Origin of the sequence: Serratia rubidaea, from assembly GCF_016026735.1 — a bacterium.
Classification (GTDB): Bacteria; Pseudomonadota; Gammaproteobacteria; order Enterobacterales; family Enterobacteriaceae; genus Serratia_B; species Serratia_B rubidaea.
In genome coordinates this window covers 745,948-974,018 of the sequence record NZ_CP065640.1, presented here as the reverse complement: position 1 = coordinate 974,018, position 228,071 = coordinate 745,948, and the positions used below count along the sequence as shown (strand labels likewise).

The 228,071-nt window shown below is 60.5% G+C and carries 209 protein-coding genes, 1 tRNA gene, 1 other RNA gene, 3 pseudogenes and 1 riboswitch (2 of these 215 only partly in view); of the genes and pseudogenes, 110 read left to right on the top strand and 104 right to left on the bottom strand.

The features are described from left to right. The 3 genes from aaeB to I6G83_RS04485 form a co-directional block, all read left to right on the top strand. A protein-coding gene (gene aaeB, locus I6G83_RS04495) for a p-hydroxybenzoic acid efflux pump subunit AaeB (RefSeq protein ID WP_054306480.1) crosses the window boundary here: on the top strand, window positions 1–1,281 show its 3' portion. Its footprint begins 687 nt before the window's first position; 1,281 of the gene's 1,968 nt are visible here — the last part of the coding sequence; its start codon lies off the left edge, out of view; it ends in the stop codon at window positions 1,279–1,281. 292 nt (window positions 1,282–1,573) lie between these two features. Next, a complete protein-coding gene (locus I6G83_RS04490; RefSeq protein ID WP_054306479.1) occupies window positions 1,574–2,032 on the top strand; it encodes a ribonuclease domain-containing protein in 459 nt (152 codons plus the stop codon). Window positions 2,033–2,037: 5 nt separating this feature from the next. Then, window positions 2,038–2,337 carry a barstar family protein gene (locus I6G83_RS04485; protein ID WP_054306478.1) on the top strand — a complete coding sequence of 100 codons (300 nt, stop codon included), beginning with the start codon at window positions 2,038–2,040 and terminating at the stop codon, window positions 2,335–2,337. A gap of 42 nt (window positions 2,338–2,379) precedes the next feature. Here the strand turns inward: I6G83_RS04485 and yjgA are convergent, their stop codons facing one another. Beyond that, window positions 2,380–2,928, bottom strand: a complete 549-nt coding sequence (gene yjgA, locus I6G83_RS04480) for a ribosome biogenesis factor YjgA (RefSeq protein ID WP_054306477.1) — start codon at window positions 2,926–2,928, stop codon at window positions 2,380–2,382. 177 nt (window positions 2,929–3,105) lie between these two features. Here yjgA and pmbA point away from each other — a divergent pair, with 177 nt between their 5' ends. Continuing rightward, a complete protein-coding gene (pmbA, locus tag I6G83_RS04475; RefSeq protein WP_054306476.1) occupies window positions 3,106–4,446 on the top strand; it encodes a metalloprotease PmbA in 1,341 nt (446 codons plus the stop codon). Between the two features lie 141 nt (window positions 4,447–4,587). Next, entirely contained in the window at window positions 4,588–4,974 is a 387-nt protein-coding gene (gene cybC, locus I6G83_RS04470; protein ID WP_015962028.1) for a cytochrome b562, read from the top strand. 27 nt (window positions 4,975–5,001) lie between these two features. Here the strand turns inward: cybC and I6G83_RS04465 are convergent, their stop codons facing one another. Then, window positions 5,002–5,787 (bottom strand): AraC family transcriptional regulator, encoded by a 786-nt coding sequence (locus I6G83_RS04465; RefSeq protein WP_054306475.1) that lies wholly within the window; start codon window positions 5,785–5,787, stop codon window positions 5,002–5,004. A 114-nt stretch (window positions 5,788–5,901) separates the two neighbouring features. Between I6G83_RS04465 and I6G83_RS04460 the strand changes: the two genes are divergently transcribed. Beyond that, entirely contained in the window at window positions 5,902–6,684 is a 783-nt protein-coding gene (locus I6G83_RS04460; RefSeq protein WP_054306474.1) for a sulfite exporter TauE/SafE family protein, read from the top strand. A 35-nt stretch (window positions 6,685–6,719) separates the two neighbouring features. Here I6G83_RS04460 and rnk read toward each other — a convergent pair whose 3' ends face one another. After that, entirely contained in the window at window positions 6,720–7,130 is a 411-nt protein-coding gene (gene rnk, locus I6G83_RS04455) for a nucleoside diphosphate kinase regulator (protein WP_015962025.1), read from the bottom strand. 478 nt (window positions 7,131–7,608) lie between these two features. Between rnk and I6G83_RS04450 the strand changes: the two genes are divergently transcribed. The 12 genes and pseudogenes from I6G83_RS04450 (at window position 7,609) to I6G83_RS04395 (ending at window position 18,151) form a co-directional block, all read left to right on the top strand. Then, window positions 7,609–7,953, top strand: coding sequence for a glycine dehydrogenase (locus I6G83_RS04450; protein WP_054306473.1), 345 nt, complete (start codon window positions 7,609–7,611; stop codon window positions 7,951–7,953). Window positions 7,954–7,989: 36 nt separating this feature from the next. Further along, on the top strand, window positions 7,990–8,355 hold the full coding sequence (locus I6G83_RS04445) for a glycine-rich SFCGS family protein (protein WP_054306472.1): 366 nt from the start codon (window positions 7,990–7,992) through the stop codon (window positions 8,353–8,355). Beyond that, window positions 8,356–8,652, top strand: a complete 297-nt coding sequence (locus I6G83_RS04440; RefSeq protein ID WP_015962022.1) for a DUF4312 family protein — start codon at window positions 8,356–8,358, stop codon at window positions 8,650–8,652. Window positions 8,653–8,740: 88 nt separating this feature from the next. After that, complete coding sequence (locus I6G83_RS04435) at window positions 8,741–9,517, top strand: DUF4311 domain-containing protein (RefSeq protein ID WP_015962021.1); 777 nt, start codon at window positions 8,741–8,743, stop codon at window positions 9,515–9,517. Between the two features lie 11 nt (window positions 9,518–9,528). Continuing rightward, complete coding sequence (locus I6G83_RS04430; RefSeq protein ID WP_015962020.1) at window positions 9,529–10,182, top strand: DUF4310 family protein; 654 nt, start codon at window positions 9,529–9,531, stop codon at window positions 10,180–10,182. Between the two features lie 97 nt (window positions 10,183–10,279). Then, window positions 10,280–11,419, top strand: coding sequence for an amidohydrolase/deacetylase family metallohydrolase (locus I6G83_RS04425; RefSeq protein ID WP_015962019.1), 1,140 nt, complete (start codon window positions 10,280–10,282; stop codon window positions 11,417–11,419). Beyond that, a complete protein-coding gene (locus I6G83_RS04420) occupies window positions 11,403–12,518 on the top strand; it encodes a DgaE family pyridoxal phosphate-dependent ammonia lyase (RefSeq protein ID WP_054306471.1) in 1,116 nt (371 codons plus the stop codon). The genes I6G83_RS04425 and I6G83_RS04420 overlap by 17 nt, the downstream gene beginning before the upstream one ends. Next, window positions 12,515–13,255, top strand: a complete 741-nt coding sequence (gene dagF / locus I6G83_RS04415) for a 2-dehydro-3-deoxy-phosphogluconate aldolase (protein ID WP_054306470.1) — start codon at window positions 12,515–12,517, stop codon at window positions 13,253–13,255. The genes I6G83_RS04420 and dagF overlap by 4 nt, the downstream gene beginning before the upstream one ends. A gap of 89 nt (window positions 13,256–13,344) precedes the next feature. Beyond that, window positions 13,345–14,568 (top strand): lactonase family protein, encoded by a 1,224-nt coding sequence (locus I6G83_RS04410; RefSeq protein ID WP_061322067.1) that lies wholly within the window; start codon window positions 13,345–13,347, stop codon window positions 14,566–14,568. A gap of 63 nt (window positions 14,569–14,631) precedes the next feature. Continuing rightward, complete coding sequence (locus I6G83_RS04405; protein WP_054307902.1) at window positions 14,632–16,548, top strand: BglG family transcription antiterminator; 1,917 nt, start codon at window positions 14,632–14,634, stop codon at window positions 16,546–16,548. Window positions 16,549–16,656: 108 nt separating this feature from the next. Then, window positions 16,657–17,694, top strand: a pseudogene (locus I6G83_RS04400) (hypothetical protein). 16 nt (window positions 17,695–17,710) lie between these two features. Then, on the top strand, window positions 17,711–18,151 hold the full coding sequence (locus I6G83_RS04395; protein WP_054307903.1) for a hypothetical protein: 441 nt from the start codon (window positions 17,711–17,713) through the stop codon (window positions 18,149–18,151). A gap of 24 nt (window positions 18,152–18,175) precedes the next feature. Here the strand turns inward: I6G83_RS04395 and npr are convergent, their stop codons facing one another. The 11 genes from npr to I6G83_RS04340 all read right to left on the bottom strand — a co-directional run bounded on the left by npr (window position 18,176) and on the right by I6G83_RS04340 (window position 26,321). Beyond that, the gene (gene npr, locus I6G83_RS04390; RefSeq protein ID WP_015962012.1) at window positions 18,176–18,448 is read right to left on the bottom strand and encodes a PTS phosphocarrier protein NPr; all 273 of its coding nucleotides are present in this window, start codon (window positions 18,446–18,448) and stop codon (window positions 18,176–18,178) included. Beyond that, window positions 18,445–19,299, bottom strand: coding sequence for an RNase adapter RapZ (gene rapZ / locus I6G83_RS04385; RefSeq protein WP_015962011.1), 855 nt, complete (start codon window positions 19,297–19,299; stop codon window positions 18,445–18,447). The genes npr and rapZ overlap by 4 nt, the downstream gene beginning before the upstream one ends. 127 nt (window positions 19,300–19,426) lie before the next feature. After that, the gene (gene ptsN, locus I6G83_RS04380; protein WP_099050015.1) at window positions 19,427–19,888 is read right to left on the bottom strand and encodes a PTS IIA-like nitrogen regulatory protein PtsN; all 462 of its coding nucleotides are present in this window, start codon (window positions 19,886–19,888) and stop codon (window positions 19,427–19,429) included. Window positions 19,889–20,115: 227 nt separating this feature from the next. Next, window positions 20,116–20,403 (bottom strand): ribosome hibernation promoting factor, encoded by a 288-nt coding sequence (hpf, locus tag I6G83_RS04375; protein ID WP_015962009.1) that lies wholly within the window; start codon window positions 20,401–20,403, stop codon window positions 20,116–20,118. 23 nt (window positions 20,404–20,426) lie between these two features. Continuing rightward, window positions 20,427–21,860 carry an RNA polymerase factor sigma-54 gene (gene rpoN, locus I6G83_RS04370; protein WP_054307547.1) on the bottom strand — a complete coding sequence of 478 codons (1,434 nt, stop codon included), beginning with the start codon at window positions 21,858–21,860 and terminating at the stop codon, window positions 20,427–20,429. A gap of 51 nt (window positions 21,861–21,911) precedes the next feature. Beyond that, complete coding sequence (gene lptB / locus I6G83_RS04365; RefSeq protein ID WP_015962007.1) at window positions 21,912–22,637, bottom strand: LPS export ABC transporter ATP-binding protein; 726 nt, start codon at window positions 22,635–22,637, stop codon at window positions 21,912–21,914. Between the two features lie 6 nt (window positions 22,638–22,643). Further along, window positions 22,644–23,180 (bottom strand): lipopolysaccharide ABC transporter substrate-binding protein LptA, encoded by a 537-nt coding sequence (gene lptA / locus I6G83_RS04360; protein WP_054307546.1) that lies wholly within the window; start codon window positions 23,178–23,180, stop codon window positions 22,644–22,646. Further along, window positions 23,149–23,727, bottom strand: coding sequence for an LPS export ABC transporter periplasmic protein LptC (lptC, locus tag I6G83_RS04355; RefSeq protein WP_015962005.1), 579 nt, complete (start codon window positions 23,725–23,727; stop codon window positions 23,149–23,151). The genes lptA and lptC overlap by 32 nt, the downstream gene beginning before the upstream one ends. Then, entirely contained in the window at window positions 23,724–24,278 is a 555-nt protein-coding gene (gene kdsC, locus I6G83_RS04350) for a 3-deoxy-manno-octulosonate-8-phosphatase KdsC (RefSeq protein WP_054307545.1), read from the bottom strand. Before kdsC ends, lptC begins: the two co-directional genes overlap by 4 nt. 62 nt (window positions 24,279–24,340) lie before the next feature. Beyond that, window positions 24,341–25,327 carry an arabinose-5-phosphate isomerase KdsD gene (kdsD, locus tag I6G83_RS04345; protein WP_054307544.1) on the bottom strand — a complete coding sequence of 329 codons (987 nt, stop codon included), beginning with the start codon at window positions 25,325–25,327 and terminating at the stop codon, window positions 24,341–24,343. A 16-nt stretch (window positions 25,328–25,343) separates the two neighbouring features. Then, window positions 25,344–26,321 (bottom strand): calcium/sodium antiporter, encoded by a 978-nt coding sequence (locus tag I6G83_RS04340; RefSeq protein WP_054307543.1) that lies wholly within the window; start codon window positions 26,319–26,321, stop codon window positions 25,344–25,346. Between the two features lie 339 nt (window positions 26,322–26,660). Here I6G83_RS04340 and mlaF point away from each other — a divergent pair, with 339 nt between their 5' ends. The 7 genes from mlaF to murA all read left to right on the top strand — a co-directional run bounded on the left by mlaF (window position 26,661) and on the right by murA (window position 31,535). Further along, entirely contained in the window at window positions 26,661–27,464 is an 804-nt protein-coding gene (gene mlaF / locus I6G83_RS04335; RefSeq protein WP_015962001.1) for a phospholipid ABC transporter ATP-binding protein MlaF, read from the top strand. A 16-nt stretch (window positions 27,465–27,480) separates the two neighbouring features. Then, window positions 27,481–28,263: a lipid asymmetry maintenance ABC transporter permease subunit MlaE gene (gene mlaE, locus I6G83_RS04330; RefSeq protein WP_015962000.1), complete on the top strand. Its 783-nt coding sequence runs from the start codon at window positions 27,481–27,483 to the stop codon at window positions 28,261–28,263. A gap of 4 nt (window positions 28,264–28,267) precedes the next feature. Then, window positions 28,268–28,792, top strand: a complete 525-nt coding sequence (gene mlaD / locus I6G83_RS04325; RefSeq protein ID WP_054307542.1) for an outer membrane lipid asymmetry maintenance protein MlaD — start codon at window positions 28,268–28,270, stop codon at window positions 28,790–28,792. A gap of 14 nt (window positions 28,793–28,806) precedes the next feature. Then, window positions 28,807–29,436, top strand: coding sequence for a phospholipid-binding protein MlaC (gene mlaC, locus I6G83_RS04320; protein WP_015961998.1), 630 nt, complete (start codon window positions 28,807–28,809; stop codon window positions 29,434–29,436). After that, window positions 29,436–29,738 (top strand): lipid asymmetry maintenance protein MlaB, encoded by a 303-nt coding sequence (mlaB, locus tag I6G83_RS04315; protein ID WP_015961997.1) that lies wholly within the window; start codon window positions 29,436–29,438, stop codon window positions 29,736–29,738. Before mlaC ends, mlaB begins: the two co-directional genes overlap by 1 nt. Window positions 29,739–29,876: 138 nt before the next feature. Continuing rightward, window positions 29,877–30,131: a BolA family iron metabolism protein IbaG gene (gene ibaG / locus I6G83_RS04310; protein ID WP_015961996.1), complete on the top strand. Its 255-nt coding sequence runs from the start codon at window positions 29,877–29,879 to the stop codon at window positions 30,129–30,131. Between the two features lie 144 nt (window positions 30,132–30,275). Next, window positions 30,276–31,535 carry a UDP-N-acetylglucosamine 1-carboxyvinyltransferase gene (gene murA / locus I6G83_RS04305; RefSeq protein ID WP_054307541.1) on the top strand — a complete coding sequence of 420 codons (1,260 nt, stop codon included), beginning with the start codon at window positions 30,276–30,278 and terminating at the stop codon, window positions 31,533–31,535. 109 nt (window positions 31,536–31,644) lie between these two features. Here murA and I6G83_RS04300 read toward each other — a convergent pair whose 3' ends face one another. From I6G83_RS04300 to zapG, 4 genes are all read right to left on the bottom strand, one after another. Then, window positions 31,645–31,917: a DUF5862 family protein gene (locus I6G83_RS04300; protein WP_054307540.1), complete on the bottom strand. Its 273-nt coding sequence runs from the start codon at window positions 31,915–31,917 to the stop codon at window positions 31,645–31,647. 344 nt (window positions 31,918–32,261) lie between these two features. Next, complete coding sequence (gene degS, locus I6G83_RS04295; protein ID WP_054307539.1) at window positions 32,262–33,320, bottom strand: outer membrane-stress sensor serine endopeptidase DegS; 1,059 nt, start codon at window positions 33,318–33,320, stop codon at window positions 32,262–32,264. 89 nt (window positions 33,321–33,409) lie between these two features. Further along, window positions 33,410–34,777, bottom strand: a complete 1,368-nt coding sequence (degQ, locus tag I6G83_RS04290; RefSeq protein WP_062779223.1) for a serine endoprotease DegQ — start codon at window positions 34,775–34,777, stop codon at window positions 33,410–33,412. Window positions 34,778–34,969: 192 nt separating this feature from the next. Further along, entirely contained in the window at window positions 34,970–35,368 is a 399-nt protein-coding gene (zapG, locus tag I6G83_RS04285; protein WP_015961991.1) for a Z-ring associated protein ZapG, read from the bottom strand. 265 nt (window positions 35,369–35,633) lie between these two features. On the opposite strand from zapG, the gene zapE reads away from it, so the two are divergent. From zapE to sspB, 5 genes are all read left to right on the top strand, one after another. Next, window positions 35,634–36,764 (top strand): cell division protein ZapE, encoded by a 1,131-nt coding sequence (zapE, locus tag I6G83_RS04280; RefSeq protein WP_054307418.1) that lies wholly within the window; start codon window positions 35,634–35,636, stop codon window positions 36,762–36,764. A gap of 268 nt (window positions 36,765–37,032) precedes the next feature. Further along, the gene (rplM, locus tag I6G83_RS04275; protein WP_015961989.1) at window positions 37,033–37,461 is read left to right on the top strand and encodes a 50S ribosomal protein L13; all 429 of its coding nucleotides are present in this window, start codon (window positions 37,033–37,035) and stop codon (window positions 37,459–37,461) included. A gap of 15 nt (window positions 37,462–37,476) precedes the next feature. Then, window positions 37,477–37,869 carry a 30S ribosomal protein S9 gene (rpsI, locus tag I6G83_RS04270; protein ID WP_004937080.1) on the top strand — a complete coding sequence of 131 codons (393 nt, stop codon included), beginning with the start codon at window positions 37,477–37,479 and terminating at the stop codon, window positions 37,867–37,869. Window positions 37,870–38,255: 386 nt separating this feature from the next. Beyond that, entirely contained in the window at window positions 38,256–38,897 is a 642-nt protein-coding gene (sspA, locus tag I6G83_RS04265) for a stringent starvation protein SspA (RefSeq protein WP_054307417.1), read from the top strand. A 2-nt stretch (window positions 38,898–38,899) separates the two neighbouring features. After that, the gene (gene sspB, locus I6G83_RS04260) at window positions 38,900–39,394 is read left to right on the top strand and encodes a ClpXP protease specificity-enhancing factor (protein ID WP_041411913.1); all 495 of its coding nucleotides are present in this window, start codon (window positions 38,900–38,902) and stop codon (window positions 39,392–39,394) included. A gap of 133 nt (window positions 39,395–39,527) precedes the next feature. Here sspB and I6G83_RS04255 read toward each other — a convergent pair whose 3' ends face one another. Then, window positions 39,528–40,946, bottom strand: a complete 1,419-nt coding sequence (locus I6G83_RS04255; RefSeq protein ID WP_015961982.1) for a glutamate synthase small subunit — start codon at window positions 40,944–40,946, stop codon at window positions 39,528–39,530. A gap of 13 nt (window positions 40,947–40,959) precedes the next feature. Then, on the bottom strand, window positions 40,960–45,420 hold the full coding sequence (gltB, locus tag I6G83_RS04250; protein WP_054307416.1) for a glutamate synthase large subunit: 4,461 nt from the start codon (window positions 45,418–45,420) through the stop codon (window positions 40,960–40,962). Between the two features lie 718 nt (window positions 45,421–46,138). Here gltB and I6G83_RS04245 point away from each other — a divergent pair. The 4 genes from I6G83_RS04245 (at window position 46,139) to mtgA (ending at window position 51,146) form a co-directional block, all read left to right on the top strand. Next, window positions 46,139–47,065 carry a TIGR01212 family radical SAM protein gene (locus I6G83_RS04245; RefSeq protein ID WP_054307415.1) on the top strand — a complete coding sequence of 309 codons (927 nt, stop codon included), beginning with the start codon at window positions 46,139–46,141 and terminating at the stop codon, window positions 47,063–47,065. A gap of 99 nt (window positions 47,066–47,164) precedes the next feature. Continuing rightward, on the top strand, window positions 47,165–49,504 hold the full coding sequence (arcB, locus tag I6G83_RS04240; RefSeq protein ID WP_054307414.1) for an aerobic respiration two-component sensor histidine kinase ArcB: 2,340 nt from the start codon (window positions 47,165–47,167) through the stop codon (window positions 49,502–49,504). A gap of 257 nt (window positions 49,505–49,761) precedes the next feature. Continuing rightward, the gene (gene elbB / locus I6G83_RS04235) at window positions 49,762–50,415 is read left to right on the top strand and encodes an isoprenoid biosynthesis glyoxalase ElbB (RefSeq protein WP_054307413.1); all 654 of its coding nucleotides are present in this window, start codon (window positions 49,762–49,764) and stop codon (window positions 50,413–50,415) included. After that, entirely contained in the window at window positions 50,412–51,146 is a 735-nt protein-coding gene (gene mtgA / locus I6G83_RS04230) for a monofunctional biosynthetic peptidoglycan transglycosylase (protein WP_015961977.1), read from the top strand. Before elbB ends, mtgA begins: the two co-directional genes overlap by 4 nt. Before the next feature lie 41 nt (window positions 51,147–51,187). Here mtgA and dolP read toward each other — a convergent pair whose 3' ends face one another. The 4 genes from dolP to I6G83_RS04210 form a co-directional block, all read right to left on the bottom strand. Then, the gene (gene dolP, locus I6G83_RS04225; protein WP_054307412.1) at window positions 51,188–51,763 is read right to left on the bottom strand and encodes a division/outer membrane stress-associated lipid-binding lipoprotein; all 576 of its coding nucleotides are present in this window, start codon (window positions 51,761–51,763) and stop codon (window positions 51,188–51,190) included. Between the two features lie 13 nt (window positions 51,764–51,776). Continuing rightward, window positions 51,777–52,367, bottom strand: coding sequence for a DnaA initiator-associating protein DiaA (gene diaA, locus I6G83_RS04220; RefSeq protein WP_015961975.1), 591 nt, complete (start codon window positions 52,365–52,367; stop codon window positions 51,777–51,779). Between the two features lie 72 nt (window positions 52,368–52,439). Continuing rightward, window positions 52,440–52,793, bottom strand: coding sequence for a YraN family protein (locus tag I6G83_RS04215; RefSeq protein ID WP_171020804.1), 354 nt, complete (start codon window positions 52,791–52,793; stop codon window positions 52,440–52,442). Next, window positions 52,790–54,832 carry a penicillin-binding protein activator gene (locus I6G83_RS04210; RefSeq protein ID WP_054307410.1) on the bottom strand — a complete coding sequence of 681 codons (2,043 nt, stop codon included), beginning with the start codon at window positions 54,830–54,832 and terminating at the stop codon, window positions 52,790–52,792. The genes I6G83_RS04215 and I6G83_RS04210 overlap by 4 nt, the downstream gene beginning before the upstream one ends. A 62-nt stretch (window positions 54,833–54,894) precedes the next feature. Between I6G83_RS04210 and rsmI the strand changes: the two genes are divergently transcribed. Both rsmI and rnpB read left to right on the top strand, forming a co-directional pair. Next, window positions 54,895–55,758, top strand: coding sequence for a 16S rRNA (cytidine(1402)-2'-O)-methyltransferase (rsmI, locus tag I6G83_RS04205; RefSeq protein ID WP_015961972.1), 864 nt, complete (start codon window positions 54,895–54,897; stop codon window positions 55,756–55,758). A 32-nt stretch (window positions 55,759–55,790) separates the two neighbouring features. After that, window positions 55,791–56,168: RNase P RNA component class A (rnpB, locus tag I6G83_RS04200), an RNA gene on the top strand. Window positions 56,169–56,221: 53 nt separating this feature from the next. On the opposite strand, the gene narI is transcribed toward rnpB, so the two are convergent. The 8 genes from narI to I6G83_RS04160 form a co-directional block, all read right to left on the bottom strand. Continuing rightward, the gene (gene narI, locus I6G83_RS04195; protein WP_015961971.1) at window positions 56,222–56,902 is read right to left on the bottom strand and encodes a respiratory nitrate reductase subunit gamma; all 681 of its coding nucleotides are present in this window, start codon (window positions 56,900–56,902) and stop codon (window positions 56,222–56,224) included. Continuing rightward, complete coding sequence (narJ, locus tag I6G83_RS04190) at window positions 56,899–57,594, bottom strand: nitrate reductase molybdenum cofactor assembly chaperone (protein WP_054307905.1); 696 nt, start codon at window positions 57,592–57,594, stop codon at window positions 56,899–56,901. The genes narI and narJ overlap by 4 nt, the downstream gene beginning before the upstream one ends. Beyond that, complete coding sequence (gene narH, locus I6G83_RS04185) at window positions 57,594–59,138, bottom strand: nitrate reductase subunit beta (RefSeq protein WP_015961969.1); 1,545 nt, start codon at window positions 59,136–59,138, stop codon at window positions 57,594–57,596. The genes narJ and narH overlap by 1 nt, the downstream gene beginning before the upstream one ends. Beyond that, entirely contained in the window at window positions 59,135–62,875 is a 3,741-nt protein-coding gene (locus tag I6G83_RS04180; protein WP_062779220.1) for a nitrate reductase subunit alpha, read from the bottom strand. Before I6G83_RS04180 ends, narH begins: the two co-directional genes overlap by 4 nt. 82 nt (window positions 62,876–62,957) lie before the next feature. Then, window positions 62,958–64,346: a nitrate/nitrite transporter NarU gene (gene narU / locus I6G83_RS04175; RefSeq protein WP_054305930.1), complete on the bottom strand. Its 1,389-nt coding sequence runs from the start codon at window positions 64,344–64,346 to the stop codon at window positions 62,958–62,960. A gap of 272 nt (window positions 64,347–64,618) precedes the next feature. After that, on the bottom strand, window positions 64,619–65,188 hold the full coding sequence (locus I6G83_RS04170) for a TetR/AcrR family transcriptional regulator (RefSeq protein WP_054305931.1): 570 nt from the start codon (window positions 65,186–65,188) through the stop codon (window positions 64,619–64,621). Further along, window positions 65,185–65,721, bottom strand: a complete 537-nt coding sequence (locus I6G83_RS04165) for a dihydrofolate reductase family protein (protein ID WP_054305932.1) — start codon at window positions 65,719–65,721, stop codon at window positions 65,185–65,187. The genes I6G83_RS04170 and I6G83_RS04165 overlap by 4 nt, the downstream gene beginning before the upstream one ends. Before the next feature lie 112 nt (window positions 65,722–65,833). Beyond that, window positions 65,834–66,304 carry a nuclear transport factor 2 family protein gene (locus I6G83_RS04160; RefSeq protein WP_054305955.1) on the bottom strand — a complete coding sequence of 157 codons (471 nt, stop codon included), beginning with the start codon at window positions 66,302–66,304 and terminating at the stop codon, window positions 65,834–65,836. Between the two features lie 101 nt (window positions 66,305–66,405). On the opposite strand from I6G83_RS04160, the gene I6G83_RS04155 reads away from it, so the two are divergent. Then, window positions 66,406–66,969, top strand: coding sequence for a TetR/AcrR family transcriptional regulator (locus I6G83_RS04155; protein ID WP_054305933.1), 564 nt, complete (start codon window positions 66,406–66,408; stop codon window positions 66,967–66,969). A gap of 17 nt (window positions 66,970–66,986) precedes the next feature. Here the strand turns inward: I6G83_RS04155 and I6G83_RS04150 are convergent, their stop codons facing one another. Next, complete coding sequence (locus I6G83_RS04150; RefSeq protein WP_054305934.1) at window positions 66,987–67,688, bottom strand: pirin family protein; 702 nt, start codon at window positions 67,686–67,688, stop codon at window positions 66,987–66,989. A 232-nt stretch (window positions 67,689–67,920) separates the two neighbouring features. On the opposite strand from I6G83_RS04150, the gene I6G83_RS04145 reads away from it, so the two are divergent. Continuing rightward, the gene (locus I6G83_RS04145; RefSeq protein ID WP_015961962.1) at window positions 67,921–68,817 is read left to right on the top strand and encodes a LysR family transcriptional regulator; all 897 of its coding nucleotides are present in this window, start codon (window positions 67,921–67,923) and stop codon (window positions 68,815–68,817) included. 32 nt (window positions 68,818–68,849) lie between these two features. On the opposite strand, the gene I6G83_RS04140 is transcribed toward I6G83_RS04145, so the two are convergent. From I6G83_RS04140 to I6G83_RS04090, 11 genes are all read right to left on the bottom strand, one after another. Further along, window positions 68,850–69,836 carry a glutathione S-transferase family protein gene (locus I6G83_RS04140; protein WP_054305935.1) on the bottom strand — a complete coding sequence of 329 codons (987 nt, stop codon included), beginning with the start codon at window positions 69,834–69,836 and terminating at the stop codon, window positions 68,850–68,852. Window positions 69,837–69,901: 65 nt separating this feature from the next. Continuing rightward, a complete protein-coding gene (locus I6G83_RS04135) occupies window positions 69,902–70,297 on the bottom strand; it encodes a DoxX family protein (RefSeq protein WP_054305936.1) in 396 nt (131 codons plus the stop codon). A 272-nt stretch (window positions 70,298–70,569) separates the two neighbouring features. Next, window positions 70,570–70,854, bottom strand: a complete 285-nt coding sequence (locus tag I6G83_RS04130; RefSeq protein ID WP_015961959.1) for a YqjK-like family protein — start codon at window positions 70,852–70,854, stop codon at window positions 70,570–70,572. Further along, window positions 70,851–71,252 carry a phage holin family protein gene (locus I6G83_RS04125; protein WP_054305937.1) on the bottom strand — a complete coding sequence of 134 codons (402 nt, stop codon included), beginning with the start codon at window positions 71,250–71,252 and terminating at the stop codon, window positions 70,851–70,853. Before I6G83_RS04125 ends, I6G83_RS04130 begins: the two co-directional genes overlap by 4 nt. Window position 71,253: 1 nt before the next feature. Next, window positions 71,254–71,553 (bottom strand): DUF883 family protein, encoded by a 300-nt coding sequence (locus tag I6G83_RS04120; protein WP_015961957.1) that lies wholly within the window; start codon window positions 71,551–71,553, stop codon window positions 71,254–71,256. 149 nt (window positions 71,554–71,702) lie between these two features. Beyond that, window positions 71,703–72,074, bottom strand: coding sequence for a DUF1090 domain-containing protein (locus tag I6G83_RS04115; RefSeq protein ID WP_054305938.1), 372 nt, complete (start codon window positions 72,072–72,074; stop codon window positions 71,703–71,705). Between the two features lie 171 nt (window positions 72,075–72,245). Next, the gene (gene mzrA / locus I6G83_RS04110) at window positions 72,246–72,620 is read right to left on the bottom strand and encodes an EnvZ/OmpR regulon moderator MzrA (RefSeq protein WP_015961955.1); all 375 of its coding nucleotides are present in this window, start codon (window positions 72,618–72,620) and stop codon (window positions 72,246–72,248) included. Continuing rightward, window positions 72,617–73,294 carry a DedA family protein gene (locus tag I6G83_RS04105; RefSeq protein ID WP_015961954.1) on the bottom strand — a complete coding sequence of 226 codons (678 nt, stop codon included), beginning with the start codon at window positions 73,292–73,294 and terminating at the stop codon, window positions 72,617–72,619. Before I6G83_RS04105 ends, mzrA begins: the two co-directional genes overlap by 4 nt. Before the next feature lie 113 nt (window positions 73,295–73,407). Further along, window positions 73,408–73,842: a hypothetical protein gene (locus I6G83_RS04100; RefSeq protein ID WP_015961953.1), complete on the bottom strand. Its 435-nt coding sequence runs from the start codon at window positions 73,840–73,842 to the stop codon at window positions 73,408–73,410. 190 nt (window positions 73,843–74,032) lie between these two features. Further along, the gene (gene exuR / locus I6G83_RS04095; protein WP_054305939.1) at window positions 74,033–74,809 is read right to left on the bottom strand and encodes a transcriptional regulator ExuR; all 777 of its coding nucleotides are present in this window, start codon (window positions 74,807–74,809) and stop codon (window positions 74,033–74,035) included. Between the two features lie 119 nt (window positions 74,810–74,928). Beyond that, the gene (locus tag I6G83_RS04090) at window positions 74,929–76,227 is read right to left on the bottom strand and encodes an MFS transporter (protein WP_054305940.1); all 1,299 of its coding nucleotides are present in this window, start codon (window positions 76,225–76,227) and stop codon (window positions 74,929–74,931) included. 378 nt (window positions 76,228–76,605) lie between these two features. Here I6G83_RS04090 and uxaC point away from each other — a divergent pair, with 378 nt between their 5' ends. After that, complete coding sequence (uxaC, locus tag I6G83_RS04085) at window positions 76,606–78,018, top strand: glucuronate isomerase (RefSeq protein WP_054305941.1); 1,413 nt, start codon at window positions 76,606–76,608, stop codon at window positions 78,016–78,018. 20 nt (window positions 78,019–78,038) lie between these two features. Then, window positions 78,039–79,532, top strand: a complete 1,494-nt coding sequence (locus I6G83_RS04080) for a UxaA family hydrolase (protein ID WP_054305942.1) — start codon at window positions 78,039–78,041, stop codon at window positions 79,530–79,532. 73 nt (window positions 79,533–79,605) lie between these two features. Here I6G83_RS04080 and sstT read toward each other — a convergent pair whose 3' ends face one another. The 5 genes from sstT to I6G83_RS04055 form a co-directional block, all read right to left on the bottom strand. After that, complete coding sequence (gene sstT / locus I6G83_RS04075; protein WP_054305943.1) at window positions 79,606–80,841, bottom strand: serine/threonine transporter SstT; 1,236 nt, start codon at window positions 80,839–80,841, stop codon at window positions 79,606–79,608. A gap of 281 nt (window positions 80,842–81,122) precedes the next feature. Continuing rightward, on the bottom strand, window positions 81,123–82,097 hold the full coding sequence (locus I6G83_RS04070) for a TerC family protein (RefSeq protein WP_054305944.1): 975 nt from the start codon (window positions 82,095–82,097) through the stop codon (window positions 81,123–81,125). A 250-nt stretch (window positions 82,098–82,347) separates the two neighbouring features. Further along, complete coding sequence (locus I6G83_RS04065) at window positions 82,348–83,079, bottom strand: glutamine amidotransferase (protein ID WP_054305945.1); 732 nt, start codon at window positions 83,077–83,079, stop codon at window positions 82,348–82,350. Next, window positions 83,076–84,062 carry a Gfo/Idh/MocA family protein gene (locus I6G83_RS04060; protein ID WP_054305946.1) on the bottom strand — a complete coding sequence of 329 codons (987 nt, stop codon included), beginning with the start codon at window positions 84,060–84,062 and terminating at the stop codon, window positions 83,076–83,078. The genes I6G83_RS04065 and I6G83_RS04060 overlap by 4 nt, the downstream gene beginning before the upstream one ends. 85 nt (window positions 84,063–84,147) lie before the next feature. Then, entirely contained in the window at window positions 84,148–84,660 is a 513-nt protein-coding gene (locus I6G83_RS04055; protein WP_015961944.1) for a M48 metallopeptidase family protein, read from the bottom strand. A gap of 149 nt (window positions 84,661–84,809) precedes the next feature. Between I6G83_RS04055 and rlmG the strand changes: the two genes are divergently transcribed. Continuing rightward, the gene (rlmG, locus tag I6G83_RS04050; protein WP_054305947.1) at window positions 84,810–85,952 is read left to right on the top strand and encodes a 23S rRNA (guanine(1835)-N(2))-methyltransferase RlmG; all 1,143 of its coding nucleotides are present in this window, start codon (window positions 84,810–84,812) and stop codon (window positions 85,950–85,952) included. A gap of 36 nt (window positions 85,953–85,988) precedes the next feature. Here rlmG and I6G83_RS04045 read toward each other — a convergent pair whose 3' ends face one another. After that, window positions 85,989–88,010, bottom strand: coding sequence for an oxidoreductase (locus I6G83_RS04045; protein ID WP_054305948.1), 2,022 nt, complete (start codon window positions 88,008–88,010; stop codon window positions 85,989–85,991). Window positions 88,011–88,328: 318 nt separating this feature from the next. Between I6G83_RS04045 and I6G83_RS04040 the strand changes: the two genes are divergently transcribed. Continuing rightward, window positions 88,329–89,948: an ABC-F family ATP-binding cassette domain-containing protein gene (locus I6G83_RS04040; protein WP_054305949.1), complete on the top strand. Its 1,620-nt coding sequence runs from the start codon at window positions 88,329–88,331 to the stop codon at window positions 89,946–89,948. Here the strand turns inward: I6G83_RS04040 and pdxR are convergent. Beyond that, a complete protein-coding gene (pdxR, locus tag I6G83_RS04035; protein WP_054305950.1) occupies window positions 89,931–91,406 on the bottom strand; it encodes a MocR-like pyridoxine biosynthesis transcription factor PdxR in 1,476 nt (491 codons plus the stop codon). The genes I6G83_RS04040 and pdxR overlap by 18 nt on opposite strands. Before the next feature lie 120 nt (window positions 91,407–91,526). Between pdxR and I6G83_RS04030 the strand changes: the two genes are divergently transcribed. The 3 genes from I6G83_RS04030 to I6G83_RS04020 are packed head-to-tail and all read left to right on the top strand — an operon-like array spanning window position 91,527 to window position 95,563. Beyond that, window positions 91,527–92,792, top strand: a complete 1,266-nt coding sequence (locus I6G83_RS04030) for a 4-aminobutyrate--2-oxoglutarate transaminase (RefSeq protein WP_054305951.1) — start codon at window positions 91,527–91,529, stop codon at window positions 92,790–92,792. A 13-nt stretch (window positions 92,793–92,805) separates the two neighbouring features. Then, window positions 92,806–94,260 (top strand): NAD-dependent succinate-semialdehyde dehydrogenase, encoded by a 1,455-nt coding sequence (locus I6G83_RS04025; RefSeq protein WP_054305952.1) that lies wholly within the window; start codon window positions 92,806–92,808, stop codon window positions 94,258–94,260. A gap of 58 nt (window positions 94,261–94,318) precedes the next feature. After that, window positions 94,319–95,563 carry an aromatic amino acid transport family protein gene (locus tag I6G83_RS04020; RefSeq protein WP_054305953.1) on the top strand — a complete coding sequence of 415 codons (1,245 nt, stop codon included), beginning with the start codon at window positions 94,319–94,321 and terminating at the stop codon, window positions 95,561–95,563. Window positions 95,564–95,630: 67 nt separating this feature from the next. Here the strand turns inward: I6G83_RS04020 and yfcF are convergent, their stop codons facing one another. Then, complete coding sequence (yfcF, locus tag I6G83_RS04015; protein WP_054305954.1) at window positions 95,631–96,263, bottom strand: glutathione transferase; 633 nt, start codon at window positions 96,261–96,263, stop codon at window positions 95,631–95,633. A 247-nt stretch (window positions 96,264–96,510) separates the two neighbouring features. Between yfcF and I6G83_RS04010 the strand changes: the two genes are divergently transcribed. The 12 genes and pseudogenes from I6G83_RS04010 (at window position 96,511) to alr (ending at window position 112,894) form a co-directional block, all read left to right on the top strand. Beyond that, window positions 96,511–98,730: a type VI secretion system Vgr family protein gene (locus I6G83_RS04010; protein ID WP_062779218.1), complete on the top strand. Its 2,220-nt coding sequence runs from the start codon at window positions 96,511–96,513 to the stop codon at window positions 98,728–98,730. Between the two features lie 10 nt (window positions 98,731–98,740). Further along, window positions 98,741–100,321 carry a hypothetical protein gene (locus tag I6G83_RS04005; RefSeq protein ID WP_054307952.1) on the top strand — a complete coding sequence of 527 codons (1,581 nt, stop codon included), beginning with the start codon at window positions 98,741–98,743 and terminating at the stop codon, window positions 100,319–100,321. Then, window positions 100,318–100,443, top strand: a complete 126-nt coding sequence (locus I6G83_RS23640; RefSeq protein WP_255265500.1) for a hypothetical protein — start codon at window positions 100,318–100,320, stop codon at window positions 100,441–100,443. The genes I6G83_RS04005 and I6G83_RS23640 overlap by 4 nt, the downstream gene beginning before the upstream one ends. A gap of 27 nt (window positions 100,444–100,470) precedes the next feature. After that, window positions 100,471–101,766: a DUF6531 domain-containing protein gene (locus tag I6G83_RS23525; protein ID WP_232238946.1), complete on the top strand. Its 1,296-nt coding sequence runs from the start codon at window positions 100,471–100,473 to the stop codon at window positions 101,764–101,766. Beyond that, the gene (locus tag I6G83_RS23520) at window positions 101,763–104,570 is read left to right on the top strand and encodes an RHS repeat-associated core domain-containing protein (RefSeq protein WP_232238945.1); all 2,808 of its coding nucleotides are present in this window, start codon (window positions 101,763–101,765) and stop codon (window positions 104,568–104,570) included. The genes I6G83_RS23525 and I6G83_RS23520 overlap by 4 nt, the downstream gene beginning before the upstream one ends. Window positions 104,571–104,583: 13 nt before the next feature. Further along, window positions 104,584–105,111, top strand: coding sequence for a hypothetical protein (locus I6G83_RS03995; RefSeq protein WP_072186197.1), 528 nt, complete (start codon window positions 104,584–104,586; stop codon window positions 105,109–105,111). 100 nt (window positions 105,112–105,211) lie between these two features. Continuing rightward, a pseudogene (locus I6G83_RS03990) lies at window positions 105,212–105,805 on the top strand (RHS repeat domain-containing protein); the annotation flags it as partial. 25 nt (window positions 105,806–105,830) lie between these two features. Beyond that, entirely contained in the window at window positions 105,831–106,067 is a 237-nt protein-coding gene (locus I6G83_RS03985; RefSeq protein ID WP_054307940.1) for a hypothetical protein, read from the top strand. Window positions 106,068–106,274: 207 nt separating this feature from the next. Next, complete coding sequence (locus tag I6G83_RS23515; RefSeq protein ID WP_232238963.1) at window positions 106,275–106,343, top strand: hypothetical protein; 69 nt, start codon at window positions 106,275–106,277, stop codon at window positions 106,341–106,343. A 389-nt stretch (window positions 106,344–106,732) separates the two neighbouring features. Further along, window positions 106,733–110,883, top strand: a pseudogene (locus I6G83_RS03975) (RHS repeat-associated core domain-containing protein). Between the two features lie 3 nt (window positions 110,884–110,886). Beyond that, window positions 110,887–111,240, top strand: a complete 354-nt coding sequence (locus I6G83_RS03970) for a hypothetical protein (protein WP_015961931.1) — start codon at window positions 110,887–110,889, stop codon at window positions 111,238–111,240. A gap of 433 nt (window positions 111,241–111,673) precedes the next feature. After that, window positions 111,674–112,894, top strand: a complete 1,221-nt coding sequence (gene alr, locus I6G83_RS03965) for an alanine racemase (RefSeq protein WP_054306286.1) — start codon at window positions 111,674–111,676, stop codon at window positions 112,892–112,894. Between the two features lie 99 nt (window positions 112,895–112,993). Here the strand turns inward: alr and I6G83_RS03960 are convergent. Beyond that, window positions 112,994–113,069, bottom strand: a tRNA-Ile gene (locus I6G83_RS03960). Window positions 113,070–113,215: 146 nt separating this feature from the next. On the opposite strand from I6G83_RS03960, the gene mug reads away from it, so the two are divergent. Next, window positions 113,216–113,713 (top strand): G/U mismatch-specific DNA glycosylase, encoded by a 498-nt coding sequence (gene mug, locus I6G83_RS03955; RefSeq protein WP_054306266.1) that lies wholly within the window; start codon window positions 113,216–113,218, stop codon window positions 113,711–113,713. A gap of 37 nt (window positions 113,714–113,750) precedes the next feature. Here the strand turns inward: mug and rpoD are convergent, their stop codons facing one another. From rpoD to rpsU, 3 genes are all read right to left on the bottom strand, one after another. Beyond that, window positions 113,751–115,589: an RNA polymerase sigma factor RpoD gene (gene rpoD, locus I6G83_RS03950; protein ID WP_054306267.1), complete on the bottom strand. Its 1,839-nt coding sequence runs from the start codon at window positions 115,587–115,589 to the stop codon at window positions 113,751–113,753. A 157-nt stretch (window positions 115,590–115,746) separates the two neighbouring features. Continuing rightward, window positions 115,747–117,498: a DNA primase gene (dnaG, locus tag I6G83_RS03945; RefSeq protein WP_015961927.1), complete on the bottom strand. Its 1,752-nt coding sequence runs from the start codon at window positions 117,496–117,498 to the stop codon at window positions 115,747–115,749. Window positions 117,499–117,633: 135 nt separating this feature from the next. Beyond that, window positions 117,634–117,849 carry a 30S ribosomal protein S21 gene (rpsU, locus tag I6G83_RS03940; RefSeq protein ID WP_001144069.1) on the bottom strand — a complete coding sequence of 72 codons (216 nt, stop codon included), beginning with the start codon at window positions 117,847–117,849 and terminating at the stop codon, window positions 117,634–117,636. A 336-nt stretch (window positions 117,850–118,185) separates the two neighbouring features. Between rpsU and tsaD the strand changes: the two genes are divergently transcribed. After that, window positions 118,186–119,199 carry a tRNA (adenosine(37)-N6)-threonylcarbamoyltransferase complex transferase subunit TsaD gene (tsaD, locus tag I6G83_RS03935; protein WP_015674033.1) on the top strand — a complete coding sequence of 338 codons (1,014 nt, stop codon included), beginning with the start codon at window positions 118,186–118,188 and terminating at the stop codon, window positions 119,197–119,199. 65 nt (window positions 119,200–119,264) lie between these two features. Here tsaD and plsY read toward each other — a convergent pair whose 3' ends face one another. Continuing rightward, window positions 119,265–119,900, bottom strand: a complete 636-nt coding sequence (gene plsY, locus I6G83_RS03930; protein ID WP_015674032.1) for a glycerol-3-phosphate 1-O-acyltransferase PlsY — start codon at window positions 119,898–119,900, stop codon at window positions 119,265–119,267. Between the two features lie 107 nt (window positions 119,901–120,007). Here plsY and folB point away from each other — a divergent pair, with 107 nt between their 5' ends. Together folB and bacA are read left to right on the top strand one after the other, a co-directional pair. After that, window positions 120,008–120,367, top strand: a complete 360-nt coding sequence (folB, locus tag I6G83_RS03925) for a bifunctional dihydroneopterin aldolase/7,8-dihydroneopterin epimerase (RefSeq protein WP_054306268.1) — start codon at window positions 120,008–120,010, stop codon at window positions 120,365–120,367. A gap of 128 nt (window positions 120,368–120,495) precedes the next feature. Continuing rightward, on the top strand, window positions 120,496–121,320 hold the full coding sequence (bacA, locus tag I6G83_RS03920; protein WP_054306269.1) for an undecaprenyl-diphosphate phosphatase: 825 nt from the start codon (window positions 120,496–120,498) through the stop codon (window positions 121,318–121,320). Window positions 121,321–121,379: 59 nt separating this feature from the next. Here bacA and I6G83_RS03915 read toward each other — a convergent pair whose 3' ends face one another. Beyond that, window positions 121,380–122,612 (bottom strand): multifunctional CCA addition/repair protein, encoded by a 1,233-nt coding sequence (locus I6G83_RS03915; protein ID WP_015674029.1) that lies wholly within the window; start codon window positions 122,610–122,612, stop codon window positions 121,380–121,382. Window positions 122,613–122,723: 111 nt separating this feature from the next. Continuing rightward, window positions 122,724–123,344: a TIGR04211 family SH3 domain-containing protein gene (locus I6G83_RS03910; protein ID WP_041412247.1), complete on the bottom strand. Its 621-nt coding sequence runs from the start codon at window positions 123,342–123,344 to the stop codon at window positions 122,724–122,726. A 279-nt stretch (window positions 123,345–123,623) separates the two neighbouring features. On the opposite strand from I6G83_RS03910, the gene I6G83_RS03905 reads away from it, so the two are divergent. The 4 genes from I6G83_RS03905 (at window position 123,624) to yjeH (ending at window position 130,644) form a co-directional block, all read left to right on the top strand. Further along, window positions 123,624–124,931: a CYTH domain-containing protein gene (locus I6G83_RS03905; protein ID WP_054306270.1), complete on the top strand. Its 1,308-nt coding sequence runs from the start codon at window positions 123,624–123,626 to the stop codon at window positions 124,929–124,931. A 45-nt stretch (window positions 124,932–124,976) separates the two neighbouring features. Continuing rightward, window positions 124,977–127,820 carry a bifunctional [glutamate--ammonia ligase]-adenylyl-L-tyrosine phosphorylase/[glutamate--ammonia-ligase] adenylyltransferase gene (glnE, locus tag I6G83_RS03900; protein WP_054306271.1) on the top strand — a complete coding sequence of 948 codons (2,844 nt, stop codon included), beginning with the start codon at window positions 124,977–124,979 and terminating at the stop codon, window positions 127,818–127,820. Window positions 127,821–127,899: 79 nt separating this feature from the next. After that, window positions 127,900–129,330: a bifunctional D-glycero-beta-D-manno-heptose-7-phosphate kinase/D-glycero-beta-D-manno-heptose 1-phosphate adenylyltransferase HldE gene (gene hldE, locus I6G83_RS03895; RefSeq protein ID WP_054306272.1), complete on the top strand. Its 1,431-nt coding sequence runs from the start codon at window positions 127,900–127,902 to the stop codon at window positions 129,328–129,330. Window positions 129,331–129,393: 63 nt separating this feature from the next. Then, entirely contained in the window at window positions 129,394–130,644 is a 1,251-nt protein-coding gene (yjeH, locus tag I6G83_RS03890; RefSeq protein WP_054306273.1) for an L-methionine/branched-chain amino acid transporter, read from the top strand. Window positions 130,645–130,695: 51 nt separating this feature from the next. On the opposite strand, the gene ubiK is transcribed toward yjeH, so the two are convergent. After that, complete coding sequence (gene ubiK, locus I6G83_RS03885; RefSeq protein ID WP_015674023.1) at window positions 130,696–130,965, bottom strand: ubiquinone biosynthesis accessory factor UbiK; 270 nt, start codon at window positions 130,963–130,965, stop codon at window positions 130,696–130,698. A 150-nt stretch (window positions 130,966–131,115) separates the two neighbouring features. Then, window positions 131,116–131,275: riboswitch (FMN riboswitch) on the top strand. 110 nt (window positions 131,276–131,385) lie between these two features. Here ubiK and ribB point away from each other — a divergent pair. Beyond that, entirely contained in the window at window positions 131,386–132,039 is a 654-nt protein-coding gene (gene ribB, locus I6G83_RS03880; RefSeq protein WP_054306274.1) for a 3,4-dihydroxy-2-butanone-4-phosphate synthase, read from the top strand. Between the two features lie 67 nt (window positions 132,040–132,106). On the opposite strand, the gene zupT is transcribed toward ribB, so the two are convergent. Further along, complete coding sequence (gene zupT, locus I6G83_RS03875; protein ID WP_015674021.1) at window positions 132,107–132,874, bottom strand: zinc transporter ZupT; 768 nt, start codon at window positions 132,872–132,874, stop codon at window positions 132,107–132,109. 211 nt (window positions 132,875–133,085) lie between these two features. Here zupT and ygiD point away from each other — a divergent pair, with 211 nt between their 5' ends. Continuing rightward, window positions 133,086–133,868 (top strand): 4,5-DOPA-extradiol-dioxygenase, encoded by a 783-nt coding sequence (gene ygiD / locus I6G83_RS03870; RefSeq protein ID WP_054306275.1) that lies wholly within the window; start codon window positions 133,086–133,088, stop codon window positions 133,866–133,868. A 52-nt stretch (window positions 133,869–133,920) separates the two neighbouring features. On the opposite strand, the gene I6G83_RS03865 is transcribed toward ygiD, so the two are convergent. Further along, window positions 133,921–135,081 (bottom strand): glutathionylspermidine synthase family protein, encoded by a 1,161-nt coding sequence (locus I6G83_RS03865; RefSeq protein WP_054306276.1) that lies wholly within the window; start codon window positions 135,079–135,081, stop codon window positions 133,921–133,923. 3 nt (window positions 135,082–135,084) lie between these two features. Beyond that, on the bottom strand, window positions 135,085–135,744 hold the full coding sequence (locus I6G83_RS03860) for a DUF1190 family protein (protein WP_015674018.1): 660 nt from the start codon (window positions 135,742–135,744) through the stop codon (window positions 135,085–135,087). A 261-nt stretch (window positions 135,745–136,005) separates the two neighbouring features. Here I6G83_RS03860 and dhaK point away from each other — a divergent pair, with 261 nt between their 5' ends. Genes dhaK through dhaM form a run of 3 tightly spaced genes read left to right on the top strand, consistent with a single transcriptional unit; the run spans window position 136,006 to window position 139,158 of the window. After that, window positions 136,006–137,076, top strand: coding sequence for a dihydroxyacetone kinase subunit DhaK (gene dhaK, locus I6G83_RS03855; RefSeq protein WP_054306287.1), 1,071 nt, complete (start codon window positions 136,006–136,008; stop codon window positions 137,074–137,076). A gap of 9 nt (window positions 137,077–137,085) precedes the next feature. Continuing rightward, window positions 137,086–137,715, top strand: coding sequence for a dihydroxyacetone kinase subunit DhaL (dhaL, locus tag I6G83_RS03850; protein ID WP_054306277.1), 630 nt, complete (start codon window positions 137,086–137,088; stop codon window positions 137,713–137,715). Window positions 137,716–137,727: 12 nt separating this feature from the next. Then, complete coding sequence (dhaM, locus tag I6G83_RS03845; RefSeq protein ID WP_054306278.1) at window positions 137,728–139,158, top strand: dihydroxyacetone kinase phosphoryl donor subunit DhaM; 1,431 nt, start codon at window positions 137,728–137,730, stop codon at window positions 139,156–139,158. Between the two features lie 51 nt (window positions 139,159–139,209). Here the strand turns inward: dhaM and tolC are convergent, their stop codons facing one another. Further along, complete coding sequence (gene tolC, locus I6G83_RS03840; RefSeq protein WP_054306279.1) at window positions 139,210–140,718, bottom strand: outer membrane channel protein TolC; 1,509 nt, start codon at window positions 140,716–140,718, stop codon at window positions 139,210–139,212. 288 nt (window positions 140,719–141,006) lie between these two features. Here tolC and nudF point away from each other — a divergent pair, with 288 nt between their 5' ends. From nudF to I6G83_RS03810, 6 genes are all read left to right on the top strand, one after another. Then, window positions 141,007–141,642: an ADP-ribose diphosphatase gene (nudF, locus tag I6G83_RS03835; RefSeq protein WP_054306280.1), complete on the top strand. Its 636-nt coding sequence runs from the start codon at window positions 141,007–141,009 to the stop codon at window positions 141,640–141,642. Beyond that, window positions 141,639–142,064 carry a DUF1249 family protein gene (locus tag I6G83_RS03830; protein ID WP_054306281.1) on the top strand — a complete coding sequence of 142 codons (426 nt, stop codon included), beginning with the start codon at window positions 141,639–141,641 and terminating at the stop codon, window positions 142,062–142,064. Before nudF ends, I6G83_RS03830 begins: the two co-directional genes overlap by 4 nt. Window positions 142,065–142,134: 70 nt before the next feature. Beyond that, a complete protein-coding gene (cpdA, locus tag I6G83_RS03825; protein WP_054306282.1) occupies window positions 142,135–142,962 on the top strand; it encodes a 3',5'-cyclic-AMP phosphodiesterase in 828 nt (275 codons plus the stop codon). Then, window positions 142,962–143,543 carry an esterase YqiA gene (yqiA, locus tag I6G83_RS03820; RefSeq protein ID WP_015674010.1) on the top strand — a complete coding sequence of 194 codons (582 nt, stop codon included), beginning with the start codon at window positions 142,962–142,964 and terminating at the stop codon, window positions 143,541–143,543. The genes cpdA and yqiA overlap by 1 nt, the downstream gene beginning before the upstream one ends. Window positions 143,544–143,652: 109 nt before the next feature. After that, complete coding sequence (gene parE / locus I6G83_RS03815) at window positions 143,653–145,548, top strand: DNA topoisomerase IV subunit B (protein WP_054306283.1); 1,896 nt, start codon at window positions 143,653–143,655, stop codon at window positions 145,546–145,548. A 194-nt stretch (window positions 145,549–145,742) separates the two neighbouring features. Further along, window positions 145,743–146,036 carry a contact-dependent growth inhibition system immunity protein gene (locus tag I6G83_RS03810; RefSeq protein WP_015674006.1) on the top strand — a complete coding sequence of 98 codons (294 nt, stop codon included), beginning with the start codon at window positions 145,743–145,745 and terminating at the stop codon, window positions 146,034–146,036. A gap of 47 nt (window positions 146,037–146,083) precedes the next feature. Here I6G83_RS03810 and I6G83_RS03805 read toward each other — a convergent pair whose 3' ends face one another. After that, entirely contained in the window at window positions 146,084–146,392 is a 309-nt protein-coding gene (locus I6G83_RS03805; RefSeq protein WP_015674005.1) for a putative quinol monooxygenase, read from the bottom strand. A gap of 33 nt (window positions 146,393–146,425) precedes the next feature. After that, entirely contained in the window at window positions 146,426–147,007 is a 582-nt protein-coding gene (locus I6G83_RS03800) for an NAD(P)H-dependent oxidoreductase (RefSeq protein WP_054306284.1), read from the bottom strand. Between the two features lie 348 nt (window positions 147,008–147,355). Between I6G83_RS03800 and parC the strand changes: the two genes are divergently transcribed. The 3 genes from parC to ftsP all read left to right on the top strand — a co-directional run bounded on the left by parC (window position 147,356) and on the right by ftsP (window position 152,151). Further along, window positions 147,356–149,629, top strand: coding sequence for a DNA topoisomerase IV subunit A (parC, locus tag I6G83_RS03795; protein WP_061322183.1), 2,274 nt, complete (start codon window positions 147,356–147,358; stop codon window positions 149,627–149,629). A gap of 239 nt (window positions 149,630–149,868) precedes the next feature. Next, window positions 149,869–150,603 carry a 1-acylglycerol-3-phosphate O-acyltransferase gene (locus I6G83_RS03790; RefSeq protein ID WP_054307922.1) on the top strand — a complete coding sequence of 245 codons (735 nt, stop codon included), beginning with the start codon at window positions 149,869–149,871 and terminating at the stop codon, window positions 150,601–150,603. Between the two features lie 132 nt (window positions 150,604–150,735). Further along, window positions 150,736–152,151: a cell division protein FtsP gene (gene ftsP / locus I6G83_RS03785; protein ID WP_054307923.1), complete on the top strand. Its 1,416-nt coding sequence runs from the start codon at window positions 150,736–150,738 to the stop codon at window positions 152,149–152,151. 514 nt (window positions 152,152–152,665) lie between these two features. Here the strand turns inward: ftsP and I6G83_RS03780 are convergent. Genes I6G83_RS03780 through I6G83_RS03770 form a run of 3 tightly spaced genes read right to left on the bottom strand, consistent with a single transcriptional unit; the run spans window position 152,666 to window position 156,022 of the window. Next, window positions 152,666–153,598: a PfkB family carbohydrate kinase gene (locus tag I6G83_RS03780; RefSeq protein WP_054304757.1), complete on the bottom strand. Its 933-nt coding sequence runs from the start codon at window positions 153,596–153,598 to the stop codon at window positions 152,666–152,668. Continuing rightward, a complete protein-coding gene (locus I6G83_RS03775) occupies window positions 153,599–154,996 on the bottom strand; it encodes a purine-cytosine permease family protein (RefSeq protein WP_054304756.1) in 1,398 nt (465 codons plus the stop codon). It abuts the gene before it with no gap. A 9-nt stretch (window positions 154,997–155,005) separates the two neighbouring features. After that, entirely contained in the window at window positions 155,006–156,022 is a 1,017-nt protein-coding gene (locus I6G83_RS03770; RefSeq protein WP_054304755.1) for an ADP-ribosylglycohydrolase family protein, read from the bottom strand. A gap of 210 nt (window positions 156,023–156,232) precedes the next feature. Between I6G83_RS03770 and I6G83_RS03765 the strand changes: the two genes are divergently transcribed. Both I6G83_RS03765 and I6G83_RS03760 read left to right on the top strand, forming a co-directional pair. Then, on the top strand, window positions 156,233–156,967 hold the full coding sequence (locus I6G83_RS03765) for a GntR family transcriptional regulator (protein ID WP_054304754.1): 735 nt from the start codon (window positions 156,233–156,235) through the stop codon (window positions 156,965–156,967). A gap of 94 nt (window positions 156,968–157,061) precedes the next feature. After that, window positions 157,062–159,239: a YgiQ family radical SAM protein gene (locus I6G83_RS03760; protein ID WP_054304753.1), complete on the top strand. Its 2,178-nt coding sequence runs from the start codon at window positions 157,062–157,064 to the stop codon at window positions 159,237–159,239. Window positions 159,240–159,300: 61 nt separating this feature from the next. On the opposite strand, the gene I6G83_RS03755 is transcribed toward I6G83_RS03760, so the two are convergent. The 4 genes from I6G83_RS03755 to I6G83_RS03740 form a co-directional block, all read right to left on the bottom strand. Continuing rightward, window positions 159,301–159,903 (bottom strand): transglycosylase SLT domain-containing protein, encoded by a 603-nt coding sequence (locus I6G83_RS03755; protein ID WP_054304752.1) that lies wholly within the window; start codon window positions 159,901–159,903, stop codon window positions 159,301–159,303. A gap of 140 nt (window positions 159,904–160,043) precedes the next feature. Continuing rightward, window positions 160,044–160,865, bottom strand: coding sequence for a 2,5-didehydrogluconate reductase DkgA (gene dkgA, locus I6G83_RS03750; RefSeq protein WP_054304751.1), 822 nt, complete (start codon window positions 160,863–160,865; stop codon window positions 160,044–160,046). A 389-nt stretch (window positions 160,866–161,254) separates the two neighbouring features. Beyond that, window positions 161,255–162,418, bottom strand: coding sequence for an alcohol dehydrogenase (yqhD, locus tag I6G83_RS03745; RefSeq protein WP_054304750.1), 1,164 nt, complete (start codon window positions 162,416–162,418; stop codon window positions 161,255–161,257). 3 nt (window positions 162,419–162,421) lie between these two features. Then, the gene (locus I6G83_RS03740) at window positions 162,422–163,162 is read right to left on the bottom strand and encodes an NADPH-dependent oxidoreductase (RefSeq protein ID WP_054304749.1); all 741 of its coding nucleotides are present in this window, start codon (window positions 163,160–163,162) and stop codon (window positions 162,422–162,424) included. Window positions 163,163–163,468: 306 nt separating this feature from the next. On the opposite strand from I6G83_RS03740, the gene I6G83_RS03735 reads away from it, so the two are divergent. After that, a complete protein-coding gene (locus tag I6G83_RS03735; RefSeq protein ID WP_054304748.1) occupies window positions 163,469–164,374 on the top strand; it encodes an AraC family transcriptional regulator in 906 nt (301 codons plus the stop codon). A 30-nt stretch (window positions 164,375–164,404) separates the two neighbouring features. Here the strand turns inward: I6G83_RS03735 and I6G83_RS03730 are convergent, their stop codons facing one another. The 5 genes from I6G83_RS03730 to I6G83_RS03710 all read right to left on the bottom strand — a co-directional run bounded on the left by I6G83_RS03730 (window position 164,405) and on the right by I6G83_RS03710 (window position 169,452). After that, window positions 164,405–165,064: a DedA family protein gene (locus tag I6G83_RS03730; protein ID WP_015673990.1), complete on the bottom strand. Its 660-nt coding sequence runs from the start codon at window positions 165,062–165,064 to the stop codon at window positions 164,405–164,407. A 140-nt stretch (window positions 165,065–165,204) separates the two neighbouring features. Then, a complete protein-coding gene (metC, locus tag I6G83_RS03725) occupies window positions 165,205–166,404 on the bottom strand; it encodes a cystathionine beta-lyase (protein WP_054304759.1) in 1,200 nt (399 codons plus the stop codon). 224 nt (window positions 166,405–166,628) lie between these two features. Beyond that, window positions 166,629–167,921, bottom strand: coding sequence for a TRAP transporter large permease (locus tag I6G83_RS03720; RefSeq protein ID WP_054304747.1), 1,293 nt, complete (start codon window positions 167,919–167,921; stop codon window positions 166,629–166,631). Between the two features lie 13 nt (window positions 167,922–167,934). After that, a complete protein-coding gene (locus I6G83_RS03715; RefSeq protein WP_054304746.1) occupies window positions 167,935–168,441 on the bottom strand; it encodes a TRAP transporter small permease in 507 nt (168 codons plus the stop codon). Between the two features lie 33 nt (window positions 168,442–168,474). Further along, window positions 168,475–169,452 (bottom strand): TRAP transporter substrate-binding protein, encoded by a 978-nt coding sequence (locus tag I6G83_RS03710; RefSeq protein ID WP_054304745.1) that lies wholly within the window; start codon window positions 169,450–169,452, stop codon window positions 168,475–168,477. 444 nt (window positions 169,453–169,896) lie between these two features. Here I6G83_RS03710 and exbB point away from each other — a divergent pair, with 444 nt between their 5' ends. Both exbB and exbD read left to right on the top strand, forming a co-directional pair. Next, a complete protein-coding gene (gene exbB / locus I6G83_RS03705; protein ID WP_072186049.1) occupies window positions 169,897–170,874 on the top strand; it encodes a tol-pal system-associated acyl-CoA thioesterase in 978 nt (325 codons plus the stop codon). Window positions 170,875–170,877: 3 nt separating this feature from the next. Further along, entirely contained in the window at window positions 170,878–171,300 is a 423-nt protein-coding gene (exbD, locus tag I6G83_RS03700; protein WP_054304744.1) for a TonB system transport protein ExbD, read from the top strand. A gap of 57 nt (window positions 171,301–171,357) precedes the next feature. On the opposite strand, the gene I6G83_RS03695 is transcribed toward exbD, so the two are convergent. The 6 genes from I6G83_RS03695 to I6G83_RS03670 all read right to left on the bottom strand — a co-directional run bounded on the left by I6G83_RS03695 (window position 171,358) and on the right by I6G83_RS03670 (window position 178,655). Then, window positions 171,358–172,176, bottom strand: coding sequence for a shikimate 5-dehydrogenase (locus I6G83_RS03695; RefSeq protein WP_054304743.1), 819 nt, complete (start codon window positions 172,174–172,176; stop codon window positions 171,358–171,360). 16 nt (window positions 172,177–172,192) lie between these two features. Further along, a complete protein-coding gene (locus I6G83_RS03690) occupies window positions 172,193–173,236 on the bottom strand; it encodes a substrate-binding domain-containing protein (protein WP_054304742.1) in 1,044 nt (347 codons plus the stop codon). 21 nt (window positions 173,237–173,257) lie between these two features. After that, a complete protein-coding gene (locus I6G83_RS03685; protein ID WP_054304741.1) occupies window positions 173,258–174,667 on the bottom strand; it encodes a sucrose-6-phosphate hydrolase in 1,410 nt (469 codons plus the stop codon). Then, window positions 174,667–176,037 carry a sucrose-specific PTS transporter subunit IIBC gene (locus I6G83_RS03680; protein ID WP_054304740.1) on the bottom strand — a complete coding sequence of 457 codons (1,371 nt, stop codon included), beginning with the start codon at window positions 176,035–176,037 and terminating at the stop codon, window positions 174,667–174,669. The genes I6G83_RS03685 and I6G83_RS03680 overlap by 1 nt, the downstream gene beginning before the upstream one ends. Window positions 176,038–176,089: 52 nt before the next feature. Further along, window positions 176,090–177,535 (bottom strand): carbohydrate porin, encoded by a 1,446-nt coding sequence (locus I6G83_RS03675; protein WP_054304739.1) that lies wholly within the window; start codon window positions 177,533–177,535, stop codon window positions 176,090–176,092. Between the two features lie 184 nt (window positions 177,536–177,719). Beyond that, entirely contained in the window at window positions 177,720–178,655 is a 936-nt protein-coding gene (locus tag I6G83_RS03670; RefSeq protein ID WP_062779327.1) for an aminoimidazole riboside kinase, read from the bottom strand. 627 nt (window positions 178,656–179,282) lie between these two features. Here I6G83_RS03670 and I6G83_RS03665 point away from each other — a divergent pair. Beyond that, window positions 179,283–179,831 (top strand): Ail/Lom family outer membrane beta-barrel protein, encoded by a 549-nt coding sequence (locus I6G83_RS03665; protein WP_071889272.1) that lies wholly within the window; start codon window positions 179,283–179,285, stop codon window positions 179,829–179,831. 42 nt (window positions 179,832–179,873) lie between these two features. Here I6G83_RS03665 and I6G83_RS03660 read toward each other — a convergent pair whose 3' ends face one another. The 4 genes from I6G83_RS03660 to I6G83_RS03645 form a co-directional block, all read right to left on the bottom strand. After that, window positions 179,874–182,021 (bottom strand): phosphocholine-specific phospholipase C, encoded by a 2,148-nt coding sequence (locus I6G83_RS03660; protein WP_054306880.1) that lies wholly within the window; start codon window positions 182,019–182,021, stop codon window positions 179,874–179,876. A gap of 181 nt (window positions 182,022–182,202) precedes the next feature. After that, a complete protein-coding gene (locus tag I6G83_RS03655) occupies window positions 182,203–184,338 on the bottom strand; it encodes a peptidase domain-containing ABC transporter (RefSeq protein WP_054306879.1) in 2,136 nt (711 codons plus the stop codon). Between the two features lie 36 nt (window positions 184,339–184,374). Next, window positions 184,375–185,628 carry an HlyD family secretion protein gene (locus tag I6G83_RS03650; RefSeq protein WP_054306878.1) on the bottom strand — a complete coding sequence of 418 codons (1,254 nt, stop codon included), beginning with the start codon at window positions 185,626–185,628 and terminating at the stop codon, window positions 184,375–184,377. A gap of 19 nt (window positions 185,629–185,647) precedes the next feature. Continuing rightward, window positions 185,648–187,003, bottom strand: coding sequence for a TolC family outer membrane protein (locus tag I6G83_RS03645; protein ID WP_054306877.1), 1,356 nt, complete (start codon window positions 187,001–187,003; stop codon window positions 185,648–185,650). Between the two features lie 572 nt (window positions 187,004–187,575). Here I6G83_RS03645 and I6G83_RS03640 point away from each other — a divergent pair. The 3 genes from I6G83_RS03640 to cbpM are packed head-to-tail and all read left to right on the top strand — an operon-like array spanning window position 187,576 to window position 189,433. Beyond that, a complete protein-coding gene (locus I6G83_RS03640) occupies window positions 187,576–188,145 on the top strand; it encodes an HdeD family acid-resistance protein (RefSeq protein WP_054306876.1) in 570 nt (189 codons plus the stop codon). 57 nt (window positions 188,146–188,202) lie between these two features. Further along, a complete protein-coding gene (gene cbpA, locus I6G83_RS03635; RefSeq protein WP_054306875.1) occupies window positions 188,203–189,126 on the top strand; it encodes a curved DNA-binding protein in 924 nt (307 codons plus the stop codon). Between the two features lies 1 nt (window position 189,127). After that, a complete protein-coding gene (cbpM, locus tag I6G83_RS03630; RefSeq protein WP_054306874.1) occupies window positions 189,128–189,433 on the top strand; it encodes a chaperone modulator CbpM in 306 nt (101 codons plus the stop codon). A gap of 42 nt (window positions 189,434–189,475) precedes the next feature. Here the strand turns inward: cbpM and I6G83_RS03625 are convergent, their stop codons facing one another. Then, window positions 189,476–190,066 (bottom strand): NAD(P)H-dependent oxidoreductase, encoded by a 591-nt coding sequence (locus I6G83_RS03625; protein ID WP_054306873.1) that lies wholly within the window; start codon window positions 190,064–190,066, stop codon window positions 189,476–189,478. A 115-nt stretch (window positions 190,067–190,181) separates the two neighbouring features. Here I6G83_RS03625 and I6G83_RS03620 point away from each other — a divergent pair, with 115 nt between their 5' ends. Together I6G83_RS03620 and I6G83_RS03615 are read left to right on the top strand one after the other, a co-directional pair. Beyond that, window positions 190,182–190,802 carry a TetR/AcrR family transcriptional regulator gene (locus tag I6G83_RS03620; protein ID WP_054306872.1) on the top strand — a complete coding sequence of 207 codons (621 nt, stop codon included), beginning with the start codon at window positions 190,182–190,184 and terminating at the stop codon, window positions 190,800–190,802. Continuing rightward, the gene (locus I6G83_RS03615; protein ID WP_054306871.1) at window positions 190,795–191,241 is read left to right on the top strand and encodes a hypothetical protein; all 447 of its coding nucleotides are present in this window, start codon (window positions 190,795–190,797) and stop codon (window positions 191,239–191,241) included. The genes I6G83_RS03620 and I6G83_RS03615 overlap by 8 nt, the downstream gene beginning before the upstream one ends. On the opposite strand, the gene I6G83_RS03610 is transcribed toward I6G83_RS03615, so the two are convergent. Beyond that, the gene (locus I6G83_RS03610) at window positions 191,238–192,017 is read right to left on the bottom strand and encodes an AraC family transcriptional regulator (RefSeq protein ID WP_054306870.1); all 780 of its coding nucleotides are present in this window, start codon (window positions 192,015–192,017) and stop codon (window positions 191,238–191,240) included. The two genes, I6G83_RS03615 and I6G83_RS03610, sit on opposite strands and share 4 nt — an antisense overlap. A 160-nt stretch (window positions 192,018–192,177) precedes the next feature. Here I6G83_RS03610 and I6G83_RS03605 point away from each other — a divergent pair, with 160 nt between their 5' ends. Both I6G83_RS03605 and I6G83_RS03600 read left to right on the top strand, forming a co-directional pair. Further along, entirely contained in the window at window positions 192,178–193,428 is a 1,251-nt protein-coding gene (locus I6G83_RS03605) for a CynX/NimT family MFS transporter (RefSeq protein ID WP_054306884.1), read from the top strand. A 107-nt stretch (window positions 193,429–193,535) separates the two neighbouring features. Beyond that, window positions 193,536–193,922, top strand: a complete 387-nt coding sequence (locus I6G83_RS03600; RefSeq protein ID WP_128143865.1) for a hypothetical protein — start codon at window positions 193,536–193,538, stop codon at window positions 193,920–193,922. A 148-nt stretch (window positions 193,923–194,070) separates the two neighbouring features. Here I6G83_RS03600 and I6G83_RS03595 read toward each other — a convergent pair whose 3' ends face one another. From I6G83_RS03595 to I6G83_RS03555, 9 genes are all read right to left on the bottom strand, one after another. Beyond that, on the bottom strand, window positions 194,071–194,703 hold the full coding sequence (locus tag I6G83_RS03595; RefSeq protein ID WP_054306868.1) for a LuxR C-terminal-related transcriptional regulator: 633 nt from the start codon (window positions 194,701–194,703) through the stop codon (window positions 194,071–194,073). A gap of 124 nt (window positions 194,704–194,827) precedes the next feature. Continuing rightward, window positions 194,828–195,784 carry a hypothetical protein gene (locus I6G83_RS03590; protein ID WP_054306867.1) on the bottom strand — a complete coding sequence of 319 codons (957 nt, stop codon included), beginning with the start codon at window positions 195,782–195,784 and terminating at the stop codon, window positions 194,828–194,830. A gap of 54 nt (window positions 195,785–195,838) precedes the next feature. After that, window positions 195,839–196,420, bottom strand: a complete 582-nt coding sequence (locus I6G83_RS03585) for a fimbrial protein (protein ID WP_054306866.1) — start codon at window positions 196,418–196,420, stop codon at window positions 195,839–195,841. A gap of 20 nt (window positions 196,421–196,440) precedes the next feature. Further along, window positions 196,441–196,980, bottom strand: a complete 540-nt coding sequence (locus tag I6G83_RS03580; protein WP_054306865.1) for a fimbrial protein — start codon at window positions 196,978–196,980, stop codon at window positions 196,441–196,443. 48 nt (window positions 196,981–197,028) lie between these two features. Then, entirely contained in the window at window positions 197,029–197,760 is a 732-nt protein-coding gene (locus tag I6G83_RS03575; protein WP_054306883.1) for a fimbria/pilus periplasmic chaperone, read from the bottom strand. A gap of 45 nt (window positions 197,761–197,805) precedes the next feature. Further along, complete coding sequence (locus I6G83_RS03570) at window positions 197,806–200,319, bottom strand: fimbria/pilus outer membrane usher protein (protein WP_054306864.1); 2,514 nt, start codon at window positions 200,317–200,319, stop codon at window positions 197,806–197,808. Between the two features lie 133 nt (window positions 200,320–200,452). Further along, entirely contained in the window at window positions 200,453–200,971 is a 519-nt protein-coding gene (locus I6G83_RS03565) for a fimbrial protein (protein ID WP_138111912.1), read from the bottom strand. 59 nt (window positions 200,972–201,030) lie between these two features. Then, entirely contained in the window at window positions 201,031–201,564 is a 534-nt protein-coding gene (locus I6G83_RS03560; protein ID WP_054306862.1) for a fimbrial protein, read from the bottom strand. Between the two features lie 974 nt (window positions 201,565–202,538). Continuing rightward, window positions 202,539–203,567, bottom strand: a complete 1,029-nt coding sequence (locus I6G83_RS03555) for a zinc-dependent alcohol dehydrogenase family protein (protein ID WP_138111909.1) — start codon at window positions 203,565–203,567, stop codon at window positions 202,539–202,541. Window positions 203,568–203,671: 104 nt separating this feature from the next. On the opposite strand from I6G83_RS03555, the gene I6G83_RS03550 reads away from it, so the two are divergent. From I6G83_RS03550 to I6G83_RS03520, 7 genes are all read left to right on the top strand, one after another. Further along, on the top strand, window positions 203,672–204,586 hold the full coding sequence (locus tag I6G83_RS03550) for a LysR family transcriptional regulator (RefSeq protein ID WP_054306860.1): 915 nt from the start codon (window positions 203,672–203,674) through the stop codon (window positions 204,584–204,586). Window positions 204,587–204,713: 127 nt separating this feature from the next. Further along, entirely contained in the window at window positions 204,714–205,622 is a 909-nt protein-coding gene (locus tag I6G83_RS03545; RefSeq protein WP_054306859.1) for an endonuclease/exonuclease/phosphatase family protein, read from the top strand. A gap of 633 nt (window positions 205,623–206,255) precedes the next feature. Beyond that, on the top strand, window positions 206,256–207,125 hold the full coding sequence (locus I6G83_RS03540; RefSeq protein WP_054306858.1) for a hypothetical protein: 870 nt from the start codon (window positions 206,256–206,258) through the stop codon (window positions 207,123–207,125). 33 nt (window positions 207,126–207,158) lie between these two features. Beyond that, window positions 207,159–208,349: a cysteine desulfurase family protein gene (locus I6G83_RS03535; RefSeq protein ID WP_054306857.1), complete on the top strand. Its 1,191-nt coding sequence runs from the start codon at window positions 207,159–207,161 to the stop codon at window positions 208,347–208,349. 51 nt (window positions 208,350–208,400) lie between these two features. Continuing rightward, the gene (locus tag I6G83_RS03530; RefSeq protein WP_082798087.1) at window positions 208,401–209,744 is read left to right on the top strand and encodes a pyridoxal phosphate-dependent aminotransferase; all 1,344 of its coding nucleotides are present in this window, start codon (window positions 208,401–208,403) and stop codon (window positions 209,742–209,744) included. A gap of 223 nt (window positions 209,745–209,967) precedes the next feature. Continuing rightward, on the top strand, window positions 209,968–210,177 hold the full coding sequence (locus tag I6G83_RS03525; protein ID WP_054306042.1) for a heavy-metal-associated domain-containing protein: 210 nt from the start codon (window positions 209,968–209,970) through the stop codon (window positions 210,175–210,177). A 56-nt stretch (window positions 210,178–210,233) separates the two neighbouring features. Beyond that, the gene (locus tag I6G83_RS03520; protein WP_072186113.1) at window positions 210,234–212,735 is read left to right on the top strand and encodes a heavy metal translocating P-type ATPase; all 2,502 of its coding nucleotides are present in this window, start codon (window positions 210,234–210,236) and stop codon (window positions 212,733–212,735) included. A 65-nt stretch (window positions 212,736–212,800) separates the two neighbouring features. Here I6G83_RS03520 and I6G83_RS03515 read toward each other — a convergent pair whose 3' ends face one another. The 3 genes from I6G83_RS03515 to I6G83_RS03505 form a co-directional block, all read right to left on the bottom strand. Continuing rightward, window positions 212,801–213,439 carry a response regulator gene (locus I6G83_RS03515; RefSeq protein ID WP_015673962.1) on the bottom strand — a complete coding sequence of 213 codons (639 nt, stop codon included), beginning with the start codon at window positions 213,437–213,439 and terminating at the stop codon, window positions 212,801–212,803. A gap of 15 nt (window positions 213,440–213,454) precedes the next feature. Next, a complete protein-coding gene (locus I6G83_RS03510; protein WP_054306044.1) occupies window positions 213,455–214,915 on the bottom strand; it encodes a PAS domain-containing sensor histidine kinase in 1,461 nt (486 codons plus the stop codon). A 225-nt stretch (window positions 214,916–215,140) separates the two neighbouring features. Then, on the bottom strand, window positions 215,141–215,686 hold the full coding sequence (locus I6G83_RS03505; RefSeq protein ID WP_054306045.1) for an RNA polymerase sigma factor: 546 nt from the start codon (window positions 215,684–215,686) through the stop codon (window positions 215,141–215,143). A gap of 284 nt (window positions 215,687–215,970) precedes the next feature. Here I6G83_RS03505 and sctW point away from each other — a divergent pair, with 284 nt between their 5' ends. From sctW to sctU, 11 genes are read left to right on the top strand one after another with little or no spacing between them, the layout of a single operon-like run. Further along, window positions 215,971–217,101 carry a type III secretion system gatekeeper subunit SctW gene (gene sctW / locus I6G83_RS03500; protein WP_054306046.1) on the top strand — a complete coding sequence of 377 codons (1,131 nt, stop codon included), beginning with the start codon at window positions 215,971–215,973 and terminating at the stop codon, window positions 217,099–217,101. Between the two features lie 9 nt (window positions 217,102–217,110). Next, complete coding sequence (gene sctV, locus I6G83_RS03495; protein ID WP_054306047.1) at window positions 217,111–219,234, top strand: type III secretion system export apparatus subunit SctV; 2,124 nt, start codon at window positions 217,111–217,113, stop codon at window positions 219,232–219,234. A gap of 3 nt (window positions 219,235–219,237) precedes the next feature. Next, window positions 219,238–220,089: an EscD/YscD/HrpQ family type III secretion system periplasmic domain-containing protein gene (locus I6G83_RS03490; RefSeq protein WP_138111903.1), complete on the top strand. Its 852-nt coding sequence runs from the start codon at window positions 219,238–219,240 to the stop codon at window positions 220,087–220,089. Beyond that, on the top strand, window positions 220,089–221,456 hold the full coding sequence (gene sctN / locus I6G83_RS03485) for a type III secretion system ATPase SctN (RefSeq protein ID WP_371851013.1): 1,368 nt from the start codon (window positions 220,089–220,091) through the stop codon (window positions 221,454–221,456). Before I6G83_RS03490 ends, sctN begins: the two co-directional genes overlap by 1 nt. Beyond that, the gene (locus tag I6G83_RS03480; protein ID WP_054307034.1) at window positions 221,434–221,895 is read left to right on the top strand and encodes a hypothetical protein; all 462 of its coding nucleotides are present in this window, start codon (window positions 221,434–221,436) and stop codon (window positions 221,893–221,895) included. Before sctN ends, I6G83_RS03480 begins: the two co-directional genes overlap by 23 nt. After that, entirely contained in the window at window positions 221,892–222,587 is a 696-nt protein-coding gene (locus tag I6G83_RS03475) for a type III secretion system HrpP C-terminal domain-containing protein (protein ID WP_054307035.1), read from the top strand. The genes I6G83_RS03480 and I6G83_RS03475 overlap by 4 nt, the downstream gene beginning before the upstream one ends. Beyond that, a complete protein-coding gene (gene sctQ / locus I6G83_RS03470; RefSeq protein WP_054307036.1) occupies window positions 222,584–223,636 on the top strand; it encodes a type III secretion system cytoplasmic ring protein SctQ in 1,053 nt (350 codons plus the stop codon). The genes I6G83_RS03475 and sctQ overlap by 4 nt, the downstream gene beginning before the upstream one ends. 3 nt (window positions 223,637–223,639) lie before the next feature. Continuing rightward, window positions 223,640–224,293 carry a type III secretion system export apparatus subunit SctR gene (gene sctR, locus I6G83_RS03465; protein ID WP_054307037.1) on the top strand — a complete coding sequence of 218 codons (654 nt, stop codon included), beginning with the start codon at window positions 223,640–223,642 and terminating at the stop codon, window positions 224,291–224,293. A 7-nt stretch (window positions 224,294–224,300) separates the two neighbouring features. Next, window positions 224,301–224,561 carry a type III secretion system export apparatus subunit SctS gene (gene sctS, locus I6G83_RS03460; protein ID WP_054307038.1) on the top strand — a complete coding sequence of 87 codons (261 nt, stop codon included), beginning with the start codon at window positions 224,301–224,303 and terminating at the stop codon, window positions 224,559–224,561. Beyond that, window positions 224,561–225,373: a type III secretion system export apparatus subunit SctT gene (sctT, locus tag I6G83_RS03455; protein WP_054307039.1), complete on the top strand. Its 813-nt coding sequence runs from the start codon at window positions 224,561–224,563 to the stop codon at window positions 225,371–225,373. The genes sctS and sctT overlap by 1 nt, the downstream gene beginning before the upstream one ends. Beyond that, window positions 225,370–226,464, top strand: coding sequence for a type III secretion system export apparatus subunit SctU (gene sctU, locus I6G83_RS03450; RefSeq protein ID WP_015673949.1), 1,095 nt, complete (start codon window positions 225,370–225,372; stop codon window positions 226,462–226,464). The genes sctT and sctU overlap by 4 nt, the downstream gene beginning before the upstream one ends. Window positions 226,465–226,480: 16 nt before the next feature. Here sctU and I6G83_RS03445 read toward each other — a convergent pair whose 3' ends face one another. After that, window positions 226,481–226,903, bottom strand: coding sequence for a type III secretion system chaperone (locus I6G83_RS03445; protein WP_161805794.1), 423 nt, complete (start codon window positions 226,901–226,903; stop codon window positions 226,481–226,483). Between the two features lie 16 nt (window positions 226,904–226,919). Beyond that, window positions 226,920–228,071: the end of an AvrE-family type 3 secretion system effector gene (locus tag I6G83_RS03440; protein ID WP_062779262.1), read on the bottom strand. The gene runs 3,846 nt beyond the window's last position; 1,152 of the gene's 4,998 nt are visible here — the last part of the coding sequence; its start codon lies off the right edge, out of view; its stop codon occupies window positions 226,920–226,922.

Below are 228,071 nucleotides of genomic sequence, written 5' to 3'. Positions count from 1 at the left end.
TCGCGCTGGCAGAAGGTCAACCGCCGGGTGCGCGCGCTGCATACGCTGTCGCTGACGTTGATCACCCAGGCCTGTGAAACCTACCTGATTCTGCTTAACCACCCGGATGCGCTGAGCGAACGGCTGCGTGAACTGCTGATGGAGCCGGCGGAGACGCCGCAGGAGATCCACCGTCGCATGAAGCTGATGCGCCAGGTGCTGACGGTGCATCGCACCGATGACACGCTGTTAACGGTGTCCAGCTGGGTCGGCGCGGCCACCCGCTACCTGCTGCTGGCGAAAGGCGTGCATACCAACAGCAGCATCAGCGGCGTGGAGGAGGATATCCTCAGTACCGAGGTCGAGATCAAACCGGCTTCGGCGGAGGGGCACCACGCGATGATCAACGGCCTGCGCACCTTTACCGCCACCGCGCTGGGCTGCCTGCTGTGGCTGTGGACCGGCTGGACCTCCGGCAGCGGCTTTATGGTGATTATCGCGGTAATCACCTCGCTGGCGATGCGTACGCCGAACCCGCGCATGGTGGCGATGGATTTTGTGCTGGGCATGCTGGTGGCGATACCGCTGGGGGCGCTGTACTTTATGGTGATCATCCCGGCGACGCAGCAAAGCATTCTGCTGCTCTGCCTCAGTCTGGGATTACTGGCGTTTATCATCGGCATTGAGGTGCAGAAGCGGCGGCTGGGGTCGCTGGGGACGCTGGCGGGCACCATCAATATTCTGGTGCTCAGCAACCCGATGGAGTTTAACGTCACGCAGTTCCTCGATGCCTCTATCGGCCAGTTCCTGGGCAGCTGCGTCGGTTTGATGGTGCTGTTGCTGATCCGCGATAACTCGCGCGAGCGCACCGGCCGTACCTTGCTGAACAGCTTTGTCAGCAGCGCGGTGTCGGCCCTGACCACCAAGGCGGCCAAGCGGCGGGAAAACCATCTGCCGGCGCTGTACCAGCAGCTGAACCAGCTGCTGATGATGTTCCCCAACGATATTGCCAAATACCGTCTGGCGCTGAACCTGATTATTGCGCACCAGCGGATGCAGCGTACCGAGATCCCCGCCAGCGAAGAGCTGTCGGTGTTCCACCGGCAGATCCGCCGCACCGCCGACCGCGTGGTCAGCGCCAAAAATGAGGTGAAGCGGGCGTATTACTACGATCGTCTGCTTAACGAAATGAACGAATATCAGCAGAAGCTGGTGGATAACCATGCGCCGCTCAGCGTCACCGGCCCGGTGCGCCGTCTGGCGGATATGCTGCACCGTTATCGCCACGCGTTAATTGATTAATCCTGCGCTTTTGCACGCTGCCGGCGCCGATCGGGCCGGCGCGTGCTGCCTGGCCGTTCCTCTAAGACTATACTGAAAAAAGAGTCGTTTCTCTGTGGTGAGCGCCGTTGGCGGGGCGGTTGCGCGTGTCAGCACCGCTGTAAAATGGCATGATAACCGGCAGCGGAGCGCGGGTGACGTCTTCGGCCGCGTAATGCTTCCCGACAGGAAAGGTTACGCGACGTTCATCTTTCATTCATAATATTCATTTATATAAAACAGGGGCCAAGCGGCCCGGATGTCAGGGAAAGTAATGAATAAGCGGATTCTCGTGGCGATAGCGATCGCCGTGGCGGTGGCTGGGTTTAACATGCTGCGCGGTACCGACGATCGGGCGATTTCCAACGTGCCGGCGGTGGCCGAGCGGGCGAGCGAAAGCATCGACCAGCTGACGCAGCAGCATCGGGTAGTGAGTTATTTGCAGCGGCATCAGCGTTTGCCGGACTACTACATCAGCAAGCGGCAGGCGCGGGAGCAGGGCTGGGACGCACGCAGCGGTAATCTGTGCAGCGTGCTGCCGGGCAAGGCGATTGGCGGCGATCGCTTCTCAAACCGGGAAGGGCGACTGCCGAACGCCCATAAGCGGGTATGGCGTGAAGCGGATATCAACTACCGCTGCGGCCGCCGCGGCGCCGATCGGCTGCTGTATTCCAGCGACGGCCTGATATTCGTGACGCGCGATCACTACAAAAACTTCATTCGGGTGGAGTGAGTTTGATGGGGAAAGTAGAGTTTGATTTCAGCCAGATCCCTGACCTGCCGGCGTTTTATCGCGACTTTGCCGATAAGTTTGCGCTGGGGGACGGTTTTGGCGCTAATCTGGATGCGTTGTGGGACGTGGTGACCGGAGAGATCGGTCTGCCGGTCGAGATTGAGTTCACCAATCTTGATAACCGTCGCAAACGCCGTTTTGGCGCGATCATTCTGCTGTTTGAAGAGGCGGAAGAAGAGCTGGAAGGCAGTCTGTATTTCAATATTCGTGAAGCCGACGCCGCCGCCGCGCATCATCGGGGATGAACGCGCGGGTTCATCCCATGATGCCGGCGACGCCGTGACGCCTTATTCGGCGGCTTCAGCCAGCTCGCGCAGATACTGAAAGATCTGACGGGCAGCCTTGGGCGTTTTGTTGGCGGCTTTTTCTTTCTGCGCGTTGCGCACCAGCGAGCGCAGCTGCTGGCGATCGGCCTGCGGATACAGCTCCAGCACCGCCGCTACCGCATCATCCCCTTCCTCGACCAGACGATCGCGCAGCGACTCCAGCTTATGGAACAGCGAAACCTGCTGGTTATGGCGGTTTTTCAGCTTGTCCAGCGCGGTTTGAATCGGCTCGACGTCGCGGGCGCGCAGCAGTTTGCCGATCAGCTGGATCTGGCGGCGACGGCCCTCTTTCTTAATTTTTTGCGCCAGTTCGATGGCGGCGCGCAGATCGTCATCCAGCGGAATGCGTTCCAGCGCGTTTTTCCCCAAATCAACCAGCTCGCTGCCCAGGTCTTTTAACGCTTCGGCATCGCGTTTAATTTCACTTTTGCTGACCCAGATAATCTCGTCATCGTCCTCGTTTTCATTGTCCGGGACATCGTCGAGCCAGTCTTCAGGTTGTTTTTTCATGGTAGGCTCCGTTAAAAAGAGGCTAATCCTAACAGGTTGCCGCGGCGATCCCCAAAAGAATTGGCGCGGCGGCGTCCGCCTGCAGCCTGCGGCGCTAAATACTGCCGCCGGAGATGCGAAATTCTACGCGCTTCCTGTTAGACTCAAGGCTATGGATTTCTAAATTATGGCAGATTGATGAAAGTAGTCACTCAGGTTGCACAGCAGCGCAAGACGCTGGAAAACGCGGTTTCCCAGGCGCTGGATCTGGCGGCGGTCGGTTGCGATGCGGCAGAGGTCGCCGTAACGAAAACCACCGGCATCAGCGTCAGCACCCGCTTTGGCGAGGTAGAAAACGTCGAGTTCAACAGCGACGGCGCGCTGGGCATTACCGTTTATTATCAGCAGCGTAAAGGCAGCGCGTCGTCGACGGATCTCAGCCCGGACGCCATTGCGCGCACCGTGCAGGCGGCGCTGGATATTGCCCGCTACACCTCGCCGGATCCCTGCGCCGGCCCGGCGGAAAAGGATCTGCTGGCGTTTGAGGCGCCGGATCTCGATCTGTTCCACCCGACGGAGCTGGATGCCGAACGCGGCATCGAACTGGCGGCCCGCGCCGAGCAGGCGTCGCTGGGCGCTGATGCGCGTATCACCAATACCGAAGGCGGCAGCTTCAACAGCCACTACGGCATCAAGGTGTTCGGCAACAGCCACGGCATGCTGCAAAGCTACTGCTCCAGCCGCCATTCGCTGTCCAGCTGCGTAATCGCCGAGCATCAGGGCGATATGGAGCGGGATTACGCCTATACCATCGGCCGCGATCTGAACGATCTGGCCAGCCCGGAGTGGGTGGGCCAGGAGTGCGCGCGTCGCACTCTGTCGCGCCTGGCGCCGCGCAAGCTGGCCACCATGAAGGCGCCGGTGCTGTTTGCCTCGGAAGTGGCGACCGGGCTGTTCGGCCACCTGGTCGGCGCCATCAGCGGCAGCAGCGTCTACCGTAAATCCACCTTCCTGTTGGACGCGCTCGGCACGCAGATCCTGCCGGAGTGGCTGACCATTGAAGAGCACCCGCATCTGCTGAAAGGGCTGGCCTCGACGCCGTTCGACAGCGAAGGCGTGCGCACCCAGCGTCGCGATATCGTGAAGGACGGCGTGCTGCAAACCTGGCTGCTGACCAGCTACGCGGCGCGCAAGCTGGGCCTGCACAGCACCGGCCACGCGGGCGGCATTCATAACTGGCGCATTGCCGGCCAGGGCAATGACTTTGCCGGCATGCTCAAACAGCTGGGCACCGGCCTGGTGGTGACCGAACTGATGGGCCAGGGCGTCAGCGGCGTAACCGGCGATTATTCGCGCGGCGCGGCGGGCTTCTGGGTGGAGAACGGCGAAATCCAGTATCCGGTCAGCGAGATCACCATTGCCGGCAACCTGAAAGACATGCTGCGTAATATTGTCAGCGTCGGCAGCGATATCGAAACCCGCAGCAATATTCAGTGCGGCTCGGTGCTGCTGCCGGAAATGAAGATCGCCGGTCAGTAACCTGTATCAGCTGGCCGGCGCAACGCCGGCCAGCATTGCCGTTCCCCGCCTTTAACCTTCCTTACAAATCTTCGGTTTCGCTTTGTGCGCATGCCGCCTATGTTAATTAGCGGTTAATTAAAACAATAACGGAAGGTGAGCATGAACAATAAACTCAAAGCGCTGGCGGCGTTGGCGCTGCTGGGCGCCAGTTCGCTGGCGATGGCGGCCGATCTCGATGAGAATATGGATATCATCGCCGGCAACTATAAAACCGCGTTAAAAACCGATTCCGCCGACAGTTTCAAACAAAGTCTGCAAAACATGCGTGCTGCTGCGCAGGACGCCAAGCAGGGCACGCCGCCCAAGCTGGAAGATAAAGCGCCGGACAGCCCGGAAATGAAGGACTTCCGTCACGGTCTGGATACGCTGATCGGCCAGATCGACGCCTCGCTGGCGCTGGCTAATCAGGGCAAACTGGCCGAGGCGAAGCAGCAGGCGCAAGCGTTTAAAACCACCCGCGACACCTACCACCAAAAGTACCGCTAAGCGCCGTGGCGGCGGTTCTCCCGCCGCTTATCGCGCCATCTCCCCGTCCTGCAAAAAGCTGGAGGGCGTCTGCCCCAGCACCCGACGAAACATGGCGGAAAACGCCGCGCTATTCTCATAACCCAGCTCCAGCGCAATCTGCGTGACGCTGTCGCCGGCGGCCAGCCGCGCCAGCGCCCATACCACCGCTGCCCGTTGCCGCCACTGTGAAAACGGCATGCCGGTCTGGCGCTGAAAAAAACGGCTGAAACTGCGCAGGCTCATATACAGCCGGGCGGCCCACTGCTGCGGCGGCAGATGAATATCCGGCCGCTGTAAAAATGCGTGGCACAGCGCATGCAGCCGCGCATCCGCCGGCAGCGGAATATGCAGCGGCAGCGCCGGCATGCGTGCGATCTCATGCAGCAGCAGTGCGATCAGCGCGCCGTCGCGCCCGTGCTGCGCGTATTCGAGCGGCATCTCCACGGCGGCGATCAACAGCTGGCGCATCAGCGGCGAGACGCTGACCACCCGGCAGGGGGCGGTGCGTACCGCTTCCGGCAGCGCCGCCGGTTCGAGATACAGACTGTGGGTGGTCACGCCCACCATCGTCACCTGATGCGGCATGCCGGGCGGCAGCCAGACCGCCCGCTGCGGCGGCACCAGCCAGTTGCCCTGCTGCGTCGTGACGTGCATGACGCCGGTCGCGCCGTACAGCAGCTGGGCGCGGCGGTGGCTGTGCATCGCCAGCAGATAGCCTGGCGGATAGTGCCTGGCGAGGGCGATGACCGGGCGCGCCAGGTGGTCGACGTCGTCGATCGGAACATTGTGCATCGGGGGTGCCGGTAAGGTTGGCCGAAATGCAATGATAGTTGGCATAACGGCGTATGCAAGCCAGCGGCGTTCGCTTTTATCCTGTCGCCCTCTTTTCTGGGCAGGGCATGGGTTATGACGGACGTGGTTATTCTGCTGGCCGCCGGTTTTCTGACCGGCATCAGCACCATTTTGTTTGGCTTCGGCGGCGGCTTTGTGGTGGTGCCGCTGGTCTATCATCTGATCGCCGGTGCGCAGCCCGGGCAGGCGATGCATATCGCCGTCGCGACCTCGACCGCGCTGATGATTCTCAACGCCGGCTATGCCAGCTATGGCCACTGGCGGCGCGGCGCTTTACGGCGGGAAACGATCATACCGCTGTGTTACGCGCTGGCGGGCGGCGCGCTGATCGGCGCGTTTATCGCCACGCGGCTGACGGACGGCCTGATCCGCCTGCTGTTTATCCTCTATATGCTGCTGACCATCGCCGATTGCGTGTGGCGTAAAGGCTTTCTGCAGAAAACCGCGCGGCGTCCGCTGTCTGCCGTTACGCTATGGCTGGGCGGGCCGGGCATCGGCGTGATTGCCGCGATGCTCGGCGTCGGCGGCAGCGTGATGACGGTGCCGCTGCTGCGGCGGCATGGCTATGAGATGAAGTACTGCGTCAGCGCGGCCAACCCGCTGTCTATCGCCATTGCGCTGATGGGCGCCGGCATGTACGGCTGGCTGGGTCATGGCAAGATCGCCGGTGCGGGATACCTGGGCTATGTCAATCTGGGGATGCTGGCCTGGCTGGCGCTGTCCGGCATGTTGGGCATGGCGTTCGCCCGTTACGCGCTGCCGAAGATGGGCGATGAGCTGCATGCGCGGGTCTATGTCTGGCTGCTGGTTCTGGTGCTGGTGTCGATGCTGCTGTAACTGTACGGGCGGCGGAGGGCCGCCCGTCGCGCCGCTTAGCGATGATACTCGCCGGCGGCTTCCGGTTGGTACAGCAGTTCCAACACCTCAATATTCGCCTGTTCGCCGTTCGGCAGCGTCCAGGCAATCTGTTTGCCGACGTGCATGCCCAGCAGCGCTGCGCCCAGCGGCGCCATCACGGACAGCTGCTGATTGCTGTCCTTGAGCGAGGCGGGGTACACCAGCGTACGCACGTGTTCCTCGCCGGTGTGCAGATCGCGAAAACGAACGATGCTGTTCATCGTCACCACATTAGCCGGGATTTGCGCCGGCGGCAGGATCTCGGCGCGATCCAGCTCGTCGTTAAGCGCGGCGGCAATGTCGGTATGGGCGAAAGCCGGCTGTTCCAATAACGCATCCAGGCGTTCCGCATCCAGCTCATTAATCGTAATGATTGGTTTGGTCATTCCACTCTCCCGTTATCCCCGACGCCCTGGCGGCCCGTGTGCCGCAAGCGCCGGAGCTACATCAAAACACGCCGTGGGGGCGTTTTTCCAAATGGTAAAAAGGCGGCATAAAGCAACACCCCGCGCCTTAAGGTGCGGGGTGTTGGCAATGTCGATTGTGTCTTGCCGATAGTAGGCGCTTGGCCGCGGAAAAGAAAGAGATCTCGATCACGAACTTTTCTTCCGCATTTTTTCCCGGACGGGCGAGGGCGGCACGTTATCTCTTTGTATTTCCATTAACTTATCGCTAAATAATGCGTTTTGCGAAATGGATCCCCATCCGTCACCCAATTTCCACTTTGAACTGGAAAAAAACGCGCTACACAAGCCATGTCGTCGGCGTTAGGGTAAAGCCATCAGATAAAGCAGATAAAACGGCTTATTCAGCGCCGTTTTGTAACTCAATAATTAACGTCTGTATCCATGGGGTGACTGAAAAGTGAATGCAGGAGCAACTTCGGTAAAAACAGAACAGGTTGATATCGCGCAGGCGGCGGAAATTACCACTCAGCTGCTGGCGGATATTACCGCGATGTTAAACGCAGAGAATATTTACACCAATGAGGTGCAGCAGCAAATGCTGGAGTCGCACGTACGTGCGATGGTCTTGCGCTCTATTACCGGCGAGCCGCTGCCGGAGGTGGATAAATCTCTGTTTGATGAAATTTCGTCGCACTCGATGCAGCTGGCGCAGCGGGTGGTGGACCAATTAAAAACCTTGCCCGTCGAGGAAGCCTATTTGCTTTCCGTGCATTTCGAAGTGGCAAAAGATAATAACCAATAATTAATTACCAATAATTATCAATCAGGAGAATATCTCATGAGTCAAATTACCGTAGTGATCGGCGACCGTCTGGGGAAAGGGCAGAAAGTGGGCCAGGGCGTTGAAAATGCAGGCGGAAAAGCGGTGGTCATTCCCGGCGTGGCGGCGGATATGAAGCTGGGTGATGTGATGAAGGCGGAAAACGCGCAGCTGGGTATTTCGTTCTGCGGCAGCGGCGGCGCCGGCGCGATTACGGCGCAGACCAAATATGGCTATAAGGCAAAATACGGCATGCGTTCTATTGACGAAGGCGTCACGGCGATTAACGAAGGCTGCAACGTACTGGGCTTCGGCTTTATGGATAAAGAAGAGCTGGGTCAGAAACTGGTGGAAGCCTATATCAAAAAACATGGCGCGGCATAAATGAAGGAACAATATACCACCTCAGTCACCGTTGCGGGCAAAGGCGACACCAAGGCCAAGGCCTTTGCCGCCGCATTGGCAAGCGTACAGGGCGCGGTATTAAAGTCCACCAGTAATATTCTGCTGCGTATTGAACCGCAGGATGTCAGCGTATTAAGCGCGGAAGAAAAAATCACCAAAGAAAAGTTTCTGTTTTTCTTCCTGCCGCGGGAAAGAAAAAGCTATGCAGTGTCATTGGAAGTAACCATAAATGTGACGATCATCAACACTGAAAAGGTGGTCTTCACTACAAGATAAAAAACTGACAGATACCCGGAATGATTCATGTTACGGCGTTGTTGGCTTTAATTTGCAATTAATCGGGTATAAGTGGAGAGATAAACAGATGTTTCTCATAATCTTATTTAAGTCGATTATTATCGGCGGGCTGGTGGGCGTTGGCGTCGGTGCAGGCGCCGCGCGTATGTTCCATGCCCCGACGACACAGGGAATGGGCGCTTTCCGTACCTTAGGCGAGCTGAACTCTTGCGAGGGCGATCCGGCTTCGCACTTCTCATTTGGTCTGGGCTTCTTCTTTAACGCCTGGGCTTCCTCCGTGGCGGCCGGCGCCTTCACGCAGGATGTCGACCACCGCATTATTCCCAACTGGGGCGCCGCGGCGCTGATGATCAAAAACCGCAACGTGGCGGAAACGCTGCACGATCCGAAGAAAATGGCGATCGCCTGCGGCATCATCGGCATGATCGTGGTGGCCTTCCTGAACTCGACCGCCTCTGCGGTGCCGGCGGCGCTGCAGGTCACGGCGATCAAGGTGCTGGTGCCGGCGGCCAACCTGCTGGTCAACACCGTGATGCCGGTGATCTTCTGGCTGGCGGCGATCGACGCGGGTAAACGTTCCGGCTTCTGGGGCACCATTTTCGGCGGCCTGGCGCAGCTGATCATGGGTAACGCCGTACCGGGCCTGGTGCTGGGGATCCTGATCGGCAAGGGCGTGGAAGAGAGCGGCTGGAATAAAGTCACCAAAATCATGATGGCGACCATCGTGCTGCTGTTCGTGCTGAGCGGCTTCTTCCGCGGTTTCGATATGGAACTGCTCAAATCGTTCAGCCTCGGCGTGCCCGGCTGGCTGGATGCGATTCATAACGGCCTGAGCGGTAAATAAGGAGTGCAGTGATGGAAGAACAAGTCCAACAAAAAGGCTTCTGGTATGCCGACTGGTCGTTCCCGATTTTTGTCGGTCTGCTGTCCGCCGGCGTGTTTGCCGGGACGCATATGTATTACCTGTACGGTATCGGCGCGTTTAACGAAGTGGCGTTTGTCTCAATGCTGCGCGCCGGCATGGATACCGGCGTCTACGGCGCGGTGGCGGCGTTTGGCGCCAGCTTCCTGTTCGCGCGCATTATCGAAGGCTCGCTGGTGGGGATCCTCGATATCGGCGGCGCCATCCAGACCGGGGTGGGGCTGGGCGTACCGGCGCTGCTGCTGGGGGCCGGGTTCGTGTTCCCGGTGGCCAACTTCGCCGCATCGCTGGTGACCGGCCTGGTGATCGGCCTGGCGATTGGCTATCTGATTATTCTGGCGCGTAAATTCACCATTAATCAGAGCAATTCGACCTACGGTGCCGACGTGATGATGGGGGCGGGCAACTCCTCCGGCCGCTTCCTCGGGCCATTGATTATTCTGTCCGCCATGACCGCGTCGATTCCTATCGGCATCGGCTCTCTGCTTGGCGCTTTGCTGTTCTACATCTGGGGTAAACCAATCACCGGCGGCGCGATCCTCGGCGCCATGGTGCTGGGGGCGATTTTCCCGGTCGCCATTGCTTGACGTCCGGCTGTACCCGCAGCAAGACAACCAACGTATACCCTGGCCTCACGGCGCGTACTGCGGCGTGAGGTCGGCAGGGTATAAGGAGTAATGAAGTATGTATGACCTGATAATCCGACGCGCCAGACTGGCGGACGATACCCTGACGGACGTGGCGATCGCCGACGGCAAAATTGCCGCGGTCGGCCAGCTGCCGGCGGAGATGTCCGCCAGCCGCAGCTGGGATTTGGCGGGCAACTACCGTCTGAGCGCCGGCTGGATCGACGCCCATGTGCACTGCTACCCCTCCTCACCGATCTATCACGATGAACCGGACCGCGTCGGTGTTGATAGCGGCGTCACCTCGGTGGTGGACGCCGGCAGTACCGGCAGCGACGACATTGATGAGTTCTATACGCTGACGCGCAGCACCAAAACCAACGTTTTCGCCTTCCTGAATATTTCGCGTATCGGCCTGCTGCGGCAAAACGAACTGGCCGATATGAGCGATATCAACAAGCAAGGGGTGAAGAGCGCCATCGAGCGTCACAGCGGTTTTGTCATCGGCATCAAGGCGCGGATGAGCAGCAGCGTGGTGGGGCCGAACGGCATCAAACCGCTGGTGCTGGCGAAAGAGATCCAGCAGGAAAACCAGCAGCTGCCGCTGATGGTGCACGTCGGCAACAACCCGCCGGATCTGGATGAGATTGCCGACCTGCTGACGCGCGGCGACATCATTACCCACTGTTATAACGGCAAGCCGAACCGCATTCTGACGCCGGCGGGCACGCTGCGTGAGTCGGTCCAGCGCGCGCTGAAGCGCGGCGTGCTGCTGGACGTCGGCCACGGCACCGCCAGCTTCAGCTTCGAGGTGGCGCGCCAGGCGATTGCGCTGGGCCTGTTGCCGCACACTATCAGCTCGGATATCTATTGCCGCAACCGCATGGCTGGCCCGGTGCATAGCCTGGCGACGGTGATGTCCAAATTCTTCACCCTGGGCATGACGCTGCCGCAGGTGATCCATTGCGTGACGGAAAATGCCGCTTCGGCGCTGCGCCTGCAGAGTAAAGGGCAGATCAAACCGGGTTTCGACGCCGATTTGACCCTGTTTGAGGTGCGTCAGGGGCCGCAGGTGTTTGCCGATTCTGAAGGGCAGTCCGCCGCGGGCGAACAATTGCTGGTTCCGCTGGCCGCGGTGGTGGCCGGGGAAGTCCTATTAACCGATGAAGGGAAGGCCGCTCATGTCTTCGATTTATGAAAAATATAATTTAAAACAGGTGATTAACACCTCCGGCCGCATGACGATTTTGGGCGTCTCCACGCCGAGCCAGACGGTGATCGATGCGGTGGATTACGGCCTGAACCACTACTTTGAAATTAAAGACCTGGTGGATAAAACCGGCGCGTATATCGCCAAACTGCTGAACGCGGAAGATGCGGTGGTGGTGTCCTGCGCCTCGGCCGGCATCGCCCAGTCGGTGGCGGCGGTGATCGTGCGCGACAACGCCAACCTGCTGGTGAACCTGCACTCGGCGCCGGTTAATGAACCGCGTGAGATCGTGCTGCCGCGCGGTCATAACGTCAACTTCGGCGCGCCGGTCGACACCATGGTCGCCCTGGGCGGCGGCAAGGTGGTGGAAGCAGGCTACGCCAACGAGTGTTCGCCGCAGCAGCTTGCCGCCAGCATTACGCCGCAGACGGCGGCGATCCTGTACGTCAAGTCGCACCACTGCGTGCAGAAGAGCATGCTGTCGGTCGAGCAGGCCGCCGAGGTGGCGCGCCGGCATAACCTGCCGCTGATCGTCGACGCCGCAGCCGAAGAGGATCTGACCAGCTACTACCAGATGGGCGCGGACCTGGTGATCTACAGCGGCGCGAAGGCGATCGAAGGGCCGACCAGCGGGCTGGTGATCGGCAGGAAACAGTACGTAGCCTGGGTAAAACAGCAGTCCGGCGGCATCGGCCGCGCGATGAAGGTCGGCAAAGAGGGCATTCTGGGGCTGACGCAGGCGATCGAAAGTTATCTGACGCAGGAAAAAACCAGCGGCGCGCAGATGGTTGAACGCATGTCGGCGTTTATCACCAACCTGAATACGCTGCACGGCGTCAGCGCGCAAACCGTCTGGGACAGCGCCGGCCGCGATATCGCCCGCGCGGAGATTACCTTTGACGAAGCCGCGATCGGCATCTCGACCACGGAGCTGGTGCAGGCGCTGAAGAACGGCGAGATCGCCATTTACTTCCGCGGCTACAAGGCCAACGAGGGCAAGATCGAAGTGGATGTGCGCAGCGTTGATGAAGCGCAGCTGATGACCGTATTTACCTGTATTAAACGTTTACTGGAGAAACAAGCATGAAGCTGAAGCCAAACTATTACCGTGACCGCGTTTGTCTCAACGTATTGGCGGGGTCGAAGGACAACGCGCAGGAAATCTACGACGCGGCGGAAGGTCACGTGCTGGTCGGCGTGCTCTCCAAGAACTATCCGGACGTCGCCAGCGCGGTGGCGGATATGCAGCGCTATGCGCGCCTGATCGACAATGCGCTGTCGGTGGGGCTGGGCGCCGGCGATCCTAAACAGTCGGCGATGGTCAGCCTGATTGCGCAGCAGGTGCAGCCGCAGCACGTCAACCAGGTATTCACCGGCGTCGGCGCCAGCCGGGCGCTGCTGGGGCAAAATGACAGCGTGGTGAACGGCCTGGTGTCGCCGACCGGCCGCGTCGGCCAGGTGAAGATCTCGACCGGGCCGCTGAGCGCCGCGGCGCCGGACGGTATCGTGCCGGTGGAAACCGCCATTGCGCTGCTGAAAGACATGGGCGGCAGCTCCGTCAAGTATTTCCCGATGGGCGGCCTGAAGTGCAAGGACGAATACCAGTATGTGGCGCAGGCCTGCGCCGAGCATGACTTTATGCTGGAGCCGACCGGCGGCATTGATCTGCAGAACTTTGAAGAGATCGTCGAGATTGCGCTGCGCGCCGGCGTGAAGCAGGTGATCCCGCACATTTACAGCTCGATCATTGATTCCGCCAGCGGTAATACCCGCCCGCAGGATGTGAAGACGCTGTTGGCGATGACCAAAAAGCTGGTGGGTTAAACCCCGGCGTAAAGACGGCGCCGCTGCGTGCGGCGCCCCGTATTAATGGGCGTGGTCGGCTGTGCCCCCTACCTGGATCAAGGATAATTATGCGAAACTGGGTTACCCTGCGAAGCGCTCCGTTACTGGGCGCAGTATCCCTGGCGCTGCTGGCGATGGCCAGCCCGGCGCTGCAAGCTGAGGACGCCATGACGACCACCTCATCCCGTTTTGCCTATATCGGCACCTACAATCCCAACGGCGAAGGCGTATACCGCTTACGCGTTGACGCCGCCAGCGGCGCGCTGAGCGATAAAACGCTGGTCAGCACGCTGGCCAATCCCGCCCAGCTGACGGTCGACGCCCGCGGCAGGACGCTGTACGTCGCCAGCGAGGTCGGTACGGCGGATGACGGCAAGCACGGCACCATTGCCGCGCTGCGCATCAATGCCGAGGACGGCAGCCTGACGCCGCTCAATCAGGTGGATTCGCAGGGGGCGGGGCCGGTGTACCTTTCCCTGACGCCGAACGGCCGCCATCTGCTGGTGGCCAACTACCAGAGCGGCAGCGTGGCGGTGTTCCCGGTGGATGCGCAAGGCCGGCTGGCGGCGGCCAGCTCGGTGCAGCAGCAGCAGGGGCCGGCCGGCGCGGCCAAGCCGGCGGCGGCGGTGAACGGCAGCTTTGCCGTCAGCGATCATAACGGGCCGCATGCGCATATGATCGCCAGCGATCCGAGCGGCAAGTTTGTGTTTTCGACGGATCTGGGGCTGGATCGGATCTATCAGTGGCGTTTTGACGACGTCAGCGGCCGGCTGACGCCGAACGATCCGCCGTGGATCGCCGCCTCGTCGGCCGGCGCGGGGCCGCGCCATTTCGTTTTCCATCCTGACGGCGCCACGCTGCTGCTGGTGAACGAGGAGGCATCCACGCTGACCAGCTACCGCTTTGACGCGCAGCGGGGCACGCTGAGCCAGCTGCATGCGGCATCGACGCTGCCGGCGGATTATCAGGGCACCAGCTTCGCCGCCGGGCTGGCGCTGAGCCGGGACGGCAATCACCTGTACGTCGCCAACCGGTTGCACAACAGCATCGCGCAGTTTAGCGTCGGCAAGGCGGGCGAGCTGACGCCGGTGGCGGAAACCTGGACGCGGGGCGATTACCCGCGCACGATTACTCTGGATCCCAGCGGGCGCTATCTGTACGCGCTCAATCAGCGCAGCGACAACGTGACGCGCTTCGCCGTGGATCCGCACAGCGGCAAACTCAGTTTTATTGCAGGATATACGCCGGTGGGCAGCCCATCGCAGATGGTGTTTGCGCCGGCGACGCAGTAACTCTCTGGTCGGTTTAGCGCGACCCGCCTCGCGCTGGGGCGGGCGCTTAACATTGGAATGACAATGGTGAGATTTCCTTATCCTCGTTTAGCTTATCTGTTTGATGCGTTGCAATCGGAAACCCTGCCGCAGGATGAACTGGCGAAACGCCTGGCGGTTTCCACCCGGACGGTGCGTGCGGATATCACGGCACTGAATGATATTTTGGAAAAATACGGCGCCCGTTTTGTACACAGCCGCGGCGCGGGCTATCGGCTGCAGGTGGACGACGCCAAGTTGTTCAACGCGCTGCAGCTGCAGGAGCGCAGAAAGCATGTGACGCCGCGCAGCGCGCAGGAGCGCGTGCATGCCCTGCTGGTGCGTTTTCTGACCTCAGCGTTTTCTCTGAAGCTGGAAGATCTGGCCGATGAGTGGTTTGTCAGCCGCGGTACCCTGCAAAACGACATGGCTGAGGTGAGAGAGCGGCTGGCCGGTTACCAGCTAACCATTGAAACCAAACCGCGCTACGGTATGAAGCTGTTCGGCGCCGAAATGGCGATTCGCGCCTGCCTGACCGATCTGCTGTTCCAGCTGGATCAGGAGGACGCGGAAAATCCGCTGCTGAACAACGATATCCTGCTGCAGCCGCAGGTGGCGACCTTCGCCGGCCTGCTGCATCCGCTACTGTCGCAATACAATGTCCGCCTGACGGACAAGGGTGAACAGTACCTGATTTTCTACTGCGCCGTGGCGCTCAAGCGCATCAGCGACGGCTACCCGCTGCCGGAGTTTGATGTGGAAGACGGCGATGAGGCGGTGCGCAAGGCGTCGACCTGGCTGGCGGGCGAGCTGAGCAAGGCCGCCGGTAAAGAGGTTTCGGCGGCCGAAGAGGCGTATCTGCGGGTGAATATCGCCGCGCGGCGGGTGCAGGAGGTGCGGCCGACCGAAATCAACGCCGACGATGAAGAAGCGCTGGTGGATTACATCCTGTCTTATATCAACACCCACTATAACTACAATCTGCAGGGCGATAAGCAGCTGCGCGCCGATCTGCTCACCCATATCAAGACCATGATCACCCGGGTGAAATACCAGATTAATATTCCCAATCCGCTGCTGACCAATATCAAGCAGCACTACCCGATGGCCTACGACGTGACGCTGGCGGCGGTCTCCAGCTGGGGAAAATATACCCCCTACACGCTGAGCGAGAACGAGATCGGCTATCTGGTGCTGCATATCGGCGTCGGGCTGGAGCGGCATTACAACATCGGCTATGAGCGTCATCCGCAGGTGATGCTGGTGTGCGACACCGGCAACTCGACGGTGCGTATGATTCAGGCGCAAATCGCCCGCAAGTATCCGCAGCTGGTGGTGACGCGCACCGTTTCGCTGCGCGATTACGAAATACTGCCGCATATCGACGAAGATTTTGTGATTTCCAACGCCCGCGTCAGCGAGAAGAACAAGCCGGTGGTGGTGATGTCGCCGTTCCCGACCGAGTATCAGCTGGAGCAGCTGGGCAAGCTGGTGCTGGTGGACCGCACCAAGCCGTATATGCTGGAAAAGTTCTTCGACGCCAACCACTTTATGGTGGTGAATGAACCGCTGACTCAGGAGCAGCTGTTCCGCAGGGTGTGCGCGCAGCTGGAGCAGGAAGGCTATGTCGGCGAGGATTTTTATCCCTCGGTGGTTGAGCGTGAAGCCATCGTGTCCACCCTGCTCGGGGAGGGTATCGCCTTGCCGCACTCGCTGGGGCTGCTGGCGAAGAAAACCGTGGTGGTGACGCTGCTGGCGCCGCAGGGCATCGACTGGGGCGACGGCGAAATGGCGCACGTGATCTTCCTGCTGGCGATCAGCAAAAGCGACTATGAAGAGGCGATGGCGATTTATGAGCTGTTTGTCACCTTTGTCCGCGAGCGGTCGATGAGCCGGCTGCTGGGCAGCAGTGATTTCGCCAGCTTTAAGGCGGTGGCGCTGGATTGCCTGAGCCGGATATAAACCGGTTATTTCTGAGTGTCCGGCTTCACGAACGCGCCGTTTGCACATTGACCGGCGGCCCTATGGTCTTAAAAATCAAAGGCTCTCTTTGCTGACAGGAGTCACAAGATGGCCGCTTTTTCCCTCCGACCTGTTGAACCCGGTTACTGCGTTGTTGAAACGCCGGGTTCGTTAGCCTTTCAAGGACGTCTGCTGTTTGCCAACCCACGCAGCGCCGCTGCCCGCTATTTTATGTAGCTTAATGCCGATACGCCGTGGCTGAAGCCCGGGCAGATAGTGATTGTTGCCGATCCTGAGCATACACGTCAGGATGCGTTGTTACGGCAGTTATATCAGGCAAAGCGGACGGTTAACCGGGCGATGGAGCCGATTAACGTTGAGCAGGCAGATTTCCTCCAGCGTCATTATGTCGCCATTGCGACCATACTTAACGGCACCAGCCGGGGAATGGGAATAGCCAGCGATGCCGGCAAGCAGTATTTTATGCGCATCGAAAAACTCCTTAAACAGATCGAGGCCAGCTACCAAAATCAGTTCCGGACTCAGGGGACGCTGATTGGCCAGCAGTTTTTTGTTGAAAGGCAGCGGCTGTTTAATGAGTTGAAAATCCTGCTGGATAAACCGATTTTTAGCCGGCTCACGCGCAACATCCTTAACCTGCGTCCCTATGAGAGCATCAAGCGTGCGCTGAACCTCTCCAGCCGTTCCATCGTGCATGAGTGGTCAACGGTGGGCGTTGGGGCAATAAAAGGCTACTCGAGCTACCTCGAGGGCGCCGGTAAGGCGGTAAAGTTTATGAAAGGTGCGGGCTGGATTGGTATAGCGCTCTCCGGAACCAGCACGACCAATGATATTTATCATGCTTGTACCCTTGGTCGTGAGAAGGAATGTACGCGGGTGGCGTTAACAGGGTATGGTGCTTTTGGTGCGGGCACTGTCGGAGGAATATATGGCGGAGCCCTGGGAAGCTTGGTTGGTGTTGGAGTTTGTACGGCATTGGGGATTATCAGCGCTCCAGCAGGAGGGGCGGCCGGGTTGGCCTGTGCGATTATCGGTGGTACGGCAGGCGGTTTGGCAGGTGGTGGCGCAGGGGAATATATCGGTGAGAAAGGTGGAGCTTTTGTTGCAGACATGCTTTTAAAGTAACAGAGGATAGGGCGTGATGAGCTTTTATTTGATGTTGATTGGCTCGGTGCTGGTATTTTCGGGCATTGGTTTTTTTATATTTATCATGCTGTACTTCGGCGTAACGAAAAAGAAATACGAAACAATCGTATCGGGCTACCTGTCCCGCGCTCTGCCGATGCCTGATGTTTATACCGTTTTTTATCATGGCGGTTTTTTCACCAGCTTTTTACTGGTGAGATTTATGAGGCAGGTGTTACTAGGGAAAAAGATTGGGCCAGGTAAGAAAGGTTATCGGCTCCCCGCCGAGTCATATGACTATTTCAACACGTTGCCGAATGAGCTGATCGTCTGGATAAAAAAGTATTACATGCTGCATATCATCGAGCTGTCGATCATCATCTCTGGATCGCTCTTCATTTTGTTAGACAGCCTGTTAAGGGCTGTTGTACCCGGATATGCGGCATATTCCGGGTAAACGATCCAAAGGCGCGTCCGACGCTTAATCTTCGTCGAAGCCGGAATTAAACAGCGCGATCACCGCATCCAGCGCCTGCTGGGCCTGCGGTCCGCTGGCTTCGACTTCAATATGCCGGCCCTGGGCGGAGTCCAGCATCAGCAGCGCAATCACGCTGCTGGCCTCGGCTTCGGTGCCGCTGTCGTTACGCAGAATCACTTCGGCGTCAAAGCTCTGCACCAGTTCAAACAGCTTCATCGCCGGGCGGGCGTGCATGCCCAGCCGGTTCTTGATTTCTACCGTTTGTTTGATGGTCATTGCTTGCGTTTTTCCAGCGTGCGGTGGCGCGACTGCACGTTCTTGCCGCGCGAGCGGAAATAGTCCGCCAGCTGTTCGGCCACGTACACCGAACGGTGTTTACCGCCGGTACAGCCGATGGCGACCGTCAGATAGCTGCGGTTGTTGGTTTCCAGCATCGGCAGCCATTGTTCCAGGTAGCTGCGCGTCTGGTAGATAAAGTTATGCACTTCGGTATGGCGATCCAGGAACGACGCCACCGGCTTGTCCAGGCCGGTCATCGGGCGCAGCTTCGGATCCCAGTGCGGGTTCGGCAGGAAGCGGACGTCGAACACGTAATCGGCATCGATGGGAATGCCGTGTTTGAAGCCGAAGGACTCAAACACCATGGTCAGCTCGCGTTCGCGTTTGCCCAGCAGGCGGGTGCGCAGCATCTCCGCCAGCTCATGCACCGACATTTCGGAGGTGTCGATAATCAGATCGGCGCGCGAGCGCAGCGGCTCCAGCAGGTCGCTCTCTTCATCGATGGCGCTTTCCAGCGACAGGTTTTTGCTCGACAGCGGGTGCAGGCGGCGGGTGTCGCTGTAACGGCGGATCAGCGTATTGCGGTCGGCGTCCAGGAACAGCAGTTGCGGGGAGAAGCTGTCCGGCAGTTGCGTCATCGCATATTCGAACACTTCCGGTGACTCCGGCATATTACGCACGTCGATGCTGACCGCCGCGGAGCTGTTGCGTTCCGCCAGCGTTTTGGCCAGCTCCGGCAGCAGCACCACGGGCAGGTTATCAACGCAGTAAAAACCCATATCTTCCAGCGCCCGCAAGGCGACGGATTTCCCTGAACCGGAACGGCCGCTGACAATCATCAGCACCATGTGGCAACTCCCCCTGGCATCTCAGCGGCGTTTATGCCGCCGTTGGAAATATAAGCCCGGCGACGGCCGGGATCCATGACAGACAAACAGTATCGTTATCGCCGGCGGAAGTCACGCCGGCAACCGCTTATTCCGTAATGATCTGATAAAGTTCTTCGTCGCTCTGCGCGGCGCGCAGGCGGCGGCAGACGGTTTTATCGGCCAGACGCTTGGCAACCAGCGACAGCGTGTGCAGATGGGTCTTGCACTGGTCGGCCGGCACCAGCAGGGCAAACAGCAGGTCGACCGGCTGGTTGTCGATGGCGTCGAAGGCGATAGGTTGGTCGAGACGGATAAACACGCCAACGGCCCGCAGTGTGTCCTCTTCCAGCTTGCCATGAGGGATCGCGATACCGTTGCCGATACCGGTACTGCCCATGCGTTCACGGGTGAGAACCGCGTCAAACACCACCTGCGGCGGCAGGTTGAGCTGTTTGGCTGCCAGTTCGCTGATAATTTCCAGAGCGCGTTTCTTGCTGTTGCAGTGTACCGAGCTTCTGGTGCACTCGATGTTGAGCACCGAGCTTAATTGCATTATTTCGTCGTTCATCTCATCTTCACTTAAAATCACACGCTTAAGCTTGCTTAGCGCTGGTTTGGCGGCGGTGTTCTGCCGCCAAACGCTGTGCGACGTCGTTGCTTAACGAGGCGATTTTTCGTCTGTTAAACCCTGATGGCTTATCGGCGCGTTATTCCGCGGAATAACGCGCCGATGGCAGCCCGGTAGCACGAAGGCTACGTGCGGGCCGCTGCCGCGGACGGTAGCGGCCCAGATTGTCAGTGTTGCTTCAATTTGTCTTTATGTTTGTTCAATTGCCGCGCCAGTTTATCAATCAGGCAGTCAATTGCAGCATACATATCTTCTTTTTCCGAGGTGGCGTGCAACTCGCCTCCATTCACGTGCACCGTTGCTTCCGCAATCTGCTGCACTTTTTCCACGGTGAGCACGACATAAACCTGGTTAATGCGGTCGAAATACTGTTCGAGCTTGGCGAACTTGGTATTGACGAACTCACGCAACGGCTCGGTGATGTCGATGTGGTGTCCGGTAATGTTGAGCTGCATAATGTCTTCCTTCTCTATTGAGGTCAAACCAACTGTTTACGCTGGTTCGACGGCGGGATGGACAAAGACTCTCGGTACTTGGCGACGGTGCGCCGCGCCACCATGATGCCCTGATCGGCAAGCAGGGTGGCCAGTTTACTGTCGCTAAGCGGTTTGGCGGGGTTTTCCGCCGCGATTAATTTCTTCACCAGCGCGCGGATCGCCGTGGAGGATGCCTCGCCGCCGCTGTCGGTGTTGACGTGGCTGGAGAAGAAATATTTCAGTTCGAAGATGCCGCGCGGGCTGTGCAGGAATTTCTGCGTGGTCACGCGTGAAATCGTCGATTCATGCATCTCCACGGCCTGGGCGATATCCGCCAGCACCATGGGCTTCATAAACTCTTCACCTTGTTCAAAGAACGCCTCCTGCTGCTCGACGATGCAGCGCGTCACCTTCAACAGCGTATCGTTACGGCTTTCCAGGCTTTTGATCAGCCATTTCGCTTCCTGCAGGTTACTGCGGATAAACTGGCCGTCGGCTTCGTTACGCGAGCTGTTGCCCAGTGCGGCATAGTGCTGGTTGATCTTCAGACGCGGAATGCTGTCGGCATTCAGTTCGACCGTCCAGCGGTTGTGCACCTTGCGCACCAGCACGTCGGGAATGACATATTCCGACTCGCCGGTATTGATAGATTGCCCCGGGCGCGGGTCGAGCGACTGAATCAGCAGCATCGCTTCTTTCAGTGTATCTTCTTTTAGCCGGGTTGATCGCATCAGGCTGCGAAAGTCGTGGTTGGCCAGCAGATCCAGATGGTCGCTGATGATCAGCCGGGCTTCGGCGAGGAAAGGCGTTTCTTTGGCGTATTGGGACAGCTGGATCAGCAGACAGTCGCGCAGATCGCGCGCCGCGACGCCGATCGGGTCGAAACGCTGCACCCGCTTGAGCACCGCCTCCACTTCTTCCAGCGTGACGTCTGCGTCGCCGACGCTTTCCAGAATATCTTCCAACGACACGGTGAGATAGCCGGTGTCGTCGACGGCGTCGACGATCGAGGTGGCGATGGCGGCGTCGGTATCGGAAAACGGCGTCAGATCCACCTGCCACATCAGGTAATCCTGCAGCGTCTGGGTGGTTTCCCCCTGGTAGACCGGCAGTTCGTCATCGCGGTAATCGGTGCCGGTGCCCGATGGCGTGCCGGCGGTGTAGATTTCATCCCAGGTGGCGTCCAGCGGCAGTTCGTCCGGCATATCCTTCTGCTCCAGCGCTTCGCGGGTATCCAGACCTTCGGTGTCGGCGCTTTCTTGCGCGTCGATCTCGTCGTGCGGGTCGGTTTGCTCAAGCAGCGGGTTGCTCTCTAACGCCAGTTGGATCTCTTGCTGAAGCTCAAGCGTAGACAGCTGCAGCAGACGGATCGCCTGCTGCAGCTGGGGAGTCATCGCCAATTGTTGGCTGAGCCTGAGTTGCAAACCTTGCTTCATAATGTTCTTTCTATTTTTCCGTTAACCGCTGCGTATCGCTGACGCAGGGCATTACAGGCGGAATTCTTCGCCCAGATAAACGCGTTTCACCTGTTCATCGCTCAGAATCTCTTCCGGCGTGCCGTGGGCGATCAGCTGCCCCTGGCTGACGATATAGGCGCGTTCACAGACGTCCAGCGTTTCACGCACGTTATGGTCGGTGATCAGCACGCCCAGGCCGCTGTCGCGCAGGTGCTCGATGATTTTTTTAATATCGATAACGGAAATCGGGTCAACCCCGGCGAACGGTTCGTCCAACAGGATGAATTTTGGGTTGGCGGCCAGCGCGCGGGCAATTTCGACGCGGCGGCGTTCACCGCCGGACAGCGCCTGGCCCAGGCTGTCGCGCAGATGGGTGATATGGAACTCTTCCATCAGCTCGTTGGCCCGGTCGGCGCGTTGTTCGCTGCTCAGATCGTCGCGGATTTCCAGCACCGCCATCAGGTTGTCGTAGACGCTCAGGCGACGGAAGATTGAGGCTTCCTGCGGCAGATAGCCAATGCCGCGGCGCGCGCGCGCGTGCAGCGGCAGGATGCTGATGTCTTCGTCATCGATGACGATGCGTCCGGCGTCGCGCTGCACGATGCCGACCACCATGTAGAAGGTGGTGGTTTTACCCGCGCCGTTCGGCCCCAGCAACCCGACGATTTCGCCGGAGTTCACTTTCAGGCTGACGTCTTCAACGACTTTACGGCCCTTGTAGGCTTTCGCCAGATTTTCTGCGATGAGTGTTGCCATAAGTGATTAGTTACTCTTCTGACCGTTTTTGTCCTGCAACTGCGACGGCACCAGCACGGTCTTCACGCGTTTGCCCTTGTCGCCGTATGCCTGCATTTGCTGCTGCTGCACCAGATAGGTGATGCGCTCGCCCTTCACGTTGCTGTCGAGCTGCTCCAGATAGGCGTCGCCGGTCAGGGTCACCAGCTGCGGCGCCACGTCGTAACGCACCTTCAGCGAATGTCCTTTTACCGGTTTGCCGTTGTCCTGCATCTGGTAGAAGGTTACCGGCTTACCGAAGGCTTCGATATAGGTTTTGTTCTGATCGCCGCCCGGACGGGTGACCACCACTTTATCGGCCTTAATCTCGATGGTGCCCTGTTTGATCACCACATTGCCGGTAAAGGTGCTGACGTTGCTCTGCATATCCAGAGACTGGTTCAGCGAGTCGATGCTCACCGGCTGATTGGCGTCAGATTTCAGCGCCCAGGCGGGGGCGCTGGCGGCCAAAACCAGGCTGCCGATCAACAGACTACGGAGTGGTTTTTTGTGTTTGAATTTCATAGTTGGTCTTAACCTTATCAATCAGCTCAGCGGTTTTGTCCCGCAGGTTCCCACGCATTTTCATGCCGTTAGAATTAAAATTCGCGCCGTACAGCGTTACTTCGTCATCGGAGGACACATCCTGGGTCACCAGATTAACCTGAGCGTTGTCCGTTTTGATTTTTTCCAGTTGTGAGGTGGTGGTCAGGCTGTTCACCTCAACGTGACCGTACAGATACAGCATGCGGTCTTTAGTCAGCTTGGCGCGGTCGGAACGTACCGACCAGGTGGCGACGGCGTTTTCGTTAAACAGCGTCATCACCGGCTGGGTAAACCAGCTCAGCTCTTCGGCGGTATAGTACTTGGCGCTTTCCGCCACCAGCTTATAGTTTAATTTACCGGCCGGGTTATAGACGACGGTGACCGTTTGCTGGCTCTGGTAAGTCGGGTCCGCCGAGTTTACCGGCCCGGCCGTCGGTTCGTCATCGTAATCCGCCATATTCCAGCCGATCAGGGCCAGAACGATCAGCGCCAGTATAATGGTGATCCAGCGTTTGGTTTTGCTCATATCGACAGCCCTTTGGCGTCCTCCAGCTTGTTCTGAGCCAAAAGAATAATGTCGCACAGTTCGCGCACCGCGCCGCGTCCGCCGGCGATGCGGGTGACGTAGTGGGCGCGCGGCGTCAGCAGCGGGTGGGCGTCCGCCACCGCTACCGCCAGGCCGACCTGCGCCATCACCGGCCAGTCGATCAGATCGTCGCCGATATAGGCCACCTGATCTGCCGACAGCGACAGTGTATCCAACAGTTCACGGAAGGCCAAAAGCTTATCGGACTGGCCCTGATACAGATAGCTGATGCCCAGGGTTTTTGCCCGGTCTTCCAGCAGCTTGGCGGAGCGTCCGGTGATAATGCCGACCTCAATGTCAGAGGTCTTCAGGCAGCGGATGCCGTAGCCGTCGCGCACGTTGAAAGCTTTCAGTTCTTCGCCGTTGTTGCCCATATAAATCAGGCCGTCCGATAGGACGCCGTCGACGTCGCAGATCAGCAGGCGGATTTTCCCGGCCCGCGCCATCACGTCTTGCGTTACCGGCCCGTAGCAGGTTTCAACCATACTCATTGATTTTCCTAATTATTATTTCAATAGCGCGGCGTTTCTTGCCGCCTGTCGCCGCTAAAAACTCACACCACGCCGGCGCGCAGCATGTCATGCATATGTACCACACCCAGCAGTTGGTCGCCATCGGCAACCAGCAGCGCGGTGATATGGCGCTGCTGCATCAGGTTCAGCGCGTCTACCGCCAGCGTATGCGGGCGCACGCGCACGCCGCCGCGCGTCATGACGTCGGCGATTTTGGCGCTGTTCAGATCGATGCCCAGATCGAAGATGCGGCGCAGGTCGCCGTCGGTAAAGATGCCGGCAATGTGCATCTGCTCGTCGCAGATCACCGTCATCCCCAGATTTTTGCGGGTGATCTCCAACAGGGCGTCGCGCAGCGTGGCGTCGGCGCTAACGTGCGGAATATCGTCGCCGCTGTGCATAATGTCGCTGACGCGCAGCAGCAGGCGGCGTCCCAGCGCGCCGCCGGGGTGCGACAGCGCGAAGTCTTCCGGCGTAAAGCCGCGCGCCTTCAGCAGCGCCACCGCCAGCGCATCGCCCATCACCAGGGTCGCCGTGGTGCTGGTGGTCGGCGCCAGGCCCAGCGGGCAGGCTTCCTGCGGCACCTTGATGCACAGGTGGATGTCTGCCGCCTTGCCCATCGAACTGTCCGGGTTGTTGGTCATGCAGATCATCGGGATTTGCTGGCGTTTGAGCACCGGGATCAGCGCCTGAATTTCACTGGATTCGCCGGAGTTGGAAATGGCGAGCACGATGTCCTGTGGCGTAACCATGCCGAGATCGCCATGGCTGGCTTCCGCCGGGTGCACGAAGAATGAAGGGGTGCCGGTGCTGGCGAAGGTCGCGGCAATCTTGCAGCCGATATGGCCGGATTTGCCCATGCCCATCACCACCACTTTACCGCTGCAGGCGGCGATTTTTTCGCAGGCGCGGGTAAAGTCGTCGTTGATGTAGCGGTCGAGCTGGGCCAGCCCGTCGCGTTCGATCTGGAGCACTTCTTTACCGGCCTGTTGAAAATCAAAGCCAGGTTGCAACTCAATATTCGACATGCTTTTTCTCGTATTCTTAGCCAAAGGTAGCGAATGGGTTGAAAAACAGCAGCGCAAGATACGCAATAAAACCACATAATAACAGAGCGCCCGCCAGATGGCCGATGCGATGTTTGCGTCCGATGCAAAGCGCGCTGAGCGCCAGGCTGGCCGCCAGCATCACCCAGTAATCGCGCTGGAAGGCGGCCGGGTCGAGCCGGCTGGGCGACAGCAGGGCGGGCACGCCGAGCACGATCGCCATATTGAAAATATTCGAGCCGATAATACTGCCGATCGCCATGTCGTCTTCGCCTTTCAGCGCGCCGGCTATCGACGTGGCGAGTTCGGGCAGGCTGGTGCCGACGGCGATCAGCGTCAGGCCGACCGCCAGCTCGCTCATGCCGAAATAGTGGGCGATCACCGTGGCGTTATCGACCACCATCCGCGAGGCGAGCGGCAGGATAATAAACGCCAGCACCAGCCACAGCGTGGCGACGGTGGTGCTGCCGTTCTGCGGCAGTTCGGCAAGCTGTTCCGTGGTCAAGCTGTCGCAGCCTTCGCGCTGGGCCAGCCGCGCTATCTTCAGCATCAGGGCGATAAAAGCGGCGGCGGCGGCCAATAGCAGTACGCCGTCCAGCCGGCTGAGCTGGTTGTCCATCAACACCAGGCCGCATAATACTGTGACCGCCAACATCAGCGGCAGTTCGCGCCGCAGCACCTCCGAGCGGGCCGCCAGCGGGTGAATAAGCGCGGCAACCCCTAAAATCAGCAGGATATTGGTAATATTGGAGCCGAGGACGTTGCCGACCGCCATATCGCTCTGGCCGTTCAGCGCCGCAGTGACGGACACGAACAGCTCCGGCAGCGAGGTGCCGATGCCGACGATCGTCATGCCGATAATCAGCGGCGGCACGCCCAGCGAACGGGAGATCACCGCCGCGCCGTAAACCAGCCGGTCTGCGCCGTATACCAGTAAACACAAGCCAACGATAAATAATGTTATTGCGAGAAACATGCGAGTCCTTTGCGGGCACTATTCCCCAGACCTTTCACTGACGATCGCCGAGCTGCGCCGGAACGCAGGGCAGCGACGTGAAAGCGACAGGGGCCCGGTTCGTTGGTCTGACCTGGCCGTCATAACTGGCCTGCGCCGATGGTGGGGCGCTATCGCCAATCTGTGTCGTTATTTTTCGTGATGTGACTAATTTTGACCCTGCGCAGCGTAAAAGTAAAACTAATGGCATCATTGGTAGGGAAATGGCGGTAAGTTTTTGTAAAAATGCGCCGTATGGCGCCCGGTAGATTATTATCAGCGGGTAACAGAGCCCACACAGCCGTACAAGGATCCAATAACATGCACCAGCAGGCAGATAATCTGGTCGAAGTGCGCGGTATGACGTTCTCCCGCGGCGATCGGCTGATATTTGAAGACATCAACCTGACGGTTCCCCGTGGTAAAGTGACGGCGATTATGGGGCCGTCCGGCATCGGCAAGACCACCTTGCTGCGCCTGATCGGCGGGCAACTGGCGCCGGATAGCGGTGAAATCTGGTTTGACGGGGATAATATTCCCGCGCTGTCGCGGCATAAGCTGTACGATGCGCGCAAGAAGATGAGCATGCTGTTCCAGTCCGGGGCGCTGTTCACCGATTTAACCGTGTTTGAGAACGTGGCCTTCCCGCTGCGCGAGCACAGCCAGCTGCCGGAGGCGCTGATTCGCACCACGGTGCTGATGAAGCTTGAGGCGGTGGGGCTGCGCGGCGCGGCGGATCTGATGCCGAACGAACTGTCCGGCGGGATGGCGCGGCGTGCGGCGCTGGCGCGGGCCATCGCGCTCGACCCGCAGCTGATCATGTTCGACGAGCCGTTTGTCGGGCAGGATCCGATCACCATGGGCGTATTGGTGAAGCTGATTGATGAGCTGAACCATGCGCTGGGGATCACCTGTATTGTGGTGTCGCACGATGTGCCGGAAGTGCTGAGCATTGCCGACTACGCTTATATCGTGGCGGAGCACCGCGTGATTGCCGAAGGAACCGCACCGCAGTTACAGAACAATCCTGATGCGCGCGTGCGCCAGTTCCTGGATGGTATTGCCGACGGGCCGGTGCCGTTTCGTTATCCGGCCGGTGATTACCAGGCCGCATTGTTAGGCTAAGGGAGTAGATATCCTCATGTTATTACAGGCGTTAGCGTCTCTTGGACGCCGTAGCATCAATATCAGCACCGCCTTCGGGCGCGCCGGTCTGATGCTGTGGGGCGCGCTTATCGGACGGCCGGAGCCACGCAGGCAGTGGCCGCTGCTGATCAAACAATTACACAGCGTCGGCGTACAGTCGCTGTTGATTATCATGGTTTCCGGGCTGTTTATCGGCATGGTGCTGGGCCTGCAGGGGTACCTGGTGCTGACCACCTACAGCGCCGAGGCGAGCCTCGGCATGATGGTGGCGCTGTCGCTGCTGCGTGAACTGGGGCCGGTGGTGACCGCGCTGCTGTTCGCCGGACGCGCAGGCTCCGCGCTGACCGCAGAAATCGGCCTGATGAAGGCCACCGAACAGATCTCCAGCCTGGAAATGATGGCGGTCGACCCGCTGCGTCGCATCGTGGCGCCGCGTTTCTGGGCCGGGATGATCAGCATGCCGCTGCTGACCCTGATTTTCGTCGCCGTCGGCATCTGGGGCGGTTCGATGGTGGGCGTGGATTGGAAAGGCATCGACAGCGGCTTCTTCTGGTCGGCGATGCAGGGCGCCGTCGAATGGCGTCAGGATCTGCTGAACTGCGTGATCAAGAGCGTGGTATTCGCGATAACCGTGACCTGGATTGCTATCTTTAACGGTTATGATGCGGTGCCGACCTCTGAAGGGATTAGCCGGGCAACGACCAGAACGGTGGTACATTCGTCTCTGGCGGTGTTGGGATTGGATTTTGTGCTGACAGCACTGATGTTTGGGAATTGATTCGATGCAAACGAAGAAGAGTGAAATCTGGGTTGGGGTATTTATGCTGATCGCGCTGGCCGCCATCATCTTTATCTGCCTGCAGGTAGCCAATGTGAAATCCATCGGCAACGAGCCGACCTACCGTATCTACGCCACCTTCGATAATATTGGTGGCCTGAAGGCGCGTTCGCCGGTGAAGATTGGCGGGGTGGTGATCGGCCGCGTAGCGGATATCGAGCTGGATCCGAAAACCTATACGCCGCGCGTCGCATTGGATATTCAGGACAAATACAACCAGATCCCGGATACCAGTTCATTGGCGGTCCGCACGTCCGGCCTGCTGGGGGAACAATTTCTTGCCCTGAACGTCGGCTTTGAAGACCCGGAAATGGGCACCGCCATTCTTAAGGACGGCGGCACCATTCAGGACACGAAATCAGCGATGGTGCTGGAAGATCTGATCGGCCAGTTCCTGTATAAAAGCGGCGGTCAGGATGAAGCCAAGCCGGATGCAGCTGCTGCACCGGCAGCCGCCCCGAGTCATTAAAAGAGGATACCTGCATGTTTAAACGTTTATTGATGGTTGCCCTGTTGGTGGTTGCACCGCTGGCGAGCGCGGCGGACCAGACCAACCCGTACAGCATGATGCAAGAGGCGGCGGAGAAGACCTTTACCCGTCTGAAAACCGAGCAGCCGAAAATCAAGCAGGATCCGAACTCTCTGCGCGCCATCGTGCATGAAGAGCTGATGCCGTACGTTCAGGTGAAATACGCCGGCGCGCTGGTGCTGGGCCGCTATTACAAAGAAGCGACGCCGGCGCAGCGTGAAGCCTACTTCACCGCGTTCCAGGCTTACCTGGAACAGGCGTACGGCCAGGCGCTGGCGCTGTACCACGGCCAGACCTACCAGATTGCACCGCAGCAGCCGCTGGGGGACGCCAACATCGTGGCGATTCGCGTCACCATTATCGATACCAACGGCCGTCCGCCGGTGCGCCTCGATTTCCAATGGCGTAAAAACAGCAAAACCGGCCACTGGCAGGCGTACGACATGATTGCCGAAGGCGTCAGCATGATCACCACCAAGCAGAACGAGTGGGCGTCAACGCTGCGCACCAAAGGCATCGACGGCCTGACCCAGCAGCTGCAGGCGGCGGCCAAACAGCCGATTACGCTGGATCAGAAACAGTAATGGCCGAGTCCCTGCGCTTTGACGACCAGCCGCAGACGCTGGTGCTGCACGGCGATCTGGACCGGGAAACGCTGCTGCCGCTGTGGCGGCAGCGCGCCGAGCTGCTGAAGGGCAAAACGGCGATTGACGTGGCGCAGCTGCGCCGCGTGGACTCCTCCGGTCTGGCGTTGCTGGTGCATCTGCGTGCCGAACAGCTGCATAACGGCGTGGAATTGAAAATTTCCGGCGCGACCGACCGCCTGAAAACGCTGATCGCCCTGTACAATCTGCAGGAGATAATGCCTGTCGAGACGCAGGGTTAGGCGTGATTTGGCGGTGCGACGGCAACAACATTTCTCAAAGCCCCTGTTCTGCAGGGGCTTTTTCTTTAGTTTAAGAAAGCGCCGTATTCCTCTAAGATATCAGGCTGATTATGATCCTTTGCTGCAGAACGGGATACCATGGAAAATAGCGAAATTAAAGACGTGCTGATGAACGCATTGGCGCTGGAAGAAGTACAGGTAACGGGCGACGGCAGCCACTTTCAGGTGATTGCGGTCGGTGAACTGTTCGGCGCCATGAGCCGCGTCAAACAGCAGCAGGCGATCTATGCGCCGCTGATGGAATATATTGCCGACAACCGTATTCATGCCCTGTCGATCAAGGCATACACCCCTGAAGAGTGGAAGCGGGATCGCAAACTCAACGGATTTTAAGGCTGCGGGCCTTTCGGGCCGGCAGCGTTGATACCCGGTTGACCAACGGCGCAGGTCAGGGAGCGCGGCGGCGCGCCTGCGGGCGGCCAGTGTGCGGCGGCGTGGGTCGCGGGTATTGTGGACGAGACAACAGAGAGTCATTAGATGGATAAATTTCGAGTGCAGGGCCGTACCCGCCTGAGCGGGGAAGTGGCTATTTCCGGGGCGAAAAACGCCGCCCTGCCGATTCTGTTTGCCGCGTTGTTGGCAGAAGAGCCGGTTGAGTTACAGAATGTTCCCAAACTGAAAGACATCGATACCACCATCAAGCTGCTGAGCCAGCTGGGTGTGAAAATTGAACGCAACGGTTCGGTGTTTGTTGACGCCAGCAATGTCAACGAACTCTGCGCGCCTTACGATCTGGTGAAAACCATGCGCGCTTCCATCTGGGCGCTGGGCCCGCTGGTCGCTCGTTTCGGCCACGGCCAGGTTTCTCTGCCGGGCGGCTGCGCCATCGGCGCGCGTCCGGTCGATCTGCATATCACCGGTCTGGAACAGCTGGGCGCCGAGATCAAACTGGAAGAAGGCTATGTGAAGGCCTCCGTCGACGGCCGTCTGAAGGGCGCGCATATCGTGATGGACAAGGTGAGCGTGGGCGCCACCGTCACCATCATGAGCGCCGCCACGCTGGCGACGGGCACCACCGTGATTGAAAACGCCGCGCGCGAGCCGGAAATCGTCGATACCGCCGAGTTCCTGAATACACTGGGGGCGAAAATCAGCGGCGCCGGCACCGACAAGATCACCATTGAGGGCGTTGAGCGCCTGGGCGGCGGCGTGTACCGCGTTCTGCCTGACCGTATCGAAACCGGCACCTTCCTGGTGGCGGCGGCGATCTCCGGCGGCAAGGTGCTGTGCCGCGATACCCGTCCTGATACGCTGGATGCGGTGCTGGCCAAGCTGCGTGAGGCCGGGGCGGACATCGAAGTCGGCGAAGATTGGATCAGCCTGGATATGCACGGCCAGCGGCCGAAGGCTATTACCGTGCGCACCGCGCCGCACCCGGGCTTCCCGACCGATATGCAGGCGCAGTTCAGCCTGCTGAACCTGGTGGCCGAAGGCACCGGCGTTATCACCGAAACCATCTTCGAAAACCGCTTTATGCACGTGCCGGAGCTGATCCGCATGGGCGCACACGCGGAAATCGAAAGCAACACGGTGATCTGCCACGGCGTTGAACAGCTGTCCGGCGCGCAGGTGATGGCGACCGACCTGCGTGCGTCCGCCAGCCTGGTGCTGGCCGGCTGTATTGCCGACGGCGTGACCATCGTTGACCGTATTTATCATATCGATCGCGGCTATGAGCGGATCGAAGATAAACTGCGTGCGCTGGGCGCGAATATCGAGCGCGTAAAAGGCGAATAAATAAAAAATGCATTACGCCTCCGCAAGGCGTAATGCATAATTATTGGTTCAGCATTATAAAATGCATCTATTCAGGTGCATTCTTATTAATTAGACATGAATATCTGAATTATCGACCCATCGTTTCGCGATAGCGTTGTGCATAATCGGCGACGGTCTCACGATCGGTCAGCAGACCAATTACGCCGCCGACGAATCCGCCGATAATTGGGGCAATAACAACGCCAACCAGTTGAGCGAAGGCGCCAAACATGATGCTGCCGCCGGTCGCGAATTTAGCCATGCCAGCGCCGCTGGCGATGCCGTCCATGATGCCCCAGATCATGCCATCGAATGTACCACCGCTGACGGTAGTCAGTTCTTTATTGTTTAATTCACGCATGTAATGTCCTTATATTTAAATATCAATAAATTTATTTTTTATATAGATGCAGCTTTCCAAGCGTCGGGAAATAGGATTGCTCTAGAAGTTGCGTGTTTAAAAATACAAGAGAACAAAAAATAAATAAATACTTCGGTATGAAAATAATGATTTATTTTTCACTAATAAAATTGAACTGAATATGTTTCTATTTTGGTATTTATTAAATTTATTTAAATGAACGATAAACTTATTATGCTGCTGATTATCTTTAACATTTGCTACGCGGCGGTTGCCGCCGGCGGACACTGAGGGGCGGCAAATGTGCTGCGCCGGCTGAGGCATCAACCAGCGCGTGTTAATTCCTAATTGTTGTCTTCCGGGAACTCACCCACCGTCATTTGCAGCGTGATGCGTTTGCCGTCGCGCAGCACGATCACCGGGATGGTGGTGCCGGGACGGATTTCCGCTACCTGATCCATGGTTTCCAGTACGGAGACCGCCGGCTTGTTATTGACGTTGATGATAATATCGTTGATATGGAAATTGGCGTTGGCCGCCGGGCCGCTCGGCGTAATTTCGGTCACGATAATCCCCTGCAGGCGGTCGATACCGCTGTTGGAGGTGCGCAGCGGGATAATCTCTTTGCCCTGGATGCCGAAGTAGCCGCGAATGACGCGGCCGTCGCGGATCAGCTTATCCATAATCTTGCTGGCCAGTTCGGTGGGAATGGCGAAGCCCAGCCCCTCCGGCGTTTCCCCGTTGGTGACCTTGTCATAGGTCAGGGTGTTGATCCCCATCAGCTCGCCCAGCGAGTTTACCAGCGCGCCGCCGGAGTTGCCGCGGTTGATGGAGGCATCGGTCTGCAGGAAGGTTTGGCGGCCGGTGGTGCTCAGGCTGATGCGTCCGGTGGCGCTGATAATCCCCTGAGTAACGGTCTGGCCAAGGTTATACGGGTTGCCGATCGCCAGCACCACGTCGCCGATATGCGCGATGCGCTTGGTGTTGATGGGAATGACCGGCAGGTTGCCCGGATCGATCTTCAGCACCGCCAGATCGGTCAGGCTGTCGGAGCCGACCAGCAGCGCTTCGTAGCGGCGGCCGTCCTGCAGCACCACGGTGATCTGCTGCGCATCCTTGATCACGTGGCGGTTGGTCAGGATATAGCCGTGGTCGTTCATGATGACGCCGGAACCGAGGGACAGCACATTGGGCGCGCCGTTCATGTTGCGGTTGTAGATATTGACCACCGCAGGCGCAGCGCGGCGCACCGCCTTGTTATAGCCGGCCGGGGTTTCGTCGGCGGTATTCTCCACTTTCTCTGCAAACAGTTGATTGGAATAACGCAGCACGGGAAGCGCTGCCAATAGCAGGCCGGCAACGATCAAACCAATAACAGCGGAACGCAAGAGCTTAGCAAACATGGAGTTTTAACAGATAAAATAAAGGATGAACGGAGAATAGCACGAGTTAACCGGGCACAGTATGGCACTGCCCCCGGTTTTTGTACAAATTAACGCATTAGCAGGTAAATGGTTTCGCCGCCGCGGACGATGTTCAGCGCCATGACCGGCGGCTTGGCCGCCAGAACTTTACGCAGCGCGGTGATGCTTTCGACGCGCTGGCGGTTGATGCCGATAATCACATCGCCTTTTTGCAGGCCCATCTGCGCCGCCGGCGTACCTTTGCCGACGTTGTCGATCTTCACGCCTTTCTCGCCGCCCGGCAGCGCGCCGTTGCTCAGCGAAGCGCCCTGCAGGGCCGGAGACAGGGTGTCAGCGCTGGTGGAGGCGGTTTCGCTGTTGTCCAGCGTGACGGCCACCTCCTGCTGCTTGCCGTCGCGCAGCAGGCCGATCTTGATGGTTTTGCCCGGCGCGGTGGTGCCGACCTTGGCGCGCAGTTCGGCAAAGCTGCCGATAGGCTTGCCGTCGACGGAGATCAGAATGTCGCCGGCTTTGATACCGGCCTTGGCCGCGGCGGACTTCGGCAGCACTTCGCTGACGAAGGCGCCGCGCTGCGCGTCGGTATTAAAGGCTTTGGCGATATCGGCGGTCATCTCGCTGCCCTTGATGCCGAGCAGGCCGCGTTTCACTTCGCCGAATTCGATCAGCTGCTGGCTCAGGTTCTGCGCCATATTGCTGGGAATGGCGAAGCCGATGCCGATATTGCCGCCGCCCGGCGCCAGAATGGCGGTGTTGATGCCGATCAGCTCGCCGTTCAGGTTCACCAGCGCGCCGCCGGAGTTGCCGCGGTTAATCGAGGCGTCGGTCTGGATAAAGTTCTCCAGCCCTTCCAGGTTGAGGCCGCTGCGTCCCAACGCGGAGATAATGCCGGAGGTGGCGGTTTGCCCCAGGCCGAACGGGTTGCCGACGGCAACGGCGAAGTCGCCGACGCGCAGCTTATCGGAGTCGGCCATTTTCACCGCGCTCAGGTTCTTGGCGGTGATCTGCAGCAGCGCGATGTCGGTCTGTTCGTCGCGGCCCAGCAGCTTGGCGTCGAACTCGCGGCCGTCATTGAGCTGCACCTTGATTTTGTCGGCGTTGGCGATGACGTGGTTGTTGGTAAGAATATAGCCTTTGGCCGCGTCGATAATCACGCCTGAACCCAGGCCTTCAAACGGACGCGAACTTTGCTTCTGTGTAGGGAAATTAGGGCCGAAGAAATATTTGAACTCTTCCGGCAAACGTTGGCGCTGCACCTGAGTTCCTTCAATATGCACGCTGACCACGGCGGGTAAGACTTTTTCCAGCATCGGCGCCAGGCTCGGCAGCTGCTGCCCCTGAACGGCGAGCGGCAAGGCCGCGTTGGCTACCGGTACGGCGGTAAGCGTCAGGCCAACACTCATTGCTAATGCACTAAGAATTAACGACTTTTTTTTCATTGATAATAACTCTCTCATTACCTGCCGGTGAAATTAATTAACCACTAAAGGTAAGGTTAAGACCGTGAATTTGCGTCAGAAGTTCACCGCCAACATCCATTTAAGGCTTTAGGATAGCGCAGGAATTGCATCGGGGGGAGGGGGGAAGGTCAAAAGCCCGCGCAAAAATTACGCGGGCTGAAAAAACGACGGTCAGTCGCGGCGCGGCGCGCCACGCAGCAGACCGGAAGCGCCTTCGGAGTAGTCGCGCGGCATTTCAACCGGCGCCTGATCGTTATCCGCTTCGGATTCGCTCAGACGATAGCGGAACGGGTTCTCCTGCATCGGCAGGTCCGGCAGCAGGTTGTTGGAGCTTTTCGCCATATGCTGATAGAGCTGACGATAGTCGCGCGCCATGTTATCCAGCAGTTCCGCACTGCGGGCAAAATGGCCGACCAGTTCCTGACGGTACTCTTCCAGCTCGGTTTTGCTTTTATCCAGTTCGTTTTGCAAAACCTGTTGTTGACGTAGTTTACGGTTACCAAAGCGCATCGCTACCGCACCGATGACGATACCGACCACCAAACCAATCAGCGCATACTCCCAGGTCATGATGACTCCTATTGTGACTTCGTTGTTCCGCAGGGATTTTTCACTTAATAATATCCACTATAACCGTTAACCTTGTCCGAGTGGAATCCTGAAGCGCTTTTACCTTGGCTTTTCCGGGGTTTTCAGCGGGCCGCAATGCGGGAAAATGTGGCGATAACCGGAAATCTGACCGGTAACGCGCGGCTAAAATGGGCTAAATAAATTCTTTATCCGCGCTGCGCGCCAGCGGGGGCGGACGGAGCGATTGCAGGGAACATTAGGCAACATGTATTCACCATCACCGTTAACACGTTACCAGCAGGCGCTGGACGCCGGCGACTATCAGCCCGATGAGGTGCAGCGCCGGGCGGTCAGCCAATTGGACGCCATTTATCAGCAATTGGTGCAACAGACGCCCGAGACGCCGGCGGCGGCCGGCGGTCTGCGCGGCAAGCTCAGCCGCTGGCTGGGGAAAGACAGCCGCCCGGCGGCGCAGCGCCCGGTTCAGGGGCTGTATATGTGGGGCGGCGTCGGGCGCGGCAAAACCTGGCTGATGGATATGTTTTTCCACAGCCTGCCGGGGGATCGCAAACTGCGGCTGCACTTTCACCGCTTTATGCTGCGGGTGCACGAAGAGCTGGCGCAGCTGCAGGGGCAGGAAAACCCGCTGGAGATCGTTGCCGACGGCTTCAAGAAGCAGGCGGACGTGCTGTGCTTTGACGAGTTCTTTGTTTCCGACATCACCGACGCCATGCTGCTGGCGACGCTGCTGCAGGCGCTGTTCGCCCGCGGCATTACGCTGGTGGCCACCTCGAACATCCCGCCGGACGAGCTGTACCGCAACGGCCTGCAGCGCGCGCGCTTCCTGCCGGCTATCGATCTGATCAACGACTATTGCGACGTGATGAACGTGGACGCCGGCATTGACTATCGCCTGCGCACGCTGACTCAGGCGCACCTCTACCTGACGCCGCTGAACGCGCAGACCGGGCAGGCGCTGGACGATATCTTCGACAAGCTGGCGGGCAAGGGCGGCGACGCGGCGCCGGTGCTGGAGATTAATCACCGGCCGCTGCAGGCGCTGCGTGCGGCCGACGGCGTGCTGGCGGTGGATTTCCACACGCTGTGTGAAGAGGCGCGCAGCCAGCTGGATTACATTGCGCTGTCGCGCCTGTACCACAGCGTGATCCTGCATAACGTGCGGGTGATGGGGCCGTTGAAGGAGAGCACCGCGCGCCGTTTCCTGGCGCTGGTGGATGAGTTTTACGAGCGTCACGTCAAGCTGGTGATCGCCGCCGAGGCGCCGATGTTCGAGATTTACCAGGGCGAACGGCTGAAGTTTGAATACCAGCGCTGCCTGTCGCGCCTGCAGGAGATGCAGAGCGAAGAATATCTGAAGCTGCCGCACCTGCCGTGACACCCCGGCGGCCTCCGCGCGGCGGGGGCCCGTCCGGCGGCGCTAAAATGCATTTTTCCTGCAAAAACTGTTCGATCTTTGCGGGTGACTTCTCTATAATCTTGCGACCCCACGTTACAACAAAGTTTTTTTTCCCAAAAACTTTATAGTGCCGGCAATGGCTATTCGAAGGGGTAGGTTTGCTGGACTTGATGGTCGTGTGAGCCTCAACTGTTTTCGAGCGTTTGGGTGTTCACCAACGTGTAACTAATTATTGGGTAAGCTTTTAATGAAAACTTTTACAGCTAAACCAGAGACCGTAAAACGCGACTGGTACGTTGTTGATGCGAACGGTAAAACTTTGGGCCGTCTCGCTACTGAACTGGCTCGTCGTCTGCGCGGCAAGCATAAAGCGGAATACACCCCGCACGTTGATACCGGTGATTACATCATCGTTCTGAACGCTGACAAAGTTGCTGTAACCGGCAACAAGCGTAACGACAAGATGTACTACCACCACACCGGCCACATCGGTGGTATCAAAGAAGCGACCTTTGAAGAGATGATTGCCCGCCGTCCTGAGCGTGTGATTGAAATCGCGGTTAAAGGCATGCTGCCAAAGGGTCCGTTGGGTCGTGCAATGTTCCGTAAACTGAAAGTTTACGCGGGCACCGAGCACAATCACGCGGCACAGCAACCGCAAGTTCTGGACATTTAATCGGGATTAATGGCAATGGCTGAAAATCAATACTACGGCACTGGTCGCCGCAAAAGCTCCGCCGCTCGCGTCTTTATCAAGCCGGGCAACGGTAACATCGTTATCAACCAGCGCAGCCTGGAACAGTACTTCGGTCGCGAAACTGCCCGCATGGTAGTTCGTCAGCCGCTGGAACTGGTCGACATGGTTGGCAAACTGGATCTGTACATCACCGTTAAAGGTGGCGGCATTTCTGGTCAAGCTGGTGCTATCCGCCACGGTATCACCCGTGCGCTGATGGAATACGACGAGACTCTGCGTTCTGAACTGCGTAAAGCTGGCTTCGTCACTCGTGACGCGCGTCAGGTTGAACGTAAGAAAGTCGGTCTGCGTAAAGCACGCCGTCGTCCGCAGTTCTCCAAGCGTTAATTTTTTCTGCTGCGGCAGAACAAATTATGCGAAAAACCCGGTGTTTCACCGGGTTTTTTTATGCCTGAAATCCCCCTCCGGCGCGGCTAAATCTGCGCGCTGTCAGACAAATAGTGATGAAATCGCCGCCCGCTCCCCACAAAACGGGCAAAATCTGGTAAACTATCATCCACTTTTGCGCCTGTTCGCCGAGCAGTTGCCGCCAGTTACCTCCGAGGCCGCTTTCCAGACCCAAGGTTACCTGCGTGCTGCTGGCCTGCGGTCAAGATCATTCAGGATAGCGGCCTGATATTCCCACGCGTTTTCACTTTGCCGGGGGCAGGGTGCGCGCTGCGGGGCTAAGTTGGCTATTCGCAGTATTTTCTAGATAAAACTTGGAGGTTTTCATGGCTGTCGCTGCCAACAAACGTTCGGTAATGACGCTGTTTTCTGGCCCGACCGACATTTTTAGCCATCAAGTACGTATCGTACTGGCGGAAAAAGGTGTCAGCGTCGAGATTGAGCAGGTTGAACCGGATAACCTGCCGCAGGATCTGATCGACCTCAATCCTTACCAAACGGTGCCGACGCTGGTCGATCGCGAGCTGACGCTGTATGAGTCCCGCATCATCATGGAATACCTGGACGAGCGCTTCCCGCATCCGCCGCTGATGCCGGTCTATCCGGTGGCGCGTGGTGAAAGCCGCCTGATGATGCTGCGCATCGAAAAGAACTGGTATTCGCTGATGTACAAGATCGAGCAGAGCAGCGGTCAGGAAGCCGAATCTGCCCGTCGCCAACTGCGTGAAGAGCTGCTGGCCATTGCGCCGATCTTCGCCCAGGCGCCGTATTTCATGAGCGAAGAGTTCAGCCTGGTGGATTGCTACCTGGCGCCGCTGCTGTGGCGTCTGCCGCAGCTGGGCATTGAACTGAACGGCGCCGGCTCCAAAGAGCTGAAAGGCTATATGACCCGCGTCTTCGAGCGTGATGCGTTCCTGGCCTCGCTGACCGAAGCCGAACGCGAAATGCGCCTGCACACCCGGGGTTAACCATGGATATGTCGCAGATGACGCCGCGCCGCCCTTATCTGCTGCGGGCGTTTTATGACTGGCTGCTGGACAACCAGCTGACGCCGCATCTGGTGGTCGACGTAACGCGTCCGGACGTGCAGGTTCCCATGGAGTTCGCGCGCGATGGTCAGATCGTACTGAACATTGCGCCGCGCGCGGTCGGCAACCTGCAGCTGGGCGACAACGAAGTGAGCTTTAACGCGCGCTTCGGCGGCGTACCGCGTCAGGTTTTGGTGCCGTTGGCCGCCGTACTGGCGATTTACGCCCGTGAGAACGGTGCGGGAACCATGTTCGAACCGGAAGCCGCTTACGATGAAACCGACGGCGCTTTCGACGAGCTGGAGACGGTGCCTTCCGAAAGCCTGATGTCGGTCATCGACGGCGATCGGCCTGATAACGCTGACGATAACGATCCGGACGATGAGCCGCCGCAGCCGCCACGCGGCGGGCGCCCGGCGCTGCGCGTCGTGAAGTAAGCGCCGCGCCCGTGTGAGTTTGAACCAGGCACAGCAAGCATGCTGTGCCTTTTTTATATTCGGCCTGCCGAATAAAAAAACGGCTTCCCAAAGGAAGCCGTTTTATATCATCGCTTAAGCCGTCGCTGCGGGCTTACACTTCCAGGTAGTTCAGGATGCCGTCGGCGGCTTTGCGCCCTTCGGCAATCGCCGTCACCACCAGATCGGAACCGCGCACCGCATCGCCGCCGGCGAAGATTTTCGGGTTGCTGGTCTGGAAGGCGTTATCGCTGCCTTCCGGCGCCACGATGCGCCCCTGTTTGTCGAGCTGGACGTCGTGCGCCGCCAGCCAGTTCATCGCGTGCGGGCGGAAGCCAAAGGCCATCACCACCGCATCGGCATCCAGCACGTGCTCGGATCCCGGCACCGGCTCTGCCGCCTGACGGCCGTTGGCGTCCGGTTCGCCGAGCTGGGTGCGCACCATTTTCACGCCGGCGACGCGCCCGGCGGCGTTCAGCTCAATGCTGAGCGGCTGCAGGTTGAACTGGAACTCGACGCCTTCCTCACGCGCGTTGGTCACCTCGCGCTTGGAGCCCGGCATATTCGCCTCGTCGCGACGGTAGGCGCAGGTCACCTGGGTGGCGCCCTGACGGATGGAGGTGCGTACGCAGTCCATCGCGGTATCGCCGCCGCCCAGCACCACCACGCGCTTGCCTTCCATGCTGACGTACGGCTCCTGCTCACTGCTCGGGTAGCCCATCAGCTGCTTGGTGTTGGCGATCAGGAACGGCAGGGCGTCATACACGCCCGGCGCCTCTTCGTTCTCCAGGCCGCCGCGCATCGACTGGTAGGTGCCGACGCCGAGGAACACCGCGTCGAACTCGTCGATCAATGCCTCCAGCGTGACGTCCTTGCCGATTTCCGTATTGAGCTGGAACTCGATGCCCATCTCGCTGAAGATTTCACGGCGCTTGATCATCACCTCTTTCTCCAGCTTGAACGCCGGGATGCCGAAGGTCAGCAGGCCGCCGATCTCCGGATGACGATCGTAGACCACGGCTTGCACGCCGTTGCGGGTCAGCACGTCGGCACAGGCCAGGCCGGCCGGGCCGGCGCCGACGATCGCCACGCGCTTGCCGGTCGGCTGGACGTGCGACATATCCGGTTTCCAGCCCATTTCGATGGCTTTATCGTTGATATAGCGCTCGATATTGCCGATGGTCACCGCGCCGAACTCGTCGTTCAGCGTACAGGAGCCTTCACACAGGCGATCCTGCGGGCAGACGCGGCCGCACACTTCCGGCAGGCTGTTGGTCTGGTGCGCCAGATCCGCCGCCTCCATGATGCGGCCCTCGTTCGCCAGCTTCAGCCAGTTCGGGATGTAGTTGTGCACCGGGCACTTCCACTCGCAATACGGGTTGCCGCAGGACAGACAGCGGTCCGCCTGCGCTTCGGCCTGCGAATCCGAAAACGGTTCGTAGATCTCCACGAAATCGATTTTACGGATCTTCAGCGGTTTCTTCGGCGGATCAACGCGCTGCAGGTCGATAAATTGATAAACATTCTGACTCATTATGACCTACCTCTTACTGCGCCTGAACCCGCAGCTCAGCTGCGGAACGACTACGGTGACCCAACAATGCCTTCACATCGCTGGACTTTGGCTTGACCAGTGCGAACTTCGCCACCCAGGTCGGCCAGTTGGCCAGCATCTCTTCCGCGCGGGAAGAGCCGGTCGCCTGTACGTGCTCGGTGATCAGGCCGCGCAGGTGTTCTTCGTGAATCGCCAGCTGATCGACTTCCAGCACTTCCACCAGTTCCGGGTTGACGCGCTTGCGGAATTCGCCGTCCTCATCCAGCACATAGGCGAAGCCGCCCGTCATGCCGGCGCCGAAGTTGATGCCGGTTTTACCCAGCACGCAGACGATGCCGCCGGTCATGTATTCACAACCGTTATCGCCGATGCCTTCCACCACGGTGATGGCGCCGGAGTTACGCACGGCGAAACGCTCGCCGGCGCGGCCCGCGGCGAACAGCTTGCCGCCGGTAGCGCCGTACAGGCAGGTGTTGCCGATGATGCTGGCTTCATGGCTGCGGAAAGCGGAGCCCAGCGGCGGACGCACCGCGATGCTGCCGCCGGCCATGCCCTTGCCGACGTAGTCGTTGGCGTCGCCGGTCAGGGTCAGCTCTACGCCGCCGGCGTTCCAGACGCCGAAGCTCTGGCCCGCGGTGCCGGAGAAGTGCGCCTTGATCGGATCGGCGGCCATGCCCTGATCGCCGTGTACGCTGGCGATGGCTCCGGACAGGCTGGCGCCGACGGAACGGTCGGTATTGCGGATATCGAAGTAGAACGCCTTGCTATGCTTCTCTTCCACGTACGGCTGCGCCTGCGCCAGCAGCTCTTTGTTCAGCAAACCGTGGTCGAACGGCGGGTTGCTGCCTTCGGTGCAGTACAGCGCCTTGCCCGGATGCGGCGTGGCGGTCTGCAGCAGCGGCGACAGATCCAGCTTGTTCTGCTTGGCGGAAATGCCGTCCAGCTCGCTGAGGAACTCGGTGCGGCCAATCAGATCCACCAGTTGGCTGACGCCCAGCTGCGCCATAATCTCGCGGGTTTCACGCGCGATGAAATGGAAGTAGTTGGTGACGCGTTCCGGCAGGCCGTGATAGTGATCGCGGCGCAGTTTTTCATCCTGGGTCGCCACGCCGGTCGCGCAGTTGTTCAGGTGGCAGATACGCAGGTATTTACAGCCCAGCGCCACCATCGGCCCGGTACCGAAGCCGAAGCTTTCCGCCCCCAGAATCGCCGCCTTGACGATATCGACGCCGGTTTTCAGGCCGCCGTCCACCTGCAGGCGGATTTTATGACGCAGGCCGTTGGCCACCAGCGCCTGCTGGGTTTCCACCAGGCCCAGTTCCCACGGGCAGCCGGCATACTTCACCGACGTCAGCGGGCTGGCGCCGGTGCCGCCGTCATAGCCGGCGATGGTGATCAGATCGGCATAGGCTTTGGCAACGCCGGTGGCGATGGTGCCCACGCCCGGTTCGGAAACCAGCTTGACCGAGATCACCGCCTTCGGGTTCACCTGCTTGAGGTCGAAAATCAGCTGCGCCAAATCTTCAATCGAGTAGATATCGTGATGCGGCGGCGGCGAGATCAGCGTCACGCCCGGCACCGAATAACGCAGTTTGGCGATGTACGGGGTGACCTTATCACCCGGCAGCTGGCCGCCTTCGCCCGGCTTGGCGCCCTGAGCGACTTTAATCTGGATCACGTCGGCGTTCACCAGGTAGGCCGGGGTGACGCCGAAGCGCCCGGAGGCCACCTGCTTGATGCGCGAGACCTTGTTGGTGCCGTAACGCGCCGGGTCTTCGCCGCCTTCGCCGGAGTTAGAGAAGCCGCCGAGGCCGTTCATCGCCACCGCCAGCGACTCGTGCGCTTCCGGACTCAGGGCGCCGATCGACATCGCCGCGGTATCGAAGCGGGTAAACAGCGCTTCGGCCGGCTCGACCTGATCGACCGGAATCGGCTCGCCCTGCGGGGTAATCGCCAGCAGATCGCGCAGCGTGGCGACCGGGCGCTCGTTAACCAGTTTGGCGTAACGCTGGTAGTCGGCATAGTCGCCGCTGTGCACCGCCTGCTGCAGGCTGTTGACCACGTCCGGGTTGTAGGCGTGGTATTCGCCGCCGTGGACGAACTTCAGCAGGCCGCCCTGATCCAGCGGCTTGCGCTTCAGCCAGGCGCGCTTGGAGAGGTTCTGCAGATCCTGCTGGAAGTCGCTGAAGCTGGCGCCGTTGATGCGGCTGACTACGCCCTGGAAGCACAGGTCGGACAGATCGCGGTGCAGGCCGACGGCTTCAAACAGTTTGGAGCAGCGGTAAGAGGCGACGGTCGAGATGCCCATTTTGGACATGATCTTGTACAGCCCCTTGTTGATGCCGTTGCGGTAGTTCAGCATCACTTCGCGGTATTTCTTGTCGATGGTCTGGTTGTCCACCAGTTTGGCCAGCGTTTCATAGGCCAGGTACGGGTAGATGGCGGTGGCGCCGAAGCCCAGCAGCACGGCGAAGTGGTGCGGGTCGCGCGCGCTGGCCGTTTCCACGATGATGTTGGCGTCGCAGCGCAGGCTCTTGTCCACCAGACGCGTCTGCACCGCGCCGACCGCCATCGGCGCCGGTACCGGCAGGCGGTTCGGGGCGATGGCGCGGTCAGACAGCACCAGCAGCACCGCGCCATCGCGCACTTTCTGTTCCGCCTCGTCGCACAGCGCGCGGATTTTCTGTTCCAGCTCCTGCTCGCTCGGGTCAAAGGTCAGGTCGAGCGTGTCGGCGCGGTAGTATTCGCCTTCCAGCGTGGTGAGCTGTTTGAAGTCGGAGTACAGCAGGATCGGCGATTTGAAGCTAAGGCGGTGCGCCTGGCCTTCCGCTTCGCAGAACACGTTCATCTCGCGGCCGATGCTGGTGGCCAGCGACATTACGTGCGCCTCGCGCAGCGGGTCGATCGGCGGGTTGGTGACCTGCGCGAACTGCTGACGGAAATAGTCGTAGATAATGCGCGGACGGCTGGAGAGCACGGCGAACGGCGTATCGTCGCCCATCGAGCCGGTGGCTTCCTGGCCAATCTCACCCAGCACGCGGATCACCTGGTCCAGCTCTTCGCTGCTGTAGCCGAACTGCTTCTGGTAGGTCTCCAGCAGTGCGTCGTCCAGCTGACGACTGCCCACCTGCTCTTCCGGCAGGTCTTCAAACGGCACCAGACGCTTGACGTTCTTCTCCATCCACTCTTTATACGGGTGGCGGCTCTTCAGGTCGTTATCGGTTTCGGCGGAGTGCAGGATGCGGCCGCTGCGGGTGTCGATCACCATCAGCTCGCCCGGGCCGACGCGGCCTTTTTCCACCACTTCGTCCGGCTGATAGTCCCAGATGCCGACTTCAGAGGCGCAGGTGATCAGCTTGTCTTTGGTTATGACGTAGCGCGCCGGGCGCAGGCCGTTGCGGTCGAGGTTACAGGCGGCGTAGCGGCCGTCGGACATCACGATGCCCGCCGGGCCGTCCCACGGCTCCATATGCATAGAGTTAAAGTCGAAGAAGGCGCGCAGATCGCCATCCATCTCCGGGTTATTCTGCCAGGCCGGCGGCACCAGCAGGCGCATGGCGCGGATCAGATCCATGCCGCCCGCCAGCAGCAGCTCCAGCATATTGTCCATTGAGCTGGAGTCGGAGCCGGTTTCGTTAATGAACGGCGCGGCGGACTGCAGGTCCGGGATCAGCGGCGTCTGGAATTTATAGGTGCGCGCGCGCGCCCACTGGCGGTTGCCGGTAATGGTGTTGATCTCGCCGTTGTGCGCCAGATAGCGAAACGGTTGCGCCAGCGGCCAGCGCGGCACGGTATTGGTGGAGAAGCGCTGGTGGAACAGACAAATGGCGGATTCCAGACGCAGATCGGCCAGGTCGAGATAAAAACGCGGCAGATCGGCCGGCATGCACAGGCCTTTGTAGATGGTCACCAGGTTGGAGAAGCTGCAGACGTAGAAGCTGTCGTCCTGAATACGTTTTTCAATGCGGCGACGGGCAACGAACAGGCGGCGCTCCAGATCGCGCGGACGCCAGCCGGCCGGGGCATTGACAAAGATTTGTTCGATACGCGGCAGCGACGACAGGGCGATCTCGCCCAGCACGTCCGGGTTGGTCGGCACTTCGCGCCAGCCGACGATCGACAGCGTTTCATTCTGCAGCTCTTCTTCAACAATGCGGCGGCTGGCGCGGGCTTCTTCCTCGTTTTGGCTGAGGAACATCATGCCGACGGCATAGTTTTTGGCTAAACGCCAGCCGCGCTCTTCCGCAACCATACGGAAGAAACGATCGGGCTTTTGCAATAACAGGCCACAGCCGTCGCCGGTCTTGCCGTCGGCAAGGATGGCGCCACGGTGTTGCATACGGGCCAGTGCGTGGATCGCGGTACGCACTACCTTGTGGCTAGGTTCGCCTTCTATGTGGGCGATCAGGCCGAAACCACAGTTGTCCCTCTCTTGGGATTTATCGTACAACATATCAGTGAACCTCCCCAGGCTCTGCATGACTCTCACAACCTACTGCGAGGGGGCTTCCCAACTTCAGGCGAACGCCGACGGCTTATCCCCCCATGAAAGACATCATGATGGTGAATAATCCAATCTGCTTTTGCGCCCTCCGTTAATGGCCTCTCGTGACGGTTATCACAAGTGGTGACTACTTGTTTTAAGAGGGAGTCTTTAAATTACTGCATAATTATGACGAGTCGTTTGCCCGTCCAGAAAGCTTCCAGCGGACTTCCAACTTAATCCAGAAAGAATACGCAGGTCAAATATGGGCTTAAACCGCCTTTACATTCGCCATTAACGGTTTATCTATATGAAATATTTATATTTTTATGGGGATTTACTGACGTAAGGGCGCACTGACGCCGCCGAAGAAATGTGAGCTGTCTCACTATAGTGCAAGGTTCGAATCTCTGCACCATGCTAGTGCGGGCGCTAATATCAGAGCATTATGCTGATGTGTAAGACTATTCCAATGTTTATCACTATTTTTCATCGTCTTGTCATATAGCGCTAAATAACTGCTAAGGAATTAGAAAAATTCATCGCGGGCGGGGTGATTTTATTTGCGTTTATAATGAATAGTTATGCCGAGGTGCGCCTTTGAGAAAAAGCGTTGATCTCTGTCATCGTGGGAAAAGTCGTTTCTTATTAGCATCGGCGGCTTTGAACACAGAGAACCATCCAGAATATGCAGTTGCCGCAATTAGTCAATATGTTTGGCGCCGATCTTCAGCGGCGCTACGGAGAAAAGATCCATAAACTGACGCTGCACGGCGGCTTCAGCTGCCCGAACCGCGACGGCACGCTGGGGCGCGGCGGCTGCACCTTTTGCAACGTGGCGTCGTTTGCCGATGAGCAGATGCAGCGGCAGAGCATCGTCGAACAGCTGGCGGCGCAGGCGCAGAAAACGCAGCGCGCCAGGCGCTATCTGGCGTACTTTCAGGCTTATACCAGCACCTATGCCGAAGTGGAGCGGCTGCAGGCGCTGTACGGTCAGGCGCTGGCGCAGAGCGCGATGGTGGGGCTGTGCGTCGGCACCCGGCCGGACTGCGTGCCCGCCGCGGCGCTCGACCTGCTGGCCGGCTATCGCGACGCCGGCTATGAAGTCTGGCTGGAGCTGGGGCTGCAGAGCGCGCGCGATAAAACGCTGAAACGCATCAACCGGGGCCATGATTTCTGCTGTTATCAACAGACCGCCAGGCTGGCGCGCCAGCGGGGGCTGAAAGTGTGCTGTCACCTGATTGTCGGCCTGCCGGGCGAAACGCCGGCCGACCATCTGGCGACGCTGCGGGCGGTGGTCGACGGCGGCGTGGACGGCATTAAGCTGCACCCGCTGCATATCGTCAGCGGCAGCACGATGGCCCGCGCCTGGCAGGCCGGCCGGCTGGCGACGCTGACGCTGGACGAGTACGCCGCCAGCGCCGGCGAAATGATTCGCCATACGCCGCGTGAGGTGGTGTTCCACCGCATCTCGGCCAGCGCGCGTCCCCCGACGCTGCTGGCACCATTATGGTGCGCAAACCGCTGGAGCGGCATGCAGGCGGTCGGCGGCTATCTGCAGCGGCATGGCGCCCAGGGCTCGGCGCTGGGCCTCGCCGATCGTTACCATCCCTGAGCGCCGTTTTGCCGTCTTTTCCACACTTCCGCCGACGCAATCTCTGTAACGGGACGATTTGCGGTATGATTTAAGCCATATGTCTGTAGGGAGCCGTTCATGAAGCAAATCCGGGTGTTGGCCCAGTACTACGTTGATTTAATGGTGAAGCTGGGGCTGGTGCGTTTTTCGCTGCTGCTGGCTTCGGCGCTGGTGGTGCTGGCGATGGTGGTGCAGATGGCCGTGACCATGCTGCTGCGCGGCGAGGTCGAGAGCATCGATGTGGTGCGCTCTATCTTCTTTGGTCTGCTGATCACCCCGTGGGCGGTCTATTTCCTGTCGGTGGTGGTGGAGCAGCTGGAGGAGTCGCGTCAGCGGCTGGCGCGGCTGGTCGACAAGCTGGAGGAGATGCGCCACCGCGATCTGGAGCTGAACCAGCAGTTGAAGGACAACATCAGCCAGCTTAACCAGGAGATCGCCGACCGTATCAAGGCGGAAGAGGCGCGTCTGCAGGTGATGGACAAGCTGAAAGAGGAGATGGAGCAGCGCGAACTGGCGCAGATCGAGTTGGGCCAGCAGTCCGCCCTGCTGCGTTCGTTCCTCGATGCCTCGCCGGATTTGGTGTATTACCGCAATGAAGACAAAGAGTTTTCCGGCTGCAATCGGGCGATGGAGCTGCTGACCGGCAAAAGCGAAAAGCAGCTGATCGGCCTGACGCCGAATGACGTGTATGAGCAGGACATTGCGGATAAAGTGATTGAAACCGATGAGAAAGTGTTCCGTCACAACGTTTCGCTGACCTACGAGCAGTGGCTGGTGTATCCGGACGGGCGCAAGGCCTGCTTTGAGCTGCGCAAGGTGCCGTTTTACGATCGGGTCGGCAAGCGTCACGGCCTGATGGGCTTCGGGCGCGATATTACCGAGCGTAAGCGCTATCAGGACGCGCTGGAGAACGCCAGCAGGGAGAAGACCACCTTTATCTCCACCATCAGCCACGAGCTGCGTACGCCGCTTAACGGCATCGTCGGCCTCAGCCGCATTCTGCTGGATACCGAACTGAACGACGAACAGCTGAACTACCTGAAAACCATCCACGTCAGCGCGATTACCCTCGGCAACATTTTCAACGACATTATCGAGATGGACAAAATCGAGCGGCGCAAGGTGCAGCTGGACAACCAGCCGGTCGATTTCACCGGTTTCCTGGCGGATCTGGAAAATCTCTCCGGCCTGCTGGCGCAGCCGAAGGGGCTGCGCTTTGTGCTGGAGCCGCAGGCGCCGCTGCCGCAGAAAATCCTCACCGACGGCACGCGCCTGCGCCAGATCCTGTGGAACCTGATCGGCAACGCGGTGAAGTTTACCCAGCAGGGGAACATCACGGTGCGGGTGCGGCGTGAAGGGCAGGAGAAACTGGTGTTTGACGTGGCAGACTCCGGCATGGGCATTCCGCAGGATGAGCAGGACAAGATCTTCGCCATGTATTATCAGGTCAAGGACCAGCGCGGCGGCCGGCCGGCGACCGGCACCGGCATCGGCCTGGCGGTGTCCAAGCGGCTGGCGCAGAGCATGGGCGGCGACATCACCGTCAGCAGCCAGCCGGGCCACGGCTCCTGCTTTACGCTGACCATCAAGGCGCCGGCGCTGGAAGAAGCGGCGACGGAGGAGGAAAGCGAAGAGGCGCTGCCGCTGCCGGCGCTGCATATTCTGCTGGTGGAAGACATTGAGCTGAACGTTATCGTCGCGCGTTCGGTGCTGGAGAAACTGGGCAACAGTGTCGAGGTGGCGATGAACGGCCATGATGCGCTGGCGATGTTTGACCCGGACGAGTTCGATCTGGTGCTGCTGGATATCCAGCTGCCGGATATGACCGGGCTGGATATCGCCCGCGAACTGCGCGAGCGCTATGACGGGCAGGCGCTGCCGCCGCTGATTGCGCTGACCGCCAACGTGCTGAAAGACAAAAAAGAGTACCTGGAGGCGGGCATGGACGACGTTCTGAGCAAGCCGCTTTCGGTGCCGGCGTTGACCAAAATGATTCAGCACTACTGGGATCATCAACCTACTCATGCGACAAAGAAGACGGAGCACAACGCGATGCAGATTAACGAGTCGTTACTGGATACCGCCATGCTGGAGCAGTATATGGAGCTGGTGGGGCCGCAGCTGATTCATCAGAGTCTGGAGATGTTTGAGCAGATGATGCCTGGCTATCTGGCGGTGCTGGATTCCAACATGACGGCGCGCGATCAGAAAGGCATTGCCGAAGAGGGGCATAAAATCAAAGGCGCGGCGGGCTCGGTCGGCCTGCGTCATCTGCAACAGCTGGCACAGCAGATTCAGACGCCAACGCTGCCGGCGTGGTGGGATAACGTGCAGGACTGGGTGGATGAGCTGAAGCAGGAGTGGCAGAACGACGTCGCGATGCTGCGCGCCTGGGTAGAGAATGCAGAAAAAAAATGACCCCGACCGAGGCCGGGGTGCGCGAATATTGCGCCAACACCAGGGAAAACGTGAACCCGCGTATTGGTTTTAAGTTTCTGCTTGCGCAGGTTGTAGAAAATTCTGAAACCTCGAGGAGGTTTCCTATACATCATACAGCCAACAACATACCAAATGTAAGCGCTCTTGTTAGAAGATTCATTAAAATGTGTGATGTAGATTAGTGTTTGTCAACTTAGCGCACTAACTCATTGACAATATTGGTGAGGAGAACGGCGATGAAACAGGTTGGGGTAGTGCTCAGCGGTTGTGGAGTTTATGACGGTACGGAGATTCACGAGGCGGTACTGACGCTGCTGGCGCTGGATCGCGCCGGGGCGCAGGCGGTGTGTTTTGCACCGGATAAGCCTCAACTGCATGTAATTAATCATTTATCTGGGGATGAGACCGGCGAGCAGCGTAATGTGCTGACGGAGTCGGCGCGGATTGCCAGGGGCCAGGTGCAGCCGCTTTCCGCCGCGCGCGCCGAGCAGCTGGATGCGTTGATCGTGCCGGGCGGTTTCGGCGCGGCCAAGAACCTGAGCAGCTTTGCCACACAGGGCGCCGAGTGTGAGGTGGATGACGATCTGGCGAGATTGACGCGGGAAATGCATAAGGCGAACAAACCAATTGGTTTTATGTGTATTGCCCCGGCGCTGCTGCCGAAGCTGCTTGACCAGCAGGTCAGGCTGACCATTGGTAACGATCCCGATCTCGGGGAAGTGATTGATACCATGGGCGGAGAACCGGTGATTTGTCCTGTTGACGATATTGTGGTCGACGGCGAACACAAGGTGGTGACCACGCCGGCGTATATGTTGGCGCAGTCTATCGGCGAAGCGGCCAGCGGAATTGATAAGCTGGTTTCACGCGTGCTGGACCTGACCGAATGAGAAAAAAGGCGGCGCGCAGGTCGCTGTTATCCCTGCCGTGGCGCTGGCTGAAGCGCGGGGTGCTGACGCTGCTCGGCCTGTGGCTGGCCGGCATTGTGCTGTTTGCGTTCCTGCCGGTGCCGTTTTCCGCCGTGATGGCGGAGCGGCAGGTCAGCGCCTGGCTGCGCGGCGACTTTGGCTATGTGGCGCACTCCGACTGGGTGGCGATGAGCGAGATCTCACCCAATATGGCGCTGGCGGTGATGGCCGCCGAGGACCAGAAATTCCCGCAGCACTGGGGGTTCGACGTCTCCGCCATTGAGAAGGCGCTGGACCACAACGAGCGGCGTCCGGCGCGTATCCGCGGCGCTTCAACCCTGTCGCAGCAGACGGCGAAAAACCTGTTCCTGTGGGACGGACGCAGCTGGCTGCGTAAAGGGCTGGAAGCGGGGCTGACCGGCGGTATTGAGCTGGTGTGGAGCAAACGCCGCATTCTGACGGTGTATCTCAATATCGTGGAGCTGGGCGACGGCGTGTTTGGCGTTGAAGAGGCGTCGCAGCGTTACTTTAATAAGCCGGCCCGGCGTCTCAGCGCTTCGGAAGCGGCGCTGCTGGCGGCGGTATTGCCGAACCCGCACCGCTTCAAGGCCGATGCGCCGTCGGCGTACGTGATACAGCGTCAGCAGTGGATTTTGCGCCAGATGCGGCAACTGGGCGGGGAAAGCTTCCTGAAGGCCAACCGGCTGGATTGAGCAGAGAGCGGGGCGAGGCGCAGGCCTCGCCCCGTGGGGCATTACTTCACGTAGGTAAAGGCGGTGGTGACGTGCTTGACGCCGCTCACCTGGCTGGCGATCTGCGCCGCCGACTGCCCTTCCTGTTCGGTCACCAGGCCGAGCAGGAACACTTCGCCGTTCTCGGTGGTGACTTTGACGTTGGAGGATTTGACCGTGTCGCTGGTCAGGATCTGCGAGCGCACCTTGGTGGTGATCCAGGTATCGGCAGACGCGGTGCTCAGGCTGACCGGCGTGCCCTGGCGGATCTCGTTATACACCTCGGTGGCGCCTTCCACGCCCATGGCGATCTGCTTGGCGCGGGCGGACAGGTCAGGACTCGGCGCCTGGCCGGTCAGCAGCACCTTGCCCTGATAGGCGGTAGCCACCACGCGGGCGTCTTTCTTCAGTTGTTGATCCTTGCTCATCGCATTTTCGACCCGCGCTTCCAGCGTGCCGTCGTCAACCTGCGTACCAATGGTGCGCGGGTCGGTGGCGGTTTTGGTCGCCACCGCTGCGCTGCCGACCACCACGGCCGGTACGCAGCCTTGCAGCATCAGAGCGCCTAGCAGCACGGCGTAAACAGTATGAAGCTTCATTCGAACTCCTTAATCAATCGTCCTGGTGGGGAAACAGCGTATTATCAATCAGGTCGCATAGGCAGTTTACCGTCAGCATATGCATTTCCTGAATTCGTGAACTGCGGTGTGATGGAATACGGATTTCTACGTCCTGCTGGCCCAACAGGCCGGCCAGCTCCCCGCCGTCGTACCCCGTCAGCGCGACGATGGTCATATCGCGGGTGACTGCGGCTTCAACGGCCTTAACAATATCACGGCTATTGCCGCGGGTGGAAATTGCCAGCAGCACGTCGCCGGTCTGGCCGAGCGCGCGCACCTGCTTGGCGTACACTTCATCATGCAGACGATCGTTGGTGATAGCGGTCAGCACCACATTATCCGCGTTCAGGGCGATCGCCGGCAGGCTGGGGCGTTCGGTTTCGAAACGGTTAATCATGCTCGCCGCAAAATGCTGGGCGTTGGCGGCGGAGGTGCCGTTGCCGCAGCACAGGATCTTATTGCCGTTGAGCAGCGACTGCACCAGCGTCATCGCCGCCCGGGAAATGGCGTCCGGCAGCGCTTCCGCCGCCGCGATCTGGGTCTGAATGCTTTCGGTAAAACAGGTTTTGATTCTTTCTAACACGTTGTCATTATCCAGGCCGGCTGCACCGGCAACGTAGAACTTATCTCATCGGCTTATGCCCGCGGCGGAGGTTTAATCCGCATTGAAGGCATTGGGTATCCATGCTAACTGGCTGCCGGTGAAGGCCAAAACGTCAAAACGGCAGGGCGAAGTGTCGAAACTGGCGCCTCGCCCCGCCAGCCAGACGGCGGCGGCGTGCAACAGGCGCTGTTGCTTGCGATAGGTGACGCTGGCGGCGGCATCGCCAAAGGCGGCGTTGCGCCGGTAGCGAACCTCCACGAACACCCAGGTCTGGCCGTCGCGCATAATCAGATCGAGCTCGCCGCCGCGCACCGCCACGTTGGCGGCGACGAAGACGAGCCCGGCGCGTTCCAGATAGCGGCGGGCCTGTACTTCATAGCCCGCCCCCTTGGTGCGTTGGCTCAGGAGGCCGGAACGATCTGACCCTGACGATATTGCAGCCAAGGCAGCTTCCTGTTGATCACGCAGTTAGACGATGCGGTCAGCGCGCCGGTGGCGCCGGACAGCTGGAACCCCGGCAGCTGACGCATTTCGGAGAAGTGGTTAGCCAACTGCCAGGCGTCCACGCCCATGGCGTACAGACGCATCAGGGAGTAGTCGTTGCGGAACTTGGCGCCGGCCTGACGCATCAGCTGCGGGTTGGCGCCGGCCATCATCGGGATATCGCTGAACTGCAGACCTTCCATTTCCAGACGGAAGTCCGGGCCGGAGCCGGCCTGGTAGCTGCGCGAGCTGGCGTACAGCGACGGCTTGCCGCGACCGTTGATGTTCATATCGATCATTGGCTTGATCAGCGTCAGTTGCGAGCGGTTGGCGACGATGTAAACCGCGTCGACCCGGCCGCCGGTGGCCGCCGGAATATCGCTCGGCGGCGCCGGGATGGTCAGGCCGGCGACGGTGACCGACTGCTGCGCCGGCGCGCTGGCGGCGACCGGGGTGCCGGACAGGCGGATGCCGGAGCGTACCGACTGGCGCAGTTCATTCACCGAGCCAATGTTCTGTTGCAGCACGGTGCCGCCGCCCTGTTGTTGCCACTCTTCGGCAAAGGCTTTGGCGACGCGGTTGCCGAACGCGCCGTGCGGCACCAGCAGCAGCGGCTGGCGCTTCTGTTGTCCCCAGATATGGCGGGCGGCGTCGCGCGCCTCATCTTCCGGCGACAGGGCGAAGTAGCAGACGTTCGGGTTGTCGCGCGGCGTTTCCGGCTGGTTGAGCGCCAGCACGTTCAGCGTGGTGCTGGTGTTGGCCAACTGGTCGACGTTGTTTTTCAGCAGCGGGCCGACCACCAGGGTCGCGCCATCCTGCTGCGCCTGCGCCAGCAGGGCAGACAGCGGCTGGCTGGAGGTGTCATACACCTTAATCTGCGCGTTGCTCATCTGCGGCTGGGCCGGTGCCGGCGTTGCGGCCGGTGCGCTTGGCTGCGCGGCGCTGATTGGCGCGGCGGCGTCTTCCTGCGCCGGCGCTGAGGTGCTGACCGCGCCGTTGGCGTTGATATCGCCGGACTGCGCGTCAGGCGCGGTTACCGGCTGCTCGGCGCTGCCGGCGGCCGGCTGCGCTGGCGGCTGGGACGGTGCCGGGGCGCCGGCGGTGCCGTTCTTCGCCGCTTCAAAACCCTGCTGGATGGCGTCGGCAAACACCTTTGCCTGGCCGTTCATCGGCAGCAGCAGGGCAATGTTGGAGGTAGAGGCCTGGGTCAGGTTCAGCGCCTGGTTCAGCTGGGTCGGCAGCGACTTGGCGGCCGGGTTTTGCGGATAGCGGTTCTGCCAGTCCTTGATGCCGGCTTTCAGCATGTCCGGATCCTGGCGGTTTTCCTGATAGACGCGCAGCAGATCCAGCCAGCCCTGCAGGACGTTTTCATCGGCGTTGATCACCAGGTTGTTCATATCCTGCGGCGTCAGCCCCAGCAGGGTTTTCCAGGTCTGGTCCAGATTATCCTGGTGCGCCTTGTCGTTCAGCAGCGGCTCCTGCGCGATATAGGCGCGGATCAGCGGCAGCGAGGCTTTGCCCTGATTGGCGGCGATCTGCGCCTGATAGAAGCGCACGCGCTGGTTCGGCGACAGCGTGTTGTTGTCGATGCCGTTCAGCGTATTGCGCGCGGCGCTGAGATTTTTGCCTGCGATCTGCAGCTCGGCGTTCAGCAGCTGGCGCTCCGTCTGCCGCTCGCCGCTCAGGTTCTGCGGCAGCGCGCCCAGCTGTTGGTTGGCCTGCGGCAGTTTCCCTTCGCGCAACAATGCGCGAATAGCAAGTAATTGCCAGTCAGCCTTGTTATCATCGCTGCTCTGCTGCATTTGCTGCAGATAGTAATCGGAGCTGGCGCTCGCCTCGTCCTGAATATTGGCGGGCGGAGTCTGCGGAGCCTGGCCTGGGCAGCCTGCAAGCAGCAGGGTAGCCACGATAACAGGCATAAAACGCCCTGCTTTGGTACGAACGAATTTTGAGGAAAGCATACTGTATCCAGTGATGTTTTTTTCAAGATGCTCAATATTAAATCGGCAATCCGGATGAAACAATGAATCAACACCAACAATCAGTCATTTCTGCATCAACGCTGTACGTGGTGCCCACCCCGATCGGCAATTTGGGTGATATCACTCAACGCGCGTTAGCGGTGCTGGAAAGCGTTGATCTGATCGCGGCGGAAGACACGCGCCATACCGGATTGTTGCTGCAACACTTCGCGATTAACGCGCGATTGTTTGCCCTGCACGACCATAATGAACAGCAAAAGGCTGACCAACTGCTGGCAAAACTGCAGGAAGGTCAAAGTATAGCCCTGGTTTCCGATGCCGGGACGCCGTTAATCAACGACCCCGGCTACCACCTGGTGCGGCGCTGCCGCGAAGCGGGCATCCGCGTGGTGCCGCTGCCGGGCGCCTGCGCCGCCACCACCGCGCTGTGCGCCGCCGGCGTCGCCTCGGACCGTTTCTGCTACGAAGGCTTCCTGCCGGCGAAAACCAAGGGGCGTAAGGATACGCTGCTCGCGCTGGCAGAGGAACCTCGCACGCTGATTTTCTATGAATCCACCCACCGCCTGCTGGACAGCCTGCAGGATATGGTGACGGTGTGGGGGCCGGATCGCTACGTGGTGCTGGCGCGCGAACTGACCAAAACCTGGGAGTCGATTTACGGCGCGCCGGTCGGCGAGCTGCTGGCCTGGGTGCAGGAGGATGAAGTGCGCCGGCGCGGCGAGATGGTGCTGATCGTCGAAGGGCACAAGGCGCAGGAGGATGCGCTGCCGCCGGAGGCGCTGCGCACGCTGGCGCTGCTGCACAAGGAACTGCCGCTGAAGAAAGCGGCGGCGTTGGCGGCGGAAATCCACGGCGTGAAGAAGAATGCGTTGTATAAATACGCGCTCGAGCAACAGGAAGGGTGACAAATCGGACGTTATGGCCTATCATCCGCGCCGGAGTTGACCAGACAGTCGCCGCTTCACTGCCGTCCTCATTGGGGAGACAGGTGGAGGGGAGGAAAGTCCGGGCTCCATAGGGCAGGGTGCCAGGTAACGCCTGGGGGGCGCAAGCCTACGACTAGTGCAACAGAGAGCAAACCGCCGATGGCCCGCGCAAGCGGGATCAGGTAAGGGTGAAAGGGTGCGGTAAGAGCGCACCGCGCGGCTGGCAACAGTTCGCGGCACGGTAAACTCCACCCGGAGCAAGGCCAAATAGGGGTTCACATGGTACGGCCCGTACTGAACCCGGGTAGGCTGCTTGAGCCAGTGAGCGATTGCTGGCCTAGAGGAATGACTGTCCACGACAGAACCCGGCTTACCGGTCAACTCCACTCCTCTTCAGACAAACGGGCTGGCGCGATGCGTCAGCCCGTTTGCTTTTGTCACGCTAACGGCGCGTTCTCACCACCTGATAGCGACGGGTGAAGTACTCCACCGGCGCGCTCCAGACGTGCACCAGACGGGTGAACGGAAACAGCAGGAAGATGGTCATGCCGAGCACCAGATGGATGCGGAAGATCGGCGCGACGCCGTCCAGATGCGCCGAAGCGCCGCCCTGGAAGGTGACCACCGCCTGCGCCCAGCCCACCAGTTTCAGCATTTCGCTGCCGTCCATATGCTGGGCGGAGAAGGGAATGGTGGACAGCCCCAGCAGGCACTGAATCAGCAGAATGCTGAGGATCAGGATATCGGCGGTGCTGGAGGTGGCGCGGATGCGCGGATTAAACAGCCGGCGCACCAGCAGCATGATGCCGCCGACCAGCGTCAGCACGCCGCACACGCCGCCCAGCACCATCGCCAGCTGCTGTTTGACGGCGATCGGCAGGAACCAGGCGTACATCCAGTGCGGCGTCAGCATGCCGAACAGGTGACCGAAAAAGATCCCCAGAATGCCGATATGAAACAGGTTGGAGGCCAGGCGCATGCCGCGTTTGTCCAGCATTTGGCTGGAGCCGGCGCGCCAGGTGTATTGCCCGTAGTCATAACGCAGCCAGCTGCCGAGCAAAAAGACCGTACCGCACAGATAGGGATAGATATCGTAAAAGAAGACGTTCAGAAACTGGATCATTTCGGGCCTCCTGAACCGACGTCGACATACTGCGGCGCGACGTCCTGGCTAAAGCGCCGCTGGTAACTCTGCTGCGGCGAGCTGTCGCAGGCGGCGCTGTTGTCGTCGATAAACTTCACCTGTTCCTCTTCCCACACCGCGTCCATCGCCTGCGGCGTATCGTCGCGCTCCTCCGCCGCCGCCTGGCGGCTGGCGTTGTCGCTGCGCAGCGGGCTGCCGGCCAGGGCCAGCAGCGTATCAAACAGCGGCTGCCATGCCGCGCCGCGCTGTTTCAGCCGGGCGCCGAGCAGCGCCAGAATCGGCGCGACGTTCTGCAGCCCTTCCTGCGCCTGCGCGGGGGGAAGAATGCTGAGGTATTCCAGATAGAGCGGCAGATAGTCCGGCAGCTCCCGTCGGGCCAGCTGCAGACCCTGCTGCTGGTATTGGCCCATCAGTTCCACCATCGCCTGGCCGCGGTCGCGGGATTCGGCGTGCACGTGCTCAAACAGCAGCAGCGAGGTGGCGCGCCCGCGGTCGAAAATCTCGCACCACTGCGCCTGCCGCTCCAGCAGCGGGGCGCTGAACAGCGTGCGGGTAAACGGCAGCAGCTCGGGCGCCCGTTGCTCGACCAGCGGGATGACCTCGTCGGCGGCGGCCCACAGATCGTCGTCCGGGTAGTCGATCAGCAGGCCGATGACTTTCAGGATTTGCATCACTTGCCCTCCGCCTTGTCCTGCACTTCGGTGATATTGATGGCGTCAATGCGGCTGCTGTTGAACAGGTTGAACTTGGTGTCGGAGCCGTGGCAGCCGTCGCCGAAGGTAAAGCCGCAGCCGTTGCGTTCCGGGAAGGCGTCTTCGGCCATTTCCCGGTGGCTGGTGGGGATGACAAAGCGATCCTCATAGTTGGCGATCGCCAGGTAGCGGTACATCTCCTCCACCTGCTCGACGCTGAGGCCGACCTCCTCCAGCGCGCGGGTGTCCGTTACGCCTTCCACGGTTTGCGAGCGTTTGTAGTGGCGCATCGCCATCATGCGCTTCAGCGCGCGCAGCACCGGGCCGGTATCGCCGGCGCTGAGCAGGTTGGCCAGATACTGCACCGGGATACGCAGGCTCTCCACCGCCGGCAGAATATTGCCGTTGTGCGGCAGCGCGCCGGCGTCGGCCACCGACTGAATCGGCGACAGCGGCGGCACGTACCACACCATCGGCAGCGTGCGGTATTCCGGGTGCAGCGGCAGCGCCAGTTTCCAGTCCATCGCCATCTTGTACACCGGCGACTTTTGCGCCGCCTCGATCACGTTTTGCGGGATCCCCTGCTTCAGCGCCTCTTCGATCACCGTCGGATCGTGCGGATCGAGGAACACTTCACACTGGCGTTCGTACAGATCGGTTTCATGCTCGGTACTGGCTGCTTCTTCGATGCGGTCCGCGTCATACAGCAGCACGCCCAGATAGCGGATACGGCCGACGCAGGTCTCCGAACAGACGGTCGGCTGGCCGGATTCAATGCGCGGATAGCAGAAGATGCACTTCTCGGACTTGCCGCTTTTCCAGTTAAAGTAGATTTTCTTGTACGGGCAGCCGCTGATGCACAGCCGCCAGCCGCGGCACTTGTCCTGGTCGATCAGCACGATGCCGTCTTCTTCCCGCTTGTAGATCGCGCCGCTCGGGCAGGTGGCGACGCAGCTGGGGTTGAGGCAGTGTTCACACAGGCGCGGCAGGTACATCATGAAGGTGTTTTCAAACTCGCCGTACATCTCCTTCTGCATGGCCTCAAAGTTTTTATCGCGGGCGCGTTTTTCAAACTCGCCGCCGAGCAGCTCCTCCCAGTTGGGGCCCCACTCGATGTTGTCCATGCGTTTGCCGCTGATCAGCGAGCGCGGCCGGGCGGTGGGCTGATGCTTGCTTTCCGGCGCGCTGTGCAGGTGCTGATAGTCGTAGGTAAAAGGCTCGTAGTAGTCGTCGATGCCGGGCAGGTTCGGGTTGGCGAAGATCTTGGACAGTACGCCGACGCGGCCGCCGAGGCGCGGCTCCAGCTTGCCGTTGATCTTGCGGATCCAGCCGCCCTGCCAGGTATCCTGATCCTCCCAGTTTTTCGGGTAGCCGATGCCCGGCTTGGTCTCCACGTTGTTAAACCACGCGTACTCCATCCCTTCGCGCCCGGTCCAGACGTTTTTGCAGGTGACCGAGCAGGTATGGCAGCCGATGCATTTATCGAGGTTGAGCACCATGCCCACTTGTGAACGTATTTTCATTTTTTCGGCTCCTGTACCTGATCGTGGCCTTCACCGTCCAGCCAGTTCACGTTTTTCATCTTGCGGATCATGATGAATTCGTCGCGGTTCGAGCCGACGGTGCCGTAATAGTTAAACCCGTAGGCCAACTGGGCGTAGCCGCCGATCATATGGGTGGGTTTGGGGCAGACGCGGGTGACGGAGTTGTGGATGCCGCCGCGCATGCCGGTCACCTCGGAGCCGGGGATATTCATGATGCGCTCCTGGGCGTGGTACATCATGGTCATGCCGGGCGGTACGCGCTGGCTGACCACCGCGCGGGCGGTCAGCGCGCCGTTGGCGTTGAAGGCCTCGATCCAGTCGTTATCCGCAATGCCCAGCTCGCGCGCGTCGCTTTCGCTCAGCCAGACGATCGGCCCGCCGCGCGACAGCGTCAGCATCAGCAGGTTTTCGCTGTAGGTGGAGTGGATGCCCCATTTCTGGTGCGGCGTCAGGAAATTCAGCGCCTTTTCCGGGAAGCCGTTGGGCGGCACGGCGCGCATTTTGCTGACGCTCTGGGTATCGATCGGCGGCCGGTAGGCCACCAGGCTTTCGCCGAAGGCGCGCATCCACGGGTGATCCTGATACAGCTGCTGACGGCCGGACAGCGTTCGCCACGGGATCAGCTCATGGACGTTGGTGTAGCCGGCATTATAGGAGACGTGCTCGCTCTCCAGCCCTGACCAGGTCGGGCTGGAGATGATTTTTCGCGGCTGCGCCTGAATATCGCGAAAGCGGATCTTCTCATCTTCTTTATTGAGCGCCAGATGGGTGTGATCGCGGCCGGTAAATTCGCCGAGCGCCTTCCAGGCCTTCACCGCCACCTGGCCGTTGGTTTCCGGCGCCAGCGTCAGGATCACCTCCGAAGCGTCGAGCGCGCTGTCGATCAGCGGCCGCCCCTTGGCCGGCCCGGCGGTTTTGGTGTAATTCAGCTTGCCGAGGAACGCCACCTCGTTCTGCGTCTCCCAGCTGATGCCCTTGCCGCCGTTGCCGAGCTTATCCATCAGCGGGCCGAGCGAGGTAAAACGCTCATAGGTGGCGGGGTAGTCGCGCTCCACCGCCACGATATTCGGCGCGGTCTTGCCGGGGATCAGGTCGCATTCGCGATGGCGCCAGTCCTGAATGTCGAACGGCTGCGCCAGCTCCGCCGGGGAGTCGTGCTGCAGCGGCTGCAGCACCACATCGGTTTCCTGCCCCAGATGGCCGACGCAGGTTTCGGAAAACGCCTTGGCGATGCCTTTATAAATTTCCCAGTCGCTGCGCGATTCCCAGGCCGGATCGACCGCGGCGGACAGCGGGTGAATAAACGGATGCATATCCGAGGTGTTCATATCGTCCTTTTCGTACCAGGTGGCGGTCGGCAGCACGATATCGGAGAACAGGCAGGTGCTGGACATGCGGAAATCGAGGGTGACCAGCAGATCCAGCTTGCCTTCAATGGCCGCCTGCTGCCATTCGACCTCTTCCGGCTTCACCTCGTCCGCGTCACCCAGCGCCTCGCCCTGAATGCCGCTGTCGGTGCCGAGCAGGTACTTCAACATATATTCGTGGCCCTTGCCGGACGACCCCAGCAGGTTGGAGCGCCAGATAAACAGGTTGCGCGGGTGGTTGCCGCCGCTGTCCGGCTGTTCGCAGGCGAAGCGGATATCGCCGCTTTGCAGCGCCTGCACGGTGTAGTCCACCGGAGAGGCGCCGACGGCGTCGGCCTGCGCCTTGATGCCGAGCGGGTTAACGTTCAGCTGCGGGGCGGAGGGCAGCCAGCCCATGCGTTCGGCGCGCACGTTGAAGTCAATCAGATGGCCGCTGAAGCGGCCGGCGTCGGCCAGCGGGGAGAGCAGCTCCTGCGCGGTCAGTTTTTCATAGCGCCACTGGCTGGCGTGGTTGTAGAAGAAAGAGGTGCTGTTCATCTGCCGCGGCGGGCGGTTCCAGTCCAGCGCAAACGCCAGCGGCAGCCAGCCGGTCTGCGGCCGCAGCTTCTCCTGCCCGACGTAATGCGCCCAGCCGCCGCCGCTTTGCCCCACACAGCCGCAGAACACCAGCATATTGATCATGCCGCGGTAGTTCATGTCCATGTGGTACCAGTGGTTGACCCCGGCGCCGAGAATAATCATCGAGCGGCCGTGAGTCTTATGCGCGTTATCGGCGAACTCCCGGGCGATGCGCTCGATATGCTGCTGCGGCACGCCGGTGATCTGCTCGGCCCAGGCCGGGGTATAGGCTTTGACCTCCGAAAAATCCCGGGCGCAGTGGGGATCGCCCAGCCCGCGCTCCAGCCCGTAGTTGGCCAGCAACAGGTCGTACACGCTGGCGACCCGCGCCTCGCCGCCGTCGGCCAGCGTCAGGCGCCTGACCGGCAGCTGATGCACCAGTACCGGCGTTTGCGGCACGCTGCGAAAGTGCGGGTTCTCATTGCCGCCGAAATAAGGGAACGCGACGCCGGCCACCTCATCGTGTTCGCCCAGCAGGGACAGCCGCAGCTCGGTTTCCGCGCCGGCCGCCAGCGGCTCCAGGTTCCATTTGCCTTTTTCACCCCAGCGGAAGCCGATGGAACCGTTCGGCGCCACCGGCTCACCCGCCTGGCTTAACGCCACCGTCTTCCACTCCGGGTTGTTGCTCTCCCCCAGGTTATCGACCAGATCGGCGGCGCGCAGCATGCGGCCCGGCGCGTAGCTGCCGTCTTCGCGCGGTTCCAGCAGCACCAGCATCGGCATATCGGTATAGCGCCGGCAGTAGTTGAGGAAATAGTCGCTGGGATTATCCAGGTGGAAGGCTTTTAAAATCACGTGCCCCATCGCCATGGCGAGCGCGCTGTCGGTGCCCTGTTTGGGCGCCAGCCACTGGTCGCACAGCTTGGCGACTTCAGAGTAGTCCGGCGTGATGGCGATGGTTTTTGCGCCCTTGTAGCGCACCTCGGTAAAGAAGTGCGCGTCCGGCGTGCGGGTCTGCGGCACGTTCGAGCCCCAGGCAATCAGGTAGCTGGAGTTGTACCAGTCGGCGGATTCCGGCACGTCGGTCTGTTCGCCCCAGGTCATCGGCGACGCCGGCGGCAGGTCGCAGTACCAGTCGTAAAAACTCAGGCAGGTGCCGCCGATCAGCGACAGATAGCGGGTGCCGGCGGCGTAGGAGACCATCGACATCGCCGGGATCGGCGAAAAGCCGGCCACGCGGTCCGGGCCGTAGTGTTTGATGGTCCAGACGTTGGCCGCAGCAATCAGCTGATTCAGCTCGCGCCAGTTGGAGCGCACGAAGCCGCCGTGGCCGCGCGCCTGTTTGTAGCCGGCGGTTTTTTGCGGATCGCTTTGAATGGCGTCCCAGGCGGCGACCGGATCGCCGTGCTGCTGCAGGGCTTCGCGCCACAGCTCAATCAGGCGCTTGCGCACCAGCGGGTACTTCAGGCGGTTGGCGCTGTAGAGATACCAGGAGTAGCTGGCGCCGCGCGGGCAGCCGCGCGGTTCGTGGTTGGGCATATCGGGGCGGGTGCGCGGGTAGTCGGTCTGCTGGGTTTCCCAGGTCACCAGACCGTTTTTAACATAGATCTTCCAGCTGCAGGAGCCGGTGCAGTTGACCCCGTGGGTAGAGCGGACGATTTTGTCAAACTGCCAGCGCTGCCGGTAACTGTCCTCCCAGTCCCGGTTGGTGTTCATCTCCTGGCCGTGGCCGTCCGCAAACGTGTCGCCTTTTTGCTTAAAGTAGCGAAAGCGATCGAGTAGCTTACTCATGACATTTCTCCTGACAGGGCTGCTCACACCCTGTGGTTACACTGCTCACAGATTGCTGATAGGGCCCGCTGCAACGGGTCGATTATTTCTTGGCGGCTGAGCGGCGACCGTAAACCAGCCAGGTCACCAGCACGCAAACGATGTAAAACACCAAAAAGACTTTCATCGCGCCGACCGGCGAGCCGGTCATCGCCAGTGAGGTGCCGAAGGCTTTGGGGATAAAGAAGCCGCCGACGGCGCCGATGGCGGAGATAAAGCCCAGCGCGGCGGCGGTATCGGTCACCGCTTCGCGCTGCGCCTGCTCATCGCTGCCGCCGCGGGCCTTCACCCTGTCGAGGGTGATGCGGCGGAAGATCACGGCAATCATCTGGAAGGTGGAGCCGCTGCCCAGCCCGGCGGTGAGGAACAGCCCCATAAACACCAGATAGAACGCCAGGAAGCTGCCGGAACCGCTGCCCGGCAGGGTCAGGAACAGCAGGGCGGTAAACAGCGCCATAAAGATGAAGTTGATCAGGGTGACGCGCACGCCGCCCAGTTTGTCGGAGATCACGCCGCCCAGCGAACGCGCCAGCGCGCCGATAAACGGGCCGAAAAACGCCAGCTGCAGAATATCCACCTCGGGAAACTGCGTCTGGGCCAGCATGGCGAAGCCGGCGGAAAACCCGATAAACGAACCGAAGGTCGCCAGATACAGCAGCCCTAACAGCCACAGGTGCAGACGCTTTAACACCGGCAGCTGCTCGGCGATCGAGGCCTTGGAGCTGGCGATATCGTTCATGCCGACCCAGGCGGCCAGGGTGGCCGCCAGCAGCAGCGGCACCCAGATCCAGGCGGCGTTGGCCAGCCACAGCGTGGAGCCATCCTCCTGTGCGGCGCCCGGCACGCCAAGCAGGGTGAAGAGCGGCAGCAGGATCACCAGCGGCGCGATCATCTGCATCACGCTGACCCCGAGGTTGCCCAGGCCGCCGTTAATCCCCAGCGCGCTACCCTGCCGGGCCTTCGGGAAGAAAAAGCTGATGTTGCCCATGCTGGAGGCAAAGTTGGCGCCGGCGAAGCCGCACAGCAGGGCGATAATAATAAACACCCAGTAAGGCGTGGCGGGGTGCTGAATGGCGATGCCGAGCGCGATGCAGGGGAGCACCAGAATCACGGTGCTGATCACCGTCCAGTGGCGGCCGCCGAATATCGGCACCATAAACGAGTAGGGCACGCGCAGCAGCGCGCCGGAGAGCGAGGGCAACGCGGTCAACAGAAAGAGCTGGTCGGTGGTAAAGTTAAAGCCCACCTTGTTCAGGTTGACGGCGACGGCGCTGAACAACATCCAGACGCAGAACGCCAGCAGCAGACAACAGACGGAAATCACCAGATTACGACGCGCAATGCCCTTACCTTTATTGTTCCAGAAAGCCTCATTCTCCGGCCGCCAGTCACGCAAAAGATAGGGATTATCTTTCTCAGTTTGTTGCGACATATGCCCTCACTAAATGGCTAACTTAATGAAAACAAGCTTGAATTTTAGAATTTGCCGACAGACTGTTTTTTGACCTGTGAAACAGGTTTTAGATTGAAGCGTAGATGAAGAATGCGGGTTATGTGATATATCGACTTATTTAGTAAGGTTATGCGTGTAAATTTTTGTAACCGTTAATATCCAAATACATCAATCTTGAGTCTGGCTGAGGAAGAGAGGCAAAGCGAGCAGAAAGGTTGACGGCGGCAGCAAGGACTACCGCGATGAGGTCGTTATTGGCGCTTTTTTAGCGCACTCAATAATTCAGCCAGCGCTTCGGCATAGTTTTTGGCGGCGGCGTTACGTTCAATGGCTGAGTGTGCCCCTGCCGCCGTCGCCAGCGCGGCACCATGGGTGAAATCGACAATTATATCGACCCATAACCTGGCACCGGCTGACGGCAGCCCGCTTTGCTGCAGCAGTTGTGTAATGTCTGCGGTGATACGTCTGGCCTGTTCAGGGAACACCGTGGGCCGGCTGAAAATAAGCAGCGTCAGCCCAGGGTGCTGCAATACTTGACTGTGGTAAGCGCGTAACAACCCCGCAAGTCGGGGGAGGGGATCGCCGGTTGGTGAGGGGAAAACCTCTTGATACACCTTTTCCGCCAGTGCGGCGATCAAGCCGTCGCGGTCGCCAAAATAGTGATAGATCGTCATCGGGTTGATGTGCAGCTTCGTTGCCAAAGCGCGCATCGTAAAGGCTTCCGCTCCCTGCGTATCCAGTATCGCCAACGCAGCAGACAGGATCTCATCTGGCAAAATCACCCGGTTGTCGCGCGACGGACGGCCTGCCGGGCGGCTCATGAAGCAACTCGATAGCGTGACTGAACCAACCCGGAAGCGAAGGTACGGGTGTGCTCATGAACTAACGGAATATCGCCGGGAAGAGCGCCAAACAGAGCGCGCCCCTGCCCCAGCAACACGGGAATATGGGTGATCACCAGATCGGCGATTAGACCAGCCTGCAAAAATGACTGGATAATGCGGCCGCCATCGACATATACCCGCTGATGTCCTTCGGCTGCCAGCATCGTCATCGCCTGCGTTGGCGAGCAGGTAGAAAAACGAATTTTGCCGGTTAACTCGGCAGGGATGTGCTGTTCGTCCAGCGTACCTGAGAGGATGAGCACCGGGCGGGCGTATGGCCATGGGCGGACATGTTGTACGGACTCATAGGTTCCGCGGCCCATCAGTATGACGTCAATATTCTCAATAAAATCATCGTAGCCATGATCCTCCAGGGGATCGTCGCGTTCGAGCAGCCATCCGATATCGCCGTCGGTGCGGGCAATAAAACCGTCAAGACTTGTCGCGATGAAAACGTGTCCGGAGATCATTTCAATACCTATTATTTATACGTTGTATAAATAATAGTGGCGTCACAGAGCGATAACGTCAAATTTATCGTTCTAACCGGCGCTGAACGGCTCTGTACAGCGCCGGATGGAGTCAGAAACCACAGTCGCTCAGCCCCGGATGCTCGTCCGGGCGTCGGCCCTGCGGCCAGTGAAAGCGGCGTTCGGCGGCGGCTATCGGGCTGTCGTTAATGCAGGCGAAACGGGTGGTCATTAACCCCTGCGCATTAAATTCCCAGTTCTCATTGCCGTAGCTGCGATACCAGTTGCCGGAATCGTCATGCCACTCATAGGCGAAACGCACCGCAATTCTGTGCGCGTCAAACGCCCACAGCTCTTTGATCAGGCGATATTCCAGCTCTTTGTGCCACTTGCGCTGTAAAAACTGCACCACTTCATCACGCCCGTTGACGAACTCGGCGCGGTTGCGCCAGCGGGTGTCCGGCGTGTAGACCTGCGACACCCGCAGCGGATCGCGGCTGTTCCAGGCGTCTTCGGCCAGGCGGACTTTTTGCCGGGCGCTGTCCAGCGTAAAGGGCGGCAGTGGGGGACGGGTTTCCATCATCATTTCCTCGCGGTATGTAGACAGAGTTGTCTACATGCGCAGATTATCCGATGTAGACAGACCTGTCTACATGTTGCGATAATGTCCGCCAGGAGGCAGCCATGACCACAGCCGATTCACGCAGCGCGCGCGAGCGCATTATTGAAACCGCCCACGACCTGTTCTACCGCGACGGCATCCGCGCCACCGGTATCGACCGGATTATTAAGCAGGCCGGGGTGACCAAAGTGACCTTTTATCGCCATTTTCCCGCCAAAAACGACCTGATCCTGGCGTTTTTACGCTACCGGCATCAGCGCTGGATCGGCTGGTTCCGTGAGACGCTGGCGCGGGAGATGACGGACGGCGGCACGCTGGTGCAGGCGTTGCCCGCTACGCTGGCGCAGTGGTTCGCCACGGCGGATTTTCGCGGCTGTGCGTTTATCAATACGGCGGTGGAAATGGCCGACAGTCTGCCGGAGACGCTGGCGCTGGTGCGTGAGCATAAGCAGGATATGCGGCTGGCGATTGCCGCTTTTCTGCCGGGCGACCAGCAGGGGGCGCGCGCGGCGCACAAACTGGCGTTGCTGGCCGACGGGGCGATAGTGATGGCGCAGCGCGGGGAAAACGGCGACGAGACGCTCTCTTTGCTGCGCGACTGTGTGGCGGACAGCCTGAGAGGTTAGGCGCAGGCGTCTGGCCGTTACTCCGGCAAATCAATTAGCAAGGCGCGCAGCGGCGTTGCGGCGTGCAGCGTAAGCCGGGCTTCATTATGCACAAAAGCGCCGTCGCCGCAGGTCAGGTGCTGCGGCGCATGATGCTCGCCGTGGGCGGAACAGGCGCCGTGGATTGACTGCAGGTAGGCGCGCGCGCCGTGCAGCGGCAGCGTCAGCGTTTCACCCGGCGGTAAATCCAGGTGATGCACCCACACCTGCTGGCGCAGATGCAGGCTGCCCTGCGCACCGTCCGGCGAGGCCAGCAGCTGGTGCGGCTGCGGTTGCAGCGTCAGGCGCTGAATCCGCTCGTTGCTGCGTTCCGGGCAGGCGTCCAGCCAAAGCTGCATGCGCGTCAGAGGCGTGTCGGCGCCAAGATTCTGTTCGCCGTAGCTGACGCCGGCGTGCGCCGCCAGCAACAGGGCTTCGCCGGCGGCGGCGCGCACGCTGTTGCCGTCGTTATCGCGGTACTCGGCTTCCCCTTGCAGGATCAGGTTGATGATATCGACGTTGGGGTAGGCGCGTGGCTGCAGGGCGGCGCCCGGCGCCAGCACTTCCTGGTTCAGCACCCGCAGCGAGGCGTACCCCATCAGTTTGGGGTCGAAGTAGTGTCCGAAAGAGAAGGTGTAGCGAGCCTGCAGCCAACCAAAGTCAGCTTGCCCGCATTGTTCTGCTGTTCTGCATGTAATCATGGCAATGGGCTCTCTAATTTCAATCTGTATATCCTGAATAATTCGAGCGGCAGGAAGGCGGCAAAAGAAGGAATCCCGCTGCGTTGACCCGGGTCAGTGATTCGGGGGACTGAGCGCAGCCAACGCCTTTGCCGCTCGAAGTATGATGGGTATAAATGGTAAGCATCTGGACGGCAGATTGTTAGCCAGTTAATCTGGTTGCCATATTCAAATTTCCTGACAGAGAGATGCAATGGCCAGAGATCGGGCGTTAACGCTTGAGGCGTTAAGGGTGATGGATGCCATCGACCGCCGCGGCAGTTTTGCCGCGGCGGCGGATGAGCTGGGCCGGGTGCCGTCGGCGCTCAGCTACACCATGCAAAAACTGGAAGAGGAGCTGGACGTGGTGCTGTTTGACCGCTCCGGCCACCGCACCAAATTCACCAACGTCGGGCGCATGCTGCTGGAGCGCGGCCGGGTGCTGCTGGAGGCGGCCGATAAGCTGACCACCGACGCTGAAGCGCTGGCGCGCGGCTGGGAAACCCATATCACCATCGTCAGCGAGGCGCTGTCGCCGCCCAGCCTGCTGTTCCCGCTGGTCGACAAGCTGGCGCTGAAGGCCAATACCCAGGTGTCGATTTTCAGCGAGGTGCTGGCCGGCGCCTGGGAGCGTCTGGAACAGGGGCGGGCCGATATTGTGATCGCGCCGGATATGCACTTTCGCGCCTCGTCGGAAATCAACACCCGCAAGCTGTACAAGGTGATGAGCGTCTACGTGGCGGCGCCGGATCATCCGATCCATCAGGAGCCGGAGCCGCTGTCGGAAGCCACCCGGGTGAAATACCGCGGCATTGCGGTGGCGGACACCGCGCGTGAGCGGCCGGTGATTACCGTACAGCTGCTGGACAAGCAGCAGCGGCTGACCGTCAGCACCATCGAAGATAAGCGGCGGGCATTGCTGGCCGGCCTGGGGGTGGCGACCATGCCGTACGCCATGGTGGAAAAAGATATCGCAGAGGGGCGGCTGCGCGTGGTGGGGCCGGAATACAGCCGCGAGGCGGACATCATTATGGCCTGGCGGCGCGACAGCATGGGCGAGGCGAAAGCCTGGTTCCTGCGTGAAATCCCGCGACTGTTCGCCCAGAAATAGTGAAAACCTCGCCGAGCGGCGAGGTTTTTTTATTAACGGAAACGCTGGTCGCGGCCGTGCGGCTCATTCAAATCCTGCGCCGGGCCGATGGAGATAATGCCGTACGGATTGATGGTGGCGTGACTGCGGTAATAGTGATGGCGGATATGCGCCATATCGACCGTCTCGTCGACGCCCGGCAGCTGATAAATATCGCGCAGGAAGCCGTACAGGTTCAGGTAGTCGCTGATGCGCCGCTTGTCGCACTTAAAATGGGTGACATACACCGGGTCGAAACGCACCAGCGTGGTCCACAGGCGTAAGTCCGCCTCGGTCAGCCGGTCGCCGGTCAGATAGCGGTGCTGGCCGAGGATCTGCTCCAGCCGCTCCAGCGAAGCAAACACGCCGCTTACCGCCTCATCATACGCCTCCTGGCTGGTGGCGAAGCCGGCTTTGTAGACGCCGTTGTTGACGGTGTCGTAAATCCAGCCGTTCAGTTGATCAATTTTTTCGCGCAACTCGGCCGGGTAATAGTCGCCGGCGCGTGCGCCGACGCCGTCAAAGGCGCTGTTGAACATGCGCAGGATGTCGGCGGACTCGTTGCTGACGATGGTCTGCCGCTGTTTATCCCACAGCACAGGTACGGTGACGCGGCCGCTGTAGTGCGGGTCGGCGCGCAGATAGAGCTGATACAGGAAGTCGGCGTGGTACAGCGGATCGCCGCTGGCGCCGGGGAAGTCGTCGGCGAAGGTCCAGCCGTTTTCCCGCATCAGCGGATTGACCACCGAAACCGGAATGATCTGCTCCAGCCCTTTCAGCTTGCGCATCAGCAGGGTGCGGTGCGCCCACGGGCAGGCGAGGGATACGTACAGGTGGTAGCGATCTTTTTCTGCATTAAAGCCGCCGTTGCCGTGTTCGCCGGGCTGTCCGTCGGCGGTGATCCAGTTGCGGAACTGGGAGGTGGAGCGCTTGAAGCGGCCGCCGGTGGATTTGGTGTCGTACCAGACGTCTTGCCAAACGCCGTCAACGAGTTGTCCCATGGGAGTCTCCTTCGTCTTGGATGACAGAGAGGGAGCCAGGCATGCCTGGCTCCCTTAAGGTTAGTTTACCACTTCTTGTTCAGCAGGCGGTCGATGCTGAAGGCGCCCGGGCCGGCGACCGCCAGTACGATATAACCGCCGGCGATGGTCAGGTTTTTCATAAACATCAGCTGGTTAACGCCCTCTGCAAAGTTGGTGTGGAACAGCAGCGCGGTCAGGATGGTGAAGCCGGCGGTGAACAGCGCGGTAGTGCGCGTCAGGAAGCCGAACAGAATCGCCAGGCCGCCGCCAAACTCCAGCAGGATGGTCAACGGCAGCAGGAAGCCCGGTACGCCCATCGATTGCATGTACTGCTGAGTGCCGGCGTAAGCGTCGCCCATTTTGCCGTAGCCGGCGACGATAAACAGGATTGGCATCAGAATACGCGCCACCAACAAACCGGTATCTTCTAATTTTTTCATCATTCACTCCAAAAGTTTTTTTGCGCCACGCTGGCTGTGTTATGTCATCCGGCGGTGTGCAGAGCGTTGTTCTGGCGCGCCGTCCGTTTCGATGGAATGAATGTTAATCGTGAAGCGTACACTTTGTTAGCAAGTAAAATTGCTATAATCTTTCAAAAATCATGAATATTTAGCGGGCTAACATTTTGAGATGAATATGCGGCGCGATGGCGCACGACGGCCGCCGCGAGCGGCAGCACGGAGTGCAGACAGGAAAGGGCGGACGGAAAGGATTAACGAGAGAGGGTTTTACGCAGCAGCCGCACGGTGCCCCAGGCGCTGAAGGCGCGACGCGACCAGCGAATCAGCTTGCCGGGGTGGCGCATGCCGTACAGGGCGACCGCGCCGGAGCCGAGCAGCAGGTACTTGCGCATGCCGAACAGGGTTTGATAACCACGGTCAATGTGTTCGGTTTTATCCAGCCACTGCGCGGCATTGTCGCCCAGGTCGGCGCGCTGCTGCTCGATCCGGTTAATCAGCTGCTGTTTTCTGACGGCCAGCGCCCGGCGACGGCTCATTTTTTCCCCTCCAGCGCGGCGCGGTCCTGCTCCAGCTGTTTGCGCGTTTCGGCCAGCAGCGTGGTGCGCTTCGCTTTCACCAGCGTCCAGATCACGCCCACCACGGCAAGAAACAGCAGCACGCCGGTCGTCGTGCCCAGCGCCATCACGCGGTAGGCCGGGTCGATCGCCCAGAATAGCAGGATCAGCAGGCTCATCAGGCCGAAAGCGGTGAACAGCAGAGTAATGCCCACCAGCAGCATCAGCTGAATCAGGTTGGCTTTTTCCTCTTCCAGCTCGACGACCGCCAGTTTCAGCCGTGACTCCACCATGCCAACCAGGATGGTGATAATGCGCTGGCCGATGTCCAGGACCCCTTTGGCGGGGCCCTGTGCACGGGATTGCTCGTGCTCGCTCATATTAACGACGCGCCAGCAGTACGCCCAGCACGACGCCGACCGCAGCGCCGATGCCGATGCCGGTCCACGGGTTGTCGCGCACATAGTCGTCAGCCTGGCCGGCGATCTGCTTGGTCTGGCTGGCCAGCTTGTCGCCGGCGTCGCCCAGGCGGGCGCGGGTGTCTTTCAGCGCGCCTTCCGCTTTGGAACGCAGCTTTTCCAGTTCAGCCTTCGGCTTATCAGTGGAAGAGTTAAGCACCTCTTCCAGGGTATCGGCTAAGGACTTCAGTTCAGCGCGTAAGTTTTCTGCATCTTTTGCCATTTCTCTAACTCCTTAACGTTGACTGCAAGATATCCCAACATAACGGATTTTTTGGCGGCAGCAAAGCGAACGGGTGGCGAATATCACTGTGGAAACGATTATTTTCCTATGAATATTCCGAACCCGGCGCCTGTCGCCGGTGAACATTATTATTCCGCCTGCGCCTGTTTCAGCTCGGCTTCGGCTTCCGCCAGCTTCTGCTGTTTTTTGGCGACTTTATCCAGCTTGCCGCTTTGCTGAGCCTCTTTCAGCTCCTGACGGCGCTCTGCAACTTTGTGCTGTTTGTCTTCAATCTTTTTTTGCCGTTCGGCCTGCAGGCCGGCGTCGGTGCAATGGGCCTGCACTTCACCCAGCGCGGTTTTCAGCCCGGCGACGCGTTGGCTGTTGCCGTGCTGAGTCGCGTAATCAATCTGCTGCTGAATCTCCTGCGCTTTGGCGGCGCAGCCGCCCTCGGCCGCCATCGAAAATGAGGCGAAGGCGAAGAGGGAGAGGGCTAAAGGGGCGGTATAGCGTAATTTCATCTGTCGGTTCCTTGTTAATGGGATGCATGGGGATGTATCCGTTTCCTGCTGGGCGATGGAGGATTACGCGGCTGCCATCACCGTTATTCAGCATAGTCACTAAATCGTCCGGATAGCAAAGATCCACGCTGAAATGTCAAACGATTGTTGATTAAATGAACAGCTGCGCGCCTATCCCAGATCCTGCGGCGTCCTGGTCAGTTTGCGTATCCAGTGGCTGGGAGCGGGGAGTTCGCTCAGCGCGATGCTGTAGCCGGGGGGCAGAATGGCCTGCAGCGTTTCCCGCGCCAGCAGCTGCTGTTGCGGGGAGTCCAGGCGGATCACCAGGCCATCGCCTTCCGGGGTAATGCTTTTAATACGGATGCCGCGCGCATCCAGACGCTGATAAACGTAGAAACCGTCCGGCAGCGACAGGCCTTGCTGGGTGGAGCGGATGCGCAGTTCGGTTTCGGTGCGCACCATGGCGGGCAGGAAAAATACGCACAGCGCCAGCAGAGCCAGCGCGACAATCAGTGCATACTGCCAGCGGGAACGCGGCGTGGTCACGCGCCGTTGCCCGTGTTTTGGCTGGCGCGCTTCTTACGCCACAGCACAATCAGCGAGCCGACCAGGCCGACCACCAGCAGCACCAGCGGCAGCATCATCAGGCAGAACATCAGCTGATCTTCGTATTTGCGGAACACCGGCGTTTTACCGAGCGCAAAGCCGAGGCTGGTCAGGATCACCACCCACAGCAGGCCGCTCATCCAGTTGAAGAACTGGAAGCGGGCGTTGCTCAGACCCGACAGGCCGGCGATGGTAGGCAGCAGCGTACGCACGAAGGCCAGAAAGCGGCCGACCAGCAGCGCCGACAGGCCGTGGCGGTGGAACAGCTGGTGCGCGCGCTGGTGGTAGTGGGCGGGCAGGTGCGACAGCCAGCCCTGCACCGTGCGGGTATTGCCCAGCCACTTGCCCTGTATATAACTGACCCAGCAGCCCAGACTGGCGCCGACGGTGAGAATAAAGATGGTGAGCGGGAAGTTCATGGTGCCTTTGGCGATCAGTACGCCGACCAGAATCAACAGGCTGTCGCCGGGCAGGAAAGCGGCGGGCAGCAGGCCGTTTTCCAGAAACAGAATCATAAACAGCAGCACGTACAGCGTCCACACCAGCGAGGGGTTCGCCAGCGTTTCGAAGTCCTGCTGCCATAAGGCATCCAACAGTTGTTTAATGATGTCCATCCAGTGTTCCTAAAACGTCTTTGCCTGATTTCTCTTAGCGGCCTGATTACCGGAATGCCGGCGCCGCAGGTGAACGGTGAGGTGTTTTTGCTTGTGAGTGATTACCCTACCGGTCATGAGTGGTAAGTCAGCGTTCCTCGGTACAGCATGTTGCTCGCTTGCCAGCCGCCGACCCGGCTTTGCTGGTGGGAGGAGCGGAGCATCCAGTTAACCTGTTCGAGGCGGTTGGATGCCGGCGCCGTCTGGCGCGGATAGCGGCTCTCTCGCCGCGCCTCTGTTAAAGCATAGGCGGGGATCGGTGAAACAACAGAGAGCGAAGAGATGTAGCTGGACGTGTTGCGCGGCAGCAGCAGCGGCCATTTTTTTCCCGGCGCCTTACGGCGCAGGTCGGCCGGCGGGCGCAGCGCCTGCGGGTAGTCGTCCTGGGCGGTTGCGTTGTGGTTGGGTTGGGCGTTTGGCTGTGCCGGTTGCGTCGTATAGAGCTGCTGGCCGGAGACCGCGCCGGTCCAGCAAAAAAGAGCAATCAGCATGGCAAACAACCAGCGCATGAATTCGCGTTCCGCCCCCGCAGTAATAAGGCTAAAAAAAGTGGTCCGATTTTAGCAAAGCCGCCCGATCGGCAACAGGGAAATCTCTGCTGCCGCCGGTGAATTATTACACGGGAAACGGCGCCGACGGCATTGATTCAGCGTATTTTACAATACCTGACATAAGGTAAGATTATTTGAACATCGTCGACTATTTATTGCCGCCGCTCGCGCTGTCCAGCTGCGGCAGCGGGTTCTCGGCAAACAGGTAGCGGTCAACGTTATATTCGAAGTCGTCGGTGGTGGCGTTGAACAGCATCTGCTTGGTGTTTTCCAGGTGCTGCCACATCGCCAGCTTGGCGGCGGCGGGATCCTTGCGCATCAACGCTTTGAGGATCTGGTCATGGTCGTCGCACCAGCTGTCGATCGAGCGATCGTCAATATGTTCGTGCAGCTTGATCCAGTAAGGGTTATGCACCCGCTGGCTCCACATTTTTTCGACGATGGTCGCCATCGCGGTGTTTTGCGTGGCGAGCGCGATCTGCACGTGGAATTTCAGGTCCCACTGCGAATCGCGGAAGCGATCTTCCCGCCGGGCGTTTTCCTGAATCTCCATCAGCTGCACGATATCCTGCTTGGTGACCTGGGTGGCGGCGAACTCGGCGATGTTGCTCTCAATCAGCTGACGCGCCTGCAGCAGCTCAAACGGCCCGACGCTGGCGAATTCGATGCTGTCCCCCGGCACCACCAGGTGCTTTTGCTGGTTGGAAATCACATGGATCCCGGAGCCTTTGCGCACTTCGACGTAGCCTTCCACTTCCAGCATGATAATCGCCTCGCGCACCACGGTGCGGCTGACGTTCATCTCTTCGGCGATATAGCGCTCCGCCGGCAGTTTGTCGCCGACCGGATAAACGCCGCCTTCAATGCGTTGTTTCAGTTCGGCGGCCAGTTGCTGATATAAGCGTCTGCTTTCGGTGAATTCCATAATGAGTGCTCTGCGCTAGGAAAGGTGGGTTGCCAACAGATTTGTTATACCACTTATCCGGTTTTGCCGCCAGTGAATGGCGGCGGGCCGCCCGGTGTTAGGCCGGGCGACGCGCGGGATCAACCGCCTGCGGCGGCGGTGTGCAGCGCTTCTTTTTCCCCGGCGGCGGCCGGGCGGTTTTGCAGTACCGTCCAGATAACGATGGCGCCCAAAATATCGAACACCGACAGGGCGGCGAACAGCGGGCTGAAGCCGAGCGTATCCGCCAGCGCGCCGACCACCAGCGCGAACAGGGTGCTGGCGGTCCAGGCGGCCATGCCGGTCAGGCCGTTGGCGGTCGCCACTTCGTTACGGCCGAAGACGTCGGAAGAGAGCGTGATCAGCGCGCCGGACAGCGCCTGATGGGCAAAGCCGCCGACGCACAGCAGGGCAATGGCGACATACGGGCTGGAGAACAGGCCGATCATGCCGGGGCCGATCATCAGCAGCGCGCCAAGGGTCACCACCAGCTTGCGGGACACGATCAGATTCACCTTGAAATACTTCTGGAACAGCGGCGGCAGGTAGCCGCCGACGATACAGCCCAGATCGGCGAACAGCATCGGCATCCAGGCGAACATGGCGATTTCCTTCAGGTTAAAGCCGTAGGCTTTAAACATAAACAGCGGGATCCAGGCGTTGAAGGTGCCCCAGGCCGGCTCCGCCAGAAAGCGCGGCAGCGCGATGCCCCAGAACTGCCGGTTGCGGACGATCTGCCAGGCGGACATTTTTTTGGCGTTGCTGGTCTGGTGCTGGGCTTCCTGGCCGTCCAGGATATAGCTGCGCTCCTCGGCGCTGAGTTTCTTCTGGTCTTTCGGATGCTTATAGAACAGCAGCCAGCAGATGGCCCAGATCAGGCTCAGGGCGCCGGTGATGATAAACGCCATTTCCCAGCTGTGGGCGACGATGGCCCACACCACCAGCGGCGGCGCGATCATGCCGCCGATTGACGAGCCGACGTTAAAGTAGCCGACGGCGATCGAGCGCTCTTTGGCGGGAAACCACTCGCTGCTGGCCTTCAGCCCGGCGGGGATCATCGCCGCCTCCGCCATGCCGACCGCGCCGCGCGCCAGCGCCAGCCCGCCCCAGCTGTTGGCCAGCGCGGTGCCCATGCAGAACAGCGCCCATAAAATGGCGAACATCGCATAGCCCACTTTGGTGCCCAGCACGTCGAGCACGTAGCCGGCCACCGGCTGCATCACGGTATAGCAGGCGGAGTAGGCGGCGACGATATAGGAATATTGTTGGGTGGTGATATGTAAGGTGTCTTCCAGCGTCGGCGCGGCGACGGCAATCGCGTTGCGGGTCAGGTAACCCAGTACCGTGCCGATGGTCACCAGCCCGATCATGTACCAGCGTAACCCTTTGATTTTGCGCATGAGAAATCTCTCCCCGTCTTTAGCAATCGTCGCGCCCGTTGATGCTGCGCAACGTAGATAATGGTGATTTCCTGTCTGTCGTGGTGTAAGGCGTGTTCGGCTCGCCGGCGCTTTCCGCCGCGAGGTGAAGAGGCGAGACAATAACTTGTCATACAGATTTAAAAGTTGAGTGACATCACAAAAGTCATTATTCAGTTACGCAATAATATGAAGGCCATGCTGAGGTTTTTTTGCGATGAAACCCGCAGTTAGCGCGCCTTGAAGCGCCTTTTTTACCGTAAGCATGGCGAAAAAAACCTGGACGCCGTAATTAATTGGTGTGATAACTTTTAAAGCAATGAGGCGACAAAAACCCGCTACGCAAGCTGAGGACCTGATATGGCCACGTTTTTAAGCGAAGATTTCTTACTGGATACGGAATTTGCCCGGCGTTTGTACCATGAGTATGCGGCGCAGCAGCCGATTTTTGACTATCACTGCCATCTGCCGCCGGCGCAGATTGCCGAGAACTATCGCTTCAAAAACCTGTATGACATCTGGCTGAAAGGCGACCACTACAAGTGGCGCGCCATGCGCACCAACGGCGTGGCGGAACGTCTGTGCACCGGCGACGCCGGCGATCGGGAAAAGTTTGACGCCTGGGCGGCGACCGTGCCGCATACCATCGGCAACCCGCTCTATCACTGGACGCATCTGGAACTGCGCCGGCCGTTCGGCATTACCGGCACCTTGCTGTCGCCGGCGACGGCGGACGATATCTGGCAGCGCGCCAACGAGCTGCTGACGCAGGATGCGTTCAGCGCGCGCGGGATCATGCAGCAGATGAACGTGAAAATGGTCGGCACCACCGACGATCCGATCGACGATCTGCGTCATCACCGGGCGATCGCCGAGGACGGCGGCTTTGATATCAAGGTGCTGCCGAGCTGGCGGCCGGACAGGGCGTTCAACATTGATGCGCCGGCCTTTAGCGATTACCTGCAACGGCTGGCGGCCGTGGCGGACGTGGAGATCCGCCGCTTTGATGATTTACGCCAGGCGCTGAGCAAGCGGCTGGATCACTTTGCCGCGCACGGCTGCAAGGTGTCGGACCATGCGCTGGACGTGGTGGTGTACGCCGACGCCGACGAGGCGACGCTGGATGCGATCCTGAGCCGACGCCTCGACGGCGCGCAGCCGGATGAAACGCAGAGCGCGCAGTTCAAAACCGCCGTGCTGGTGTTTCTGGCGGCGGAGTATCAGCGCCGCGGCTGGGTGCAGCAGTATCACATCGGCGCGCTGCGTAATAACAACAGCCGGATGTTCGAGCATATCGGTCCGGATATCGGCTTCGATTCGATCAACGATCGGCCGCTGGCGCAGCCGCTGTCGCGTTTGCTGGATGCCCAGGCGCGCCAGGGCGGGCTGCCGAAGACCATTCTGTACTGCCTGAACCCACGCGATAACGAAGTGATCGGCACCATGGTGGGCAATTTTCAGGGCGAGGGGACGCCGGGCAAGATGCAGTTCGGCTCCGGCTGGTGGTTTAACGACCAGAAGGACGGTATGCAGCGGCAGATGACCCAGCTGGCGCAGCTGGGCCTGCTGAGCCGCTTTGTCGGCATGCTGACCGACAGCCGCAGCTTCTTGTCTTATACCCGCCATGAATATTTCCGGCGCATTCTGTGCCAGATGATCGGGCGCTGGGTGGAAGACGGCGAGGCGCCGGCGGATCTGGCGCTGCTGGGGGAGATGGTGAAAAACATCAGCTTCGACAACGCCAAAAACTATTTCGCCATTGAACTGGCTTAACCGTCGCCTACAGGTGTCTTATGCAGAGCTTTATTAAGATTCATGCGCAGGACAACGTGGCGGTCGCCCTGCGCGATCTGGCCGCCGGGGAAACCCTGCAGTTGGATGAGGCGCGCTGCCTGACGCTGCCGCAGCCGGTGGCGCGCGGGCATAAGTTTGCGCTGACGCCGATCGCCGCCGGCGGAACCATTGTTAAATACGGTCTGCCGATCGGCCACGGGGTGGCGGCGATTGCGCCGGGGGAACATATTCACGCGCAGAACGCCAAAACCAACCTGAGCGATCTGGACGACTACCAGTATCAGCCGGACTTCCCGGCCGTGCCGCCGCAGGCGGCGGATCGCGAGGTGCAGATCTATCGCCGCGCCAACGGCGAGGTCGGCATCCGCAATGAGCTGTGGATCGTGCCGACCGTCGGCTGTGTCAACGGCATTGCCCGCCAGATCCAGCGGCGTTTTCTGCAGGAAACCGCCGATGCCGAGGGCATTGACGGCGTCCATCTGTTCAGCCATCCGTTCGGTTGCTCCCAGTTGGGGCAGGACCATGAAAACACCCGCACCATGCTGCAGAATATGGTGCGCCATCCGAACGCCGGCGCGGTGCTGGTGATTGGCCTGGGCTGTGAAAACAACCAGGTCGACGCGTTTCGCGACACGCTGGGGGCGGTCGACGACGCGCGGGTACGCTTTATGGTGTGCCAGCAGCAGGATGATGAAGTAGAGGCCGGGCTGGCGCAGCTGCATGCGCTGTACCGGACAATGCGCGCCGATCGCCGCCAGCCGGGCAGGCTCAGCGAGCTGAAGTTCGGCCTGGAGTGCGGCGGCTCCGACGGGCTGTCCGGTATTACCGCCAACCCGCTGCTGGGGCGGTTTTCGGACTATGTGATCGCCAACGGCGGCACCAGCGTGCTGACCGAGGTGCCGGAGATGTTCGGCGCCGAGCGTATTCTGATGAGCCGCTGCCGCGACAGACAGACCTTCGACAAGACCGTCGCTATGGTCAACGACTTCAAAAAATACTTTATCGCCCACCAGCAGCCGATTTATGAAAATCCGTCGCCGGGCAACAAGGCCGGCGGTATCACCACGCTGGAGGAAAAGTCGCTGGGCTGCACCCAGAAAGCGGGGCAGAGCCCGGTGGTGGACGTGCTGAAATATGGCGAGCGCCTGCGCCAGCCGGGGCTGAATCTGCTCAGCGCGCCGGGCAATGACGCGGTGGCGACCAGTGCGCTGGCCGGCGCCGGCTGCCATATGGTGTTGTTCAGCACCGGGCGCGGCACGCCGTACGGCGGCTTTGTGCCGACGGTGAAGCTGGCGACCAACAGCGAGCTGGCGGCGAAAAAGCCGCACTGGATTGATTTTGACGCCGGGCGGCTGATTCACGGCATGCCGATGGAGCAGCTGTTAACGCAGTTTGTCGATGAGATTGTCGCCATCGCCAACGGCAAGGCGGCGAAAAACGAGCTGAACGATTTCCGCGAGCTGGCGATCTTTAAGAGCGGCGTCACCTTGTGAGTGCTGCCGGCTGAAAAAATCAGGGGGCCGATATGGCCCCCTGTTTGGTTGTACTGTCAGATGTCGCCGTTGCTTAGCGCATTTTCAGCGGGTCGTCGTCCGCCAACCGCTGGTCTTCCGCCATACAGGCGGCGGCGGTGAACAGCACGTCGGTGGAGGAGTTCAGCGCGGTTTCCGCAGAGTCCTGCAGCACGCCGATAATAAAGCCGACCGCAACTACCTGCATGGCGACATCGTTCGGGATGCCGAACATATTACACGCCAGCGGGATCAGCAGCAGCGAGCCGCCGGCCACGCCGGACGCGCCGCAGGCGCAGACCGCCGCGACCACGCTCAGCAGCAGCGCGGTCGGAATATCCACCGCAATGCCCAGCGTGTGCACCGCCGCCAGCGTCAGCACGGTGATGGTGATCGCCGCGCCGCCCATATTGATGGTGGCGCCGAGCGGAATGGAGACCGAATAGCTATCCTCATTCAGATTCAGCTTCTTGCACAGTTCCATATTCACCGGAATATTGGCCGCCGAGCTGCGGGTGAAGAAGGCGGTAACGCCGCTTTCGCGCAGGCAGGCGAATACCAGCGGATACGGGTTGCGGCGAATTTTCCAGTAGACGATCAGCGGGTTGAGCACCAGCGCCACCAGCAACATACAGCCGATCAGCACCATCAGCAGCTGGGCATAGCCCCACAGCGCGTCGAAGCCGGTTTCCGCCAGCGTGGACGCCACCAGCCCGAAGATACCCAGCGGCGCACAGCGGATCACCGCCCGCACCACCAGCGTAACGGCGTGCGATGCATCGGTGATCAGCAATTTGGTGGTATCAGCGGTGTGGCGCAGCGCCAGCCCCAGGCCGATGGCCCAGGCCAGAATGCCGACGTAGTTGGCGTTAATCAGCGCGTCGAACGGGTTGGCCACCACGTTCATCAGCAGGCCTTTCAGCACCTCGGCGATGCCGCCCGGCGGGCTGATATCGACATTGCCGGTCACCAGCGCCAGATTGGACGGGAAGGCGAAGCTGAGCAGCACCGCCACCAGCGCGGCGGCGAAGGTGCCCAGCAGGTAAAGGAACAGGATCGGGCGGATATTGGTTTTCTGCCCCTGTTTATGGTTGGCGATCGACGCCATCACCAAAACCAGCACCAGCACGGGGGCTACCGCCTTCAGCGCGCCGACGAACAGCGCTCCGAGCAGGCCCACGGCCGAGGCGGCGGCGGGGGAGATGAATGCCAGCAGAATGCCGGCCACCAGGCCGACCAGAATTTGTTTAACCAGGCTGCCCTGTGTAATGCGTGTCAGTATTTTATGCATGATGCTTATTTAGCGTTTCCGCTTCCTGATGATGTTGCGTAATGGGTGCTGCGCCTCGGCAGGAACCGTGCCGGGCGAATTTTATGCGCACCTGTAACGAAGTGTGTTTGCTCTTTCAGTATTCAGTAAACACGCGGGGTTGGGAAGTCTCTGATGTGAAATTCTGCGGGCGGATCAACTCTTGATAACATCCTGATTACATTTGTGTGATCGCAATAACATTTGGCGTTTAGCGCGATGAACAAACGATTATGGGGCGGAAAACCGCCCCGGGTAACAGATTATGGCGTCTTGCGCGCCAGCCGGTCGTTGCGATGGTTGACCCAGGCGTTAATCGCCAGCGTCAGCAGCAGGATGCCCGCCACCACGCCTAACGAAATGCCGATCGGAATATGGTAGAAATCGACGATCAGCATTTTGACGCCGATAAACACCAGAATCACCGACAGCCCGTACTTCAGCATCGAGAAGCGTTCGGCCACGTTGGCCAGCAGGAAGTACATGGCGCGCAGGCCCATAATGGCGAACAGGTTGGAGGTGAGGACGATAAACGGATCGGTGGTGACGGCGAAGATGGCCGGAATACTGTCGACCGCGAAGATCACATCGCTCAGCTCCACCAGGATCAGCACCAGCACCAGCGGCGTGGCAAACAGCAGGCCGTTGCGGCGCACAAAGAAGCGCTCACCTTCCAGGTTATCGGTCATGCGCAGGTGGCTGCGCAGCCACTTCACCAGCGGCTTGTCGCCGATAGCGCCGTCATCCTCCTTCGCCAGCGCCATTTTGATACCGGTAAACAGCAGGAAAGCGCCGAACAGGTACAGCAGCCAGGCGAACTGGGCAATCAGCCAGCTGCCGGCGAAGATCATGACGGTACGCAGCACAATCGCCCCCAGCACGCCGTAAATCAGCACGCGGCGCTGCAGGTTGGCCGGCACGGCAAAGTAGCTGAACAGCATCAGCCAGACAAAGACGTTATCCACCGCCAGCGCTTTTTCAATCAGATAGCCGGTGAGGAAGGCCAGCGCCTGCGTATCGGCCACGGCGCGGCCGGCGGTTTCGCTCAGGTAGTACCAGAAGCCGAGGTTGAACAGTAACGAGAGGGTGACCCACACCAGCGACCAGCAGGCGGCCTGCTTCATCGACATGGCGTGCGAGCCTTTACGGCCCTGCAGCAGTAAATCAATGGCGAGCATCACCACGATAACGGCGGCGAAGCTGCCCCATAACCACGGGGTGCCAACGGTATTCATCATTATGTATCCTTCAAAAACAAAAACGGCCAACGTCGGAAGGACGCCAGCCGCTCTGTGAACGCTGCAAGCAAACCTCGCCTTCCGGCAAGGTCTCACTTACAACGTCGATGAAGGTGTTACACCTTGACCATCGGGTTGCCCGGTAACCGGATGCTTGCGCATCGTAATGACGATTAACCGGCAATGAAGTTACTCCCCTTTGCTGACGTAAAAAGTAATGCAAAATGTGTCAGCGGTCAATGTCTAATCCTCATCCGGCCAATGCCTGCTGCGCGCCGAGGCTGACGACAAACCCCTGCAGCAGCAGCCTGCTGAACGGCGTATCGTCCACCTGCCGTTGTTTTTGCTGATATTCCGCCTGCCGCGCCGGCTCCATCTCGGCCAGCCAGTGCAGATAGTGGCGCATGATCGCCGCGTCGAACTCCGGGTGAAACTGGGTGGTCAGCGCATTATCACCATAGCGCAGGATCTGGTAGTCATCCTGCGCCGAGCGGGCCAGCACCTCGGCGCCCGGCGGCGGCGTCAGCACGCTTTGCGCGTGGATCAGGTTGGCCTTGAAGCGCGGCGGCAGCGTCATCAGCCGGCGGTCGCTCGCGCCGGCCGGCAGCAGCTCAATCTCCAGCGTACCGACCTCCATCCCCTGCGGGTGATAGCCCACCTCGCCGCCGAGCGCATGGGCCAGCAGCTGGTGGCCGTAACACACGCCGAAGATCGGCAGGCGGATCGCCATCGCCTGACGCAGCCATTCGGCCGCCTGCTCGCTCCACGGCAGCCGCTCCGTCACCATCGCCGGCGAGCCGGTGATCACCACGCCGCAGTAGTCAGCCGGCGCCGCCGGCCGCTCCCCGGCGGGCAGGTGGACGATCTGCACGCGTTCGGCGGCCATGCGCCCCTGCTGCATAAACATCTGTTCAAAATTGCTTTGCGCCTGGCGGATGGCGTCGGGCGCATCGCCGGTTTGCATCAGTAACAGCGGCTTCATGGTGTTTCTCCATCGGCGGGGAAGACGACGCCGGTTTGCCGGCGGATTTCGCTCAGCAGGGCGGCGACGATACGTGAGTTTTCCAGCCCGGCATGCTCAACCTGACGTTGCGCCACCAGATCGGCAAAGACTTCGGCCTCATAGCGCATGGTGTTGTCATGCTGCGGCCGGCTCAGATCCTGCAGGCTGCCGCCGCGCGGCAGCAACGCCACGCCCTGGCACTCCGAGATTTTCTCGATCAGCAGCGCGCCGTCCTCACCCTGAATTTCACTGGCAAGCGCCGAGTCGCTGACTTTGGAATGGCAGATCGTCACGTCAAAATCGCCGTAATTGAGACAGACGGTGCCGTGGGCGTCCACGCCGCTATCCAGCAGGGCGGCGCTGGCGACCAGCGACTGCGGCGCGCCGAACAGCGCCACCGCGCTGGCCAGGCAGTAATAGCCGATATCCATGATCGAGCCGTTGGAGAACTGCGGATTGAAGGTGTTCGGGTTCTCACCCGCCAGATAGCGCGGGTAGCGGGAGGAATACTGGCAGTAGTTGAACAACGCCTTGCGCAGCTTGCCGACCTGCGGCAGCGCCTGGCGCAGAGTGAGAAAGTTGGGCAGGTGGGCGCTTTTGAAGGCTTCGAACAGCACCACCTGCTGCTGCCGCGCGCAGGCCAGCAGCTGCTCCGCCTCCTGCAGATTGGAGGCCAGCGGTTTTTCGCAGATCACATGTTTGTGATGGCGCATAAACAGCAGCGCCTGCGGGCAGTGCAGCGAATTCGGGCTGGCGATATACACGGCGTCAAAGGTATCGGACTGCGCCATCGCCGTCAGATCGTCAAACAGCTGTTCAACCTGATAGGGTGCGCCGAAGCTTCTGGCCTGTTCCAGGCGGCGGGAATAGACGGCGGTCAACTGCATTTTGCCGCTTTGATGAGCGGCGTCGATAAAGCGTTCGGTAATCCAGTTGGTGCCGACGACGGCAAAACGAATCATAGCTAACTCCGGTGGCCTGATACTGATAAATCAGAGTATCACGCCGCCGGCAGAAGGCGAATATTTGTCAATAATGCCTTAATTATCAATCATCAACGTACAGTCCGCCGAACAGCGACAGATGGGTGAGATACAGCCGGGTGTCAAATTCCAGCTGGTGATAGTCCGGCTCCATATGGCAGCACAGCTGATAAAACGCCTTGTTGTGATCTTTCTCTTTCAGGTGCGCCAGCTCATGCACCACGATCATGCGCAGGAAGGCTTCCGGCGCGGTCTTGAACACCGTCGCCACGCGGATTTCCGCCTTGGCCTTCAGCTTGCCGCCCTGCACGCGCGAGATGGCGGTATGCAGCCCCAGCGCGTGTTTCATGACGTGGATCTTGCCGTCGTACGCCACTTTGCTGATCGGCTGGGCGTTGCGCAGATAGTGGTTTTTAATCTCGGTAGTGAACTGGTACAGCGCCTTGTCGGTGGTGCAGCTGTGCACCTGCGGATAGCGCTGCAGCAGCACCTCTCCCAGACGCCGTTGCTGGATCAGCTGTTGTACCTGCGTTTGCAGATGGGCGGGGTAGCCTTGCAGATAGGTGAGTTCGGACATGGCGCGATAATCTTCAGTAGCCGTTCGGCCGGTTATTGTATGCGGTTTTTTCGCACAAATCCGGCAAAGGGCGGCGAATAGCAAAAAACATTTTACTGACGGACGTTTTTAGGGGATAAACAGCGCAAATTTATCAGTCAGGAGGGGCAATGAGCCAACTCGATCTGGGAACACAGCAACTTGAGCTGGAGCGTTATCCCCAACAAGAAGGCGCCGCACCGCTGCAGGCGTGGGAAGCGGCGGATGAATATCTGCTGCAACAGGTGGAAAATCAGGACGTTGCCGGACGCCCGGTGCTGATTTTCAACGACAGCTTCGGCACGCTGGCCTGTGCGCTGCACGCCCTGCGGCCCTACAGCGTCAGCGATTCCTACATGAGCCAGCTGGCGACGCGTCACAATCTGGCGTTAAACGGGCTGGATGCGCAGCAGGTGACGCTGCTCGGCAGCCTGGATGAGCTGCCGGCCGCGCCGGCGCTGGTGCTGATCAAGATCCCCAAGACGCTGGCGCTGTTGGAACAGCAGCTGCGCGCGCTGCGCAAGGTGGTCGGCCCGGATACCGTGATTATCGGCGGCGCCAAGGCGCGCGATATTCACACCTCGACGCTGCAGCTGTTTGAGCGCGTGCTGGGGCCGACCCGCACCAGCCTGGCGTGGAAAAAGGCGCGTCTGATTTACGGCCAGGTGGCGGACATCGTGCCGCCGGCGGCGGCGGAAACCACCAACTGGCAGCTGGACGGCAGCGAGATGCTGATCCACAACCACGCCAACGTGTTCTCCCGCGGCGGTCTGGATATCGGCGCGCGTCTGTTCCTGGAGCATCTGCCGAGCGACCTGGAGGGCGAGATTATCGACCTGGGCTGCGGCAACGGCGTGGTTGGTCTGAAAGCGCTGCTGCAGAACCCGCAGGCGCAGGTGACCTTTGTCGATGAATCCTATATGGCGGTGGCGTCGAGCGAACTGAACGTGCGCCATAACCTGCCGCAGGACGTGGAACGCTGCCGTTTCGTGGTCAACAATGCGCTGGCCGGGATGGAAGGCGGCAGCGCGCAGGCGGTGCTGTGCAACCCGCCGTTCCACCAGCAGCATGCGATTACCGATGAAACCGCCTGGCAGATGTTCCTCGACGCCAAGCGCTGCCTGAAGGTGGGCGGGGAACTGCTGATCGTCGGCAACCGCCATCTGGACTACTACCAGAAGCTGAAGCGCCTGTTCGGCAACTGCGTGACCGTGGCGTCCAACCAGAAGTTCCTGGTGCTGAAGTCGGTGAAAACCGGCGCGCGCCGCTACTAAGAAGCATTCAGGGGCGCAGCGCGCGCCCCTGACGGTTTACAGCGCCATCGCCAGTCGGGTGCCCTGCTCGATGGCGCGGCGCGCGTCCAGCTCGGCGGCCACGTCCGCGCCGCCAATCAGATGGACGCTTTTCCCCATCGCCAGCAGCGGCTGCTGCAGTTCACGCCGCGGTTCCTGGCCGGCGCAGATCACAATGGTGTCCACCGGCAGGCAGCTGGCCTGTTCCTCACGCACGATATGCAGCCCTTCGTCGTCAATGCGCTGATACTGCACGCCGCTCAGCATTTTCACGCCGCGCATGCTCAGGCTGGCGCGGTGGATCCAGCCGGTAGTTTTCCCCAGCCCTTCGCCCACTTTGCTGGTTTTACGCTGCAGCAGGAAAATCTGTCGCGCAGAGCGGGGGACGTCGGCGCCGTCCGGCGACAGGCCGCCGCGCTGGCGCAGCTGCGTATCGATGCCCCATTCATGATTAAACGCCTGCGGATGCAGGCTGCTGGATTCGCCGTGCTGGCTCAGGTACTCGGCGGTGTCGAAGCCGATGCCGCCGGCGCCGATAATCGCCACCCGCTGGCCGACGGGCTTTTTGTCGCGCAGCACGTCCAGATAGCTCAGCACCCGGGCGTTGTCGATTCCGGGGATCGCCGGCGTGCGCGGCACGATGCCGCAGGCCAGGATCACTTCGTCAAACTCCAGCAGATCCTGCGCCGTAACCTGGCGGCCGAGCCGCAATGTCACCTCGCGCAGCGTCAGCTGACGCTGAAAATAGCGCAGGGTTTCATGGAACTCCTCTTTGCCCGGGATCTGCTTGGCGATATTGAACTGGCCGCCGATAACCGGCGCGGCGTCAAACAGCGTCACCCGGTGGCCACGGCTGGCGGCGGTGACGGCGAAGGCCAGCCCGGCTGGGCCGGCGCCCACCACCGCCAGACGTTTGGGGGATTGCGTCATCGTCAACGGCATTTCGCTCTCCCGGCAGGCGCGCGGGTTGACCAGACAGGAGGCCAGCTTGCCGTCGAAGATCTGATCGAGACAGGCCTGATTGCAGCCGATGCAGGTGTTGATCTCGTCGGCCCGTCCTTCGGCGGCCTTGCGCACGAACTCGGCGTCGGCCAGAAACGGCCGCGCCATCGACACCATATCGGCGCAGCCGTCCGCCAGCACCTGCTCCGCCACCGCTGGATCGTTGATGCGGTTGGTGGTAATCAGCGGAATGCCGACCTTACCCATCAGTTTGCGTGTTACCCAACTGAAACCGGCGCGCGGCACCATGGTGGCGATGGTCGGGATCCGCGCCTCATGCCAGCCGATCCCGGTGTTGATGATCGTCGCGCCGGCCTGCTCGATCGCCTGCGCCAGCCGTTCGATCTCCTGCCAGTCGGAGCCGTCCTCCACCAGATCGAGCATCGACAGGCGGTAGATCAGAATGAACTCGCGCCCCACCGCCTGCCGCACGGCGCGCACGATCTCCACGGCGAAGCGCATGCGGTTGGTGAAGCTGCCGCCCCATTGATCGTCGCGCTGATTGGTGCGCGCGACCAGAAACTGGTTGATCAGATAGCCTTCGGAACCCATCACCTCCACGCCGTCATAGCCGGCCTGTTGCGCCAGCGCGGCGCAGCGGGCGAAGTCGGCGATGGTTTGCTCGATCTCCTGCGGCGTCAGCGCGCTGGGGCGGAACGGGTTGATCGGCGCCTGCAGCGCGGAGGGCGCAACGGGGTGCGGCTGATAGCTGTAGCGCCCGGCGTGCAGGATCTGCAGGGCGATCTTGCCGCCCGCCTGGTGCACCGCCTCGGTGATGGTGCGGTGATGCGCCACCTGCTGCGGCTGCTCCAGCGTAGATGCGCCGCGGTACACCACGCCCTGCCGGTTGGGCGCGATGCCGCCGGTGACGATCAGCGCGACGCCGGCCGCTGCGCGTTCGCCATAGAACGCCGCCATTCTCTGCGGCCCGTCGGGCAGTTCTTCCAGACCGGTATGCATCGATCCCATCAGCACCCGGTTTTTCAGGGTGGTGAAGCCAAGATCCAGCGGCGCCAGCAGGTGTGGGTATAAGCTCATTGCACTCTCCATGGTTTCTTCCGAATCTTGGGCACGTTCGGCTGTTATTATTATGTCTGACCGCAAGTGGTCGGATGAGATAAATCTAGCCGCTGTCTTGCCGCTTGGGAATCCGCGTTGCGCTGAATGTGATAGCCGTCATGAATCTTCCTGCGTGTTTGCATATTGAACGACAGATCGGTTAGCATTTGCGCGTTATTTATCCATTCTCTCTGCGGAGCCTTAAGCAAAATGAACAATCACGCCTGTTGAATCCGGTCCCATGCTGAGCAGCCTTGCTGCCGGATGGGGTGCTATTGATTTCATTCAGGAGTGCCTATGGCTCATTTTGCGTCATCCCCTTATCTCGTTATTCATCAATTAACCTGTCGCTTTGCCGACGGTGAAACGCTGTTTGGCCCGTTAAACCTGAGCCTGGACCGCCGCCACTGCGCGCTGGTGGGGCGTAACGGCGTGGGCAAAAGCCGTCTGCTGCGCCTGCTGGCCGGGCGGGAGCCGCCGGCGGACGGCCATATCGAAACCCGCGGTCTGGTGGCCTGGGTGCAGCAGCAGTCGGCGGTAGAGCCCGGCGTGACGCTGGCGCAGTGGCTGGGCTACGGCGAGGTGTTCGCCGCGCTGGAGCGCGTGGCGCGCGGAGCGATGCTGGCCGAAGACGTCGAGCGGCTGGAAGGGCGCTGGGATCTGGCCGAACGGCTGCAGGCCGCGTTTGCCGAGGCCGGGCTGAGCGGCTGCCATGCGCAGCGCCCGGCCTGTGAACTCAGCGGCGGCGAACGTATGCGCGCGGCCTTGTGCGGCGCGCTGCTGTCCGGCGCGGATTTTCTGCTGCTGGACGAACCGAGCAACCATCTGGATGCGGCGGGGCGCGACTGGCTGTACCGCCAGCTGGCGCAGTGGCGCGGCGGTCTGCTGGTCGCCAGCCATGACCGGCAGCTGCTGATGCGCATGCAGCGCATCGTTGAACTGACGCCGGACGGCCTGCACAGCTACAGCGGCGACTACCAGGCGTTCTGTCGCCAGCGTGAACAGGAACGGCAGGCGGCGCGTCAGGCGCTGGATCATGCGGAGCAAGCGCGTAAACGCGCTCGCGCCCGGCTGGTGAAAGAGCATGACGCCAGCCAGCGGCGCGCGGCGAAAACCCTGCGGGAGGTGGATAATCTGAATATCGCCTCTTTCGAGCGGGTGAAGTACAAAGGCGCCGCCAAAGAGAGCCTGGGCACGCTGTGCCGGCAGCATCAGCAGCAAAAAAGCGCGCTGGACAGCGCGGTGCATCAGGCGCAGCAGCGGGTTGAGGCGGAAAATCCGGTGCTGTTCACCCTGCCGGGCAGCGCGTTGGCGGCGGGCAAACAGGTACTGACGCTGGAGCAGCTGCGCCTGCCGTTCAGCACGCTGCCGCCGCTGGACTGGCGGATGGACGGCCCGATGCGGGTGGCGGTCTGCGGGCCGAACGGCTGCGGCAAATCCACCCTGCTGCGCACCATTCTCGGCCAACTGACGCCGAGCGACGGCCGCTGCCGGCTGGCGGTGAACGCCGCCTATCTGGACCAGACCCTGAGCCAGTTCGACCTGCGTCGTTCACTGATGGATCATCTGGCATTGGAACGGATACCGATGGCGGCCGGGGAGCTGCGCACCCGGCTGGCGCAGCTGCAGCTGGGGGCCGAGCGCCTGACGCTGCCGCTGGCGATGCTGAGCGGCGGGGAGCGGCTGAAAGCGGCGCTGGCCTGCGCGCTGTGGCGTGAAAGCCCGCCGCAGCTGCTGGTGCTGGATGAGCCGACCAATCATCTGGATCTGGCGTCACTGCAGGCGATTGAGGCGGCGCTGCACGGCTATCCCGGCGCGCTGCTGGTGGTGTCCCACGATGAGGCGTTCCTGCAAGGGCTGGGGCTGACCCACCGGCTGCAGTGGCGGCCGCAGGGCTGGTTAGCGCAGGTTCTCTAGGATGCAGGCCAGCAGCTGCTCAAACGCGGCGGCCATCTGCTCTTCCGGCACGCAGGCAAAGCCCATCAGCAGGCCGCGCCGGCGGGTCGGCAGCATGTAATAGCGCGACAGCGGGCGTACCAGCACGCCGCGCGCGCCGGCGGCGGCGGCAATCGCCACGTCGTCGGCGCTGTCCGGCAGGTTGAGGATCAGGTGCAGACCGGCGTTGTTATTGAATTCGCTCAGCGCCTGTTTACCCAGATGCTGTTCGATCAGCGCGGTGAGAAAGGCGCGCCGCCTGGCGTACAGCAGCCGCATGCGGCGAATATGCGCGGTGTAGTGGCCTTCCTGAATAAACTGCGCCAGCGCCGTCTGGATCAGCAGGTGACCGCCGCGGTACAACTCGGCGTGCGCGGTTTTCAACGCCGCCGTCAGCGGCTTCGGCAGCACCACGTAACCGAGCCGCAGCGCCGGATACAGCGTTTTGCTGAAGGTGCCGATGTAGATCACCGGCGCGTCGGCCTCCAGCCCCTGCAGCGCGGGGATCGGCTGGCCGGAGAAGCGGAATTCGCTGTCGTAATCATCTTCGACGATCCAACCGCCGGTGTGGCGCGCCAGCGCCAGCAGACGCTGACGACGCGCCAGGCTCAGCACCGACCCCAGCGGATACTGGTGCGACGGCGTGACGAACATCAGCCGCGGCGCGCCGCTGACCTGTTCCGGCGGCACGATGCCGGCCTCATCTACCGGCAGCGGCCGGATATCCAGGCTGTTCATACGCAGAATATTGCGGATGCCCCAGTAGCCCGGTTCCTCAATCCACACTTCATCATCCGGGTTGCACAGCATGCGGGTGACCAGATCGATCGCCTGATGAATGCCTTCGGTAATCAGAATCTGTTCCGGCGAACAGCGCACCGAGCGGGCGACGCGCAGGTAATCCACCAGCGCCTGCTGCAGCTCCGGGCTGCCGCCCTGATTGCTGTAGGTCAGCCGCTGCGGCGCGGGGCGGCGGCTGATGCGCGCCTGAATCTTGCTGAACAGCTGGTGCGGGAAGGCGTTGACGTCCGGCACGCCGGGAATAAACGCGCCCCACTGTTTGGGGCTGGCGCTGGCGTGCTGCAGCAGCGCGTTGCCGCGCTGTGACAGTTCAACCGGGCGTTGTTCGCCGTCGCTGCCGACAGGCGCGCTGGTAGTGGATAAACAGCTGTCCGGCACCGTTTCTGCGACGAATGTTCCACTTCCCTGACGAGAAAGCACATATCCTTCTGCCAGGAGTTGTTCATAAACGGTTAAAACCGTGTTACGTGAGAGGCTCAGTTCCTGCGCCAGATCGCGCGACGCCGGCAGGCGGCTGGAAGGCGGCAGGCTGCCGTCCAGAATGCTGGTGCGGATGGCGTTATACAGGCGTTTATGCAGCTTGTCGTCGGGCTGTTCGCCGAGACGCTGCAGCAACAGATCGCCGCTGATTGAGCGCAATTGGATCCCTCAATTATTCGTAACTGGCACTCGATTATAGGGCCACATCCTGTGTAAATAAACGGCATTGTTTCAAGAATGTGAACAAACAGTTGAACGGCTATTGACCGGAGAGCAACCATGAAAAACGCAGAACTGAACCAACGTCGTCAGCAAGCCACGCCACGCGGGGTGGGAGTTATGTGTGGTTTTTACGCAGAGCGGGCGGAAAACGCCACCCTGTGGGATGTGGAAGGCAATCAAGTTATCGATTTTGCGGCCGGCATCGCGGTGCTGAACACCGGTCACCGTCATCCGAAAGTGCTGGCGGCGATTGAGCAACAGCTGCAGGCCTTTACCCATACCGCCTACCAGATCGTGCCGTATGAAAGCTACGTCTCACTGGCCGAGCGCATCAACCAGCGCGCGCCGATCGACGGGCCGTGTAAGACCGCCTTTTTCACCACCGGCGCCGAAGCGGTCGAAAACGCGGTGAAAATCGCCCGCGCCCATACCGGCCGTCCGGGCATTATCACCTTTGGCGGCGGCTTCCACGGCCGCACCTATATGACCATGGCGCTGACCGGCAAAGTGGCGCCGTACAAACTGGGCTTCGGGCCGTTCCCCGGCTCGGTGTTCCACGGCCAGTACCCGAACGCGCTGCACGGCGTCAGCACGCAGGACGCGATGAACAGTCTGGAGCGCATCTTCAAGGCGGATATCGACCCGAAACAGGTGGCGGCGATCGTGCTGGAGCCGGTGCAGGGCGAGGGCGGCTTTAACGTTGCGCCGGCGGAATTTATCCAGGCGCTGCGCACGCTGTGCGATGAGCACGGCATCCTGCTGGTGGCGGACGAAGTACAAACCGGCTTTGCCCGTACCGGCAAGCTGTTCGCCATGGAGCATTACGACAGCAAACCCGATCTGATCACCATGGCGAAAAGCCTGGCGGGCGGCATGCCGCTGTCGGCGGTGGCGGGCCGCGCCGAGGTGATGGACGCGCCGGCGCCGGGCGGGCTGGGCGGCACCTATGCCGGTAACCCGCTGGCGGTGGCCGCGGCGCATGCGGTCATGGACGTGATTGATGAAGAGCAGCTGTGCCAGCGCGCGCAGCGTCTTGGCCATCATCTGGTGGAGGTGCTGCAGCAGGCGCGCGCCAGCTGTCCGGCCATCGCCGAGATCCGCGCGCAGGGGTCGATGGTGGCGGTCGAGTTTAACGACCCCGCCAGCGGCCAGCCGTCGGCGGAATTCACCCGTCAGGTACAGCAAAAAGCCCTGCAGGAAGGCCTGCTGCTGCTGAGTTGCGGCGTACACGGCAACGTGATCCGCTTCCTGTACCCGCTGACCATTCCTGAAGAACAATTCACCAAAGCGCTGGGCATTCTTTCCCGCGCGTTGGCTGAATAAGGAGCGCATGACGATGAAACTGAGTAACCCCGAGCTGCTGCGCAGCCAGTGCCTGATCGACGGCGAGTGGTGTGCGGCGCAGAGCGGCAAGCGTGAAGCGGTGATCAACCCGGCGACCGGCGAAGAGCTGGCCACCATCCCGCTGATCGGCAGTGCAGAGACCGAACGGGCGATTGACGCCGCTCAGCGCGCCCAGCAGAGCTGGAAGCAGCAGACCGCCAAACAGCGTGCGGCGCTGATGCTGGCCTGGGCGGAGCACATTATGGCGGCGCAGGAGGATCTGGCGCAGCTGATGACCGCCGAGCAGGGTAAATCGCTGGCGGAGGCGCGCGGCGAAGTGGCCTATGCGGCGTCGTTTATTACCTGGTTCGCCGAAGAGGCCAAACGGGTGGACGGCGCGGTCCTGCAGGCGCCGCAGGCGTCGCAGCGGCTGGTGGTGATCAAGCAGCCGATCGGCGTGTGCGCGGCCATCACCCCGTGGAATTTCCCGGCGGCGATGATTACCCGCAAGGCGGCGCCGGCGCTGGCGGCCGGCTGCAGCATGATCGTCAAACCGGCGGAACAAACGCCGCTGACCGCGCTGGCGCTGGGCAAGCTGGCGCAGGACGCCGGCATTCCGGCCGGCGTCCTGCAAATCGTCACCGGCGAGGCGGCGCAGGTCGGCAAGGTGCTGTGCGACAGCCCGGTGGTGCGCAAACTGAGCTTTACCGGCTCGACCGAAGTGGGGCGCATTCTGATGGCGCAGTGCGCGCCGACGATTAAAAAGCTGTCGCTGGAGCTGGGCGGCAACGCACCGGTGATCGTGTTCGACGACGCCGACCTGGATGCGGCGGTGGCCGGCATTATGGCCTCCAAATTCCGCAACAGCGGCCAGACCTGCGTCTGCGCCAACCGTATCTACGTGCAGGCCGGCATTTACGATCGCCTGGCGGCGAAACTGGTGACGGCGGTCGAAGGGCTGCAGGTGGGCGACGGCGCGGCGGAAGGCACCACGCAGGGGCCGCTGATCGATAAGGCGGCGGTGGAAAAAGTGCAGAGCCATATCGATGATGCGCTGATCAAGGGCGCGCAAATCGCCACCGGCGGCCAGCCGCACGCGCTGGGGAGAACTTACTTCCAGCCGACGGTGGTGACCGGCGTGACGCAGCAGATGCGCTTTGCCAGAGAGGAAACTTTCGGCCCGGTGGCGCCGCTGTTCCGCTTCCAGGATGAGGATGAGGCGGTGGCGATGGCCAACGATACCGAATTCGGTCTGGCGGCCTATGTCTTTACCCAGAACGCCGCGCGTCAGTGGCGGGTGCCGGAGGCGCTGGAATACGGCATGGTCGGCATCAACACCGGCCTGATATCCAACGAAGTGGCGCCGTTCGGCGGCGTGAAGCAGTCAGGGCTCGGACGCGAAGGATCGCGCTATGGCATTGAGGAATATCTGGAGCTGAAATACCTGTGTATCGACGTGAACGCGTAACCACCGGGAACTTAACCCCGCCCGGCGGCGCTGTTCGCCGGGCCGCAGAGGATGACTTATGCCTGCTGAAAACATCACATTCTCTCCGGCGCTTGCCGCCGGGGAGCGAGCATCTGCACCCGCCAAATCGCTGAGTTTCCTTGAGGGCGTGGCGATGATTGTCGGCACCAATATCGGCGCCGGCGTATTGTCGATAGCCTATGCCTCCAGCAAGGCCGGCTTTTTACCACTGCTGTTCTGGCTGGTGCTGGTGGGCTGTTTGACCACTATCACCATGCTGTACGTGGCCGAGTCCACGCTGCGCACCCGCGCGCACCTGCAGCTGAGCGGCCTGGCCAAGCGCTATGTCGGCGGCTTTGGCTCCTGGCTGATGTTCGCCTCGGTCTGCGTCAACAGCATCGGCGCGCTGACCGCCTATATGACCGGCAGCGGTAAACTGCTGCAATCTTTGCTGGGGATCTCGCCGGCGATCGGCAGCCTGCTGTTTTTTATCCCGGCCGCCGGGGTGCTGTATCTTGGCCTGAAGGCCATCGGCCGCGGGGAGAAGTTTATCAGTATCGGCATGGTGGTGATGCTCAGCGTGCTGGTGATCGCCACGCTGCTCAAAGACACCACCCAGATGGGGCGGCTGCTGGAGGGCGACTGGCGCTTTATGGTGCCGGTATTCAACGTAGTGGTGTTCTGCTTCTCGGCGCAGTATATCGTGCCGGAAATGGCGCGCGGCTTTGCCGATAAGCCGGAGCAACTGCCGAAGGCGATTATCGTCGGCATGGCGACCACCTTTGTGCTGCTGGCGGCGGTGCCGCTGTCGGTAATTGCGCTCAGCGGCCTGGATAATATCTCCGATGTGGCCACCATCTCCTGGGGGCAGGCGCTGGGGCAGTGGGCGTTCTTCTCTGCCAATATCTTCGCGCTGTGCGCCATGCTGACCTCTTACTGGGGGCTGGGCGGCAGCTTCCTGACCAATATTTTCGACAAGTTCCGCCTGGGCAGCGACGAACTGCCGCTGCGTCGTTTCGCCGTGCTGCTGTTGGTGGTGCTGCCGCCGTTCGTGCTGGCGTACAGCGGTTTTGTCTCGTTTGTGAATGCGCTGTACTTTGCCGGCGTGTTCAGCGGCGTGGTGTTGTCGGTCATGCCGATGCTGATCCTGCGCGGCGCACGCAAACACGGCGATATGACGCCGCGCTGGCAGTGCAACTGGATCACCCATCCGCTGCTGCAGGCCAGCATTGTGCTGCTGTATCTGGCCAGCGCGGTGTATGCCATTGCCTCATTGCTGGGCTATCTGCCGGCGGGTTGGTAACAGACTCCCTCAAGTGGTGTGTTTTTTCTCTGGATTGAGAACGGCGGCGTCGTGGCCGCCGATTTTTTTATGATTTTCCCGCAGAGAGTGCCAGCCAGGCCTGCAGCGACGGGCGCTGCCACTGCCGTTGCACATAGCGTTGCAGCGTGTCCGGCAGCGGATCGCCATTCATGGCCAGGCGGTTGAGCATCAGCGCCAGATCGCTGTCGGCAATGCACCAGTCGCCAAACAGATTTTCCTGCCCGTGCGCCAGCAGCCCGCCGGCGACGGCGACCAGTTTTTCCGCCGCGGCCTGCCCGTCGGCCGACAGCGCCGGCCGTTTCTCACCGTTAAAAATTACCTCGGTCGGCCGTTCTGCGCGCAGCGGCGCCAGATCGCTGCGCAGCCAGGCCTGAACCTCACGCGCCTGCGCACGCTGCCTGACGTCAGCCGGATACAGCGGGGAGTGCGGGAACAATTCTTCCAGATATTCATCAATGGCCGACGATTCGCACAGGGTAAAGCCGTCGTGCGTTAGCGCCGGTATCCTTTGGATCGGGGAAATATCGGTATAGGCGGCATGCTGATGTTCACCCCGGGACAGATCGATCGGCTTGACGGTGAAGGGAATATTTTTCTCGCGCAGTGCGATAAATACCGACATGGCATAAGGGCTGAAAAAGTTGGCATCGGTATAAAGTACGGCGTCGGATTGGCTCATGGTGGGTCCTGTGATGTTGTGAGTCGGCATCCCGCATTAATGCCGAATAAATCATCATAAATCAATGACAAAAACTAATGATCCATTAGTTGTATTTATATGTATGTCGTTGTTGCAGCTCAGTATTTCAGTCTGCCTCACAGAATTGGTTAATTTCCCTCATTAATCATTTACCCCCAGCTAAAAGTGCGCTAGAAGTTACGGTAGGTTATTTTTTATTCTGCCATCTTCCTTTGGGTTGTAGCTTATGTTGGATCGAATTCGCGCACACACGCCTCTTGGCCCCGATGAGCTGATGTTCTGGTCGCTGCAGGGCAGCGAACAGCTCAGTCGTCCCTATGTTTTTCAGGTTGATCTGCTTAGCCAGAACTTCCATATCGACCGGCGCTCGCTGCTCGGGCAGACCGTCACGCTGGAAATCCCCACGCAGAATCTGCTGACGCCCCGTTACCTGAACGGCAAGGTGACGGCGGCAGCGGTGCGCAGCGAGGAAATCAATGATACGCGCTATGCGGTTTATCAACTGAAGCTGGAGCCGGATATCTGGCCGATGCTGCGTGACCGCAACTTCCGTATCTTCCAGCAGCAGACGGTGCCGGACATTGTCAAAACCCTGCTGGCGGAGCAGAACGTCGCCTGTGAGGACCAACTGACCGGCAGCTACCGTCAGTGGGAATACTGCGTGCAGTATCAGGAAAGCAGCTACAACTTTATCAGCCGGCTGATGGAGTTGGAGGGCATCTACTATTTCTGGCGCCATGAAATGGGCAAACAGACGCTGGTGTTGATGGATGCGCCCCAGCAGCATAAACCGTTCGAAGGCTACGAAAGCATTCCCTATCACGTTACGCCTTCCGGCGGCAGCACCAGCGAAGAGGGCGTCAGCCGCTGGGCGGTCAACGATGTCGTCACGCCGGGGATTTACAGCATTGACGACTACGACTTCCGCAAACCGAACGCCTGGCTGTTCCAGGCGCGGCAGAACCCCGCCTCGCCGCAGCCGGGGCAGATTGACGTCTATGACTGGCCGGGGCGGTTTGTCGATCACCAGCACGGCGAGTTTTACGCGCGCGTGCGTCAGGAGGCCTGGCAGGCGGAGCACCAGCAGATCAGCGCTACGGCGACGGCGCTGGGCATTGCGCCCGGGCACACGTTTACCCTGCGCAATGCGCCTTACGCCGCTGATAACGGCCAGTATCTGGTGACGCAGGCGGAATATCACCTGCGAGAAAACCGCTACGCCAGCGGCGGAGAGAGCAGTGAGCACCGCATCGACTTCAACGTGATGCCGGCGGATGTGCCTTTCCGGCCGGAGCAATTGGCCGAGTGGCCGAAGACCTGCGGGCCGCAGACCGCCAAGGTGGTGGGGCCGAAGGGGGAATCGATCTGGACTGATAAATATGGCCGCATCAAGGTGAAGTTCCACTGGGACCGGCTGGCGGCGGGCGACGACACCAGCTCATGCTGGGTGCGCGTTTCCAGCGCCTGGGCCGGCCAGGGCTTCGGCGGCGTGCAGATCCCGCGCGTTAACGACGAGGTGGTGATCGACTTTATCAACGGCGATCCGGACCGACCGATCGTGATCGGCCGCGTGTATAACGAAGCCAGCATGCCGCCGTGGGCGCTGCCGGCGGCGGCCACCCAGATGGGCTTTATGAGCCGCACCAAAGACGGCACGGCGGACAACGCCAACGCCCTGCGTTTTGAAGACAAGGCCGGTTCGGAACAGGTGTGGATCCAGGCCGAACGCAATATGGACACCAACGTTAAAAACGATGAGAGCCATACCATCGGCAGCAACCGCACCAAAACCGTCGGCGCTGATGAAACCAGCCATATCAAACAAAACCGCACCAAAAATGTCGACGGCAATGAGACGGTGGCCATCGGCCAGAACCGCACCAAAACCATCAGCGGCAATGAGACCACCACCGTGAAGCAGAACCGCACTGAAACGGTGGAAGGCAGCGAAACCCTGACGGTGCAGCAGAGCCGTAATGAAACCATCACCGGCGATCACTCGGCCACGGTGAAAAGCAACCATACCTCGACGGTGGACGGCAACCAGGTGATGACGGTCAATCAGGATCGCACCCGCACCGTAAACGGCAATGAGAAAGTCAGCGTGGTGAAGAACCGCAACGTGGATGTACAGGGCCACCAGACGCTGGGCGTTACCGGTAACCGTACGGCCTCGATCAGCGGTAATGAGAACAAGGTGATCACCAAGATGCAGGATGTCAGTATCGGCGAGGGCCGCAAGATCGTGATCGCCGGCGGAGATACACGTTATACCGACGGTACGGTGAGCGATAGCGCGTCGGAAAGTTTCAATATCAGCGTGGGTGGCTCTGCCGGCATCTCGATTTTGCCCGGCAGCATTGAGATTGTCGCCGGTGGCGCCAGCATTACCATCAACGGGAGCGGTGTTATGGTCAACGGCACCAAAATAGAACTCAATGCCTGAGCAGATATCCATGATGCAGAGCCACGCAAGAAACCCCACCGAGCAGTTGATGGCCCAGTTGGAAGCGCAGTGGCTGGAGGCCAGTGAGGATCCGGCTGCGCGCCTGTTTATCTGGCGGGTCAGGGCTAATGCTGAAAGTATCGTGCATGCGTTTATCGCGCTGCAGCAGCAGCCGCCGAGCGATTACAGCGCGCCGGATCTGTTTATCGGCTTTATGGCGCCGTTCGACACCGGCTACGGCTATAGCCGGGCGCTGGCGGATGAGCTGATAGAGCGTTATGAGGCTAGCGAAGACGCGCAGGGCTGGGATTTTGACTCCCGTTTACCGTGCTTTAGCGCTGCGCAGTGGCAAACCTTGCTCGGTGATTTTGCCGAGCATCACCGCGAGCAGTTGCGCTATGTGGTGGCGGTGATGACGCCGGAACATATCAGTGATGAGGCGGCGCTGCAGCGCTGGCTGCAGCAAAACGTCGAGCGCATTGCTGCTGGCGTGCGCGTGATGCTGATTGATACGCTGGAACAACCGACCTGGCAGACGCTGCAGCAGGCATTTCCCCAGCGCGTACGGCTGATAACGCCGGATATTGACGGCATGTCACTGATGCAGCAAACCGCCAGCCAGCTCAGCGAGCATGATGGCGACCGCCTGCGCTGCCGGCAGTTTATGACCGATGCGGTGCTGCTGCTCGAGCGCGGCACGGCGCAGCAGGTTGAGGCGCGCGCCGGAATGGCGCTGGCGATTGCGCGAAAAAAAGGCTGGCTGGAGCAGCAGGTGGTGATGCACAACATCATCGGCGGCGGCTGGGTAAAGGGCAATGCCGCAGCTAAAGCGGTGGATGAGTACCGTCTGGCGCAGCAGGTGGCGCAGGGCATCGGCGATCCGTCACTGCGCGCCACGCTGCAGATGCAGAGCGCATTCGGCGAAGGCGGCGCCTGGTTCAGCGCCGGCGAGTATCAGAAGGCGGCCGGCGCCTATCGGCTGGCGGCGGGGCTGGCGCAAATGGCGGGCAACCGCATGCTGGCTATTGAAGGAATGCGGATGGCGGGGCGCTGTTTGGTGCTGGGCGGCGAGGAGAGCCAGGCGATGGCGGACTATGCGCAGGCGATCCATGCCGCGCGGCCGTTGTCCGCCGAAGAGCGCACGCAGACCACCTTGCCGTTGGCACTGCAGGATTTACTGCATCTTCAGGATGATAAACGCGCCCAGGCGCTGGAGCACTGCGCCGAACAGTATCAGCAGCGCAAGCAGCAGCTGATTTTACGCGCGGAGGGCGAGGTGGCGCAGCAAGGGGCAACGCCTCAGGCGGTGAAGCTGGCGGAGAACCGCCTGCAGCAGGGGCTGGAACAGAGCTTTCAGCAGGCGCGCAGCCAGCGTGAACAGCTGATCCTTGAAGGCTATCCCGGCTTTCGTCAGGCGATCGCCATCGGCCGTCAGTATTTGCATCCGCACTGGAACGGCCTGCCGGAGATCGCCCATCCGTTTGATGCGCCAACCGGCGAATGGTCGCAAATGCCGCAAAGCATGGCGCTGCCGTCGGAAGATGCCGCCAGCGAGTTTATTCAGCAAAACGAAGGCAAGGAAAAAGCATGAGGAAGGTAGTGATTATTGTGGCGATCACACTGTTGGTGATCGGATTTATCAGTTTGTCGGACAGTGAGTTGGCTAACGAGGCGCGTAATTTCCTGCGCGCCTTGCTGCGGGCGCTGTTCTGACGTCGGAACCAGGGAAGGTATAAACCGATGCATTCCAGTTCACACTTTGATCCTCAGCTGGGGATCGATATCCATACCTATCCGTTCGGACCGCTGCCGACGCCCCATATCGGCCTGGTGTTCGACGTCTTTGACTACATTCCGTTTATCGGCACCACGGTAGGGGTGAATGGCGCTAAACGCGCCAGCGCCGGCACCGGCGGCATGTCGGTGCATATCCCGATCGGCGGCGTGTGGCTGCCGCCGCTGCGCGCGCCGGGCGGCCCGCAACTGGGGGATGACGAGCTGTTTATGGGCAGCCGCACGGTGCGGGTGGACGGCGAACCGTTCGCCCGCATCACCATGCCGGTGCTGAGCTGCAACATGCTCGGCATGATGCCGCCGTTCCGCCCGAAGCGCGCCGCCGAGCCCAAGCCGCTGTCGCTGACGATGCCGCTGACTATCAACCTGGCCATTCCCAGTCAGGTGACCGTCGGTGGGCCGCCTACCATTAACGTGACGGCGATGCTGATGCGCGCCGGCCTGTTCGGCCTTGGCAAGGGACTGAAAAAGCTTAAAAAAAGCGCCGGCTACGGCAAGTTTATGAAGAAGTTTCAGGAATTTCGCCAGAAGCTGTTTAAAAACATGGATCCCGGGTTCCTCAAGTGCAAGGTGCTGCGGGCCGAGCCGGTGGATATCCGCGACGGCAGCGTGGCGCTGGCGCAGCAGGATTTCCTGCTGCCGGGGCGGCTGCCGCTCTCCTGGATGCGCAGCTACTCGTCGGCGGATATCGACGAAGCCGGCTACTGCGGCCACGGCTGGGCCACGCCGGCGGATATCACCCTGACGCGCGATGCGGGCGGGCTGATGCTGCTGATCCGCCCAGAGGGCATGACCGCCTTTGGCGACCTGCCGGCGCAGCCGGGGCGCGAGCACGCGGCGGTGGGCCTGCCGGACGGCGGGCGGCTGTGGTGGCAGCAGGAGGAACGGCAGCGCCGCTGGATCTACGAAGGCAGCGACGGCGTGCAGCATCATTTTGATGACGACGACGGCGACACGCTGCCGCTGGCGGCGCTGGGCGACCGCAACGGCAACCGCTGGCAGTTTGTGCGCCGGCAGGGGCAGCTGACGCGGCTGGCGGAGTACGCCGGCGCGGCGGCGACCGGGCGCGAGGTGCATGTCACCGTCGAGCGCGGACGCATCATCGCCATGCGCCTGTACGAGGCGGCCGGCGACGCCTACTCGCCGCTGACCCGCTATGAGTATGACGGCGAGGGCCAGCTGGCGGCGCAGATTGATGCGCTGGGGCGGCACGGCGCTTCGGCTATCAGCGCCGGCGCATGACGCAGCACCAGGACCGCAACGGCCAGCGTTTTTATTACGACTACGACGCCGACTGGCGGGTGGTGCACGCCTGGGGCGACGGCGGGCTGTACGACTACCGCTTTGTCTATCACGATGCGCTCAATGAAGTGGCGGTCACCGACTCGCTCGGCCATACCTCGCATATCCGCTTCGACAGCGGCGGGCTGCCGATTAGCGAGATCGACCCGCTGGGCGGCAACACGGTGTTTACCTATGACGACCTCGGGCGGCCGCTGAGCGTGACGCAGCCGGACGGGCGACGCTACCAGTGGGAGTACGAGCCGCAGGGGCAGATCGCGGCGGAGATCGGGCCGGACGGCAGCCGGCTGAGCCTGGAGTATAACGCGCTGGCGCAGCCGGAGACGGTGATAGACGAGAACGGCGCGCAGTGGCGGATGGCGTACGATGCGCGGGGCAACCTGCTGTCGCAGAGCGATCCGACCGGGGTGACCCGGCGTTATCGCTATGATGCGACGGGGCTGCCGGAGGAGTATCAGGGGGCCGACGGCGAACGGCAGACGCTGGAATATGACCGCTACGGCTTCCCGCGGCGGGTGACCAGCAACCAGCGCGGGACGCTGCAGCTGCGCTTTGACGTGCGCGGCAACCTGCGGCTGAAAACCGATGCGCTGGGGCAGCAGACCCGCTATGAGTATGATGCGAAGGATCGGCTGACGGCGCAGCTGTCCGCCACGGGGGCGCAGGTGGCGATCGACTACGATCGGGAAGATCAGCCGCTGTGCTACCGGGATGAGGCGGGACGTGAGACGCGGCTGCGCTATAACGGCACCGGGATGGTGACGGAGTGCCGGACGGCGGACGGCGAGCGGGTGGCGTACCAGTATGACACCGAAGACCAGCTGACGGCGGTGGTGAACCCGCTGGGGCAGGCGTGGCGGCTGCAGCGCGACGCGCTGGGGCGGGTGACGGAGGAGCGTGACTACTGGGGGCAGGCGACCGGTTACCGCTGGGATGCGGGCGGCAGCCTGCTGCAGCGCACCGATGCGCTGGGGGGCACGCTGACGTACGCCTACGACCGGGCGGGACGGCTGCAGGAAAAACGCAGCGGCGACACGCTGCTGACGCGCTACCGCTATGCGGCGGACGGGCAGCTGACGCAGTGCGAGAACCGCTGGCGGCAGCTGGCATGGCGCTACGACGCGGCGGGCCGGCTGTTGGCGGAGTCGCAGGACGGCTTTACGCTGCGGCACCACTACAATGACGCCGGGCAGCGTATTCTGCGCGAGAGCGACAGCGGACACCGGGTGGCGTTCAGCTGGAGCACGACGGGGCAGCTGGCGGCGATAGGGCTGAATGACGATGCGCCGGTGGCGCTGGGCTATGACGCGGCGGGCCGGCTGTGCCGGGAGCAGCTCGGTGAAGGGCTGGTGCGGGAGCTGACGTATGACGGCGAGGGGCGGCTAACCGCCCAGCACACGCTGCAGGGTGAGCTGCCGCTGTTCTCGACCGGCTACCGCTACGACCTGCAGGGCAACCTGACGGCGCGGGAAGACAGCGGCTGGGGCACGGACCGCTACCAGTATGACGCGGTGGGACGGCTGCTGGCGCACGTCGACCCGGCGGAGCGGGTGCGGCGGTTTATGCACGACGCGGCGGGCAACCGGCTGGCGCTGACGGTGCGGGCGGTGAACGAGACGGCGGAAGGGTGGTTCCGCGAGGGCTGGCACAATGATACGCGCTACGTGTTTGACCGTGCGGGCAACCTGCGGCAGCGGCGCTATACTGACGGCAGCCGGCAGGATTTTGTCTGGGATGAGAGCCAGCAACTGGTGGCGGTGCATCAGGGGGAGTCGGTCACGCACTACGCCTACGACGGGCTGGGGCGACGGATAGGCAAGCAGACGGCGACGGAGAGCCGCTGGTTCTACTGGCAGGGCGATGCGCTGCTGGCGGAGGTGGCGGAGCCGGGGGGCGAGCCGCTGCGTCCGCTGGCGCTGTACGACGTGGCCGGTCGGCTGCAGCGAGAGAAGCGGCAGGCGGCGCTCTTTAACAATCTGCGGGAATACGTCTACTACCCCGGCAGCTTCCGGCCGTTCGCGCTGCTGACGCAGCAGGAGGGGGTACGCAGCAGCTACCACTATCACTGCGACCCGAACGGCGCGCCGGTGCGGCTGACCGACGTACAGGGCGGGCTGGTGTGGTCGGAGCAATGCGGGGTCTGGGGCGAGCCGGGGGCGGTGCATGCAGACCGGGTGGCCAACCCGCTGCGCTTCCAGGGGCAGTACTTTGATGCGGAAACGGGGCTGCACTATAACCGCTACCGCTACTACGATCCGCAGACCGGGAGCTATATCAGTCAGGATCCAATAGGGCTGGCTGGGGGGGTTAACCCCTATGCTTACGTCAATAATCCAGTCGTTTGGATCGACCCAATTGGTTTAGCTGGGTGTGCGAGTGTTGATGCGGATGGCGTTTTAAGTATTAAAAATAAATTCGAGCTTGGCTCCCCAGAAGATTTGGCATTGCGCAAGCACGTCGCTGATTGGAATACGCAGATTGAAATAAACGGAGGGTCAATGACAAGGCAGGCAGTAACGCCTGAAATGCGAGCTTTGGCGACTGACGCTGCGAATAATGCGAAAAAAGCAAATCCAGGATCATATCCTAAAGGTGTTTCTCCTGGACATACTCCAGATGTTGGTTGGGGAGGCGCTATTGAAGGACCAATAATTCCCCTTAACTCTAGGGTAAATAGCTATATAGGCGGTGCAACACAGGCTGTTCCAGTAGGGACTACATATTCCAAAGTTGTTCTTGTTTAAAAGAGGTGATTAAATGATAAAGGAAAATATTGAATCTGTAATTGTTAAAAGAAAATCTTTCAGTAGTCACGCTGAGTTTTCGCCAAACCACCCTGATCTATCATTTCAGGGAAATATACCTACCTTAGAAAAGGGAGTGTATCGGGAAGCTAGCCCGATGCTAATGGAACGATTTAAATATTATGGGCGATGGGAAAGTGCAACGCATGGTAATTGGTTAAGTATCAGTGATATGCAAGAAATTTGGAGTGATGATATACAAGATGATTTTATTGATTTAGTTAAGTTTCAGGCAGATTGTCTAAAAACAGACTGGCCGAACCATGCTTTTGGTTTATTTAAAGATAATCGACTTTCTTTATTTTCTGGTAGTGATGTAGGAAATGAGTCAATTTTCTTGTTATGGCTAGATGATGAAGTCGAGCCTGAGTTATGGGTTTATGATTCTAACGGGGAATCCAGATATAAAAATCTGAATGAATATCTTTTAGCATACTTACAAGATGATTTAAGCGCATCTACACGCTCATGGCGAGCTTAGAACTTCAGGATATTAATTCTAAAGCGTGAAGTGAGTATTTTGACAAAATTGTCCAGTGCTACTGACTAAACAGGAAGATACTTCTATAGTCCAGTACACGGTGTTGCTGACCGACGTGCAGGGCGGGCTGGTGTGGTCGGAACAATGCGGGGCCTGGGGCGAGCCGGGGGTGGTGCATGCAGAGCAGGTGGCCAACCCGCTGCGCTTCCAGGGGCAGTACTTTGATGCGGAAACGGGGCTGCACTATAACCGTTACCGCTACTACGATCCGCAGACCGGGAGCTATATCAGTCAGGACCCGATTGGGTTAGAAGGTGGGATAAACCTCTATGCCTATTCGCCGAATCCGCTGGGTTGGATCGACCCTCTTGGTCTAAGTTGTTCTCCTACATTTAACCCTCAAAAGAAACTTAAATATAAAGAGGGAGAGATGTCAGTTATGAAGCATATTTTAAGTGGGCATGCTAAAGATGCACTCCAGGAAAGTACAAGTAAATTCTTAACAAAAAGTCCAAAGAAAATAACTAAATATATCAATGAGGCTTTAGAAAAAGGGACTTTATCTTCTAATGGTAAAGAGTTGATTTATAAATTTTCCAGAGATATAGGAACAAACCTTGATGGCAAGACAACAAAAACAATAAAATTGTTTATTGACTCAAAAGGTTGGGTAAGAACAGCATTTCCTTTATGAATGAAATAAAATTATAGGCGAAACTATGAAAAAAAACACATTAGATGCGTTAACTGAATCAATATCTAACAGTGAAAAAATAAAAAAAATAATCATCAACAATATTCTGATGGAAGAGAGAAAAGAAATTAGATTAAATCTTGTTTATATTACCTATGATTTCTCATCTAGGTGTGTATTAATAGAATATTATGCTGAGGATAATGAGTATCCGGATGTAGAGATGAAATTTGATGATTTAATTGACTTTGTTAAAAAATAACACTGTGAACCGGAGTCGCTATATTAATTACTCCGTATTTTCACAAGTTTTCTTTTTATTAAACTAGAATCAGTAGTTAGGTAATAAGTTTATTATTTTCAACAGTAATGGTAATACTCTAGCAGCCTCCGCTCGTCTGCACTGCTGACGCAGCAGGACGGGGTACGCAGCAGCTACCACTGCCACTGCAACCCGAACGGTGCGCCGGTGCGGCTGACCGACGTGCAGCGCGAGCTGGTGTGGTCGGAGCAATGTGGGGCCTGGGGCGAAAGATAAGTGTCATTAAATATGCTCTTAGGTTCTATTGGGCAACTGGAAGTGATGGCTTATGTGAAAAATAGAACGTTTATTCTGGCAGGGAATTTCACTTATTTTTATTGAAGGCTTTTCGGTTTATTTATATCACCAATTTTTTATAAGTTTAATTCATTAGTAGTATTTTCAAGGTATACTTTGAGGTGAATGCGTCCATGCGCTGCCAGTAAAGGACGACTGGCGCGGTAGCACTGTGATAATGCAACGGGATAACCAGGAGACGGCGAATTGACGCGGCCTCCTAATTTATTCAGCAAAAACAGAGGCGAGGACTAGAGATGAAAGGTGGCGATCCTGTTTATCAGCTTGTGTACACCGTTCTGACGTCGGAACCCGGGAAGGTATAGCCGATGCATTCCAGTTCACACTTTGATCCTCAGCTGGGGATCGATATCCATACCTATCCGTTCGGACCGCTGCCGACGCCCCATATCGGCCTGGTGTTCGACGTCTTTGACTACATTCCGATTATCGGCACTACGGTGAACGTCAACGGCATCAAGCGCGCCAGCGCCGGCACCGGCGGCATGGCGGTACATATCCCGATCGGCGGCGTGTGGCTGCCGCCGCTGCGCGCGCCGGGTGGCCCGCAACTGGGGGATGACGAGCTGTTTATGGGCAGCCGCACGGTGCGGGTGGACGGCGAACCGTTCGCCCGCATCACCATGCCGGTGCTGAGCTGCAACATGCTTGGCATGATGCCGCCGTTCCGCCCGAAGCGCGCCGCCGAGCCCAAGCCGCTGTCGCTGATGATGCCGCTGACTATCAACCTGGCGATCCCCAGCCGGGTGATCGTCGGCGGACCGCCTACCGTCAACGTGATGGCGCTGCTGATGCGCGCCGGCCTGAGCGGCCTTGGCAAGGGACTGAAAAAGCTTAAAAAAAGCGCCGGCTACGGCAAGTTTATGAAGAAGTTTCAGGCATTTCGCCAGAAGCTGTTTAAAAACATGGATCCCGGGTTCCTCAAGTGCAAGGTGTTGCGGGCCGAGCCGGTGGATATCCGCGACGGCAGCGTGGCGCTGGCGCAGCAGGATTTCCTGCTGCCGGGGCGGCTGCCGCTCTCCTGGACGCGCAGCTACTCGTCGGCGGATATCGACGAAGCCGGCTACTGCGGCCACGGCTGGGCCACGCCGGCGGATATCACCCTGACGCGCGATGCGGGCGGGCTGATGCTGCTGATCCGCCCAGAGGGCATGACCGCCTTTGGCGACCTGCCGGCGCAGCCGGGGCGCGAGCACGCGGCGGTGGGCCTGCCGGACGGCGGGCGGCTGTGGTGGCAGCAGGAGGAACGGCAGCGCCGCTGGATCTACGAAGGCAGCGACGGCGTGCAGCATCATTTTGATGACGACGACGGCGACACGCTGCCGCTGGCGGCGCTGGGCGACCGCAACGGCAACCGCTGGCAGGTTGTGCGCCGGCAGGGGCAGCTGACGCGGCTGGCGGAGTACGCCGGCGCGGCGGCGACCGGGCGCGAGGTGCATGTCACCGTCGAGCGCGGACGCATCATCGCCATGCGCCTGTACGAGGCGGCCGGCGACGCCTACTCGCCGCTGACCCGCTATGAGTATGACGGCGAGGGCCAGCTGGCGGCGCAGATTGATGCGCTGGGGGCGGCACGGCGCTTCGGCTATCAGCGCCGGCGCATGACGCAGCACCAGGACCGCAACGGCCAGCGTTTTTATTACGACTACGACGCCGACTGGCGGGTGGTGCACGCCTGGGGCGACGGCGGGCTGTACGACTACCGCTTTGTCTATCACGATGCGCTCAATGAAGTGGCGGTCACCGACTCGCTCGGCCATACCTCGCATATCCGCTTCGACAGCGGCGGGCTGCCGATTAGCGAGATCGACCCGCTGGGCGGCAACACGGTGTTTACCTATGACGACCTCGGGCGGCCGCTGAGCGTGACGCAGCCGGACGGGCGACGCTACCAGTGGGAGTACGAGCCGCAGGGGCAGATCGCGGCGGAGATCGGGCCGGACGGCAGCCGGCTGAGCCTGGAATATAACGCGCTGGCGCAGCCGGAGACGGTGATAGACGAGAACGGCGCGCAGTGGCGGATGGCGTACGATGCGCGGGGCAACCTGCTGTCGCAGAGCGATCCGACCGGGGTGACCCGGCGTTATCGCTATGATGCAACGGGGCTGCCGGAGGAGTATCTGGGGGCCGACGGCGAACGGCAGACGCTGGAATATGACCGCTACGGCTTCCCGCGGCGGGTGACGAGCAACCAGAGCGGGACGCTGCAGCTGCGCTTTGACGTGCGCGGCAACCTGCGGCTGAAAACCGATGCGCTGGGGCAGCAGACCCGCTATGAGTATGATGCGAAGGATCGGCTGACGGCGCAGCTGTCCGCCACGGGGGCGCAGGTGGCGATCGACTACGATCGGGAAGATCAGCCGCTGTGCTACCGGGATGAGGCGGGACGGGAGACGCGGCTGCGCTATAACGGCACCGGGATGGTGACGGAGTGCCGGACGGCGGACGGCGAGCGGGTGGCGTACCAGTATGATACCGAAGACCAGCTGACGGCGGTGGTGAATCCGCTGGGGCAGGCGTGGCGGCTGCAGCGCGACGCGCTGGGGCGGGTGACGGAGGAGCGCGACTACTGGGGGCAGGCGACCGGCTATCGGTGGGATGCGGGCGGCAGCCTGCTGCAGCGCACCGATGCGCTGGGGGGCACGCTGACGTACGCCTACGACCGGGCGGGACGGCTGCAGGAAAAACGCAGCGGCGACACGCTGCTGACGCGCTACCGCTATGCGGCGGACGGGCAGCTGACGCAGTGCGAGAACCGCTGGCGGCAGCTGGCATGGCGCTACGACGCGGCGGGCCGGCTGTTGGCGGAGTCGCAGGACGGCTTTACGCTGCGGCACCACTACAATGACGCCGGGCAGCGTATTCTGCGCGAGAGCGACAGCGGGCACCGGGTGGCGTTCAGCTGGAGCACGACGGGGCAGCTGGCGGCGATAGGGCTGAATGACGATGCGCCGGTGGCGCTGGGCTATGACGCGGCGGGCCGGCTGTGCCGGGAGCAGCTCGGTGAAGGGCTGGTGCGGGAGCTGACGTATGACGGCGAGGGGCGGCTAACCGCCCAGCACACGCTGCAGGGTGAGCTGCCGCTGTTCTCGACCGGCTACCGCTACGACCTGCAGGGCAACCTGACGGCGCGGGAAGACAGCGGCTGGGGCACGGACCGCTACCAGTATGACGCGGTGGGACGGCTGCTGGCGCACGTCGACCCGGCGGAGCGGGTGCGGCGGTTTATGCACGACGCGGCGGGCAACCGGCTGGCGCTGACGGTGCGGGCGGTGAACGAGACGGCGGAAGGGTGGTTCCGCGAGGGCTGGCACAATGATACGCGCTACGTGTTTGACCGTGCGGGCAACCTGCGGCAGCGGCGCTATACTGACGGCAGCCGGCAGGATTTTGTCTGGGATGAGAGCCAGCAACTGGTGGCGGTGCATCAGGGGAGTCGGTCACGCACTACGCCTACGACGGGCTGGGGCGACGGATAGGCAAGCAGACGGCGACGGAGAGCCGCTGGTTCTACTGGCAGGGCGATGCGCTGCTGGCGGAGGTGGCGGAGCCGGGGGGCGAGCCGCTGCGTCCGCTGGCGCTGTACGACGTGGCCGGTCGGCTGCAGCGAGAGAAGCGGCAGGCGGCGCTCTTTAACAATCTGCGGGAATACGTCTACTACCCCGGCAGCTTCCGGCCGTTCGCGCTGCTGACGCAGCAGGAGGGGGTACGCAGCAGCTACCACTATCACTGCGACCCGAACGGCGCGCCGGTGCGGCTGACCGATGTGCAGGGCGGGTTGGTGTGGTCGGAACAATGCGGGGTCTGGGGCGAGCCGGGGGCGGTGCATGCAGACCGGGTGGCCAACCCGCTGCGCTTCCAGGGGCAGTACTTTGATGCGGAAACGGGGCTGCACTATAACCGCTACCGCTACTACGATCCGCAGATCGGGAGCTATATCAGTCAGGATCCAATAGGGCTGGCTGGGGGGAACAACCCGTATAGTTATGCGCCGAATTCTCTTAGCTGGATAGATCCTCTAGGGTTATCAGGGACAGGAGTACCGCATGGTTTTAAAAGTTTTGGACAATTTAAACAATTTGGCCAAGCATTACAGGCTGGAATGAGTAGATTAGGATATCCCGGCACTGTCTCATATATGCAAGGAAGTTCAGTGTCTGGTGTAAGCTTTTCTACAGGGCAACCTTTTGATGTTGGTCGTGTTAGTGATTTTGATGTTGCTATTTCACACCCAGAGCTATATCAGAGAGCAGAACAGTTAGGGATAGGAAAAGGTGGTCGAACTGGGCCAATTGATATGGGTAGTGATATGGCTAAGAAATTAGGTATTGATGATACTTTACAAAAATTGTCTAGAATGTCAGGTGGTAGACCTGTAAATGCTATGGTTTTTGAGTCTCCTGCTGAAGTCAAAGCGAAGGGGAAAGGAACTAGAATTCCTGGGCAATGTGGTGGGTGATAAATGAAAAAATTATACTTCCTAAAATACGGTAGTGATAAATCTAAAGAAGAAATAAGCGAATTACTGGATAATAAATGGGATATAACTTGCTCTGAACATGATAGCTCCTATTTTGGCGTATACCTCTCTTATTCTGGTCTTTATGCGGATAAATTAACTATCACGGATAATTATATCCTAGCATCCGAAGAATGGTTGGATGAGGAAAATAAGCACTTTAACACATTAGTAAAAGTATCTTTTATTAATGGGAAAAATGCTGACAAACTGAGCAGGTATAAATTTTTGAAAAGCTCGTTTAAACAGATGGATATACTATCGCTTATCAGTGATGAATGCCTTGAAGAAGAGTAATTAGCATTAGATAAGTTGCCTGAAAGATCTCTCCTGGGTCTTTCAGGCTATATTTATTATTTTCTACGCCAACATATATCCTGTCGTACCTGAATCATCATCTTGCCGGGTATCACGCTAATCGCCAACGGTTTCCCGGTCAGGTCGATTCACGTAGACACATGCCGCATGCCAAGATAAATCATCCCATTAGAAGGGGTATTTTAAGAAAAAACTCAATTCATAAATTAGAATTGTATAAGGATAACGCACGAAAATAACTGGTATTCTATACCGCCAGTGTGGCAGTGCACCGACGACCGGAGATTTTTTCCGGGACGTTATGATGCCGGCTGGAAAAATAGCGAGTAAGTGCCGATTGTCTGTGAGCTGAGTTTTTATCCTCGGCGGATATATGTTTACCGCCGCACATTTAATTTCATTAGGGATTTTTATGCGTTTATATCATCTGGCGTTAATACCTCTGCTGGTGATTACTGCCTGTAATCAATCAACGAGCCCCCCTTCCAGCGTACTCTCGACCGTACCCTATCAACGACAGGTGGTTGTTGATAACTCTCGGTTAGAAATATCTAAAAGTGCGCTGGAATACAATACTCATAAGATTCAGACGTTGCTTGGGGACAAAACAACGCTGTGCGCTATTTTAAAAGGTGATGCCTACGGCCACGATCTCTCGCTGGTCACGCCTATCATGATTGAAAACAATGTCTCCTGCATTGGCGTTTCCAGCAATCGGGAGTTGAAAACCGTGCGTGAACTCGGCTTTAAGGGCCGTTTAATGCGGATGCGCAGTGCTAACGAGCAGGAAATGCGCCAGGCTATTGAGTATGATACGGAAGAGTTGGTAGGCAATCTGGATATGGCGAAACGCCTGGATGCTTTGGCCGCCCAGCAAGGTAAAACGTTGCGTATCCACCTGGCACTTAATTCTGGCGGCATGTCACGTAACGGGCTGGAGGTCAGTACTCAGGCCGGCCTGGATGAAGCAAAAACGATTGCTCAATTACCGCACCTGAAGATTGTCGGCATTATGTCGCATTATCCGCAAGAGGATGCGGCGGCGGTGCGCCAAGATCTTGCCCGTTTCAAGGAGCAGTCCCAACAAGTTCTCGCTATTACTGGTCTAAAACGCGATGAGGTGATGCTTCATGTCGCCAATACCTTCGCTACCCTTACCGTGCCGGAGTCCTGGCTTGATATGGTGCGCGTTGGCGGCGTGTTTTATGGCGACACCATTGCCAGTAATGATTATAAACGCGTGATGACGTTTAAGTCCTCGGTGGCTGCGGTTAACCATTATCCAAAGGGGAATACGGTGGGTTATGACCGTACTTATACACTCAAGCGCGATTCGGTATTGGCTAACATTCCTGTCGGCTACGCCGATGGTTACCGCCGGGTATTCAGTAATGCCGGCCATGTCCTGATTCATGGGCAGAAGGTGCCGGTGTTAGGTAAAACCTCAATGAATACCATTATGGTGGACGTAACGGATGTGAAAGGCGTGGTCTCCGGGGATGAGGTTGTGCTATTCGGCAAGCAAGCGGGAACGGAAATTACCGCTACTGAGGTCGAAGATATCAGCGGCGCGCTGTTCACCGAAATGTCAATTCTCTGGGGAGCCACCAATCAGCGGGTGCTGGTAGATTAATCGACGGTGGCCTGCGTCATTTTATTGCCACTGGAATACAGAACAACAAAAAAGCCACTCGTAGGAGTGGCTTAATTATATGATTTTAAAACTAAAATTTGGTGGCCCCTGTTGGGTTTGAACCAACGACCAAGCGATTATGAGTCGCCTGCTCTAACCACTGAGCTAAGGGGCCATGCGGCAAGGATTATACGGTAGGGGATAGCGCAGGTCTACAGGCAGAATGTTGTGTGGTGCTTTTATACACAGCTGTAGCCTGTTGTAATTACTGACGGATTTTGCGATAACCAACGCTATGACTTGCTAAGGACTGTCGACATTATGGAACTTTTGGCGCCCCATCTGCGGGTGGTGTTTTGCGGCATCAATCCCGGCCTTTCTTCTGCCCATCGTGGCTATCCGTTTGCCAATGCCAGCAACCGTTTCTGGAAGGTGATTCATCTGGCGGGATTTACCGCCCGTCAGCTGGCGCCGGAGGAGTGGCAGCAGCTGCAGGAGTACGGCTGCGGCATTACGGCGCTGGTCGCGCGCCCGACGGTGGCGGCCAGCGAGCTGGCGCGTGAGGAACTGCGCCGCGGCGGCGAGGCATTAAACGATAAAATTCTGCGCTGTCAGCCGCGCGCGCTGGCGATCCTCGGCAAACAGGCGTTCAGCGATGCCTTCGGCATCCGCAAGGTGAGCTGGGGGAGGCAGGCGCTGACGATTGGCGATACCGAGGTGTGGGTGCTGCCCAATCCCAGCGGACTTAACCGCGCGACGCTGGAGTCGCTGACGGACAGCTACCGTCAGTTGGCGTCGGCGCTGGAAAACGGACAATAAAAAACCCCGGCATGCCGGGGTTTTTTTCATGGACCGATTAGTCGTCCAGGAAGCTGCGCAGCACTTCAGAGCGGCTCGGATGACGCAGCTTACGCAGCGCCTTCGCTTCGATCTGACGGATACGCTCGCGGGTAACGTCGAACTGTTTACCCACTTCTTCCAGCGTGTGGTCGGTGTTCATATCGATACCGAAACGCATACGCAGTACTTTCGCCTCACGCGCGGTCAGGCCGGCCAGCACGTCGTGCGTTGCGGAGCGCAGGCTTTCCGAGGTGGCGGAATCCAGCGGCAGCTCGAGGGTGGTATCCTCGATGAAATCGCCCAGATGTGAATCTTCATCATCACCGATCGGCGTTTCCATGGAGATCGGCTCTTTGGCGATCTTCAGCACTTTGCGGATCTTGTCTTCCGGCATCAGCATGCGTTCAGCCAGCTCTTCCGGCGTCGGCTCGCGGCCCATTTCCTGCAGCATCTGGCGCGAAATACGGTTGAGCTTGTTGATGGTCTCAATCATATGCACCGGAATACGGATGGTGCGCGCCTGATCGGCGATGGAACGGGTGATCGCCTGACGGATCCACCAGGTGGCGTAGGTCGAGAACTTATAGCCGCGGCGGTATTCGAACTTGTCTACCGCTTTCATCAGGCCGATGTTGCCTTCCTGAATCAGATCGAGGAACTGCAGACCGCGGTTGGTGTATTTCTTGGCGATAGAAATAACCAGACGTAGGTTGGCCTCAACCATCTCTTTCTTGGCGCGGCGCGCTTTGGCTTCGCCGATGGACATGCGGCGGTTGATATCCTTGACCTGCTCAATGGTCAGACCGGTTTCTTCTTCGATCTGGCGCAGTTTCTGCAGGCTGCGCTGCACGTCTTCAGCGACGTCTTTCAGTTTTTCCGACCATGGCTTGGCCATTGCCAGCGCGGCTTCAAACCAGGAATCGCTGGTTTCGTTGCCGGCGAACAGCGTGACGAAGTTTTTCTTCGGCATTTTGCACTGCTCAACGCACATCTTCATGATGATGCGTTCCTGGGTGCGTACGCGGTCCATCATGGTGCGCATGCTGTTGACCAGGAAGTCGAACTGCTTCGGCACCAGGCGGAACTGTTTGAAGACTTCAGACAGCTTCAGAATTTCTTCTGCGGACTTGGCATGGCTGCGGCCGTTGGCCTTGATCACCTGACGCGTCGCTTCGTACTGCTCGCGCAGTTCGGTGAACTTCTGACGGGCAACTTCCGGATCGATGCTGTTATCGTCTTCGGAATCGTCGTCGTCATCGTCCTCATCGTCGTCATCGTCCTGTTCTTCGGTCGACAGTTCGGAGCCGATATGGGTGGCGGTCGGCGCAAGATCCTCTTCCGCGTTCGGATCGACGAAGCCGGTGATCAGATCGGACAGGCGAGATTCGCCCGCTTCAACGCGATCGTACTGCTCAAGCAGATAGGTGATGGCTTCCGGGTATTCGGCAACCGAGCACTGCACCTGGTTAATACCGTCTTCGATGCGTTTGGCGATGTCGATTTCGCCTTCGCGCGTCAGCAGTTCAACGGTACCCATTTCACGCATGTACATGCGTACCGGGTCAGTGGTGCGGCCAATCTCGGACTCAACGCTGGAGAGCACCTGAGCAGCCGCTTCTTCAGCATCCTCATCGGTGTTGTTTGAGTTTTCAGCAAGCAACAGGTCATCGGCGTCCGGCGCTTCTTCCATCACCTGGATGCCCATGTCGTTAATCATCTGGATGATGTCTTCGATCTGATCGGAGTCGACGATATCTTCCGGCAGATGGTCATTGACCTCAGCATAGGTCAGATAGCCTTGCTCCTTACCACGGGTGACAAGTAGCTTAAGCTGTGACTGCGGGTTTTGCTCCATAAGACGGTATCCACACTTCAGAGTATTTGGGTTGGTGTCGGTCGGCGAAACCGCCAACAATAGCATTTGGGGCGTTTTTGTTATTGCCGCGGCCCACTATGGCAGCATCTTGCAGGGCTTTGCCCTCGCTTTTAGCGGCACTTAAGCCGTTTGGTATTCAGTCTTTCTTCGCTAACGCCAGCTGCAATGACCACAGCTCCTGGCGCTCAGCGGCGTTCAGGCCGTGCGTTCTGTCACGGGCTATCAGCTCTTCCTGCCGCTGTTCCAGCACTGAGTCGTAAAGATTCGTTAGCGTGTCAATAAAATGTTGTTCAACCATATCCTCAACGATCATATGGTTCCATGTGGCCAGCGTTTCAAGCTGCTGGCTGAATTTGTTGTCGCGATACAGCTCCAGAAGCTGCCCGGTGGTCAACCCCGGCTGCGACAAACAGGTTTGCACCAGTTCGACAAACAGCGGCAGCCCCGCCTGTTTGGTCTGCTCCAGCCCGTCCAGCGACGGCACCAGCGCGGCGAGCTGCGGATTTTGCACCAATAATCCTATCAGTATACGCATGGTTGTGCGTTTTAGCTGGGGCGCCTGATAAGTATTGGCGTTTTCAGCCTGTTTGGGCATTAATCTGTCGAGCTGGCTGTCGTCCAGCAGCCCCAGCTTGTTGCCGAGCTGCTGGCGCAGATACAGGCGCAGCGTTTCGCCGGGCACCTGGCTAATCAGCGGCAGCGCCAGCGCGCTCAGCTTGGTCCGCCCGTCCGGGCTGCTCAGGTCAACCTGCGGCAGCAGGGTTTCGAACAGGAAAGTGGAAAGCGGCTGCGCCTGCTCCATTCGTTGTTCGAAAGCCTCTTTGCCTTCCTGGCGCACCAGCGTGTCCGGATCTTCACCGTCGGGTAAAAACATAAAGCGCAGCTGCCGCCCGTCGTTCAGGTAGGGCAGTGCGGTTTCCAGCGCGCGCCAGGCCGCTTCCCGGCCGGCCCGGTCGCCGTCATAGCAGCAGACCACGTTGTCGGTGGCGCGGAACATCAGCTGAATGTGTTCCGCCGTGGTCGAGGTGCCGAGCGAGGCGACGGCATAATCGATGCCGAACTGCGCCAGCGCCACCACGTCCATATAGCCTTCCACCACCAGCAGGCGCTGCAGCTGCTTGGGGTGGCTCTGCTGTGCTTCATACAGGCCGTACAGCTGACGACCTTTATGGAATACTTCGGTTTCCGGCGAGTTCAGGTACTTCGGCATGCCGTCGCCCAGTACGCGACCGCCGAAGGCGATCACCCGCCCGCGCTTGTCGCGGATCGGGAACATGACGCGTTCGCGGAAACGGTCGTAAGAACGCCCTTGATCGTTAGTCACCAACATGCCGGCATCGTTCAATGCGGTGCGGCCGTCGCGCTCGCGACCAAAGCGTTTTAATGCGTTATCCCAGCCGGCGGGGGCGAAACCGATGGCGAAATGGCGGATAACCTCGTCACTTAATCCGCGCTGCTGCAGGTAATCACGCGCCTGCTTGCCGTTCGGTTGCTGCAGTGACTGCTGATAGAACGTGCTGAGCTGTTCCATCAGTTGGTAAAGACTTTGCCGCTGATGGCGTTCGATTTGGCTCGGTCCGGTGCCGGCCTCGTAAGGCACTTCCAGCCCGTGCATGGTCGCCAGTTCCTCGATGGTTTCGACAAACTCGAGTCTGTCGTAATTCATCAGGAAATCGACGGCGTTGCCGTGCGCGCCACAGCCGAAACAGTGGTAAAACTGTTTTTCACCGTTCACGGTGAACGAGGGCGTTTTCTCGTGGTGGAACGGGCAGCACGCGTGGTAGTTCTTGCCCTGCTTCTTCAGCTTCACCCGGGCGTCGATCAGATCGACGATGTCGGTGCGCGCCAGCAAGTCATTGATAAATACACGCGGGATTCGTCCAGCCATAAGCCTCGGTTCGACTGCCTATAAACGAGAACAAGCCGCGCATTCCTTTCGGAAAGCACGGCCTTCGTATGCAACTACTCGGTCTGCGTGTTCTTGAGAAAGAAAAAATCACGCGGCGGGGTTACCCCCGAAGGATTAATACAGACGAGTGCGGCGTGCGTTTTCGCGAGCCAGTTTCTTCGCGTGACGTTTCACAGCGGAAGCTTTAGCGCGCTTACGTTCGGTAGTTGGTTTTTCATAAAACTCACGACGACGAACTTCAGCTAAAACGCCTGCTTTTTCGCATGAACGCTTGAAACGACGCAGAGCAACGTCAAATGGCTCGTTTTCACGTACTTTAATTACCGGCATGTGCCTCTCACCTCAATAGAATTCGGTTTGCTGCTGGCCAAGCGCCAGCCTTTTCAAAATGGTGCGGAATTTTACTCCAACGGATGCTGCTTTGTAAAGCATCAAGTCAAAGAGAAAGCCGTCCGCCGGCGGGTGCTATCCGAATCAAGCTGCGCAATTTTGCGTCGGCCGCTGATTATAGACTAATCAGAAAAAATTGCCCGTTTTTAATTGCCGGCACATTTTTCGAGAGAATCAGCGACATAGCGGCGGGGCGCGGCTAAAGCGCGTGCGGCTGGCAGAAAATCGCGGTGATTGTGCTAAACTGGCGGCCGCACGTGAATGATGGGAAAGGTAATGCGAGTACTGGGTATAGAAACGTCCTGCGATGAAACCGGAATCGCAGTGTATGACGATCGGGCCGGTTTATTAGCCAATCAATTGTATAGCCAGGTGAAGCTGCATGCCGACTACGGCGGCGTGGTGCCGGAGCTGGCGTCACGCGATCACGTGCGCAAAACCGTGCCGCTGATTCAGGCGGCGTTAAAGGAAGCGAATCTGAGCGCGGCGGATATTGACGGCGTCGCCTATACCGCCGGCCCCGGCCTGGTGGGCGCGCTGCTGGTCGGCGCCACCATCGGGCGTGCGCTGGCGTTCGCCTGGAACGTACCGGCGGTGCCGGTGCACCATATGGAAGGCCACCTGCTGGCGCCGATGCTGGAAGACAACCCGCCGGCGTTCCCGTTTGTGGCGCTGCTGGTGTCCGGCGGCCATACCCAGCTTATCAGCGTGACCGGCATCGGCGAGTACACTCTGTTGGGCGAGTCGATTGACGATGCGGCGGGGGAAGCCTTCGATAAAACCGCCAAACTGCTGGGGCTGGACTATCCCGGCGGGCCGATGCTGTCGAAAATGGCGCAGCAGGGGCAGGCGGGGCGCTTTACCTTCCCGCGGCCGATGACCGACCGTCCGGGGCTGGACTTCAGCTTCTCCGGGCTGAAAACCTTTGCCGCCAACACCATCCGCGGCAACGGCGACGATGCGCAGACCCGCGCCGATATCGCCCGCGCGTTTGAGGATGCGGTGGTGGATACGCTGGCGATCAAATGCAAACGCGCGCTGGAGCAGACCGGCTTTAAACGCCTGGTGATGGCCGGCGGCGTCAGCGCCAACCGCACCCTGCGGGCGAAACTGGCCGAGATGATGCAAAAGCGCGGCGGCGAAGTGTTCTACGCCCGCCCGGAGTTCTGCACCGACAACGGTGCGATGATTGCCTATGCCGGCATGGTGCGGCTGAAAAACGGCGCCAACCCGGAATTGAGCGTATCGGTGCGGCCGCGCTGGCCGCTGGCGGAACTGCCGGCGGTATAAACCGCGGCGCTGCTGACAGATATTGAAAAACAGGGGCTGGATTATCCGGCCCCTGTTTATTGTGATTACTCTTCCGGCTTGTCGGCGTCCGCCGCATCGCCCTTGTTTTTGCGGAACTTTTTCCAGATTTTCCCTTCCTGCCCGCGCCACAGTCGCTGGATATTATCGTGGTGACGCATCAGGATCAGGCAGGAGAGCATCGCCACCGGGAAGGTGAACTGCGGTTTGAACCACCAGACATAGAAGGGGGCGATCAGCGCGCTGACGATGGCTCCCAGCGAGGAGTAGCCGCTGAGCAGCACGGTCAGCAGCCAGGTGCCGGTCATCAGCCCGGTCAGGTCCCAGCCGATGGGCGCAATGGCGCCGAAGGCGGTGGCGACGCCCTTGCCGCCGCGGAAATGGAAGAATACCGGATAGATATGACCCAGGCAGGCGGCGATCGCCGTCAGCCCCAGATAGAGCGGCGGTACGTTGAGCTTATACGCCAGCCACACCGGCAGCATCCCTTTCAAAATGTCGAATACCAGCACTGCCGCCGCTGCAACGCGGCCGCCGATACGCAGGACGTTGGTCGCCCCGGGGTTTCCTGAGCCATGTTCGCGCGGATCTGGCAGCCTGGCGATCCGGCAAACCAGGATCGCGCTGGAGATGGAGCCACACAGATACGCGAAGATAATCATGCCAAGCGCGGTAGCACTCATAACGCGGTTCCGTTTAATAATGGTCGTTTTAATCTCAACATCTATGGATAATACGCATATTCCGCTGGAAGTGGTATCCGGCAAGGCCAAAAACAGAGAATGACGTGATGGATATCGTATTTATTGAGGAGCTTACCGTAATCGCCACCATTGGCGTTTATGATTGGGAACAAACGATTCGCCAGAAACTGGTGTTCGATATCGAAATGGGCTGGGATAACCGCAAGGCGGCCGCCAGCGATGACGTCAACGACTGTTTGAGCTATGCCGATATCAGCGAAGCGGTGATTCAACACGTTGAATCCGGGCGCTTTGCGCTGGTAGAGCGTGTCGCTGAGGAAATATCCGAAATATTGCTCCAGCGCTTTAAATCCCCATGGGTCCGTATTAAGGTCAGCAAGCCGGGCGCAGTGGCGCAGGCCAGCCGGGTTGGCGTTGTGATCGAACGAGGCCGGCGCCCGACGTAATACTGTCATGCTGATGCAACGAAAGGCCATTAACGTGGTCTGAAACGCAGAATTGTTTTAGCGGCAATGTCTTAAGCACTGCCGCTTTTTTATGTTTATAGCGGAAGAATTGTGGGGTAAGCGCGCACATGGCGGACATGCATTCACTGTTTGTGGCATTTGTTCTTGGGGTCGTTGAGGGATTAACGGAATTTCTGCCGGTGTCTTCAACCGGGCACATGATTATCGTGGGCGAGTGGCTGGGCTTTACCGGCGACAAGGCGAAAACCTTTGAAGTTATCATCCAGTTAGGGTCGATCCTGGCGGTGGTGGTGATGTTCTGGCGGCGTCTGTTCGGCCTGATCGGCATCCATTTCGGCGGCAAGCCGGTGGCGCACGAGGGGCATACGCCGGGGCATCTGAAATTAACCCACATTCTGCTGGCGATGGCGCCGGCGGTGGTGCTGGGGCTGCTGTTCCATGAGGTGATTAAATCACTGTTCGAGCCGAAAAACGTGATGTATGCGTTGGTGGTCGGCGGCGTACTGCTGCTGACGGCGGAATGGCTGAAGCCGAAAAAGCCGCGTGCGGTCGGTCTGGATGATATCACCCACCGTCAGGCGTTTATGATCGGCTGCTTCCAGTGTCTGGCGCTGTGGCCGGGCTTCTCGCGCTCCGGGGCGACCATCTCCGGCGGCATGCTGGTCGGCGTCAGCCGCTATGCGGCTTCCGAGTTCTCCTTTATCCTCGCGGTGCCGATGATGATTGGCGCCAGCGGGCTGGACCTGTACAAGAGCCTGCACTTCCTGACGCTGGCGGACCTGCCGATGTTTGCCGTCGGCTTTGTGACCGCCTTCCTGGTGGCGCTGGTGGCGATTAAGACCTTCCTGACGCTGATTAAGCGCATCTCGTTTGTGCCGTTCGCCATTTACCGCTTTATCGTTGCAGCGGCGGTATACGTGGTATTCATGTAAGCCGCAGGTTGGTGATTGAATAATAAAAAACCCCGCATCGCGGGGTTTTTTTATGGGGGCTACGGCTGGGGCTGCGCCGCTTTCCAGGTTGCCAGCGCCTGTCGGCGTCGGCGCTGCACTTCCTCACGAATCGCCGGGCCCTGCAGGCCGCTGGCCACCACCTCTTTCACCGATACGTCGCTGGCTATCCGGTACGCCTCGCGCAGATAGTCGCCCTGCGGATACGGCTGTTCCTCAAAGCCGGTGCGGCCGCGCGCGTCGGCCTCGCTGGTCAGAATGATTTGCTCCAGCCGCTGCGGCTTGCGCCAGACGTCGATGGCGTCGAACAACTTGAGCAGCGTTTCCGGCCGCAGTTTATTTACCGTATGAATCAGATCGTGATATTCAGCCACCAGTTTGGCCAGATCGCGCAGCGGGTTCGGCACCCTCAGGCGCTGGCACATGGCTTCGACCAGACGCACGCCTGCCGGCCCGTGGCCGTGGTGATGCGGCCAGTATTCTTTGGGCGTCAGCCCCTTGCCCAGATCGTGACACAACGCGGCAAAGCGCACGTCCGTCTCCGGGCTGAGCCGTGCGGCGATCGCCAGCGTCATCAGGGTATGGATGCCGGTGTCGATCTCCGGGTGCCATTTCTCCGGCGCGGGCACGCCGAACAGCGCGTCGATCTCCGGGAACAGTACGCCCAGCGCATGGCAGTCGCGCAGCACCTGGAAGTACACCTGCGGGCTGCGGCTCTGCAGCGCTTTTTCCGTCTCTTTCCAGACGCGCTCGGCGGTCAGCGCCGCCAGTTCGCCGCTGTCGGCCATCTGGCGCATCAGCGCGGCGGTTTCCGGCGCAATGGTGAAGCCCAGGTGGGCAAAGCGGGCGGCAAAGCGCGCAACGCGCAGTACGCGCAGCGGGTCTTCGCCAAACGCCGCCGAAACGTGGCGCAGCACGCGGGCGTTGAGATCCTGCACGCCATGATAAGGGTCGACCAGTTCGCCCTCGGTGGTTTGCGCAATGGCGTTGATGGTCAGATCGCGCCGCAGCAAATCCTCTTCCAGCGTCACATCAGGGGCGGCATAGCAGGTAAAACCGGTATAGCCGTGGCCGGATTTGCGCTCGGTGCGCGCCAGCGCGTATTCCTCATGGGTTTGCGGGTTGAGAAAGACCGGAAAATCTTTACCGACCTGCTGGTAGCCCTGCGCCAGCAACTGTTCCGGCGTCGCGCCGACCACCACCCAGTCGCGGTCGACCACCGGCAGTTCCAGCAGGCTGTCGCGCACCGCGCCGCCAACCAGGTAAATTTTCACTGTCGTACTCCTGCGGTTAATACATTCACTATCAGATTACATGAATTGATCGCGCGCTGCCGCGCCAATAAAAAAGGCCGCCGCGGCGACCTTTCAGGCTGCGATAAAACGTTAGTTCATCCAGCGGTTGTTATTTTTACGTCGCGGCAGCAGGTGCGGCAACAGCAGGCCGAGCAGCAGACCGATGCCGGCGACGCCGCCGCCGTACATAAACCACTGCAGGATAATGGTGCGCTGCTTGTCGTCAAGCTGCAGATTGACCGCGTTCACCTTCTTCTGGGCGACCTGCAGCTGATTTTTCAGCGCCTGGTTTTCTTCCTGCAGGCCGCTGATGGTGCTGTCGCTGGCGGCCACTTTCTGTTGCATTTCGGCCGTGCGCTGGTTCCAGCTATTATCAATATTAGCCAGCTTGTCCGTCAGGGTCTGCACCTGCTGCTCCAGCTCCGGCACGCGGGTGCGCAGGCTTGGCGTGTTGCTGAGCTGGTCAAGCGGGATCCACACGCTGCGGCCTTTGGCATCGCGGATCTGTCCGTATTTGGTGCTGTCGTTTACGCTGAGCAGCGTGACTTCATCGCCGGCGTTCAGCGTGCCGACAATGCGGTATTGGTTGCCTGGGCCGCTGTGCACGTAGGTGTTCAGTTCATCGGAGATATAGCGTTTATCTTCGGCATGTGCGCCCCAAGTGATGCTGAAGCTCAGCAGGGCGAGGAAAATCAGGCGTAATTTCTGCATTTTTTTCATCGTTTCTGTATGAATTTATGGAACGATAGTAGAGATATCAGTCCGTTGACGCAACGGTAAAACCGCAATGTTCACGTCAGAATTGTGACGGATTCCGCGGGTTGCGCATCGTTCTATAACATAACAGGTTTTTTCTGCACCCAACAGGGTTCAGATGCCGTGAATCGCGGTAAGATAATTATTACCGCACGTCGTCGGGCGGGGCAGGTTTGATGCCGCATCCGCCGTGAAGAGCGACGCGAATACGCAACTTATTGGTGCAAAAATCTTATGACCGTTGAAATTGAACTGAAATTTATTGCCACGCCGCAGGCGGTTGCCGCGCTGCCCGCGCAGATGGCGGCCTGGCCGCATCAACACAGCGCACCACAGCGGTTAACCAATATTTACTTTGAGAGCGCCGATAATTTCCTGCGCCGTCACGATATGGGGCTGCGCATCCGTGGTTTTGACGACCGCTATGAAATGACGCTGAAAACCGCGGGCACGGTGGTCGGCGGCTTGCACCAGCGGCCGGAATACAACGTCGCTATCGCTACGCCGGAACTGGCGTTGTCACAGCTGCCGGCGGACATTTGGCCGCAGGGCTGCGACGTCGCGGCGTTGCAGCAGCAGCTGCAACCGCTGTTCCGCACCGACTTCGTGCGTGAAAAGTGGGTGGTTACTTACAATCAGAGCCTGATTGAGGTTGGCCTCGATCAGGGCGAGGTGCGGGCGGGCGAGCTGACGGAAGCCATTTGCGAAATCGAACTGGAGCTGCAGCAGGGCGAAACGCAGGACGTGCTGCTGCTGGCGGCCGAGCTGGCGCAACAGGGCGGGCTGCGTCAGGGTAGCCTGAGCAAGGCGGCGCGCGGCTATTATCTGGCGCAGGGCGCGACGGCGCGCGAGGCGCGCCCGCTGCCGGTATTGCATGCGCCGGCCAAGGCCAGCGTAGAACAGGGCATGATCGCCGGTTTAGAACTGGCGCTCGACCATTGGCAGTATCACGAAGAGCTGTGGCTGCGCGGCGACGCCGCGGGGCGGCTGGCGATTGCGGATGCGCTGGTGCTGATACGTCAGGCGCTGGTGGTGTTCGGCGGACTGGTGCCGCGCAAGGCCAGCGCCGGCTTGCGCAGCCGCCTGTCCGAGCTGGAGCCGCTGTTGGATGCCGCGGACGCCGAGGCGCAGACGCTGTGCTACAGCCCGGCTTATCTGCAGTGTAAGTTGGCGCTCACATCATGGTTGGTCAGCGGCGCCTGGCGCGCGTTTATTGACGCCAAGGCGCAGGCCAAGCTGGACGGTTCCTTCAAGCGCTTTTGCGACATTATGCTGGGGCGCAGCGCCGCCGACCTGAAAGAGGGCTTTAGCCGTCCGCTGAGCGACGACGAGTTCCAGGAGCAGCTGCCGCGTCTGAAGCGCCAGCTGGCGGCCTTTACGCTGCTGTCCGGCGCCTATGCAGATGCGCTGTCCGAGCCTTATCTGAACGGCTGGCGCGAGCTGCAGGCGGCACTGTCCGGGCGTCGTCAGGGCTGGTACGAAAGCTGCCGCAAGCAGGCTTTATCCCATGCGCCATTCTGGCTAAACGGCGCGGTTCGTTAATTATTCAGGCCTGTCGCCGGCGGGCCGTTATCAGGGGCATTCAGCATGTCGCCACTTTCAGTCGCATTACAGGTTCAGGCGCTGCAGGTTGTGCAGCGCTTTCAGGACGTTAACGGTAACGAGTGGGTGTTTGACGAGCGGGAGCAGCAGGCTCTGGCGTCGAGCGATTTCATCAGCGATACGCTGCTGAATCATCCGGACTGGCTGACGACGCTGCGCCGGCAGCCGCCGACGGCCGAGGAGTGCCAGCATTACGCCGCCTGGCTGCAGGACGCGCTGGAAGAGGTGAGTGATGAAGCGGCGCTGATGCGCGAGCTGCGCCTGTTCCGGCGGGAAACGCTGGTGCGCATCGCCTGGGCGCAGGCGCTGAACGTCTGCAGCACCGAACAGACCTTGCAGCAGTTGAGTGCGCTGGCGGAAACGCTGATCGTCAGCGCGCGCGACTGGCTGTATCAGACCTGCTGCCGCGAATGGGGCACGCCGTGCAATGCCGACGGCGTACCGCAGCCGCTGCTGGTGCTGGGCATGGGCAAGCTGGGCGGCGGCGAGCTGAATTTCTCATCCGATATCGACCTGATTTTCGCCTATCCGGAAAACGGCCAGACCGTGGGCGGCCGCCGCCAGCTGGATAACGCCCAGTTCTTTACCCGTCTTGGGCAGCGGCTGATCAAGGCGCTGGATCAGCACACCATTGACGGCTTCGTTTACCGGGTGGATATGCGCCTGCGCCCCTTCGGCGACAGCGGCCCGCTGGTGATGAGCTTTGCTGCGCTGGAGGATTACTACCAGGAGCAGGGGCGCGACTGGGAGCGCTACGCGATGGTCAAGGCGCGGCTGATGGGCGGCTTCGACGATCCTTACAGCGCCGAGCTGCGCGGCATGCTGCGGCCGTTTGTATTCCGCCGCTATATCGATTTCAGCGTTATTCAGTCGCTGCGCAATATGAAAGGCATGATCGCCCGCGAGGTGCGGCGGCGCGGGTTAACGGACAACATCAAGCTGGGCGCCGGCGGCATTCGCGAAATCGAGTTTATCACCCAGGTTTTCCAGCTGATTCGCGGCGGGCGCGAGCCTTCGCTGCAGGGGCGCTCACTGCTGCCGACGCTGCAGGCGATCGGGGAGCTGGGGCTGCTGCCGGAATCGCAGATTGCGGAGCTGGGCGCCGGCTATCTGTTTTTACGCCGGCTGGAAAATCTGCTGCAGGCCATCGCCGACCAGCAAACCCAGACGCTGCCGCAGGATGCGCTCGACCAGGCGCGGCTGGCCTGGGGCATGGGGCTGGCCGACTGGCCGGCGCTGCAGGCCCGGCTGGACGCGCATATGCGGGCGGTGAGGGCGGTGTTTGACGATCTGATTGGCGATGACGGTCCGGATGCGGAGGACGATCCGCAGTGCCAGCACTTCGCCGGCCTGTGGCTGGACGCGCTGGATGAACAGGAGATCGCGCCGCTGACGCCGCATCTCGGCGAAGAAGAGCGCCGCATGATGCTGCGCAGCATCGCCGAATTTCGTCAGGACGTTGATAAACGCACCATCGGCCCGCGCGGCCGCGAGGTGCTGGATCAACTGATGCCGCGCCTGCTGGCGGAAGTGTGCCCGCGCAGCGACGCGCCGACCGCGCTGGCGCGGCTGACTCAACTGCTGCTGAGCATTGTCACCCGCACCACCTATCTCGAACTGCTGGTGGAGTATCAGGCGGCGCTGAGCCACCTGATTCGCCTGTGCGCCGCTTCGCCGATGGTGGCCAGCCAGCTGGCGCGCTACCCGCTGCTGCTGGACGAACTGCTTGATACCAACACGTTGTATCAGCCGGTGGCGCCGGACGCCTACCGCAGCGAACTGCGGCAGTATCTGTTGCGCGTGCCGGAGGAGGATGAAGAGCAGCGGCTGGAAGCGCTGCGTCAGTTCAAGCAGGCGCAGCAGCTGCGTATTGCCGCCGGCGATATCGCCGGCGCGCTGCCGGTAATGAAAGTGAGCGATCACTTAACTTACCTGGCGGAAGCGATTATTGACGCGGTGGTGCAGCAGGCGTGGAACGATATGGTGGCGCGCTATGGCCAGCCGACGCACCTGCACGAACGCGAGGGACGCGGTTTTGCCGTGATCGGCTACGGCAAGCTGGGGGGCTGGGAGCTGGGCTACAGTTCCGACCTCGATCTGGTGTTCCTGCTGGACTGCCCGTCGGAGGTGATGACCGACGGCGCGCGCAGTATCGACGGCCGTCAGTTTTATCTGCGGCTGGCGCAGCGGGTGATGCACCTGTTCAGCACCCGCACCTCATCCGGCATTTTGTATGAGGTCGACGCGCGCCTGCGTCCTTCCGGCGCGGCCGGCATGCTGGTCAGCACCATCGAGGCCTTTGCCGAGTACCAGCGGCATGAAGCCTGGACCTGGGAGCACCAGGCGCTGGTGCGGGCGCGCATCGTGTACGGCGATACGGCGCTGCAGCAGCGCTTTGACGCCATTCGCCGCGATATTCTCTGCCAGCCGCGTGATGACGACACCCTGCGGCAGGAAGTGCGCGAGATGCGCGAGAAGATGCGCAGCCACCTTGCCAACAAGCGGCGCGAACTGTTTGATATCAAAACTGATGAAGGCGGCATTACCGATATCGAATTTATCGCGCAATATCTGGTCTTACGCTATGCCGCGGATGAGGCGCGCCTGACCCGTTGGTCGGACAACGTGCGGATTTTCGAGCTGATGGCCAATTACGACATCATGGCGGAAGACGAAGCCGCCGCGCTGACGCAGGCCTATGTCGCCATGCGCGATGAGATCCACCATCTGGCGCTGCAGGAGCACTCCGGCAAAGTCAGCAGTGAACGTTTCACCGCCGAGCGGGAGCAGGTGCGCGCCAGTTGGCATCGCTGGCTGGGCCAGCGGTAAGATTACCTTTATGCCGGTATTAGCCAGGTCTGTGATAATATCGGCGCCATTAAATTTATGACCTGTTTGGAGTTAACGGATGAAAGTTACGCTGCCTGATTTTCGCCGCGCCGGTGTGCTGGTGGTTGGCGATGTCATGTTGGATCGCTATTGGTATGGGCCGACCAGCCGTATTTCACCGGAAGCCCCGGTGCCGGTGGTCAAGGTAGATACGATTGAAGAGCGTCCCGGCGGTGCGGCTAACGTTGCGATGAACATCGCCTCGCTGGGCGCCAATTCGCGTCTGGTGGGCCTGACCGGCATCGATGACGCGGCGCGGGCGCTGAACGCCAAGCTGGATGAAGTCAACGTGCGCTGCGATTTTGTCTCGGTGCCGACGCATCCGACCATCACCAAGCTGCGTATCCTGTCGCGTAACCAGCAGCTGATTCGCCTGGATTTTGAGGAAGGCTTCTCCAACGTGGATCCGCAGCCGATGCTGGAGCGCATCCAGCAGGCGCTGCCGCAGATTGGCGCGCTGGTGCTGTCCGATTACGCCAAGGGCGCGCTGAGCCAGGTACAGGGGATGATCCAACTGGCGCGGGCGGCCAAGGTGCCGGTGCTGATCGACCCGAAAGGCACGGATTTTGAACGTTACCGCGGCGCTACGCTGCTGACGCCGAACCTGTCCGAATTTGAAGCGGTCGTCGGCCATTGCAGCAGCGAAGAGCAGCTGGTGGAGCGCGGCATGCAGCTGGTGGCGGACTTTGAGCTGTCCGCGCTGCTGGTCACCCGCTCCGAGCACGGCATGACGCTGCTGCAGCCGGGACGCGAGCCGGTGCATCTGCCGACGCAGGCGCAGGAAGTGTTTGACGTCACCGGCGCCGGGGATACGGTGATCGGCGTGCTGGCCGCGGCGCTGGCCGCCGGCAATACGCTGGAAGAGTCCTGCTTCCTGGCGAACGCCGCCGCGGGCGTGGTGGTCGGGAAGCTGGGCACCTCGACCGTTGCGCCGATCGAGCTGGAAAACGCCATCCGCGGCCGGGCCGAAACCGGCTTTGGCGTGATGAACGAAACACAGCTGAAAAAGGCGGTGGCGCAGGCGCGTCAGCGCGGTGAGAAAGTGGTGATGACCAACGGCATCTTTGACATCCTGCACGCCGGCCACGTCTCCTATCTGGCCAATGCGCGCAAGCTGGGCGACCGCCTGATCGTTGCGGTCAACAGCGACGCCTCCACCAAACGCCTGAAAGGGGAAGCGCGGCCGGTCAATGCGCTGGAAAACCGTATGGTGGTGCTGGGCGCGCTGGAAGCGGTTGATTGGGTGGTGCCGTTTGAAGAAGATACGCCGCAGCGGCTGATTGCCGACGTCCTGCCGGATCTGCTGGTGAAAGGCGGCGATTACAAGCCTGAGGAGATTGCCGGCAGTAAGGAAGTGTGGGCGAACGGCGGTGAAGTTAAGGTGCTGAACTTTGAAGACGGCCTGTCGACCACCAATATCATCAACGCGATCAAAGGCGGACGCGGCTAAATTGGCGGCGTAAGCGCGATATCGGGCGCGGGCATATCAGCCCGCTGAATACGGTGGTTGTCAGTGAGCGGACTGAAGCAGGAACTGGGGCTGGTGCAGGGCGTAGGGCTGCTGTCCACCTCGTTATTGGGCACCGGCGTGTTTGCGGTGCCGGCGCTGGCGGCGCAGCTGGCGCAGGGCGACAGCCTGTGGGCCTGGCCGCTGCTGATTGCGCTGGTGTTTCCCATCGCCATTGCCTTTGCGGCGTTAGGGCGGCATTTTCCCAGCGCCGGCGGCGCGGCGCACTTTGTCGCTATGGCGTTCGGTCCCCGGATGGGGAAAGTCACCGCCTGGCTGTTTTTGTCGGTGATCCCGGTCGGCTTGCCGGCCGCCTTACAGATCGCCGCCGGCTTCTGGCAGTCGACGCTGGGGTGGAGCGCCGGCGGCCTGCTGCTGGTCGAGGTCGCCACCCTGCTGCTTATCTGGCTGCTCGGCACGCGCAGCGCCGGCTCCAGCGCCAATATTCAGACGCTGATCGCCGTGCTGGTGGTGGCGCTGGTGGCCGCCATTTGGTGGAAAGGCGATATTGAGCCGGCCGAGATCCCGTGGCCGGCGCTTGGCGACGTCGCGCCGGGCAATATGTTCCGCGCGCTGGCGGTGATGTTCTGGTGCTTTGTCGGGCTGGAGGCCTTTGCCCACCTGGCGACCGAGTTCCGTAACTCGGCGCGCGATTTTCCGCGCGCGCTGCTGCTCGGCATGCTGCTGGCCGGCCTGGTGTATTGGGGCGGCACCGTGGCGGTGCTGCATTTCCATGCCTATGGCGAGCATCAGGCGGCGGCGGCTTCGCTGCCGGGCATTGTGGTGCAGCTGTTCGGGCAGCATGCGCTGTGGGTGGCCTGCATTATCGGCTACCTGGCCTGTTTCGCCAGCGTGAATATTTACACCCAGAGCTTTGCCAGAATGGTGTGGTCGCAGGCGCAGAGCAAACCGCACAGCGCTTTGGCCAGGCTGTCGTCCGCACAGACGCCGGTCAACGCCCTCAGCCTGGTGGTGGGCTGCTGCCTGCTATTCACCTTGCTGATTTATATGCTGGATTTGCCGTTGGATACGCTGTTGGTCTACGCCAACGGTATTTTTGTGCTGATCTATCTGCTGTGCATGCTGGCGGGGTGCCGGCTGCTGGCGGGCCGTTCGCGGCTGATGGCGCTGGTGGGGGCGCTGCTGTGCGTGCTGCTGCTGGTGATTATCGGTTGGAAAAGCGCCTATGCGTTGGCGATGTTTGCGCTGATTTGGCTGCTGCTGCCGCGGCGGGCCAGGGTACGCGCGGAACAATAAGGGGCTGAGCCAGGTCAGCCCGCTGTGATTCAGGCAAGCGCGGCGTCGGGCTTACTCTTCTTCCTGCTTCGGCGCGTCGGCCTGTTTGCCTTCCAAAGCGGCAATGCGCTGTTCTAGCAGCGCCAGCTTTTCGCGGGTGCGCAGCAGCACCTGGGTCTGTACGTCGAACTCTTCACGGTTCACCAGGTCCAGGCGACCTAACTGCGCCTGCAGAACCTGACGCACTTTCTTCTCTACGTCTTCCCCGAATTCGCGCACGCCTTTTGGCATGGACTCATGCACCTGACGTGCGATCTGTTCAATTTTTTTCGGGTCAATCATGGCGTATCCCTTTCAGAATGTAATGGCTGTTGTTTAGTGTAATGCGAGTTGCGCGCCGGATAAACCACTACCTGATGTTTACACTGCGCTGCTTCACAGCGCTGCGGCTCATATCTTGAAAGGTGCGGGTGATAGCGTTATAGTCGTTCTGCTTATTCTCAGGGCGGGGTGAAAGTCCCCACCGGCGGTAAATCACCTGTTACGGTGAAAGCCCGCGAGCGCTCAGCCAGCCTGTAGGGCCGGTTAGAGGTCAGCAGATCCGGTGTAATTCCGGGGCCGACGGTTATAGTCCGGATGGGAGAGAGTAACGGTATCTGCCGGGCATATGCCCGCTTGCGTTATTTTTGGCTATGGCAATATAGCCACTCCTCAAGATCGCCCTGGTTCTGGTAATCCATAAATTTAATGAGGTTTTTTACCATGAATCAGACGCTACTTTCAGACTTCGGCACGCCGGTAGAACGCGTTGAACGCGCGCTGGATGCACTGCGCAACGGGCGCGGCGTAATGGTGCTTGATGATGAAAATCGTGAAAACGAAGGTGATATGATCTTCGCCGCAGAAACCATGACCGTTGAGCAAATGGCGCTGACCATTCGCCACGGCAGCGGCATTGTCTGCCTGTGCCTGACCGAAGAACGCCGTCAGCAGCTGGAGCTGCCGATGATGGTGACCAACAACTCCAGTCAGTTCCAGACCGCCTTCACCGTGACGATTGAAGCGGCGCAGGGCGTGACCACCGGCGTTTCCGCTTCTGACCGCCTGACCACCATCCGCGCGGCGATTGCCGATAACGCCAAGCCGAGCGATCTGAACCGTCCGGGCCACGTATTCCCGCTGCGCGCGCAGCCGGGCGGCGTATTGACCCGTCGCGGCCATACCGAAGCAACCATCGATCTGGTGGCGCTGGCGGGCTTCAAGCCGGCGGGCGTACTGTGCGAACTGACCAATGACGACGGCAGCATGGCGCATGCGCCGGAAGTGATTGAATTCGCCAAACAGCATGAGATGACCGTGCTGACGATTGAAGATCTGGTGGCCTACCGCCAGATGCACGAAAAGCAGGCGAGCTAAGGCGCGCTTTAGCATGACCCGATGAAAAAAGGCTGAACTCTGCTCAGCCTTTTTTATTGCGCGGCGTTTAGCCCAGCCCGCCGCTTTGCAGCAGCGTCAGGCTAAAGCCCATCACCGCCATGCCGCACAGCACGCCATAGCTGGGGTTGTTGTGAGGATCGATCTTTTTCGCCAACGGCATCAGCTCATCCACCGACAGCGCCACCATAATGCCGGCCACCGCCGCCATAATCGCCGCCATCATCACCGGCGAAATCAGCGGCCCCAGCAGCACAAAGGCCAGCAGCCCGCCGAGGATCTCCGCCAGGCCGGAAATTCCGGACCACAGCAGCGCCTTGGTTTTGGAACCGGTGGCGGCATATACCGGTCCGGCGACCGCCAGCCCTTCGGGAATATTGTGAATGGCGACGGCCAGGGCAATGCCCATCCCCAGCTCCAGATCGGCGCTGGCGGTGACAAAGGTGGCGATGCCTTCCGGGAAGTTATGCAGGCTGATGCCCAGCGTCAGCAAGATGGCGGTGCGTTTGAGATTGTGCGGTTTGATTGGCTGCTGCATCAGATCCTGCGGGTGCTGGTGCGGTAGCATGCGGTCGAGCGCAAAGTAGCCCAGCAGGCCCAGCATAAACATGCCGTAGCCGAGCATGGGCGACATGCCTGGCGTATGCAGCGCGGCGGGCAGCATTTCCATCAGTGAAATCAGCAGCATAATGCCGGCCGCGAAGCCGAGGGCAAAGGCCAGCAGCCGGTTGGACGGCTTCTGGCCGATAATGCCGAACAGCGCGCCCACAAAGGTGGCGCCGCCGGCCAGCAGGGTCAGAATCAACGGTACCGACATCGAGCGTCCTCTTTCGTATGCTAATGATAATTATTTATATTCAGATACTAACAGAGTAAAAGCATAAATCGAGCGGATTTGCCTGATTACTGGCATTGTTTTCACCGTTCAAATTTCTTGAATATCATCATCACGCTTACCCCACTGTGTCGGGCGAACAAACGGCGTAAGGTAAGCGCATAACCTTGATGACTCCGTAAAGGGGGAAGTGATGACGATTTCTCGTATGCCGGCGCTGTTTCTGGGCCACGGCAGTCCGATGAACGTGCTGGAAGAAAACCGCTATACCGAAACCTGGCGCCGGCTGGGGGAAAGTCTGCCGCGGCCGCAGGCGATCGTGGCCGTTTCCGCCCATTGGTACACCCGCGGCACCGCGGTGACCGCGATGGAAAGGCCGAAAACCATTCACGACTTTGGCGGCTTCCCGCAGGCGCTGTTTGATACTCAGTATCCGGCGCCCGGCTCACCGGAGCTGGCGGCTCGCCTGCAGCAGCTGCTGGCGCCGACGCCGGTGCTGGCGGATCGGGAGTCATGGGGGCTGGATCACGGCAGCTGGGGCGTGCTGATCAAGATGTATCCGCAGGCGGATATACCGGTGGTGCAGCTGAGCATCGACGGCACCCAGCCGGCGCAGTACCACTATGCGCTGGGGCGCAAGCTGGCGGCGCTGCGGGAGCAGGGCGTGATGATTGTCGCCAGCGGCAACGTGGTGCACAACCTGCGCATGGCGCGCTGGCAGGGCGACGGCAGCCCGTATCCGTGGGCCGAATCGTTCAACCGCTACGTACGCGATAACCTGCGCTATCAGGGCGACGATCATCCGCTGGTGAACTTTATGCAGCATGAGGGCGCCGCGCTGTCGAACCCGACGCCGGAGCACTACCTGCCGCTGCTGTATGTGCTGGGCGCCTGGGACGGCGCGGAGCCGATTAGCATACCGGTGGACGGTATCGAGATGGGGTCGCTCAGTATGCTGTCGGTGCAGGTCGGATAAAGTAAAAACGCCAGCGTTAAGCTGGCGTTGGCGTATACAGGGCGGGGCCGGTTTAGCCCAAAATGATATGCGGGTAGAAGCGTGACAGATCCTGAGTAATCAGCTCGCGGTCTTCGCGCAGGCCGATACCGCAGGCCTGATCGTTGATCAGCCAGCTGCCAATCAGCGTGTAGTTACCTTCAAACTGCGGCAGCGGGTGGAACTGCTGCACAATCATGCCTTCTTCGCCGTAAGGACCGTCGACGTTGGCCACTTCCTGACCGTTCTGCACGATGCGGATATTGGCCCCCTCGCGGGAGAACAGCGGCTTGACCACGTAGTGATCCAGCGGCGGGTGCTCATCCTCGGCAAAATAGGCCGGCAGCAGGTTGGGATGGTTGGGGAACATCTCCCACAGCATCGGCAGCAGCGCCTTGTTGGAAAGGATGCTCTTCCAGGCCGGCTCCAGCCAGCGCACGCCGGCGTCCTCCAGCTTGGTGGAGAACATTTCGCGCAGCATAAACTCCCACGGATAGAGCTTGAACAGGTTGCCGATCACCTGGTTCTGCAGATCGGTAAACTGGCCCTTTTCCCCCAGGCCAATCTCTTCCATAAACAGGAACTCGGTGGGAACACCGGCTTCCTGTGCGCAGTCCTGCAGGTACTGCACCGTACCGCGATCTTCTTCGCTGTCCTGGCAGCAGGCCATATGCAGCAGGCCGAAGCCGTGATGCGCCTTCAGCTCGGCAAAGCGTTCGATCAGCTTTTCCTGCAGGCTGTTGTACTGATCCGCCTGCGGATCCAGCTTGCCGGCGTTGATCTGATCTTCCAGCCAGATCCATTGGAAGAACGCCGCTTCGTACAGCGAGGTCGGCGTATCGGCGTTGTTTTCCAGCAGCTTGGGCGGGTTAACGCCGTCATAGGCCAGATCGAGGCGTGAATAGAGCGACGGCGCGTTGGTGCGCCAGGAGCTGCGTACAAACTCCCAGGTATGCTTCGGAATGCGGAACTTGGCCATCAGCTCATCGCTGGCGACCACTTTTTCCACCACCTGCAGGCACATCTGGTGCAGTTCTTCGGTGACGCTTTCGATCTCTTCGATCTGCGCCAGCGTAAACTGGTAGTAGGCGTCTTCACGCCAGTAGGGCTCGCCGTACATGGTGTGAAAATTAAAGCCGAACTCCGCCGCCTTGGCCTGCCAGTCCGGGCGCTCTGCAATGGCAATGCGTTTCATCGGTTAGCCACCCATGCTGCGGGAGGAGGTGCCGGAAGCCGCGCTGCGCTGCATGCTGGTCTGTTTGGCGACGGTTTCGCCAAAGCCGCCGCGCGTGATGGTGTTGGTGACGGCCGGTTTCGGCGCCATGGCGGTTTTCGGCACCGTCATGGTGCGGCCGCCGGCGGTGGCCGGGCCGTAGCTCTTGCCGGTGGCGTCAACGAACTTGCCGTTGGCCGGGCTGGCCGGGTTTTTCGAGGAGAACAGCGGCTGCTGCGCGAAGCCGGAACCGCCCATCAGGCGGCCCATCATATAGCCGGCCATCAGCGGCATCCAGAAGCTGCCGCTGCTTTGCGATTCTGCCGCCATACCGGCCTGGGCCGGCGCCTGCGTGCACTGCGCTTCGCCGAATTCGGCCACGCAGTCTTCACGGCTGGCGTACTTCGGCGCGGTTTTTTCCGCTTCTTTCAGCGCGTTGTTGTAGGCGGTGGTGCACTGTTCGCTCATGGACGGATTGGCGCGCGAGCAGTCGTCGGCGTTTTGATACAGCGAGACGGTCTCGTCGCTCTTTTCACAGCCGGCGAGCATAAATACGGCGCTGATGGCCAGCGCGACCGGCGCCATGCGGTAGCTGCGCCAAGACTTGCGGAACGTCTCTTGGTTGATGTTTTTGGTCCGTTTCATCGTGGTAAATCCCATCTCGTGCGGGCTATGTTGCCCTTTCCCAGTAGTGGCGTAAGGATAGGGGAAAGCTGGTCAAAATTAAAGCTGAAACGCCGGTTCAAAATGCTATTTACGCAGCTATACACAAAATTGCCGGGTTGGTCGGCAACGGGCGGAAATATGCGTCGTTTGTGCCGGTTCGTTCGCGGAAAGTCCGCGCCTCTTGTTCCATACTGAAACCTCGGCAGGCGCCAAAAGCGGCGTCATTTGAAGGAGGCCAAGGTGAAAAAGCTGATTAATCAGGTTGAATCGGTGCTGGAGGAGCAGTTGCTCGGACTGGGCGAGGCGCATCCGGAACTGCTGGTGCAGCGCGATCCGCTGTTTGTCTGCCGCGCAGACGGCCCGGTGACGGGCAAAGTGGCGCTGTTATCCGGCGGCGGCAGCGGCCATGAGCCGATGCACTGCGGCTTTGTCGGCGCAGGCATGCTGGACGGCGCCTGCCCGGGAGAAATTTTTACCTCGCCGACGCCGGACAAAATGTTCGCCTGCGGGCTGGCGATCGACGGCGGCGCCGGCGTGCTGCTGCTGGTCAAGAACTACACCGGCGACGTGCTGAATTTTGAGACCGCCACAGAACTGCTGCATGACAGCGGCGTGGCGGTGGCGACGGTGCTGGTGGATGACGATGTGGCGGTGAAGGACAGCCTGTTTACCGCCGGGCGGCGCGGCGTCGCCAATACTGTACTGCTGGAAAAGCTGCTCGGCGCGGCGGCGGCGCGCGGCGATTCGCTGGATGAACTGGTGACGCTGGGCCACCGGCTGAACAACCAGGGGCACTCCATCGGCATTGCGCTCGGCGCCTGCACCGTACCGGCGGCCGGCAAGCCGTCGTTTACGCTGGCGGATAACGAGATGGAGTTCGGCGTCGGCATTCACGGCGAGCCGGGCATTGAGCGGCGGCCGTTCAGCGGTCTGAATCAGGCGGTGGATGCGATGTTTCACACCTTGCTGGATCACGGCCACTACCAGCGTACGATCCGCGTCTGGGATCGGGTGCAGGGCGAGTGGCGGGAAGAGCTGCAGACCAAGCGGCCGCTGGCGCGCGGCGACCGGGTGATTGCGCTGGTGAATAACCTGGGGGCGACGCCGCTGTCGGAGCTGTACGGCGTCTATCACCGCCTGGCGGAGCGCTGTGCGGAAACCGGGCTGATTGTTGAGCGGAGCCTGGTCGGCGCCTATTGCACCTCGCTGGATATGCAGGGCGTCTCCATCACTCTGCTGAAGGTAGACGACGAAGCGCTGTCGCTGTGGGATGCGCCGGTCAATACGCCGGCGCTGCGTTGGGGTTGCTAAGGAGGAAGCATGGCGTTAACAAAACAGCAGCTGGTTGACTGGCTGATGCGCTGCAGCGAGGTATTTCGCCGCGAGCGCGACTATTTGACCGAGCTGGATACGGCGATCGGCGATGCCGACCACGGTCTGAATATGAACCGCGGTTTCGAGCAGTTGGCGGCCAAACTGCCGTCGCTGGCGGAGCAGGATATCGGCGCGATATTGAAAAGCAGCGGTATGACGCTGTTGTCCAGCGTCGGCGGCGCCAGCGGCCCGCTGTTCGGCACCTTCTTTCTCCGCGCGGCGCAGGCGACGGCCGGCAAGCAGAGTCTGGAACTGGCCGACCTGCAGCAGATGGTGCAGGCCGGTGCGGAGGGCGTGGCGGCGCGCGGTAAGGCGCAACCGGGTGATAAAACCCTGTGTGACGTCTGGCTGCCGGTGGCGGACAGCCTGAGCCAGTCGCTGGCGCACTCTCTGGACGTCAGGGAAGCGCTGCAGCAGGCCGCACAGCGGGCGCAGCAGGCGGCGGAAAGCACCGTTCCCATGCAGGCGCGCAAAGGGCGGGCCAGCTATCTGGGAGAGCGCAGCATCGGTCATCAGGATCCCGGCGCGACCTCGGTGATGCTGATGATCCAGGCGCTGGCGGCAGCGGCGGAGTAAGCGGGAGGCGAGATGATCAATATCGTAGTGGTGTCGCACAGCGCGCTGTTGGCGCAGGGCGTGGAGGCATTGGCGCGGCAGATGATGCGCCGCGACGGCTGCCGGTTGGCGCTGGCGGCGGGCGTGGACGATGAGCAGAACCCGATCGGCACCGATGCGCTGCAGGTCATGGCGGCGATTGAGTCGGTGGCCGACGGCGACGGCATCGTGGTGCTGATGGACCTGGGCAGCGCGTTACTGAGTGCGGAAACCGCGCTGGAACTGTTGGAGCCCGCGCTGGCGGCCAAGGTAACGCTCTGCGCCGCACCGCTGGTGGAGGGCACCTTGGCGGCGGTGGTGGCCGCCAATGCCGGCGGCGGGCTGGAACAGGTGCTGGCGGAGGCGCGGGGGGCGCTGCAGGCCAAGCAGGCGCAGCTTGGCGAGACGGCGTCGGCGCTGAACGCGGCCGAGCTGCCGCCGGCGCAGGGCAAAAGCGTCAGCTGGCGGGTGCAGAATGCCCACGGCCTGCACGCGCGTCCGGCGGCGCGCCTGGCGGAAGCGCTGGCGCATTTCGACGCTGAACTGGTGCTGGAGAAGGGCGGCCAGCGCGTCGATCCGCGCAGCCTGAATCAGCTGGCGCTGCTGCAGGTGGGCCATGGCGACACCATCCGGCTGAGCGCCGACGGCCGGCAGGCGGATGAGGCGCTGGCGGCGTTTAACGCGCTGGCGCAGCAGCACTTCGGGGAAGCGGTTTCCGGTGAACAGCCGCTGTCGCTGCATGGGGTGCCGGTGGCGGAGAGCGTCAGCAGCGGGCCGATTTTGCAGTGGCGCAGCGTCTGGCCGACGCTGCCGGCGCGGCATACCGGCGTCGACGATATTTTGCATGAGCAGCAGCGACTGCGACAGGCTCTGCAGCAGACGCTCGGCGACCTGAACCGGCTGGCGGAGCGCACCGCGACGCTGATCGGCAAACCGCAGGCGGGGATATTCGGCGCGCACAGCATGCTGCTGGACGACCCGGATTTACAGCAGGCGGCGTACACGCGCATCGCCCAGCAGTGTTGCAGCGCCGAGCAGGCGTGGCGGCAGGAGCTGGAGGCCGTTGCGGCGGATTATCGCGCGCTGGATGACGACTACCTGCGGGCGCGTGAGCTGGATGTGCGCGATATCCTGCGGCGCACCCTCAGCTATCTTCAACAGCAGCCGATTGCGCCGATTACCCTGTCGGAGCCGGTGATCTTGGTGATGGACGAGATAATGCCGTCGGAGGTGGTGATGCTGGACCGGCGGCTGGTGCTGGGCATCTGTCTGAGCGGCGGTCATGCGCTGTCGCACAGCGCCATTCTGGCCAAGGCGATGGGGATGCCGATGGTGGTCGGCATGAGCGACTGCCTGACGCAGACCCGCAGCGGCCAGACGGCGATGCTGGATGCGGCGCGCGGCGTGCTGCAGCTGAGCGCATAAAAAAGGCGCGGCAGATGCCGCGCCCGGAGTTCGTGTTGTCAGGCTGCCCCGTCAGTTACGGAACGGATTACGCGGCTGGCTGCCGGTTGTCGCCGCCGGAGCCGTAGGCTGCGGCGTTGCGCTGTTGACGCGGTTGGCCGGCGCCGGTGCGGCAACCTGCTGCATTGGCGCGTTGTCCTGATAGCCGTCGGCATAGGCGTCCTGACCGCGGTTCTGCGGCGCGACCGCGTCCGGCGCGGTAGAAACCGGTTGACCCAGCGCGCCGTTCAGCGTCAGCAGGTCATTCTGGTTCAGGGTGCCGAGCGCCGACTTGATGTTCAGCTGGTTGATCAGGTAGGTGTAGCGCGCGTCGGACAGCTGACGCTTGGCGTCATACAGCGTGGTGGTGGCATCCAGCACATCGACGATGGTGCGGGTGCCCACCTGGTAGCCGGCTTCCATCGCATCCAGTGAGCTCTGCGCCGAGATCACCGCCTGTTTGTAGGCGTTGATGCTGCTGATTGAGGCGTTGACGTTGTTGTACGAGGAGCGCACGGTCTGCACCACGGTGCGGTGCGAGCTTTCCAGCTGTTCGCTGGCGCCGACGAAGCTGTACTGCGCCTGCTTCACCTGCGAGTTGGTGGCGCCGCCGCTGTAAATCGGCAGGTTCAGGCTGATGCCGACCTTGTTCTGGCCGGCGTCGGAGTCAGGCGTAAAGTTGTTCGAACCGTGATTTTTGGTATTGGTAATACCGGTAGAGGCGCTCATATCGATGGTCGGCATATAGCCGGTTTGCGCATATTTGATCTGCTCACGCGCCAGATCCTGGCTCAGACGCGCCGAGAGCAGGCTCAGGTTGCGCGCTTCCGCCTCTTTCAGCAGGTTATTAACCGCTTCCGGCCGCGTGGTGGAGAAACGTTCGGTATTCAGTGAGGCCAGCTCCGGGTAGAAGGTGCCGGTCACCTGACGCAGCGCTTCCAGCGCGTTGTCCAGCGCATTGCGGGCGTTAACTTCGCTTGCCAGCACGGTGTCATAGTTGGAACGGGCGTTCTGCACGTCGGTGATCGCCACCAGGCCGACGTTAAAGCGTTGGGTGGTCTGATCCAACGTGCGGTACACCGCATCTTTCTGCGCCTGGGTGTAGGACAGAGTGTCAATCGCCTTCAGCACGTTGAAATAGGCGGTGGCGGTGTCGAGGATCAGCTTCTGCTCTGCGGTCTGGAACGTCACGTCGGAGATGCCGGCGGTCTTTTCCTGCAGCGTCAACGCGCGCCATTTGGACATATCAAAAATGGTCTGGGTCAGCGCCAGCGAGCCTTGTGTGGTATCGCTGCTGGTATCCCTGGCGTCGCGATAGCCGCTGCCGTAGGTGTAACTGGCGCTCAGCCCCAACTGCGGCAGCAACGGGCTGCGCGACTCGTTGATTTTTTCGAATGCGGCATCGCGGTCAGCGGCGGATTTGCGCAGATCCGGGTTACTTTCCCTCGCCTGTTTATAAACCTGCAGCAGGTTCTCTGCCTGGCTCATTGCACTGAAGCCGCCCAGGCTCAGTCCGATAAGAAGGGGGAGCAGTTTCTTCATTTGCATTCCTTGTTGTGCAGCAATATTGGTATGTTAGCGCTGACGATAGTCTAAATAGTTGTCAATTCTAGCAGAGTCCGCGCTGGGCATAAGGTGGCTGAACGTGCCATCCGGCGGATCTTTTCGCGTTTGACCTGCCCTGTGAGGCACCGGCCGTCATGTCCGCGTCCGTGACTCCTGTTATCATGGTCAATAATCTACCACAACGCGCGGCGGGGGAAAGTCTCGCCGGTTCTGTCATCAAAACTGTTTATTTCACCGGCATACTCACGCAGGAGAACCGCGTTTATGAGCAACTTACGGCCTACGCCCGTTACTTTCGACAAAAATGATGTAGAAATTATTGCACGGGACACGCTGTACCGTGGTTTTTTTTCACTCAATTTATACCGTTTTCGTCATAAATTGTTTAACGGCGGCGTGAGCGAAGAGATTACGCGCGAGATTTTCGAGCGTGGTCATGCGGCGGTGCTGCTGCCTTACGATCCGCAGCGCGACGAAGTGGTGCTGATTGAACAACTGCGCATCGCCGCGGTCGATACCTCAGACTCGCCCTGGTTACTGGAAATGGTGGCGGGTATGATCGAAGACGGCGAAAGCGTGGAAGACGTGTGCCGTCGCGAGGCCGAAGAGGAAGCCGGCGTGACGGTCGGGCGCTGCAAGCCGGTGCTGAGCTATCTGGCCAGCCCGGGCGGCACCAGCGAGCGGCTGTCGATTATGGTCGGCGAAGTGGACGCCGCGACCGCCGAAGGCATTCATGGATTGAGTGAAGAAAATGAAGATATTCGTGTCCATGTGGTCAGCCGCGAACAGGCCTACCGCTGGGTGGAGGACGGTACGATTGATAATGCGGCGTCGGTGATTGCCCTGCAGTGGCTGGCGTTGCACCATGAATCGCTCAGAAAAGAGTGGGTCAACCCATGACAAAGCGCTATACCCCTGATTTCCCGGAAATGATGAGAGTGTGTGAAACTAATTTCGCGCAGCTGCGGCGTTTGCTGCCGCGCGATGACGAAACCGGGGAAACGGTGACTTATCAGGTGAACGGCGCCCGCTATCGGCTGACGATTGCGGAATCCACGCGTTACACGACGCTGGTGACGATTGAGCAGACCTTTCCGGCGGTCAGCTACTGGAGCCTGCCGGCGATGACGGTGCGGCTCTATCATGACGCGATGGTTGCGGAAGTGTGTGCCAGCCAGCAGATCTCTCGTTTTAAAGCGCGTTATGATTACCCGAATAAAAAGTTGCATCAACGCGACGAAAAGCATCAAATTAACCAGTTTCTTGCTGATTGGCTGCGCTACTGTTTAGCGCATGGTGCGATGGCGGTTCCTGTTGTGTGATACCCGAGCGACGGTAAGCACGCTTGAAGTATGACGGGTAGAGACAGACTGAGATAACAAAGGACACCATTTGGAGAGCCTGTTTAAACTGCCCGTGGCGAGTGGGGCCAAGGTCAGGATTTTACAAATAACCGATACCCACCTGTTTGCCGGCGAGCACGAGACCTTGCTGGGCATTAACACCTACCGCAGCTACCATGCGGTGCTGGACGCGGTGCGCGCCCAACAGCGGGAGTTTGACCTGGTTGTCGCCACCGGTGACCTGGCGCAGGATCACACCCCCGAGGCATATCGGCACTTTGCGGACGGTATCTCGCAGCTGCCCGCGCCCTGCGTGTGGCTGCCGGGCAATCATGATTTCCAGCCGGCGATGGTCGACGCGCTGGCCGCCGCGGGCATTACCCCTTCCAAGCATGTGCTGCTGGGCGAGCACTGGCAGGTGATCCTGCTGGACAGCCAGGTGTTCGGCGTGCCGCACGGCGAGCTGAGCGAATACCAGCTGGAGTGGATGGAGCGCTGTCTGCAGGCCTATCCGGATCGCTACACCCTGCTGCTGTTACACCACCATCCGCTGCCTTCCGGCTGCACCTGGCTTGACCAGCACAGCCTGCGCAACCCGCATATGCTGGGCGCGGTGCTGCTGCGCTACCCGAAGGTCAACACGCTGCTGTGCGGGCATATCCACCAGGAGCTGGATCTGGGCTGGCAGGGGCGGCGTCTGCTGGCGTCGCCGTCGACCTGCGTGCAATTCAAGCCGCACTGTACTAATTTTACCATCGACGATGTTTCTCCGGGCTGGCGTTATCTCGACCTGCTGCCTGACGGGCGCGTGGAAACCCAGGTGTGCCGTCTGGACAACGATGATTTCCGCCCCGATATGGATTCGGACGGCTACTGATGTCAACGCTGCTTTACCTGCACGGTTTTAACAGTTCGCCGCAGTCGGCCAAGGCGTCGGCGTTTAAGGCGTGGCTGGCCGACCATCACCCGCAGATCGAAATGCTGGTGCCGCAGCTGCCGCCCTATCCGGCGGAGGCGGCCGAACTGCTGGAGGATCTGGTGATGGCGCGCGCCGGCAGCACGCTGGGCGTGGTCGGCTCTTCGCTGGGCGGTTATTACGCCACCTGGCTGTCGCAGTGTTTCGCGCTGCCGACGGTGGTGGTTAACCCGGCGGTGAAGCCGTTTGAATTGCTGATTGATTATCTCGGGCAAAACGAGAACCCCTACACCGGCCAGCAATATGTGTTAGAGTCTCGTCACGTTTACGATCTGAAAGTCATGCAGATCGATCCTCTGGAGTCGCCGGATTTAATCTGGCTGCTGCAGCAAACGGGCGATGAAATTCTCGATTACGGCCAGGCTGTCGCCTATTACACTGCCTGCCGGCAGACGGTGGAGTCGGGAGGAAACCACGCCTTCGTCGGTTTCGACCACTACTTCCCCCAGATTGTGGATTTTTTAGGGCTCGCCCCAAAATGACAGACGTTGTGGCCAGACGACAAACGTGATGGCTCCAGGCGCGAAGGGAAACATGCGGTCTGAGCAGGCCGTTCGGCGCCTTCCTTTAACCACGAAAATATAATCAACGATGACTCAATCCAGCTATAACGCTGATGCCATTGAAGTACTCAGCGGCCTAGAACCAGTGCGCCGTCGTCCCGGTATGTATACCGACACGCAGCGCCCGAACCACCTCGGCCAGGAGGTGATTGATAACAGCGTCGATGAAGCGTTGGCTGGCCATGCAAAACGCATTGACGTAATCCTGCACGCCGATCAATCGCTGGAGGTGATTGACGACGGCCGCGGCATGCCGGTGGATATCCACCCGGAAGAGGGCGTGCCGGCAGTAGAGCTGATCCTGTGCCGGCTGCACGCCGGCGGCAAATTCTCCAGTAAAAACTACCAGTTTTCCGGCGGCCTGCACGGTGTGGGCATCTCGGTGGTCAACGCCCTGTCAAAACGGGTGGAAGTGACCGTCAAGCGCGACGGCAACGTTTACGATATGGCGTTTGAAAACGGCGACAAGGTGCAGGACCTGACGGTCAGCGGCACCTGCGGCAAGCGCAATACCGGCACCCGCGTCCACTTCTGGCCGGACGAACAATTTTTCGACAGCCCGCGTTTTTCCGTTTCGCGCCTCAGCCATCTGCTGAAGGCCAAGGCGGTGCTGTGCCCGGGCGTGGAAATCTACTTTACCGATAAGGTGAACAATACCGAGCAGCGCTGGTGCTACCAGGACGGCCTGACCGACTACCTGATGGAAGCGGTTAACGGGCTGATTACCCTGCCGGAAGCGCCGTTTGTCGGCACCTTCTCCGGCGACACCGAGGCGGTGGATTGGGCGCTGCTGTGGCTGCCGGAAGGCGGCGAACTGCTGACCGAAAGCTACGTCAACCTGATCCCGACCATGCAGGGCGGCACCCACGTTAACGGGCTGCGCCAGGGGCTGCTGGAGGCGATGCGCGAGTTCTGCGAGTTCCGCAATATTCTGCCGCGCGGCGTCAAACTGTCGGCGGAGGATATCTGGGACCGCTGCGCCTACGTCTTGTCGGTGAAAATGCAGGATCCGCAGTTCGCCGGCCAGACTAAAGAGCGCCTGTCGTCGCGCCAGTGCGCGGCGTTTGTCTCCGGCGTGGTGAAAGACGCCTTCAGCCTGTGGCTGAACCAGAACGTTCAGGCGGCGGAGCAACTGGCGGAAATGGCGATTTCCAGCGCCCAGCGCCGCCTGCGTGCGGCGAAGAAAGTGGTGCGCAAGAAGCTGACCAGCGGCCCTGCGCTGCCGGGCAAACTGGCGGACTGCACCTCGCAGGATCTGAGCATGACCGAACTGTTCCTGGTGGAAGGGGACTCGGCGGGCGGCTCGGCCAAGCAGGCGCGCGACCGCGAGTATCAGGCGATCATGCCGCTGAAGGGGAAAATCCTCAACACCTGGGAAGTGTCGTCGGACGAAGTGCTGGCGTCGCAGGAGGTGCATGATATTTCGGTGGCGATCGGCATCGATCCGGACAGCGACGATCTCGGCCAGCTGCGCTACGGCAAAATCTGTATCCTGGCGGATGCGGACTCGGACGGCCTGCACATCGCCACGCTGCTGTGCGCGCTGTTTGTGCGTCACTTCCGCTCGCTGGTGCAGGGCGGCCACGTGTATGTCGCCATGCCGCCGCTGTACCGCATCGACCTCGGCAAGGAAGTGTATTACGCGCTGGATGAGGAAGAGAAGGCCGGCGTGCTGGAACAGCTGAAGCGTAAGAAGGGCAAGCCGAACGTCCAGCGCTTTAAAGGCCTGGGTGAAATGAACCCGCTGCAGCTGCGCGAAACCACGCTCGATCCGAACACCCGCCGTCTGGTGCAGCTGACGGTCGACGATAACGACGTGCAGCAGACGCTGGCGGTGATGGATATGCTGCTGGCCAAGAAGCGTTCGGAAGACCGCCGCAACTGGCTGCAGGATAAGGGCGATACCGCCGAGCTGTCGGTATGACAATCCAGGTCAGCCGAGTTGTAAACGGTTGATCTGTCGAGCAAGGATGCTCATAGTTCTGCAATGTTGACGTTTCGTCTGTTGTTACATCATGTAATTTGCTGTTCCGCCATTAACCTGATGGCGGAAAGCTTTCTTCCCCCCACGACCCTAACTACATACTTACCGCATACCCAATCCCCTAGGAGCGAACAATGAAAGATTATCCATTACTGGACAACCTCATGGGGGGATACTTTAATCAGGATGCAGACCTGATTACGGGTTCAACCGAACTGGAAGGAATGATTGATTATTACCTACAGGGGGCATCTAAGAATTTGCTGCGAAATTTAATCAGTGAAATGGACGATTTTCAAACAGCATATTCCGACGATCTGGACAAAGCGTTTTGCGAGCGCTATCCCGGAGATCTGGATATGTCGCCTGTCGGTGAGTTTTTTGATGTTTTCCGGCGACGGATCCAGACAGTATTAGGGCAAGATTAATAAGCGTGAGCCTGCAAAAAGCCCGGCGCAGTGGCCGGGCTTGTTGATTACAGCGCTTCTTCCAGCACCTGGATATTCACATCCAGCACGCTGTCCTTGATGGTGGCGCGATGCCGATGCATATGCTCCATCTCAAGGTGTTTTTCCAGATGCGCGATGCTTTCCCATTTTTCCAGCATGAACACCGAATCCGGCAGCGACTGTTTCCACGGTACCTGCGCCTTGATATCGACCAGCGGCTGGTAGCCGCCGCAGCCCTCTTCCGCCAGCACTGACGGGATCAGCTTCTCAATGGCTTTCAATACCGTCTCACGGTGGCCCGGTTTGACTTTGATTTCTGCAATTACGGTGATCATTACAACCTCTTTAACAAACGTGCGAAGGGTAAGTTAAGCAAATGTTTTCGCCAGATGCTCGCGATATCGTGCGATATCGTTTTGAATATCCGGTTGTTTAATCACGTCGTTGCAGATAAAGGTCGGCAGCGCTTCCATTCCCAGGAACTCGTTGGCCTTATGGAAGTGCAGGTAAACGCCGTCCACGCCGATGCCGTGGAAGAACTGATCGGGGTCGGTAAAGGCCTCCAGCGGCGCGTTCCAGGTCAGGCTCAGCATGTGTTTTTTACCCTGCAGCAGGCCGCCGGAGCCATATTTTTTGCTGGCGTCCGAACGGGTGCGGCCGTCGCTGGCGTACAGCGAGCCGTGGCCGGCGGTAAACACTTCATCGATGTATTTTTTCAGGATCCAGGGTTCACCCATCCACCAGCCGGGCATCTGATAGATCACCACGTCGGCCCACAGATATTTTTGCACTTCGGCGTCGATATCGTAACCTTGATCGACGATGGTCAGCTGGACGTCATGGCCGGCGTCGCGCAGATACGAGGCGGCGACATCGGTCAGGGTGTCGTTCAGTTCGCCATTGGAGTGACCAAATTTTTTACCGGCGTTGATTAAAAGGATATGACTCATCGGGTTTCCTCTTGCGAATTGGCCCTGCGTCTTGTTCAGGCGGCGTGAACGCGCGGCATGAAACCGGTCAGGGGTGATAAAATGATGGAGAGAAGTTTACCCGCGCGCGCAGGTGAGAAAAATGCGCGCTGAGTCACATAACTTTTGCTGATTTGGCAATAATCCGCCGCTTAACGGCGGTCAACATCGCCCGCAAGACCGACAATGCTGTGACAGCATACGGCCAGATAAGGTACTATCGCGGGCAACAAACGACGAGCAATCACGGGCACTGCTTTTTTTGTGAACGACAGTCCTTTGCCCCAATGTCTAGGGATTGCCATGCCACGGTCTGAGGATAATTGAGTAATGAGTGATCTGACTCATGACGGTGTAGAGCGTTTACCGCTGCACACATTCACTGAAAACGCCTATCTGAACTACTCCATGTACGTCATCATGGATCGGGCGCTACCGTATATTGGCGACGGCCTGAAGCCGGTCCAGCGCCGCATCATCTATGCGATGTCCGAACTGGGCCTGAGCAACAGCGCCAAATTCAAAAAATCCGCGCGTACCGTCGGCGACGTGCTGGGTAAATACCACCCGCACGGCGACAGCGCCTGTTATGAGGCGATGGTGCTGATGGCGCAGCCGTTCTCCTACCGTTACCCGTTGGTAGACGGCCAGGGGAACTGGGGCGCGCCGGACGATCCGAAATCTTTTGCGGCGATGCGTTATACCGAATCCCGCCTGTCGAAGTACGCCGAAGTGCTGCTGTCCGAACTGGGGCAGGGGACGGTGGACTGGATCCCGAACTTTGACGGTACGCTGCAGGAGCCGAAGATGCTGCCTGCGCGTCTGCCGAACATCCTGCTGAACGGCACCACCGGCATTGCGGTGGGTATGGCGACCGATATTCCGCCGCACAACGTGCGCGAAGTGGCCGCCGCCGCCGTGGCGCTGCTGGAAAAACCGGGCGCCTCGCTGGATGACCTGCTGGCGTTTGTTCAGGGGCCGGACTTCCCGACCGAAGCGGAAATCATCACCCCGCGCGACGAGATTCGTAAAATCTACCAGAACGGTCGCGGTTCGGTGCGGATGCGCGCGGTGTGGAAAAAAGAAGACGGCAGTGCGGTGATCACCGCGCTGCCGCATCAGGTCTCCGGCGCCAAGGTGCTGGAGCAGATCGCCAGCCAGATGCGCGCCAAGAAGCTGCCGATGGTGGAAGACCTGCGCGATGAGTCGGACCATGAGAACCCGACGCGTCTGGTGATCGTGCCGCGCTCCAACCGGGTGGATCTGGAGCAGGTGATGAACCACCTGTTCGCCACCACCGATCTGGAGCGCAGCTACCGCGTCAATATGAATATGATTGGCCTGGACAACCGCCCGTCGGTGAAGGGGCTGGTGGAGATTATCACCGAATGGCTGGCCTACCGCCGCGATACGGTGCGCCGCCGCCTGAACCACCGCCTGGAAAAAGTGCTCAAGCGGCTGCACATTCTGGAAGGTTTGCTGGTTGCGTTCCTCAACATCGACGAAGTGATCCATATTATCCGCAGCGAAGATGAGCCGAAGCCGGTGCTGATGCAGCGTTTCGGCATCAGTGAGACACAGGCGGAAGCGATCCTCGAACTGAAACTGCGCCATTTGGCGAAGCTGGAAGAGATGAAGATCCGCGGCGAGCAGGACGAGCTGGCGCAAGAGCGCGATCGGCTGCAGGCTCTGCTGGCGTCGGAGCGTAAGCTGAACACGCTGATCAAGAAAGAAATCCAGGCGGATGCGCAGACCTACGGCGACGACCGCCGTTCACCGCTGGCCGAGCGCGATGAAGCCAAGGCGATGAGCGAGCACGATTTCGTGCCGTCCGAGCCGGTGACCATCGTGCTGTCGGAGATGGGCTGGGTGCGCAGCGCCAAAGGCCATGATATCGATCCTGCCGGCATGAACTATAAGGCGGGCGACAGCTTCCGCGCCGCCGCCCGCGGCAAGACCAACCAGCCGGTGGTGTTTATCGACTCCACCGGGCGCAGCTACGCGCTCGACCCGCTGACCCTGCCGTCGGCGCGCGGGCAGGGCGAACCGCTGACCGGTAAACTGACGCCGCCGCCGGGCGCGACCATTGAGCAGGTGCTGATGGCCGCCGACGACCAGAAACTGCTGATGGCCTCCGACGCCGGTTACGGCTTCGTGTGCACCTTCAACGATCTGGTGGCGCGCAACCGCGCCGGCAAGGCGATGATTACCCTGCCGGAGAACGCCAAGGCGCTGCCGCCGCTGGAAATTCACGGCGACGACGATATGCTGCTGTCGATTACCCAGGCGGGCCGCATGCTGATGTTCCCGGTGGCCGATTTGCCGCAGCTGTCGAAGGGCAAGGGCAACAAGATCGTCTCTATTCCGGCGGCGCAGGCGGCCGCGGGGGACGACAAACTGACCTGGCTGTTTGTGTTGCCGCCGCAGACGTCGCTGACGCTGTACGTCGGCAAGCGCAAGCTGACGCTGCGTCCGGAAGATTTGCAGAAGTTCCGCGCCGAGCGTGGCCGGAAAGGCACGCTGCTGCCGCGTGGTCTGCAGCGTATCGATCGCGTGGAGGTGGATTTGCCGCAGCGCGCATCGGCCGGGGATAGCGAAGAGTAAGTGCGGCGGGCGCCGTTTCCCAGGCGGCGCCCGCATAATTCACCGCTTTCCGTATTTATTTTCAAATAATTAACATTTCTGCGTATAAATTTATTGTGCGGATGCCCGGCCGGCAGGAAAATAGCGACAAGGCCGGGTATCATCGCCAGCGGGCGTGATGCCCTGCGCGCAAATAAAAATGATGGAAGGTATCTGCGTAGCGAATCAGGCTGCGTCGGCAGTGTGCTAATGAGGTTGTTATGTTATTAATTTTGCGTGCCGTTTTCGTCACTCTGTTCTGTATTCTGGTGTGCATTTTCGGTTCCATCTACTGTTTGTTCAGCCCGCGTAATCCCCGCCACGTTGCGACGTTCGGCCACCTGTTCGGCCGCCTGTCGACGGTATTCGGCCTGAAGGTTGAGATCCGCAAACCGGCCGATGCGGCGCAGTACGGCAAGTGCATCTATATCGCCAACCACCAGAACAACTACGATATGGTGACGGCGTCCAATATCGTGCAGCCGCGCACCGTGACGGTAGGGAAAAAAAGTCTGGCGTGGATCCCGTTTTTCGGCCAGCTGTATTGGCTGACCGGCAATCTGCTGATAGATCGGGATAACCGGGCCAAAGCGCACGGCACCATCGCTCAGGTGGTGGATCAGATTAAGAAAAAAGATATTTCCATCTGGATGTTCCCGGAAGGAACCCGCAGCCGCGGTCGCGGCCTGATGCCGTTCAAGACCGGCGCGTTCCATGCGGCGATTGCCGCCGGCGTGCCGATCGTGCCGATTTGTGTGTCGAACACCAGCAATAAAATCAATCTTAACCGCCTGAACAACGGCGAAGTGATTGTCGAGATGCTGGAGCCGATCGATACCACCCAATACGGTAAGGATCAGGTGCGCGAGCTGGCGACCCGCTGCCGCGAGCTGATGGCGGAGAAAATCGCCCGCCTGGATGAAGAAGTCGCGCAGCGCGAAGCCGCCAAAAAATAATACGTTTTCACCGGCGGCGGTACTTTTTTAACGGCTTCAGGTCGTTAATGCCCGGCTTCCTGCTACGCTTAGTGGCATTAGCGGCTGCCGGGCTTTTGCATACGGTTTAGCATTTGTTTTCATGGAGAAAATATGTCACTCAGTCGACGTCAGTTCATTCAGGCATCGGGTCTGGCGCTGTGCGCGGGAGCCGTGCCGCTGAGGGCTGAAGCGAGCGGAGCGCAAATCCCGTTACCGGTCCCCCCGCTGTTGGAGTCTCGCCGCGGTCAGCCGCTGTTTTTAACCCTGCAGCGTACGCACTGGCCGTTTATCGCCAACCGCAAGGCCCCCGCCTGGGGCATCAACGGCATGTATCTCGGGCCGACGGTGCGGGTATACAACGGCGACGACGTTAAACTGATTTACAGCAACCGCCTGGCGGAGCCGGTGTCGATGACCGTCAGCGGTCTGCAGGTGCCGGGCACCCTGGTGGGCGGCGCGGCGCGACTGATGTCGCCGGGGGTGGACTGGTCGCCGGTGCTGCCTATTCGTCAGGCGGCGGCCACCTGCTGGTATCACGCCAACACGCCGGAGCGCATGGCGCCGCAGGTTTACAACGGCCTGGCCGGCATGTGGCTGGTGGAAGATGAGGTCAGCAAATCGCTGCCGCTGCCTAACCACTACGGCGTGGATGATTTCCCGCTGATCGTGCAGGACAAGCGGCTGGATAACTTTGGCACGCCGGAGTACAGCCCGCCGTCGCAGGGCGGTTTCGTCGGCGATACGCTGCTGGTGAACGGCGTGCAGAACCCGTACGTTGAGGTGTCGCGCGGCTGGGTGCGGCTGCGTTTGCTGAACGCCTCCAACGCGCGCCGCTATATGCTGCAGCTGAGCGACGGCCGTCCGCTGACGGTGATCGCCAGCGATCAGGGCTTTCTGCCTGCGCCGGTGGCGGTGCAGCAGCTCTCTCTGGCGCCAGGCGAACGGCGTGAGGTGCTGATCGATATGTCGAAAGGCGAGGAAGTGACGCTGAACGCCGGCGAAGCGGCGGGCATTATGGATCGCCTGCGCGGTCTGTTTGAGCCTTCCAGCCTGCTGGTGTCCACCCAGGTGCTGACGCTGAAACCGACCGGCCTGCTGCCGCTGGTGACGGATAATCTGCCGATGCGTCTGCTGGCGGACCAGCTGTTGGACGGCGGCGTCAGCCGCACACGGGAGTTCCGTCTGGGCGATGACGTGGCGGGGATTAACGGTGCGGTGCGCGATGTGAACCGCGTCGATCTGCAGACCCAGCAGGACAGCTGGGAGCGCTGGGTGATCCGCGCCGATACGCCGCAGTCGTTCCATATTGAGGGCGTGCAGTTCCTGGTGAAAAGCGTGAACGGCGCGCAGCCGATGGTTGAGGACCGCGGCTGGAAGGATACCGTTTGGGTTGACGGCGAGGTGGAGCTGGTGGTGCACTTTACCCAGCCGTCCTACGATCACTTCCCGTTCCAGTATTACAGCCAGACGCTGGAGCTGGCTGACCGCGGCAGCGCCGGGCAGTTTGTGGCGCAGCCAGCAGGTTGATTAATGGTGTTATTGACATGGTTTTCTGTAGAGAGCCGTGTCACTGGAATTGCCGTAAACGTGCGGTATTTCTCTGTCACTGAGGTGAACGGCAATTGCAGGGGCCGTAGGCGCGGCCCCTGCACCCGCGCCCGCGCTTAGGCACGTTCTGCCCTTCGGGTACCCTCACGGCGTCACCGTCGCCGGGCGGGTCGGCTCTACAGGCATCCCTGCCTGTGCCGCCTCAACCGGACATCCTTGTCCGGTTGCCCCTGGCTCGGGTTCCTTGTTCGGCAGCCCGTGATGCGCGCTAAAGGTCAACACCCGAATCTGTAATTACCGGGCGAGTTGGCGTATGGTTTTGACGGTCTGACCGATATTTTTCGAGGTGGATGCAATATGGCTGGGAGCCGAGTTTTCGGCCCCTGCAATTGCCGTTCATTATCGTGGCAGAGAAATGCCGATCGTTTACGGCAATTCTTATTACTCATTGCTTACAGAAATCGTGAATAAATATCCCTGCAGAGCTGACTGCTTATGCCTCCGGGAAGCGCTGGCGCAGCTGCGCCCAGTCCGGCGCGGCGTCGGCGCCGCGGCTGGCCACCACGCAGGCGGCGACGCGGTTGGCCAGGTCAACGGCCTGCGGCAACGGCCAGCCGGCAGAAAGGGCGGCCAACAGGCCGGCGCAGTGGGCGTCGCCGGCGCCGATCGTGTCCACCACCTCCACCGGATAGGCGGCGATATGCTGCGGCGGGTGCTTGCCGTCACAGATCCAGGCGCCGTCGCTGTCGAGGCGGCAAATCAGGGTGAAATTGCGGGCGGCGGCGTAGCGCTGCGCCGCCTCGACCGGATCACCGTCGCCGCACAGGATGGCGACCTCGTCGCGGTTGAGCGTCAGTAGGGTATGGCTGTCGCTCAGCATGGCGAAGAACTCCTCGCCGAGCAGGCCGACGCGCGGGCCGGGATCGATCAGCCGGTACTGGTCAAACGGCAGGCGGGTCAGCCATTCGCGCAGCGCGGCGCCCGGCTCGCCCACCAGCTCATAGCCGTTGGCGTAAACCAGCGTCTCCGGCGTCAGCGGCAGGGTCGCCAGCTGCGCCTTGTTCCACTGCGCTTCACAGCCGCTGACGGTGATAAAGGTTCTTTCGCCGTTCGGCTCGGCCAGCGCCAGACACCAGCCGTTATCCATCTGTCCGTGCCGCAGCAGCACCGGCAATCCCAGCGCCTGCATCGCCGCTTCTACGGCGACTCCCCATTCGCCGTTGCCGACCGGCATACCGTTCACCACCGACACGCCCAGCCGGCACAGCACGCGGGCGACGTTAAAGGCGCAGCCGCCAATTTGCCGCCCCTGCGGCCGGGCTTCAATATCTTCGCCGCTGACGGGCAGGCGCGGCAGCGTCATAACCAGATCGCCGACGGCGCCGCCCAGCACCAGCACCGGCGTGACTGCAGAAAATTCACTCATTTACTTACGTTCTCCGCCCGCGGCCAGAAACAGGCCGTAGGCGATAAGGCTAACCAGGAAGGAAACAAACAGCCCGAGGCTGGAATCCGCGAACAGGCCTTTGGCCAGCGGCCCGTCAATAAAGCCGCTTTTGGTGACCATCAGTCCGCTGAGGGCGCCGAGAAACCAGCAGCACAGCGGCACCGTACGCACGCCGCGATTCTGGCCGTTCAGGCCGTACAGCGCGTTGCCGTCGTAGCCATGATGGCGGCGCAGGCGCAGGTAGTCGAGGATGAATATCGCTTCCCAGGCGGCCAGAAACACGCCGCAGAACACCAGGAAGGCGATAAACGGCCCCATAAAATCGCCGGAGACGAACAGTACATAGAGGGCGATGGCCAGCACCAGCAGCGCATCCAGCGATACCGCCAGCGACTGTTTGACCTTGACGCCGATGGTCAGCAGGTTAAGGCTGGCGGAGTAAAGGCTCAGCACCGCAATGGTGACGATGCCGGCGGTCGCCGTCAGCAGATAGGGAATCGCCATCCAGGTCGGCAGCACCGAGCCAATCAGGGCGATCGGGTTGGCCGAAGAGGCCAGATCGGGCAGCTGCACCGACAGCAGAATACCGGTAAACATCAGCAGCACCAGCGGCAGGCAGGCGCCGCTCATCACCGCGGCGAAGATGCTTTTATTCGAGCTTTGCGGGCTTTGGTAGCGGCTGTAGTCCGCGCCGGCAATCGCCCAGCCGATGCCGGTGCCGGCGGCGATGATCGATACCGCCGGCAGGAAGCCGGTCAGCCAGCTGCCGGCGGGCAGCGCCAGCACGCGCTGCCATTCGGTGGTGAAGGCGATATACAGCACCACGACCAGCGTCATGCTGCCGAAGATACGGCTGAACCAGGTCTGCAGCCAGACCACGGTGTTTTGTCCGAGCAGGCTGACGACGATGGTCAGGCCGCCGAACAGCAGCAGGCTGACGCCGGTCAGCAGCGGGCTTTCCGCCAGCCCCATCGCCTGGAACAGCGCCGCCAGCGTCAGCGTGCCGGTAATGACGTTCACCGCCTCCCAGCCCATCAGGTTGATCCAGCTGAAGGCGGTGGGGGCGATATTGCCTTTTAGGCCGAAGATGACCCGCGACAGCGTCAGCGTCGAGGTGCGGCCGCGTTTGCCGGCGAAGCTGGTATAGCCGACCAGCGCAAAGCTGGCGACGCCGACCAGCGCGGCAAGCACCGACTGGATAAACGACAGGCCGAAGCCGACGATCAGCGCGCCGTAAACCACGCCGAGGATGCCGATATTGGCCGCTGACCATACCCAAAACAGCTCGATGGGCCTACCGGTTTGCTCCGCCTCGGGCACCAGATCGATGCCGGTGCTTTCAACTTTCCATGTTTCACTGCGGTTTATGTCACTCATGCTGCAGATTTACCCTTGGTTGCGCAGCGCCTCCAGAGCCGCTGCATATGGTTGAAAATCAATCTGATTCGCCTGGTTCAGTGTTTCAATCCATTGCGCCGGAAATGCTTCAATGCCGCGCAGCGCGCCGCAGATTGCCGTCGCCATCGCGCCGATGGTGTCGGTATCGCCGCCAAGGTTGGCGGCCAGCAGCGCACAACGCACCGGATCGCCATCCGCCAGCTCGACCAGCGCCAGCGCGCAGGGAATGGACTCAATGGTGTCCATGCCGGCGCCGACGGTGTGGTAAAGCTCGGCCAGCGCCTCGCTGTCCGTCAGCGGGCGCACGCGTTCTGCCACGTCCAGCGCCCATTGAATGCGGCGGCTCAGCGACGGGCTGAAGGTGGTGATCTGCTGTTGCTGCATCTGTTCCACCCGCGGCGGCAGCGCCTGTTTAATCGCGCGCCAGTCGTCGCCGTCGATGGCGCGGCTGACCGCCCAGGCAATCGCGAAGGCGCCGGCCACGGCGATATCAGATTTATGCGTCGGGCTACAGGCCAGACGCACGGCATCCATAAAGTAGCCTAAATCATTGGTGGATAACAGACATCCCAGCGGTGCGATGCGCATGGCGGCGCCGTTGGTTACGCCGTTGGCGGTGATTTCCGCGATGGGTTTGCCGGCGCGGATGGCGTACAGCGCGGCTTTGGAGGTGGGGCCGAGAATGTTTTTATTGAAGGCGTCGACCTGTTCTGCCCACAGCATGATGTGGTGGGCGATGCGTTCGGGTTCCACCTTGCCGTGAGCGGCGAGTAGCGCCTCCATCAGCGCTACTGCCTGCTGCGTGTCGTCGGTGTATTCGCCGGCGACAAAACCCGTCGCGGCAATATTCTCATCCGGGCCTGGCAGAAAGCGATCGATCCAACCAAAATAATCGCGTACCTGCCGTAGCGGCCACAGTTCCGACGGCATCCCCATCGCATCGCCGGCAGCTTGGCCATACAGCGCGCCAAGAATGGCGAGGTGAGGATTTTTTCTTATTGTCATGGGTATTCCCTGGTGTTGGTGCATGTTGAATTAAACACGTCAACGGTACCACCATAATGGCAAAATGGATCCAATGAAAGTCCATTACGGCAAAAATGTGATGCCAATCTAGATCCATTGCACAACTCTCGGCACAAACCTCCTGCTGCGGCAGTAAAATATGATAAAAGCAATCGCCAGAGAGGGCGCCGATATTGAGAGAGCAGTTTGATGAGTGATTTTAATGTGTGGCTGCGTCAGCAGCTGACGCAGGCGGTTGCCGCACCGCGCTATATGCAGTTGGCGGCCACGCTGGAGACGGCGATCAAACAGCGGGTGCTGGCCGCCGGCGATTTTCTGCCGCCTGAACGCGTGCTGGCCGAACAGCTGGCGGTGTCGCGGGTGACCGTCAGCAAGGCATTGAAACTGTTGGAAGAGAAGGCGTTGATTTCACGCCAGCAGGGCGTGGGCACCCGGGTGGCGGTATATATGGATTATTCGCTGTCGCAGGAGCAGGGCTTTACCGCCCAGGTGACGCGCAGCGGCGGCGCCGCCAGCAATCAGTGGCTGCTGCGTACCCGCGTAACGCCGCCGCCGGAGATTGCGCAGGCGTTAAATCTGGCCGAGTATGAGCCGGCGGTGAAGCTGCGCCGTCTGCGGCTGGTGGACGGCAACCCGGTCTCGCTGGAAACCACCTACATCCCGCCGCGTTTTCTGCCCGACCCCGAGCGGCTGGAGCATTCGCTCTACGCGCTGTGGCGCGAGCGCGGCATCGTACCGGAAGGGAAGCACTTCCTGCTGAAGGCGATCGCCTGCAGCGATGACATCGCCGGGCTGCTTAACGTTGCCAGCGGCGCGCCGCTGCTGCAGGTGACGCAGACCAGCCGCAACGCGCAGGGAGAGGTGCTGGAGGTCAGCGAAGTGCTGTGCCGCAGCGACGTGTACGAGTTTGAAGTCAGCAGTTAGCGGGCCGGCGCGCAGAAATAACCCTGCTCTTTTTGCCGATAGTGCGTATAATCGCCGCCCGGCGATTAATTAACCTGCAAAAGAGCACTGTCGAATGAGCACCACCAGCCTGATCCAACCGGATCGCGAACTGTTTTCCTATAAGCCTTACTGGGCCGAATGTTACGGCACCGCGCCGTTTTTGCCGATGTCGCGCGAAGAGATGGATCAACTGGGCTGGGACAGCTGCGATGTAATTATTGTCAGCGGCGACGCTTACGTCGACCACCCCAGCTTCGGCATGGCGATTATCGGCCGCATGCTGGAAGCGCAGGGGTTCCGCGTCGGCATTATTGCCCAGCCGGACTGGAGCAATAAAGACGACTTTATGCGCCTTGGCAAACCGAACCTGTTTTTCGGCATTACCGCCGGCAATATGGATTCGATGATCAACCGCTATACCGCCGACCGTAAACTGCGTCACGACGACGCCTACACGCCGGGCAACGTCGGCGGCAAGCGTCCCGATCGCGCCACGCTGGTGTATACCCAGCGCTGTAAGGAAGCCTACAAGGACGTGCCGATTGTGCTCGGCGGCATCGAAGCCAGCCTGCGCCGCATCGCCCACTATGATTACTGGTCGGATACCGTGCGCCGCTCGGTGCTGGTGGACTCCAAGGCCGATATGCTGATCTACGGCAACGGTGAGCGTCCGCTGGTGGAGGTGGCGCACCGCCTGGCCGCCGGCGAGAAGATCGCTGATATCCATGATATCCGCAACACCGCGGTGATGCGCAAGGCGCCGCTGCCGGGCTGGAGCGGGGTGGATTCCACCCGTCTGGATAAGCCGGGGCGCATTGAGCCGATTCCCAACCCTTACGGCGAAGACCTGCCCTGCGCCGACGGCGCCCAGCCGGAGCCGGAAGCCAAGCCGGTCACCGTGCGCGCCGCCAAGCCGAAGCCGTGGGAAAAAACCTATGTGCTGCTGCCGTCCTTTGAGAAGGTCAAGGCGGATAAAGTGCTGTACGCCCACGCTTCGCGTATTTTGCACCATGAAACCAACCCGGGCTGCGCCCGCGCCCTGATGCAGAAGCACGGCGACCGCTACGTGTGGATCAACCCGCCGGCGATCCCGCTGAAAACCGAAGAGATGGACAGCGTGTTCGCGCTGCCGTACCAGCGGGTGCCGCACCCGTCCTACGGCGAGGCGCGCATTCCGGCTTACGATATGATCCGTTTCTCGGTCAATATCATGCGCGGCTGCTACGGCGGCTGTTCGTTCTGCTCGATCACCGAGCACGAAGGGCGCATTATCCAGAGCCGTTCCGAAGATTCGATCATTCGCGAAATTGAAGAGATTCGCGACAAGGTGCCGGGCTTTACCGGCGTGATCTCCGATCTGGGCGGCCCGACCGCCAATATGTATATGCTGCGCTGCACCAACCCGCGCGCCGAGCAGACCTGCCGCCGCGCCTCCTGCGTGTATCCGGAAATCTGCACCTATATGGATACCAACCACGAGCCGACCATCAAGCTGTACCGCCGCGCGCGTGAATTGGCAGGGGTGAAGAAGATCCTGATCGCCTCCGGGGTGCGTTACGATCTGGCGGTGGAAGATCCGCGCTATATCAAAGAGCTGGCCAGCCACCACGTGGGCGGCTATCTGAAGATTGCGCCGGAGCATACCGAAAGCGGGCCGCTGTCGAAGATGATGAAGCCGGGCATGGGCAGCTACGATCGTTTCAAACAGCTGTTCGACCACTACTCCAAGCAGGCCGGCAAAGAGCAGTACCTGATCCCGTACTTTATCTCCTCGCATCCCGGCACGCAGGACGAGGATATGGTCAATCTGGCGCTGTGGCTGAAGAAAAATCGCTTCCGTCTCGATCAGGTGCAGAACTTCTATCCGTCGCCGATGGCGAACTCCACCACCATGTATTACAGCGGTAAGAACCCGCTGGGCAAGGTGGGCTATAAGTCGGAAGAGGTGTTTATCCCGCGCGGCGATCGCCAGCGCCGCCTGCACAAGGCTCTGCTGCGCTATCACGATCCGGCCAACTGGCCGCTGATCCGCGGCGCGTTGGAAGAGATGGGTCTGAAGCACCTGATCGGCAGCCGCCGCGACTGTCTGGTGCCGGCGCCGAGCATTGACGAGCAGCGCGAGAGCAAACGCCTGCAGCGTCGTACGCGTCCGGCGCTGACCAAGCACAGCGATATTCAGCGCCAGCGCTCACCGTCCAATAAGCCGCCGCGCAAGCCGATCCGCAGCGCTGGCGCCAAAGGCAAGGCGTAACCGCTGCTCGGAGCAGGCTAATGATGCCGGTCAGCGACTGACCGGCATTTTTTTCGCCGTATTACAGCCGGGCGTAGGCCGCTTCCACCTTCGCCAGGTAGCGCGGCGCCTGCGCCGACGGATGATGCTGGCGCACGTGCCACCAGAACGCCTCGGGAGACAGGCTGTTAATCATGCTGACCGCCTGACGGCGGTTGGCGGAAAAGGTGCGCAGCAGCGCGCCGGCGCCGTTGACGTAGGCCACTTCGGTGGCGTAGCGCAGCGTCACCGGGTTATCAATCCCCCGCAGCTGCCGCTGCAGCGAAGCCAGGTAGGCGGCGCCCAGATCGATATTGGTCTGTGGGTCGAGCAGGTCGTCATCGTCCGGGCAGCCGCTTTTCCCCTTAAACTGGTAGGCGTCGCAGCCGGCGGTGGAGGCCTTCAGCTGCATCAGGCCGACGGCGTTGGAGCGGCTGACCGCCGCCGGGTTAAAGCCGGACTCTACCTGAATCATCGCGGCGATCAGTTTGGCGTCGACGTCATACTCGTCGGCGGCGTCGGCGATGGCGCTATCAAAGCTGTGGCGGTCGTAGCTGACGGATTTGTGCTTGCTGGAACAGCCGGCGAGGATCAGTAGCGCCAGCGGGATGGCCAGGCGCGAGCAGGCGGCGATCGAAAATTTCATAGTGCTCCGTGCGATGGGAAGGTTTCAGGCATTGATAGTGCCATCATCGCCGGCGGGCAGGCAAAGATTTTGACCAAAAGCGCTACGGCGCGCACGGGGTGGAAAAAGGCCCGCGCGCGGCGGGCCGGGGAGGGAGAGGTTCAGCGGGCGGCGGGATCCGGCCCCAGACGCTTGCCGCTGTCCAGTTTGGCAATCTGGCCCAGCTCATCCTTATCCAGCTTAAAGTCGAACACCGCAAAGTTTTCGCGGATGCGCGACGGCGTGACGGATTTCGGAATCACCACCAGGCCGTTATCCAGGTGCCAGCGCACCACGATCTGCGCCGGGGTTTTCTCATATTTTTCCGCCAGATGCTTGATCACCGCCTGGTCGAACACGCCTTCGCCGCCCTGCGCCAGCGGGCTCCAGGATTCGGTGGCGATGTGATGCATGGCGTTCCAGGCGTGCAGCTGGCGCTGCTGCAGCAGCGGATGCAGCTCGACCTGGTTGATCACCGGCGTGACGCCGGTTTCATCCTGCAGGCGCTGCAGGTGCGGGATATTGAAGTTACAGACGCCGATGCTCTTCGTCAGGCCCTGTTCGCGCAGCTTGATCAGGCTGCGCCAGGCGTCGACATACTGATCCTGCGCCGGCCGCGGCCAGTGGATCAGGTACAGATCGACATAGTCCAGCCCCAGTTTTTTCAGGCTGGTCTCCAACGCGGCCTGCGGGTCACCCTGATCGTCATCCCACAGTTTAGTGGTGACAAACAGTTCACTGCGCGGTACCGAGGCTGACTGCAGCGCACTGCCGACGCCTTCCTCGTTTTTGTAAATAGCAGCGGTATCAATGGAGCGATAACCAACCTCCAGGGCTTTCGCCACGGCATTGGCTGTCTCTTCAATGCTCGCCTGCCAAACGCCGAGACCCAACTGCGGCATCAGATTACCGTCGTGGAGTTTGATGATGGGTTGCGTTGTCATGCGTATCTCCTTTTGACCTGATTGCCGACGTTAACCACGTCGGAAAGCTTGCTTTAATTTTAGACCCTGCCGCGCGGTTAACGTTGCAGTGCGTGAGGCTGGCCGCAGCGGTACGGCGTCGGGGGTCGTTGGCGACTGTCAGGAGTGCCGAAGGTTAGCGGTGCGTCGGCGATCCTGCGGAACCTGCTGTCATGCGTCTCCTCCGGTAAATGAGCCAAATGGCGAAAACAGAACTGACGGAGGCGCCGTCGGCGCGGGGAAAAGCGCCCGGAACGTCCGGGCGCAGGCAATACGTTATTGTGAGGCCGGGCGGCCAACGGCTGGCGCCTATGGCGCCGCAAATTGATCGGCCCGGCCTATAAGCCTAGCAGGAAATTGGCGGCGTGCGATTAACGCGCTGCCTGATAGATGCGCTCGCTGACCTCGAGAGTGATGTCCTGATGCTCGCCCAGCGCGGTCATGCCGTGCTCACGCAGCTTTTCCAGCAGGGCAGGGATGCTGCTGCCGTCGAGCTGGTAGTCGGCCATCCGGGTCGGCACGCCCATTTTTTCGAAGAACTCGGCGGTGGCGGCAATGGCGGCGTCGATGCGCTGATCGTCATCACCGTCGCGCAGTTCCCAGACGCGCTCGGCGTACTGCAGCAGTTTGTCGCGTTTTTGCGCCTTTTTCTCCCGCAGCAGCGACGGCAGAACGATCGCCAGCGTCTGCGCGTGATCCAGGCCGTGCATCGCCGTCAGCTCGTGGCCGAGCATATGGGTCGCCCAGTCCTGCGGCACGCCGGCGCCGATCAGGCCGTTCAGCGCCATGGTGGCGCTCCACATCACGTTGGCGCGCACCGCATAGTTTTCCGGTTCCGCCAGCGCGCGCGGACCGTCTTCCAGCAGCGTCAGCAGCAGGCCTTCGGCGAAGCGGTCCTGCACTTTAGCGTCGACCGGGTAGGTCAGATACTGCTCCAGCGTGTGCACAAAGGCGTCCACCACGCCGTTGGCGATCTGGCGCGGCGGCAGCGAATAGGTGACCTGCGGATCCAGCACGGCAAACTGCGGCTGCACCAGCGGCGAGAAGAAGTGCTGCTTGTCGCCGCTGCTTTTGCGGGTGATCACTGCGCCGCTGTTGGATTCCGAACCGGTGGCCGGCAGGGTCAGTACGCAGCCCATCGGCACCGCGCGGGTGATTTCACTGCCTACGGTCTGCATGATGTGCCAGGCGTCAGGGGAGGCGCTGTAGTCCGCCGCGGCGGCTATAAATTTGGTGCCGTCCACCACGGAACCGCCGCCGACCGCCAGCAGGAAGTCAATCTTCTCGGCGCGCACCACGTCGACCGCCTTCATCAGCGTTTCAAAGGTCGGGTTCGGCTCAATGCCGCCGAACTCGCTGACGCTGCGCCCCTGCAGCGCGGCGTGCACCTGATCCAGAACGCCGTTTTTCTTCACGCTGCCGCCGCCGTAGGTAATCAGAATGCGGGCGTCGGCCGGAATTTGTTGGCCCAGTTCGGCAATTTGATCTTTACCGAACAGAATTTTGGTTGGGGTATGGAGAATAAAGTTTTGCATGGTTTATTTGTCCAGTTTAAAGCCTTGTTGCTGAATGGCCGGAAGCACATTCGGGAAATAGATATGCTGGTAATAGCTGGCGGTGTTGCGGCTCCAGTCGTCGCCGTCCGCGCGGCCGGTCTGCTGCCAGTAGTCGCTCAGCGTCTGGTTATAGGCCTTGATAGCGTCCGGCAGGGTTTCGCGCTGATAGCGCTCCTCATGGCGGAAGCTGCCGATCGGCAGGCGCGGTTTCTGCTGCGCGCCCCGATCGACATGGCCGATCACCAGCCCGGCGACCGGGAAGGTCAGTTCCGGCAGCTGCAGCAGCTCGATCAGCGCCTGAGGATCGCGACGGATGCCGCCGATCGGCACGATGCCCAGCCCGTGCGAGCGGGCGGCGGTCATCAGCGCGCCGAGCGCGATGCCGACGTCGGTGCTGCCGGAAATCAGGCTCTCAATGCTCTGGTGCGCCGTTTGCTGCTGGCCGCCCATGGCGATGCCCAGCCGGGTTTTGTGCATATCCAGCACCACGGTGATAAACACCGGCGCTTGGGCGATCCACGCCTGGCCGCCGGCAATTTCGGCGATGCGCGCGCGCTGGACGGGGTCGCGGGTGACAACCAGCGAAACCTGCTGGGAGTTGACCGAGGTCGGCGCCAGATGGGCGGCGGCGATAATACTGTCGAGCACCTCATCGGCGATCGGCTGGTCGAGATAGCTGCGCTCGCTGCGGTGCGACGTCAGCAGGTCAATGGTCTGGTTCATGATCAGGCTGCCTTATCCAACTCCGCTCCGGTTGGCAAAACGGCGTCGGCCGCGCCCTGAAGGGACGGAACGACGGTTGCTGGGCAGAGGGGAGCGTTTCAGATTGACGACGGGAGCGGCCTCTTGCCTAAAGCTGTAAGGAAGATGGCGCCCGCTAATTTGTGGGGGCTATTGTCAGTGACAGGCAGCGGTATTAACAATGCACATTCCTGCCTGATGTTTGCCTATTTCTACAAAACGCTGTAGGAACGGGCGGCGTTTTATTATGCTTTATACCGTATTATTCCTCATCATATCGGAGGCAGCGTGAGCGACATTGACGAACTTCGGCGCCGGATGGCGCAGCAGGCGGCGCGCTTTGCCGTGGGCAACGGCTTTACGTCGTCGCCGGTGCCGCAGGTGGATATTCTGTATGCCGACCGGCACTACCCGCGCCAGCCGGTGATGTACGATCCCAGCATTGTGATTATTTTTCAGGGGCACAAGGTCGGTTACTGCGGCAGTAAGGTGTTCCGCTACGATCCGCGCAACTATCTGCTGATGACGCTGCCGCTGCCGTTTGAGTGTGAAACCTTCGCCAGCCCTGAGCAGCCGCTGGTGGGGATTTCGGTGCGGATTGATACCCAGATGCTGCAGGATCTGCTGATCGATATCGGCGACGACAACTATCTGACGGCGCCGCACGGCGAGAGCAGCGGCATCAACTGTGCGTCGCAGAATGATGAGATGCTGTGCGCCACCGAGCGTTTGCTGGACGTGATGGAAAAACCGCTGGATGCGCGGGTGCTGGGGCCGCAGATCGTGCGTGAACTTCTCTATTACGTGCTGTGCGGCCGCAGCGGCGCGTCGCTGCAGGAGCTGGTCAGCCGCCATACCCACTTCAGCCAGATCGCCAGGGCACTGCGGCGTATTGAAAAGCAGTATGCGGAGAGCCTGAGCGTGGAGGCGCTGGCCAGCGAGGTGAATATGAGCGTGTCGGCGTTTCACCATAATTTTAAGGCGGTGACCAACACCTCGCCGCTGCAGTACGTGAAATCCTACCGTCTGCATAAGGCGCGGCTGCTGATGCTGCACGACGGTCTGAAGGCCAGCACGGCGGCGATGCGGGTGGGTTATGAAAGCGCCTCGCAGTTCAGCCGCGAGTTTAAGCGTTTCTTTGGCGTCACGCCGAGCGATGAAGTGGCGCGGGTGCGGGATAACTACGCCGCCTGACGACCGACGCGGCGGCCGTCAGACGAAGGGTCAGGAAGCCCGGCGCTTTTTACGCCAGATCACCAGCATGGCGCCGATCAGCCCGAACACCAGCAGCGCCAGCGGCAGGATCATCAGGCCGGCCATCACCTGATCCTCATAGCGTTTGACGAGGGGAATCTGGCTGAAGGCGAAGCCCAGCCCGACCACCGACACCACCCACAGCAGGGCGCTCAGCCAGTTGAAAAACTGAAAGCGGGTATTGCTCAGGCCGGAGATGCCCGCCATGGTCGGCAGCAGCGTGCGCACAAACGCCAGAAAGCGTCCTACCAGCAGCGCCGTCAGGCCGTGGCGGTGAAACAGCACGTGCGCGCGCTGGTGGTACTGCGCGGGCAGCTGCAGCAGCCACCCCTTAACCAGCCGGGTATGCCCCAGCCAGCGCCCCTGCAGATAGCTGAGCCAGCAGCCGAGGCTGGCGGCCAGCGTCAGAATCATCAGGGTCGGTACAAAGGACATCACGCCCTTGGCGATTAAGGCGCCCGCCAGCAGCAGCAGGCTGTCGCCGGGCAGAAAAGACGCCGGCAGCAGGCCATTTTCCAAAAACAGGGTGATAAAAAGCACCGTATAAACCACCCAAATCACGCTGGGATCGGCCAGAGCCGTAAAATCCTGTTGCCAAAGCGCGTGAACAATCTCTTTTAATACATCCATTTTCTGTCCCGTTGCGCCAGGTTCACCTTACTAAGCAAATATGATGCGGATTAGTGTACCTCTATTAGCGTAACCGGACATTAAATGACGCATAGAAATATGCTTGCGATGGATAATTTTCTCTATTACCCGGCAAATTTTTATCGATTGCCGGCCTGCAGACGCTCAAAGCCCGCCGCCAGATCGTCGATCAGGTCCTGCACGTTTTCCAGGCCGATATGCAGCCGCACCAGCGTGCCGGAAAAGTCTACGCCGCCGGCCGGGCGGATCGCCTCCAGCTCCTCCGGCTGATTCGCCAGGATCAGGGACTCATAGCCGCCCCAGGAGTAGGCCATGGTGAAATGGCGGAAGTGGTCGAGATAGTCGGCCAGCTGCGCCTCGCTCAGGCGCTGCTTCAGGACAAAGGAGAACAGCCCGTTACAGCCGCTGAAATCGCGCCGGTAAAATTCATGCCCTTTGCAGGCGGGCAGCGCCGGGTGGTTGACGCGGGCGACTTCCGGCCGCTCGGCCAGCCAGCGGGCGACGGCGATGCTGCTCTGCTCATGCTGTTTCAGCCGTACGCTCAGCGTGCGCAGGCCGCGGCTGGCCATATAGGCGGTATCGGCATCCACCATCTGCCCCATCAGGTAAGAGTATTCACGCAGCTGTTCCCAGCAGCGGGCGTTGGCGACCGCGGTGCCGAGCATGTAATCGGAGTGGCCGATGATGTATTTGGTGCCGGCCTGAATGGAAATATCAATGTCGAACTCCAACGCCTTGAACAGCACGCCGGCGGCCCAGGTGTTGTCGATCATAATGACAATCTCCGGATTCACCGCGCGCACGGCGCGCACGATGGCCGGAATATCCTGTATTTCCAGGGTGATCGACCCCGGCGATTCCAGGAACACCACGCGGGTGTTCGGCTGGATCAGCTCGGCGATGGCCTCGCCCAGCAGCGGATCGAAATAGGTGGTGGCGACATTCATCCGGCCGAGAATATGCGTGCAGAAATCCTGCGTGGGCTCATACACCGAGCCGGTCACCAGCACGTGGTCGCCGGCGCTGACGAACGACAAAATGGCGTTGGAGACCGCGGCGGCGCCGCAGGGATAGAGCACGCAGCCGGCGCCGCCCTCCAGCTCGGTCATCGCCTCCTGAAAGGCGAAGTGGGTCAGGGTGCCGCGGCGGCCGTAGAACAGTTCGCCGTGGGCGCGCTGCGCCGTGGCGTGCTTTTTATCGGCCACGCTGTCGAACACCAGCGAGGAGGCGCGCTGCGTCACCGGGTTGACCGCGCCGTGGGTATAGCGCTTGCTGCGGCCGGCGCCGATCAGCGTGGTATCGAGATTTTTGGACGTCATACGGCTTACCTGCTGGTTATGCATAGTGAAAACGGTGATGCGCACTACGTTAGCATGTTGGCAAATAGCCATCCAGACGTTTTTACTTCCGTTGATAAAAGCGGCGGTGATTCACTGCCTTCCCCCTGCCGCGCGGTGAAATACGCTGCATTGGCGGATAAAAAAAGCCCGTTTCTCGGCAAACGGGCCAACAGGCAACGTGAAAAGGGCGGCAGAGACGCGGTTCAGCCGCCCATTACGCCAAACAGATGCGGCAGCCACAGCGAAATGGCGGGAATATAGGTCACCAGCAGCAGCACCATAAACAGCACGCAGTAAAACGGCAGCATGGCTTTGACCACCGCCTCGATTTTCTGCTTGCTGACCGCGCTGGCGACGAACAGCACCGAGCCGACCGGCGGGGTGATCAGGCCGATGCCCAGGTTGATCATCATAATCATGCCGAAATGCACCGGGTCGATGCCCAGCGCGTTGGTGACCGGCAGCAGCACCGGCGTCAGGATCAGGATCAGCGGCGCCATATCCATCAGCGTGCCGAGCGCCAGCAGCATGATATTGATGCAGACCAGAATGACGTATTTGTTGTGGGAAATGGCGGTGAAGAACTCGGTGATGCGCAGCGGCAGCTGCATATAGGTCATCACCGCGCCGAAGCAGGCGGCGAAGCCTATCAGGATCATCACGATGGTGACGGTTTTGATAGTGCGGTACATCAGGTTGGGCAGCTCAGACCAGCGGTAGTCGCGGTAGATAAACATGGTGACGAAGAACGCCCACAGGCAGGCTACCGCCGCGGATTCGGTGGCGGTAAAGATACCGGACATGATGCCGCCCATGATGATTACCACGGTCATCAGCCCCCACAGCGTATCGAGGCAGATTTTCAGCGCCTGACGCAGCGGGATGGCTTCCCCCTTCGGGTAGCCGCGCCTGTGGGCGAAGCCGACGCACATCACCATCAGCGAGACGCACAGCAGCAGTCCCGGCAGAATACCGGCGACGAACAGCGAGGCGATCGACACCGTACCGCCGGCGGCCAGCGAATAGATCACCGCGTTATGGCTGGGCGGGATCAGGATCGCCTGCACCGAACCGCTGGCGGTGACCGAGGCGGCGTAGTCGCGCGGGTAGCCCTTTTTCTCCATCTCCGGCACCATCACCGAGCCGATCGAGGCGGTATCCGCCACCGAAGAGCCGGAGATCGCGCCGAAGAAGGTGGAGGCGACAATATTGACCAGCGACAGGCCGCCGCGCACAAAGCCGACGAAGATATAGGCGAAGCTGACCAGCCGGCGGGCGATGCCGCCTTCCGCCATAATGGCGCCGGCCAGGATAAAGAACGGGATCGCCAGCAGGGAGAACTTGTTGACGCCGCTGGTCATCTGAATCATCAGCGCCTCCAGCGGCAGATCGATCCACAGCGCGCCGGCGATGGCGCTCAGCCCCACGGCGTAGGCTACCGGCACGCCGATGGCCAGCAGCAGGGCGAGAGAGGCAAGCAGAATAAAGGCGTCCATAGCGCAGGCTCCGTCAGGTATTGCCGAGCATCACCAGCGGACGGTGGTGCTGCGGGCCGAAGAGTAACCGCTCAATCACGAACAGCAGCGTCACGGCTGAGCCAATCGGCAGCGGCAGATAGGCCTGGCCGGCGCTCAGCAGCGGGAACTCCGCCACCGGCTGCAGCCACAGCTGGCTGCACAGGCCGTAGCCGTAATAGAGAATAAACAGGCAGATTACCGTCATCAGCAGGTCCGCCAGCCGGCCGCAGCAGCGCTGCCAGAACGGCGGCAGGCGGTCGGTCAGCATATTGACGGCGATATGCGCGCCGGCGCGGTAGCTGACGGCGGCGCCGATAAAGGTAAAGGTGACCATGCACAGGATGGCGATCGGCTCCGGCCAGGCCGCGCCCTCATTGAGCACGTAGCGGCTGAAGATGCCCACCGGTATTACGGTGACCATCACCAGCAGCGCCGCGCCGGCCAGCCACATGGCGAGGCGGTACAGCAGATCCATCGCCTGATGATAAGCGTGCGCCATCAGCAACCTCCGACCAAGCAGGAAAAGGGGCGGTTATTGCACCGCGTTAATGCGGGCGATCAGATCCTGATGCGCCTTGCCGTACTGGTCGCGCACCGGCTGGGTCATCTTGTAGAACGCTGCGCGGTCGATGTCGTGGAACTGCACGCCGCCGGCCTTCATTTTTTCCAGCGCCTGCTGGTTATAGGCGGCCCACAGGGTGCGCTGTTCGGCCTGCGCCTCTTTCGCCAGCTTGAGGATCAGCTGCTGGTCGGCCGGGGTCAGTTGGTCCCATTTGACTTTGGAGTAGAGGAACAGCTCGGGAATAATAAAGTGGCGGCTCAGGGTGTAGTTTTTGGTTACCGGCAGATAGTTGTGGGCGATAAAGGTCGGCGGGTTGTTCTCCGCGCCGTCGATAACGCCGGTCTGCAGGCCGCTGAACACTTCGCTGACCCCCATGCTGACGGCGTTGGCGCCCATGGCTTTCAGCGTCGCCAGCGCAATCGGGCTGCCCTGCACGCGGATTTTCATCCCCTGCAGATCCTGCGGCTTCACCACCGGCTTTTTGGTGATCAGATTGCGGGTGCCGGAATCCATCCAGCCGAGGAACACCAAACGCGAGGTGGGGTCGTTGGTGATCTTGTCGCCGATCTCCTTGCCGATCTCACCGTCCAGCACCTTATGCAGATGCGCTTCGTCGCGGAAGATGTACGGCAGGGTGAACACGTCGATCTCCGGCAGAATCGCCGCCACCGGCGCCATGGAGACGCGGATCATATCAATCGCGCCAATCTGCGCCTGCTCAATCATCTGCTTTTCGTCGCCGAGCATGCCGCCGGGGAAGGTTTTCAGCTCCAGGCGATCCTGCGTGGCGGCCTTCAGCTTGTCGCCCAGATGTTGGACCGCGACGACATTGGGGTAGCCTTCCGGGTGGACGTCGGCGGCTTTGATTTGTTGCGCCAGTGCGGCCTGGCTGCACAGTAACGTGCAGAGCGAGAGGCACAAACCTGATAGGGCGTGGGGCAGTTTCATCGCAGATCTCCAGAGTGTCGGGCATCGGTTATTGTTTTTTCATCATCCCAGGCGCGCAGCGTGAACGGGAAAGGGGCGCGTCAGGCCGGTTTCGCGCTGCGTCAGTACAAAAGATAAACACAGTTGAAACCTGCTTGCTACATAATTGAAAAGCCGTTTTAAAAATAATTGATCGACGTCACTGTGAGGGGGAAAAAGCCCGCGCGTTTCGTGATGAGGTTAAAAAAACGACTAAACGGTGACGGGGTTGTTGGCGTTTGCGCGGGTAAATGTTACACAGCGGCGGGCGATAGCGCTGCGGCTGGCGCGGGTTAACGGTTTTTTGGACCGGAGATGCGTTATTGAGTAAATAATAATGATAACTACTATCAATCCGTGATTGGTTTGATATGATCGCACGCTGAATTCTGTTTAATTTTGATCGGTAATGGTTGGAGGCGCAGCGTGAAAACGGCTGGCAAGACTATGAATCAAAGAGCCCGCGGCGCTGGCCGGGGACAGTGGGGCGCCGCATTCGGGCGCGGTTTGATCGCGTCCATGGTGCTGGTGGCCGGGCTGGCCGGCAGCGCGCAGGCCGCGCCGGAAACTCAGCCGGCTGCTACCGAGAGCGCCTCTGCGGCAGCAACGCCGGCGCCGGCCAGCGCCGCGCCGCAGTCCGTGACGCCGGTTAACCCGGCGCCGACCGTTCAACCACCGGAAACGCGCGGTATGGATCTGTCCGTCTGGGGCATGTATCAGCACGCCGATGCGGTGGTGAAAACCGTAATGATCGGCCTGGTGCTGGCATCGATCATCACCTGGACCATTCTGTTTGCCAAAGGCAGCGAGCTGACGCGCGCCAAGCGCCGCCTGCGCCGTGAGCATCAGCAGCTGGCCGAAGCCCGCTCGCTGGATGAAGCCAGCCAGATGGCGCAGAGCTTCCAGCCGGAGAGCATCAGCGCCGTGCTGCTGAATGACGCGCAGAACGAGCTGGAGCTGTCGGCGGAATCCAACGACAACAACGGGATTAAAGAGCGCGCCGGTTTCCGCTTTGAGCGCCGGGTGGCGGCCTACGGGCGTCAGCTGGGCAAAGGCAACGGCTTCCTGGCCACCATCGGCGCGATTTCGCCGTTTGTCGGCCTGTTCGGCACCGTTTGGGGCATTATGAACAGCTTTATCGGCATCGCGCATTCGCAGACCACCAACCTGGCGGTGGTGGCTCCCGGCATCGCAGAAGCGCTGCTGGCTACCGCGCTGGGCCTGGTCGCTGCTATCCCGGCGGTGGTGATTTACAACATCTTTGCCCGCGTGATCGGCGGCCACCGCGCGCAGGTTGGCGACGTGGCGGCGCAGGTGCTGCTGCTGCTGAGCCGTGACCTGGATCTGGCGGCGACGGCGGAAGCCAAGCGCGCACAGCACGCACACCAGCTGCGGGCGGGGTGATCTATGGCGATGCGCTTAAATGAAGATTTGGACGACAGCGGCGAACTGCACGAAATCAACGTAACGCCGTTTATCGACGTTATGCTGGTGCTGTTGATCATCTTTATGGTGGCGGCGCCTCTGGCTACGGTGGATATCCGTGTCGATCTGCCGGCTTCGACGGCCAAGCCGCAGCCGCGCCCGGAAAAACCGGTGTTCCTGTCGGTGAAGGCTGACAAGCAGCTGTACGTCGGCGACCAGCCGGTGACGGCGGCGCAGCTGACCTCGGTACTGGACAGCCGCACTCAGTCCAACAAGGAAACCACCATCTTCTTCCAGGCGGACAAGAGCGTGGATTACGCCACGCTGATGAGCGTGATGGATACGCTACGCAACGCCGGCTACCTGAAAGTGGGGCTGGTGGGGATGGAAGGGGCTGCCAAGTAGTTTCTGCAGTTATAAGCAAGGCCGGGCATTGCCCGGCCTTGCTTTTATCACTGGTTGTTAAGCGCGCGCATGCGCCGCCGCGCGGGCAACCTGCTCATCGCTGGGGCGTACGCCGGTGTAGAGAACGAACTGCTCCAGCGCCTGCAGCGCAATCACCTCCGCGCCGGTAATCACCGCTTTGCCCTGCTGGCGGGCGTGGCGAATCAGCGGCGTCTCCGCCGGCAGCGCCACCACGTCAAACACCCGCTCGGCGGCGGCGATGCAGTCCGGCTCAAAGGCCAGCTGCTGCGCCTCGGCGCCGCCCGCCATGCCGATCGGCGTGACGTTAATCACCATCTGCGGCCGCAGGCTGCCCATCTCCGGCAGCCATGTATAGCCGTACTGCTGCGCCAGCGCCCGCCCGGCGCGCTCGTTACGCGCGATAATATGGCCGTTGCGCAGGCCGGCGTCGCGCAGCGCGGCGGTCACCGCTTTGGCCATGCCGCCGCTGCCGCGCAGGGCAAACGAGGTGGAGGGCGCGACCTGATGCTGCGCCAGCAGTTTGGCAACGGCGATATAGTCGGTGTTGTAGGCGCGCAGCAGGCCGCCGTCGTTGACGATGGTGTTAACCGAATCGATGGCCGTGGCGGAGGGATCCAGCTCATCGAGGAACGGGATGCAGCTCTCTTTGAACGGCATGGACACCGCGCAGCCGCGGATGCCCAGCGCACGCACGCCGCCGACCGCCGCCTGAATATCCTGGGTGGTGAATGCCTTGTAGATAAAGTTCAGCCCCAGCTGCTGATACAGGTAGTTGTGAAAGCGGGTGCCGAAATTGCCGGGACGGCCGGCCAGCGACATGCACAGCTGGGTATCTTTGTTAATTTCTTGCGACATGGGCGCTCCGTGGTAATTAGCGTTGGTCATGCAGCGCCAGCGAACCGGCGTGGCGCCAGTGAATGCTGCCGGGCAGGTACAGGGCGTTGTGTTCCGGCGGACGCTCGTCAATCAGCTGCGTCGCCAGCTCGAAGCTGTGCTGCGCCAGCCCGCGGCAGTCCTGCGCCACGGTGTCGATTTTCAGCGTCATGCAGTCGAACAGGTAGTGGTCGTCAAAGCTGCACAGGTGGATATCGCTGTCCATCAGCTGATGCTGGGTGAGATAGCGCAGCACCCCTTCCAACAGGCCGCAGGCGGCGGTAAACAGCGCCTTCGGCGGGCGACCGAGGCGCGCGCACAGGCCGGCGATCATTTCATAGCCGGAGCTGGGGTGATAGTTGCCGCTGATGATCCACTCATCCCGGGCGCTGACGCCGGCGTTTTCCAGCCCTTGACGGAAGCCGGCCAGGCGATCGCGCGTCGGCGACAGGCGCGGCTGGCCGCCGAGGAAATAGAACTCGTCGGGGTGCTGCCGGGCGACCGTTTCCACCAGCTGCGCGGTCGATGACACCGAATCGGTGATCACCAGCGGCAGCGACGAACCGTTAATCACCCGGTCCATCTGCACCACCGGCAGGCTGGCGTTAATCTTCTGGTATTCCGCGTCGTTTAGCTGGCTGGAGGCGACGATCAGCCCGTCAACCTGGCGCTGCACCAGATTGTTCACCGCCATCATCTCCTGCGCCGGGTTTTCATCCGAGCAGGCAATCAGCAGCTGCAGGCCGGCCTCGCGGCACAGGGTTTCCAGTTCACGGGCGATAACCGCAAAGCCGTAGTTGGTCATTTCCGGCACCACCAGCCCGAGGGTATGGCTGCGGGTCGAGCGCAGCGAGCGGGCGTGAATGCTGGGTTGGTAGTGGTGCTCGTTAGCCAGCGCCAGGATGCGATCGCGGGTATCGTCGGAGACGCGGTATTGCTTGCTGCGGCCATTAAGCACCAGGCTGGCGGTCGACTTCGACACGCCGGCCAGCCCGGCAATATCACTGATGGTTATGCGTTTATTCTTTTTCACTAACGGCATCTATGTTCATCGTAGGATGCCTTATTCTAACATGCATGGCCGCAGCGGCCAGTATTGCAGCGCCAGCGGCGCGGCGCCGTGCAGCCGCAGGTCTGGCGGCGCGGCAGGGAAGTAGCGCGAGCTCATCACCGCGGCGCCGCGGTTGATAAAGATCTCCACGCTGGAGCGGTCAAACAGCAGCTGCAGCTCCCGGAGATCGCCGCGCCAGTAGCGGTGTTCCGCCGCGCCGCTGCGCAGGTTAGTGCGCGTTAGCGTCAGCCGTTCTCCGTCCCAGGTCAACTGCATGGCGTCGCCGAAGCCGGCGTGGAACGGGCCGTGCGGCGTTAACCACAGTTCGGCGCTGCCGAGCGCCAGCGGCGGCGCGTCGTCGGCCGCTCCCAGCCAGCGGGTCAGATCCCCGCGCAGCTGCTGCAGTTCGGCGACTGGCTGCTGATACAGCCGGCCGTCGCGCAGCGTCAGCTCGCGCAGGCAGGTCATGGTGTGCAGCCAGCCGTAGCGCGTCGTCGGCTGCAGCTGTTCGTCCTGTTCCGGCACCCCCATCCAGCCCACCAGCAGCCGGCGGCCATCTTCCGCCAGCGTGGTTTGCGGCGCATAAAACTCGAAGCCGGCATCCAGCTCGTGAAAGTCACCGTGGCTGAAGCGTGCCGCCGGGTAATCCAGCTCGCCGACGAAATAACCGGCCTGATAGACGTTGAGATAGCGCTCCGGCTGCGCCGCCAGCCCCTGCGGGCAGCAAATCAGCACCTCGCGCCCGGCAAGGCGGAACAGATCCGGGCACTCCCACATATAGCCGAAGTCGCCCAGGCCGTTCAGGTGCGCGCCCGCGATCTCTCCCAACAGTGTCCACTGACGCAGGTCCGCGGAGCGCAGCAGCAGCACCTTGCCGCGGTCCTGCAGGTCGCGCGCGCCCAGCACCATGTACCAGTGTTGCTCATGGTGCCAGACCTTCGGGTCGCGCACGTGGCCGCTGTAGCCGTCGGGCAGCGGCAGCACCGGGCCGAGCTTGCGGTATTCACCGCGCTCATCCTCCTGCGCCAGACATTGGTAGGCGGTGCGCGAACCGTCGGGGTATTTCACATTGCCGGTATAGACCAGCATGATCTTGTCGTCCGCCGCCACCGCCGAGCCGGAATAGCAGCCGTGGCTGTCGTAGCAGGCGTCGGGCAGCAGCGCCACCGGCTGGTGCTGCCAGTGCAGCAGATCGCGGGACTGCCAGTGGCCCCAGCATTTGCGGCCGTGGTCGCAGGCCAGCGGGTTCCACTGATAGAACAGATGGTAGACGCCGTTGTGCTGAATAAACCCGTTGGGATCGTTGAGCAGCCCGACGCTGGGCGCCAGGTGCCACAGCGGGCGGTGAGGATCGGCGGCGGCGCGCGTCTGGCCCTGCATCAGCGCCAGCGCGGTGTGTTTCATCAGGCTCAGCGCATCCATTATTTATCGTCCGTCTGGTATTTCAGCAGCAGGGAAAGGCCAAAGGCGCTGCCGAAGGCGATCGCCAGCCCGATGATATAGCTGAGCAGCGCGCTGGCCTGTACGATGGCCATGCCGGGAATGGCGGTCAGGCCGACGGCGTTCATGCCGACGTGATTGGCGACCACCCAGGCGCCGCCGAGCGCGCCGCCGGCCAGCGCGGCGAGGAAGGGTTTGACAAAGCGCAGGTTGATGCCGAACAGCGCCGCCTCGGTGATGCCGAGCATGGCGGAGAAGCCGGAAGGCACCGCGATCGCCTTGATTTTGGCGTCGCGGGTTTTAAAGTACACCGCCAGACAGGCGCCGCCCTGCGCGATGTTGGCCATTGACCAGATCGGCAGCAGGAAGTTGACGCCGATATTCGGGTTGCCCAGCAGCCCGGCCTCGATGGCGTGGAAGCTGTGGTGGATGCCGGTGATGACGATCACCGAATACAGGCCGCCGAACAGCAGCCCGGCCAGCCAGCCGGCGTGGGCGATCAGCGTGCTGAGCAGCAGCGAGATGCCGTCGCCGAGCGCGCGCCCCGCCGGGCCGATAAACAGCATGGCGACGAAGCCGGAGATAATCACCGTCAGGAACGGCGTCAGGATCAGATCGAGCGCATCAGGAATCGCTTTGCGCAGCTGTTTTTCCAGCGCGCTCATAAACCACACCGCCAGCAGCACCGGGAACACCGTGCCCTGATAGCCGATCATCGCGATCTCCAGCCCGAAGAAGTTCATGGTGGAGAAGCCCTCGGCCACGCCCCAGGCGTTGGTCAGCGCCGGATGAGTCAGAATGCCGCCCAGCGTGGCGCCGAGATAAGGGTTGCCGCCGAATTCACGCGCGGCGGTGAAGCCAATCAGGATCGGCAGGATGATAAACGCCGCCGAGCTGAACATATCGAGCATCACGAACAGCGCATTATCAGGGCTGGCCCAGCCGTAGGTTTTCATCATGCCGAGCAGCCCCATCAGCAGGCCGGAGGCGACGATGGCGGGAATGATCGGCACGAAAATATTCGACAGCAGGCGGGCGATGCGCTGCAGCGGATTGAGCTTTTTCGCCGCCAGATTGGCGGCTTCCGCTTTGCTGGATTCATTGACGTCCGCCGCCTTGATAAATTCGGCATGCACCTTGTTCACCAGGCCGGTGCCGAAAATCACCTGAATTTGTCCGGCGTTGCGGAAGCAGCCTTTCACCCCCTCCAGTTGCCCGATGGCGGCGGTATCGACCCGGCTGTCGTCCAGTAGCACCAGTCGCAGGCGCGTGGCGCAGTGGGCCGCGCTGGCGATATTGTCTTTCCCGCCGAGTAGCGGCAGCAGCGCCTGTGCGGTTGCGGTGACGTTCATGTGTTCTCCCTTTTAAATGCTAACAATGCCGCGCCGCAGCGCGGTCGGTGGTTCAGAAAAAGTATTTGAATCTGGCGCGCAGGCCGTAGCGTTTATCGTTATCGCCGTTGGCGATCTTATTGTCGGCGTCGGCCTCCAGCATGGAAGCATAGGCGCCGAGATACAGATTGAAGTTCGGCATCGCCATAATGTTGGGGATTTGGTATGACGCGTGAATGGTGTGAATGTCGTAGCGCCCCGGTTCGCTGAGCGGGTTGTCGATCTGCGCCGCCATGCCGTCGGTGGAAAACTCTTTGATGGTATTGCGGGCGTAGATATAGCCCAGCTCGAAGCGGCGCCACAGTACGTTGGCGCCGGCGGAAAAATCCTGCTCGCCGGCGGCGTCCAGATAGGCGGTGCTGAGGTTGGCGACGATGCCGTTTTCGGCGTCGTCGGCCAGGTTGTTCCAGCTGAGCGTCATGCCGTAGCCGTTACGTTTGGACTGGTCGACCCACTGGCCGCGCGCGTCCTGATAGCCGTAGGCGTTGTTGACCACGTTGCTCTCCATCGCCAGTGCGGCGCTGAAGCGATCTTTTTTCCAGGCGATCACCGGGCGCAGATAGGCAACATTCTTTTTGTTTTCCAGCGTGTTGCCATGATAGCTGTTTTCCTGGAACAGCGAGGTGCCGTCCTCCACCAGGGTGTTGAGTTCGAAATACCAGTCGCCGGCGGTTTTGCTCAGCATCAGGTTGCCGCCGCTGCTGCTGCGGCCGCGTCCCTCTTTCATCATGTAGATATAGCCGAAGCCGTCGGCATACAGATCGTTGGCGGTATTGCCGGAATATTCGATAAAGGTGTCCTGATTGAGCGGGAACATATCATAGGCTTCAAAACGGCCGATTTTGGCCTGCCAGTCCTGCTCCTTGCCGAAGAAGAACGCGGCGTCATCCAGGTTCATTTTGCCGCTCATGTCCGCCAGCGGCTGAACGCGAAAGCCGGAGAAGCGGCCGTCCGGGTTGCGGCGGTAGCCGTCCAGCCCGACCAGAATGCGGCCGTTAATGTCCCAGCGCTCGTTATCGCCGGGCTTCCAGTTTTTGTTATCGCGGGTTTTCAGCGAGGTCAGCTGGCCGCTGCGGCTGGCGCCGTCGAGGTTGAATTCCACATCGCCGTACAGTTTCAGATCGCTGAAATGGCTGAGCTGGAGGCCGCTGGCCGGCGCAGCGGCGGCGGGCTGCGGCGCGGGGGCCGGCTGAGCGCGCTGCTGCTCGACGCGGGCGGTGCGCAGCTCCAGGCGCTGGGCCTGTTGTTCGGCGCGTTCGCTGCGTTGTTCCAGACGCTGCGCCCGCCGCTCGGCGTCAGCGGCGCGTTTTTCCGCCTGCGTGGCCCGTCGTTCCGCCTGCTGCAGGCGCTGTTCCAGCGCGCTGAGGCGGGCTTCGATGCTGTCGTTGGCGCTGACGGCCAGCGCGGGGGCGGTGATGAATAATCCTGTCGTTACAGCCAGATAGCGTAGTTTTTTCATGGTGTTCTATCATCCAGAAAGGTCATTATTATTGTTTGCTAAATTGCTAAACCGGTTTTTCTGGCGGAACGATAAACGAGGAGGCGAGCAGAAGGCAACGGAGTTGGCTAACCCGATTCAGCTATTGTGATCGAGTGCGCATTATTCGCGGAAACGGGGCGGGCTGGCGGCCCGCCCGTGAGGGTCAGGCAGGTTGTAACAGCAGCGTCGCCAGTTCGTCGGCGTGCGGCAAGGCGGTCATTGCTCCTTTGGCGGTGGTGGCCAGCGCACCGCAGGCCTGCGCCTGGGCAATCACGCCCGGCCACTCGTCGGCCTGCGGCAGACGGCCGAGCGCCGACAGCGCGGCCAGCAACCCGGCGACAAAGGCGTCGCCGGCGCCGGTGGTGTCCACCGGTACGACCGGCGTGGCCGGGAAGTGGCGCAGTTCTCGGCCGTCATGGACGCAAACGCCGTCTCCGCCCTGGGTGACCAGCAGCAGGCGCAGCGGGAAGTGGGCCAGCATCCAGTCAACCGCGGCGTGCATCTCATTGAGGTTGCTGATAAAGAGCAGTTCGTCCAGTGAGATTTTCACCACGTCGGCCAGCAGCAGCGCCTGCATCAGGCAGGGGCGGAGTTCTTCCGGCTGGCGCCAGACGTCGGCGCGGATATTGGGGTCGAAGCTGACCCAGCCGCCGGCGGCGCGGATGCTGGCCATGGCCGCCAGCGTGGTGCTGCGGCTTGGCTCCTGCGACAGGGCGATTGAACAGGCGTGCAGCCATTCGCCGGCCTGAAAGGCCGGCAGATCGGCGGGCTGCAGAAACAGGTCGGCGCTGGGGGTCACCATAAAGGTGAAGGAGCGCTCGCCGTCGCCGGCCAGATCCACCACCACGGTCGAGGTATGGTGCTCGGCGTCGGCGAACATCTGCGTGGTGTCGACCCCTTCGCTGTTCAGCACCTGGCGCAGAAAGGCGCCGAAGCTGTCGTCACCGACGCGGCCGATAAAGCCGCTGTCGCCGCCCAGACGGGCGACGCCGACCGCGACGTTGGCCGGCGCGCCGCCGGGACACTTCAGATAACTATTTGAATTTTCAGGAACCAGATCGACAACGGCGTCTCCCAGAACCCAGACTCGGTTTGCCATGTTTTACCCCGTTATTACTGTGGCTGATGGCGAGCTAAAATAGAAGAACCGGTTTAGCTATGCAACAGAAAAAATCGCCGCGCTGTCGGCGCGGTCGGAAGGATAAGAGCGTGCGGGCAGTGTGCGGTACGACGCTGCACTGGGTTGCCGACGATCGGCAAGATGGTCATCACGGTGGATATTCCAGTGAGATAAAGAACGTTAAATTTTAAATTAATCAAGTAACGTTTCGCTATGAGGCAGGGGAATGGATTATGTCATTACTCGTCCGTTTATAACGTTATTTCCTATCTTTATGTTTTATTTTTTGTATAGCTTATCGATTAATGATTATTAATGGTTAGGCTGCAACTTAACGCGCCTGTCGGGTAATTATGCTACTCGTTCTCTAAGTATTTTCTTTATAAGAATTAGGCTCTCTCTTGTTTGTTGCGTTAGCCGTTTTTTTTACCGTCTGGCCGCATGAAATCCGCGCGCTGATTGGCTATCATCCCACCTGCTGACCCTTCAGCCTGATAGGCGCCAGGGCGTGTGCGTGTCGCTATGGCCGTTCACCGGTGGCTATCTGTCTGAATGAATGGAAAGAGAAATTGGTCAGGTAGCGAATGGTTATTTAAGGATGATGGAATGAAAAAATCAGCACTGCTTGGCGCTATCGTTGTCGCTTTATCTACGCTTATGCCGGCACAGGCAGAACGCCACACCGTAATTTTTGATTATGCGCGCGCCCAGCTTGATAATTTCAGCGACCTGGACGGCATTAATATCAAATATCGTTATGAGTGGGGCTCCGCCCTGAGTCTGATGAACTCTTTCAGCGCGCTGGGCGGCGATAACCACAGCGCGAACGGCGGTAAAACCGAGCTGAATTATTATGCCTACAGCGTGGGGCCAGCCTACTACCTGAACCGCTATATGGTGATTTACGGTCTGGTGGGGCTGAGCCACAGCAATGTGAAAAACTCCGCCGCCTGGGCGACGGAGCAGAACAGCGGCAGAGCGCGCGGCAGCCGCGGCGCCAGTTCCGCCTCAGCCTTTGCCTACGGCGCCGGCCTGCTGTTTACCCCCCGGGAAAATATCGTGCTGGACGTCGGTTATGAAGGATCGCAGATCGATATCGGCGGCCTGAACCGCGACGTGAATCTGTTTACCGTCGGCGTCGGCTACCGTTTCTGACCTTAAGCCTCCGTTGCTGAGCGGCGGGAAGCCGCCGGCGGCTCAGGGCTGACCCATCAGCGGGTCGCTGATACTGTGCCGGCCGTTCTCAAGCCGTCCGGCCAGCCGACGTAGCCAGCCCCGTTTATCCGTCAGGCTAATATCGTACCAGCCGCCGCTGGCGCTGACGTCGAGCGACAGCGTATGCGTTGCGCCGGCCGCCAGCGGGATGCGTTGCGCTTCCCGGCTGCCGTAGGGGCAGTGCGCCAGCGTTATTTCCTGCGCCTGCGCGCCGGGATTGAGCAGGGTCAGGCGCAGGCCGTCCGGCTGTCTCTCCAACCGCACCTCCGCCTGTGAATGCTGCAGGTTGCCGCGCAAAGCGCGGTGGAAACCGTTCGGCCCCAGCAGCCACAGATCGTAATCTCCCGCAATCTGCCACTCGTCGCTCAGCGCTTTACCCGCTTCTACGGTAAAGCGGCGCGGTATCTCGTCCAGCCGCAGCCGGTCGTAAACGTGGAACACCGCGCCCTGGCTGCCGCTATTGATCATATTCAGCGCCAGCAACTGCTGCTGGGGGTAGACGTTCGCTTCTACCTGCAGCTGATAGGGCAGCGCGCGTGACGGACGCGCCTGGCGTTTTTGTTGCGGCAGCTGCTGCTGTCCGGCGGCAGGCAGCGGCACCGGCGGCAGCTGTTCCTGACGCTGACGCAGCGCGTCGGCGGCGCGGCGGCTGGTGGTGTGCAGCGCCGGCAGTGTTTCATGGTTGGGATCGACAAAGTTAAAGGCCGAGGTCAGATCGCCGCAGACCGTCCGCCGCCAGTCGCTGATATTGGGCTCACGCACCTGAAAACGCTTTTCCAGAAATTGCAGCACCGAGGTATGGTCAAAGACCTGGGAGTTCACCCAGCCGCCGCGGCTCCACGGCGACAGCACCAGCATCGGCACCCGCGGGCCGGGGCCGTAGATGCCGGCGTCCGGCGGCGGCTGATCCGTGCTGCCCGGCGGCGCCGGGTGCTGGAATATTTCCGTTTCAAAAGGCACGGTGGATTTACCGGCGAAGCTGCCGTCGCTGCGCAGCGACGGCGCAGACGGCGAAGGCAGGTGATCGAAAAAGCCGTCGTTTTCATCGTAGGTGACGAACAGCACGGTTTTACTCCACACCTCCGGCCGTTCGGTTAACGCATTGAGCACCTCCTGAGTAAACCAGCCGCCCTGCACCGGGCTGGAAGGGTCAGGGTGCTCGGAGTAGGCTGCCGGCGCGATCAGCCAGCTGACCTGCGGCAGCTTACCCTGCCGTACGTCGTTGCGGAACCCGGCCAGCATCGCCTCCAGATCGCCGTCGCCGCCGGCCGGCAGGGTGTTGCCGTTGCCTTTATACAGCGGCGCGACGGCGTTGATGTGCTCGCTGTACGGCACAAAGTCCCTGAACTCTTTCGGCGGATTGGCCGGGTTGCCGGCCTTGATGCTGGCGGCGCGGTACTGGCGGAAGCCGGCCAGCGGGTTATCGCCGAAGTTATCCGGCAGGTACTGGTAGATCTTCCAGCTGACGCCGCTCTCTTCCAAACGTTCCGGGTAGGTCTTCCAGCGGTAGCCTTTGTCCTCGCTGCCGGGATGATCCCACTCATTGAGCACCACGGCGCTGTTATCCGGGCCGGGGCCGTTGCTGCCGGTCCACAAAAATAGCCGGTTGGGGTTGGTGCCGGCGTGCATCGAGCAGTGATAGGCGTCGCACAGCGTAAAGGCATTGGCCAGCGCGAACTGAAACGGCAGCTCCGGCTCGCGGTAATAGCCCATGGAAGTCGGCGTTTTGTGGCTCGGCCAGGCGCTCATGCGGCCGCTGTCCCAGGCTGCATGCGCGTCTGGCCAGGTGTGCGGCGTGCCGCTGACGCGCTGGGCGTTGCCGCGCTGCGCATCCAGATGATAGGGCAGCACCAGCCGCTCCGGCCCCTGCTGCTGCCACACGCTGCGACCGTCCGGCAGCGGGATGGTAAAGCGGTCGCTAAAGCCGCGGACGCCGGGCAGCGTGCCAAAGTAGTGGTCGAAGGCGCGGTTTTCCTGCATCAGAATCACCACGTGCTCCACGTCCTGCAGGCTGCCGGTGCGGTTGTTGGCGGGGATCGCCAGCGCTTTGCGAATTGAGGCCGGCAGCAGCGAAAATGCCGAACCGACGGCCGCCGCCTGTAACAGTTTTCTGCGCGAAAGGGTGGGCATGCGTCAGTAGGCTCCCTGCAAGTGAACGGCCGGCGGCAGCGCCGGCTGAGGCTGGCGGCACCAGCTGCGCCGCCGTTGACTATTGGTAATAAGTTTAGCTTATCGGCTGATTAATAAAGGGAAGTGTTATTTTTATGACAGAGCTGTGACGGTGCGCGGCCGCGCACCGTGCCGAGGGCGGTTAAAACGGCGCCAGCGTCTCCGGGTTGACCGGCTGCGCCTTGCCGCCGGACAGCATCACGATGCGCTCGGCGCTGCGGATGGTCTCCGGACGGTGGGCGATGATGATGCGGGTGACCGACATATTGCGGATGGCGTCGTTAATCAGCATCTCTTTTTCCACGTCCAGGTGGCTGGAGGCTTCATCCAGCACCAGGATCGACGGATTGCGGTACAGCGCGCGCGCCAGCAGCACGCGCTGGTTCTGCCCGCCGGACAGCGATGAGCCCATATCGCCCACCAGGCTCTGATAGGCCATCGGCATTTTCATAATGTCATCATGGATCTGCGCGATTTTAGCCGCCTGCTCGATGCGTTCCTGATCGGCTTCCTGGCTGAAGAAGCAGATATTATCGGCGATAGAGCCGGCGAACAGGATGTCATCCTGCATCACACAGCCGATGCGTTCGCGGTATTGGTACAGCCCGACGTCCTGAATATCGACGCCGTCGATCAGAATGCGCCCGGACTCCGGCGTCAGCAACCCCAGCAGCAGCTTGGCCAGCGTGGTTTTGCCCTGACCGGACGGCCCGATCAGCGCCACGGACTCCCCGGACTTAATTTCGAACGAGCAGCTGTCCAGAATCATCGGCTCGGTCTCGGCATAGCGGAACGATACGTTGTCCAGCGTGATGGTCGGCGAGGTACGCGCGATACTGCCCGCGGTTTCCGCATCGTGGCGGCCGTCTTTTTCCTGTTCGGTCAGGACGATATCCGCCAGACGCTCACCGTGCAGCCGCAGCATGCGGAAATCGATCCAGGCGTCCACCAGGCCGGAGCCGCGTGAGATAAACTGGTCGGCGAACGACATAAAGCCGATCAGCATGCCGGCGGAGAAGTTGCCGTCCAGCACCTGCAGCGCGGCCAGCCACACCAGCGCGATACGCCCGATGCCGGCGATAATGCCGTGGATGGTGCTGAAGCTGATGCTCAGGCGCTGCACGACGATGTTTTTGTTGGTGGTTTCCACCAGCGCGTTGGCGTAGCTGCTGACGCGGATATCCTGGCGGTTATTCAGCTTCAGGGTTTTGGCGCCGCGCACCGACTCCAGCAGAATCGACTGCGCCTTGGCGGCGGTGATGATGTGGTCTTCGTTGGCGTTGCGAAACGGGCGATAGGCGATCCAGCGGATGGCGGCATACAGCAGAAACTGCAGCACCACCACCGCAGCGAGCATCCTGTTATAGGTGAACAGCACGCCGAGCGTCACCACCGCCATGATGCCGTCCAGCACCGAGCTGATAAAGCGCGTCGTCAGCGTCTCCTGAATGGTGCTGACCGAGCCGAAGCGGGAAATAATATCGCCCACGTGGCGCGACTCGAAAAACGACAGCGGCAGCCCCAGCAGGTGCGAGCAGACGTTGGTGGTCCACTGCACGTTCAGCAGGCTGGAGAACCAGGTCATCACCCAGGAGCGCAGGGCGGTGATCAGGTTCTGGAACAGGAAGACGAAAATAAAGCCGACACTCAGCAGCGTCAGCAGATCGCGGTCGTCGGAGACCAGCACCTGGTCCATCACCCACTGCATGTAGAACGGCGTAATCACGCCGAACACCTCCAGCGCCACGGACAGCAGTAATATCTGGGTTAACGCAGAGCCGATGCCGGTGACGCTGCCGATCAGGCGGAACATCGACAGCGACTGTTTCTCTACCGCCGGCTTGAACGACGCCGACGGCAGCAGCTCCAGCGCCACGCCGGTGAAGCTGTTGGACACTTCCTTCATCGACACCACGCGCACTCCGCTGGCGGGATCGTGAATGACGATGGCGTTTTTCTTCACCTTCTTCAGCACCACAAAGTGGTTCAGGTTCCAGTGCAGAATGCAGGGGCGGCGCAGCTTGTTCAGCTCTTCAATCTCCAGGCGCAGCGCGCGGCCCGCCATGCCCAGGCTGCCGGCGACGCGCATCACGTCGGCCAGCGTGGCGCCTTTCATCGAGGTGGAGAAGCGGCGGCGCAGGCTGATCATGTCGATGTTGTATTTATAGTAATTGACCACCATCGCGACGCAGGCCAGGCCGCATTCGGCCGCCTGCGACTGCTGGATCACCGGCAGCCGCCGGCCGAAGCCGAAGTGAAGGTTCTTTAAGAATTCCATTGGAAAAATATGACTCCCTGTTAACAAGCGCAGTGATTACAAGCGGTGGCCCAAAGCGTAGAGAGGCTCAAATACCCACTCGATGATCCGTCGCTTCTCAATCAAAAAATCCGCCTCCAGCTTGATGCCCGAGCGCAGCGCAACGTCCTTGCCGTACAGGTTGATGGATTGCTTGTCGAGTTCGACCACCACCTGATACAGCCGCTCATGCACGTTTGGGTCGCCGGTGATGGCCATCACCTCCTGCGGAGAGAGCGCAGCGGTCGACACCTCGACCACCCGCCCGCGCTGGACGCCGAATTTTTGATAGGGGTAGGCTTCATAGCGCAACATCACCTGTTGCCCCGGATTGATAAAGCCGATGGCGCGGCTGCTGACCATAATTCTGGCCTGCAGCCGGCTGCCCTGCGGCAGAATGTAGAGCAGCGGCTGGCCGCTGGCGACCACCTGACCCTGCTTGACCAGCGTGGCGCCGATGGTGCCGGTTTCCGTCGCCTTGATGTAGACGGCGCGGTGCGACTCGTTCTCCGCCAGAGCGCGATCCACATCCGCCTGGCTGCGGTCGATTTCATTCTGCCGCTTGGAGAGGGCGAGCGGCAGCTCCCGCAGCTGCTGGCGCAGGGCGATAATCTTCTGCTCCAGATCCATCACCAGCCGGTCGGCGTCCTGCAGCCGGGCGCCGACCTCCAGCACGGTGTTCTGCTGTTCATCCACCTGCTGGTTAGAGGCGAAGCCCTGGCTGCGCATCTGCTGCAGCTTGTGCAGCTGATTGCTGGCCAGGTTCAGCTGCTGCTGACGCTTGACCTGCTGCTTTTTCAACAGCCCGATCTGCGATTCCAGCGAGCCGAGCTGCTTTTTCAGGCCGCTCATGGTCTCGGCGTGCATGCGGTGTTCGCTTTCCCGCTCGGACTGCAGCCGCTCATTTTGCAGCGTCAGCTGATCGTGCACGAACTGGCGGGTTTGCCCCATGGCGGTGGACAGTTCCGAGGAGATGGTCATCAGTACGCTGTTCTGCTCGACCTCGCTGCCTTTTTCCACCTGCATGTCGGTAATGGTGCCGGCCACCGGCGCGGTAATGTTGTAAATGCCTTTACTGGGCAGCAGGTTGCCCGTTGCGGTTTCTTTCTTGGTATAGCTGCCGAAGACGATAAACAAGACGATCAGCGTCACCAGACAGCTCGCCAGGGAGATGACCAGCCAGCGATACGGCGGCGAATAGAGGGAAACGGTCCCCATGACCTTGTTGTTATTGGCATCCAGCGCTTCCTGGCGAAAAAGTGACTGTGTCATCCTGAATCCTGGCGAAAAGTTATTGCGAGCAGCTAATCTGCGCGATGGCGTTATGGCCGAGATCGCCGGTTGCCCTGGCCTGGGAAACTTTGGCCATCAGCAGCTTGTAGCGCGCTTCGGCGTTGTTTTTTACCGCTTCGTAGTAACTTTGGTAGGCGTTCAGCTCATCCATTTTGGTGCGCAGCCCCAGCTTCTTGCCGGTGGCGGTGGAGCGGATTTTGTTCTGTTCCGAGCGGATCATCTGCTGGGTCGAGGTGACCAGCGAGCGGCTGTTGGTCATGTTCAGCAGGGCGTTGTGCAGCTCTTCCTTCACCTTCTGCTGGGCGTCGATCAGGCTGTAGCGCATCTGTTCGCGGGTATAGACCGCCTCGCGCGACTGCGACATCTGCTGGCCGCCGCTGAAAATCGGTACCGAGACGGAGACGCCGAGGTGGGTGTTGGTGCTTTTTGAGGTTGTGCCGAACATTTCGTCAAGCAGGTTGCTGTCTTCGGCCCGGCTCCAGTTGGTGCCGTACGAGGCCTGGAAGTTGACCGTCGGCAGATGGGCGCTGTGCGCCTGATAGACGCCGGTTTTGGCGATTTCCCACTGGGCGCGCGCGCTGCGGATCTGGCTGTTGTGGGCCAGTGCGCGCTGGTAGAGATCCTGCTCTTTCCCCGTCTGTGCGCCCTGCAGCAGGCAGGCGGCGCTGATTGGCGCGATGGCGTCGTGCTCCAGGCCGGTCAGCCGGCGGTATTTGGTGGCGGCGGCGCTCAGATTATTGTGCGCCTCGATCTCTTTGGCGCGGAACAGATCGCGGTTGGCCTGCGCTTCATCGACGTCGACGCGGGTGGCGTTGCCCAGCGAGATCGCCAGCGTGGTTTGCTGCAGCTCGTTTTCGTAAACCTGCGTGGCCGCCCGCGCGGCCTGGTGCACCTCATTCTGGTACAGCACGCCGGCATAGGCTTCGGCGACGTCATAGGCCAGCGTCTCCTGCGCCCGCAGCAGGTCGATATCGGCGCTGTCGGCTATCGCCCTGCCGCGCAGATAGTCGGCATATTTGGACAGATCGAACAGCGGCTGGTTGAGCGAGATGGCGTAATTATGGCGCGTTACTTTGGCGGCGTAGGTCGCCTTCGGCTGATCCTGCTGGTTGTAACCGCCGCTCAGCTGAATGGTCGGCAGCAGGCCGGCCAGGCCCTGGCTGCTCTTTTCACTTCCCGCCAGCTGGCGGTACATCGCCGCCTGCAGTTCCGGGTTGACGGCGCCGGCGTTGCGGATCGCCTCCAGCAGGGTGGTGGCGTTAACGCCGCAGGGGAATAGAACGGCAGCCAGTAACAGCGGTTTAAGGGGGATCAATCCTTTGATTAAATGCATATCGTAGCCCATGTTAATCATGCAGTCCCTGCATAGATTTAAGTAATCACCGAAGATAGTCATTCGAATGAGATAAATAGAGAAAGTACGCGCCCTGGCATAAATGTTTTGCCATGGAGTTTATGCGGAAATAAACGCGTAATAATAACATTGTTAATTGTTTGTCAGATAAAGCTATAAATATAACAAATAAAATTCCAGCAATGCATTCATCACCTTTAATGACGGTGGTGATGCTGATTTTTTGTTTTATTTCAGTGTGTTCTGCTAGTTTTCTGCGCAGAGAATAATACTAAGAAAACAGCGCTGTCAATAACCTGCACTTTTAACGGTAAACTGCCTGTCATTTGTCAGAAATATCCATGTGTTTTATTTTTTACAGTTATTTAATTTGTTGTTGTTTACGCTGTTAAATTGGTTTTTTCTTGCATTTATTCGGTATTTTTTAAGTGAAAAAGAGGCTTTTCGCCAGGCGGCCTCTCCCTGGCGACGGCGCCACGCGTCAATCCCGCGGATCGTCCATCACGAGCGGTGTTATCCGACTATAATTTCAGGGGTTAGCTGGAAACCTCGTCGATAAAAAGGAGTCGCATATGTTGAATATAGGAAATAGTCATTTACCCGCGCTCGATCCGCAGCTGGTGAAAAAGCAGCGCAGGCTGCTGCAGGTGCTCGCGTTGCTGTTGCTGGTGGCGGGGCTGTTCTGTCTGTTCAGTCCTTTCGCATCCGGCGCGGCGCTCAGCGCGGTGATGGGGATTTTTTTGCTGCTGAGCGGGATCGGGATGATTGTCGGCATGATCGTTAACCGAGCGCAAAATACCTGGCCGATGATCGGCGGTATTCTATTGGGCATCGCCTATCTGATTATCGGCTATATGTTTGTCACCCGCCCCGCCGTCGGTATTTTTACCATGGCGGTTTATCTGGCGGCGCTGTTTGCGCTGGGGGGCGTCTTCCGCCTGCTGGCCGGTTATCAGCTGCGCGCGATTCCGGGCAGTTGGATCCATTATGTGATTGGCGTGCTGGATCTGGCGATCGCCTGGATGCTGCTCAGCGCCGATGCGGCAACCTCGGTGATCCTGGTGACCACCATTGTCGGGATTGAAATGCTGTTCAGCGCCTTTGGCCTGTTTATGGTGACGCGACGCGTCCGCGTCGGCTGAGATCCCGCGGCCGCCGCCACCTTTTCCGATACAAGACCGCAATGAGATGATAACGCTATGGAATTTAAGGACTATTACACCATTTTAGGCGTTAAGCCCGAAGATGACCTCAAGGCGATAAAAACCGCCTACCGCCGCCTGGCGCGTAAATACCATCCTGACGTCAGCAAAGAGCCGGACGCCGAGGCAAAGTTTAAGGAAGTCGCCGAAGCCTATGAGGTGCTGAAGGATGACGAGAGCCGCGCCGAATACGACCAGCTGCGTCTGCACCGCAACGATCCGCACTTTGGCCGGCAGGCGCAGCACAACGACAGTTACAACGCCGAAGACTTTTCCGACATCTTCTCTTCCATGTTCGGCGAACGGGCGCGGGCGCGCCAACAGCGTCAGCACCATGCCATGCGCGGGCAGAACCTGGAGATTGAAGTGGCGGTGTTCCTGGAGGACATTTTTGCCGAGCAGACGCGCACCATCAGCTATCACGTGCCGGTATATAACGTGTTTGGCCTGGTAGAGCAGGAAATCCCGAAAACGCTCAACGTGAAAATACCGGCCGGGGTCAGAGAAGGGGAGCGCATCCGCCTGAAAGGGCAGGGATCGCCGGGGATCGACGGCGGCGCCAACGGCGATCTCTATCTGATCGTCCGCATCGCGCCGCATCCGCGGTTTGATATCGTCGGCGATAATCTGGAGGTCGTCCTGCCGCTGTCGCCGTGGGAAGCGGCGCTGGGGGCCAAAGTGCCCGTGCCGACCGTCCAGCAGCAGATTTTGCTGACCGTTCCCGCCGGCACGCAGAGCGGCCAGCGGCTGCGTATAAAAGGCAAAGGGCTGCCGGGCAAGGGGCAGAAGGCCGGCGGCGACCTGTATGCGGTGGTGAAAGTGGTGATGCCGCCGAAGCCGGACGAACGGAGCGCGGCGCTGTGGCAGCAGCTGGCGGAAGCGCAGTCGGATTTCGACCCGCGTAAAGAGTGGAGTAAGTAATATGGCCAATATCAATATCACCTTTACGGTGACGGAGTTTTGTCTGCACGCCGGCGTCTCGCAGGATGAACTGGTTGAAATCGTCGGGCTGGGGGTGATCGAGCCTTGCCGGCCGGCCGGCGATGAGTGGCTGTTTGACGATGGCGCGCTGGCGGCGTTCCACCGTGCGCAGCGGCTGCACCGCGAGCTGGCGCTGGATTGGCCGGGCATCGCGGTGGCGCTGACGCTGCTGGATGAGGTCGAACAGCTGCGCGGGGAGAACCGGCAGCTGCGGCAGCGGCTGGCGCGTTTTATGGAAAACGTCTGAGTCACCGCCGGCGCGCCGTGACGCGCCGGCGGGTTGAAGGCTTTATTCGCGGAAAATGGCGCGACCGATCGCGTGCGCCTTCTCCAGGCAGCCCTCAGGGCTGCCCATCTCCGGCATCAGCAGCACTTCGCAACTCCGCAGCGGCGCGCCGCAATAATCGAAAATACCGTGCCCGATCTGGGTGTTAAAGGCGTCGGCGTAGCCGCGTTTGACGAAGGTCTGCTGATTAACCGCCCCCAGCGCCACCAGATGCACCGGCAGGTGGGTCAGTTTTTTCACCACGCGCTCGCCGGAGGTGTCGTCATAGGCCCAGCCGTTGGTAAACACCCGATCGATCCAGCCTTTCAACAGGCCCGGCATGGACCACCAATAAACGGGGAACACCAGCACCAGCGCATCGGCGCGGTCGATGCGCGCCTGCTCGGCGAGCACGTCGGGCGGCACGGCGCCGGTTTGCTGAAACGCCGCCATATCTGCGGCGGAAAACGTCGGGTCGAAGCCTTCCTGCGTCAGGTCGGCGATTTCAACGCTGTGCGCCGGATCGGCCGCGGCGATGCCCTGGGCGATGGCGGCGGCGCTGCCGTGCGTCAGGGAGTGCTGCAGAGGATGAGAGACCACGATCAGTGCATGCATGGGGAGACTCCTGTTGCCATTAAACGGGAACGGACGTAGTGTTGAGGCTTCACGGTAACCTACCAATGGTAAGTTACCTTTAGTATATAGTGCCGTCGACAACAGGAGTCACCGTATGGCTGCAGCGCCTGCACGCCGGCGTTTATCGCGGGAAGCGCGTCACGCCCAGCTGATAGACGCGGCATGGCGGATTATTCGGGAAGAAGGTACACAAGCGCTGACCCTCGGCCATCTGGCGCTGCAGGCCGGCGTCACCAAGCCGGTGGTCTACGACCATTTTTCCAACCGTTCCGGTTTATTCGCCATACTGTACAAAGAGTTTGACCGCCGTCAGACCGCGCTGATGGATGAGAATATCCGCCGCGCGGCGCCGACGCTGGAGGCGCGGGCGGCGGTGATCGCTGCGTCCTACATTGAGTGCGTGCTGCAGCAGGGACGCGAGATGCCCAGCGTCATGGCGGCGTTGACCGGCACGCCAGAGCTGGAGCAGATCCGGCAGGAATACGCCGTCGGCTTTACGGAAAAATGCCGCGCGCTGTTCGCCCCGTTCTGCGGCGGCCAGCCGCTGCACGACGCGGCGCTGCGGGGGATGCTCGGCGCGGCGGAGGGGCTGTCTTATGCCGTGGTGAACGGCGTTGTGAGCGAACGGCAGGCCAAGGATGAGCTGTTTCAGGTGATTATCGCCATGGTGCAGCGTTGCCGCACCCTGCCGGGGAGAGGAGAACAGGATGAATAAGTCAACCAGAACCGCGCTGGTGTGGGGAGGGCTGTGCGCCCTCCTGCTTTATCGCACGCTGCCTGCGGATGCGATTATGTCGTGGCAGATGTTCCGGCAATACGGGGTTCCGGTGAGCCAGCTGGCGGCCAACGGACTGGTGCAGCTGCTGCCCGCGCTGGTGCCGCTGGGCTGTTTTTTCGCATTACGCGCCAACGCGGCGGAACGCCGGCTGGCGGTGCTGACCCTGCCGGTAGTCGCCTGGCTGGTCAGCCATGTGATTCTGATTACGCTGCTCTATGCCATCGCGGTGAAAAGCGGCGGCGTGCCGCCGTATTCCGAAGGGCTGTCGGCCATGATGCTGCGGATGCTGAATATCGGCTGGCTGAGCAACGTGCTGGTCGCCGCGCTGACGATCGTCGCCTGCGGCTACGCGTTCTGGCGTGAAAGCCGACGCTAATCCTGCAGCAGATAGCGGCCCGGCGTTTTGCCCAACGCTTTTTTAAACATGGTGATAAAGGCGGTGGGGGAGTCGTAGCCGAGTTCATAAGCGACGTTCTGCACCGACTCCCCCAGCACCAGCATCCGTACGGCGACCATCAGCTGCAGCTGATGGCGCCATTTGCCGAACGTCATCCCCGTTTCCCGCCGTATAAACCGCTCAAAGCTGCGATCGCTCATCGCCAGCTTCTGCGCCCATTCGTGCAGCGTACTGCGGCTGCCGGGCGCCAGCATAATTTCGTCCGCCAGCTGTTTGATCTTGGCATTGCCGCTGATGGGCACATGCAGATGTTCAACCGGCATCTGCGCCAGTTCGTGCATCATCACCGCCGCCAGACGGCCGGTCGGGCTGTCGGCGGCGTAATCCTCCGGCAGCGTGGCGAAGTGTTTGATGATTTCACGCAGCATCGGACTGATTTGCAGCGTACAGCACTCGTCCGGCATGCCGGGATAGTCCGGCTCGACGAACAGCAGATAAATATCCACGTCGCCCATCGCCCGGTTGCTGTGCTCCATCCCGCCGGGGATCCAGACGGCGTGGCCGGTCGGCACCATCCAGTAGGCCTTGGCGACCTCACACACCAGACCGCCGCGCAGCGGCAGGATCAGCTGGCCTTTGCGGTGGTGATGAAACGGCATGTCCCGACGCGTTTCCGTGGCCGAGATATGGAGCGCCACCGCCTGGCTGGCGTTGGCGTCGGGATCGAACTCCTCGTAGCTTTGCAGTAGCGACATGGTAATTGGCCAAATTTAGAGATTAATTGCAGTTATATAAATATAAGAACTCATCATTGTAACTTTATAATACATCTACTCCAGTTACAGGGCCTGTAATCCTAGCGACGCATTACGCAAGCAAGACGTCATGCTGGAAATCAACTCAGCGAATAATATTATGAAATTCTTATCCTTTCGTGTGAAAAAGTCCCATCTTCTGCTGGTGGGCATACTGCTGGTGGCCGCCAACCTGCGGGCGCCCTTCACCAGCCTGGCGCCGCTGCTGGACGCCATCCGCCTCGATTTCTCCCTGAGCGCGGTACAGGCGGGCCTGATACAGACCCTGCCGCTGTTGGCGTTCGCGCTGTTTTCGCCGCTGGCCGGCAGCATTGCCGTTAAGTATGGCATTGAACGGGTGATCTTTGCGGCGCTGCTGCTGATTGCCGCCGGCATCGGTTACCGCTCTTACGGCGGCCTGATCGGCGTGTATGGCGGCACGGTGCTGATTGGCCTAGGCATCGCCATGGGCAACGTGCTGTTGCCCAGTTTGTTAAAACGCGATTTCCCCCAGCGGGTGGCGAGTATGACCGGCCTGTACGCCCTGATTATGGGGGTTGGCGCCGCACTGGGTTCGGCGGCGGTGGTGCCGCTGTCGCAGGTGTCGGCGCTGGGCTGGAACGGCGCGCTGTTCGCCACGCTGCTGTTTCCGCTATTAGCGGCGGCGATCTGGTTTCCGCAGCTTTCCCATGGAGCAGCGCGACAGGCGCGCGCCAGTGGTGCGTCGCAGCCGCATTCCGGCGGGGTATGGCGCGCCGCGCTGGCCTGGCAGGTGACGCTGTTCCTGGGGCTTAACTCGCTGATTTATTACGTGGTGGTCGCCTGGCTGCCGTCCATTTTGCGCTATCAGGGCTTCAGCGCCGAGCAGGCCGGCTCGCTGCACGGCGTCCTGCAGCTGGCGACCGCGCTACCGGGGCTGTTTACCGGCCATCTGCTGGCGCGGATGAAGGACCAGCGGGCGATTGCCGTGACGGTATCGCTGCTGGCCGCCGCCGGCCTGCTGGGGCTGCTGGCGCTGCCCGCTTTCGCCACGCTGTGGGTGGTGCTCTTCGGTATCGGTTCCGGCAGCACCATTATCCTGGGGCTGGCGTTTATCGGCCTGCGTTCCGGCTCGCCGGCACAGGCCGCGTCGCTCTCTGGTATGGCGCAGTGCGTCGGTTATCTGCTGGCGGTCGGCGGGCCGCCCGGCGTCGGGCTGCTGTATGACGCCACCCACAGCTGGCATGGCCCGCTGCTGATCTGCGCGGCGCTGGCGCTGGTGATGGCGCTGGTGGGTTACCTGGCCGGTCGCGACCGCTGTCTGGCGTCGACGGAGAACCACGCGCAGGAGGTACCGCTGAACGCAGGCTGCCTGTCTGACGAGAAACGTTAAAATGCGCGCTTGATACGGTGAGACAATACAGAGTGTGATAGGTTGGCAGGGCGGCGGTTGAATGACGCCGCTTCACTTTTTGGAATAAATCGCTCATGGAGGTTGTGATGCGGAAATATGTTTTGCTGACGTGCGCGCTGTTATTGCCACTTTCTTCTCTGGCGATGTCTTCAGCTTCGTCCTTGCAAAAAAATAAGGATGCGGCGGCGGCTTATTGCGATGCGCAGTTTTCGGTGGTGAAAAATGCCTGGTCGGAGAGCAATGATGATGAAAATATTGCGCGCTCGATTGTTCAGCTGGAAGATAAAGGTTATCAGTTAGCCGATTTTGGTATTGATAAGGAAGAGTATGCGCGTGATTTGAAAACGGCGATTGCCGGAGTGCGTGATAATAAGGCTGCCTATCATAATCAGCAGGAAGAGTTTAATCGTTCATTGGTTGTTCAGATCGAAGCCTGTAAAGTACAAGCCGAGCATCGGTTAAACGCTAAATAATATTTTTTCTCTGAGCGCGCGAGTTTATCGGGCGCTTTTTATTTTGCCTGATTGCTGTACATTGTTGCATGCCTGTTATTACAGGTGATATATCAGCTGATATAGATTGATCGTTTCAGTTAGCAACGTCCTTTTATGATCGGCGTAGTTAATATACGCCGATCAACTCACCTTTTACCGGCAGTTCCTGAATGCCTTTCATTCGTTTAAAAATGTCGCTGATGTTTTTCAATCCCAGTTTTGCTAATGCGTTAAGTTTATGTGCGCTGATGGTTTTCGACTGAATACCATAGCGTATCGTCAGCCGGTTACTGGAATCGCCACACAGTACATCAAGTAATATTTGGCTTTCGCGATAAGACAGCGTGCCTTTTGGCGGTGATTTCCAACTCAGCTCCTCTTTCAGCGTATTGAAAATATAATAGCTTAGCTGTTCGAGCGGCTGCCGTTTGCTGATAACGCCCTTGTAGTGTGGATGGCTGCAGCAAAGTTGATGATAAAAATCAGTAGCTTGGTCAACCATCAGCCAAAGGTCGATACTCAGCCTGCGGCAGTGCTTCAGGCATTCTCTGATCAGCACAAAGTTGTCCTGAATATCCGCCTGGCTGCCGTCAGGGGAGAACAGCAGCGTATCGACGTTGGTGGTCGACAGAATACTTTCCAGCTCTGCCTTATTGCCGGCTTCCAGAATAGACTGCGGCGTTTTACCCTTGGCTAATAATAACTGAATAATGGCCTGCCGGAAGTAGCTATTCTCATCAAAGATTAAGATCTTCTTCATGGTTTTATTTACTCCATATCATTAATTTAACAAACCGATAAATATGTCACTTCCTGTCTGTGACATATGCGAAACTACGCCGTGGTTTTACCACTGGCGTAGTCCTTTAATTCATGCTTTCCGTTTAATCCAGATAGGCGATAATCCAGGCGCTGCCCTGTATGGTTCCTTCACCGCTGAGTTTGGTCAGTTCGCTGGTGATGCGGAACGTTTTACTGGCATCGATATGCGTGGATATTTCTTTTCCCTGCAATCCGCTGCTGGTATCGCTGATGGTTAATTTACTGCTGGCGCCAACGCTGCCGTCCGTATGTAAGAGGTCTAAATCCCCGGTGGCATTTTCTTGATAGTTAATAGTTACCGTTGTATTAACCGGGGAAGCACATGTATAGGTAAGATCGGCAAACGCCGTGTCATAGGTATTATCCGAAGATAACATTCCGTGATCTAATTCTATCGCGTTTGGGTAGGCGTTACAATACGCCGGTATGGTAATTTTACCGCCGGTTAACTTGATTGGAATGGTATATTTTGCCGGTTTGTAATTACCGGGGTCGACGGTGTCAAATCGGCGTGAGTATCCCCCCAATTGCATGGCCGGTATTGTAATTACGCCGTCAATGGTCTCTCTGTCCAAATAAAAATCCAGCGTTATCGGGAAAGCTGCGCTCAAAAAGCTGGCGGGATAGACCTCCAGGGATGTGCCCATGTCGCAAACGCTGGTGATCCCGCCGCCATTCCCCCAGCTTTCTGTTGATACGAGCGAGGTTACCTGTACCGAGAGGTTATTATTGATTTTAAAACGTCCGGTAACGGGGTCCTGCGGCAGGTCGATAAATATCCGCTGTTTGCCAAGGGAACTGTGCAAATTGCGATCGCCGCAGTGCACATCGCCGGAGACGGTTGCTGCATCAATAACGAAGCTGGCAATATGTCCCTGGGTGACGGTGCCCACGGTGTTAATTTCCACAGTCGATGCTCCGTCAATGGCGGTGACATCGTAGCCAGCGGCGCCGGCGGTGAAGCTGGCGCCCAGCAGCAGGGCGGGCGCAACGGCGGCGCGCAGATGAAACAAAGACATGGTTCGGTGACTCCAGCGAATTAACGGGTTAACGCCGCGCTTGCCGCGCGGCCGTTACAAATAGTGCAGAATAAAGTTGGCCGAGGCCTGAAACTGGCCGCCGCTCAACGCATCCTTATCGCCCTGCGCCACCAGCCGCGCCGTCACGATGATTTTATTTTCTGCGAGAGCATCACCCGGCAAGATAACCTCACCCGGCAGCGGCACCCATTGGTCCAGCGCGATATTGTGGCCGTCGATGCTGATGGCGATGCCCAGATTCTCTTTTGAGGTAGCCAATACGTGGTTGCCGAGCGACGGCAGCGTGCCATACGCCGTGGGTTTAACGTAAAGATTCAATGTCTTATTCGTCGTTTTGGCGCACGCAAACCAAAGATAAGCGGTTTTTTCCGCATTGCTGGTGCCCAGATCGCCAATCGGTACTTCGCCAAAATCAATGGCCATTTCGGCAAACCGTATACTTCCCACATCGCCGTCCCACGGTCCCGGTGTACCCGCGATGTAGCAGGCCGGGGTGACCAGCGTCGCCTTAACGGTGACCGGCACGTCCGCCAGACCGCCGGCGCACCAGAAAAGCAGCCCGAGGGCGCACCAGGCTAACGGACGTCTGCTGCGGAAATGACCTTTTCCTGACATGCTGTTTCTCCTTGCCATCATCACAGATAGCTCATTTCAAACGTCACCGTGGCGCTGTACTCCCCGGGGTTAACGTCGTTGCGGTCGATGACCAGCGGATAGACTTCAAAAAACAGCTCGTTGCTGCTGCCGATGCCGGTCTGGGTAATCACGCCCGCCTTGAACGGCGTTTCCAGCACGATCGGCTGGCCGTAGGCGTTATTCAGCCCCAGCACCACGCCGGTGCCGCCTTCGGTGGGCAGCATGCTCACGCCGTCGACGTTCACCACCTGCGGACTGTGGAACACCATCTGCACCTGCTTGTTCAGCGTTGCGGTGCTGCAGTCTTTAAAGCGCAGGGCAAAGCGGGTAGTCGGGCCGCGGCCGTAGTGCTGGAAATACTTCACCGACAGCAGCGGCAGTTCGACGCGATACGCGTCCTCTGCCGAATCGTGGATACACTGTTTTTCCAGCAGCGTACCGCTGAACTTCAGCTCGATGGGGCTGCTGTTCGCCATCGCGTTACCCATAGCGCCGATAGCCGATAACAGCGCGATACAGATTCCCAGATACCGGTTCACGGCCGGCCCTCCTTATACTTTTGCCGGGCGGGGATCCCGCCGCGATCGTTAACCCTTTTTCACCGTGCACTGCGCGGCGCTGCAGCTGAACGCCAGCGTCGGGCGGCCGCCGTAATCGTTGATATAGGTCAGATAAGGCGTGGGGTAGTGCTGGCCGGCCACCTTGACGCTGCTCTTCGGCGCGATCATCACCGACTTGAATTCGCCTTTGAGGGACCGATCTTTGCTGCCGGCCAGGCCGATCACCGTGATGTAGTACGGCGTCGGGTTTTCAACCTTGTAGCCGTTGCCTTCGACGTGCAGCACCAGTTCTTCCTGCCAGACCGCGTTGGCGGAAGGGATGATGCCTTTCGGCCGGTAGAACAGCTTGATCTTCGACTGCAGCGCAATCTGCAACACATTCGGTTTTTCGCTGCGCGGCGGTACTTCGCGCAGGTTCACATAGAACAGCGATTCCCGATCCTGCGGCAGCTGCTGCGCCAGCGGCGTGGCGGAAATGCGCAGCATACTTTTGGCGCCCGGCTCCAGCCGCTGTACCGGCGGTGTCATCACCAGCGCGCCGGTGGTTATCTTCTTCTGCTGCTCATCTTCCAGCCAGGCCTGGGCCAGGTAAGGCAAGTTTTTATTTTCATTGCTGATGTTCAGGCTGATGGCCTTCTGATCGCCGTTAAACACTACCCGGGTTCTGTCCAGGGCGACGGCGGCCTGTGCGTTGACGGCGCTGAATAAAAGGCCGCCCATCAGGACGATGCCGGCAACCTGTTTGTTGAATGCTTGCATAATGACTTCTTTACTCCATGGGTTGACGGTAAAACCGTGCATAAATTAATGTTTGCCGCCTGCGGCGGCGTTCTGCCGGCACGGCAGCAACAGATTTTGTTCATTGATGGCCGACGGCAGCGTGGCCCGGCACTGAACGCTATCGTTCCAGACCAGGTTCAGCGTCTCTTGCGGCGCAATGCCGCTCAGCCAGGCGATGCCTGCGTCACCGATGATGCCGACTTCCTGATTTTTGCTATTGCGCACCACGGCGCCGAATGGCGGCGTGCCGCCGCCGGCCAGACGGAAGGTGGCAAAGGCCTTGCTGCCCTGCAGCAGGCCAAAGCGCTGGTAGCCGATGGCGCCGTCGGTCAGCGCGGTTTCCACCACGCTCTTTTTCGCCTCGACATCGTCAGCCAGCCTGCTGACATCGATGCGGGTGGTGGTGCGGTAGTAACTGTTGACGTCGGTAACGACGCCGATCCCCCAGGCGTTGCTGACCACGCGGCCGCCGTTGATCGGCACGCCGCTGATGCCGTCGGTATCCACCATCAGCCGGGTGCTGCCGTTGTAGCCGCCGGCGTGCAGCGCTACGCCGCGCGGCGTGGCGGTAATGCCGCCGGTGGCGCTAAGCCCCAGCGAACGGTACTGCGCGCCGTCGATCGCGCCGTTGATGCTCACCTTGCTGCGCGCGCCATTATGGGTATACATGCCGCTGAGCTGGGCGCGCGATTTTTGATCGCCGCCGTGATCGACCCCGGCGTTGATGCTGTAGCTGTCCAGCCCCAGCCGGTCGTAATAGCCGATCCGGTGTCCGTACTGGCCCCGGGTGTAGCTGCTGTTGTAGCTGACGGTGCCGCTGCCCAGCGGCAGCGACAGCATCAGGCTGAACCGGTTTTCATTCTGCCCGCGGTATTGGCTGCGCATGGCCGTGGCGGTCAGCGAGGCGTTGCGCATCTTCAGCGCCGGCAGGTCAAAGGTGGTGCCAATATTGGCGCCGTACTGCTTGGTGTTGCCGCGATCCCAGTAGGTCTGATGCTCGTAGTTCAGCCCCAGTGAAACGTTGTCAAACCGCTTGTTGACGTTGAGCTGGTAACGCTCTTTCTGGTGGTTGGCGTCGTAGCCGCGATAGCGCTGATCCAGAAACTGCTGCATGCTCATATAGTTCTTTTCCGAGAAGCGGTAACCGGCGAAGGTCACGTCGGCCTGCATCTCGTCGAAGAATTTGGAGTAGCTCAGACGCCAGGACTTACCCTGTTTTTTGCTGTCATCGCGCACTTTGGCGACGGACTGGGTCACGTCAACGGCCACGGTGCCAAGCCCGAACAGGTCGCGCCCGCTGCCCAGCGCCAGCGACTGGTAATCGGCGGAAAGCGTTGAGCCGCCGTACAGCGTCCAGATATTGGACAGCCCCCAGGACGCCTCGCCCGAGGCGAATATCGGCCCTTCCAGATCGTGATCCCAGGTGGTGGGACGGCCGACGATCGCCTGATAGCGCAGCTGGCCCGGCCGCGTCAGATAAGGCACCGATGCGGTGGAGAGGCTGAAGGTGTGCTCCTCGCCGTTTTGCTCGGTGACTTTGACGTCCAGCGTGCCGCGGATGGCGCTGTCCAGATTCTGAATGCGGAACGGCCCGGCCGCCACGGTCGTTTCATAGATCACGCGACCCTGCTGCGTGACGGTCACCTTGGCGTTGGTTTGGGCGATGCCGATAATCTCCGGCGCATAGCCGCGCAGCCGCGGCGGCAGCATACGTTCGTCGCTGGCCATGGCGATGCCCGCATAGCGCCAGGAGTCAAACATCGGCGAGTTGACGTAATTTTCACCGATGGTCAGCGTCGAACTCAGGCTGGGGATCGGGCGGTACAGGTAGACGCGGCTAAAGTCCAGATTATGACGGCTCTTTTGCCGTGAACCGCTGCGGCTGAAGCGGCCCTGATAATCGCCGCGCAGGCGCCAGGCCCCCAGGTTCATGCCGAGCGTACCGTTGGCGCTGAGGGTCTGCCGGCGTCCCGAACTGCGGTTACTGGTAAAGGTGCCGGTGATGTTGTAATCCAGCAAAAAGCCGGGCAGGCCGTGGTCCCAGCGGGAAGGGGGCAGCCAGGAAGAGTCGGTGTACTCCAGCAGCGCCTGCGGCACGTTAATGGCCAGCGCACCGTTGCCGAGGTGCGGCATTAACGTTACGCCGGGCAGCGGACTGAAATCCACGCACTGGCCTTGGCGCCAGCTTGTCAGCTGGGCGGCGGCTTTTTCCGTTAATCCCAGCCGGTCGACCACTTCCTGCGGCAGACAGGCTTCGGGCAGTGCGGGGGAGGAGGCGTCATCCGAGGGGGCGTCGTCGCGCGGATAAAACGGAATATCCCCTTCATAACCGACGCTTTCGCCGTTAATACTCAGCGACATATGATAAACGCCGGGCATAATATAGCCGGCCTGCGAAAAGCGGGAAAAATCAATATTCGCTCTGTCTTCCAGATCTAATACGTCCGTATTAAACTCAACAGCGTTAGCCTCCCAGCTTACCAAAGCGGCAAGTATTGCAGAGGCTATGCGACTGATTATAAAACGTTGTTGAGACATAATTAATCATCCTGATTAAAAGCGAAAATCGCGGGCGTTGTGATCGCGTTAACAGCGGGCGATACGACGAATGCGCAGGCATTAACGATTTTCTGATACGGGCGTTACGTTTCCCTTAAGCGCCCGCCTGACGCTACTCGTAGCGCATCTTCAGCCCTAATACGGCGTAATAGGGGGGCGCCTTCGGCGTCAGTTCCAGAAGGTAGGTGGCGGTTGCCGGTTGGGCGCTGTGTCGTTCTGCCTGGCGATAATAGACCGGGTAATCTTCTCCGCTGGTTAGCGTTTTGTTTTCCGCATTTTTAATAATAAAAATATTCCCTGGTGCTGATTTATTTTTAAAGCTGATTTTAATCGCTTTATCTTCTGCATATTCACTGCTTTGTCCCGATAGCGTGCAATTATCGAAACGAATGGATAAAGGATAATTGAGCGTTCGCTGACCGTTATTTAATGGCTGCGGGTCGACATACAGCAATTGGGATGGGGTATCCAAGGTAATGGCGCATCCTGCAGCCAGAACCGTGCCGCTGAGCGTTGCCCGCCCGCGCAGCGGCAGGAGGTAACCGTTATCCTGCCTACTGAGGGCCAACACATCGGCATAGCCGTCGGATGCGGCGAGCAGCAGTAACAAACTTCCCAGCCAGCGTTGCATAGGATCCCCCATTTAAGCGAGCCGGAGGGGAGACCGTGCCCTCCGGCTCTGCCTGATTATTACTTGTAGCTAATCAGGAAGTTGGTTGATGCGCTGAAGTCACCCGGGGTAACGTCGGTAGCAACGTCGGCTTTCTGAGCAACCGCGGTGTAAACCAGGGTGTTGTCGCCGTCAACCAGGCCGGCGATAGCCGCTGGAGTACCGAAGGTAATGTCGGTGATGCCGATAGCCAGGCCGGTAGCCAGGCCGTTGGTTTTCAGCAGGTTTTTACCAGAGATCTGGTCGGCGCTGTTGAAGGTGATTTCAGCGGTTTTCTTGCCACCCGCACCGTCCGCCAGGCCGCAGTTCTGCAGTTTCAGTTCAAAAGTCTGAGCGGTGGTTTGGTTGTTGTTCAGCTGAGACTGAGACAGCTGACCGAAATCAACCTTAACGTCCATACCGTCCTGGCCTGGGGCCAGGTTACATGGGGAATCTACAACCTGGCCGTGGAAAGTAACTTTACCGGAGTTACCTTCGTAAGCAGCAGCGTTTGCGCCGAAAGACAGAGTAGCGGCGGCCATCAGAGCGGCCAGCGAGACGTGTGATAATTTCATTGTTAACTTCCTTTCCTTTTTATAAATGTGCTAACCGCGGCGGGTTGGCACTCCCACAGATAAATATCCCGCTGCCCGTCAGAGGCGATAGAGATATTTATTTGTGGCAGCGCATCAGCGTTCATTCCTGACTGATAGGCACAAGTTCCCTGCGTCGTTTTTCTTAACGACGTTGTATAGCGGATCTAATTATCGACTGATGAATTAGATTTTTCCTAGGTACTACTATAGTGATAGAAGCGTTATTCGTATTTGTCCTACGATTTATTTCTTTCTATGTATTCACAATGTTTATTTGTGTTTCTTTTTTGTGTTGCTGTTGGGATTTTACCTGCCTCCCGAATAAGCGAGATTATATTGGCTAGGATTTATCCTTGCAACTTTATACGTTTTCGCCTGTTTTGTTGTCTGGAGGTTTTTTTTCTTTGTGAAATAATTTTGTTTTTATGTTTTTTCTTTATTTATTAATGCGTTGAATAATCCATTTTTTGATGTTTGAAGAATGGTTTCCCGCTTGATTATTTCACTTATGGCAATATTTTCTTTGGTTTATAATTCCTTGTTTTTTCTGTTTTGTGGTTTTTTATCTTGTGATTTTCCGTGCTTTTTTGTTTTTTATGTTATTTTTTTAACATTTTGTGGTTTTTAAATTTTTTATATCCATTTGGATGTTCTTATTTTATTTTGTCCGAAATGTGATCTTTTTTTTGGGTATTTCTTATTTTTATATTTATCATAATTCTATTAAGTATGACATATAGGATTTATTACTCATTAAAAAGGAGTATGCGCTATTACTCTTTATTGTAAGTTGTATTATTAATTGGGAATTTACCTAGAAATAAAACAGAGGAAGCGCAGAATCAGGGCTGCGCTTCCTCTGCCACGCGACGGCTTTGTCTACGGCTGATGTTTAAGGGTTAGACGCAGCCGGCTTTTTTCCTCAGGCGGCAGAGCGGTGAAATACGAGCGGCCTACGCCGCCTCGCTGATTCTGACCACCACTTTACCGAAGGCGCCGCTCTCCAGACGCGCCAGCGCCAGCGGCAGCTCTTCCAGCGGATAGACGCTGTCGATCACCGGCGTGAGGCCGCCGGCGTCGAAGGCGGCGCACATCTCACTTAATGCCCGGCGGTGGCCGGTGCCGATGCCGTAAATCGCCAGATCCTTAAACAGAATCGGCTCCAGCGGCGACGATACGGTAAAGCCTTCCAGCGCGCCGATCAGGTGGATTTTCCCGCCGATGGCGCACATCGCCGCCGCCTGCCCCAGGTGCGCGCCGCCCGCCAGTTCGAGCACATGATCCACGCCGCGATCGGCGGTCAGCTGCAAAACGGCGTCGACCATGCCTTCTGCGTTGCGATCGATCACCGCATCGGCGCCCAGCTGTTTTACCGCCGCCATTTTGCCGGCGCTGGTGGCGACAAGGGCGCGGGCGCCCAGCATATTGGCGATTTGCAGGCCGAACAGCGCCACGCCGCCGCTGCCTTCGATCAGCACGCTTTCCCCCGGCTGCAGTTTGCCGCGCTCCACCAGCGCAAACCAGGCGGTCAGCGCCGCACAGGGCAGCGTGCTGGCGGCGTCATGGCTGAGCGAGGCGGGTTTCGCTACCAGCCAGTCTGCCTTCATCGCCACATATTCCGCCAGTACGCCGGGGTAAAAGCCGCCCAGGGTGCGGTAGGCCAGCTCGCGTGCGTTGCCGGGGCGCGCGCCGTCCAGCCACTCCGGCGCAAAGACCGAAATCACCTCATCCCCCGGCGCAAAGCGGCTGACCCGGCTGCCGGCCGCCACCACGCGGCCCGAGAGATCGGAACCGGGGGTAAACGGAAAGCGCAGCGGCAGGCCGCGGCCGCTGTCGATCACCCAATTATCGCGGTGGTTCAGGGCGACCGACATCACCTGCACCAGCACCTCATCCTCTGCGGGGCGGGGCAGCGCCGCCGTTTGCAGCGCCAGCGCCTGGCGTCCGAAGCCGCTCATTTCCCAACGTCGCATTGTGTTCATAAATGGTTATCTCCTCTGATAGCTGAGGCGTTTATTGTGTCGCAGGCGTAAAGGTGAATTAATACCCTATAATTCGCATGAACTGATGAATAGGACACAACAGTATGAAAGGGGCCGATTATGCCGAGCTGGCCGTCTTTATGGCGGTGGCGAAAGAGCGAAGTTTCCGCCGGGCGGCGCAGCGACTGGGGCTGTCGCCATCGGCGGCGAGCCATGCGATTCGCGCGCTGGAGCAGCGGCTGCACGTCCGGCTGTTTAACCGCACCACGCGCAGCGTCGCGCCGACGGAGGCCGGCGCACGGCTGATGGCGCAGCTGGAACCGGCGATGGCGGCGCTGGAAAGCGCGGTGCAGGGGGCGGGAGAAGCGCAGCTGACGCCGCGCGGCACGCTGCGCATCAGCATGCCGCGCCTGGCCGGCCATCTGGTGATGGTGCCGGCGATCGAACGCTTTATGGCGCGCTATCCGGATATTCAGCTGGAGCTGCTGCTGGATGACAATCTGCAGGATATTGTCGCGGCAGGGTTCGACGCCGGTATTCGCGCCGGCGATCGGGTGCCGAGGGATATGATTGCGGTCAGGCTGACGGCGGAGCTGCAGATGGTGGTCGTCGCTGCGCCGAGCTGTTTTCAGACGCAGCCGCCGCCGGCGACGCCGGAGGAACTTGGCCGCCACCGCTGCATCAACTACCGCTGGAGCGGCAACGGCGCCCAGTATCGCTGGCGCCTCAGCCGCGCCGGCGAGAGCGTTGAGGTGGATATCGCGCCCGCCCTGACGGTCAACGATATCGATCTGCTGCTGGCCGCCGCCGAGCAGGGGGCGGGGTTGGCGCTGCTGGAATCGCAGTGCGTGGCGCCGGCGCTGCGCCGGGGTACGCTGGTGCGGGTGCTGCCGCAGTGGTGTAAACCGGTGGCGGGGTTCCACCTGTATTACCCGCGCAACGGGTTTATGACGCCGCAGATGCGGGCGTTTGTTGATTTTATGCGGCTGGATGCGGCGGCAGGAGCGCGGCAAGAGTAGTGCTCATCACAAAACAGAATGAGTTGGCGTGATATATATAAGTGAAAGCTAAGCGCCGGCTCTGATGGCGGAGCATAGACAGATCGTGACGAATCTGGTGATTTAATATAACAACAAGGAGCGTAACATGAGGAAGGTAATCAGCACGGCGGTGGCATTGGGTTTACTCTGCGGTGCGCTGTCGGTGCATGCCGCGCAGACGCTGGAGCAGCGGCCGCAGCTGAAAATTATCAGCTATAACGCCTACTGGGGCATGAAGTCCGACACCTCGAAGGGGAAACAGAAGTTTGCCGAATGGGCCAGGCAGCAGGATGCCGATATTATCGCCTGGCAGGAGATGAACCACTTTACCCGCGAAACGCTGGAAGCCTTCGCCCAGAGCTATGGCCACCGCTATGCGGTGCTGCTGAAAGAGCCGAAGGTGGTGGGTGACGATGAATTTTTCCCGACGGCGATCACCTCTAAATACCCGATCGTCAACGTGCACAAGGTGGTGGATAACCTCTGGCACGGCGCGCTGTTTGCCGACGTGGGCCGCTATCACTTTGTCGTCACCCATATGAACCCGTTCCGCACCTCGCAGCGGATTGATGAGATGAACCTGATTCTGGATTCCATCAAATACGGCGCGGATCCGGACGGCAAATGGATCATCGCCGGCGACCTCAACTCGTTCTCACCGCTGGATAAAAGCGGCTATAACGAAAGCGAGATAGTGAAAGATCTGCAGGACAAAGAGGCCAAACGACCGGTGCTGCACAATCTGGTGAACGGCAAGATGGACTACACCGTGCAGCAAAATATTTTGTCGCGCGGCTTTATTGACGTGCTGAAGCTGAAGTATCCGAATACGTTCGTCGCCACCGCGCCGACGAAAATCTTCTACGACCAGGCCAAAACGCCGCTGCGCTATGACTACATTTATGTCTCACCGGCGCTGAAAAACGACGTGGCGGAGGTCAAGGTGCTGCGGGATGCATTTACCGACCAATACTCGGATCACTATCCGGTGCAGATGATCATTAACAACCGCTAAGCGGGCCGATTCTCAGCGTTGGTAGCGGCGGGCGAAGCTATTGCCCGCCGTTGATGCTTGCCAAAACGTTTACGCCGGCTGCCGCGCAGATTATTTTCCCGTCTGATTCTGCTCAGTTCCTCTGGTGTCTCCCCCACATCGTTATTCCGCTTTTCGTGGCAATAATGTTTCTATATGACGTAATAAATTACGACTATTCCTAATAAAAGGATGAAAAATAATCTGCGCGTGATGCGTATTAATCTAACTGACGGTTTTATTTAACCTTTTACACCGGTAGGCGTTTATATGTTCGGTGCTTCTATCATTTTTTATTTTGGCCTGGATCACATATTTATTTGGAATTGATTCTTATTTACATAAGATATCCTTTTTTTTCAAATGGTTAATAATATCAGATTATGCAAGATTAAACCTGTTGACCTTCCACTAGGGGGAAGGTTTACGTTGGCGCGTAGAAAGGGAAGCCAAGACTTACATTCACGACATGGCATCTATGTCAATGATATCTATGACATAAGTCATTCATTTGGTGAATTGGAAAATTGCTTTAATAGGGACTCTATATTATTCAGCGACGGCGGTTCGCATGCCGTTAAATAATTTGTCGTTAAATTTATTAAGGGCAAGGTAATGAAACTGAATGGTCATACATTAAATGAAATAGAAGAAAAGGCGCTGGCGATTATTCATCGTGAGGTGGATGAATACACGCCGAAAATACCGGTAATGTATCTTGAAGGCGGCCATTACGATCCCCGTTATCCGGTTAATGAGTTTGCACAGAAATCATTGCGCCACGCGTTGGATATTGCCAATAACGCGATCGCCCGGCATAAGAAAGACCTGAAGATATCGCTGGGCATCTTAATTGACGATCTGGGGCTGCAATGCGGCGTTGAATCCTGCGAGATAGCGCCGGAGCTGCCGGAGAATAGCGATGGCGCGGAGGAACACGGCGAACTGCCCAACGCGCTGGCGGCGATTTTGGCGCAGTATAAAATCGTCAAGCGGGAGCGGATGGTGATACAGGGCGAAAGGGCCTGTAAGAACCGGGGGATACAGACGCTAAAACGCATTCTTGAGCGCCATAAAACCACGCCGTTTCCGGAACTGGAGATAGAAGAGTCGGCGGCGCTGACGAGGATATTTTTCGTGAATGAAGAGGGGCAGCGGGTACTGCTCGCCGAGTCGAAAGCGAAAGACGTATGGACGGCAAAATGCCCGGTGATTATGGCCCAGCACTACAGCGACGTTTATGACCGGGTGGCAAAACTGCATCCGCAGAGCCATGCGCTGCATATTATCGACTTTTCAGAAACCGATGATTACAACAAAGTGATCAACGGCGCGGACGTGGCGATGAAACTTTTCCTGCGTAATAAATCGGTTGGCAACCGGGCGGTAAAAATCACCAATATCTTCCTGTCATCATTTGATGATGAAGATTACATCATTCACTCGACGTCTCACTGCGCCGATTTTGTGGCGGTAGAAGCGTAATCGTTTAACCCGATACTGAATAAGGAAACGTCGATGTCCGTAAATAAACCGCAACCTAAAAATATGCCGCTGTATCTGGATTATAATGCGACCACGCCCTGCGATGAATTGGTGCTGGCGGAGATGCTGCCGTTTTTTTGTCAGCATTTTGGCAACGCCGCCAGTATTTCCAGTCAGCAGGGGTTTAAAGCGCATTTGGCTGTTGAGCGCAGCCGGGAACAGATCGCGCAATTACTTCATGCGCAGGCTAACGAGATCATTTTTACCTCCGGCGCCACCGAAAGTAATAATCTGGGGCTGCGCGGCGTCTATGCGGCCTGTCGCGCCGGCGGCAATCATATTATTTCCTCCTCGATAGAACATCCCGCGACGCTGGCAACCCTGAAGGAGCTGGAGCGTGAGGGCGCCCGGGTGTCTTTAATCAAGCCCCTGCCGGACGGCAGCTTCGATCTCGATGCGCTGCAGGCGCTGATTACGCCGGAAACCATACTGATCAGCGTGATGTACGCCAACAATGAGCTGGGGGTGGTGAACCCGATCGCGGAGATCGCCGCCATCGCCGAGCGGCACAACATTCTGCTGATGTCGGATGCCACGCAGGCCGCGGGGAAAGTCCCGATTGATGTGCGGCAGTGCCCGATCGATATTCTCACCTGCTCCGCGCACAAGATATATGGGCCGAAAGGCATCGGCGCGTTATATCTGCGGCGGAAAAACGGCAAAAAAATTGTCGATCTGCATCCGCAGATCACCGGCGGCAATAGCGAGCAGGGCATGCGCGGCGGCACGCTGAATGTGCCGGGCATCGTCGGCTTTGGCAAGGCGGCGGAGCTGGCGGCTCAGCGTCTGCCGCAGGCGATGGCCAAGGCGCAGGCCCAGCGCGACCGGCTGGAACAGGCGCTGGCGCAGTGGGATAACGTGCAGATCAACGGCCGCGGCTGCCCCCGTTTGCCGCACGTCTCGAATATCTCTTTCAAACAGACCGACGGCGCCAAGCTGCTTAGCCTGCTGAAAAAGAGCGTGTCGGTCAGTACCGGCTCGGCCTGCTCATCCAGCAGCCTGTCGCCCAGCCACGTGCTCACCGAGCTGGGGCTGTCGGAAGAGCTGGCGCAGGCCACGCTGCGCTTCAGCCTGGGCTGGCCGACCAGCGATGAAGACATCGACGTTGCCCTGGCGGCGGTGAATCAGGCGCTGCACACGCTGTCTTCCGCCTATGCCGAATAAGCCCCTGCATCCTGACTGGCAGCACAACATAGCGAATATAAGGTCACCTCTATGAATGAGATATTAAGCCAACCGGCACAGACTGGGGATATCGCCGCGGAGGGCCGTCCGCGCGACGCCGCCGCGCCGCGCCTGTCGCGCCTGGCGGTGGAGCTGGACTACTCCGGCATTATCAAGCTGGCGTCCTATGTACAGCGGCAGATTGACGACGGCCGGCGGATCTGCGACCTGATTATCGGTGATTTTGATCCGGCGCGTTTCCCGCTGCCCGGCGTTCTGCGCCAGGCCATTTATCAGGCCTACGCGGATAATCAGCATGATTACCCGCCGCTGGAAGGCGTACTGCCGCTGCGCGAGGCGATCGCCGGCCTGTGCAAACGCAGCTTCGACGTTGAGTACGATCCGGCGAGTGAAATTATTATTTCCGGCGGCGCGCGCCCTTTACTGTACCTGGCGCTGTTGGCCGTGGCTGACCCCGGCGACACGGTGGTTTATCCCGCGCCCTCCTGGAACAATATGTATTATGCGACCCTGTGCGGCGCCAAAGGCGTGGCGGTGGAAACCACGGCGGAAAATCAGTTCCTGCCGACGGCGCAGGATTTCTTGCCCTATCTGCGGGAGGCGCGGGTCATCGCCCTGTGCTCACCGCAAAACCCGGTGGGCACCATGTTCTCCCGGCAGGCGCTGGAGGAGATTTGCGATCTGGTGGCGGCGGAAAACCGGCGGCGGCGCGGCCGGCAGAAGCCGCTGTACATTGTGTTTGACCAGGTCTACTGGATGCTGAGCTATCAGGCATTGCCGCACTATCAGCCGGTGCAGCTCCGGCCGGAGCTGAAAGCGTACACCATCGTGGTGGACGGCGGTTCTAAAGCCTTCGCCGCGACGGGGCTGCGGGTGGGCTGGGGCATGGGGCCGGCGGACGTCATTGATAAGATGAAGCTGATGATCGAGCATATCGGCGCGATCGCGCCAAAGGCGGAGCAGCTGGCCATGGCGGCGCTGCTGCATGATCACGCGCTGCTGCAGGATCATCTGGCGACCTTTAAGGGCCAGATCTTTAACTCGCTGCAGCTGCTGCATACCGGCATACAGCGGATGAAGGCGGAAGGGCTACCGGTAGACGCCATGGCGCCGATGGGCGGCATCTACCTGTCGATGCAGTTTAACCTGGCGGGCAGGGTGACGCCGGCGGGTCAGGTGCTGCGCACGCCCGAGGACGTGAGCCGCTATCTGATTGACCATGCCGGCCTGGCGGTCGTGCCGTTCAGCTATTTTGGCATGGCGCGCGCCGAATGGTGGTTCCGAGCCGCCGTGTGCGCCGTGCTGCCGGAACAGATAGAAAGCGCCTTGCCCCGGGTGAGAGATGCTATTATTGCCTTGGGAAACGGGCAATAACGGCGGCATAACGCCCGCTGACGTTTAATCCATGCCATAACACCGGCCGCCGTGTCACAGCGGCCGGATAACAAAGCGTTTGGTTACGCCATCCCCCGCGCGGCGCCGTTTTTTCTGTGGTGCCGCCGCATCAAATAAAAAAAGAAATACTTTGCAAAAAAGGATTGACCTTGACGTTAGGTCAAGGTTGACGATGGAGTCCAACTTACGCAAGGAGCCATTTATGAACCATTTACAGCTGCATATTCCGACGATGAAGTGCGGCGGCTGCGCCGCTTCGATCGCCAAAACCATCAAGGCGCGGGACCCGCAGGCGCAGGTCGATGCCGACCCGGCAACCAAGCGGGTGACGATCGCCAGCCGCGCTGACGGCGCCGAACTGATGGCCGATCTGGCCGCGGCCGGTTTCCACGCCAGCGTCGAGTCAGACTGAACAGCAAAAGGAGCGCCCTGCGGTATGGCGGGGCGCTGTAGTAGGAGGAGTTTGTTATGAGCACCCATTTGACGCCATCCCGATCCGGTGAGTCCGCCGCGATCGATTTCCCCGTCGTCGGCATGACCTGCGCCTCGTGCGTGGGGCGCGTGGAGCGTGCGCTCAAGGCCGTGCCCGGCGTCGCCGATGCCAGCGTTAACCTGGCGACCGAGCGCGCATTCGTCACCTTCAGCGGCGCGCCCGACGTGGCGGCGGCGGTGAAGGCGGTGAATGACGCGGGCTATACGGTAGAGCAGGAAACCATCAACCTGTCGGTGACCGGCATGACCTGCGCCTCGTGCGTGGGCCGGGTTGAACGCGCGCTGGCCGCGGTCAGCGGCGTCGAGCAGGCTACGGTTAACCTGGCCACCGAACGCGCGCAGGTGCAGGCCGCCGCCGGGGTGGATCCCCAGGCGCTGATCGCCGCCGTCGCGCAGGCGGGCTATGAGGCGCAGCTGATCGCCGCCGATAAGAGCGATACCGCCGATCAGGCGGTGCGTCAGGCGGCGGAACTGAGTTCGTTGAAAAAGGCGTTGCTGGTGGCCGTTTGCTTCGCGCTGCCGGTGTTCGTGCTGGAGATGGGCTCGCATCTGGTGCCGGGCATGCATGCCTTTATCGATCGCACCATTGGCACGCAGAACAGCTGGTACCTGCAGTTTGTGCTGACCTCGATCGTACTGTTCGGCCCCGGGCTGCGCTTTTTCCAGAAAGGCATTCCGGCCCTGCTGCGCGGCGCGCCCGATATGAACTCGCTGGTGGCGACCGGGGTCAGCGCCGCCTACGGCTATTCGCTGGTGGCCACCTTTGCGCCGCAGTGGCTGCCGGCCGGCACGGTCAACGTTTACTATGAAGCCGCCGCGGTGATCGTCGCGCTGATTCTGCTCGGACGCTACTTTGAAGCCCGCGCCAAGGGCAATACCTCGGAGGCCATCAAGCGGCTGGTGGGGCTGCAGGCCAAAACCGCCCGCGTGCTGCGCGACGGCAAGGCGGCGGAGGTGGATATCGCCGAGGTCAAACGTGAGGACATTATTGAAGTTCGCCCCGGCGAGCGCATCCCGGTGGACGGTGAAGTGCTGGAGGGCGAAAGCTTTGTCGATGAGTCGATGATCAGCGGCGAGCCGGTGCCGGTTGAGAAAAAAAGCGGCGCCGAAGTGGTCGGCGGCACGGTCAACCAGAACGGCGCGCTGACGTTTAAGGCGACCAAAGTCGGCAGCGACACCATGCTGGCGCAGATTATCCGCATGGTGGAGCAGGCGCAGGGCGCCAAGCTGCCGATCCAGGCGCTGGTGGACCGCATCACCATGTGGTTTGTACCGGCGGTGATGAGCGTGGCGCTGCTGACGTTCCTGGTCTGGCTGTTCTTCGGGCCGTCGCCGGCGTTGTCGTTTGCGCTGGTGAATGCGGTAGTGGTGCTGATTATCGCCTGTCCGTGCGCCATGGGGCTGGCGACGCCGACCTCCATCATGGTGGGCACCGGGCGCGCGGCGCAGCTGGGCGTGCTGTTCCGCAAAGGGGAGGCGCTGCAGTCGCTGCGTGATGCGGCGGTGGTGGCGGTGGATAAAACCGGCACCCTGACCAAAGGCCGCCCGGAGCTGACCGATCTGGTGCTGGCGCCCGGTTTTGAACGCGCGCAGGTGCTGGGGCTGGTGGCGACGGTGGAGGACAAATCGGAGCACCCGATCGCCCGCGCCATTGTCGATGCCGCGCAGCATGAAAACCTGCCGCTGTCGACCATCACCCGCTTTGAGTCGGTCACCGGCTTTGGCGTGAACGCCGATATCGAAGGGATGACCATCGCGGTGGGCGCGGATCGCTATATGCAGCAGCTGGGGCTGGACGTGGCGCAGATGGCGACAGACGCCGAGCGACTGGGCGACGAGGGCAAAACGCCGCTGTACGTCGCCATCGACGGCCGGCTGGCGGCGATGATTGCGGTGGCCGACCCGATTAAGGACACCACCCTGCCGGCGATTAAGGCGCTGCACGAATTGGGGCTGAAGGTGGCGATGGTCACCGGCGACAACCGCCGCACCGCGCAGGCGATTGCCCGTCAGCTGGGGATTGATGAGGTGGTGGCCGAAGTGCTGCCGGACGGTAAAGTTGCGGCCATTGAGCGTCTGGCCGCCGAATATGGGCCGGTGGCCTACGTCGGTGACGGCATCAACGATGCGCCGGCGCTGGCCGCCGCGCACGTGGGCATCGCCATCGGCACCGGCACGGATATTGCCATCGAGGCTGCCGACGTGGTGCTGATGTCCGGCGATCTGGGCGGCGTTTCCAGCGCGATTGCGCTGTCGAAAGCCACGCTGGTGAATATCAAACAGAACCTGTTCTGGGCCTTCGCCTATAACGTGGCGTTGATTCCGGTGGCGGCGGGCGTTCTGTATCCGCTGAACGGCATGCTGCTGTCGCCGGTGTTCGCCGCCAGCGCCATGGCGTTATCCAGCGTATTCGTGGTGAGCAACGCGCTGCGGCTGCGCCGCTTTACGCCGCCGCTGCGACAGGCGGAAGGGCTCTGAGCCTGAGGTAGTCAATGACCAAGGCACGCCGGCGACGGCGTGCCTTATTTTTTTCCCGTCCCGCCTTACTGCACCAGGTTATGGCTGATGGCGTACTTGACGATATCGGCATTGGCGCTGAAGCCCATCTTTTTCATCAACCGCGATTTATAGGTGCTGACGGTTTTATTGCTGATGGCCAGGGTGTCGGCGATGGCGTTAATCGACTCGCCGTGGGCCAGCATAATCATTATCTGCCGTTCGCGCAGGGTCAGGTTCTCGTGGGGCGCGCTGTTGCTCTGATACTGGGCGAAGACGATCTTCTGCGCCAGCTCATGGTCGATATAGCGCGCGCCGCCGGCGACGCTGCGGATGGCGTTCAGCAGCGCCTCCGGGTTGCGATCCTTGGTGATATAGCCCAGCGCGCCGTGTTCCAGCATGCGCTGGGCGATCTGCGGCTCATTAAACATGCTGAGCACCAGGATCTTCAGATCGGGGTGCTGGCTGCTGATGCGGTTGATCAGATCTTCGCCGCTGATCCCCGGCATGGAAATATCCAGCAGCAGCAGATCGACGTCGCCGGCGCGCAGCCGTTCCAGCACCCGGCCGCCGTCCGCGGCTTCGGCGACCACCTTGATGCCGGCATCCAGCAGGAACAGCTGCTTCAGGCCTTCGCGCATAATGGCGTGATCTTCGGCAATCATTAAACGTATTGGCTGGGTCATGTCTTTCTCGCTTTATTATTTATCAAGATTTTGTCGGTTGAGCGGGAAGTTGAGCCGTACGCGGGTGCCTTCGCCCGGTTTGCTGTCGATGGTCAGCCAGCCCTGCAGCATTTCCGCCCGCTCCTTCATCCCCGGCAGTCCCCAGGCGTTGGAGCGCACGCGCTGCTGGTCAAAGCCGCGGCCGTTGTCCACCACTTCGATCTCCAGCTTCTCGCCGCGCTGGCGCACAAAGATATAGACGCTGCTGGCCTTGGCATGGCGGGTGACGTTGGTCAGCGACTCCTGCACCACGCGGAAGGCGGCGGTGGTGCTGGAGTCGTCCAGCTGCAGCTTTTTCTCCGTGGTGGCGATCAGAATGCAGCGGCACTTCTGCTGGCGGTTAAACTCATCGCGCAGCCACTCCAGCGCCGGCAGCAGCCCCATATTGAGCATATTCGGCCGCAGCCGGGTGGAGACGTCGCGCACCACCTGAATGGTGCTGTCCACCAGACGCATCAGGTTTTCCACCTGCAGATGGACGGCGGCGTTATTTTCCGGCGACTGCATGCGGATCAGCGACAGTCCGACCCGCAGCGAGGTCAGGTGCTGGCCCAGCTCGTCATGGATCTCGCTGGCCAGGTATTTGCGTTCCGCCTCGCGCCGCGCTTCCTGATTGCGCGCCAGCAGGCGCAGCTGCTGGTGGGCGTCGCGCAGCTCTTTCTCCGCCAGCCGGATGCCGGTGATATCGCGGCCGATGGCCAGCACGCTCTCCAGTTCGCCCTCCAGATTAAACTCCGGCACGCTGCGCACGTGCAGCACGCGCTGCTGGCTCTGATGATCCAGCGCGATCTCGCCGTCGGTAGGGGTGGAGCTGCTCATGGTATGGGCGATCAGGCGCAGCAGCTCCATGCCGGCGTTATGGTGCGGCACGCTTTCGGTCAGCTTCCAGCCGAAGATCTGGCTTTCGCTGCGGTTAAACCAGCTCAGCACGCGCGGATTGACGTAAATACAGCGGAAGGAGAGATCGAAGCGCGCCACCATATCCGGCGAGTTCTCGACCAGCGCGCGGAACTGCTTCTCCCGCAGATGCTGAATCGCCTCCTTTTTCTTCAGCTCGCGGACATCGCTGACGATGCACAGCGCATGCGGCCGGCCGCCGTGCTGATAGCGGCTGGAGCTGACCTGGACGGCGATGATCTCGCCGTTGCGATGCTGGTGCTGGGAGGTAAAGGTGATGCCTTCCGGGCGCATCGTCAGCTTCCACCACAGCGCGGCGACATCGCCGTCCGCCAGTTCAGGGGCAATGGCGGCAAAATTGCTGCTGAGCAGCGCTTTTTTGCTGTATCCCATCAGGTTACAGGCGCGTTCATTGACGTATTTTATGGTTAAATCCTGATCGAGCAGGTAAATAGCGTCGTGAATGCGGTTGAGCGCAATGGACGATAAGGATTCCGTTGCCGTCAGCGAGGGATCGAGCCAGTGGAAAAAACGCTGCAATAGATCATCTCCTTGTTATCGCGCCGTTGCCGTCATGGCGCCAGCGCGGCTAATGCCGTGTATTAACCGCAGAGTAACGTAGCATTTTCTGAAAAAATAGGACTGGTTTCTTCGTTTACGCCGTTTTTTACGGCGCGCGGCGGTTATTTATTTTAGTTCGGATTTTCATTATTTTTATTTGAACGTTATTTTTACCGGCTATTTTCCCTGGCGCGTCGGCGACAATCAGCGGAATACCTGGTTTTTCAGCGTTTCTCTGGCGCGCGACAGACGGGAGCGCACGGTGCCGATCGGGATATTCAGCTGCTGGGCGATATCCTGATAGCTGCCGTCATCGCCGATTAAAATCGTCAGCATACGTTTAATTTCTTCCGGCAGCCGGTCAATCGAGGTCAGGGCGGTGGTGAGCAGCCGTTGATGCTCGGTCAGCGCGCTCGGATCGTCGTCATGCAGCAGATTTTCCAGCACCTCATCATTCAGCGTATCAAACAGATAACGGTGCTGCTGACGCTTGTAGTGGTTGCGGATCAGGTTGATGGCGATGCCGAACATCCAGGTTTCCGGCAGTGAGGCGCCGGTAAATTTATGCCGGTTGCGCAGCACTTCCAGGCAGGTCATCTGCGCGATATCTTCCACATCCTCCGTACTGGCGACTCTCCTTCGAATGAAATTAATCAGCTTTTTGTTCGATTGCTTGAAAATACCTTCCCAGTCCACGGGTATATCTATGGCGTTGGTCGGCATTGCGCTGGCAGTGAATGAATTCATCATTTTTATTTCTCCTTAAATAAAATCTCAGTGAGTTCACTGTTAAATAGCAAGCGCTGTGCCACTCTTATTTCGTAAATAGTGTGTTGTTTTTATTTGCCTTTATTTTTGTGTTCAGAATGTTCTGAGAAAAAAGCCGCAAAAAAACAAAAATAGTTGTGCAAGGATTGGCACTAATTTCATTTGGTTATTATTTGAATTTCCAATAACTCAATTCTTTTATTTTTTTCGGAACCTGAAGCCGGCCGGCGCCACAGAAAGAGGGTCATCTTGATGAGGAACCGGCAATGTTGAAATCCTCCAGCCTGGCGTTTACGCCAAACCCGCTGCGCGCCCTGATGAAGCAGGGAGAGGTCGGACAGAATAAAAGCGGCGGCAAGGCCGCCGGCTATGTCGCCGCGGGCGCGGCCAGCGCCGACGATATCAAGGAAGAAGCCGGACTGATGTTTGGCGAAAAGGCGGAAAGCAAGAAGAAGGCCGAGCAGCGCCGCCTGAACCAGCACCACGTGCGCCACCGCCACCTGCTGAATAAAGTTGAACTGCACAAAATGTACGCGCTGCTGGATGCGCGCGATGCCGGGCGTCAGCAGGCGTCGCTGCAGCGGCTGCGCGACGCCTTAAAGCGTAAGGCGGAAACCGACGAACTGCTCGCCATGCTGGACGATGACCCGGCGCGCTGCGACCTGCTGCTGCGGGTGATGGAGCGCGAGGCGCGCAGCGACGGCGATGAAGAGCTGCGCCAGACGGTGGAGCAGCATCTGGAGGCGCTGGAGCAACACCATGGCGAGCGGCTGCGGGCCGGGCTGAATATCGCCGGGGCGATCGCCGAGCTGACCGACAATCCGCAGCACAAACAGAGCCTGCGCACCCTTTATTACGACAGCATCGTGCATCAGCAGTCGGCGATGGCGATGGTGGATCTGCTGCTGGGGCATTTTGCGCCGCAGGACTTTACCACCGGACTGCGCACGCTGCAGCGCGCGCTGGCCGACGATATCGCCGCGCTGGCCTCGTCGATCGGCGCCGGCGCGCTGCGCCATATTCAGACCGGGCTGTTCGAGGCCGGTCAGGTCAATCACACCCTGGAAGAGAGCCGGACACTGCTGGATCGCATGGCGGGCAAAATGGCGCTGGGCGACATGGATCACGTGGAGCTGGCGCGGCGGTTGCTGCATATCTGCCACAACGGCGCTTTTCAACAGGACTTCAGCCAGCTCGGGGACGACGTGGTGCCCGATGCGCAGCCGCGTCATCTCTCCATTTTCTTTAACGGCGTGCTGCCGCTGGTGCGCGATCTGCCGATCGGGCTGTGGAAAATCAAGGACGGGCGCCAGACGGCGCTGAAGCTGCTGGAAAACCACAATACGGCACTGCTGAAGGACGAACGTCGGCAGGCCAGACGCGAGTCGAAGCGCTAAGGGAACGTGATGAACAGCCTATTTGCCATCCTCAATAAAATTGCCATCAGCGCGATGCAGCGTTCGGAGATCGTCGGCGCGGCGTTTGCCCTGGCGCTGGTGTTTATGCTGATCGTCCCGCTGCCGCTGGGGCTGATCGACATGCTGATCGCCGTCAATATCTGCCTCTCCTCGCTGCTGATCGTACTGGCGATGTACCTGCCCAAGCCGCTGGCGTTCTCCACCTTTCCGGCGGTGCTGCTGCTGACCACCATGTTCCGGCTGGCGCTGTCGATCTCGGTGACCCGCCAGATCCTGATCCAGCAGGACGCCGGCCATATCGTTGAAGCGTTCGGCAACTTCGTGGTGGGCGGCAACCTGGCGGTGGGGATGGTGATGTTCCTGATCCTGACGGTGGTGAACTTTCTGGTGATCACCAAAGGATCGGAGCGCGTGGCGGAGGTGGCGGCGCGCTTCACGCTGGACGCCATGCCGGGCAAACAGATGTCGATCGACAGCGATCTGCGCGCCGGACTGATTGACGTGCACCAGGCGCGCAACCGCCGCAACGAGCTGGCGAAAGAGAGCCAGCTGTTCGGCGCGATGGACGGGGCGATGAAGTTTGTCAAAGGCGACGCCATCGCCGGGCTGGTGATTCTGTGCATCAACCTGATCGGCGGCTTCAGCATCGGCGTGCTGCAGCTGGATATGGCGCCCGGCGATGCGATGCATACCTACTCGATCCTGACCATCGGCGACGGCCTGATCGCCCAGATCCCGGCGCTGCTGATCTCCCTGACCGCCGGCATGATCATTACCCGCGTCTCTTCGGAGAGCGACAGCACGGAAACGCCGAACGTCGGCCGCGAGATCGCCGAGCAGCTCACCAGCCAGCCCAAGGCGTGGATCCTGGCGTCGATGGGGATGATCGGCTTTGCGCTGGTGCCCGGCATGCCGGGCGTGGTGTTCTCGCTGCTGGCGCTGATCACCCTCGGCGGCGGCGGTTTTCAGGTGTGGCGCGCGCGGCAGGAAATGCTGCTGGCGAAGCCGCAGATCGAAAACGAAGTGATCCCGCCGGAGCTGAACGGCCGCGAGGATCTGCGCCAGTTCAACCCGACGCGTCCCTGGCTGATCCAGTTCCACACCTCGCGCCGCGGCGCGGCGGAGACGCTGGATCTGGTGCAGGAGATCCGCCGGCTGCGCAACCGCATCGTTTACCACTTTGGCTTCACCCTGCCGGCGTTTGACATCGAATTTACCGATAAGCAGCCGGTCGATGAGTTCCGTTTCTCGGTGTACGAGATCCCGAAAGTGGTCGGCACCTTCGACAGCGCGCTAACGGCGCTGGACGTGCGGCAGTTGGAGAGCCTGAGCGAGGCGGAGCGCGCAGGCGCCGTCCCCGGCGATGAGGCGCGCGGCGAAGAGGATTATCTGTGGCTGACGGCGGAGCATCCGCTGCTGGCGCGTGAGGATCTGACGCGTCACAGCGCCGGCGAGCTGCTGCTGACGCGTATGGAAGACGCCATCCACGCCAGCAGCCCGCACTTTATCGGCCTTCAGGAGACGCGGGCGCTGATGAGCTGGCTGGATGCCGAACAGCCGGAGCTGGCGCAGGAGCTGCAGCGGGTGATGCCGCTGACGCGTTTTTCCGGCGTGCTGCAGAAATTGGTGGCGGAGCGCATTCCGCTGCGCTCCGTCCGCGCCATCGGCGAGGCGCTGATCGAACACGGCCAGCACGAGCGGGACGTCAACCTGCTGACGGAGCAGGTGCGCATCACGCTGAAAACCCACCTGTGCCACCAGTACGGCCAGCCGGACGGCATCCACGCCTGGCTGCTGACGCCGGAGCTGGAAGAGGCGCTGCGCGACAGCCTGCGCCAGACCCAGAACGACATCTTCTTCGCCCTGAGCCAGCAGCAGATCCAGCTGATTCATCAGGAGGTGAAGCAGGCCTACGCGCCGGGTCAGGACAAACAGGCGGTGCTGCTGGCGGCGCAGGATCTGCGCGGGCCGCTGCGGGCGCTGATTCAGGAGCGTTTCCACGCGGTGCCGGTGCTCTCTTTCGCCGAGCTGGAGCCGGCGCTGGCGGTTCAGGTGCTGGGGCGTCTCGACGTCGATCCGGCCTTCTATTCACTCACCCCCTGGGAGGATTAACGGATGTTTGAGCTGCGCGTACTGTCCGGCTATCACTGCGGCGCCGCCTTGCCCCTCAGCGGCGCGTCGTGGCGCATCGGCGGCGATCCGCAGGCCGATCTGCGCCTCGACGGCGTGGATCTGGCCGGCCTGAGTTACCTCCTCGGCTGCGACGACGGGGTCTGGCGGCTGAGCACGGAGCCGGCCTCGCAGGAAACCTGGACGCTGGAGGCGGATACGCCGTTCCAGCTGGCCGACGTCTGGCTGTGCGTGGCGCGCGCTGAAACGCCGTGGCACGAGGCGGCGGCGCTGCCCGCGCCGGCTGAGGCCAGCCCTGCGCCGCCGCCGGCCGCCCGTCGCCGGCTGTCCGGCGCGATGCGCGGCCTGGTGCTCGGGCTGTTTCTGCTGCTGAGCATTACGGTCGCCAGCTGGATCCTGCAGCCGACGATGGCGCAGACCTCCGCCGGCGAGGGGCGCACCGCCAGCTGGAACAGCGTGGAAGAGCTGCGTGCGCCGCTGCAGCAGCAGCTGCGAGAGCGCGAACTGATCAAACAGATCCGCATCAGCAAGCAGGGCGACGGCCTGCTGCTGAGCGGCGAATTAAGCAAGCCGCAGATGGCGGTGTTTGAACGCATGATGGCGCGCTTTTACGCGCACTACGGCGCGGCGGCGCCGGTGAAAAGTGCGGTGCGGCCGCAGGAGAAGAAACTGCCGTTTCGCATCGTGCAGGTCACCACCGGCCAGCGGGCCAATATCGTCACGGACGACGGCCAGCGGGTGTTTATCGGCGATGAGGTCGCCGGCCTGCGGCTGGCGGCGATCACCGACGATCGGATCGAATTCAGCGGTCGCGATCCGCTGACGGTGAAATGGTGATGACGGAGATCGCCGGCGGGATCGCCGCCTGGGCCGATCGTCAGCGGCGACGCCTGCAGGCGGCGGACGCGGTGACGGCCTACGGCCGGGTGACCGGCATCAGCGGCATCCTGCTGGAGTGCAGCCTGCCGCGCGCGCGCATCGGCGATCTGTGCCGCATCACGCGCGGTGAGCAGGAGAGCGTGCTGGCGGAGGTGGTGGGTTTTAACCCGCAGCACACGCTGCTGTCGGCGCTGGGGCCGCTGGACGGCATCGCCCGCGGCGCGCGGGTGACGCCGCTGTGGCTGCCGCACAGCATCAGCGTGTCCGAGGCGCTGCTCGGCAGCGTGCTGGACGGCTTCGGCCGGCCGCTGGATGAACAGAGCGTCGGCGCCTTTGCGCTGCCGGGGACGGGCGTTGATACCGTGCCGGTGGTGAGCGACGCGCCGCCGCCGACCGCGCGTCCGCGCATTGCCCAGGCGTTGCCGACCGGCGTGCGCGCCATCGACGGTCTGTTGACCCTCGGCGTCGGCCAGCGGGTCGGCGTGTTTGCCGGCGCCGGCTGCGGCAAAACCACGCTGCTGGCGGAGTTGGCGCGCAATACCCCCTGCGACGCCATCGTTTTCGGCCTGATCGGCGAGCGCGGCCGCGAGCTGCGCGAGTTTCTCGACCATGAGCTGGATGAGGCGCTGCGCAGCCGCACGGTGCTGGTGTGCGCCACCTCGGATCGCAGCAGCATGGAGCGCGCCCGCGCGGCCTTTACCGCCACGGCGATTGCCGAAGCGTTCCGCGCGCAGGGGAAAAGCGTGCTGCTGATCCTCGACTCGCTGACCCGCTTCGCCCGCGCCCAGCGCGAAATCGGCCTGGCGCTGGGGGAGCCGCCGGGGCGCGGCGGGCTACCGCCGTCGGTGTATACCCTGCTGCCGGGGCTGCTGGAGCGGGCGGGGCAGACCATGACGGGCAGCATCACCGCCCTGTATTCGGTGCTGATTGAAGCGGATTCGATGAATGACCCGGTGGCGGACGAAGTGCGCTCGCTGATCGACGGCCATATTGTGCTGACCCGCCGGCTGGCGGAGCGCGGCCACTATCCGGCCATCGACGTGCTGGCCAGCCTCAGCCGCACCATGAGCAACGTGGCGGAGCGGGAGCAGCTTACCGACGCCACCCGGCTGCGCCGCCTGATGTCGGCCTGGCAGCAGGTGGAGATGCTGATCCGGCTGGGGGAGTACGAGCCGGGGCACGACGCGATGACCGACGCTGCGGTGGAGGCGCAGGGCGCCATTAACGGTTTTTTACGCCAGGAGACGCGCGCCCCCTGCGCCTGGGAAGAGACTTTACAGCAACTGACGGAGGTAAGCGGCTATGCGCCGGAACAGCAACATTGATCATGAGCCGCAGCCGGACGAAGGCGATCGGGCGCTCGGCCAGGCGCTGGCGCTGATGCTGCCGATCCGCCGTCAGCGTCTGCAGCGCAGCGAGCGCCGCCAGCGGCGGGAGGAGCAGCAGCTCAGCGCCTGCCGGCGGCAGCTGCAGCAGACGCAGAGCCAGCTGGCGGCAACGCGGCAGGATTATCAGCAGCGGCGGGAACAGTTTGACCGACGCTATCTGGGCCGGCAGCCGCTGGAGCGTCTGCAGCACGGGCTTGATGGCGAACGCAGCGCGGCGGCGGCGGTGGAGACGGGTCAGCAGCAGCTGCTGGCCAGCCAGCGGCGCAGCGAAGAGCAGCAGCAGAAACTGCAGGCGGCGCAGGCCGAGACGCGCCGCCGCCAGCGCGAGCTGGAGAAGCTGGAGTGTCTGCTGCGGGAACAGGAGGAGGCGCCATGATCTCCCCGACGCTGCAGGAACACCGCGCTGCCCGCGAGCGCGCCAAACAACGGGAACCGGAGCCGCAGCGCCCGGCGGCGCAGCGGCGTCAGGAAGCGGCGGCGCGTCAGCCGCATAGCGGGCACGCGCCGGCCGGCGACGACCATCATCCGCTGCGTAAGGAACGCCCGGCGGGGAAAAGCCCCGCGCGTACGCCTGAACGCGGACGCGCGGCGGCCGAACGTCCGGCGCTTGCCGGGCTGCCCGCCGCCAGGCGGGATGAAGAGAGCTCCGCGGCGACGCCGGACGGCAACCTGTTCAGCATGCTGATGGATCGCGATGAGGCGTCCTTGCCCGGCGCGCTGCAGGTTGCGCCGCACGCCGCCGCCACGCCGCATCCGACGGCAACGCCGGCAAGCAGCGGCGCCGGCGCGCCGATGGCGCTGTGGCAGCCGCTGGAAAATGAGCTGGATCGGGCGCTGGTCAATCCGCCGGCTGGCCCGGTCTCCGTCACGCTGCTGCTGCCGCGCCTGGGGGATGTGGACGCCCGGCTGCAGGCGCTGCCGGCGGGCGGCTGGGACATTGCGCTGCGTTTTGCGCCGGCGGCGCTGGACGCGCTGGCGGCGCATGAGGAGCGCTGTCGCCACTCGCTGCGTCGCCGTCTGGCGTGCCGGGTGCGCCTGCGCTTTGAACAGCGGGGGGAGTGGGCATGAGTACGCCGCTGCGGCTGCGGCGGCAGAGCGCCGCCGAGGCCCGGACGCGCGGCCTTATCGGCCACGGGCTGCGTCTGCCTTTTCAACTGGGCGACAGCGCCGGCGAACTGCGTATCGGCCTGGACGCCGGCGAGCCGCGGGCTGCGGGCACGGCGCTGCGCTGTGCGGCCGGCCCGCTGTGGCTGAGCGAGGCGGAAGGCGTCTGCGGGCTGCTGTCCGACTGTCCGTCGCTGCCGGCGGACAACGATGAGGATCGCCTCTGGTACTGGCCGCTGTTCAGCCACGGGCTGAGCGCGCCGCTTCGTGCGCTGTTCGGTGAGCTGAGCGCCGCCGACGGCGAGCCGCCCGCCGGTGCGCTCAGCGTGCGGCTGACGGTGACGCTGGGCGAGCTACGGGCGCAGAGCGCGCTGACGGCGGCGCCCGAGGTGTTATCCGACCTGCTGGCGGCGCCGGGCTGGCAGGGTGAACCGCACGATGCGCTGGCGGCGCTGCCGCTGACCCTGCCGTTCTGCGTCGGCGCGCTGAGCTTATCCCTCGCCGAACTGGCGCGCCTGCGGCCTGACGATGTGCTGCTGCCGCGCGAAAACACTTTCACCCCGCACGGCGCGGGGACGCTGCGCTTCGCACATTTCCGCGCCCAGGGCGAACTGGTCGGTGCGGAAGGGCGAAGCACTGGTTTTTATCTTACCGATCTGGAGACAACATCCGTGACATTTCCCTACAACGATAACGAGACAGAGAGCGACGTACAGGACGAGAGCAGCGTGGAATGGAGTGCCGATTCAGAGCCGGCCGGCGTAACGCTCGATCCTCTACCGCTGGCGCTGACCGTGCGCTGTGGGCATCTGCACCTGACGGTGGGCGATCTGCAGCGGCTGGCGCCGGGCGCCACCATTATGGTGGAGCACGTCCAGCCCGGCGAAGCGCTGCTGTGTCACGGCGACTACCCGCTGGCGAAAGGCGAGCTGGTGGATGTGGAAGGGCGGCTGGGGCTGCAGATTACCCATATGCTGCCGGGCGGCGTCAATCCGCTGGGACAGGGGCACTGAGGTATGGATGCGCAGTCGCTTAATCCGATGATGCTGGCGCTGTTTCTCGGTGCGCTGTCGCTGGTGCCGATGCTGATGATCGTCTGCACCTGTTTTCTCAAGATTTCCATGGTGCTGCTGCTGACGCGCAACGCGATGGGCGTGCAGCAGGTGCCGCCCAATATGGCGCTGTACGGCATCGCCCTCGCCGCGACGCTGTTTGTCATGGCGCCGGTGTTTAACGATATGAGCCAGCGGCTCAAGGCGATGCCGCTCGACTTCAGCAATATGGAGCGGCTGGAGTACACCTTCGGCAACGGCGCCGAGCCGCTGAAGGCGTTTATGACGCGCAATACCGACCCGGATATTCTGACCCACCTGCAGGAGAACGGCGCGCGCATGTGGCCGAAAGAGATGGCGCAGTCGCTGACGCCGCAAAGCCCGCTGCTGGTGATCCCGGCGTTTGTGCTGTCGGAACTGCAAAACGGTTTCAAGATCGGCTTTCTGATCTTTATTCCCTTCCTGGTGATGGATCTGATCGTCTCCAACGTGTTGCTGGCGCTGGGGATGCAGATGGTGTCGCCGATGACGGTCTCGCTGCCGCTGAAGATCCTGCTGTTTGTGCTGGTCAGCGGCTGGACCCGGCTGCTGGACGGCCTGTTCTATAGCTATCTGTGAGGCGGCGATGGATATACTGAGCTTTTTTCGTCAGGCGATGCTGCTGGTGGTGCTGCTTTCCGCGCCGCCGCTGATCGTCGCGGTGCTGGTGGGGGTTGTGACTTCGCTGCTGCAGGCGGCGATGCAGCTGCAGGATCAGACGCTGCCGTTCTGCCTGAAACTGGTGGCGGTCGGGGTGACGCTGGCGCTGACCGGGCGCTGGCTCGGGGTGGAGCTGCTGCAGCTGACGCAGAACGCCTTCGCCATGATGTCGCGGGTCGGCGGCTGATGCTGTGGGGCGATCTGCTGGATCAACTGTTCCAGTATCTGCTGGCGCTGCTGCTGGGCATGGCGCGCATTTTCCCCTGCGTGCTGCTGACGCCGATCTTCTCCTTCAATGTGATCAAAGGGGTGCCGCGCGCGGCGATCGTGGCGGCGCTGGCGCTGTTTATTGCGCCGGGGCTGCAGGCCGCCATCGCCGCCAACCCGCCGGAGCTGCTGACGCTGACGGCGCTGGGGCTGAAAGAGCTGATCCTCGGCGCGCTGCTCGGGCTGGTGCTGGGGCTGCCGTTCTGGATGATGGAGTCGGTGGGGGCGTTGTTTGACAACCAGCGCGGCGCGCTGATGGGCGGCCAGCTCAACCCGCTGCTGGGGCCGGACGTGACGCCGTTGGGCCACCTGATGCAGCAGTCGATGATTCTGCTGCTGATGGTGGGGCCGGGGCTGGGCACCATCACCCAGGTGCTGTGGGACAGCTACCGCCTGTGGCCGGCGCTGGCGTGGATGCCGCTGCCGGGCGAACAGGGCTGGGGCGTCTGGCTCGGCCTGCTGAAAACCACCTTTGTTGATATGGTGCTGTACGCCGGCCCGCTGGTGGCGCTGCTGCTGCTGATGGACTTTGCCGTCGGCATCATCAGCATCTACAGCCCGCAGATTCAGGCCACGGTGCTGACCATTCCGGTGAAGTGCCTGCTGGGGCTGCTGTTCTTCGTCCTGTACCTGCCGGTGCTCAACCATCTGGCGGGCGAGCGGCTGTTTGAGCTGCGCGATCTGAGCGCCATTCTCGGCACGCTGCTGCCGCCTGCGGAGGTCGGCCGATGAGTGAAAAAACCGAACAGGCCACGCCGCAGAAGCTGCAGGAGTCGCGGAAGAAGGGGCAGGTTGGCCAGAGTCAGGATATCCCGAAGCTGCTGATCTCCATCGGCATTCTGGAGGCGATCTTTGCGCTGGTGGAGGACGGCATGCAGCGGATGGAGTCGATGATGCTGCTGCCGCTGTTGCGCCTGCGCGACCCGTTCGGCCATGCGATGGAGGAGGTGCTCAGCGACTCCCTGCTGGTGCTGGCGCTGTTTTCCGCCATCGTCTGCAGCATTGCGCTGCTGCTGCGGGTGCTGGGGGGGTGGATCCAGTTCGGCCCGCTGTTTTCGGTGGAGGCGTTGCTGCCGAAGCCCGAATCGCTCAACCCGGTGAACCATTTCAAGAATATGTTCTCCGGCCGGCAGATGGCGCAGCTGCTGACCAGCATTATCAAGGCGGCCGCCATCGGTCTGGTGCTGTGGCTGTCGCTGGCGCCGGAGATGGGCAACCTGGCGCGTCTGGCCCAGAGCACGCTGGACGGTTTCTGGCACGGCGTGCTGCAGCTGTTTATCAGCTGCGCGCGCCGGGTGCTGCTGGTGCTGCTGGCGCTCAGCCTGATGGATTTCGGCGTGCAGCGTTTCTTCTTCCTCAAGCAGCAGCGGATGAGCCACGAAGATATCCGCAACGAATATAAGCAGAACGAAGGCGACCCGCATATGAAAGGGCACCGGCGTCAGGTGGCGCAGGATATCCTGAACGAAGAGCCGAGCGCGGCGCGCAACGTGGCGGTGGAAGAGGCCGACGTGCTGCTGGTCAACCCGACCCACTATGCGGTCGGGCTCTATTACCGCCCCGGTGAAACGCCGCTGCCGCGCCTGGTGTTCAAGGCGCACGGCGACGACGCGCACTATCTGGTGGATCAGGCGCAGCGCGCCCATATTCCGGTGGTGCGCTACATCTGGCTGACGCGCACCCTGTACCGCACCACGCCGGAAGGCAGCTGGATCCCGCGTGAGACGCTGAAGGCGGTGGCGCAGGTTTACCGCCTGCTGCGCGAGCTGGAGGACAGCTATCTGAATGAGGTGATCGAACTGGAAGAGGAGCCGTTCCCGTAACGGCTCCTGAGGGCGGTCAGGCGACGGGGCGCAGGCGCTCCAGCAGATCCGGCATAAAGTCGCGCACCTGGTGGCCGCGTTCGATAAAATCGTTAAGCAGCAGGGCGAAGCCGGCGTGATCCAGCAGGCTCAGCGCACGGCGGCTGCACAGGCGCAGGTTGCCCGCCGGATCCAGCGCCAGCCAGCTGCCGCCCATTGCGCCGATCTCAAAGTTCATCGTCAGCAGCGTCTGCAGCATGGCCGGCGTTTGCCAGGCCGGATCGGCGGGCAGAATCAGGCAGTGCAGCATCAGCACCTCGCCCGGCGGCGGCAGCTCCAGCACCGCCAGTTCCCGGCCGCGTTCATCCTGCAGGGCGCAGACGCCGTTTTCCAGCTGCAGTTCGGTGTTCAGGCCCGCGCCGTAGCGGGCCAGCAGTTTTTGGATATAGTGCGTTTCCACGGGTTTCTCCTCGGTGTTATGCATCTTTCAACAGTCGCCCCTGCGCCCACGCCCGGTTCAGCGGTTCGCTTAACGATGCGTTCTGACGGTCGGCGAGTTCGCCTTCCAGGCTGTAGCTCAGCGGCGCGTTTTGATCGACGCCGTAACTGAAGCCGATCTTGCCCAGCTTGCGCTCTTTCTCGATGCTGACGCTGCTGCCGCCGCCGATCAGAAAGCGCGGGGAGGTGATGCCGTCGCCCTTGGCCTTGCTTTCGACAAAGGCGATGGATTTGATGCGCATGTTGCGGCGATCCTGCAGCTGGCGCTCCAGATCCTGCCGCTGGATATTGCCGTGCAGCCAGTTCTCCACCAGCCGGCGGCGGGCCTCATCTTTCAGTTCCAGCGTCACCTCGGCCTTGGTGTCGGTGCTGAGCTGCATCTGGCGGATAAGCCCGGCGAGGCGCGGATCCTGCGTCATCATGGCGCCGATGCGGTTGGCGTTGCTGTTGGCGTGGTTGTCGTCCTGCATCTCAAAGCGGAAGGCATCATGGATCCAGTGCGGCAGGCTGTTGCTGTCCACCTTGGCCAGGTTGTTGTAGGTGGACTGATACTCCAGCGCACCGGGCAACGGCACCTTGTTATCCATGGCCTCGCGCTGGTGGATCAGTTTCTGCAGATCGCGGATCGCCGCATGCTGGCTGTTGTTCAGCGTTTTGTTGCCGAGCAGGTGAGAGCGGAAGTGCTCGCTCAGCTCCGCCAGCCGGGCCTGCGGCGAACTGTCGCCGGCGCTGCCCTGCACCGCGCTCAGCTTCCGGCCGTCGGCCGGGCTGGTGAAGGCCTTGCCGAGGCTCTCCGCGATCTTGTCGATATGGGTGTGATCCAGCGTCTGCGGCTCCGCCAGCTCCATATTGATTTTCTTTTTGGTGCGGCCGTCAAAGGTGTAGCGCGCCGCCAGCGCGCTGGTCGCCATAATCGGCTCGCGCGCGTGCTCGGTTTTGCTGCTGACGCCGACGGGCACCATAATGCGGGCGTCCAGATTACCCTGATTCAGGTAGCGCACCCGGTTATCGCTGCGGCTGACTTTGCTGCCTTCCGCGTTGTGCGCATCGCTGCGTTCGCGCTGGCCGTGGAGCAGGTTGGCGCCGGCCGACAGGCCGCCGCCGAGGCGGGCGCTGGCGACGTTGGTGGT

Bases quoted from the DNA above. Each gene is read 5' to 3' on its own strand.
- I6G83_RS04490 (WP_054306479.1), top strand. From the start codon at position 1,574: ATGAATAAGCGGATTCTCGTGGCGATAGCGATCGCCGTGGCGGTGGCT.
- I6G83_RS04485 (WP_054306478.1), top strand. From the start codon at position 2,038: ATGGGGAAAGTAGAGTTTGATTTCAGCCAGATCCCTGACCTGCCGGCG.
- yjgA (WP_054306477.1), bottom strand. From the start codon at position 2,928: ATGAAAAAACAACCTGAAGACTGGCTCGACGATGTCCCGGACAATGAA.
- pmbA (WP_054306476.1), top strand. From the start codon at position 3,106: ATGAAAGTAGTCACTCAGGTTGCACAGCAGCGCAAGACGCTGGAAAAC.
- cybC (WP_015962028.1), top strand. From the start codon at position 4,588: ATGAACAATAAACTCAAAGCGCTGGCGGCGTTGGCGCTGCTGGGCGCC.
- I6G83_RS04465 (WP_054306475.1), bottom strand. From the start codon at position 5,787: ATGCACAATGTTCCGATCGACGACGTCGACCACCTGGCGCGCCCGGTC.
- I6G83_RS04460 (WP_054306474.1), top strand. From the start codon at position 5,902: ATGACGGACGTGGTTATTCTGCTGGCCGCCGGTTTTCTGACCGGCATC.
- rnk (WP_015962025.1), bottom strand. From the start codon at position 7,130: ATGACCAAACCAATCATTACGATTAATGAGCTGGATGCGGAACGCCTG.
- I6G83_RS04445 (WP_054306472.1), top strand. From the start codon at position 7,990: ATGAGTCAAATTACCGTAGTGATCGGCGACCGTCTGGGGAAAGGGCAG.
- I6G83_RS04440 (WP_015962022.1), top strand. From the start codon at position 8,356: ATGAAGGAACAATATACCACCTCAGTCACCGTTGCGGGCAAAGGCGAC.
- I6G83_RS04435 (WP_015962021.1), top strand. From the start codon at position 8,741: ATGTTTCTCATAATCTTATTTAAGTCGATTATTATCGGCGGGCTGGTG.
- I6G83_RS04430 (WP_015962020.1), top strand. From the start codon at position 9,529: ATGGAAGAACAAGTCCAACAAAAAGGCTTCTGGTATGCCGACTGGTCG.
- I6G83_RS04425 (WP_015962019.1), top strand. From the start codon at position 10,280: ATGTATGACCTGATAATCCGACGCGCCAGACTGGCGGACGATACCCTG.
- I6G83_RS04420 (WP_054306471.1), top strand. From the start codon at position 11,403: ATGTCTTCGATTTATGAAAAATATAATTTAAAACAGGTGATTAACACC.
- dagF (WP_054306470.1), top strand. From the start codon at position 12,515: ATGAAGCTGAAGCCAAACTATTACCGTGACCGCGTTTGTCTCAACGTA.
- I6G83_RS04410 (WP_061322067.1), top strand. From the start codon at position 13,345: ATGCGAAACTGGGTTACCCTGCGAAGCGCTCCGTTACTGGGCGCAGTA.
- I6G83_RS04405 (WP_054307902.1), top strand. From the start codon at position 14,632: ATGGTGAGATTTCCTTATCCTCGTTTAGCTTATCTGTTTGATGCGTTG.
- I6G83_RS04395 (WP_054307903.1), top strand. From the start codon at position 17,711: ATGAGCTTTTATTTGATGTTGATTGGCTCGGTGCTGGTATTTTCGGGC.
- npr (WP_015962012.1), bottom strand. From the start codon at position 18,448: ATGACCATCAAACAAACGGTAGAAATCAAGAACCGGCTGGGCATGCAC.
- rapZ (WP_015962011.1), bottom strand. From the start codon at position 19,299: ATGGTGCTGATGATTGTCAGCGGCCGTTCCGGTTCAGGGAAATCCGTC.
- ptsN (WP_099050015.1), bottom strand. From the start codon at position 19,888: ATGAACGACGAAATAATGCAATTAAGCTCGGTGCTCAACATCGAGTGC.
- hpf (WP_015962009.1), bottom strand. From the start codon at position 20,403: ATGCAGCTCAACATTACCGGACACCACATCGACATCACCGAGCCGTTG.
- rpoN (WP_054307547.1), bottom strand. From the start codon at position 21,860: ATGAAGCAAGGTTTGCAACTCAGGCTCAGCCAACAATTGGCGATGACT.
- lptB (WP_015962007.1), bottom strand. From the start codon at position 22,637: ATGGCAACACTCATCGCAGAAAATCTGGCGAAAGCCTACAAGGGCCGT.
- lptA (WP_054307546.1), bottom strand. From the start codon at position 23,180: ATGAAATTCAAACACAAAAAACCACTCCGTAGTCTGTTGATCGGCAGC.
- lptC (WP_015962005.1), bottom strand. From the start codon at position 23,727: ATGAGCAAAACCAAACGCTGGATCACCATTATACTGGCGCTGATCGTT.
- kdsC (WP_054307545.1), bottom strand. From the start codon at position 24,278: ATGAGTATGGTTGAAACCTGCTACGGGCCGGTAACGCAAGACGTGATG.
- kdsD (WP_054307544.1), bottom strand. From the start codon at position 25,327: ATGTCGAATATTGAGTTGCAACCTGGCTTTGATTTTCAACAGGCCGGT.
- I6G83_RS04340 (WP_054307543.1), bottom strand. From the start codon at position 26,321: ATGTTTCTCGCAATAACATTATTTATCGTTGGCTTGTGTTTACTGGTA.
- mlaF (WP_015962001.1), top strand. From the start codon at position 26,661: ATGCACCAGCAGGCAGATAATCTGGTCGAAGTGCGCGGTATGACGTTC.
- mlaE (WP_015962000.1), top strand. From the start codon at position 27,481: ATGTTATTACAGGCGTTAGCGTCTCTTGGACGCCGTAGCATCAATATC.
- mlaD (WP_054307542.1), top strand. From the start codon at position 28,268: ATGCAAACGAAGAAGAGTGAAATCTGGGTTGGGGTATTTATGCTGATC.
- mlaC (WP_015961998.1), top strand. From the start codon at position 28,807: ATGTTTAAACGTTTATTGATGGTTGCCCTGTTGGTGGTTGCACCGCTG.
- mlaB (WP_015961997.1), top strand. From the start codon at position 29,436: ATGGCCGAGTCCCTGCGCTTTGACGACCAGCCGCAGACGCTGGTGCTG.
- ibaG (WP_015961996.1), top strand. From the start codon at position 29,877: ATGGAAAATAGCGAAATTAAAGACGTGCTGATGAACGCATTGGCGCTG.
- murA (WP_054307541.1), top strand. From the start codon at position 30,276: ATGGATAAATTTCGAGTGCAGGGCCGTACCCGCCTGAGCGGGGAAGTG.
- I6G83_RS04300 (WP_054307540.1), bottom strand. From the start codon at position 31,917: ATGCGTGAATTAAACAATAAAGAACTGACTACCGTCAGCGGTGGTACA.
- degS (WP_054307539.1), bottom strand. From the start codon at position 33,320: ATGTTTGCTAAGCTCTTGCGTTCCGCTGTTATTGGTTTGATCGTTGCC.
- degQ (WP_062779223.1), bottom strand. From the start codon at position 34,777: ATGAAAAAAAAGTCGTTAATTCTTAGTGCATTAGCAATGAGTGTTGGC.
- zapG (WP_015961991.1), bottom strand. From the start codon at position 35,368: ATGACCTGGGAGTATGCGCTGATTGGTTTGGTGGTCGGTATCGTCATC.
- zapE (WP_054307418.1), top strand. From the start codon at position 35,634: ATGTATTCACCATCACCGTTAACACGTTACCAGCAGGCGCTGGACGCC.
- rplM (WP_015961989.1), top strand. From the start codon at position 37,033: ATGAAAACTTTTACAGCTAAACCAGAGACCGTAAAACGCGACTGGTAC.
- rpsI (WP_004937080.1), top strand. From the start codon at position 37,477: ATGGCTGAAAATCAATACTACGGCACTGGTCGCCGCAAAAGCTCCGCC.
- sspA (WP_054307417.1), top strand. From the start codon at position 38,256: ATGGCTGTCGCTGCCAACAAACGTTCGGTAATGACGCTGTTTTCTGGC.
- sspB (WP_041411913.1), top strand. From the start codon at position 38,900: ATGGATATGTCGCAGATGACGCCGCGCCGCCCTTATCTGCTGCGGGCG.
- I6G83_RS04255 (WP_015961982.1), bottom strand. From the start codon at position 40,946: ATGAGTCAGAATGTTTATCAATTTATCGACCTGCAGCGCGTTGATCCG.
- gltB (WP_054307416.1), bottom strand. From the start codon at position 45,420: ATGTTGTACGATAAATCCCAAGAGAGGGACAACTGTGGTTTCGGCCTG.
- I6G83_RS04245 (WP_054307415.1), top strand. From the start codon at position 46,139: ATGCAGTTGCCGCAATTAGTCAATATGTTTGGCGCCGATCTTCAGCGG.
- arcB (WP_054307414.1), top strand. From the start codon at position 47,165: ATGAAGCAAATCCGGGTGTTGGCCCAGTACTACGTTGATTTAATGGTG.
- elbB (WP_054307413.1), top strand. From the start codon at position 49,762: ATGAAACAGGTTGGGGTAGTGCTCAGCGGTTGTGGAGTTTATGACGGT.
- mtgA (WP_015961977.1), top strand. From the start codon at position 50,412: ATGAGAAAAAAGGCGGCGCGCAGGTCGCTGTTATCCCTGCCGTGGCGC.
- dolP (WP_054307412.1), bottom strand. From the start codon at position 51,763: ATGAAGCTTCATACTGTTTACGCCGTGCTGCTAGGCGCTCTGATGCTG.
- I6G83_RS04210 (WP_054307410.1), bottom strand. From the start codon at position 54,832: ATGCTTTCCTCAAAATTCGTTCGTACCAAAGCAGGGCGTTTTATGCCT.
- rsmI (WP_015961972.1), top strand. From the start codon at position 54,895: ATGAATCAACACCAACAATCAGTCATTTCTGCATCAACGCTGTACGTG.
- narI (WP_015961971.1), bottom strand. From the start codon at position 56,902: ATGATCCAGTTTCTGAACGTCTTCTTTTACGATATCTATCCCTATCTG.
- narJ (WP_054307905.1), bottom strand. From the start codon at position 57,594: ATGCAAATCCTGAAAGTCATCGGCCTGCTGATCGACTACCCGGACGAC.
- narH (WP_015961969.1), bottom strand. From the start codon at position 59,138: ATGAAAATACGTTCACAAGTGGGCATGGTGCTCAACCTCGATAAATGC.
- I6G83_RS04180 (WP_062779220.1), bottom strand. From the start codon at position 62,875: ATGAGTAAGCTACTCGATCGCTTTCGCTACTTTAAGCAAAAAGGCGAC.
- narU (WP_054305930.1), bottom strand. From the start codon at position 64,346: ATGTCGCAACAAACTGAGAAAGATAATCCCTATCTTTTGCGTGACTGG.
- I6G83_RS04170 (WP_054305931.1), bottom strand. From the start codon at position 65,188: ATGAGCCGCCCGGCAGGCCGTCCGTCGCGCGACAACCGGGTGATTTTG.
- I6G83_RS04165 (WP_054305932.1), bottom strand. From the start codon at position 65,721: ATGATCTCCGGACACGTTTTCATCGCGACAAGTCTTGACGGTTTTATT.
- I6G83_RS04160 (WP_054305955.1), bottom strand. From the start codon at position 66,304: ATGATGGAAACCCGTCCCCCACTGCCGCCCTTTACGCTGGACAGCGCC.
- I6G83_RS04155 (WP_054305933.1), top strand. From the start codon at position 66,406: ATGACCACAGCCGATTCACGCAGCGCGCGCGAGCGCATTATTGAAACC.
- I6G83_RS04150 (WP_054305934.1), bottom strand. From the start codon at position 67,688: ATGATTACATGCAGAACAGCAGAACAATGCGGGCAAGCTGACTTTGGT.
- I6G83_RS04145 (WP_015961962.1), top strand. From the start codon at position 67,921: ATGGCCAGAGATCGGGCGTTAACGCTTGAGGCGTTAAGGGTGATGGAT.
- I6G83_RS04140 (WP_054305935.1), bottom strand. From the start codon at position 69,836: ATGGGACAACTCGTTGACGGCGTTTGGCAAGACGTCTGGTACGACACC.
- I6G83_RS04135 (WP_054305936.1), bottom strand. From the start codon at position 70,297: ATGAAAAAATTAGAAGATACCGGTTTGTTGGTGGCGCGTATTCTGATG.
- I6G83_RS04130 (WP_015961959.1), bottom strand. From the start codon at position 70,854: ATGAGCCGTCGCCGGGCGCTGGCCGTCAGAAAACAGCAGCTGATTAAC.
- I6G83_RS04125 (WP_054305937.1), bottom strand. From the start codon at position 71,252: ATGAGCGAGCACGAGCAATCCCGTGCACAGGGCCCCGCCAAAGGGGTC.
- I6G83_RS04120 (WP_015961957.1), bottom strand. From the start codon at position 71,553: ATGGCAAAAGATGCAGAAAACTTACGCGCTGAACTGAAGTCCTTAGCC.
- I6G83_RS04115 (WP_054305938.1), bottom strand. From the start codon at position 72,074: ATGAAATTACGCTATACCGCCCCTTTAGCCCTCTCCCTCTTCGCCTTC.
- I6G83_RS04105 (WP_015961954.1), bottom strand. From the start codon at position 73,294: ATGGACATCATTAAACAACTGTTGGATGCCTTATGGCAGCAGGACTTC.
- I6G83_RS04100 (WP_015961953.1), bottom strand. From the start codon at position 73,842: ATGCGCTGGTTGTTTGCCATGCTGATTGCTCTTTTTTGCTGGACCGGC.
- exuR (WP_054305939.1), bottom strand. From the start codon at position 74,809: ATGGAATTCACCGAAAGCAGACGCTTATATCAGCAACTGGCCGCCGAA.
- I6G83_RS04090 (WP_054305940.1), bottom strand. From the start codon at position 76,227: ATGCGCAAAATCAAAGGGTTACGCTGGTACATGATCGGGCTGGTGACC.
- uxaC (WP_054305941.1), top strand. From the start codon at position 76,606: ATGGCCACGTTTTTAAGCGAAGATTTCTTACTGGATACGGAATTTGCC.
- I6G83_RS04080 (WP_054305942.1), top strand. From the start codon at position 78,039: ATGCAGAGCTTTATTAAGATTCATGCGCAGGACAACGTGGCGGTCGCC.
- sstT (WP_054305943.1), bottom strand. From the start codon at position 80,841: ATGCATAAAATACTGACACGCATTACACAGGGCAGCCTGGTTAAACAA.
- I6G83_RS04070 (WP_054305944.1), bottom strand. From the start codon at position 82,097: ATGATGAATACCGTTGGCACCCCGTGGTTATGGGGCAGCTTCGCCGCC.
- I6G83_RS04065 (WP_054305945.1), bottom strand. From the start codon at position 83,079: ATGAAGCCGCTGTTACTGATGCAAACCGGCGATGCGCCCGACGCCATC.
- I6G83_RS04060 (WP_054305946.1), bottom strand. From the start codon at position 84,062: ATGATTCGTTTTGCCGTCGTCGGCACCAACTGGATTACCGAACGCTTT.
- I6G83_RS04055 (WP_015961944.1), bottom strand. From the start codon at position 84,660: ATGTCCGAACTCACCTATCTGCAAGGCTACCCCGCCCATCTGCAAACG.
- rlmG (WP_054305947.1), top strand. From the start codon at position 84,810: ATGAGCCAACTCGATCTGGGAACACAGCAACTTGAGCTGGAGCGTTAT.
- I6G83_RS04045 (WP_054305948.1), bottom strand. From the start codon at position 88,010: ATGAGCTTATACCCACACCTGCTGGCGCCGCTGGATCTTGGCTTCACC.
- I6G83_RS04040 (WP_054305949.1), top strand. From the start codon at position 88,329: ATGGCTCATTTTGCGTCATCCCCTTATCTCGTTATTCATCAATTAACC.
- I6G83_RS04030 (WP_054305951.1), top strand. From the start codon at position 91,527: ATGAAAAACGCAGAACTGAACCAACGTCGTCAGCAAGCCACGCCACGC.
- I6G83_RS04025 (WP_054305952.1), top strand. From the start codon at position 92,806: ATGAAACTGAGTAACCCCGAGCTGCTGCGCAGCCAGTGCCTGATCGAC.
- I6G83_RS04020 (WP_054305953.1), top strand. From the start codon at position 94,319: ATGCCTGCTGAAAACATCACATTCTCTCCGGCGCTTGCCGCCGGGGAG.
- yfcF (WP_054305954.1), bottom strand. From the start codon at position 96,263: ATGAGCCAATCCGACGCCGTACTTTATACCGATGCCAACTTTTTCAGC.
- I6G83_RS04010 (WP_062779218.1), top strand. From the start codon at position 96,511: ATGTTGGATCGAATTCGCGCACACACGCCTCTTGGCCCCGATGAGCTG.
- I6G83_RS04005 (WP_054307952.1), top strand. From the start codon at position 98,741: ATGATGCAGAGCCACGCAAGAAACCCCACCGAGCAGTTGATGGCCCAG.
- I6G83_RS23640 (WP_255265500.1), top strand. From the start codon at position 100,318: ATGAGGAAGGTAGTGATTATTGTGGCGATCACACTGTTGGTGATCGGA.
- I6G83_RS23525 (WP_232238946.1), top strand. From the start codon at position 100,471: ATGCATTCCAGTTCACACTTTGATCCTCAGCTGGGGATCGATATCCAT.
- I6G83_RS23520 (WP_232238945.1), top strand. From the start codon at position 101,763: ATGACGCAGCACCAGGACCGCAACGGCCAGCGTTTTTATTACGACTAC.
- I6G83_RS03995 (WP_072186197.1), top strand. From the start codon at position 104,584: ATGATAAAGGAAAATATTGAATCTGTAATTGTTAAAAGAAAATCTTTC.
- I6G83_RS03985 (WP_054307940.1), top strand. From the start codon at position 105,831: ATGAAAAAAAACACATTAGATGCGTTAACTGAATCAATATCTAACAGT.
- I6G83_RS03970 (WP_015961931.1), top strand. From the start codon at position 110,887: ATGAAAAAATTATACTTCCTAAAATACGGTAGTGATAAATCTAAAGAA.
- alr (WP_054306286.1), top strand. From the start codon at position 111,674: ATGCGTTTATATCATCTGGCGTTAATACCTCTGCTGGTGATTACTGCC.
- mug (WP_054306266.1), top strand. From the start codon at position 113,216: ATGGAACTTTTGGCGCCCCATCTGCGGGTGGTGTTTTGCGGCATCAAT.
- rpoD (WP_054306267.1), bottom strand. From the start codon at position 115,589: ATGGAGCAAAACCCGCAGTCACAGCTTAAGCTACTTGTCACCCGTGGT.
- dnaG (WP_015961927.1), bottom strand. From the start codon at position 117,498: ATGGCTGGACGAATCCCGCGTGTATTTATCAATGACTTGCTGGCGCGC.
- rpsU (WP_001144069.1), bottom strand. From the start codon at position 117,849: ATGCCGGTAATTAAAGTACGTGAAAACGAGCCATTTGACGTTGCTCTG.
- tsaD (WP_015674033.1), top strand. From the start codon at position 118,186: ATGCGAGTACTGGGTATAGAAACGTCCTGCGATGAAACCGGAATCGCA.
- plsY (WP_015674032.1), bottom strand. From the start codon at position 119,900: ATGAGTGCTACCGCGCTTGGCATGATTATCTTCGCGTATCTGTGTGGC.
- folB (WP_054306268.1), top strand. From the start codon at position 120,008: ATGGATATCGTATTTATTGAGGAGCTTACCGTAATCGCCACCATTGGC.
- bacA (WP_054306269.1), top strand. From the start codon at position 120,496: ATGGCGGACATGCATTCACTGTTTGTGGCATTTGTTCTTGGGGTCGTT.
- I6G83_RS03910 (WP_041412247.1), bottom strand. From the start codon at position 123,344: ATGCAGAAATTACGCCTGATTTTCCTCGCCCTGCTGAGCTTCAGCATC.
- I6G83_RS03905 (WP_054306270.1), top strand. From the start codon at position 123,624: ATGACCGTTGAAATTGAACTGAAATTTATTGCCACGCCGCAGGCGGTT.
- glnE (WP_054306271.1), top strand. From the start codon at position 124,977: ATGTCGCCACTTTCAGTCGCATTACAGGTTCAGGCGCTGCAGGTTGTG.
- hldE (WP_054306272.1), top strand. From the start codon at position 127,900: ATGAAAGTTACGCTGCCTGATTTTCGCCGCGCCGGTGTGCTGGTGGTT.
- ubiK (WP_015674023.1), bottom strand. From the start codon at position 130,965: ATGATTGACCCGAAAAAAATTGAACAGATCGCACGTCAGGTGCATGAG.
- ribB (WP_054306274.1), top strand. From the start codon at position 131,386: ATGAATCAGACGCTACTTTCAGACTTCGGCACGCCGGTAGAACGCGTT.
- zupT (WP_015674021.1), bottom strand. From the start codon at position 132,874: ATGTCGGTACCGTTGATTCTGACCCTGCTGGCCGGCGGCGCCACCTTT.
- ygiD (WP_054306275.1), top strand. From the start codon at position 133,086: ATGACGATTTCTCGTATGCCGGCGCTGTTTCTGGGCCACGGCAGTCCG.
- I6G83_RS03865 (WP_054306276.1), bottom strand. From the start codon at position 135,081: ATGAAACGCATTGCCATTGCAGAGCGCCCGGACTGGCAGGCCAAGGCG.
- I6G83_RS03860 (WP_015674018.1), bottom strand. From the start codon at position 135,744: ATGAAACGGACCAAAAACATCAACCAAGAGACGTTCCGCAAGTCTTGG.
- dhaL (WP_054306277.1), top strand. From the start codon at position 137,086: ATGGCGTTAACAAAACAGCAGCTGGTTGACTGGCTGATGCGCTGCAGC.
- dhaM (WP_054306278.1), top strand. From the start codon at position 137,728: ATGATCAATATCGTAGTGGTGTCGCACAGCGCGCTGTTGGCGCAGGGC.
- tolC (WP_054306279.1), bottom strand. From the start codon at position 140,718: ATGAAGAAACTGCTCCCCCTTCTTATCGGACTGAGCCTGGGCGGCTTC.
- nudF (WP_054306280.1), top strand. From the start codon at position 141,007: ATGAGCAACTTACGGCCTACGCCCGTTACTTTCGACAAAAATGATGTA.
- I6G83_RS03830 (WP_054306281.1), top strand. From the start codon at position 141,639: ATGACAAAGCGCTATACCCCTGATTTCCCGGAAATGATGAGAGTGTGT.
- yqiA (WP_015674010.1), top strand. From the start codon at position 142,962: ATGTCAACGCTGCTTTACCTGCACGGTTTTAACAGTTCGCCGCAGTCG.
- parE (WP_054306283.1), top strand. From the start codon at position 143,653: ATGACTCAATCCAGCTATAACGCTGATGCCATTGAAGTACTCAGCGGC.
- I6G83_RS03810 (WP_015674006.1), top strand. From the start codon at position 145,743: ATGAAAGATTATCCATTACTGGACAACCTCATGGGGGGATACTTTAAT.
- I6G83_RS03805 (WP_015674005.1), bottom strand. From the start codon at position 146,392: ATGATCACCGTAATTGCAGAAATCAAAGTCAAACCGGGCCACCGTGAG.
- I6G83_RS03800 (WP_054306284.1), bottom strand. From the start codon at position 147,007: ATGAGTCATATCCTTTTAATCAACGCCGGTAAAAAATTTGGTCACTCC.
- parC (WP_061322183.1), top strand. From the start codon at position 147,356: ATGAGTGATCTGACTCATGACGGTGTAGAGCGTTTACCGCTGCACACA.
- I6G83_RS03790 (WP_054307922.1), top strand. From the start codon at position 149,869: ATGTTATTAATTTTGCGTGCCGTTTTCGTCACTCTGTTCTGTATTCTG.
- ftsP (WP_054307923.1), top strand. From the start codon at position 150,736: ATGTCACTCAGTCGACGTCAGTTCATTCAGGCATCGGGTCTGGCGCTG.
- I6G83_RS03780 (WP_054304757.1), bottom strand. From the start codon at position 153,598: ATGAGTGAATTTTCTGCAGTCACGCCGGTGCTGGTGCTGGGCGGCGCC.
- I6G83_RS03775 (WP_054304756.1), bottom strand. From the start codon at position 154,996: ATGAGTGACATAAACCGCAGTGAAACATGGAAAGTTGAAAGCACCGGC.
- I6G83_RS03770 (WP_054304755.1), bottom strand. From the start codon at position 156,022: ATGACAATAAGAAAAAATCCTCACCTCGCCATTCTTGGCGCGCTGTAT.
- I6G83_RS03765 (WP_054304754.1), top strand. From the start codon at position 156,233: ATGAGTGATTTTAATGTGTGGCTGCGTCAGCAGCTGACGCAGGCGGTT.
- I6G83_RS03760 (WP_054304753.1), top strand. From the start codon at position 157,062: ATGAGCACCACCAGCCTGATCCAACCGGATCGCGAACTGTTTTCCTAT.
- I6G83_RS03755 (WP_054304752.1), bottom strand. From the start codon at position 159,903: ATGAAATTTTCGATCGCCGCCTGCTCGCGCCTGGCCATCCCGCTGGCG.
- dkgA (WP_054304751.1), bottom strand. From the start codon at position 160,865: ATGACAACGCAACCCATCATCAAACTCCACGACGGTAATCTGATGCCG.
- yqhD (WP_054304750.1), bottom strand. From the start codon at position 162,418: ATGCAAAACTTTATTCTCCATACCCCAACCAAAATTCTGTTCGGTAAA.
- I6G83_RS03740 (WP_054304749.1), bottom strand. From the start codon at position 163,162: ATGAACCAGACCATTGACCTGCTGACGTCGCACCGCAGCGAGCGCAGC.
- I6G83_RS03730 (WP_015673990.1), bottom strand. From the start codon at position 165,064: ATGGATGTATTAAAAGAGATTGTTCACGCGCTTTGGCAACAGGATTTT.
- metC (WP_054304759.1), bottom strand. From the start codon at position 166,404: ATGACGTCCAAAAATCTCGATACCACGCTGATCGGCGCCGGCCGCAGC.
- I6G83_RS03720 (WP_054304747.1), bottom strand. From the start codon at position 167,921: ATGGACGCCTTTATTCTGCTTGCCTCTCTCGCCCTGCTGCTGGCCATC.
- I6G83_RS03715 (WP_054304746.1), bottom strand. From the start codon at position 168,441: ATGGCGCACGCTTATCATCAGGCGATGGATCTGCTGTACCGCCTCGCC.
- I6G83_RS03710 (WP_054304745.1), bottom strand. From the start codon at position 169,452: ATGAAACTGCCCCACGCCCTATCAGGTTTGTGCCTCTCGCTCTGCACG.
- exbD (WP_054304744.1), top strand. From the start codon at position 170,878: ATGGCGATGCGCTTAAATGAAGATTTGGACGACAGCGGCGAACTGCAC.
- I6G83_RS03695 (WP_054304743.1), bottom strand. From the start codon at position 172,176: ATGTCGCAAGAAATTAACAAAGATACCCAGCTGTGCATGTCGCTGGCC.
- I6G83_RS03690 (WP_054304742.1), bottom strand. From the start codon at position 173,236: ATGCCGTTAGTGAAAAAGAATAAACGCATAACCATCAGTGATATTGCC.
- I6G83_RS03685 (WP_054304741.1), bottom strand. From the start codon at position 174,667: ATGGATGCGCTGAGCCTGATGAAACACACCGCGCTGGCGCTGATGCAG.
- I6G83_RS03680 (WP_054304740.1), bottom strand. From the start codon at position 176,037: ATGAACGTCACCGCAACCGCACAGGCGCTGCTGCCGCTACTCGGCGGG.
- I6G83_RS03675 (WP_054304739.1), bottom strand. From the start codon at position 177,535: ATGAAAAAACTACGCTATCTGGCTGTAACGACAGGATTATTCATCACC.
- I6G83_RS03670 (WP_062779327.1), bottom strand. From the start codon at position 178,655: ATGGCAAACCGAGTCTGGGTTCTGGGAGACGCCGTTGTCGATCTGGTT.
- I6G83_RS03665 (WP_071889272.1), top strand. From the start codon at position 179,283: ATGAAAAAATCAGCACTGCTTGGCGCTATCGTTGTCGCTTTATCTACG.
- I6G83_RS03660 (WP_054306880.1), bottom strand. From the start codon at position 182,021: ATGCCCACCCTTTCGCGCAGAAAACTGTTACAGGCGGCGGCCGTCGGT.
- I6G83_RS03655 (WP_054306879.1), bottom strand. From the start codon at position 184,338: ATGGAATTCTTAAAGAACCTTCACTTCGGCTTCGGCCGGCGGCTGCCG.
- I6G83_RS03650 (WP_054306878.1), bottom strand. From the start codon at position 185,628: ATGACACAGTCACTTTTTCGCCAGGAAGCGCTGGATGCCAATAACAAC.
- I6G83_RS03645 (WP_054306877.1), bottom strand. From the start codon at position 187,003: ATGATTAACATGGGCTACGATATGCATTTAATCAAAGGATTGATCCCC.
- I6G83_RS03640 (WP_054306876.1), top strand. From the start codon at position 187,576: ATGTTGAATATAGGAAATAGTCATTTACCCGCGCTCGATCCGCAGCTG.
- cbpA (WP_054306875.1), top strand. From the start codon at position 188,203: ATGGAATTTAAGGACTATTACACCATTTTAGGCGTTAAGCCCGAAGAT.
- cbpM (WP_054306874.1), top strand. From the start codon at position 189,128: ATGGCCAATATCAATATCACCTTTACGGTGACGGAGTTTTGTCTGCAC.
- I6G83_RS03625 (WP_054306873.1), bottom strand. From the start codon at position 190,066: ATGCATGCACTGATCGTGGTCTCTCATCCTCTGCAGCACTCCCTGACG.
- I6G83_RS03620 (WP_054306872.1), top strand. From the start codon at position 190,182: ATGGCTGCAGCGCCTGCACGCCGGCGTTTATCGCGGGAAGCGCGTCAC.
- I6G83_RS03615 (WP_054306871.1), top strand. From the start codon at position 190,795: ATGAATAAGTCAACCAGAACCGCGCTGGTGTGGGGAGGGCTGTGCGCC.
- I6G83_RS03610 (WP_054306870.1), bottom strand. From the start codon at position 192,017: ATGTCGCTACTGCAAAGCTACGAGGAGTTCGATCCCGACGCCAACGCC.
- I6G83_RS03605 (WP_054306884.1), top strand. From the start codon at position 192,178: ATGAAATTCTTATCCTTTCGTGTGAAAAAGTCCCATCTTCTGCTGGTG.
- I6G83_RS03600 (WP_128143865.1), top strand. From the start codon at position 193,536: ATGCGGAAATATGTTTTGCTGACGTGCGCGCTGTTATTGCCACTTTCT.
- I6G83_RS03595 (WP_054306868.1), bottom strand. From the start codon at position 194,703: ATGAAGAAGATCTTAATCTTTGATGAGAATAGCTACTTCCGGCAGGCC.
- I6G83_RS03590 (WP_054306867.1), bottom strand. From the start codon at position 195,784: ATGTCTTTGTTTCATCTGCGCGCCGCCGTTGCGCCCGCCCTGCTGCTG.
- I6G83_RS03585 (WP_054306866.1), bottom strand. From the start codon at position 196,420: ATGTCAGGAAAAGGTCATTTCCGCAGCAGACGTCCGTTAGCCTGGTGC.
- I6G83_RS03575 (WP_054306883.1), bottom strand. From the start codon at position 197,760: ATGCAAGCATTCAACAAACAGGTTGCCGGCATCGTCCTGATGGGCGGC.
- I6G83_RS03570 (WP_054306864.1), bottom strand. From the start codon at position 200,319: ATGTCTCAACAACGTTTTATAATCAGTCGCATAGCCTCTGCAATACTT.
- I6G83_RS03565 (WP_138111912.1), bottom strand. From the start codon at position 200,971: ATGCAACGCTGGCTGGGAAGTTTGTTACTGCTGCTCGCCGCATCCGAC.
- I6G83_RS03560 (WP_054306862.1), bottom strand. From the start codon at position 201,564: ATGAAATTATCACACGTCTCGCTGGCCGCTCTGATGGCCGCCGCTACT.
- I6G83_RS03555 (WP_138111909.1), bottom strand. From the start codon at position 203,567: ATGAACACAATGCGACGTTGGGAAATGAGCGGCTTCGGACGCCAGGCG.
- I6G83_RS03550 (WP_054306860.1), top strand. From the start codon at position 203,672: ATGAAAGGGGCCGATTATGCCGAGCTGGCCGTCTTTATGGCGGTGGCG.
- I6G83_RS03545 (WP_054306859.1), top strand. From the start codon at position 204,714: ATGAGGAAGGTAATCAGCACGGCGGTGGCATTGGGTTTACTCTGCGGT.
- I6G83_RS03540 (WP_054306858.1), top strand. From the start codon at position 206,256: ATGAAACTGAATGGTCATACATTAAATGAAATAGAAGAAAAGGCGCTG.
- I6G83_RS03535 (WP_054306857.1), top strand. From the start codon at position 207,159: ATGTCCGTAAATAAACCGCAACCTAAAAATATGCCGCTGTATCTGGAT.
- I6G83_RS03530 (WP_082798087.1), top strand. From the start codon at position 208,401: ATGAATGAGATATTAAGCCAACCGGCACAGACTGGGGATATCGCCGCG.
- I6G83_RS03525 (WP_054306042.1), top strand. From the start codon at position 209,968: ATGAACCATTTACAGCTGCATATTCCGACGATGAAGTGCGGCGGCTGC.
- I6G83_RS03520 (WP_072186113.1), top strand. From the start codon at position 210,234: ATGAGCACCCATTTGACGCCATCCCGATCCGGTGAGTCCGCCGCGATC.
- I6G83_RS03515 (WP_015673962.1), bottom strand. From the start codon at position 213,439: ATGACCCAGCCAATACGTTTAATGATTGCCGAAGATCACGCCATTATG.
- I6G83_RS03505 (WP_054306045.1), bottom strand. From the start codon at position 215,686: ATGATGAATTCATTCACTGCCAGCGCAATGCCGACCAACGCCATAGAT.
- sctW (WP_054306046.1), top strand. From the start codon at position 215,971: ATGTTGAAATCCTCCAGCCTGGCGTTTACGCCAAACCCGCTGCGCGCC.
- sctV (WP_054306047.1), top strand. From the start codon at position 217,111: ATGAACAGCCTATTTGCCATCCTCAATAAAATTGCCATCAGCGCGATG.
- I6G83_RS03490 (WP_138111903.1), top strand. From the start codon at position 219,238: ATGTTTGAGCTGCGCGTACTGTCCGGCTATCACTGCGGCGCCGCCTTG.
- sctN (WP_371851013.1), top strand. From the start codon at position 220,089: ATGACGGAGATCGCCGGCGGGATCGCCGCCTGGGCCGATCGTCAGCGG.
- I6G83_RS03480 (WP_054307034.1), top strand. From the start codon at position 221,434: ATGCGCCGGAACAGCAACATTGATCATGAGCCGCAGCCGGACGAAGGC.
- I6G83_RS03475 (WP_054307035.1), top strand. From the start codon at position 221,892: ATGATCTCCCCGACGCTGCAGGAACACCGCGCTGCCCGCGAGCGCGCC.
- sctQ (WP_054307036.1), top strand. From the start codon at position 222,584: ATGAGTACGCCGCTGCGGCTGCGGCGGCAGAGCGCCGCCGAGGCCCGG.
- sctR (WP_054307037.1), top strand. From the start codon at position 223,640: ATGGATGCGCAGTCGCTTAATCCGATGATGCTGGCGCTGTTTCTCGGT.
- sctS (WP_054307038.1), top strand. From the start codon at position 224,301: ATGGATATACTGAGCTTTTTTCGTCAGGCGATGCTGCTGGTGGTGCTG.
- sctT (WP_054307039.1), top strand. From the start codon at position 224,561: ATGCTGTGGGGCGATCTGCTGGATCAACTGTTCCAGTATCTGCTGGCG.
- sctU (WP_015673949.1), top strand. From the start codon at position 225,370: ATGAGTGAAAAAACCGAACAGGCCACGCCGCAGAAGCTGCAGGAGTCG.